Origin of the sequence: Micromonospora sp. WMMD1076 (assembly GCF_029581475.1) — a bacterium.
Classification (GTDB): Bacteria; Actinomycetota; Actinomycetes; order Mycobacteriales; family Micromonosporaceae; genus Micromonospora; species Micromonospora aurantiaca.
In genome coordinates this window covers 5,394,847-5,624,362 of record NZ_CP120862.1, presented here as the reverse complement: position 1 = coordinate 5,624,362, position 229,516 = coordinate 5,394,847, and the positions used below count along the sequence as shown (strand labels likewise).

Here is a 229,516-nt window from a genome sequence, read left to right as displayed (position 1 = left end):
GCGGCGGCACCCCGACCGCGTTCGACCGGGTGCTGGCGACCCGGCTCGGCCTGCACGCGATCGACGCCGCGCACGAGGGCGACTGGGGCAAGATGGTCGCGATGCAGAGCACTGACATCGTCCGCGTCCCGCTCGCCGAGGCCACGCGCGAGCTGAAGACCGTGCCGCTGGAGCGGTACGCCGAGGCCGAGGTCTTCTTCGGTAGCTGAGGTGTGTAGGGAGGGGCCCCCGCTTAACGCCTCGTGCATAGCAGGGGCCCCGCTTGACAGTCGGTCGCTGGGGCCGGACGAGGAGGCGTGGGTGGGCGGGCACACGGTCGCGGTGATCGGCGCGGGCAAGATCGGTGAGCTTATGCTCTCCGGCCTGCTGCGCTCCGGCTGGCCGGTGGAGCGGCTGCTCGCCACCGCGCGCCGATCGGCGCGCGCCCAGGAGCTGACCGACCGCTACGGCGTACGGGTGGTGGACAACCTCACCGCCGTGACCGAGGCCGAGGTGCTGGCGGTGTCGGTCAAGCCGCAGGACGCCGCCGCGCTGCTGGACGAGATCGGCCCGAAGGTGCCGGCCGATAAGCTTGTCATCTCGCTCTGCGCCGGCCTGCCGACCGCCTTCTTCAACCGCCGGCTGCCCGAGGGCACACCCGTGGTCCGGGTGATGACGAACACACCGGCGCTGGTCGACCAGGCGATGAGCGCGATCTCGGCGGGCGCGTACGCCACCGGCGAGCACCTGGCCCTGGCGGAGGAGATGTTCTCCCCGCTCGGCGCCACCGTCCGGGTGCCCGAGTCGCAGCAGGATGCGGTCACCGCGCTCTCCGGCTCCGGTCCGGCCTACTTCTACCTCCTGGTCGAGGCGATGATCGACGCGGGTATCCTGCTCGGCCTGCCGCGCCAGGTGGCGCACGAGCTGATCGTGCAGACCGCGATCGGTTCGGCGGTGATGCTGCGTGACTCCGGGGAGCACCCGGTGAAGCTGCGCGAGGCGGTCACCTCGCCCGCGGGCACCACCATCTCGGCGATCCGCGAGCTGGAGAACCACGGCGTACGCGCGGCCATGCTGGCGGCGCTGGAGGCGGCCCGGGACCGGGCCCGGGAACTCGCCGCCCAGGCCGACTGACGTTCAGCCGGGCCCCGACGCCGGTCCCGGCCGACGGTGCCGGCGCAGCAGCAGGATCAGCACGGCCAGGGCGAGCGTCCCCCACAGCGGCACCCAGCGGGGCCGGTGCTGGGCGAGTGTGCCGACCGCGCCGCCGACGCTGTAGCTGACCAGGGCGAGCAGCCCGAGCAGGGTGCCCCGCCGGACCCGGCCCCGGTCGGCGGTGGGGCCGAACAGCCAGCGGGCGGCCCGCTCACCGGTCTTCGTCGTGGTGTCCGACTGGTAGGTGATCGGCGTCGCGACGCCCGCGGTACGGGTCGCCACAGTGGTCAGGCTGCCCATGGCTACCGCGCCCGCGGCGGCGAGCAGCACCCGCGCGGCGGTGCCGTCCCGGCCGTACGCGAGCACCAGGTTGAGCACCGCCCACACGATCATGGCGGCCTCGGTGACCGCGATGTCGACGAGCGGCGCCGCCGTCGGCCGGGTTCGGCGGCGGAGCAGGCTCACCAGTCCGGCTGTGGTGGCGAACGCGACGATCGAGGCCGCCGAGACCGGCCACGTGCGGTGCCCGCCGACCGGCCCCATGCCGAGGAAGATGGCGTTGCCGGACTGGTTGGCGACGAACGCGCCGTACCGCAGGAACGCGAAGGCGTCCAGCGCGCCGGCGGTGACGACGGCGAGCACGAGCGCCGCGAGCGGGTGGCGGAACTCGCGGTAGGAGTCCGCGGAGCCGTACGGCGCCGACCGGTTCACCCTTCCCCCGTCCGTGTGCAGGAGCGACCCCGGCGGCGTCCGGGAGTTCGTTGTCGAGCCGCTGCGGCGAACCTACTATATGTCTCGTATATAGGTTTTCGGCCGTTTCAGTAGTGGAGGTGGCGGCGTGCCGCCACCCGGCCAGGAACGCCTGGACCAGGCGCAACAGGACGCCGACGTACCACCTGGGCGGCGTGACCAGCCTGACCACGCGTGGCGCGCCCCGGCGGCGTCGACCGGCGAACCGGCCGTGCCGCCCGGCCAGTGGGTACGGGTGGTTACCGCGCTGCTGGAACCGGACCCGGCGGCCAACAGCGCCGACCTGCGCGACGCGCTGCTGCGCGCGGACGCGATCTCGTCAGAGACGCCGCCGGGGCGACGACGACGCCGCAGGCCAGCCTGCTGCCGCTTGCTACTGGCAGGACCAGCCGCTTGCCGCCCGGCTGCGCGTCACAGTGCTGGTGGGCGCGGACGGGGTGGGGGCGGTGCTGGACGAGCTGTACCGGATGGGGGCCCGCCGGAGCGGCACGTTCGTGCAGGAGGCGGAACGCGGCCAGTCCTGACGAAGCCACATGTCCCGCCATCGACGGTCGGTGTCCGACCTGACGTCCGGGGGTTGGCCGCTCGCCTCATCAGCTCGGCCGAGCCTGCCTCTCCCCACTTCGGTCACGGTGAAGGTGGCGAGCGTTTCGGGACTGCACGGTTGCAACGTTGAGGTGATTGAATCAGCGCTATGCATGTTCCCTGGACCCGCCTCCCCGGCGAGGACGTGTCCCGGGATGAGTCATGAGTGCCGCTGCACAGGCGGCGAATTGGTGCGGTAGCGGATTTCGCTGGTTGGTGGCGTGATGAACGGGAAGAGTCCGTCAGTGGGCGAGTGCTTGTGGAGTTCGTGCCAGTTCCAGCATCTGGCTGGGCGCTGAAGTGACTGGTCCCGCTAAGAACACCAGCCATGCCCGATCACCAGGAGAGTCGGCGAATGGCGGGCGCGACGCTGCCAGACGCTTGCTGGTGCTCGGGGGAACCTGGTTTGTCGGGCGTGCCATCGTCGCCGCAGCGCTCCATGAGGGCTGGGATGTAACGGTCTTCAACCGCGGCGTTTCGCCCTCCGAACCGAGTGGTGTGCGACTGATCAGAGGTGACCGGACGCATCCTGACGACGTGGCTGCTCTGGTCGCCTCCGGACCCTGGGATGCCGTTGTAGACACGTCCGGTTACGTCCCGGCCAACGTGCTCGCTGTTGCGGGTGCCCTCGCCCCGGTCGCAAACCGCTACGTCTTCATGTCCACGGTCAGCGTCTATCAGGACTGGCCGGTGAAGCCGCTCAGTGAGGGCTCCGAGGTCCTGCAGTGCCCACCTGATGCCGGACCCGACTACGGCACCGACACTGAGGACGGACCAACGCGGTACGGCTACCAGAAGTCCGGTTGTGAAGCGGCGGTGACGGCCACATTTGGTGAGGAGAGGGCAATTCTTCTACGCCCGGGGGTGATGTTTGGTCCTCGCGAGTATGTCGGTCGGCTTCCCTGGTGGCTGCGCCGAGTAGCAGCCGGGGGAGAGGTTCTGGCACCCGGCTCGCCCGACCGGACGATTCAGCCGATCGATGTGCGCGACGTCGCGTCCTTTGCGCTACTCGCGACAGACAAGAACCTGGCCGGCGCATACAACGTATGTCGCCCGGCTGGAAGCGCCACCTTCGGCGATCTGCTGCACGCCTGCGCCGCCGCGACCGGAGAGACTCCGCTCTTCACCTGGGTTCCTGATGACGTGCTCGTGCGGCACGGAGTGCGGCAGTGGTCGGAGCTGCCGCTGTGGCGCACATTCGAGGGGGTGTGGCAGGTCGACTCGACCAAGGCGCAGAGCGCCGGGCTGCACTGGCGGCCGTTTCATGAAACGGCCGCCGACACCTGGCAGTGGCTCAAGTCCACCCGATCTGCCCTGGCCGACGAGCGGGCAGCCGAAATCGGACTGAGCCCGGAGAAGGAGGCTCATGTGCTGGCCGCCTGGCACAGGTCAATTGAGCAGCACGGGTGACTTGTCGGTCAGCCAACCCGAGACTGCCTCTGCGAGCTGCCGCGCCTCATGGTCGTGCGTCCAAGGCGATCCACCCAGCACATGCCGGACTCTCGTCATTCGGCCAGTCAGCGAGGTGTTCCTCTTCTCGGGAGGAAGGGTCAGGACATCACCCAGGGTGTGGATGGCGGCGTCCCGGTCACTCATGCCCAGGTAAGCAGCCGCCAGGTCGATCTTTATGCCGTTTATCTGCGAGTATGGCCGCCGGGCGGGTGGCAATTGGGTGTAAGCGTCGACCGCCTCCTGCGCGCACTTGGCTGCCTCTTCGCCATCGCCGAGGTCCAGCCATGCTGCGGCTGCGCATGCTGCGGCCCTCACTGGTCCGAAGGCAAACTCGCCTCCGAACGACGCGCTGAGGTCATCCGGGCGTTTGGCCGCAGGATCCCGGTCCCGGTGGGCAGCTCGCAGAGCCTGCTTGAGGGAAGGCGAGCTGCCAAGTAGTGCGTAGGACCGTGAAGCGATGTGACGGAGCCTCAGCCTCGGCTCGCCGTCGGGCGCGACCGACATCGCCTTGGCGACCGTCTGGTTCGACCTCTGCCACATTCGTCATCGGCTTACGCCGTTTCGTTTTCCCGCAGGTGCGGCAACATCTGGCCGACCAGCCCAGGGGTGATCGCGAGGGTGGTCGTCGACTCGGCGCTGTACTCGGCCCCTCGGCTGTCGACGACGACGGCTCCCGCCTCGCGAGCGATGGCCACCCCGGCTGTCATGTCCCAGGTGTGGTTGGAGAGGGTGATGGCGACGTCGATCTTTCCCTCCGCCAACCAGACGAGATCCACTGCCGCTGATCCACTCATTCGCACGCGCTGCACCGTCTCGGCGAGCCGCGCCATCAGTGCCAACCGAATCCGATTCTTGTCCGCGGCGTCCTTACCGACGGCGAAGTCACCGATCCCTACGACGGCCTCGCTCAGACTCGTGGTGTCGCTCACCTCGACCGGCTCACCGTTCGCGAATGCTCCACAACCCTCGGCGGCCCAGTATCGAGCACCGAGGAAGGGCAGGTCTACGACGCCAAGGACCGGACGTGCCCCGTGGAGTAGGCCGAGGGAGATACCGCACAGGGGGAGACCGCGAACGAAATTAATCGTTCCGTCGATCGGATCAAGCGTCCATTGCACATCGCCGGTGCCGCTGAGACCCTCCTCCTCCCCGAGGAAGGCGATGCCGGGTGTCGTATCGCGCAGGAGCGATCGAAGGTCTCGCTCAATCGCGTAGTCGACATCCGAGACAAGATCACGGTCGCCCTTGGCGGCAGAGGTGACCGGTGCCTGGTGGCGCATGAAGGTGGCCGCCCGGCCAACAGCATCGAGGGCGACCGGCAACAGCTCACGATACGAGGTCACAGTCGCCGGCCCCGCTCCCACTGAGTCACTCTGGCCGGCCAGCTTTGCGCAGCCCCCTTGGGCCCGATGGGTTGACGCTGCTTCTTCGTCTGCGACCACCGGCCCGCGTGCTGTTCAGGCTGGCCAACGCGCGGTAGCTGATGCCTTGAGAAGGGGAATGGAGTCGATCTTCTGGGTCGCTGAGGCTTTCCCAGTAGATGCCGGTGGGTCGCTGGCGTCGGCGGCACTCGATCACCTCGTTCGGAGTGACGATCAGGTCGACTCGGAAGTCGTGCGACGACTCGGGAAGCGGTCCTTCGACGACCTGTAGCGGATGCACCGTCGTTGCGAGGATGGTGGAGGGGCCGACCAAGCCGGTCTCGGTGAGCAGGGCGACCTCGATGTCCGAGTAGCCCGCGCCCTTTCCGATCCGTACCCCGTCACGGTTGACCGCGACGCTGCCGCACACCACCAGATCCACCGGCTGCATCTCGTTGATGTTGACCTTGGGGGCGTGGTGCGCGGCGCCGCTGCCAGTGGCGATATCGGCTGGTGCTGCGTCCAGGTTGGCAGGATCGAGCAGGTAGAAGGGCCGGATGTCGGCGAGCTTAGGCACTGCCATGTAGAGGAGCTTGCCCTCGGCAAGCGCTTGCAGCCTTACCGGAAGCTGAGCCTTATCCGGGTTGGACTTGATGACGCTGGCGCTGCGCCAAGCGTCGTGCGCGGTAAGCCGTTCTGCGGCTTGCTCGGCTCCGATGAAGTCGGGGATACGCCCGTGCGCACCCGGGGGTAGTGCCTGTCCAGCCTGCTCCAACCGTGACCAAACGGTCTCCCGCGCCTCGCGTTTCGCTTCATCGATGTCCATGTGGCCCCCTCATGACGACATCAGCGCGAGCGTCCGGTCCATGACCTCTTGGACGTCCGGCCGGTTCTGCCATGGTCGCAGTTCGCGCCCGACGGCGAACAGGACGTTGGCCCCGGCGGCGACACCCCTGCTGATCAGAAGGTAAAGCCATCAGCGATGACCGAACAGCTCGCAGACCGTCTTCGTGTCGATGAGCTGGCCGGCACCGATGAAACGCCGTGCCACCAAGATGCCCGCCTCGTGTGCGGCCGGCCCGCCGTGGCTGGCTGACGCATCCGTGACGAGCCATGGCGTCAGGTCGCGCTCGAACGCGTCCACCGTTGACTTCAGCACGCAACTCTCGGTGGCCACGCCGCAGAACACGAGGTCGGTCCAGCCCTCCCGGGCAGCGAGGTCCGCGCCCTCGCTCGTGAAATACGAGTAGGTGTGCTTGTCGAGAACGGCTTGTGCGCGAGCAGCATGTTGGCTCAGTTCGGGCACGATCTCCGTCTCCGGCGGGTGCTGTACCCCGGACCAGTGGATCAGCCTTTCGAAGGGGCTGCCCGGATAGTTGTAGTAGCGCGTGAAGACGACTGGTCTGCCCATGGCCTCCCACCGCTCGACCAGCTCTACGACCGTGGGGATGACGTGCCCGCTTCGGTCGTTGATGAAGCCATTCTGCATGTCGATGACGATCAAGGCCGCCCGCCTACTGCTCATGCCCGACTCTTCCAGCCATCGCCTCTGCCTCGCGAAGCGCCGTTTGCGCCTGCACCAGGCGTTCGGGTAAGCCGCTCGTGGTCACAGCTGCCTGACGCATCATGCAGTGCTGTGCGGTCTCCTGCCCTCGTGCGGTGGTGAGTCGGGAATGGGCAGCTCTCAGGAATCGCCAGCTGAACCCCGGCGGCATCACCGGGTCTCGGCCGTTCTCCACTGCTCGCTGGATCTGCCGACAGTAGGCCCATAGCATCTGGATGTCGATTTCAAGCGAGACCAGGGCGTCGGTGGCAAGGGCTCGCTCCGGCGAGATTGCGTGGTAGGCGAGTCCGGACCAGGTTGCGAAGCCGACGGATACCCCGGGGATTCCGAACGGCACGGCAGCGGGCTGGTCGAACCCCTTGGCCAACAACGCTCGCTCGACATGCTCAGGGACAGGTTCCGGCCGGGGTGCCGCGTGACGATTCACCAGCACTGACGGGAAACTCAACAAGCGAACGGCGTTGCTCAGTTCCTCGTGGCCGCATCCCATTTCACGAGGAAGGTACATCGACATCACGTACTCCGGCACCGCTGCTCGCCGGTCAGGCTGATCCGACAGCAGCCATTCGAGCTGGCGGGCCGCCCACGGTAGATCGTCCTTGTAGCTGGCATACCGCCACGCGGCGAGTTCCGCCAGCCTCCTTGAGGTGAGTTCCTGCTGGAGATGCAGCACGACCACGCCGCAGGCGAAGATGTGCGCTGTGCATTGGCCGTCTGGATGCGGCACATTCACTGCCGATACATGCAGCCACTCATGCGGGCGGGGCGTCGTCTGCCGCAAGGCGGGCAACTTCGTTGCCGCCGCCGCCCCGATGTGGGCCGGAATGAACTTGTGGGACTGGACGCAGTAGCCGGAATCGGCCGAAGCAACGGGGCCGGAAGACTCGTTGCCTATCCCCTGGCAGAATCTGGCCACCGCCTCATTGCTGGCTCGGAGCAGCGCGGTGTCGAGAGCGGCCTGCATCTCCGGTCGAGGGTGCACCGCCTCCCGCCCGGCCTCCCACTTCGAGACGGTGCGCTCGCTGACACCGAGGTGTTCCGCGAAGTCGCGGATGCTCATCCGCAGCGCGTGCCGCAGCATCCGGGTCTCCCGGCCGGTCCACTTCTGCACGGTCGTCATCGGCTCGCCTCCGAGTGCGTCGAGACCGGCCGCCAGCAGCTTAGCGGCTCTACTTCAGAGCTGGTACAGCGCAAGTGCAGAGCGTAGTCGTACCCCATGAGCCACAAACTGGCGAGGGTGGACGCATGGCCCGGGGCGGGTGCTGGGCTCCGGTAGGGCGTCACCCGGCGCGTCCGCCGTCCCCGCCCGCCCCGGTGCCGCTCCGACCCCCGACGGAAGGGCTTCTCATGGCGGCGGTGCTGGACGACTTCCCGGTGCTCACCCCGGTCAGTGACGAGGACGTGGCGCTTGCCGTGCGCGCGGTGGCCGTGCATGTGCCGGAGCGGTGGCCTGCGGGTCCACTGTGCCGCTGCGAGCGGGTGCCGCATCCGTGCCGGCTGGCCCGCTGGGGCCGCAGCACGCTACGGGCGGCCGGGCTCACCGAGGAGCGGGTGGACGAGCTGGTCGCCACCGGCGACCCGGGTGCCTGGCCGTGGGCGTGACCGGGCTCGGGACGTACCCGGCGGAGAGCTGGCCCGGGTCGGCGGCGGTGCGCGAGGCGGTGGCCCGGTGGCTGCGGCTGGTGGCGGCGGACGCGGAGCTGGCGCCGTACCTCGTCGGGGTTGATCGGGCCCGGCTCGCCGGACACCTGGCGCTCACTCTCACGGTGGCGCTCGGCGGACCGGCGGGCGACATCGCCCGGCCGGCGGCCGGGGCGTGGCGGGGCCTGGGCCTGACCGAGGCGCAGCACCGCCCCGTGGTCGACTACCTGGCCGGGGTGCTCTGGGCGCTCGACGTGCCGGTGGGCTCGGTGACAGCGGCCCAGCGGGCCTTCTCGGACGAGGCCGGCTCGTGACCGCCGCCCTGGCCGCGTCGTGGTCCGCCACCATGCGGTACGCACGCGAGGCAGCCGACCACTTCTGGTGCGCGGTCGAGGATCGCTGCCCCGGGACGCTGCCGGAGCGGGAGGCGGCGGTGTTCCTCGCCGCGTTCGGACGGCTGGTCAGCGGTGGCGACGACCCGGCCGGGCGGGCGGCGCTGTTGACTGTGCTCGGCCGCGCCTGCCGCCGCTACCGGCTGCTGCCGCACCTACTCACCGTCGAGGCCGCGCTCGTCGCCACGGTGTCCCGACACGCGCGGTGGACACCGGAGCTGGCGGGGGCCTGGGCCGGGGCCGCCCGGCGGGCCACGGCGGCGGTGAGCCGTGCGGCCGAACAGGCCGGCGACGGCCCGCCCTGGTGGCCGGCGCAGGTCGTCGACCACGACCGGGCGGCCGACGGCATCGCCGTGGTGACCGTGCGCCCCTGGCGCCGCCTGGCGTTCCGGCCCGGTCAGGCGCTGCCCGTCTGCACCGAGCGACGGCCCGGCCGGTGGCGTTGGTACTCGCCGGCCAACGCGCCACGCCCCGACGGCACACTCGAACTCCACGTCCGTGCCGTCGCCGCCGTCTCCCGCACGCTCGTGCACCGGGTACGCCCCGGCGATCGAATCTGGCTCGGCCCGCCCCGGTCGATCGGCCTGACGCTCGACCCGGCGTCGAACGCGGACCTGCTGCTCGTCGCCGGGGGCACCGGGCTGGCGCCGCTGCGCGCCCTGGTCGAGCAGGTCGCCGCCGCACCGGCCGATCGCCGGGTAACACTGGTCGTCGGCGCCCGCACCTTCGCCGACCTCTACGACCCGATCAGCCTGGACAAGCTCCAGAGCAGCTACGACTGGCTGACCGTCGTGCCCGCGTTCTCGCACGATCCGGTGGCGGAGGCGGGAGAGCAGGGTGACGCGCTCACCGTCGCGCTCGACCACTGGCGACCCGGTCAGGAGGTCTACCTGTGCGGGCCACCGTTGATGGTGGCCGGGTCGCGGCTGCGGTTGCTCGCCGGCGGGGTGCCGGCCGAGCGGATCCACCTGCCGGACGGGTTCGGCGTCTGATGGGCGTCTACCGCAGCCGCAACGCGCTGGCCGGCCCGCTCACCGCGGACCGGCTCAGCGCCGTCGAGCTGCCCCGCACGTCACTGGGCCGGCGCGGTTACCGGACCGACGACGTCGATGCGCTGCTGCACCGGCTCGTGTACGAGCTGGGGGAGCGGACCCGGCTGCTCGACGACACCCGGGGCGAGAACGACCGCATCAAGCGGGCCCTGCGCGCCTGGCAGGCCGAGGTGCGGGAGGCCGACGGCGCTCGGGCTCCCGAGGCCGTTCCAGACTCACCGTCTCGTCCCGGCCCTGACGGTCGACGTGCGGCTGGGCGGTGACCCGGACGGCACGAGTCGTGCCGCATACTGGCTCGGTGTTCACTCTCGCCCAGGCGCGACACCTGGTGGCCACGCTGCGGCCGCGTGTCGACGAGCTGATCCGGCTGCGGGCCGATCTGGCCGAGTTGCGGGTCGACCTGGCCGACCACGGCGTCAGCGCGCTCGGCGGGCTCGCCGAGGTGAAGGCGCTGGAGGCGCGGCTGCACCTGGTGGTGGACGAGTTCCACCAGCATGAGATCGCGGTCAAGGGGATCGCCCCGGTGCTGCTCGACTTCCCCGGTGAGCGCGACGGCCGGGCGGTGCTCTGGTGCTGGCTGGAGGGGGACACCGACATCCGGTGGTACCACCGGGTCGAGTGCGGTTTCGCCGGCCGGCGTCCGGTCTGACCCCGCGCCGTGGGTGACGCGCGCCGGACGGCGCGTCGCTGGCGGCCTGCGCGGTGGGCACTGTGGAGCGGCGGCTCGGCGGGCCGGCCGCTCTACCGCGCCCTGGGTTTCCGGGAGACCGCCGACCCGGCGGTGCGTTTGGCCCTCCCGGCGGAATCCTTCATCCCGCTGCGCGGAGCCGGCAACGATTTGTGCGCGTAAGTCGCTATGCGCGCCGGACCGCAATTCGGTGATCTTCCGTACCCTGTGATCTTATTGATATCTATCTCTCACTACCACTTCACGCCTCCAGGAGTGCGACGTGCGGAGATCCCGTCTTGCCACCCTCGCCCTGACTCTGGCCGCCTCGGTCGGGGTCACTCTGTCTCTGGCCGCCCCCGCCCAGGCGGCCCCGTCCGACCGCTACGTCGCGCTCGGCGACTCGTACGCCTCCGGCGTCGGCGCCGACAGCTACACCTCCGAGAGCGGCAACTGTCTACGAAGCACGAACGCCTATCCGGCGCTCTACAACACCAACATCAGGCCCGCGTCGTACCGTTCGGTCGCCTGCTCCGGCGCCACCACGACGGACGTCATCAACAGCCAGCTCTCCGCGCTCTCCTCGACCACCACGCTGGTCAGCGTGACTGTGGGCGGCAACGACGTCGGCTTCGCCAACATCATGAGCACCTGTGTGCTCCAGGGGGAGACCCAGTGCGTGGCGGCCGTGCAGTCCGCCATGAACGTGGCCCGTACCTCGATGCCGGGCCGGCTCGCCAACGTCTACAACGGCATCAAGAGCCGCTCGCCCTCGGCCCGCGTCGTGGTGGTCGGCTACCCGGTCTTCTACCAGCTCGGCACCACCTGTGTCGGGCTCAGCGCGACGTCCCGGGCGAAGATCAACGAGGGCATCAACCTGCTCGACGACATCACCCGTACGGCCGCCGTCTCGGCCGGCTTCACCTTCGCCGACGTCCGCTCCATCTTCGTCGGCCACCAGCTGTGCAGCTACGGGACGAAGTGGCTGCACGCGCTGAACGTGCTGAGCCTGAGCAAGTCGTACCACCCGACGGCCGCCGGGCAGTCCGGCGGCTACTACCCGGTGTTCCGGTCCGCCGCCGGCTGACCCGATCCACGGCAGCGGCACGCCTCCCGAGGGGGCGTGCCGCTGAGCCGTGCCCGGCGGCGGGTGCGCCCGGTCAGGCCGGCAGAACCTTCTCGATCGCCGCGCGCAGCTCGGGGTCCTCGGGCGTGACCTGCGGGCCGAACCGGGCGGCCACAGTGCCGTCCGGCGCGACGAGGAACTTCTCGAAGTTCCAGCGCACGTCGCCGGTGTGCCCCTCGGCGTCCGGCGTGGACACCAGTTCCGCGTAGAGCGGGTGCCGGTCCGGCCCGTTGACGTCGACCTTCTCCGTCAGCGGGAACGTCACGCCGTAGTTGACCTGGCAGAACTCCTCGATCTCGGCGGCGCTGCCCGGCTCCTGGCCGGCGAACTGGTTGCACGGCACCCCGAGCACCGTCAGCCCGCGTCCGGCGTAGGTGCCGGCGAGTTCCTGGAGGCCCGCGTACTGCGGTGTGAGGCCGCAGCGGGAGGCCACATTGACCACGAGCAGGGCACGGCCGCGGTAGCGGCCGAGGTCGGCCGGGCCGCCGGTGAGGGCGTCGATCTGGACGTCGAAAACGGTCATGGGACGAGGTTACGACCCCTCGCGACCACCGTCCCGCGTCACCCGTGAAATCGATGCATCTACATCTTGACGAAGTGGTGACGGCGTGAGTAGCGTCTCAGCAATCAATTTGGAAAGTTTCCTAACTATTGGAGGGACGCCGTATGAAGAGATCGCTCCGCCAGGCCCTGTGGGCCACCGGCGCCGTGGTCGCGCTCGCGGTCGCCGCGGTGCCCATGACCACCGCGTCGGCCGCCGGCAGCGTCACCGCCACGTTCGCCAAGGTGCAGGACTGGGGGACCGGCCACGAGGGGCGGGTGACAGTCACCAACGGCACCAGCTCCACGGTCAACGGCTGGCGCATCGAGTTCACGCTGCCCTCCGGCACCTCGATCAGCAGTTCCTGGGACGCCGACGTCACCCGCAGCGGTGACCGCTACGTGGCGGTCAACAAGAGCTGGGCCGCGACGCTCGCGCCTGGTGCCAGCTTCAGCTGGGGCTACAACGGCACCGGCGCGTACAAGGCGCCGGTGAGCTGCACGATCAACGGCGGCTCCTGCACCGGCGGCGGCACGCCGACGACCACCGCGCCGACCACGAAGCCGCCCACCACCGCGCCGCCCACCACGGCCCCGCCGACGACCGCCCCGCCGACCACGCAGCCGCCCACCACGCCGCCGCCCGGCGGCAAGAAGATCGTCGGCTACTTCGCCGAGTGGGGCGTCTACGGCCGCAACTACCACGTCAAGAACATCCACACGAGCGGCTCGGCCGCCAAGCTGACCCACATCCTGTACGCCTTCGGCAACACCACCGGCGGCCGGTGCAGCATCGGGGACAGCTACGCCGACTACGAGAAGGCGTACACCGCGGCGGACAGCGTCGACGGCGTCGCCGACACCTGGGACCAGCCGCTGCGCGGCAGCTTCAACCAGCTGCGCAAGCTGAAGAAGATGTACCCGAACCTGAAGGTGCTCTGGTCCTTCGGCGGCTGGACCTGGTCCGGCGGCTTCACCCAGGCCGCGCAGAACCCGGCCGCGTTCGCCGACTCCTGCTACTCGCTGGTCAAGGACCCGCGCTGGGCGGACGTCTTCGACGGCATCGACATCGACTGGGAGTACCCGAACGCCTGCGGCCTCCAGTGCGACAGCAGCGGCCCGAACGCGTTCAAGAACGTGATCTCGGCGTTGCGGGGCAAGTTCGGCTCCAGCTTCCTGGTCACCGCGGCGATCACCGCCGACGGCAGCAACGGCGGCAAGATCGACGCCACCGACTACGCCGGCGCCGTGAACAACCTCAACTGGCTGATGCCGATGACGTACGACTACTTCGGCGCCTTCAACGCCCAGGGGCCGACCGCGCCGCACTCGCCGCTCTACTCCTACGCGGGCATCCCGCAGCAGGGCTTCTGGTCGGACGCGGCGATCCAGAAGCTCAAGTCCAAGGGCATTCCGTCCAGCAAGCTGCTGCTCGGCGTCGGATTCTACGGACGCGGCTGGACCGGTGTGACCCAGGCCGCACCCGGCGGCAGCGCCACCGGCGCGGCCCCGGGCACCTACGAGGCCGGCATCGAGGACTACAAGGTGCTCAAGAACAGCTGCCCGGCCACCGGCACCGTCGGCGGCACGGCGTACGCCAAGTGCGGCAGCAACTGGTGGAGCTACGACACCCCGTCGACCATCGGCGGGAAGATGAGCTACGCCAACAGCCAGGGCCTCGGTGGCGCCTTCTTCTGGGAGCTCTCCGGTGACACCAGCAACGGTGAGCTGATCGGCGCCATCAAGGGCGGTCTCGGCTGAGCCGAGGGCCGACGCACCACCCACCCGGCGGGGAGGGGCCGCACCGGCCCCTCCCCGCCCGCGTGCCGTCCTGGCCGAGCGCGCCGATCCGGGTCAGGATGGGGAGTCACCCGGCCACGCGGGCCGGGTGTGGCACACTCGCCGCTCGACGAGTCCACGCGACGGGAGGACAGATGGGTCGCAGCCACCGGGACCGGTTCGCCGGGCTCGCCCTCCTCGCGCTCCTGCCCGCCGCCCTGGCCGCCTGCGGCTCGGGCGGTCAGGGCGGCGGCGAGACCCCGCCCACCGGGAAGGCTCCGGCCGAGGAGGCGGCGGCCAAGAGCCGGGAACGGGTGCAGGCGTACCTGGACGCGCTCACCGCCCGCGACGCCGCCGCCGGCCGCAGCCAGCTCTGCGCGCCCATGCACGCCGCCTTCGACTCCGCCGCCACCGGCCCGAACGGCGACTTCGCCGACCACTTCACGGTGCCCGAGGCGACGATCACCGAGGTCCGCTCCGGCCCGAACGGCCAGGAGGTCAGCGCGTCGATCACTGTTGCCGCCGGCGCGCGCAAGGCCGCCCGGTCGCTGCTGTTCACCGTCACCCGTAACGGTGCGGACTGGTGCATCTCCGGCGAGGCGCCCGGCGAGCGCGCGGTCGAGTCGACCGCCGACCCGGCGGCGCCGCCCTCGCCGGTGCCCTCCCAGTGACCGGAACCATCCCCCTCGGCGGCGAGTGATCGTGACGGTCGCCGTACGCTTCCCTTCATGCGCCATGAGTGGCATCAGCTGAGTCACCCCGCCGTGGGCAGCCCTGGTCTGCAGACCAGCCGCCCGACCGCCGACTCCGCCGAGGACGCGGCCCTCGGCCTCGACCGATGGCGGGAGCTGCCGCGCGCCCAGACCCCGCCCTGGGACGACCCGGCCCAGGTCACCGAGGTCTGCCAGGTGCTGGACACAGTGCCCTCGGTGGTCGCGCCCTACGAGGTCGACCAGTTGCGGCAGCGGCTCGCGCTGGTCTGTGAGGGCAAGGCGTTCCTGCTCCAGGGCGGTGACTGCGCGGAGACCTTCGCCGACAACACCGAGAGCCACCTGCTCGCCAACGCCCGCACGCTGCTCCAGATGGCCATCGTGCTCACCTACGGCGCGTCGCTGCCGGTGGTCAAGGTCGCCCGGGTCGCCGGCCAGTACACCAAGCCCCGGTCCCTGCCGACCGACGCCCGGGGGTTGCCCGCCTACCGCGGCGACATGATCAATTCCCTGGAGGCCACGCCGGAGGCGCGGGTCGCCGACCCGCAGCGCATGATCCGGGCGTACGCCAACTCGGCCGCCGCGATGAACATGCTCCGGGCTTACCTGGCCGGCGGGCTGGCCGACCTGCACGCCGTGCACGACTGGAACAAGGACTTCGTCCGGCGGTCCCCGGCCGGCGAGCGCTACGACGCGATCGCCCGCGAGATCGACCGGGCGCTGGCCTTCATCCGCGCCTGCGGCATGACCGACGACGAGGCGCTGCGTACCGTCACGCTGCACTGCTCGCACGAGGCGCTGGCGCTGGAGTACGACCGGGCGCTGACCCGGATCTCCAACGGCAAGGCGTACGGGCTGTCCGGGCACTTCCTCTGGATCGGTGAGCGGACCCGGCAGATCGACGGCGCGCACATCGACTTCATCTCCCGCATCGCCAACCCGATCGGCGTCAAGCTCGGCCCGACGACCACGCCGGACGAGGCGATCGAACTCTGCGAGAAGCTCAACCCGGACAACATCCCGGGCCGGCTCACGCTGATCAGCCGGATGGGCAACCACCGGGTCCGCGACGCGCTGCCGCCGATCGTCGCCAAGGTCACCGCCGCCGGGGCGAAGGTCGTGTGGCAGTGCGACCCGATGCACGGCAACACGCACGAGTCCTCGAACGGCTACAAGACCCGGCACTTCGACCGGATCGTCGACGAGGTGCTCGGCTACTTCGAGGTGCACCGGGGCCTGGACACCCACCCGGGTGGCCTGCACGTCGAGCTGACCGGCGAGGACGTCACCGAGTGCCTCGGCGGCGCCCAGGGCATCGAGGACCTCGACCTGCCCGACCGGTACGAGACCGCCTGCGACCCCCGGCTGAACACCCAGCAGTCGCTGGAGTTGGCGTTCCTGGTGGCGGAGATGCTCCGTGGCTGACGCGAGGAGTGAGCTTGCGAGCCCCGCAGCCGGCAGCCGAAAGGAGCACAGTGGCTGACGCGAGGAGTGAGCTTGCGAGCCCCGCAGTCGGCAGCCGAAAGGGGCACAGTGGCTGACGTCATCGATCTGCGGACGGACACCGTGACCCGGCCGACGCCGGGGATGCGGGAGGCGATGGCCGCCGCCGAGGTGGGCGACGACGTCTACGGCGAGGACCCGACCGTCACCGCGCTGGAGGCCGAGGTGGCCGCGCTGTTCGGCCACGAGGCGGCGCTGTTCGCCCCGAGCGGCTCGATGGCCAACCAGCTCGCGCTCCAGCTGCACGTGCCGCCGGGCGACGAGCTGCTCTGCGACGCCGACGCGCACGTGGTCACGTACGAGGTCGGCGCCGCCGCCGCGTACGGCGGGATCTCCTCGCGGACCTGGCCCGCGGTGGGCGCGGAGCTGGACCCCGACGTGGTCGCCGGGATGATCCGGCCGGACGGCTACTTCGCGGTGCCCACGCGTGCGATCGCCGTGGAGCAGACCCACAACCGGGGCGGCGGTGGGGTGATCCCGCTGCCGACGTTGCGCCGGATGCGTGAGGTCGCCGACGAGCACGGGGTGGCCCTGCACTGCGACGGCGCGCGGATCTGGCACGCGCACGTCGCCGACGGGGTGCCGCTGGCCGCGTACGGCGTGCTGTTCGACACGCTCTCGGTGTGCCTCTCCAAGGGGCTCGGCGCGCCGGTCGGCTCGCTGGTGGTGGGCAGTGCCGAGAAGATCGCCCGGGCGCGGTTCCTGCGCAAGCGGATGGGCGGCGGCATGCGGCAGGTCGGCATCCTCGCCGCCGCCGGCCGGTACGCGCTGGCGCACCACGTCGAGCGGCTCGCCGACGACCACGTGAAGGCGGCCCGGCTGGCGGAGACGGTCGCCCCGCACGGCGTGCTCGCGTCGGTGGTGCGGACCAACGTCGTGCCGCTGGACCTGACCAAGCACCCGCTGGACGCGCACGCGCTGGCGGCTGCCGCGCGGGCGGAGGGGTTGCTGATCTCGGTGCTCGGCCCGCGTACCGCCCGGCTGGTCACCCACCTGGACGCCACCGGCGCGCAGATCGACCGCGCCGCCACCATCCTGGACACCGCCCTGCGCGCCTGACCTCGCGCCTCCACCCCGCCACGCCGAGGTGATCGAGGAGTTCGTGTCCGATTCCCATCACCGGAGTGATGCGGGGGAGGAGGGGCGGGCGGACCCGTCAGGGGTGGAGGCGCTTCAGGGTGGCTATGTCGGCGGCGTGGCCGATGTGCTTCTCCGTGGGGGTCTCCACCAGCACGGGCACCCCGGCGGTCGCCGGGTGGCGCATCAGCTCGGCGAACGCCGGCTCGCCGATGGTGCCCTTGCCGATGTTCTCGTGCCGGTCCCGGGTGGAGCCGCACAGGTCCTTCGAGTCGTTCGCGTGCACCAGCCGCAGCCGGTCCGCGCCCACCGTGGCGACCAGCGTGTCGAGCGTGGCGGTCATGCCGCCCTCGGCGGCCAGGTCGTGACCGGCCGCCCAGGCGTGACAGGTGTCGAAGCAGACCCCGAGCATCGGGTGCCGGTCGACCGCCTCCAGGTAGGGGCCGAGGTGCTCGACCCGGGACGCCAGTGACCGGCCGCCCCCGGCGCTCGGCTCGACCAGCAGCATCGGCCCGCCGGTGGCGGCGATCTCGTCGAGCAGCGGGAGCAGCGCCTCGCGGACCTGCCGCAGGGCCGCCTCGGCGTGACCGGCGTCGACGGCGCTGCCGGCGTGGAACACCACGCCCTCGGCGCCGATCGCCCGGCCCCGCCGCAGCGCGTGCGCCAGCGTCTCCGCCGACCGGGTCACAGTCGCCGGGGTGGGGGAGCCGAGGTTGACCAGCAGCGACGCGTGGACGAACACGGGCAGCCCGCGCTCGCCGCACCCGTCGCGGAACAACGCGTCCTGCGCCGGGTCGCCGGCCGGCAGCGCCCAGCCGCGCGAGTTCGAGACGTAGACCTGCACCACCTCGGACTCGGCCGCGTCCGCGTACGGCAGGGCCGCCCGGGCCAGGCCGCCGGAGGTGGGGGTGTGCGACCCCACCCGGCGGCGGCCGTCGCATCCGCTCACAGGCACGTCACCGTGACCGTCGTGCCCGGCGGCACAGGCGTGTTCTCGGCCGGGTTCTGGAGCCGGGCGATGCCGTTCGGGTTGAGCTGGACGTTGACCGGGAAGCCCTGACTCTCCAGCGTCTGCTTGGCCTGCTGGCAGGGCATGTCGATCACCCGGGGGACGGCCACCTGCGGCGGACCCTTGCTGATCTCCAGCTTGACCTGGGCTCCCTTCTCCACGCCGGTGCCGTCGGCCGGGCTCTGGCCGAGGATCTCGTCCTTCGGCTTGTCGGAGTCCTTGACGTTCTCCACCGGCTTCAGCCCGAGCTGCGCGAGGATGGTGCGCGCCTCGGCGAGGCTCTTGCCGACCAGGTTGGGCACCGTCACCGGCGCGCGCCCCTTGCTGAGGATCACCGTCACCTTCGCCCCGGGCTTGACCACTGTGCCCACCTTCGGGTCGGTGGCCAGCACCACACCCGCCGGCAGCGTGTCGTCGTACCGGGAGGAGCCCTTGACCGGGACCAGGTTGGCGCCCTCCAGCTCGGCCTGGGCCAGCGCGTAGTCCTTGCCCACCACGTCCGGCACCGGCAGCCGCTCCGGACCGAGCGACAGGGTCAGCGTGATCGTGCCGCCCTTGACGATCCGCGCGGCCGAGCCCGGAGACTGCCCGAGCACTGTGTCCTTGGGGACGTTCTCGTCGTGGCGCGGAGTGGCGTACCGCAGCGTGAAGCCGCCGCGCTGGGCCTGCGCCTCCGCGTCGGCCTTGGTCAGGCTGACCATCTGCGGCGCCACCGTGTAGCGGCCCACGCCGAACCACCAGCCACCCACAGCGGCGACCAGGCCGAGCACCACGACCGCCGCGGCGACGGCCAGCCGTCCGCGCGGCGAGCCCATGATCCGGGTACGCAGGGCGGCGAACCCGGTCCCCGGGCCGTCCTCCTCGGCGGCGCGGCGCCGGTGCGGGCGCTGCGCGGCGCCGCCCTCGGGCAGCCGGGCCCACGCCGGGCGCTCGACCGGCTGGAGCGCGGCCACCAGCTGGGTCGGCTGGCTCAGGACCGCCGTGTCGTCGCTGAGCTGCCGCAGCACAGTGGTGTGCGCGTGCGGGTTGCCCAGCTCCTCGCGGGCCGCCTGCACCTCGCTCAGCAGCGCCGCGGCGTCGGCCGGGCGGCCGGCCGGATCCCGCCGGGTGGCCCGGGCGACGAGCGCGTCGAGAGCCGGCGGCAGTGTCGGCACCAGCGTCGACGGCGCCGGTACGTCCCGGTCGACGTGCTGCCACGCGACCTCCACCGGACGGTCGCCGTCGTAGGGCACCCGGCCGGTGAGCATCTCGAACAGCACGATGCCGGCCGAATAGACGTCGGTGCGCGGGTCCGCGTGGCCCTGGGTGACCAGCTCCGGCGCCACGTACGCCACTGTCGCCATGAGCTGGTTGCCGTTCTCGTCCTCGGCGCTGGCCTCGACGGCCCGGGCCAGCCCGAAGTCGGCCACCTTGACCACGCTGTCGACGAGGTTGCGGCTGCCGCCGGTGGGCACCTCGGCGACGAGCACGTTCTCCGGCTTGACGTCGCGGTGCACCAGGCCGGCCCGGTGCGCGGCGGCGAGCGCGGCGAGCATCTGCTCGGTGATCGCGAGCGCCTCGTCCGGGTTGAGCCGGCGGCGCTCGGCGAGCACGTCGCGCAGCGTACGGCCGCGGACGTACTCCATCACCAGGTACGGCAGGCCGGCGTGGATGCCCTGGTCGTAGACCGCCACCACGTTCGGGTGGGTGAGCCGGGCGATCGTCTTCGCCTCGTCGGTGAAGCGTTCGACGAAGCCGGCCATCCGGGCCTTGGCCTGCGGCGCCTGGGTCGGGTGAATGATCTTGACCGCCACGGTGCGCTCCAGGCGCTCGTCGGTGGCGGTGTACACGGTCGCCATGCCGCCACGGGCGACGCGCCCGCGAATGCGGTAGCGCCCCTCGATCAGCGAGCCCAGCAACGTGTCGGCGACCTGTGTGTCCATCGGCAGGCAGTCTATGTGTCGGAAGGATGAAGGTAGAACAGGATGCTACCGCCGGGTTGCGACAAGGGGGGACCGCCGCGCTCCCGGCGGCGGTGCGGGGTGCCGTGCACCGGGTCCGGCGGGCACGTGGCAGGGTGGTCGGGTGACCGATTCCGTACCCGCCGAGACCGGCCCCGAACTGGCCGGACCGGCCGACCCGGCCGGCTGGCTGACGCTGCCCGACGTGGCCGAGCGCCTGGACCTGTCGATCAGCAAGGTGCACCAGATGATCCGCGACCGTGAGCTGATCGCGGTGCGCCGCGACGGCGTCCGCCGGATCCCGGCCGACCTGGTGGCCAACCGCACCGTGCTCAAGCACCTGCCCGGAGTGCTCAACCTGCTCGCCGACGCCGGTTACGACGACGAGGAGGCGCTGCGCTGGCTCTACCGGGAGGACCCCACCCTTCCCGGCACCCCCGCCGTAGCCCTCGGCGGCGACCTGGCCCGAGAGGTGAAACGCCGAGCCCAGGCCGTCGCCTTCTAGCCCCACCGTTCTCGTCGATCATGAAGTTGGCGGCGGAGTCGATCTCCTGAAGTGCCGCCAACTTCATGATCGACCGCTTCGGGGGCGGGTGGGGGAAGGGGCGGTCAGGCGGGGCGGCGGGTGGCGGCTATGGCCAGGTCGACCAGGGCCTGGCGGGCCTCGGTGTCCAGGTCGACAGCGGTGAGCGCGGCCAGGGCGCTCTCGGTCAGCGCGCTGATGTGCCGCTCGGCCCGCTCCAGCGCGCCGCTCGTGGTGATCAGCTCACGCAGCCGGTCCACCCCGGCCGCGTCCAGGTCCGGTACGCCGAGCCCGGCCAGCAGCACCTCCCGGCCGGCCGGGTCGAGCGTCTCCAGTGCCGCCGCCACCAGGTACGTCCGCTTGCCCTCGCGCAGGTCGTCGCCGGCCGGCTTGCCGGTGCGCTCCGGGTCGCCGAACACCCCCAGCACGTCGTCGCGGAGCTGGAACGCCTCACCCAGCGGCAGCCCGTACGCCGAGTACGCGGCGTGCACCTCGGGCGGCGCGCCGGCCAGCGCGGCACCGAGCAGCAGCGGGCGCTCGACCGTGTACTTCGCCGACTTGTACCGGGCCACCTTGGCGGCCCGGTCCAGCGAGGTGTCCCCGGTGGCCTGGGTCAGCACGTCCAGGTACTGCCCGACGGTCACCTCGGTACGCATCTCGTCGAAGACCGGCCGGGCCCGGGCCACGGTGGCCGGCGGCAGGCCGGAGGAGTGCAGCAGCTCGTCGGACCAGACCAGGCACAGGTCGCCCAGCAGGATCGCCGCGGCGTCGCCGAAGGAGTCCGCGTCGCCGCCCCAGCCGGCCGTGCGGTGCCGGGCGGCGAACCGCCTGTGCATCGCCGGCTCGCCGCGCCGGGTGTCCGACCGGTCCATCAGATCGTCGTGGATCAGCGCGCTGGCCTGCACGAACTCCAGTGCGGCAAGGGTGGCGACGACCTGGTCGGAGTCGACCCCGCCGGCGCCCCGGTAACCCCAGTAACCGAACGCCGGGCGCAGCCGCTTGCCGCCGCCCAGCACGAACGCCTCGATCGCCTCGGCGACGGGCAGCAGGCCGTCGTCGACGGCGGTCAGCCAGCCGCGCTGGCCGGCGAGGAACTCGGTGAGCGCCTTGTCGATCCGCTGGCGCAGGCCGGCACGGTCGACGGGGGATACGGGAGCAGCGTGGGTCACGCCACGACGCTAGCGGTTCGCACCCGTTCCCGCCGTGCCCCGCCCCGGCGTGCCTCGTGGCTCACCGGCGCGGACCGTCGCGCAGGTGGCGCGGCACGCCGGACGGCAGGTAGGGGCGGGCCGCGGCGACCAGCCGGGCGTACCCCCGGGTGGCCGGACCGGGCGGCGCGTGCGCCAGGCCGCGACGCAACGCGGTGAGCTGGCCGACGGCCCGGGGGGATCCGGACCGGACCGCGTCGAGCAGCGCCTCGCCGGCCACCGCGCACGCCTCGGGCACCGCGCCCAGGCCCAGGTGGCCGCGGGCCAGCCAGCCGCCGTACACGGCCGACCGGCGCGGGCGGCCCCGCGCGCCCACCACCGGTGTCAGCAGCGGCACTGCGGCGGCGTGACGGCCCAGCGCGACGAGCGTGCGCCCGGTCATCGCCGCCAGTTCGGCCGCGTCGAGCCAGTAGAGCCAGGGCGGCTCCCGGCCGGGCTCCGGCGTGCCGGCCCGATCGGCACCGGCCAGCGCCTGCCCGGCCGCGCGGGGACGCCCGGCGAGCGCGGCGGCGAGTGCCACCCGGTGCAGCAGCAGCGCCCGCAGGCCGGGTGAGGCGGTGGCACGGCCGGCGGCGTACCCGATCCGGGCCAGGACCAGCGCGCCGGCCGGGTCGCCGGCGTCGGCCAGCAGGTGACTGGCCGACGCGAGCACGTGCCCGGCAAGCGGCGGCTGCCCGGCGGCCACCGCCGCCCGCAGCGCCAGCCGGTATGCGACCAGGCCCCCGCCGAGGTCACCCGCGTCGGCGGCCAGCCACCCGGCGAGCTGCGCCGACTCCGCGAGCGCGGGCAGCATCGCGCGACGGCCGGCGGGCCCGGCGCGCCGGTAGCCGCGGACCGCCTGCCGCAGCCGGCGGGCGCCGTGCCCGGCGAGGTCGCCGCCGCCGAGCAGGTCGTCCCAGCGCCGCAGCGTGGCGAGCGTCACCCCGTCCGCCGGGTGACCACGACCGGAACCGGCGGGCCCGTCGTCCGGCCCGCGCGGGACGTGGACGCCGAGCGGCCCGGACTCGTCCGCGACGGACATGCGCGGGACGTGCCGGCCGGATCGGTGCTCGTCGTCCCGTCCGGGACGGCCGGGCAGCGGCGGCGGCGCGGCGGCGAACGGACCGGCCGGCGTGCGGCCGCCCGGGTCGGCCGCCCAGCGGTACGCGAGCGTGAGCAGGGCCAGCCGGGCGCGGGATCCGGCCGGGCCGACGGCGGCGGGCACCACGCCCAGCCGTCGGCTGCGGGCGGCGGCCTCGGCCAGCAGCTCGCCCGGCACCCCCAGGACCGTCGCCAGCCAGGCGGACCAGAAGTCGCCCGGAAGCCGCAACTGACGCTCCCAGCGGGACACCTCGTTCCTGGTCAGCGTGGGCACGCCGGAGGCGGCGCACAGCTCGGCGGCCATCCGCTGCTGGCTCCAGCCACGGGCGGCCCGCAACTCGGCCAGCAGCGGCCCGAGCAGGCGCGGGCCCGGCGGCGGGGACGGGATCATCGGAACCTCCGGGGCGACGGCGCGGATGGCGACGCGGACGCCCGGCCCGGTGGTGGCGCCGGTGCGTCGCCGTCGTGGCGACCCCCGCGCGGGCCCCCGGGACGGCCGTCGGCCGCCCACCGCGCTGCCGCCTTTCTACCCCCGGGGTACGACGTCGCGCCGGGGCGGGTGTTCGCGGGCTGGGAAGATTCCCGGTGAGGCGTGCCGTCCCGGTTACAGTCGGTCCGTGGCGCTCGGTCTTCCCTCGGTCCTTCCCAATCCCCAGCCGGCCATCGGGGAGCTGATCCGTGACGGCCGTCCCACGTTCTCCTTCGAGTTCTTCCCGCCGAAGACCCCGGCCGGGGAGAAACTGCTCTGGCAGGCCATCCGCGAGCTGGAGTCGCTGCGTCCCTCGTTCGTGTCGATCACCTACGGCGCGGGCGGCTCGACCCGCGACACCACGGTGGCGGTGACCGAGCGGATCGCCACCGAGACGACGCTGCTGCCGATGGCGCACCTGACCGCGGTGAACCACTCGGTGGCCGAGCTGCGGCACGTGATCGGCCGGCTGGCCTCGGTCGGGGTGCGCAACGTGCTGGCCGTGCGGGGTGACCCGCCGGGCGACCCGGGCGGCGAGTGGATCGCCCACCCGGAGGGCGTCCGGTACGCCGAGGACCTGGTCCGGCTGGTCCGCGACAGCGGCGACTTCAGCGTCGGCGTGGCCGCGTTCCCGTACAAGCACCCGCGCTCGCCGGACGTGGACAGCGACACCGCGCACTTCGTCCGCAAGTGCCGGGCCGGCGCGGAGTTCGCGATCACCCAGATGTTCTTCGACGCCGACGACTACCTGCGCCTGCGCGACCGGGTGGCCGCCGCCGGCTGCGACACGCCGATCCTGGCCGGGGTGATGCCGGTGACCCAGATCGGCACCATCGAACGCTCGGTGCAGTTGTCCGGCGCGCCGTTCCCGCCGGCGCTGGCCGAGCGGTTCGAGCAGGTGGCCGACGACCCGGAGGCGGTACGCCGCCTCGGCGTCGAACAGGCGAGCGAGATGTGCGAGAAGCTGCTCGACGAGGGCGTGCCGGGGATCCACTTCATCACGCTCAACCGGTCCACGGCCACCCGGGAGGTGTGGCAGCGGCTGCGCGCCGCCGCACGGGTGTGACCACCCGCCACACGACACCCGCGCCGTGCTTCTACGGTTGATCCGTGGTGGGCACACAGCTGAACTGGGACCAGTACGCGACCGCGTGGGCGCGGCTGCACGGCGGCTTCGATCCGCGTACCGCCGCGCCGGTGGTGCGTGCCTGGCTGCGCTTCGCCTACCACGTGGGCTACGTGCTGGGCCGGCTGCGCGTCGGCCCGACCCCGGTGACCGTGTTCGGGGTGCTGCTCTGCTTCTGCGTACCCCTGTTCGTGGAGCGGCCCGGCAACGGGCCGTTCCTGGGCGCGTTGTTCGTGCTGCTGGCGGCCGTGGCCGACAGCGTCGACGGCGCGGTGGCGGTGGCCACCGGCCGGACGACGCGCCTGGGCTACGTGTACGACTCGGTCGCCGACCGGCTCGGCGAGGTGGCCTGGCTGGTCGCGTTCTGGCTGCTCGGCGCGCCGGGCGCGCTGGTGGCGGCGGCCGGTGGCCTGTCCTGGCTGCACGAGTACGTGCGGGCGCGCGCGGTGTCGGCCGGGATGCGCGAGATCGGCGCGGTGACTGTGGGGGAGCGGCCGACCCGGGTCTGCGTCGCGCTGGTCGGGCTGCTGGTCGCCGGGCTCACCGGGCTGGTCGACGCCGACCTGACCGCCGGCACCATCACCATGGCCACCACGGTCTGGGTGCTGCTCGCCGGGTTCGGCCTGGGTCAGTTGCTCTCCGCCGTCCGCCGCGCGCTGGTCGACGCCGGCTGACCGCCGGGCCCGCGCCCGCGCAGCCGGGGAGCGGGCGCGGCGGTCAGCCCGTGTTAAGAAGGGCCCCCTCCTCTACCGGAGGCGTTAAGAAGGGCCCCCTCCTTACACCTCACCAGGCCGGGCCGACCGCCTCGGCGACGATCTCCGCGGACAACGCGACCATGGGCAGCCCGCCGCCCGGGTGGCTGGAGCCGCCGACCAGCCAGAGCCCGGCCGCCGGACCCCGGTTGGCCGGGCGCAGCAGCCCGCCCGCGGTGCCGTAGATCGCCCCGCCCGGCGCGCCGGTCGCCGCGTCCAGGTCGGCCGGGGTACGGATCTCCCGGAACACCAGCCGGTCCCGCACGTCGGCACCGCGCTCGGCCAGCACGTCCAGGATCCGGTCCGCGTACGCCTCGGCCAGGCCGGGCCGCCGCCAGTCCACGGCGCTCGCTGCGGTGCCGTGCCGGGGCGCGTTGACCAGCACGAACCACGCCTCGTGGCCGTCCGGGCGGACCGCCGGGTCGTCGGCGGCGGTGACGAACACGGTCGGGTCGGGCGCCGGGCGGGCCCGCACCCCGCGACCCGGGTCACCGAACACGGCGTCGAACTCGGCGTCGTAGTCGCGGGGGAAGAAGACGGTGTGGTGGGCCGGCCCGGAGTCGCCGCGCACGCCCAGCAGCAGCACGAACCCGGCCAGGCTGCGGTCGGTGAGCGCGGCCAGGCGGCGCGGGTCGGGCAGCAGGTCCCGGTAGACGGTGAGTGCGTCCACGTTCGCCACCACCACGTCGGCCGGAACCGGCGCGGCCGTCCCCGCCACGCGTACCCCGTGCACCCGCCCGCCCGCAGCGTCGATCCGGGTGACAGTGGCGTCGGTGCGTACCGTCACGCCCAGGTCCAGGCAGCGCGACAGCAGCGCGTCGGCGAGCGTGCCCAGCCCGCCGCGCAGGTACCAGCCGCCGTACGCCAGCTCGGCGTAGGGGACGGCGACGAGCGCGGCCGGGGCGCGGCGCGGGTCGGCGCCGGTGTACGTGGCGTACCGGTCCAGCAGCATCCGTAGCCGCGGGTCGGACAGGTGACTGCGGCCCAGCCCGCGCAGACTGCGGCCGGGACCGATCGCGGCCAGGTCGCCCAGCCGCCAGGCCAGCGCCGCCAGGTCGCGGGGCGAGTCGACGGTACGGCGCAGGATGTCCCGGTGCGAGGCCGCCCACACCCGGCCGGCGCGCCGCCACAGCCCGCGCCAGTCGGCGGCGGACCGGTCGCCGAACGCGGCGCCGATCCGGGCGGCGAACTCGTCCGGGTCGGCGCAGGAGTCGAGCGCCTGCTCGCCGCCGGGGAAGACGTGCCGCACGATCGGGTCCAGCGGGACCAGGTCGAGGTACTCGTCGAGCTTCGCCCCGGTCGCCTCGAACAGGTCGTGGAAGACCTGCGGCAGGGTGAACAGGCTCGGCCCGGTGTCGAAGTGCCACACCCCCTCCGGGGTGTGGTGGGCGTACCGGCCGAGCTTCCCCCCGACCGTGCCGGCCCGTTCGAGGACGGTGACCTCGTGCCCGGTGACCGCGAGCCGGGCGGCGGTGGCGAGCCCGCCCACCCCGGCGCCGATGACCACGATGCGCGCCATGGGTGCCCCTCCTAGGTGACCGGGCGACCCCGCCAGGTGAGCCGGCGTCGCTTCCGCAGATGGTACGACCGGACGGTCAGCCAACCGAGGACCACGACCGACACGGGGTGGCCCAGCGCGTCGGGCCACGCCCGCCCGCCGGTGGCGCGGGCGCTGACCACCCGCCCGGCGACGCCGGCCAGGTAGGCCAGGAACGCCACAGCGGCCACCGCCGGCGCGCCGGCGATCAGCGCCCCGGCGGCCAGCAGCGGCGGCGCGACGTAGAGCGCGACCAGCAGCGCCAGCACGGCCGCCGCCGCGGTGGGATGCCCGAACGTCGCCCACAGCGACTTGGTGTAGCCGTCGCGCAGCTGCGGCCAGGTGTCGTACATCCGGCAGGACGCCAGCCGGGATCCGTCGGCCAGCGCGATCCGCCCGCCGGCCCGCTTCACCGCCCGGGCCAGCTCGATGTCCTCCAGCACCTTGTCGGCCACCGCCGCGTGCCCGCCGGCCCGCAGGTAGCCGGCCCGGTCCACGACCAGGAACTGCCCGCCCGCCGCGGCCAGCGACGGCCGCCGCGAGCGTTCCATCGCGCGCAGCGGCAGGAACGTCAGCCACAACCACTGCAACAGCGGCTGCACCAGCCGGTCGGCCGCCGTCCGCACCACGATCCGGGGGTACGGCGACAGCAGCGCCGCGTCAGCCGCGCGCAACTCGGTCACGGCCGCCGCCACCGCGTCCGGGGTGAGCACCACGTCCGCGTCGACGAAGGCCAGCACTGCCGGTTCCGGGCCGGTCCGGGTGGCGAGCTGCCAGCAGGCGTGCGGCTTGCCCAGCCAGCCCGGCGGCGGGGCGACGCCGGTGAGCAGCGTGACCCGGGGATCGTCGCCGGCCACCGCGCGGACCACGTCGGCGGTGCCGTCGGTCGAGCCGTCGTCGAGCACCACGATCCGCAGGTCCGGCACGCCGCGCTGGGCCAGCAGCGCGCGCAGGCACGGGGTGACCCGTCCGGCCTCGTCGCGCAGCGGCAGCAGCACCGCCACCGGCTCGGTCACCTCGGCCGGGCCGGCGGCCGGGCGGCGCAGCCAGGCGAACGCGTTGACGAGCGTGTGCCCGGTTAGCGCGGCGACCGCCACGGCCAGCGCGAGGGCGGCGATCATGCCGGGGCGTCGACGCGCGGCGCCGGCTCCGGCGTGCCGGCCCGGTCCTGACGGGCCCGCCACAGCGTCACCGCCAGCGGCACCGCCGCGACCGCCATCCCGGCCGCGCCCCACAGCGCCGACGCGGGCAGCCGCAGGAACACCGCGTGCGCCAGCACGCTGGAGGCGTACGTCCAGAGGTAGAGCGCGAACATCGGTGCGTCCCGGCCGTCGACCCGGTCCGCCGACGGCCCGGCGAGCGGGCGCAGCGCGACGGCGAGCAGCACCGCGAAGCCCAGCCAGCCCAGGTAGTTGCTGACCGGGATGCCGGGTAGCCCGGGCAGCGCCGGGGTGGCGTCGAGCCAGGTCCAGTAGCCCTCGGCCACCATCTGCGGGTCGAGGAACAGGTCCCAGGCGGCCAGCCCGACCGCCGAGAGCGCGATCCGCGCGACGCGGGAGCGGACGAGCCGGACCGCGGTGAGCCAGGCCGGCCAGGCCATCCAGGTCCAGGCGAGCGGGATGATCAGCGGCACCCCGGCCAGCTTCGGGCCCAGCTCGCCGGAGTAGTCGTAGCTGCCGAACGGAAACCCGGTGGCCACGCCGACCGCCTCCACCGCGAACCCGCCGCCGGTGACGACAGCGACCAGCGCGACGGCGGTACGGACGCCGCGGGTCAGCAACGCGTGGCCGACCGAGAGCAGCCAGCCGAGCACCACAGCGGCCACCGTGAGCCCGGCCCGGGTCGCGCCGCCGGTGAGCGGGTAGCAGATCTGGGCGAGCACCAGCACGGCCAGCAGCGCCCAGGGCAGCCGCGCGCTCACGGGGCGCCCGGCGGGGGCAGCGGCAGGTCCCGGCCGAGTACGCCGAACGGCCGCTCGTCGCCGGGGAAGTGGAAGTGGCGCAGGACGTCGACGAAGCCGAACCGGCGGTACAGCCGCCAGGCCCGGGACTTCTCCTCGTCGGCCTCCGGCGTGGACAGCAGCGTGGTGTCGCCCTCGGCCACGGCGAGCAGCGCGCGCAACTGGCGGGCGCCCAGGCCGTGCCCCTGCGCGGGCGGCCGGACGTGCAGCTCCACCACCTCGAACGGGTGGGCCAGCCAGCGCTGCCGGGCCTGCGCGTTCAACGCCCGGTGCACCTGGTCGTGCCACCACTGCCCGGTGGCGCCCCGGTAGCCGTACCCGAAACCGGCCAGGTGTCCCTCGCTGGTCAGGCTGGCGACGGCGCGGAAGCCGGGCCGGCGGACGTGGGTGGCGATGTAGCCGCGGCGGGCCTCCAGCAGGTCGGGCCGGTAGCCCATCGCCTCGCCGTAGACGGCCACCACGTCGTCCAGCCGCCGGACCAGGTCGTCCGGTGTCCACCGCACCAGCCTCATGCGTGCCCTCTCGCCGTCTCCGGGGCGCCCTCGGCGGCCCAGCCCAGCACCGTACGGTCGCCGACCACGTCGCCCACCGCGAACCGCGCGAACAGTTCCTCCGCGTACCAGCCCTCGGTGGGGGTGCGGGTGATCGCGGCGCGGTGCTCCGGGGAACGGTACGCGAACGCGACCAGGTCCGCCGGGTCGCGCCACACGCTCACAGTGCCCTGCCAGCCCAGCGGCGCCTCGCCGACGCCGAACCGGGCGAGCAGTCCGGGCGCGGCGTGCAGGGCGCCGGCGACCGGCGGGATCGCCCGCCAGAACGTGGCCGCGCGGCGGGCCCGCAGCCGGGCCCGGGTCAGCGCCAGCACCGGCCCGGTGACCCGTCCGCCGGACGGCGTGCCGAACGGCTCGCGGCCGGACCACCGGCCGCGGCTGGTCAGCGGGCGCAGGTCCACCCGTACCGTGGCGCTGGCGATCCGGGTCCAGGAGCGGGCGACCGGGGAGGCGTCGAAGCCGGCCGCGTCGGCGGGGGAGTCCCACACGACGAGCGCGGCCCACCGGGTCAGGTCGGCGTCGCCGGGGCCGAAGCCGGTGCCGGTCCCGGTGCCGAGCAGTTTGGCGAAGCGGACGCCCGGCAGCCGGCGCAGCCGTGCCGGGTGGGTGGCCATCCGGCCCAGCACACCGGGTACGGCCCGGCGCTGCACACGCCACACGTGCAGCGTGACGAGTCCGGGGTTCACGCCACCTCGGCCGGGGTGCCGGCGGTGATCCGCAGCAGTTCCGCGTACGTGGTGGGGAACACCGCCCGGGGTACGCCGCCTGCGGCCCACACCTCGTCGTACCCGGCCAGGGCGGTGTCCACGACTGTGCGCAGCGGAGCGGGGTGGCCGACCGGTGCGACGCCGCCGATCGCCTGCCCGGTGTGCCGCCTGACGAACTCCGGGCTGGCTCGGCGCAGGTGGGTCACGCCCAGCGTGGCGGCGAGCCCGGCGGTGTCCACCCGGTGCGCGCCGGAGGTGAGCACCAGCAGCGGCGCGTCGTCCGCGTCGAAGATCAGCGAGTTGGCGATGGCGCCGACGGAGACGCCGAGCGCCTCGGCCGCCGCAGCCGCGGTGTGCACCGCCTCGGGCAGTAGCCGGACGAGGCCGGCCTCGCCCGATCCGTTCCGCGCGCCCGCGTCGTCGAGCACGCGCTGCACCGCCTGCACGTTCGGGTGTGGCTGCATGCACCCATTCTTCCCCCACCCCGGTACGGCCCTGCCGGGGGCGTCGCCCTCCCGTGCGTCCCCGGCGCGTCACACGTTGCGTTTTCGTCGGTGGGGAGGTGTACTGTCGGGGTAGTTAGAACGAGTGTTCGATTTCGGCTCGAAGTCAGGTTCGGCTCGAAGTCGGTTCGGCGCGAACGGCAAGTGGCTCAGCTCCCCGGCTGGCCCGGCTGATCCGAGCCGGTCGCGCACTCGTCGAATGCTCCGGAAGCGGTGTTTCGCGGCACCGGCTTCCGGGAGGTGCGGCACCGCGGGCCGCACCGGGTCTCGGACAGTCGCGAGTCCGGGCCCGTCAGGCAGGTCGTCGCCCGCCGCCCACGACCCCCGGGCGGCGGGCGACGGACCCGCCGGCACGCCGGCCGGGTGTGGGTGTGGGGAAGCGTCCACATCCGGCCGGCCGCCACCTGAAAGGTGCGTCTTCCTCCGCACCGACCGCTCCGGGCGACCGGGCGACGTTCCCCGTCGCGCGACCGCCCGCCCCGGCCACACGCGGAGGAGAGACCCATGCCGACCAGTCCGGCCCAGGCGCCCACGGTGCCCGCGCACGTGCTGCCGCACCGCACCCCCGCCCAGTTGCTCGCGGTGGCCCGCGACGGGCTGGCCGAGGCCGCCCGCACCCGACCCGACGGCCTCCGGTACGCCGCCGCCCACCTGGCGGCGCTGCGCGCCGCCGCCGCCGTGCTCGCCGCCCGGGCCCGCCCCGCGCCCGCCCGCCGGCACCGGATCACCAGCGTCTGGGTGCTGCTCGCGACCGTTGCCCCCGAGCTGGACGAGTGGGCCGCCTACTTCGCGGCCGGCGCGAGCAAGCGGGCCGCCGCCGAGGCCGGCATCCCCCGCGTGGTCACCGCCCGCGAGGCCGACGACCTGCTGCGCGCCGCCGAGGAGTTCGTGACGGTGGTGGAGACCGCGCTCGGCCTGGCCCACCAGCCGGCGCTCGACGGCCTGCCCCGCCCGCTGCGGCTCGGCGCCTCCGACTCCCCGCCCCGGCCCGGAGCAGCCGCCGCCTGATTCGTGGCGCCCGGCCACCACCGGCGGGACCCGGGTGGCCGGGCGCCGCACCCCCGGCACACGCGTGCCGCGCACGACACGATCCACGGCACCATCCACGGGCGGGCCCCGTGGCGAAACACGACGGGGGGTTGGTCCGATGGCGGGCCGCATGGTGGTCGGTTCCGCCGCCCTGGCCGATCTGGTCCGTCCGGCGAGCGCGCCCGACCCGGCCGGTGGCCACCGGGTGCTGCCCGTCCGGGCCGAACTGACCGGGCTGCTGCCCAACCGCGGCCTGCGACGCGGCAGCACCGTCGCGGTCGGCGCCGGCCGGCCCCGGCGCAGCGGCGCCACCTCGCTGATCCTCGCGCTGCTCGCCGAGGCGTCCCGGGCCGGCTCGTGGTGCGCGGTGGTCGGCGTACCCACCTTCGGGGCGGGCGCCGCCGCCGAGGCGGGCATCGTCCTGGACCGGCTGGCCCTGGTGCCCGACCCCGGGCCGGAGTGGCCCACAGTGGTCGCCGCGCTCATCGACGGGGTCGACGTGGTGGTCACCGCTGTGCCGGCCACCGTCTCCGCCTCGGTCGCCACCCGGCTGGCCGCCCGCGCCCGGCAGCGCGGAAGCGTGCTCGTCCCGTACGGGCGGTGGGACGGCGCGGACGTCACGCTCCAGGTGGTCCGGGGTGTCTGGCAGGGGCTCGGCCCCGGTCGCGGGCGGCTGCGCCGCCGTGAGGTGACGGTCTCGGCCCGGGGCCGGGGCGCCGCCGCCCGCCCCAAGGAGATCAAGGTGTGGCTGCCCGGCGATGAGCTGACCCGGGTGATCCCCCGCTCGGCCGGGCTCGGCGCCCCGTCCGCCGCGCCGTCGCGCCGGCTGCGCGTGGTCGCCCCGCCCGCCCGTACGCTCGCCGCGGCCGGTCCGGCGTGAGCGGCGACCCGCAGCGGACGCTGCTGCTCTGGTGCCCAGACTGGCCGGTCCTCGCCGCCGAGATCGTCGACGGGGTGCCCGCCACCGACCCGGTCGTGGTGCTGCACGGCAACCGGGTGATTGCCTGCTCCGAGCGGGCCCGCGCCGAGGGCATCCGGCGCGGGCTGCGCCGCCGCGAGGCGCAGGGGCGCTGCCCGCACCTGACGGTGGTCGACCACGACCCCGGCCGGGACGTGCGCGCGTTCGAGCCGGTGGTGGCCGCCGTGGAGGAGGTGGTCGCCGGGGTCGAGGTGATCCGGCCCGGCGCCTGCGCCACGGCGGCCCGGGGGCCGAGCCGCTACCTCGGCGGCGAGGAGGCGGCGGCCGAGCGGATCGTGGAGCACGTCGCGCAGAGTTGCGCGGTGGAGAGCCAGGCCGGCATCGCCGACGGGGTGTTCGCGGCCGGGCTGGCCGCCCGCGAAGGGCGGATCGTGGCCCCCGGCGGCACCCGCGAGTTCCTGGCCGCCCGGCCGGTCGAGGCGCTCGGCCGGCCCGCGCTGGCCGACCTGCTGCGCCGGCTCGGCGTCCGTACCCTCGGCGACTTCGCGGCGCTGCCGGCCGGGGATGTGCTGGCCCGGTTCGGTTTCGACGGGGCGCTGGCGCACCGGCTCGCCGGTGGCCGGGACGACCGCCCGCCGGCGGTCCGGCAGCCGCCCGCCGACCTCACAGTCACAGCCGACTACGACGAGCCGGTCGACCGGGTCGACGCCGCCGCGTTCGCCGCCCGCATGCTCGCCGAGCGGCTGCACGAGCGGCTGGCCGGGTACGGCCTGGCCTGTACCCGCCTCGGCATCGAGGCGGTCACCGCGCACGGCCAGGAGCTGCACCGGGTCTGGCGGCACGACGGCCTGCTCACCGCCGCGGCCATCGCCGACCGGGTCCGCTGGCAGCTCGACGGCTGGCTCTCCGGCAGCAACGGCCGGGGCGGGACGCGTCCGGCCCGGCCCACCGCCGGGATCGTCCGGTTGCGGCTGGTGCCCGACGGGGTGCTCGCCCAGGCGGGTCTGCAACCCGGGCTGTGGGGGGAGACCGGTGAGGAGCGGGAACGGGCGCACCGGGCGCTGAGCCGGGTGCAGGGCATCCTCGGCCCCGAGGCGGTGGTCACCGCCGTGCTGGGCGGCGGGCGGTCCCCGGCCGACCAGGTGCGCCTGGTCCCGTGGGGCGACGAGCGGGTGCCCGCACGTCCCGGCCCGCCACCCCCGCCGGCCGCCGCAGCGTCCCCGGTCCCGGCGTCCCCGTCGCCGTCTCCGGCCGCGTCGCTGTCTTCGGCCGCGTCGCTGTCTTCGGCCGCGTCGCTGTCTTCGGCCGCGTCGCCGTCTCCGACTGCGTCCCCGTCTCCGACCGCGTCGCCGTCCCGGGCTCCGGTCCCGGCCGTGCCGCTGTCTTCGGCCGTGCCGCTGTCCTCGGCCGGGTCGCTCGTCCCGGTCGTCGGGGCCGCTCCGGGTGCCGCGGTCGCCTCGGCCGTCGTACCCGATGCGGATGTGCGGGCCGGGCGGCGGGCCGGGCGGGGCCGGGCGGCGCCCGAGCCGCCGTGGCCGGGCCGGATCCCGCCGCCCGCGCCGGCCGTGGTCCTGCCCGCCCCGCTGCCGGCCGACGTGCGCGACGCGGCCGGGGAACCGGTCGTGGTGAGCGCCCGGCTGGCGGTCAGCGCGGCGCCGGCCCGGCTCACAGTCGGCGACGGCCGCCCGGCCGAGATCACCGGCTGGGCCGGCCCGTGGCCGGTGGACGAGCGCTGGTGGGCGCCGGCCGAGGCGCGCCGCCGGGCCCGGTTCCAGGTGAGCCTGGCCGACGGCGCCGCCCTGCTGCTCGCGGTCGAGGGCGGGCAGTGGCTGGTGGAGGCGATCTATGACTGAGCGCCCGGTCCCGCTGCCTCTTCCAGGAAGATCTTGGTACGAAAGCGCCCCTCGGGGGGCCGTTTCGTACCAAGATCTCGGCTGGTTGGTCGCCGGGCGGGGGAGGCGCCGGTGAGCTTCCACAACCCGAAGATGCCCTGGTCGAAGCTGGAGCAGGTGCTCTCCGGGCGGGCCGAGGGCGAGCGGCACCTGCACGTGGTGGAGCCGCACGTGGTCGACCCGCTCGCGGTCGACGCCGACGGGGGTGACTCCCCGGCCTGGAGCCGCAAGCGGCAGGAGTACCGGCCGCCGGAGCTGGCCCGCCCGGACGGCGTGGTGCCCTACGCGGAGCTGCACGCGCACTCCAACTTCAGCTTCCTCGACGGCGCCAGCCACCCGGAGGAACTGGCCGAGGAGGCGGCCCGGCTCGGGCTCACCGCGCTCGCCGTCACCGACCACGACGGCTTCTACGGCGTGGTGCGCTTCGCCGAGGCGGCCCGCGCGCTGCGGCTGCCGACGATCTTCGGCGCGGAGCTGTCCCTCGGGCTGCCCGGCCCGCAGAACGGCGAACCCGACCCGCTCGGCCGGCACCTGCTGGTGCTCGCGCACGGCCACGAGGGGTACGCGCGCCTGGCCGCCACCATCTCCCGGGCCCAGCTGCGCGGTGGGGAGAAGGGCCGCCCGGTCTACGGCGAGCTGGAGGAGATCGCGGCGGAGCTGAAGGACCACGTGCTCGTGCTCACCGGCTGCCGCAAGGGGCACGTGCCCGCGGCGCTGCTCACCGAGGGCGTCGACGCGGCGGCCCGGGAACTGGACCGGCTCACCGCGCTGTTCGGCGCGGAGACGGTGGCGGTGGAGCTGACCGACCACGGTCATCCGGTCGACGCCGACCGCAACGACGCGCTCGCCGACCTGGCCGCCGCGGCCGGGCTGCCCACCGTGGCCACCAACAACGTGCACTACGCCACCCCGGGACGGCGTCGGCTGGCCACCACACTGGCAGCGGTCCGGGCCCGGCGCAGCCTCGACGAGATCGACGGATGGCTGCCCGCCGCGGCCACCGCCCACCTGCGCAGCGGGGCGGAGATGGCGGCGCGGTTCGCCGCGTACCCGGGTGCTGTGGCGCGGGCCGCCGAGTACGGCGCGGAACTCGCCTTCGACCTTCAGCTCGTGGCGCCGAAGCTGCCGGCGTACCCGGTGCCGCCCGGGCACACCGAGATGAGCTGGCTGCGCCGGCTGACCATGGACGGCGCCCGCGAGCGCTACGGCCCGCCCGAGGCGCACCCGGAGGCGTACGCGCAACTGGAGCACGAGCTGCGGATGATCTCCGATCTCGGTTTCCCCGGCTACTTCCTGGTGGTCTACGACATCGTCGCGTTCTGCCGCGCGCAGGGCATCTACTGCCAGGGCCGGGGCTCGGCGGCCAACTCGGCGGTCTGCTACGCGCTGCGCATCACCAACGTGGACGCGGTCCGGCACCGGCTGCTGTTCGAACGGTTCCTCGCCCCGGAGCGCGACGGCCCGCCGGACATCGACGTGGACATCGAGTCCGACCGCCGGGAGGAGGTGATCCAGCACGTCTACGCCCGTTATGGCCGGGAGCACACCGCCCAGGTCGCCAACGTCATCTCCTACCGGCCCCGGTCGGCGGTGCGGGACGTCGCCAAGGCGTTCGGCTTCTCGCCCGGCCAGCAGGACGCCTGGAGCAAGCAGATCGACAGGTGGGGCTCGGTCACCGCGGTCGACGTGGCGGACATCCCCGAGCAGGTGGTCGCGTACGCCAACGAGCTGGCCGGCGGCTCGGGGAGGTGGGCGGGCTTCCCCCGGCACCTGGGCATCCACTCCGGCGGCATGGTGATCTGCGACCGGCCGGTGATCGAGGTCTGCCCGGTGGAGTGGGGCCGGATGCCCGGCCGCAGCGTGCTCCAGTGGGACAAGGACGACTGCGCCGCCGCCGGCCTGGTCAAGTTCGACCTGCTCGGCCTCGGCATGCTGTCGGCGCTGCACTACGGCTACGACCTGATCGGCTCCCGCCTCGACCTGGGCGACATGACGCTGGACGACCCCGAGGTCTACGACATGCTCTGCCGGGCCGACTCGGTGGGCGTGTTCCAGGTGGAGAGCCGCGCCCAGATGGCCACGCTGCCCCGGCTCAGGCCGCGCGAGTTCTACGACCTGGTGGTGGAGGTGGCGCTGATCCGGCCCGGCCCGATCCAGGGCGGGTCGGTGCACCCGTACATCAGGCGCAAGAACGGCCAGGAGCCGGTCACGTACGCGCACCCGCTGATGCGCAACGCGCTGGAGAAGACACTCGGCGTACCGCTGTTCCAGGAGCAGCTCATGCAACTCGCCATCGACCTGGCCGGGTTCGACGCGGCCGGCGCCGACCAGCTACGCCGGGCCATGGGGGCGAAGCGGTCGGTGGAGCGGATGACGCAGATCGCCGACCGGCTCTACGCCGGGATGGCCGAGCGGGGCATCACCGGCGAGCTGGCCGACGACGTCTACCGCAAGCTCACCGCGTTCGCCAGCTACGGCTTCCCGGAGAGCCACGCGATGAGCTTCGCCTACCTGGTGTACGCCAGCTCGTGGCTCAAGCGCTACCACCCGGGCCCGTTCCTGGCCGCGCTGCTCAACGCCCAGCCGATGGGCTTCTACTCGCCGCAGACGCTCGCCGACGACGCCCGCCGGCACGGCGTCGAGGTACGCCGGCCGGACATCAACGCCAGCGGCGCCAAGGCGGTGCTGGAGTCCACCCCGGAGACCCGGTGGGGCAGTGTGCCGGGCGAGCCGCCGCACGCCTGGGGGCTGGGCGGCCCGGCGGTGCGGCTCGGGCTGGGCAGCGTCCGTACCCTCGGCGAGGACGTGGCCGAGCGGATCGAGGCGGAACGCGCCGCGCACGGGCCGTACCGGGACATGCCGGACCTGGCCCGCCGCGTCGGTCTCACCGCCGCGCAGCTGGAGGCACTGGCCACCGCCGACGCGTTCGCCTGTTTCGGGCTGACCCGGCGGCAGGCCCTCTGGGCCGCCGGCGCGGCGGCCCAGGACCGGCCCGGCCGGCTGCCCGGCACGGTGACCGGCGCGGACCCGCCCACCCTGCCCGGCATGGCCGCGGTGGACCGCCTGGTCGCCGACGTCTGGGCCACCGGCCTGTCCCCGGAGAGCCACCCGGCCCGGTTCATCCGGGACCGGCTCGACGAACTGGGCGCGGTGCCGATCGCCCGCCTCGGCCAGGTGCCGCCCGGGCAGCGGATCCGGGTCGGCGGGATCGTCACCCACCGGCAGCGCCCGGCGACCGCGGGTGGCGTCACGTTCCTCAACCTGGAGGACGAGACCGGGATGCTCAATGTCACTTGCTCCCCGGGGTTGTGGCAGAGATACCGTCGAATCGCCCGCACCAGCGGAGCACTTGTGGTGCGGGGCCGGCTGCAGCGGCACGAGGGCGTCACGAACCTCACCGCGGACCGGCTGGACGCGATCGAGCCCCCCGTCACACCGGCATCCAGGGATTTCCGTTGATGGAGTGATCCACATTACGGTTTCCCCGAGCCGGAGGCGGGAGACTCCCGACGCGGGTGGTGCAGAGTGGCCCACCCGGGGTATGGGGGATGAACCGATGACCTTTCACCGCACGTACGCCGGTGGCGTGGCAAACGCCCGACGGACCCGCCTCGGCGCCGGCTGGGCGCCCACCCACGAGGCCGAGCCGCGGGAGTACCAGGTGACCGACGGCCCGGTGGCCAACAACCAGCGCTCCCGCGCCGAGGACGACCCCGCCGGCGGCGGCGAGTCCTGAACCCGGGCCGGGGGTGACTAGGCTCGGCGCGTGGAGCAGATCCGAACCCTCACCCCCCGCACCGCAGTCATCTGGTCGGTGCTCCGGGCCGAGCTGGACCGGCGGGCCGGCGAGCGACTCTCCGTGCTCGATGTCGGCGGCGGGACCGGCGGCTTCGCCGTCCCGCTCGCCGAGGCCGGTCACCGGGTCACGGTCGTCGACGCCAGCCCCGACGCGCTCGCCGCGCTGACCCGCCGGGCCGCCGAGGCCGGGGTCGCCGATCGGGTACGCGCGACGCAGGGCGACGCCGACGCGCTCACCGGACTGGTCGAACCTGCCACCGTTGACCTGGTGCTCTGCCACTCCGTCCTCGAAGTGGTCGACGACCCGGAACCGGTGATGTCCGCGCTGGTCACCGCGCTGCGCCCGGGAGGCGCGGCGAGCGTGCTGGTCGCCGGCCGGGCCGCCGCCGTGCTCGGCCGGGCGATGAACGGGCAACTGGACGCCGCCGCCGCGCTCGCCGCCGACCCGCACGGCACCACCGGCGGCCGGGACACGCTGCGCCGCCGCTACGACGCCGCCGACGCGAGCGCGCTGCTCACCGCCGCCGGCCTCGTCGTGGAGGAGATCCACGGGGTACGGGTGCTCGCCGACCTGCTCCCGGCGGCGGTGGCCGACGGACAGCAGGCCGCCCTGGTGGAGTTGGAGCGCGCGCTGGCAGCCCGGTCCCCGTACCGCGATCTCGCCGCCCAGCTGCACCTGTTCGCCCGCCGCCCGGCATGACCGATCCGACGCCCGGCCCGGCCCCCCGTCCGCTGGACCGGGTGGCGCCGCGCTACGACGGCGGCGGCCTGATCGACGTGCTGCCCAGCGCGCTGGCGCTGCTCGGCGTACCGGGTGCGGCCGACCGGCTCGGCCTGGCCCCGCGCCTGGCCGGGGTACGCCGGATCGCGGTGCTGCTCGTCGACGGCCTCGGCTGGTACCAGATCCCCACCGCCGCCCCGTACGCCCCGACGCTCGCCGGCCTGGCCGCCACCGTCGGCCGGCCGCTGACCACCGGCTTCCCGTCCACCACCCCGACCAGCCTGGTCAGCCTCGGCACCGGCACCCCGTCGGGCGCGCACGGCGTGCTCGGCTTCACGGTCCGGGTGCCCGGCACCGACCGGGTGCTCAACCACGTCGACTGGACCGGCGACCCCGATCCGGTGAGCTGGCAGCCGGTGCCCACCTGGTACCAGCGGGCGCGCGCCGCCGGGATCGCGGTGACGGTGGTCAGCCGCCCCGAGTTCGCCGGCAGCGGCCTGACGCTCGCCGCCAACCGGGGCGGCGACTACCGGGGCGCGGCCGGCGCCGACGCGCTCGCCGCCCGGATGCTGGCGGCGCTGGCCGCCGGGGACGGGCCCGCACTGGTCTCCGGCTACCACCCCGACCTGGACCGGCACGGGCACCTCAGCGGCGTCGACTCCGCGCCCTGGCGGACCGCCGCCGCCGATGTGGACACGCTGCTGGCCCGCCTCGTCGACGGGCTGCCGCCGGACGCCGCGCTGCTGGTCACCGCCGACCACGGCCAGCTCGACGTGCCCGCCGGCCACCGGATCGACCTGGACACCGACCCCCGGCTGCGGACCGGGGTACGGGTGGTCGCCGGCGAGCCCCGCGTCCGCTACCTGCACGTCGAGCCGGGCGCCGAGGCCGACGTGGTGGCCGCCTGGACCGAGGTGCTGAGCCCGGCCGCGCAGGTGCTGACCCGGGCCGAGGCGGTGGCGACCGGCTGGTTCGGGCCGGTGCCCGAGGCACACCTGACCCGGATCGGCGACGTGGTGGTGGTCTGCCGGGACACGTACGCGGTGGTCGCCACCCGCTCCGAGCCGCCGATGGCGTCGCGGCTGGTGGCGTACCACGGCGCTGACACCGCCGCCGAGATGACGGTCCCGCTGCTGGTGGTCCGGGGCTGACCCCGGTTCGTCCCGTGCCTCTGCGCTGCGGGTCTGGGACGGTTTCGCCTCGTCCGGGGCCCGGCGGGCGGTGGCTGTCGGCCTGGCCCTCGTCCGGGTCGGCGGCGGCGGGCTGGGCTGGGTCTGGTTCGTCAGGGGCCGGCGGGCGGTGGCCGTGGGCTGGGCGGTGGAGTTGTCGGACCGGCGGGCTAGCCTGCTGGCATGGGCCGCAGCCAGTCGTTGCCCCGAGGCGGTGACCCGCGCTTCGGGCCGGACGCCGACGACACCGGCTGCACCATCCTGCACGTCGACATGGACGCGTTCTACGCCTCGGTGGAGGTGCGCCGCCGTCCCGAGCTGCGCGGCCGGCCGGTGGTGGTGGGTGGCGTCGGGCCGCGCGGCGTGGTCAGCTCCGCCAGCTACGAGGCCCGGCGGTACGGCGTCCGCAGCGCGATGCCCACCGCCCGCGCCCGGGCGCTGTGCCCCGGCGCGGTCTACCTCCCGCCCGACTTCGCCGCCTACACCGAGGCGTCCCGGGCCGTCATGCGGATCTTCCGGGACGTCACGCCGCTGGTCGAGCCGCTCTCACTGGACGAGGCGTTCCTCGACGTGGCGGGCGCCCGCCGGCTGTTCGGCCGGCCCGCCGGCATCGCCGCGCTGATCCGCCGCCGGGTCGCCGAGGAACAGCAGCTGACCTGTTCGGTGGGCGTGGGGCCGAGCAAGTTCGTGGCCAAGCTCGGCTCGACCCGGGCCAAACCCGACGGCCTGCTCGTGGTCCCGGCCGCCCGGGTGCTGGATTTCCTGCACCCGCTGCCGGTGTCCGCCCTGTGGGGCGTGGGGGAGCGTTCCGCGGACGCGCTGCGCCGCCTCGGCCTGCGTACCGTTCGTGACCTCGCCGAAGCGCCGGCCGGCCTGCTGCGCCGGGCCGTGGGCGAGGCGTCCGCCGCCCACCTGCACGAGCTGGCCTGGGGGCGTGATCCGCGCGGGGTCACACCCGAGCAGGTGGAGAAGTCGATCGGCGCGGAGGTCACGTTCGACACCGACGTGAGCGACCCGGACGAGATCCGGCGATCCCTGCTCGCGCTCGCCGACAAGGCCGGTGCCCGGCTGCGGGCGGCCGGACAGGTGGGCCGTACCGTGTCGCTCAAGGTCCGCTTCGCCGACTTCCGGACGATCAGCCGCTCCCGCACGCTCGCCGTGCCCACCGACACCGCCCGGGAGATGTTCGACACGGCCTGGGCGTTGTGGGGCGCGCTGGCCCCCGGCGAGCCGGTTCGGCTGGTCGGTGTCCGGATGGAAGGTCTCGCCCCCGCAGGGGAGACCCCGCAGCAGCTCACCCTGGGGGCGCCCGAGCGCGGCTGGCGCGAGGCGGAGGCGGCGGCCGATGCGGCGGCTGCCCGATTCGGGCGGTCCGTCATAGGTCCGGCCAGTCTTCTCGGCCGTCGTGAGACACGACAAGTCGAAAAACCGACCCGGCCGTAGGTCGTCCCGCTTTCCGACGCGCGGGGGCCCTCGTAGACTTGCGGGTAAGCAGCCGGTTGGCTGCCACGGTCTGTCGGCCCGCCCGGGCCGACCAACGTGACCGGGGAGGAGTGCCGTGCCGCTCTCGGAGCACGAGCAGCGGCTGTTCGAGCAGATCGAGCGGTCGCTTGCCGAGGACCCCAAGTTCGCCTCGGCCGTGCGCGCCAGCGACCCGCGTTTCCATGCGCGGCGTCGCGTGCTCGTCGCTGCCGGCGTGGTCGTCGCTGGTCTGGCCCTGTTGATCTACGGTGCCGTGATCAAGATTCCCGCGGTGGCCGTGGCGGGTTTCGTCGTCATGCTGGGCTCGTTGGGCTACGCGGTGCAGTCGCACCGCCGATCCCAGTCGCCCGACCTGCACGTGGTCGGCGGCACGACGAGCCGGCGTCGTCCCCGTGGCCGCAGTGGTGGTGGCGGTCGCCGGGGCTCCTTCCTCGACCGGATGGAGGACCGCTGGCGGCAGCGCCCGGAGGGCCACCGCTGACCGCGTCCCGCCCCTGATCCGGGGCGGGAAGCCGGTGGCGCCTCCGTAACAGGCCGGCAAGCGCCGCCGGGGAGACCTGCTGCCGGTCGCCGTGGCAACGCGGGCGACGGCGCGCGCTCAGTCGTGCCCGCGATCGAGTTCACCGTCACGCCGTTCGGCGCGCCCCCGCCGTCCGCCTCCTCTGCACACCGCCGCACCTCCACCTCCGTCAGCACGTGGCGCCCGGTTCGCCCCGGAGGTGAGCATGCACACCGGTCCCGGCTCCGCGGCAGAGCAGCTCACCCGAGCCGCAGCACCACAGCGAGCCCTCCCCCTCCTCCTTGCTCATCAGCAGAAGCCACACCACCCCTCCCGCGCGATCTTGCACTTTCGGCCCGAGAGCTGCCCCGAATACTCCGAATGCCCCGTTCACCCGGGCACAAACTGCAAGATCGCCAAGTCGTGGCGGTCCGCCCAGCCTGACCGATCAGCCATGCTCGCGTGGTTTCCCGGATTCGTGGCCCTATCCCGGGTCGTCATGGATCTTGGACGGAAAGTGCCCTTACCGGGGCCATTTCGTACCAAGATCTCGGGCGCATCCGCCCAAGAAGCGGTGATCAAGGAGTTTGTGTGGTCAGCGGGGCTGGATTCGGACACAAAGTCCTTGATCAATGTCGCGAGGTACGGGAGGGCGGGGGAGAGAGGACCAGCGGGCGGGGGTGGGAGAGGGTCGGCGGGCGGGGGTCAGCGGGCGGGGCGGTGGGCCAGGAGGCGGCGGGGGCTCCAGCGCGACATGTGCTGCCGGACCTGGCCGCTCGTGGTGACCACCCTCGCCGACCGCTCGGCCAGGGCGGTGCGCCAACGCTGCAGCACCGACGGGGGCAGCAGCGCGGCCAGCAGCCGGGTACGACGGTCGGCGCCCGCCGCCAGCGCGCCCCGGACCGTACGCAGCGCCGGCTGCAACTCCGCGTCGGTCAGCGGGTCACGGGCGTAGCGGGCTCGTTCCTCGGCGCGGCCGAGCAGGCGTACCCCCGTTGTGGCGTCCCCCCTCTCGGCGAGCGCCTCCCGGGCCAGCCGCTCGGCGGTGGCCCGTGGGGTCTCCGTGCGGTCCACCCGGACGTGGAAGTCGACGAGCGTGTCGAGCAGCTCGTCCCAGGCGGCGTGCGCGTCGGCGCGGGCCGCCTCGGCGTCCACACCGACGACGACCTGCCGTGCCTCGCCGCGCTGACCGGGCACCGGCAGCGCGGTGGCTGCCGGCGTGACCACCCGGACGCGCCGGCGGCGGCGCAGGGCGGAACGGCGCAGGGCAGGTACGGCGAGCAGCACCAGCAGCGCCAGCGCACCGGCCAGCCACCACGGCCAGACCGGGCTCTCCTCGGCCGGGCCGCCCTGGTTCAGCGTCAGGCCCTGGTCGGTGTCCTTGTCGAGCCGGTCCGCCTCGTTCGGCCCGGCCGACGGGTCGGCCGCGTCCGGAGCGCTGGTGCTGCCGGTCGAGGGGGTGACCTCCTCGGGGGCGTCGATGTCCGGCGCCCAGGCCGAGCGGACCGAGCCCGTCACGGCCGCCGCCGGGGTGGCGTCGAACGGCACCCAGCCGATCCCGCTGAAGTTGACCTCGGTCCAGGCGTGCAGGTTGCGGTTGGTCAGCACGTACGTGCCGCTGTCGGCCTTGCTGCCGTTGGTGAACCCGACGGCGACCCGGGCCGGGATGCCGGCGGCCCGGACCAGCCAGGCCATCGCCGCGGCGTACTGCTGGCAGTAGCCGACCTTGGTGGCGAGGAAGTCGGTGATGTCCTCCCCGCTGCTGCCGTTGCGGGTGGACAGCGCGTAGGTGAAGCCGTTCTCCACGGAGAAGTAGTCGTAGATCGCGCGGACCTTGTCGTAGTCGTTCGACTTGCCCTTGACCAGCTGCGCGACGAGTTCCTCGACGGCCGGGACGGACGGCCGCTCGGTCTGCTGCCGCATCACCGGGCTGTCCGAGGGCAGCGACGGGGCAGCGCGCAGCGCCGCCGGGCTGAAGGTGGACCGTACGTAGTCGAACGAGTAGCGCTTGCCGCGGGCGTTGTCCCGGTTGGAGAAGACGACCTGCTGGTTCGGGTCGTACAGCCAGTTGCCGTTGAGGTCGTCGGTCTTGACCGGCTCGGCGTAGACCGGCATCAACGGCATGTTCAGGTTCTTCGTCACCTCGACTGTGGCGCGGTAGCGCTGCTGGTCGACGCCGCGCGGGGCGCGCTCCCCGGGGTCGGGCAGCGGACGGGTGATCGGCCGCCCGGTCGGCACGCGTGCCTGGAAGCCACTGGGCCGCAGGTCGTCGACGACGCCCAGGCGCAGGTAGAACGGGGCCGTCTCGTCGGTGCTGACCTTGACCAGATCGACTTCCTCGCTCTGGTTGAGCTGGCCGCTGAGCGCCGCGAACAGGTCGACCCGGCCGGAGCTGCCGCCCTGGCCCGGCCGCCCGCTGCCGTCGCCGGGCCCGGCGCCGACGTTGTTCAGCAGCCCGCCGGTCATCCCGGGCACGGCCAGCGGCAGCGCCACCGCCACGATCACCCCGACCACGGCGAGCCGCCGTCCGGCCGCGGCCAGCGGGGACGCCTCCCAGACGTCGACGTCGCGCCCCTCGCCGGTGAACCGGCGGCCGAACCGGCGTACCCGGTCGACGTTGTCGGTGACCAGCAGCCAGAGGTAACCGGCCGCGCCCACCACGAACGGGGTGGCCGGGACGCTGTCCACGTACACCGCGACCGGCACCGAGTAGATGGCGAGCATCGGCAGGCCGGCCAGCGCCGGCCGGCGCAACCCGACCGCGAGCACGTCCACCACCACAGCGACCGCGCCGATGCCGAGCACCGCGAGGAACAGCAGCGAGTCGACGTCCGGCACCTTCACGCCGTACGAGCGCATGTCCTGCAACGACGTCTGGAGCAGGTCGCCGAAGTGGCCGAACGTGGCCGGGGTCGGCACGAACGCGAGCAGTTCGGTGCCGCCGGGGAAGACCCACGTCAGGCCCAGGGTCAGCCCGGCCAGCATGGCCAGCACCTGTCCCCACAACGGCATCCGGCCCAGCCGGCTCAACGCGGCCGAGCCGGCCACCACGGCGACCACGACGGCGGCCTGGATCAGCCAGGTCCAGCGTTCGAAGATCGCCGACAGTGGAGCCGCCGCCAGCAGCGTCGCCGCCGCGGCGACGAACCCGATGTTGCGGTGCGGGGTCACAGGACCATCCTTCCGGTCATCGCCGTCCGCCGGCCACCGTCTCGGCCATGGCCGCCCGCAGCGCGAAGCCCTGGGAGCCCCGCCCCGCCTGCGGCCACAGCATCGGCAGCCGGGTGCCGTGCTCCACCCCGATGACCCGCCAGCCGCTCTGCAGCAGCGCGAGCGCGGCGGCGCCGTGCGCCCGCTCCGCCTCGGTCCGGGCGTTCGGCGGGAGGTTGAGCCAGGTGCTGCTGTCGAGCAGGAACGCCACGCAGGTGGCGCCGTTGCCACGCAGCCCGGCCAGCAGCTCCGCCTCGGCGGTGCCGAGCGTGCCGAGCAGCGCGATGATCAGACCGCCGTCGGCGCGCTGCCGGACCTGCTGCACCAGCGTGGTGATCTCGCCGCGCCGGTCCAGGTGCACGTCGGCGAGGTGGTCGAGCAGCAGCCCCTCGCCGCCGGCCTCGGCGGCACCGACGTCGGCGCCGTTGCCGGTGACCAGCCGCAGCTTGTAGCCGGCCTCCCGCAGGTGCACGGCGATGCTGGCGGCGGCCGAGACCGCCCACTCGAAGCTGGCCGTCGGGCCCTCGCCGCGATGCCCGGCGGCGCGGGTGTCGAGCACGACTGTGGCCCGGCTCTCCCACGGCTGTTCCTCGCGGCGCACCATCAGCTCACCGGTGCGTGCGGTGGACTTCCAGTGCACCCGGCGCAGGTCGTCGCCCATCCGGTACTCCCGGGTGGCGGCGTCGTCCTCGCCGTGCACCGCCACCGAGCGGGCCCGGCTGTCGCCGCTGCCGGCGTACTCACCGGGCAGCCGGACCGACGGCAGCGGGGTGACCTGCGGGATCACCGTGAGGTGGTCGGTGCTGGGGAACGACCGGGTCAGCTCGCACAGGCCGAACGGGTCGGTCAGCCGGATCACCAGCGGGCCCACCTCGTAGCGGCCGCGCACGTCCGCGCGGACCGTGTACGCCACGGAGCTGGCCTGGTGCGCGCCGAGCCGTTCCAGCACCACCCGGGGCCGGCTGCCCAGCGCGTACGGCAGGCGGTCCTCCAGCAGCAGCGTGCCGGTGGGCAGCCGGGACAGGTTCTGCAACCGCAGCACCACCCGGGAGCTGGCGCCGACCGGCACCCGGTGCGGTTCCAGCGACCGGTTGCAGGCCAGCTTGTACCGGCTGCGCCCGACGTACGCGGCGGCCAGCAGCGGCAGCACGGCGAGCAGGACGGCCACCCGGAGCAGGTCCTTCTCGCCGAGGATGCCGGCGGAGATCGCCGCGGCCACCGCGGCCGCCAGGAAGGAGCGGCCGCGGGTGGTCAGCCCACGCAGGCCGTCACGCACGTCACGGCCTCCGCGGCTCGTACGGCCCGCGGCCGTTGTTGCCGCCGCCGGGGCGGGTGTCGTACGGCGAGCGCTGCCGGTCGTGCGGCAGTGGCAGGCGGTGCACCAGCTCGGAGACGATCGCGTCGGTGGTGCGCCGGGCCAGTTGCGCGTCGGCGGTCGGGATGATCCGGTGCGCCAGCACCGGCACCGCGAGGACCTGGAGGTCGTCCGGCAGGACGTAGTCGCGGCCCTCCAGGGCGGCCACCGCGCGGGCGGTGCGCAGCAACTGGAGCGTGGCCCGGGGGGACGCGCCCAGGCGCAGGTCGGGGGCCTCCCGGGTGGCGGTGACCAGGTCGATCGCGTACTGCTTGACGGCGTCGGCGACGTGCACCTGCCGGACGTGGCCGATCAGCCGGCGGACGGTGGCCGCGTCGGAGACCGGTCGCAGCCCCGGCAGCGGGTCGGTGGCGCCGTGCCCGTCGAGCATGGCCAGCTCGGCGCGCGGGTCCGGGTAGCCCATGGCGATGCGGGCGGTGAACCGGTCCCGCTGCGCCTCGGGCAGCGGGTAGGTGCCCTCCATCTCGATCGGGTTCTGCGTCGCGATCACCATGAACGGCGTCTGCAACTGGTAGGTGACCCCGTCAACCGTGACCTGCCGCTCCTCCATGCACTCCAGCAGCGCCGACTGGGTCTTCGGCGAGGCCCGGTTGATCTCGTCGCCGACCACCAGGTTGGCGAAGACGGCGCCGGGGCGGAACTCGAAGTCGTGCGTCTCCTGGTTGTAGACGCTGACGCCGGTGACGTCGCTGGGAAGCAGGTCGGGGGTGAACTGGATCCGCCGGACCGAGCAGTCGATGGACCGGGCCATCGCCTTGGCGAGCTTGGTCTTGCCGACGCCGGGCACGTCCTCGATGAGCAGGTGACCCTCGGCCAGCAGCACCGCCAGGGCGAGCCGGACGGTGGCGGTCTTGCCCTCGATGACCTGCTCGATGTTGGCCACGATGGCCTCGCTGGCGGCGCGGAACTCGTCGTGCGGCAGCAGACCGCCCACCTCGTCCCAGGTCTGTTGTGTCACGGGCCTCCTCCTCGTCGCCTGGACGGCAGCTCTTTATAGAGCACCTGGACCCGCCGTTGGGTTCGCGACGCCGAGCCTCGTCTGCCGCAGAAATCTCATTGGCCTCTCAGGCTAACCATGTTTGTCGTTACTGCCGACTCCCGCAGGTGGTCGGTCGGTTACGCCCGGAATATTCGCCGGACCGGGGGACCGGCCGCCGCGGGCGGAACGGGCGCGCCGCCGCCGAGGGGTGCAAGGTACACTGCCTGCATGGCCGGGTTCTTCCTGCTTCTTACCGAGCCGTGTTGATGCGCTGAACGCGCGACAGCACGGCCGCCCCTCCTGCGCGAGGGGCTTTTTTGTGCCCGCAGCAGACCGCCCACAATCTTTCGAATCGATCCGCGCCGAGGAGACGCCATGAGTGAGGCAGCCGCACCGGCGACCGACATCCCCCCGTTCCGGTACACCGCCGCCCTGGCCGACGAGATCGAGCACCGCTGGCAGCACACCTGGGAGCTGGAGGGCACCTTCCACGCGCCGAACCCGGTCGGTCCGCTGGCCGACCCGGGCCACCCGCGCGCGGGCGCCGAGAAGCTGTACGTGCTGGACATGTTCCCGTACCCGTCCGGCGCCGGCCTGCACGTCGGCCACCCGCTGGGCTACATCGGCACCGACTGCTACGCCCGCTACCAGCGGATGGCCGGGCGCAACGTGCTGCACGCGATGGGCTTCGACGCGTTCGGCCTGCCCGCCGAGCAGTACGCGGTGCAGACCGGCACCCACCCCCGGACCACCACCGAGGCCAACATCGAGCGGTACCGGGAGCAGCTGCGCCGGCTGGGGCTGGGCCACGACGAGCGGCGGTCGGTGGCGACGATCGACACCGAGTTCTACCGCTGGACGCAGTGGATCTTCCTGCAGGTCTTCAACTCCTGGTACGACGCGGACGCGAAGAAGGCCCGGCCGATCGCCGAGCTGATCGCCGAGTTCGAGGGCGGCACCCGGGCGACTCCGGACGGGCGCCCGTGGGCCGAGCTGTCGGTGGGGGAGCGGCGGCGGATCGTCGACGACCACCGCCTGGCGTACGTCTCGGAGGCGCCGGTGAACTGGTGCCCGGGGCTGGGCACCGTGCTGGCCAACGAGGAGGTCACCGCCGACGGCCGTTCCGAGCGCGGCAACTTCCCGGTCTTCAAGCGCAACCTGAAGCAGTGGATGATGCGGATCACCGCGTACGGGGACCGGCTGCTGGAGGACCTGGACACACTGGACTGGCCGGAGCCGATCAAGCTGCAGCAGCGCAACTGGATCGGCCGGTCGACCGGCGCGCACATCGACTTCCCGACCGCCGCCGCCCCGGTGCGGGTGTTCACGACCCGGCCGGATACCGTCTTCGGCGCCACCTACATGGTGCTGGCGCCCGAGCACGAGCTGGTCGACGTGCTGACGCCGGCCGTCTGGCCGGAGGGGACGAAGGACGCCTGGACCGGTGGGCACGCCGGCCCGCGCGAGGCCGTCGAGGCGTACCGGAAGGCCGCCGCGGCCAAGACGGACGTGGAGCGGCAGGCGGACAGCAAGGAGAAGACCGGCGTCTTCGTCGGCGCCTACGCCACCAACCCGGTGACCGGCGGGCAGATCCCGATCTTCATCGCCGACTACGTGCTGGCCGGGTACGGCACCGGCGCGATCATGGCGGTGCCCGCCCAGGACGAGCGGGACTGGGACTTCGCCGAGGTCTTCGAGCTGCCGATCGTGCGGACCGTGCAGCCGCCGGAGGGCTTCGACGGCAGGGCGTACACCGGTGACGGCCCGGCGATCAACAGCGCCGCGCCGGAGCGCGGCATCGACCTGGACGGCCTGGGCGTCACCGAGGCCAAGGCGCGGATCATCGAGTGGCTGGAGGCGGGCGGGCACGGCGCCGGCGCGGTCACCTGGCGGCTGCGCGACTGGCTGTTCTCCCGGCAGCGCTACTGGGGCGAGCCGTTCCCGATCGTGTACGACTCCACCGGCGCGCCGATCGCGCTGCCCGAGTCGATGCTGCCGGTCGAGCTGCCCGAGGTGGAGGACTTCTCGCCGAAGACGTTCGACCCGGAGGACGCCGGCAGCAACCCGGAGACCCCGCTGTCGCGGCGGCGCGACTGGGTGGAGGTCGAGCTGGACCTGGGTGACGGGCCGAAGCGCTACACCCGCGAGACCAACGTGATGCCGCAGTGGGCCGGCTCCTGCTGGTACGAGCTGCGCTACCTGGACCCGACCGACTCGCAGCGCTTCGCCGACCCGGCGAACGAGGCGTACTGGATGGGGCCGCGCCGGGAGGGTGACTGTGGTGGCACCGACCTGTACGTCGGCGGCGCCGAGCACGCCGTGCTGCACCTGCTGTACGCGCGCTTCTGGCACAAGGTGCTGTACGACCTGGGCCACGTCTCGTCGTTCGAGCCGTTCCGCCGCCTGTTCAACCAGGGCATGATCCAGGCGTACGCGTTCGTCGACCCGCGCGGCGCCTACGTGCCCGCCGAGGAGGTCGTCGAGGTCGACGGCCGCTGGTTCCACGGCGAGACCGAGGTGCGGCGCGAGTACGGCAAGATGGGCAAGTCGCTGAAGAACGTGGTCACCCCGGACGACATGTGCGCGGCGTACGGCGCCGACACGTTCCGGGTGTACGAGATGTCGATGGGCCCGCTGGAGGTGTCCCGCCCGTGGGAGACCCGGGCGGTGGTGGGCTCGTACCGGTTCCTGCAGCGGGTCTGGCGCACCGTCGTCGACGAGCAGACCGGTGAGCTGCGGGTCACCGACGAGCCGGCCGACGAGGCGACCCGGCGGCTGCTGCACAAGGCGATCGACGGGGTCCGCGCCGACATGGACGGGATCCGGTTCAACACCGCCATCGCCAAGCTGATCGAGCTGACCAACGGCCTGACCCGGCTGGCGCGTACGCCGCGCGAGGTGGCCGAGCCGCTGGTGCTGATGGTCGCCCCGTTCGCCCCGCACCTGGCCGAGGAACTGTGGCGCAAGCTGGGCCACGACACCTCGCTGGCGTACGCGGACTTCCCGGTCGCCGACGCGGGGCTGCTGGTGGCCGACTCGGTGACGTACCCGGTGCAGGTCAACGGCAAGGTCCGGGGGCGGGTCGAGGTGCCGGCCGACGCGACCGAGGAGACCGTCCGCGCGGCGGCGCTGGAGGCGGTCGCCGGCACGCTGGCCGGCAAGGAGCCGCGCAAGGTGATCGTGGTGAAGGGCCGGATGGTCTCGGTCGTCGCCTGAGACCGGCAGGTGGGCGTGTCCACTTCGGGGACACGCCCACCGACGGTCAGGGCGCGCGACGCCGTCGTTCGGCCCGCCACCAGCGGTGGACGATCAGCACGCTGGCGATCAGGCCGAGGCTGGCCGGCGCGGCCGCGTACCAGTTGACCGAACCGGGCGTGGTCACTGCCGCGCCGAGCGCCGCGTAGCCGATGGCGGTGGGGGCGGAGGCGATCACGCTGCCGGCCAGGAACGGCACGACCCGGGCCGCTGTGGTGCCGTAGCCGTAGCTGACCAGCCCGAACCCGGCGATCGGCAGCAGCCGTACGGTGACCACGCCGAAGACGCTCTGCCGGGCGAACCAGCCGTCGAGGCGGGCCAGGCGGCCGCGTACCCGCTCGGCGACGAACTCGCGGCCCAGCACCCGGCCGACAGTGAAGCCGACGGCCGCCGCGAGCAGCGCCGCGCCGAGCGCGTACGCGGCGCCCTGCACCGGGCCGAAGATCGCGCCCGCGGCCAGCGTGACGAACGTCCGCGGCACCAGCGCCACCAGCAGCAGCGCGCCGCCGACCACAGCCGCGGGCGGCCCGTAGCCGCCCAGCGAGTCGGCGAGCCGGGGCAGGTCGGCCGGGTCCGGCCGGGGCGCCAGCAGCAGCGTCACGCCGAACCCGGCGAGCAGCAGCAGGAGCAGCCCGAACCGGCGCGCCGAGGGCTGCCGCAGCAACCCGGCGAGCCGGCGGGCCACCGGTCGCCGCCCCGGCCGGGCGGCGTCGGTCACGGCCTCGGTGCGGCGGCCACCGCGGTGCGGCGCTCGGAGCGGAGGCGGTCGGCCCAGGTGTCGTCGAGCGGGGGGAGCTGGTGGATGCCGGTCGCCCAGCGAAGCAGCAGGTCGGCCAGGTCGGGGTTGCGCGCCAGCGCCGGGCCGTGCGAGTAGGTGCCGAGCAGCTTGCCCCGCCACGCGCCCTCGGTGGCCCCGTCGTTGCCGACCCCGGTGGTGACCCGGGCCAGCGGGGACACGCCCGGCCCGAGGTGGGTGCGGCCGCCGTGGTTCTCGAACCCGGACAGGTGCGGGATGCCGAGCCGCGGGTCGACCTCGCCGGCCAGCTCGCCCACCGCCCGGTTGGGACCGCGGTCGGAGGAGAGGTCGAGCAGCTCCAGCCCGGCGCACCGGGTGCCCTTGGCGAAGAACGAGGTGCCGAGAAGCTGGTAGCCGGCGCAGACGCCGAACACCACCGAACCCTGGGCCACCGCCCGGTGCAGGCCGCCGTCGGCGATCAGACGCTGGGCGCCGAGCGCCTGCGGGCCGTCCTCGCCGCCGCCGATCAGGTAGATGTCGGCGGTGGCGGGCAGCCGCTGGTCGGAGCGCACTTCCAGCACCTCGACCGGCATGCCGCGCAGCTGGGCCCGGCGGGCCAGGATCAGCGCGTTGCCCCGGTCGCCGTATGTGGACAGCAGGTCGGGATAGATCCAGACGATGCGCAGGCTCTCAGTTGACACGGTCCAGCTCCGCTCGGATGTCCTGGAAGGCGGTGTAGTTGGCGATGACCTCCAGCCGGCCCGGCGGCACGGCGCGGACGGCCTCGTCGAAGCTGCGGACGTGCTGGAACGGCACGCCGTTTACCTCCAGTCGCACCGCCAGGTCGTACGCCCGGTCGCCCGTGATCAGCACCTGCCGGCCGGTCAGCGGGGAGAAGTCCACGTCGAACAGCCACGAGGTGTCCAGCCCGTCGGGGTCGCGGGCGTTGATGGACAGCAGTGTCGGCGCGACGTCGGCCATGTCGAACGCCTCCAGCCAGCTCGCCGGGTTCTTCGCCAGCAGCAGCCGGATGTTGCGCCCGTCGCGGTCCACCTGGGCGTAGCGGCCGGCCACCGAGGTGACGGTGCCGAGCCGGGACACCGCGTCCACCGGGCGTACGCCGAACTCGGCGGCGACGGCCAGCGCGGTGGCCGCGTTGCCGAGGTTGACCTTGCCGGGGAGCTGGAGCTGGATCTTGTGCCAGGCGCCGGTGGGGTCGAGCACGCCGTCGTCCTCGACCGTCCAGTGCGGCTCGGGGCGGCGCAGCGGGCAGCCGGTGCACCACCACTGCTCGCCGGAGCGCTGGATGGTGGAGCCGCACTCGGGGCAGACCCAGGAGTCGTCGTGCCAGCGCTGCCCGGCGCTGAACCAGGTGACGTGCGGCGGCACGTGGCCCTGGGCCGGGTCGGCCGGCGGGCAGGCGGCCCACACCACCATCGGGTCGTCGGCGTTGGCGACCACCCGTACCCGCGGGTGCCGGACCAGGGCGGCGCGCCAGAGCTGCGCCATCATGGCGACCTCCTTGGCGCGGTCGAGCTGGTCGCGGGAGAGGTTGAGCAGCGCCACCACGTGCGGCTCGGTCGCCTCCAGCACCTGGGCCAGGTAGTGCTCGTCCACCTCCAGCACCGCGTACGGCGTGCTCCCGGCCTTGGCCAGCGCCGAGGTGTGGCCGGTGGGCATGTTCGCGCCGAAGGAGTTGGTGGCGACCCGGCCCAGCACGCCGACCGCGGCTGTGGTGAGCCGGGTGGTGGTGGTCTTGCCGTTGGTGCCGGACACCAGGGCGATGGCGCGCCCGGCCGAGAGATGGGCGAGCAGTTCCGGGTCGATCTTGAGGCCGATCCAGCCGCCGATCACCGAGCCGTCGCCACGGCCCGCGGCCCGCGACAGCGCCGCGGCGGTGCGCGACACGGAGCTGGCCACCTTTGCCCGCAAGGGCATCTTCGCGTCCGTCACCCGAGCGAGATTACCGGACCGCCACCTCCACCAGATCGCCGCCGACGGCGAACCGTTCGGCCGGGGACGGCCCGGCGGACGGACGGAGCGCGCGGGGCCGGACGGCGGCGGTCGATGTCGGGTAGCGGACGGTGCGGGGCGCGCCCCACCCCCTCCACTCCGCTCCACCCGCGTTGACGTGCGGTTTTGCGCGCGGAAACGCCACGCCGCGCGGGCGATTCTGGTTGCAGGTGGAGGGAAGTGGAGTAGAGTGGGGCGCGATGGTGAGGCCGGGAGGGCCACACCGGCCCGGGGGGTCAGCGGCGCCGCGAACGCCGCTCAGGGCGAGGGGGTTGGGCCGATGTTCCTCGGCACCCACACTCCGCGCCTGGACGACAAAGGCCGGTTGATCCTGCCGGCGAAGTTCCGGGATGAACTGGCGGGGGGTGTCGTGATCACCAAAGGGCAGGAGCGCTGCCTCTACGTCTTCCCGATGCCCGAGTTCCAGCGGATCGCGGACCAGTTGCGCGCGCAGCCGATGACGAGCAAGGCGGCCCGGGCCTACAGCCGGGTCTTCTTCGCCAGCGCGCACGACGAGGTGCCGGACAGGCAGGGGCGGGTCACCATACCCGGCCACCTGCGGTCGTACGCGGCACTGGACCGGGATCTGGTCGTGATCGGAGCGAGCACCCGGGTGGAGATCTGGGACAGGGCGGCCTGGGAGGCCTACCTCGCGGAGAGCGAAGACGACTTCGCCGACATCGAGGAGGGGGTGCTGCCCGGCGGTCTGTAGGGCGTGACGGCGCCCGACGTACTGCGAGATCTCCAGCCGCTTTCGAGTTCCTGGCACCCCTTCCCCGGTGCCAGGCGCACGATCCGACACGGAGGGCCGCGGCCTCCGGCGGGCGGGAGCGGATGGGGATCTGGCGGTATGGCGAGGCGTCGTGGCGACGACGGACACGTGACGGAACGGTTGGCGAACGGGGTGGGGGTCGAGATGGGGGAGCTACGCGGCACGCACGTGCCGGTGCTGCTCGAGCGGTGTCTCGAGCTGCTGGCCCCCGCACTGGGCCGGCCCGGTCGCACCGTCCACGTCGACGCCACGCTCGGCCTGGCCGGGCACGCCGAGGCGGTGCTCTCGGCGCATCCGGACACGGTGCTGATCGGCCTGGACCGGGACACCGAGGCGCTCGCCCACGCGCGGGTCCGCCTGGCGCGGTTCGCCGACCGGATCCACCTGGAGCACGCCGTCTACGACGAGCTGCCCGAGGTGCTCGACCGGCTCGGCTACCCGGCGATCGACGGGGTGCTGTTCGACCTCGGGGTCTCGTCCCTGCAACTGGACGCGCCCGACCGCGGGTTCGCGTACGCGCAGGACGCGCCGCTGGACATGCGGATGGACCAGACCCGGGGGGTGACCGCCGAGGAGGTGGTCAACACCTACTCCCACCCGGACCTGGCCCGCCTGCTGCGGGTGTACGGCGAGGAGAAGTTCGCCGGGAAGATCGCCTCGGCGATCATCCGGGAACGGGAGCGCGCCCGGATCACCTCCTCGGCCCGGCTGGCCGAGCTGGTCCGGGACGCCATTCCGGCACCGGCGCGACGAACCGGTGGACACCCGGCAAAGAGAACGTTTCAGGCTTTGCGGATCGAGGTAAACAGAGAACTGGCAGCGCTGGAGACGGCGCTGCCGGCTGCTCTGGACAAGCTCACAGTGGGCGGCCGCATGGTGGTCCTGTCCTACCACTCGCTGGAGGACCGGCTCACCAAGCAGGCGCTCGCCGACCGGGTTCGCAGTAAGGGCCCGGTCGACCTCCCGGTCGAACTGCCCGGGTCGGGCCCGACGTTCCGGCTGTTGAGCCGGGGCGCCGAGCTGCCCGGGGAGGCGGAGGTGGCCGCGAACCCGCGTGCCGCCTCGGTGCGGCTGCGGGCCGCGGAACGGCTCGATCCGGAGGAGGCCCGGCAGGGGCGTACCGACCGCGAACGGTACCGCCGCCGGGTGAAGGCGATGCACCAACCGGGGACGGGGTCACCGGGGTCCGGCGAGGACCCGCGGTCGGCCCCGGGGGACGCGAACGGGACGGACGAGGAGGGGGAGGGGACATGAACGTCGAGAAGCGCGACGGCCGGGGAGCCGTCGGGCAGCGCGCACCGCGGTCGGGGGGCCGGACCGCGGCGCAGCGCACCACGCGGGACACGACCGCGACCGACCGCCGGGAGCAGGCTCGCGCCCGGGGGGCGCGCGAGTTTCCGACGCAGGGCAGCGCCGCCCTGCGGCCGGCCGAGCGTACCCGGGTCACCGGCACGCCCGCGCCGCGCCTGCGGGTCGCCCCGCCGGCGCCGATCCGGGTGCCCCGGGCTCCGTTCGTGGCACTGATCCTGGTGCTGGTGGTCGGCGGGGTGCTGGGCATCCTGGCGGTCAACACCAAGATCAACGAGAACGCCTTCAAGCTGGAGAGGCTCCAGCAGCGGCAGGCCAAGCTGGACGTGGACGAGCAGGAACTGCGCAAGGAGATCGCCAAGCAGGAGGCGCCCGGCAACCTGACCGCCAACGCCCGGCGGCTCGGCCTGGTCGAGTCCGAGGACCCGGCCTACATCCGGCTGCCGGACGGCCAGACCATCGGGGTGCCGCACCCCGCGCAGGGCGCCCCGTCGGTCACCAGCCGGCAGGGCAACGGAGGCTGAGCGATGCCGCCGAGATCGGATGATCCGCGCCGGGACGCCACGGGCTCCCGGCGCGGATCGTCGCGAGGGTCGGAGCCGCGCGAGCCGGGCCTCGGCGGGATCTCCGACGCCCGCGCGTACACCCCGCGCGGGCGGACCGTGCGCGAGGGCGGCGGCGCCGAGCAACGGCGTACCCCCCGAAGCAACCGGTCCGGCGACCCGTTCCGGCCCGCGTTGCAGGTGCTCGACGGCGGCCGGGCGGGGCGGGCGGGCACGCGCGAGCCCGCCACCGACGGCGCCCGGTCCGGCCGCCGGTCCACAGCCGCGGGCGGCCGGGCCGGCGTGGTGCGGACCGTGTCGTCCCGGCCGGTGCGAGAGCCGTTCGACGACGACGAGGACGCGCCGCCGCCGCGCCGCCGGTCCCCGCCGCGCCGCCCGGCCGCGCAGCCCCGCCGGCCGGTACGCAAGCCGCGCCGGCCGCCGCGACTCGGTGACCCGCGCCGGCGGCTGCGGCTCGGCACGGTGCTGGCGCTGGCGCTGTTCGCCAGCATCGGCGTGCGGCTGGTCTATCTCCAGACCGTGGACACCCCGGCGTACGCCGACCGCGGCCTGCCCGACCGGCTCGCCGTGGTCGAGTTGCCGGCCCCGCGCGGGGCGATTCTCGACCGCAACGGTGAGCCGCTGGCGCACAGCGTGGAGGCCCGGTACGTGTTCGCCGACCCGACCCGGGTCAAGGACCGCGCCGCCACCGCCCGGGAGTTGTCGCCGCTGCTCGGTGTGCCCGCCTCCGATCTGGAGGAGAAGATGCGCCCGCGCACCCTGCCCGGCACCGACAAGCCCTCCCAGTTCGTCTACCTGGCCCGCGGCGTCGAGATCAGCACCGCGAAGAAGATCATGGCGCTGGAGCTTGCGGGCATCAACACGCACCGGGACGAGCGGCGCGAGGTGCCCGGCGGCGACCTGGCCGCCAACCTGCTCGGCTTCGTCAGCCCGGACATGAACGGCCTGGAGGGGCTGGAGGCGAAGTACGACGACGTGCTACGCGGACAGGCCGGCAAGCGGACCTACGAGGTGGGCCTCGGTGACCTCGCCGCACCCATTCCGGGCGGCTACAGCCGCACCACTCAGCCGCAGCCGGGCAGCTCGCTGAAGCTCACAGTCGACCGGGACCTCCAGTTCATGACGCAGCGGATCCTGGCGAGGCAGACGGCCAAGGTGAAGGGCAGCGTCGGCGCCGCGATGATCATCGAGATCCCCAGCGGCGAGGTGCTGGCCCAGGCCAGCCAGCCGACGTACGACGCGGCGAACCCCGCCAAGGTCGATTCCCCGGCCGACCGGGACGACGCGGCCACCACGTTCGTGGTCGACCCCGGCTCGATCCACAAGGCGATCACGTACGGCGCGGCTCTCCAGGAGGGCGTGATCACGCCGGACACCGCGTTCCCGGTCGCCGACACGATCGTCCGGGGCGGCGTCACCTTCCGCGACACCCACCCGGTCGGCGGCCGGACCATGAGCATCCCCGGCATGCTCGCCTTCTCGTCGAACGTCGGCACCATCGAGATCGCCGAGAAGCTGGGCAAGGACCGGCTGTTCGACTACCAGAAGCGGTTCGGGCTGGGCGCGGCGACCGGCGAGGGCATGCCCGGCGAGGCCTCCGGCCGGCTGCTCCCGCCGGACCAGTGGAGCGGCTCGGCGTACGGATCGGTGCCGATCGGGCACAGCGTGGACGCCACGCCGCTGCAGATGGCCGCCGCGTACGCCACCATCGCCAACAACGGCACGTACGTGCAGCCGCACCTGGTCAAGGAGACCATCGGCGCGGACGGCAAGCGCAGCCCCGCCGCCGCGCCCACCACCCGCTCGGTGCTCAGCCCGGCCAACGCGGCGGCGCTGCGCCAGATGATGGAGGCGGTCACCACGGTCGACGGCCCGGACGGCCAGGCGACCGGGCTGGCCGCCGCCGTGCCCGGATACCGGGTGGCCGGCAAGACCGGCACCGGCCTGCGCTACGACGGCGGCAAGCAGCAGCCCGGCGAGGTCGGCTCGTTCATCGGCATGGCCCCGGCGGAGAACCCCCGGTACGTGGTCGCGGTGTTCGTGTGGAGCCCCGGCGGCGGGGGCGGCGCGGTCGCCGCGCCCGCGTTCCGGGAGATGATGGGCTTCACTCTCCGCCACTACCGGGTGCCGCCGTCGCTGACCAACAAGTCGCCGAAGTTCGAGGTCTTTCCGCGCTGAGCGGGGGCGGCGGGACATCATCGGTGAGTGGCGACGAACCACCGGGGCGGCTGTGCGGTCGGACCCGGACGACCGGGTAGGGTCTGACGCCGTGCCCGGCAATCCACGTCCCACAACCGTGCGTCCCGTACGGCTCGGCGACCTCGCCGCCCGCGTGGCGGCGACTCTGCCGGAGGAGGCCGACGAACCGGCCGTCACCGGCGTGACCCACGCCAGCCAGGAGGTACGCCCCGGCGACCTGTACGCCGCTCTGCCCGGCGCCCGGCGCCACGGCGCGGAGTTCGCGGCGGCGGCGGCGGAGGCGGGCGCGGTGGCCCTGCTGACCGACCCGGCCGGCGTGGCGCTGGCCGCCGGGACCGGCCTTCCGGTGCTCGTCGTCGACGACCCGCGCGACGCGCTCGGCGAGGTGGCCGCGACCGTCTACGGCGACCCGACCGCCGGCCTGACCGTGATCGGGGTGACCGGCACCGCCGGCAAGACCTCCACCAGCTACCTGGTCGAGTCCGGGCTGCGCGCCGCCGGGCACGTCACCGGGCTGATCGGCACCGTGGAGACCCGCCTCGGCGACCTGGTGGTCGACAGCGTCCGGACCACCCCGGAGGCCACCGACCTGCACGCCATGCTCGCGGTGGCCCGCGAGCACGGGGTGGACACCGTGGTCATGGAGGTGTCCAGCCACGCGCTCGCCATGGGCCGGGTCGGCGGCGTCCGGTTCGACGTCGGCGGCTACACCAACTTCGGCTCCGACCACCTGGACTTCCACGCCGACGAGGCGGACTACTTCGCGGCCAAGGCCAAGCTGTTCGACGGCCGCTGCCGGGTCGAGGTGCTCAACCACGACGACCCGGCGCTGCGCCCGCTGTACAAGCCGGGCACGGTCACCTACTCGGCGGCCGGTGACCCGGACGCCGCCTGGTGGGCCGAGGGGATCGACGGCGAGGGCTACGCCCAGCGGTTCACACTGCACGGCCCGGACGGGTCGACGCTGCCCACCGGCGTGGCGCTGCCCGGCCGGCACAACGTGGCGAACGCGTTGCTGGCGGTCGCCCTGCTGGTCGCCGCCGGGGTGGACCCGGAGACCGCGGCGCGCGGCGTGGCCGCCTGCGGCGGCGTGCCCGGCCGGCTGGAACTGGTCAGCGGCGACGCCCCGGTACGCGGGGTGGTCGACTACGCGCACAAGGCCAACGCGATCGAGGCGGTGCTGACCACGCTGCGCGGCCTGACCGGCGGCCGGGTGATCTGCGTGCTGGGCGCCGGCGGCGACCGGGACCGGGGCAAGCGGCCGGTGATGGGCGGCGTGGCCGCGTGCGGCGCCGACGTGGTGCTCGTGACCGACGACAACCCGCGGACCGAGGACCCGGCCGCGATCCGGGCCGAGGTGCTGTCCGGCGCGTACGCCGCCGCGACCCCGGCCCGCGTCATCGAGGTGCCCGGGCGGCGGGCGGCGATCGAGGAGGCGGTCCGGGTGGCCGAACCGGGTGACGTGGTGGCGGTGCTGGGTAAGGGCCAGGAACGCGGCCAGGAGATCGGCGGCGAGGTGCTGCCGTTCGACGACCGGGTGGAGCTGGCGGCGGCGCTGCGCGCCCGCTTCGGTGACCTGGTGGGTCAGCGGTGATCCCGCTGACGCTGGCCGAGGTGGCCGCCGCCGTCGACGGCCGGCTCGCCGGGGCCGACCCGGACGCCCGGGTCACCGGCACCGTGGAGTTCGACTCCCGCAAGGTGAACCAGGGCGGGCTGTTCGTCGCCCTCCCCGGCGAGCGGGTGGACGGCCACGACTACGCGGCCGGCGCGGTCTCCGCCGGCGCTGTCGCGGTGCTCGGCACCCGGGAGGTGCCGGGTGTGCCGATGGTGCTCGTCGGTGACGCGCTCGACGCGATGGGCCGGCTGGCCCGCGCGGTGGTGGACCGGCTGCCCGGGCTGACAGTGATCGGGCTGACCGGCTCGTCCGGCAAGACCACCACCAAGGACCTGATCGCACAGCTCGCGGTCCGGCTCGGCCCGACGGTGGCGCCGCCCGGCTCGTTCAACAACGAGCTGGGTCATCCGTACACGGCGTTGCAGGCCACACCGGAGACCCGCTACCTGGTGATGGAGAAGGGCGCCCGCGGGGTCGGGCACGTCCGCTACCTGTGCGACGTGGTGCCGCCGCGGATCTCCGTGGTGCTCAACGTCGGCGTGGCGCACCTGGGCGAGTTCGGCTCGGTGGAGACCATCGCGCTGGCCAAGGGCGAGCTGGTCGAGGCGCTGCCCGCCGACGGGCTGGCGGTGCTCAACGCCGACGACCCGCGGGTCGACGCGATGGCGTCGCGTACCCGGGCCCGGGTGGTGCGCTACGGCGAGTCGGAGCGCGCCGACGTGCGCGCCGTGGACGTGACTGTCGACGGCCGGGGACGACCCTCGTACACCCTGGTCACTCCGGAGGGCAGCGCGCCGGTGCGGCTCGGGCTGACCGGCCGGCACCAGGTCTCCAACTCGCTCGCCGCCGCGGCGGTCGGCCGGGAGCTGGGCCTGCCGCTGCCCGACCTGGCGGCGGCGCTGAACGAGCTGGGCCTGGTCTCGACCCGCCGGATGGACGTCTTCGAGCGTCCCGACCGGGTGACCGTGATCGACGACTCGTACAACGCCAACCCGGCCTCCACCGGCGTGGCGCTGCGGGCGTTGGCGAGCATGCGCGGCGAGGGGCGTACCGTCGCGGTGCTCGGCTACATGGCCGAGCTGGGTGACTTCGAACGGGAGGGGCATCAGCAGGTCGGCCGGCTCGCGGCCGACCTGGGAGTGGACCGGCTGCTCGTGGTGGGCGAGCCGGCGGCGCCGATCCACGAGGGCGCGACAGCGGTAGGCAATTGGGGAGGAGAGTCGGTGCTGCTCACCGATCAGGCGGCGGCCGTCGAGGTGCTGCGGAGCGAGCTGCGTCCGGGAGACGTGGTGCTGGTGAAGGGCTCCCGGTACCGGACCTGGGAGGTGGCGGACGCGCTGCGCGCGGACGCCCGGGAGGGTGCGACGGAGGGCGGCGCCGCATGAGGGCGGTCATCGTCGCCATCGGCGTCGCGTTCCTGATCTCACTGTTCGGCACCCCGATCGCGATCAAGGTGTTCACCCGGCTCAAGGCCGGGCAGCCGATCCGGGCCGAGGGCCCGGCCATGCACCAGGGCAAGAAGGGCACGCCGACGATGGGCGGCGTGGTCTTCATCCTGGCCACAGTCATCGCGTACGTGGCCGGTCACCTGGCCCTGACCACGCTGCCGGACGCGCAGATCGCCCAGGTCGAGCCGACGATCACGGCGCTGGTGCTGCTGGGGCTGATGGTGTTCTCCGGCGCGGTCGGCTTCATCGACGACTTCCTCAAGGTACGCAAGCGGCACAGCGGCGGCCTGAACAAGCGGGGCAAGCTGGCCGGGCAGATCCTGGTCGGAGCGGTGTTCGGCGTGGTCGCGCTCTACTTCCCGTCGAGCATGACCGACGCGGGCGGCAACGCGACGAACACCGAGACGGTGGGCAGCACCACGCTGAGCTTCATCCGGGACATCCCGGCGCTGGAGATCGGCAAGATCGGCGCGGTGATCGTCATCATCATGGTGGTCATGGCGGCCACCAACGGCGTCAACCTCACCGACGGCCTGGACGGCCTGGCCACCGGCGCCTCGGTGATGGTGCTGGCGGCGTACGCGCTGATCGCGTTCTGGCAGTACCGGCACTGGTGCGCCGACCCGAACTACACCGAGTCGTACTGCTATACCGTGCGCGACCCGCTGGAGATCGCGCTGATCGCCGGCGCGGCTGCCGGTGCCTGCGTGGGCTTCCTGTGGTGGAACACGTCCCCGGCGCGGATCTTCATGGGTGACACCGGCGCGCTCGGGCTGGGCGGCCTGATCGCCGGCATGGCGATGTCCACCCGGACCATCCTGCTGCTGCCGATCCTGGGCGGCCTGTTCGTGATCGTCACGATGTCCGTGGTCATCCAGATCATCTCCTTCCGTACCACCGGCAAGCGCGTGTTCCGGATGTCGCCGTTGCAGCACCACTTCGAGCTGGCCGGCTGGAGCGAGGTCAACATCGTGGTCCGGTTCTGGATCATCGCCGGTATCGGTGTGGCCATCGCGCTGGGCCTGTTCTACAGCGAGTTCCTCGCCGCGGTGAGCTGACGCCTTGGGTGTAAGGAAGGGCCCCTTATTAACAGACGTCTGTTAATAAGGGGCCCTTCCTTCAGATCCGACACGCCGACCGGGCGGTTGCGCCACGGGCGGGCGGGCCGAGCGGCCATGATGGGCCTGTGGGGGAGGGACGAGACATCCAGGTGACCAGCGACCCGCCGGCCCGCCGTGCCCCGGCGGCCACGCCACCGGCCGACCCGCCCGCGGCGCGCTGGGATCCGGCCGGTGGCCTGGCCGCGCTGCGCGGACTGCTGGCCCGGCCGCTGGCCTCGTACTACCTGCTGCTGTCCAGCGCCGGCCTCCTGCTGCTGATCGGCCTCACCATGGTCTTCTCCGCCACGAGCGTGAAGGACTTCGCCGAGGGCGGCGACGCGTCCGCGTCGCTGACCAAGCAGGCCGTGTTCGCGGTGATCGGCATCGGCGCGTTCTGGGCCTGCCAGCGGCTGCCCGCGCGCACGTTCCGGGCGGTGAGCCGCCCGGCGCTCGGCGTGGCGGTGGCGCTGCTGCTCACGCTCAACCTGTTCGTCGCGCTGAACTCGCTGTTCGGGGTGACGTCGATCGGGCCGCTGCGGGCCGAACTCCTCTCGCTCTCCCTGGGCCCGATCTCGCTGCAACCGGTCGAGGTGGCGAAGTTCGCGCTGGTGCTGTGGGCGGCGCACGTGCTGGCCCGCAAGGGCGCCGCGCTGGGCTGGTGGAAGGAACTGGCGACACCGCTGTTCCCGGTGGTGGGCCTGCTGTTCGTGCTGGTCGGCTTCAACGACCTGGGCAGCATGGTCTGCCTGCTGGCGCTCGTGGTCGGGCTGCTCTGGGCGGCCGGCGTACGGGGCCGGGTCTTCGCCGCGCTCTCCGCGATCGGCCTGGCCGGCATCGGCCTGCTGGTGGCCGCCGCCTCGCTCGGCGCCGGCTCCGGCTCCCGGGACGCGGACAACTACCGGCTCGGCCGTCTCACCATGTGGCTCGACCCGCCGGATCCGAAGACCTGCTTCGAGCAGGAGCTGGACTACTGCTACCAGCTCGTGCAGGCCCGCTACGCGATCGGCAACGGCGGCTGGTTCGGCGTCGGCCTGGGCCAGAGCTCGCTGAAGTGGAACTACCTGCCCGAGGCGCACAACGACTTCATCTTCGCCATCGTCGCCGAGGAACTCGGCGTGGTCGGCTGCACAGTGGTCCTGACGCTGTTCGCCGTGCTCGCGTACACCGGGATGCGGATCGCCCGCCGGGTCGAGGACCCGTTCCGCCGGCTCGCCGCCGCCGGCGTGACCGCCTGGCTGGTCGGCCAGGCCGTCATCAACATCGGTGGCGTCACCGGGCTGCTGCCGCTGACCGGCGTACCGCTGCCGTTCATCTCCGACGGCGGCAGCGCCCTCGTGGTGACGCTCGCCGCGATCGGCATGCTCGCCTCGTTCGCCCGCGCCGAGCCGGACGCGGCGCGAGCGCTGCATGCCCGTCCGCCCGCCCGATGGGTCCGACTAGTGTGGGCCCCGTTGCCGCCGCTTCCCGGCCGGCGCCGCAGACCGGCGCCGCCTCCGGCCGACCGAGGGTCCGTGCCCCGGTCCCGGCAGCGGCGGCAGGACGACCAGGCCGCGCCCCGCGGCGCCCGGTCCGACCGGGCGCGCACCGGCGCGGCGAGCGAGAGGAGACGCTGATGGGTCCGCTGCGTTCGGTGGTGCTCTGCGGAGGGGGTACGGGCGGGCACATCTACCCGCTGCTCGCCTTCGCCGACTGCCTGCGCCGACACGACCCGAGCGTCCGGATCACCTGTCTGGGCACACCCAAGGGGCTGGAGAACGAGCTGATCCCGCCGGCCGGATACGACCTGCGGCAGATCCCGGCCTACCAGCTTCCCCGGTCGGTCAACATGAGCCTGGTGCGTACCCCGGACCGGATGTGGAAGGCGGCGCGCGCCGCGGGCAAGGTGATCGACGAGGTCCAGGCCGACGCCGTGGTCGGCTTCGGCGGGTACGTCTCGGTGCCCGGTTACCTGGCCGCGTGGCGGCGGGAGCTGCCGATCGTCATCCACGAGGTGAACGTGCCGCCGGGCGTGGCGAACCGGCTCGGGATGAAGTTCACCAAGAACGTCGCTGTGGGCTTCCCGCACCAGCCGGCCCAGGCCGAGGCGCTGCGCGACGCCCGCGTGGTCGGCGTGCCGCTGCGCCGGGGCATCGCCGGGCTGGACCGGGCCGCGCTGCGTGACGCCGCCCGCGCCCACTTCGGACTCCGTCCCGACCTGCCGGTGCTGTTCGTCGCCGGCGGCTCGCAGGGCGCCCGCTCGATCAACCTGGCCGTCTCCGGCGCGGCGAAGGAGCTGGCCCGCAACGGCGTGCAGGTGCTGCACGTCATCGGCGCCCGCAACGAGCCGGTGTCCGTGCCGACCGACCTGCCGGTGCCGTACGTCACGCTGCCGTACCTGTCCGAGATGGAGCTGGGTTACGCCGCCGCCGACCTGATGCTGGCCCGGGGCGGCGCGATGACCTGCGCCGAGGTGGCCGCGATCGGCCTGCCCACCGTCTACGTGCCCTACCCGCACAGCAACCAGGAGCAGAAGCGCAACGCGCTGCCGGTGGTGGAGGCGGGCGGCGGCCTGCTGGTCGACGACGCCGAGATGACCCCGGCGTGGCTGGAGCGGACGGTGATCCCGCTGATCCGGGATCCGCAGCGGCTGTACGCGATGGGCGCCGCCGCCGCCGGGTACGGCCGCCGCGACGGCGACGTGGCGCTGCTGAACTTCGTCTACGAGGCGGTGGCTCGGTGAGCGCGAGGAGTGAGCTTGCGAGCCCCGCAGTCGCGAACGACGGTGGCTCAGCGATGTGTGGCACCGCGACGGGAAGGTACGTCTGATGAACACCGCGCAGTTCACGCCCGCCGGCACCATGACGGCGGAGGACCTGGGCCGGATCCACCTGATCGGGGTGGGCGGGGTCGGGATGGCCGGGCTGGCCCGGCTGTTCCTCACCCGGGGCCTGCCGGTCTCCGGCAGCGAGCTGCGGGAGTGGCCGTCGCTGGCCGGCCTGCGGGCGCTCGGCGGCACCATCCACTCCAGCCACGAGGCGTCGAACCTCGACGGGGTGGACACGGTCGTCTACTCCTCGGCCATCCCGCAGGACCACCTGGAGATGGTCGAGGCGCGCCGCCGGGGCCTGCGGGTGCTGCACCGCTCCGAGGCGCTCGCCGCCGCGATGACCGGCCGCCGCACGGTGGCGGTGGCCGGCACCCACGGCAAGACCTCCACCACCTCGATGGTCACCATGGTGCTCCAGCAGGCCGGCACCGACCCGTCGTTCGTGATCGGCGGCGAGATCTCCGAGGTGGGCTCCGGCGCGCACCACGGCACCGGCGAGCACTTCGTGGTCGAGGCGGACGAGAGCGACCGCTCCTTCCTCATCTACCGGCCGTTCGTGTCGATCATCACGAACATCGAGGCGGACCACCTCAACACCTACGGCGACCTGGCCACCCTGGAGGCGGCGTTCGCCGAGTTCGCCCGGCTCACCGACCCGGCCGGCTTCGTGATCACCTGCGCCGACGACGCGGGCGGGCGCCGGCTGGCCGAGACGCTGCGCGCCGAGGGCCGCCGGGTCTGGACGTACGGCGAGTCCGCCGACGCGGACCTGCGGATGAGCGAGGTCGTGTCGTCCGCGCACGGTGTGCGCTACCAGGCCGAGGTCGAGGGCCGGCCGCTGGGTGAGATCCGGCTGCCCGTACCGGGCCGGCACATGGCGCTCAACAGCGCCGCCGCGGTGCTCGCCGCGTACCTGCTGGAACTGCCGGTGGCCGCGGCGGAGGCCGCGCTCGGCGCGTTCCCCGGCGTGCGGCGCCGCTTCGAGCGCAAGGGCGCGGCGGACGGCGTGCTGGTCTACGACGAGTACGCCTACCACCCGACCTCGATGACGCTGGCGTTGCAGACGCTGCGCGAGGTGGCCGGGGACGGCCGGCTGATCGTGGTGTTCCAGCCGTACCGGCTCTACCGCACCCGCGACAACCAGGCGGAGATCGCCGCCGCGCTCGGCATCGCGGACGAGGTGGTGCTGCTGGAGGTCTTCGGCCCCGGCGAGACGCGCCGCCCCGGCGAGGGCTCGGCCGCGCTGATCCAGGAGGTGCCGCTGCCGGCCGAGCGCAAGGTGTTCGTCGAGGCGTGGGACGACGTGCCGGGCGAGGTGGCCCGGCGGGCGCGGACCGGCGACGTGGTGGTGACCATGGGCGCGCCGCCGATCTCGCTGATGGGTGACCAGTTGCTCGACGCTCTGCTCGCCCGCTCCGCCGGGGGCACGGGGCTCGGCGCCGGCGTCGACCCGGACGGCGCGGCGACCCCCGCCGGATGAGTCCCGGTCCGGCCCGCGGCCGTACCCCCGGACCGGACGGCGGGGCGGGGCGGCGCAGCCCGTCCCGGCGCTGGCAGCTCGTGCGGGCGAACGCGGACGCGGTGCCGCCGTCGACCCGCCGGTTCATGGCCCGGGCCCGGCAGCGGCGGATGCGCGCCGCGCTGCCCTGGGCGGTCGCCGCCGCGGTGCTCGCCGTCGCGGGCCTGGTCGCGTGGACGGTGCTGGGCACCGGCCTGTTCGGCGTCCGCGAGGTGCGGGTGGTCGGCGCGCAACTGGTCACCCCGGTGCAGATCCGCGACGCCGCGGCGGTGCCGGACAACGAGCCACTGGCCCGGGTGGACCTGGACGCGACCGCGCGCAAGGTCGGCACGCTGCCGCCGGTGGCCAGCGCCACTGTGGAGCGCCAGTGGCCGGACACGCTGGTGATCCGGGTGCGGGAGCGCACCGCGGTGGCGGCGGTGCCGCAGGGCGACGGCTTCGTGGTCGTCGACGGCTCGGGCGTGGTCTTCCAGCGCCTGGACCGGGCGCCGGACGGGTTGCCGCAGGTCCGGGTCGCGCGGCCCGGCCCCGACGACCCGGGTACGCGGGCCGGGTTGGCGGTGCTCGCCGCGCTGGGGGAGAAGCTTCGCGCGGAGCTGGTCGCGGTGGACGTGGCCGGCCTGGCCCGGATCACGCTGCTGCTGCGCGGCGAGCGTCAGGTCTTCTGGGGCGACGCCTCCCGCGGCACCGACAAGTCGACAGTGGCCACCTCGTTGCTGAACCGCAAGGCGGACCGGATCGACGTCAGCGCGCCGGACGTGGTCACGTTCGAGTGACCCGTGGCTCAGCGAGCCCGCGCTGTGTCCCCTGTCGCTCGGTCGGCGACACGCCGGAACAGGTCCTTGGCTCCTGGCGCGGCGGCGCATACGTTGCCTCGAAGAGATCAGTGGTTGACATAACTCTAAGCCTCTAGTAGAGGGTGAGGGTTCAGCCGTCGGAGGCCGCTGATCCGGCCAAGCCGTGTGGGGTCGGCCCATGCCAATCTCGAAGGGAAAGGACCGGAGATGACACCTCCGCACAACTACCTGGCGGTCATCAAGGTCGTCGGCATCGGGGGCGGCGGCGTCAACGCCGTCAACCGGATGATCGAGGTTGGGCTCAAGGGCGTCGAGTTCATCGCGATCAACACCGACGCGCAGGCGTTGCTGATGAGCGACGCCGACGTCAAGCTCGACGTGGGCCGGGAGCTGACCCGGGGACTGGGCGCGGGCGCCAACCCGGACGTGGGCAAGAACGCCGCCGAGGACCACCGCGACGAGATCGAGGAGGTCCTCAAGGGCGCCGACATGGTGTTCGTCACCTGCGGCGAGGGCGGCGGCACCGGCACCGGCGGCGCGCCGGTCGTGGCGAACATCGCCCGCAAGCTCGGCGCGCTCACCATCGGTGTGGTCACCCGGCCGTTCTCGTTCGAGGGCAAGCGCCGGCAGGTCCAGGCCGAGGCGGGCATCGAGGAGCTGCGCAACCAGTGCGACACGCTCATCGTGATCCCGAACGACCGGCTGCTCGCGCTCGGCGACCGCAACATCTCCATGATGGACGCGTTCCGCACCGCGGACCAGGTGCTCCTCTCCGGTGTCCAGGGCATCACCGACCTGATCACGACGCCGGGTCTGATCAACCTGGACTTCGCCGACGTGAAGAGCGTGATGAGCGGCGCCGGAAGCGCGCTCATGGGCATCGGCAGCGCGCGGGGCGAGAACCGCGCCGTCGAGGCGGCCGAGGCGGCGATCTCCAGCCCGCTGCTGGAGCAGAGCATGGACGGCGCGCGCGGCGTGCTGCTCTCCATCGCAGGCGGATCGGACCTCGGCCTGTTCGAGATCAACGATGCGGCGCAACTGGTCACCGACGCGGCCCACCCGGACGCGAACATCATCTTCGGTGCGGTCATCGACGACGCGCTCGGCGACGAGGTGCGGGTCACCGTGATCGCGGCGGGCTTCGACGGGGGCGCGCCGGCGTACAAGGCGGTGGAAGCGCCGCGCAAGAGCAACCAGAACCCGCCGGCCCAGCCGAACGCGCCGGTGAGCCCGCCGGCCACCATGCCGGCGCCGCAGCAGCCGTCGCGCCGGGTGCTCTTCGACGACGTCGACGTGCCCGATTTCCTGAAGAACGGGTCCTGAGCCGCGCCGATGACGGAGTCACAGACGGCGGTGCGGCCCGAGCGGCGTGCCGAACTCGCGGCCGGGCTGGCCCAGGTCCGGGCCCGCATCGCCGACGCCTGCGCTGCGGCCGGGCGGCAGCGCGACGAGGTCACACTGGTCGCGGTGACCAAGACGTACCCGGCGGCGGACGTGGTCGCGCTGGCCGGGCTCGGCGTGACCGACGTCGGGGAGAACCGCGACCAGGAGGCGGCGCCGAAGGCGGAGGCGGTCGCCTCCGCCGGGGCCGCGCCGCGCTGGCACTTCATCGGCCAGTTGCAGCGCAACAAGGCCCGCTCGGTGGTCCGGTACGCCGACGTGGTCCAGTCGGTGGACACCGTCCGGCTGGCCGCCGCGCTGGACGCCGCCGCCGGCGCGGTCCGGGACCGGCCGCTGGACGTGCTGGTGCAGGTGAGCATCGACGGCGACCCGGCCCGGGGCGGGGCACTGCCCGGCGCGGCCGATCCGCAGCGGGGGCTCGACCCGGTGGCCGCCGCGGTGGCCGGCGCCGACGGTCTGCGCCTGGCGGGCCTGATGGCGGTGGCGCCGCTGGGCTGGGAGCCGGACCGGGCGTTCGCCCGGCTGGCCGAGGTGGCGACGGCGCTGCGGGCCGACCATCCGGACGCGACTGTGCTGTCGGCGGGCATGAGCGGAGACCTGGAGAGCGCTGTCGGGCACGGCGCGACACATGTCCGTGTCGGCAGCGCGTTGCTCGGAATGCGCCCTGCGCTGCGGTAGCCTCACCACGACGGAAGCAAATTACATCAGTGTTGTTCAGGACGGCGTTCCCGGAGCCGGGGGCCGTGACGGGCGGACCGCGAACCGCGCGTCAGGGGATTGCCGATCCGGTCCGGTGGGCATGATCGTCCACTCGTGATCAAGCGACACGGCACGGGGGCGCGTGCCGCACGGCGGACGGAAGGGCGCGGGGATGGGTGCACTGCGCAAGGCGGGGGTCTGGCTCGGTCTCGTCGAGGAGGACGACGAGCGGGCGTACGAGGACGGTGGCTACGACAAGGGTGGCTACCGGGACTCGTCGCGCTACCGGTCGAGCCGGTACGCCGAGGAGTTCGCCGACGAGGACGACGACGAGGCCGAGGAGCCGCCGACGACGCGCAGCCGGCTCGGCGACCGGGGCCGGCTCTCCGAGCGCGCCTCCAGCCGCGCGGTCGACGCGGACCGGGCCGAGGCCGAGCGCCCGGAGCGGGCCGAGCGGTCCAGCGTCCGGTCGATCACCCGGTCCTCCGGCGGTGACGCCTCGGGCGCGCTGACCTACCACACCCGGGACAACCTCGCGCTCGCGCCGCAGGCCCAGCCGCGGGAGCGGGAGCGCGTGGTGCCGGAGGACGAGCAGCGCTACCAGATCACCACGCTGCACCCGACCACCTACCGCGAGGCGCGGACCATCGGCGAGCACTTCCGCGACGGCGTACCGGTGATCATCAATCTCACCGAGATGGACGAGGCGGACGCCCGCCGGCTCGTCGACTTCGCCGCCGGGCTCGCGTTCGGCCTGCGCGGTACGATCGAGCGCGTGACCAACCGGGTGTTCCTGCTCTCACCGGCCAACGTCCAGGTCACCGCGGAGGACAAGGCCAAGATCGCTGAGGGCGGCTTCTTCAGCCTGAGCTGAGCCGCACGACCGAGGGACGTCGCCTGCCGTGTTGTCGATCCTGTTCCAGGTGCTCTACCTGCTGCTGTACATCTTCCTAATTGTCCTTTTGGCGCGATTTGTTCTCGGGGCGGTACTGGCCTATGGTCGCCGCTGGCAACCGGGGCGGGGAGCGTCGGCGGGACTGGAAGTCGTGTGGAGCGTCACTGATCCGCCCCTGCGAGCGTTGAGGCGTGTGATCCCACCACTGCGAATTGGTACCGTGAGCATCGACCTGGCCTCCCTTGTGCTCCTGGTTATCCTGTTCGTGCTGATGGAGTTCGTGTTTAGGCGCCTGATCTTCGCGTTTGCCTGACCAGAGCGCTTTCGCGGCCGCAACTGACCCGAGGAGTTTCGATGCCGCTGACCCCGGCCGACGTCCACAACGTCGCCTTCAAAAAGCCGCCGATCGGCAAGCGGGGGTATGACGAGGAGGAGGTCGACGCCTTCCTGGACGAGGTCGAGCGCGAGCTGGCCCGTCTGATCGAGGAGAACAACGAGCTGCGCGCCCAGGTGGAGCGCGGCGGTCGGGGTGGCGCTCCCGCCGGCCCCGGCGGTGACGCCCGCCTCGCGGCGGAGCTCAACGACGTCAAGGCCCAGCTCGACCGGGTGCAGCGCGACAAGGCGGCCGCCGAACAAGCGGCCCGCGCGATGCAGGCCGAGCTGGAGCAGGTGCGCACGCAGGGCGGCCCGGCCGGCGTGACCGGTGACGGCGAGCAGCAGGCGCTGCGGGTGCTCATGATGGCCCAGCGCACCGCCGACGACCACGTCTCCGACGCCCGTCGCGAGGCCGACCAGCTGCTCTCCGAGGCCCGTTCGAAGGCCGAGGAGGTCACCCGGGAGGCGCGCGCCAAGGCCGACGCCCTGGAGCGGGACGCCCGCCAGCGGCACCAGGAGGCCATGGGCGGCCTGGACGCCAAGCGCACCGCGCTGCAGAAGCACATCGAGGAGCTCAAGCAGTTCGAGCGCGAGTACCGCACCCGCCTCAAGGCGTACCTGGAGAGCCAACTGCGTGACCTCGACGGTCGCGGCCAGGGTCTCGAGGTGGAGATGAACCGCGCCGAGGGCACCCGTGCCGCAGGCAGCAACGGTCTCGCCGCGGCCGGTCTCGCCGGCTCCTACGGCGGTGGCCGCGCGGGCTCGCTCGAGTCCGGCCGCTGATCCCGCGTCGGTGGCCGTCCCCGTGACGGCCACCGACCGCCCAGACCGACACGACGCGGCCGGGGGTGAGCCGTGGTAGCCGCCAGCATCCTGCTCATCCTCGTCGCGGTCGTGCTGCTGATCGCCGGCCTCGCCGGCGGATCCAGCCTCCTGCTCATCGTCTCGATCGCGGCCAGCCTGCTGTCCGCCGTCGCCTTCGTCGCGTTCGCCCGCCAGGCCGCCGCGGCGCGGGCCACGGCCGGCCGGGGTACCGGGCCGCGACCGCGGACCGCGCACACCGTTCCGTCCCCGGACGAGCCGGTGAGCCCGGTCCCGCACCACACGTCCACGTTCGGCGCCGGCGGATCCGGGTGGCGGCAACCGCCCGGGTCGCCGGTGACCGAGCCGGACGACGCCCCGCCGCCGGCCGCGTACTCGCCGCCGGCCGAGCCGTTCGCCGCCGGGCCGTTCGAGGCCGCCGCCGGGCCGTACGAGGCCGGGCCGTACACGACGGCGTACGAGGCCGATCCCGTCGCCGGGCCGTACACGTCCGCGTTCGACGCCGAGCCCGCCGGGCCGTACGCGGCGCCGGTGGACGCGGACCCGGTCGTCGCCGACGCGGCGCCCTACTCTCCGCCCGGCCCGCGCGTGCCGGAGACCGCCCGGCCCACCTCGCCCGCGCCGGGCGAGGCGTTCGACGGCGACCCGTCCGCCGAGTACCTCTCCACCGGGGACGTCGCCCGGCTGGTCCGGCTGCCGGGCGAGGTCCTGGTGGTCGACGGCCGTCCCCGCTTCCACCTGCCCGGCTGCCCGCACCTCGTGGGCCGGGAGGACGAACCGCTGCCGGTCGCCGAGGCGGTCGCGCTGGGCTTCACCCCGTGCGCGCGCTGCGAGGCCGCCACCACCCTGCTCGCCGAGGCCCGGCCGCGCTGACCATGACGATCGCGGACGACACACTCACCGTCGCGGTGCGGGTGAAGCCCGGGGCGGCCCGCGCCCGGGTGGGCGGGCGGTTCGACGGGCCGTACGGTCCCGCGCTCGTCGTCGCCGTGCACGCGCCCGCTGTGGACGGCCGCGCCACCGAGGCGGCCCGGCGCGCGCTCGCCGACGCGCTCGGCGTCCGCCCGGCGACCGTGTCGCTGCGGTCCGGGGCGGCCAGCCGGGACAAGCTGTTCCTGGTCGAGCGCCCGCACGACGGGCTGCCCGAGGTGCTGCGCCGGCTGCGCGACGGCAGCACGGCGTGAGGTCCGGTCGGGCCGGCCGGCGATGACCCCGGGGCTCGACGTCGCGCTGCTCGTGGGCGCCGCCGTGCTGCTGGTCGCGGTGGGCGCGGTGCGGTTCTCCACCCGGCTCGGCGTACCGAGTCTGCTGGTCTACCTGGCGCTCGGCGTGCTGCTCGGCGAGGCGGGCCTGGGCATCCGGTTCGACGACGTCGAGCTGACCCGGGTGCTCGGCTTCTGCGCGCTCATCGTGATCATCACGGAGGGCGGCCTGACCGCCCGGTGGACCACGTTGCGGCCGGTGCTCGGCCTGGCCGCGGCGCTGTCCACGGTCGGCGTCGTGGTCAGCATCGTGGTCGTCGGCGTGGTGGTGCACCTGCTGCTCGGCCTGGACTGGCGGCTGTCGCTGCTCTACGGCGCGGTGCTCTCCTCCACCGACGCGGCGGCCGTGTTCGCCACGCTGCGCCGGCTGCGTCTGCCGCCCCGGCTGGTGGCCGCGCTGGAGGCCGAGTCCGGGGTGAACGACGCCCCGGTCGTGCTGCTGGTGCTGCTGCTGTCCCGCGCCGGGGCCGAGGCCGCCCACCCCTGGTGGTACGAGGTGCTGCTGCTCGGCTACGAGCTGAGCGCCGGCGCGGCGGTCGGGGTCGGCGCGGGCCTGGCCGGCCGGTACGCGCTGCGCCGGGCCGCGCTGCCGTCGGCCGGCCTGTACCCGATCGCGGTGGTCGGCTTCACGGTGCTGGCGTACGCGGCCGGCTCGGTGCTGCACGCCTCGGGCTTCCTCGCCGTGTACGTCGCGGGCGTGCTGCTCGGCAACTCCCGGCTGCCGCACCGCCAGGCGATCCTCGGGTTCGCCGACGGGCTGGCCTGGCTGGCGCAGATCGGCCTGTTCGTGCTGCTCGGCCTGCTGGTCTCGCCGAGCCGGCTGGACGCGGCGGTGCTGCCGGCCGTGATCACCGGGCTGGCGCTGCTGCTGCTGGCCCGGCCGCTGTCGGTGGCGGTGTCCGCGCTGCCGTTCCGGGTGAACCTGCGCGAGCAGCTGTTCCTGTCCTGGGCCGGGCTGCGCGGCGCGGTGCCGGTCGTGCTGGCGACCATCCCGCTGTCGCTGCACGTGCCGGGGGCTGATCGCCTGTTCGACGCCGTCTTCGTGCTGGTGGTGATCTTCACGTTGCTCCAGGCCGGGACGCTGGCGCCGGCGGCGCGCCGGCTGGGCGTGACCGCACCGGCCGAGGCGAGCGAGATCCTGCTGGAGACCGCGCCGCTGGAACGGATGCGCGCGGACCTGCTCCAGCTCGAGGTGCCGGCCGGGTCGCGGCTGGCCGGGGTGCACGTGGACGAGCTGCGGCTTCCGGTCGGCGCCGCGGTGACGCTCGTGCTGCGCGACGGCGTCGGTTTCGTGCCGGGCGCCGACACCCGGTTCAAGGTCGGGGACAGCCTGCTCATCGTGGCCACTGCCGGGGTACGGGACGAGACCGAGCGGCGGCTGCGGGCGGTGAACCGCCGGGGCCGCCTGGCGAGGTGGTTCGGGGAGTACGGCGAGGAGACGGCCCGCTGATCTGCTACCGTTCCTTTTGCCCCGATTGATGGCAGTCCGGGGCGGATACGTGGGACGACGGTGCGGCACGTTGTCGGACGCCTGTACGTTCCGTATTCTTGCCAACCTCCGGAGTGCACGGCGGGCCCGCTCGCCGTGCACCCTTCCGTACGCGGACGACGCCGACGACGGCGTCCCCGCCCACGCACCGCTGACCGCCGCTCCGCGCGGCTGAGGGAGCTGACGATGGCGAAGCCAGCCGACACCAGGACCGCCGGTCGCAAGCCGGTGGCGAAGGCCACCCGCAGCGCGGCGGAGACCGAGAAGATCCGGGGTGCCCTGGCGGCACGGCGGGACGAGCTGAACGCCGAGTACGATCAGACGCTGAGCGAGATCACCGAGCTGCAGCGCGACCGGCTGACCGACTCGGCCGGGGACGACCAGGCCGACACCGGGACCAAGACGTTCGAGCGGGAGCAGGAGATCTCTCTCGCCAACAGCATCAAGGAACGGATCACGCAGGTCGAGCGCGCGCTGGAGCGCCTCGACGAGGGTGGCTACGGCTGGTGCGAGCGGTGCGGCAACCCGATCCCGGTGGAGCGGCTCGCCGCGTTCCCGTCGGCCACCCTCTGCGTGACGTGCAAGCAGCTGGAGGAGCGGCGCTGACCACCGCTCCCCGGCGGCCGTACGGCAGACGGTGACCACGCCGTCGCAAGCGTCGATGGGGAGCAGATGACCGCAGCACCGCCCGCCGGGGCCGGCACCACCGAGTCGGGCGCCGGCACGCCCCGCCGCAAGGCCGTCGGCCTCCTGCTCGGCGTGTCCCTGTTCTCGCTGCTGGCGGATCTCGGCACGAAGCAGCTCGCGCTCGCCGAGCTGACCGGCCGGGAGCCGGTGTCGCTGCTCGGCGGTGCGGTCTACCTCAGCCTCACCCGCAACAGCGGCGCGGCCTGGAGCATCGGCTCCGACCACACCTGGGTCTTCCCGATCATCACGTTCGTGGTGATCGGGTGGATCACGTGGATGGCGCTGCGGCTGCGCTCGCTGCCGTGGGCGGTGTCGCTGGGCCTGGTGCTGGGCGGCGCGCTCGGCAATCTGATCGACCGGATCTTCCGTGCGCCCGGACACTTCGTCGGCCATGTGGTCGACATGATCAGCCTCTTCGACCCGTACGGCCAGGTCTGGCCGGTGTTCAACCTGGCCGACAGCTCACTGGTGTGCGGCGTGGTGCTCGCGGTCTTCCTGGAGCTGACCGGCCGGCAGCGCGACGGCTCCCGGCTGCGCGACGAGAAGCGCGACGACGCCGCCCCGGCCGAGCAGCGGGAGAGCGCGTGACCTCCGCGTTCGCCGCCGGCGGCGACACCCGTTCCCTGCCCGTACCGGACGGCCTGGACGGCATGCGCCTGGACCAGGCCGTGTCCCGCCTGCTCGGGCTCTCCCGTACCGCCGCTGCCGGCCTGATCGACGCGGGCGACGCGCTCGTCGACGGCGTGGCCCGGCCCAACTCGTACAAGGTCAAGGCGGGTTCGTGGCTGGAGGTCACGCTGCCCGCGCCGGCCGCGCCGCCCGCCGTGGTGCCGCAGGCCGTGCCCGGCCTGACAGTGGTGTACGCCGACGACGACATCGTGGTGGTCGACAAGCCGGTCGGGGTGGCGGCGCACCCGAGCCCGGGCTGGACCGGCCCCACGGTGATCGGCGGGCTGGCCGGCATCGGCCACCGGATCTCCACCAGCGGCGCCGCCGAGCGGCAGGGCGTGGTGCACCGGCTCGACGTGGGCACCACCGGGATCATGGCGGTGGCCAAGAGCGAGCGCGCGTACACCGCGCTGAAGCGGGCCTTCAAGTACCGCGAGGTGGAGAAGCGCTACCACGCCGTGGTGCAGGGCCACCCGGACCCGCTGCGCGGCACCATCGACGCGCCGATCGACAGGCACCCGCACCACGACTACCGCTGGGCCGTGGTCTCCGGCGGCAAGCCGAGCATCACCCACTACGACACGCTCGAGGCGTTCCCCGCCGCCAGCCTGCTCGACGTGCGGCTGGAGACCGGGCGTACGCACCAGATCCGGGTGCACTTCTCCAGCATGCGGCACCCCTGTGTGGGCGACCTGACCTACGGCGCGGACCCGACGCTGTCGGCCCGGCTGGGGCTGTCCCGGCAGTGGCTGCACGCCCGCTCGCTGAGCTTCGCGCACCCGGGCACCGGCGACGAGGTGACCTTCGTCAGCGAGTACCCGGACGACCTGGCCCGGGCGCTGGAGATCCTGCGCGACTGACGTGAGCGACGACGCCGCGCCGCCTCGCCGGTCCCGGTCCGCCGCGCTGACCTGGGTCGCGCTGGCCTGCGCGCTGGTGGTGCTCGTGGTGGCGGTGGCGCAGCGGCGGGACCGCCCGGTGAGCGACCGCACCGTGGGCGAGGTGACCCGGGTCGGTGTGACCGACGGCGTGAGCATCCCGGCGTACCTGCGCGCCGCCGGGGACGAACTGGCCCGCCTCGACGCGCCCGACGGCTACGCGCTCGTCTCGTTCGACGGCTACCTGACCCCGGCGCGGGCGGCCGCCGCGCTGGACGGCACGCGGGTCTCGGCGGTGGTGGCACGGGTGCCGCTGCCCGGCCGGCAGACCGAGATCGTCCGGATCGCGGCGCTGACCCTGCCCCGGGACGTGGTGGCCGGGATGGCCGGCGTCGCGACGCGCAAGGACCGGGAGGTCGCGGACTACCGGTCCCGCGCCGCCGCCACCGCCGATCCGGAACTGCGCCGGGTGTACGACAGCGGCGCCGAGGTCGCCGCCCGCGAGGCGGAGGCGTACCGGACGGGCTGCGCCTGCGTCTACGCCGCGGTCGTCAGTGCCCGGCCGGACGCCCTGCGCGCGCTCGCCGGTCGTCCGGGCGTACTGGTGGTGGACCCGGCGCCGGAGGTGACACGTCCGGATCGGACCGTGTTCACCCCGCCGCTTCCCGAGCAGCGCGACGTGGTCCGGCCGCCGGCCGACACCGGGTCGGCGGAGGCAGGCGGAATGGGCGATTCGTCGGAAGCCGCACGGACGGTGAGCGGACCTTCACCCACCGCCCCCGGGTCCGTCGCCGGCTCCCGGGCACCCAATCCCGCTCCCACCTCCTGAGACATCGGGGCACACGGCGACCGGGCCGATCCCACGGTGCGGCGGGCCACCGGGCGATGTGCGGCGCGGGGAGTGGTCCGAATAGGGTTTCGTTCGTAGCCTGTCAGGCGGAGATCGATGGGCTGGGGGAGGGCGAATCCTTGGACGGCAGCGAGACCGGCTGGGGTCGGCAGGGCGAGCCGGCACCGCGGTGGCGGGCGCTGCTCGACCGGGCCCGGCTCGGCGGTCGCGGCGCGGAGCACGCCGACGCCGACCGGCACGTCGAGGAGCAACCGGCGCCGCCGCCCGACCCGCTGCCCCGCCGTGGCGCGGGCACCGGGTGGACCGGCCGCGCCACCGCCGTCGGCCGCGCCCCCGACGGGTCGTACGGCGCCGAGCCCGCTTACCGGGCCGAGGCCACGTTCCGGGTCGACCCGGCCTTCCGCGCCGACCCCCGGCACGACGGCGAGCCGGCCTACCAGGCCGAACCGGCGTACCGCAGCGACCCCGAGCCGTCCTGGCGCGCCGGGCAGCCCTACCCGCCCGACCCGGCCCGGCGCGCCGACCCGTCGGTCGCGCCCGACCCGCGCCCCGAGCAGCCGTTCACCGCCGAGCCGCGCCCGGAGCCGTCCTGGCGTCCCGGCCCGGCCCGTCCGGAGCCGCGCGGCCGGGCCGAGACGCCGGCCGAGTCCCGGTACTCCCTTCTCGACGGCGGCTACCGGCCCGCGCCGCCGCCGCCCGAGTCCCGCTACGCGCTGCTCCACCGGGGCCGCTACCGGCCGGACACGCCGCCCGCCCCGGAGCCGGTGGTGCCCGCGCCCCGCCGCCCGCTGGAGGGCCGATCCGGCCGGGTCGACGCGGCCCAGGTGCAGTGGCGCGCCCCGGAGCCGGACCCGGAACTGGAACGGGCCACCGGCGTGCTGCGCCGCGAGCTGGGCACCCCGCGGGTGCTCGCCTTCGCCAACCCCAAGGGCGGGGTGCACAAGACCACAGCCACAGTGCTCGCCGCCGCGACTGTGGGCAGCGTCCGCGGGCGCGGCGTGCTCGCCTGGGACGACAACGAGCTGCGCGGCACGCTCGGTCTGCGGGCCGGCAGCGCCCGGCACGCCCGCACCATCCGCCACCTGATCCACGACCTGGCGCAGATCGAGATCCTTGAGGGCAACACGCTGCTGTCGCACCTCGACGACTACCTGCGGCATGCCTCCGACGGCTCGTACGACGTGCTGGCCGGCGAGGAGAGCCCGCGCTTCGCCCAGCGGCTCGACCAGTTCACCGTCAAGCGGGTGCTGGAGCTGCTGCGCCGCACCCACGAGGTGGTCTGCGTGGACACCGGCAACAACGTGGAGAGCCCGAACTGGCGCACCGTCATGCAGGCCGCCGACCAGCTCGTGGTGACCACCGTGCCGCGCGAGGACGCGGCGTTCAGCGCGGACTGGATGCTCGACCTGCTGCACGAGGTGGGCATGGGCGAGCTGGCCGACAACGCGGTCACGCTGATCTCCTGCCCGACGCCGGGGCGTACCTCGTTGCAGGACGACCTGGAACGGCACTTCGCCACCCGGACCCGGGCGGTCGCCGTGGTGCCCTACGACCCGGCGCTGGAGACCGGCTCCTCGATCGAGTACCACCAGCTCCAGGCCGAGACCCGCGACGCCTGGCTCAAGGCGGCAGCGGTGATGCTGGAACCGTTCGCGCGCTGAGCGCCGACCACCGCCCCGCGCCGTGCCCGGGCCTGAGAGGATCAACGGGTGAGTCCGGACACCCCTGAGCCCGAGCGGGCGCGCGAGCGCACCGACGGCACCGACGCGCGTACCGGCGACGCGTGGCCCGAGCGCGAGCAGCCGCCCGGCTGGCCCGGTGGCCTGCCGGTACCCGCCGGCACGCCGGTCACCGCGCCCGGCGCCGACCCGCTGGCGGGGCACCCCGGCGTGGTGGCGGAGCTACCAGGCGCCGGGACCACCCGGTCCGGCCGCCCGCTGCTCACCGCGCTCGGCGTGGTCGCGCTGCTCACCGCGCTCGGCGTGCCGCTGGGGCTGCTGTGGGCGTGGGCGGCGCCCGCCACCCCGGTACGACAGACCCCCGCGGGCGCTGTCTACGCGACCACGCAGCCGGAGCAGCCGATCGCCGCGGACGGCTGGTTCAGCCTCCTGACGCTCGGCTTCGGCGTGCTCGCCGCGATCGCCCTGTGGGTGCTGCTGCGCCGCCGGCGCGGCCCGGCCGGGCTGCTCGCGGTGACGCTCGGCGGTCTCGGCGCGGCAGTGGCGGCCTGGCAGGTCGGCCGCCGGATCGGGCTGTCGACGTTCCAGCGGCTGGTGGAGACCGCGCCGCCGGGCACCGCCTTCACCAAGCCCGTCGACCTGCGCGCCGGCGGCGTCGACTGGTACGGTCCGCTGCCGGTGCCGCACGGGAACCTGCTGCTCGCCGCGTTCGGCGCGGCGGTCACGTACACGCTGCTGGCCGGCTGGTCGCGGTGGCCGTCGCTGCGGCCGGAGCCGGAGCCCGACGCGGCCTGGCCGCCCCCGCCCGGGTTCAGTTCGGCGCCGGGGGACCAGCCAGCTCGCTGAGCGGCACCGGCACCGCCCGCACCTGCCGCAGCAACGCCGTCTCCCGGTTGAGCAGGCGCAGCTCGGCGCGCAGCCGGCCGGCGGTGTCGTCGACGGCGAGCAGCCGCTGCCGGTCGGCGACGGTCAGCGCGGCGGTCGCGGCCACCAGGTGCGACAGGACCGTCGGATCCTCCGGCAGCTGCTCGGTGATCTCCTGCTGGTCCGGCCGGATCAGGCCCAGATAGTGCCGGAACACCGAGATCACCCGGGCCGCCAGCAGGTCGGCGACCTCGTCCGGGCCGTCCGGCTCCGGCAGCCACTCCACCTCGGCGGTCAGGTAGGGCTCGGCGGAGTCGTCGACGTCGGCGACCCGGAACCGCCGCCGCCCCACTGTGACGATGTCGAAGCCTCCGTCGGCCAGCTCGGTGACCTGCCGCAGCTCGGCGGTGCAGCCGACCTCGTGCAGCGTGACCTCACCGCCGGCCGGCCCGGAACGCCCCGGCGGCCCGGCCGGCGCGACCTCCCAGCCGGCCTGGATCGCCACCACGCCGAACTCGCGCGGCGCGCCCTCGGGCAGCCCCACGAGGTGACGCACCAGCGCCTTGTAACGCTCCTCGAAGATGTGCAGCGGAAGGACCAGCCCGGGGAAGAGGACGGTCCCGAGCGGGAACACCGGCAGCCGTGCGCTCACGTGATCGAGCGTATCGCCAACGCGCCCGCCCGCGCGTGTCCCGGCTCACCGTCCCGGCGTGCGGGCGGCCCCGGCCGGTGACACCGGCGGCGGCCTAGACTCGCAGGCGTGCTGAATCGGATCGACCTGCGTGGCGGGGCCCGTGACCCGCGCCGCCTGCTGCCCCGTGCCCAGCTCGACGTCTCCGTGGCGGTCGAGCGGATCCGCCCGCTCGTGGAGGCGGTCCGGGACCATGGGTACCAGGCGATCCGGGAGGCGAGCGAACGGTTCGACGGCGTCTCCCCGGAGCGGCTGCGGGTGCCGGTCGAGACGATCCGCGCCGCCGAGGGCGAGCTGGACCCGCAGGTACGCGCCGCGCTGCTGGAGTCGATCACCCGGGCCCGCAAGGTACACGCCGACCAGCGCCGTACCGACCACACCACGACGGTGGTGCCCGGCGGCACGGTGACCGAGCGGTGGGTGCCGGTCGACCGGGTCGGTCTCTACGTGCCCGGCGGCCTGGCCATGTACCCGTCGACGGTGGTGATGAACGTGGTCCCGGCCCAGGCGGCCGGGGTGCGCTCCCTGGTGGTGGTGAGCCCGCCGCAGAAGGACGAGGACGGGCTGCCGGACCGCCGGGTCCTCGCGGCCTGCGCGCTGCTCGGCGTGGACGAGGTGTACGCGGTCGGCGGCGCCCAGGCGGTCGCCATGCTCGCGTACGGCGCGGGCGTCGACCCGGCCGGGGACGAGCGCTGCGAGCCGGTCGACATGATCACCGGTCCGGGCAACATCTGGGTCACCGCCGCGAAGCGGCTGCTGCGCGGCGTGGTCGGCATCGACGCCGAGGCCGGCCCGACCGAGATCGCGATCCTGGCCGACGACACCGCCGACCCGGCGCACGTCGCAGCCGATCTGATCAGCCAGGCCGAGCACGACCCGCTCGCCGCGAGCGTGCTTGTCACCCCGTCCACGGCGCTGGCCGACGCGGTCGACTCGGAGCTGGCCCGGCAGGCGCCGGCGGCCAAGCACGCCGAGCGGATCGGCACCGCGCTGCGCGGCGAGCAGAGCGGCGTGGTCCTGGTCGACGACCTGGAGGCGGGGCTGCGGGTGGTCGACGCGTACGCGGCCGAGCATCTGGAGATCCAGACCGAGGACGCCCGCGACTGGGCGCTGCGGGTGCGCAACGCCGGGGCGGTGTTCGTGGGCGCCTGGTCGCCGGTGTCGCTCGGCGACTACTGCGCGGGCTCCAACCACGTGCTGCCCACCGGCGGCTGCGCCCGGCACTCCTCCGGCCTGTCCGTGCAGTCCTTCCTGCGCGGCGTGCACCTGGTCGAATACACGCGGGACGCGCTGCGCGACGTGGCGCCGCACGTGGTCACGCTGGCGACGGTGGAGGACCTGCCGGCGCACGGCCAGGCGGTCAGCGTCCGGTTCCCCGGGGGCGGCGCGTCGTGACCACGCTCGACGACCTGCCGATCCGCGACGACCTGCGCGGGCGGACGCCGTACGGGGCGCCGCAACTCGACGTGCCGGTGCGGCTGAACACCAACGAGAACTCCTACCCGGTGCCCGAGCCGGTGGTGGAGGCGATCGGCAAGGCGGTCGCCGCCGAGCTGCGCGACCTCAACCGCTACCCGGACCGGGACGCGGTGGCGCTGCGCGCCGACCTGGCCGCCTACCTGGGGCACGGGCTCACCGCCGACCACGTGTGGGCGGCGAACGGCTCCAACGAGATCCAGCAGCAGCTGCTCCAGGCGTTCGGCGGTCCCGGGCGCACCGCGCTCGGCTTCGCCCCGGCGTACTCGATGCACCCGCTGCTGGCGCTCGGCACCGGCACCCGGTGGGTGCCCGCCCGGCGCGGCGAGGACTTCGGGCTCACCGCCGGCGAGGCGGCGGCCCAGGTCCGCGAGCACCGGCCGGACGTGGTGTTCCTCTGCTCGCCGAACAATCCGACAGGCACCGCGCTCGACCCGGCGGTGGTCGCCGCCGTGCTGGACGAGGCGCCCGGCATGGTGGTCGTGGACGAGGCGTACGCCGAGTTCGCCCGGCCCGGCACGGTGAGCGCGCTGGCGGTGCTGCCAGGCCACCCGCGGCTGGTGGTGACCCGCACCATGAGCAAGGCGTTCGGGTTCGCCGGCGGCCGGCTCGGCTACCTGGCCGCCGACCCGGCGGTGGTGGACGCGGTGCAGCTGGTCCGGCTGCCTTACCACCTCTCCGCGCTCACCCAGGCCGCGGCCCGGGCGGCGCTGGTGCACCGGGACGCCCTGCTCGGCACCGTGGCCGCGATCATGGAGCAGCGGGACCGGATCGTCGCCGAGCTGCGCGCCCGGGGCCACCGGGTGGCCGACAGCGACGCCAACTTCGTGCTGTTCGCCGTCGAGGGGGACCAGGCGCTGGCCTGGCGTACCCTGCTCGATGCCGGTGTGCTGGTGCGCGACGTCGGCCTGCCCGGCTGGCTGCGCGTCACCGCCGGAACCCCGACCGAGACCGACGCCTTCCTCACCGCGATGGAGACAGTTTCATGAGCCGGATCGCCCGGATCGAGCGGGTCACCAACGAGACGAAGGTGCTCGTCGAGATCGACCTCGACGGCACCGGCAAGGCCGACATCGAGACCGGCGTCGGCTTCTACGACCACATGCTCAACCAGATCGCCCGGCACGGCGGCTTCGACCTGACCGTGCACACAGTCGGCGACCTGGAGATCGACGCGCATCACACGATGGAGGACACGGCGCTCGCGCTGGGCGCCGCGTTCGACCGGGCGCTGGGTGACAAGGCCGGCATCCGGCGGTACGGCTCGGCGACGGTCCCGATGGACGAGGTGCTGGTCCGGGCCGCGGTGGACCTGTCCGGCCGTCCGTACGTGGTGCACGACGAGCCGGCGCTGGCCCCGTACATCGGGCCGGTCTACCCGACGAGCATGACCCGGCACATCTGGGAGTCGTTCGGCCAGTCGGCCCGGATCACGCTGCACGTGGACGTGCTGCGCGCGGCCCGTCCCGGCGGCCACCCGGACGCGCACCACGTGGTCGAGGCGCAGTTCAAGGCCGTCTCCCGCGCGCTGCGCGAGGCCACCGCGATCGATCCGCGTAACGCCGGTGTGGTGCCGTCGACGAAGGGTGCCCTCTAATGAAGGTGCTGCCCACTCTTCTGCTGATCCTGGCCGGCCTGCTGGTCGGCGGGACGTGGTCGCTGCTCAAGCAGGGCGCCCCCCGCGCCGCTGTGGTGATCACCGGCCTGCTGGCCCTGCTGGCGACCGTCGCCGGGGTGCTCTGGCTGCTGCCGGGGGAGAGCTGATGGCACGGGTGGTGGTGCTCGACTACGGCTCGGGCAACCTGCGCTCGGCCGAGCGCGCGGTGGCGCGGGCCGGCGCCGACGTGACAGTCACCGACGACCTGGCCGCCGCCGCGTCGGCCGACGGCCTGGTGGTGCCGGGCGTGGGCGCGTTCGCCGCGTGCATGGCCGGGATCGAGGCGCTGGGCGCCGGGCCGGTCATCGCCGACCGGGTCGCCGCCGGACGGCCGGTGCTGGGCATCTGCGTCGGCATGCAGATCCTCTTCGGGCACGGCGAGGAGCACGGCGTGGTCACCAAGGGGCTCGGGCTGCTGCCCGGCGGGGTGACCCGGCTGCCCGCGCGGCGGCTGCCGCACATGGGCTGGAACACCGTGCGCCCGCCGGCCGGCTCGACGCTGTTCGCCGGGCTGCCCGAGGGCACCCGGTTCTACTTCGTCCACTCCTACGGGGTGACCGACCCGGCGGCGCCGGCCGAGGCGGGCGCCACGGTGACCACCGCGCACCACGGCGCGGACTTCGTCGCGGCGGTGGAGCGGGGGCCGCTCTCGGCCACGCAGTTCCACCCGGAGAAGTCCGCCGACGCCGGTGCCGCGCTGCTGCGCAACTGGCTCGGCACGCTGTGACCGGCCCGCGGGCGTCCGCGTGAGCAAGGAGCGGGCCCGCCGCCGCGCGGAGCGCGAGGCCGAGCAGGAGCGGGCGCGCGCCGTCCGCGCCCGCCGGGTGGCGCGCCGGGAACGGCGTCGTTCCCTGGTACGCCGGCTGACGCCGTCGCCGCGTCGCGGCCGTACCGGCCGGCTGCGCCGGCACACCCGCCGTGAGCGGGCGACGATCCTGGTGCTCACCGCGGTGGCGGTGGTGGCCATCTGGAGTCTGGTGGACGACCTCGCGCTGCGGCTGGTGCTGGTCGTGTTGTTGTTGCTGGTCCTGCCCGCGATCGTGGTGATCGCGCTGGACCGTCGTTGAGGATCCGAGGAGAGAAGCGTTGAGCCTCACCCTGTTGCCCGCCGTGGACGTCGCCGACGGCCAGGCCGTCCGGCTCGTGCAGGGCGCCGCCGGTAGCGAGACCGCGTACGGCGACCCGCTGGACGCGGCTCTGGCCTGGCAGTCCGACGGCGCGGAGTGGATCCACCTGGTCGACCTGGACGCCGCGTTCGGGCGGGGCTCCAACGCCGCGCTGCTCGCCGAGGTGGTCGGCAAGCTGGACGTGCGGGTGGAGCTGTCCGGCGGCATCCGTGACGACGAGTCGCTGCGGGCGGCGCTCGGCACGGGGGCGGCCCGGGTCAACATCGGCACCGCCGCGCTGGAGGACCCGCAGTGGTGCGACCGGATCTGCGGCGAGTACGGCGACCGGGTGGCGATCGGGCTGGACGTGCGCGGCCGTACCCTGTCGGCGCGCGGCTGGACCCGCGACGGCGGTGACCTCTACGAGGTGCTGGCCCGGCTCGACGCCGCGGGCGCGGCGCGGTACGTGGTCACCGACATCACCAAGGACGGCACCATGCGCGGGCCCAACCTGGACCTGCTGCGCGAGGTGTGCGCCCGCACCGGCGCCCCGGTGATCGCCTCCGGCGGTGTGTCCACGCTGGACGACCTGCGGGCGCTGGCCACGCTGGAGCCGGTGGGCGTGGAGGGCGTGATCGCCGGCAAGGCGCTCTACGCGGGCGCGTTCACCGTCGCCGAGGCGCTGGCGACGCTGCGGGCCGGCGCGTGACGGCCGAGCCGTCCGCCGACGCCGGGGTGGTGACCCGGCTCGGCTCGGGCGGCCCGTGGGAGGCGCTGTACGGCTACTCGCGGGTGGTCCGGGCCGGTTCACTGGCGATCACGGCCGGCTGTACGTCCACTGTCGATGGCCGGGTCGCGCACGCCGGTGACGCAGCGGCGCAGACCGCGCAGGCGATCCGGATCGGCCTGGACGCGCTGGCCGAGGTCGGTGCCGGGCCGGGGGACGTGGTGCGGACCCGGATGTACGTGACGGACCGGATCTACGCCGACGAGGTGGGCCGGGCGCACAACGCGGTGTTCGGCCCGGTGCGGCCGGTGGCGACGATGGTGGTGGTGGCCGGGCTGATCGACCCGGATCTCCTGGTCGAGGTCGAGCTGGAGGCGTACCTCCCGGAGCGCTGACCGCCGCCGGGGTGACCGGCGCCGCACCGCTCCGCGCCTCGATGAGTTGTGCACAACTTAATTGCGCGCTAGCGTTCTGGACGTGACCGATGATCTGGTACTGAGCCGGCAGGTGTGCTTCGCGCTCTACGCGGCGTCGCGCGGCCTGACCGACGTCTACCGGCCCATCCTCGACGAGCACGGGCTGACCTACCCGCAGTACCTGGTGCTGCTGGTGCTCTGGGAGCACGACGACGACGCCCCCACGGTCTCCGAGCTCGGCGCTGCGCTCCGGCTCGACTCCGGCACACTCTCCCCGCTGCTCAAGCGGCTGGAGGCGGCCGGTCTGGTGGTGCGTACCCGATCGGCGGCGGACGAGCGCCGGGTCGAGGTGGGCCTCACCGACCGGGGCCGGGCGCTGCGGGAGCGGATGGGTGACGTGCCGCGCCGGGTGGCCACCGCCACCGGACTCTCCGAGGCCGAGCTGGTCTTCCTCCACGGCATCCTCACCCGGGTCACCGAGACGATCCACCGACAGAAGGAGCAGTGACATGCAGGTGCTCTACACCGCCTCCGCCCGCGCCACCGGCGACGGCCGCGACGGTCACGTCCGGACCTCCGACGGCACGGTCGAGCTGGACCTCGCCGTACCGAAGGAGATGGGTGGCGCCGGCGGCGCGGCCAACCCGGAGCAGCTCTTCGCGGCCGGCTACGCGGCCTGCTTCCACTCCGCGCTGCGCGTGGTGGCCCGCCAGGCCAAGGCGGACGTCGCCGGCTCGGTCGTCGAGGCCGAGGTGGGCATCGGCCCGAACGGCAGCGGCGGTTACGGCCTCGCCGTGACGCTCGTGGTGGACCTGCCCGCTGTCGAGCGCGCGGCCGCCGAGCAGCTCGTCGACGCGGCCCACCAGGTGTGCCCCTACTCCAACGCGACCCGTGGCAACGTCGAGGTGACGCGCACGGTCCGCGGGGCCCTGTGAGCACGAGGAGTGCAGCGCAGCGGAGCCCCGCAGTGCGAGCCGGGGAGGTTCTGTGAGCACGAGGAGTGCAGCGCAGCGGAGCCCCGCAGTGCGAACCGAGGAGGTTCTGTGAGCATGAGGAGTGCAGCGCAGCGGAGCCCCGCAGTGCGAACCCGGGAGGTCTAGTGAGCGAGGCGAGCGTCAACAGGGAGATCCACCTGGCGTCCCGGCCGGACGGCTGGCCGACGCCGGAGAACTTCCGGCTGGTCACCACCGAGGTGCCGACGCCGGGCCCGGGACAGGTCGTGGTCCGCAACCGGTTCATGTCCGTCGACCCGTACATGCGCGGGCGGATGAACGACGTCGAGTCGTACGTGCCGCCGTTCGCGCTCGACGCCCCGCTGGACGGCGGCGCGATCGGTGAGGTGGTGGCCGGCGAGGCCAGTGGCGTCAAGCCCGGCGACACGGTGCTGCACGGGCTCGGCTGGCGCGAGTACGCGCTGGTGGACGCCAAGGGTGTGCGCAAGGTCGATCCCGGCCTCGCGCCGGTCACCGCGTACCTGGGCGTGCTCGGCATGACCGGGCTGACGGCGTACGCCGGGCTGCTCGACGTGGCGGCGATGAAGCCGGGGGAGACCGTGTTCGTCTCCGGCGCGGCCGGCGCGGTGGGCAGCATGGTCGGGCAGATCGCGAAGCTGCGCGGCGCCGGCCGGGTGATCGGCAGCGCCGGGTCCGCGGCGAAGGTGGAACGACTCACCGCGCTCGGCTTCGACGCCGCCTTCGACTACCACGACGGCCCGGTGCACAAGCAGCTCAAGGCCGCCGCCCCGGACGGCGTCGACGTGTACTTCGACAACGTCGGCGGCGACCACCTGGAGGCCGCGATCGGGGCGATGAACCTGCACGGCCGGGCCGCCGTCTGCGGCATGATCGCGCAGTACAACGCCACCGAGCCGCCCGCCGCGCCGCGCAACCTGGCGCTGGTGATCGGCAAGCGGCTGACGCTGCGCGGCTTCCTCGTCGGTGACCACGGCCACCTGCGGGAGCAGTTCGTGCAGGAGGTGGCGGGCTGGCTGCGGGAGGGCCGGCTGTCGTACGACGAGACGATCGTCGACGGCATCGAACAGGCCCCCGAAGCGTTCCTCGGCCTGCTGCGCGGCGAGAACCTCGGCAAGATGCTGGTCCGTCTCTGACCGGCGCGAACGCACTCCACAGCGGGCGGTGGTGACCGGCCTCACCGGCGGGTCACCACCGCCCGCGCGTTCGTTAGGCTCGGGGGATGACGGTGGCGGTACGGGTCATCCCGTGTCTGGACGTGGACGCCGGGCGCGTGGTCAAGGGGGTCAACTTCCTCGACCTGCGCGACGCCGGCGACCCGGTGGAGCTGGCGGCGGCGTACGACCGGGCCGGTGCGGACGAGCTGACCTTCCTCGACGTCACCGCGTCGTCCGGCGACCGGGGCACCATGCTCGACGTGGTGCGGCGCACAGCCGAGTCGGTCTTCATCCCGCTGACCGTGGGCGGCGGTGTCCGCCGGGTCGCCGACGTCGACACGCTGCTGCGCGCCGGTGCGGACAAGGTCGGCGTGAACACCGCGGCCATCGCCCGGCCGGAGCTGATCGCCGAGATCGCCGACCGGTTCGGCCGGCAGGTCCTGGTGCTCTCGCTGGACGTGCGCCGCGCACCGGACGGCACGACGCCGAGCGGTTTCGAGGTGACCACGCACGGCGGCCGGCGGGGCACCGGGCTGGACGCGGTCGAGTGGGCGGCGCGCGGCGCCGGGCTGGGCGCGGGCGAGATCCTGCTCAACTCGATGGACGCCGACGGCACCAAGGCCGGGTTCGACCTGCCGCTGATCCAGGCGGTCCGCGAGGTGGTCGACGTGCCGGTGATCGCCAGCGGCGGCGCGGGCGAGGTGGCCCACTTCCCGCCGGCCGTCGGCGCCGGGGCGGACGCGGTGCTCGCGGCGAGCGTCTTCCACTTCGGGGAACTCACCGTCGGCGAGGTCAAGGACGCGCTGCGCGGCGCGGGCCACCCGGTGCGCTGAGGCGGCCGTCACTGCCGGCCGGAGTGCCCCTCGGGCGAGCGGCGCGGCATCGGGATCGACCGGACCACGTACTCCTGCACGGCGGCGGCGTGGTCGTCCTCGTCGAGGTGCCACTCGGACTCGGCGGGCGGGTGCCGCCGGGTCAGCACGCCCTGCACCGTGTCCACTGTGGTGCCGAGACCGGCGCTGGGCCGGGTGCGCCAGAGCCGCTCACCGTCCGGGGTGACCCGGAACCAGCCGTCGGCGACGCTGACCAGGCCCGCGCCGACGAGCCGCCGGACCGCACCCTCCACCTCGTGCCGTTCCGGGATGGCCTGGTTGAGATGGTCGGCTGTGGAGAGGACGTCGGCCAGCCGTACGCCTTCGGGGCGGCGTGTCGCGGCGGCCCGCCGGTGCCGGCCGGCGCCACTGGCGATGACCAACGCGACGAAGATCCAGGCGTCGCTCCAACGCCATCCGTTCTCCCCCATGCAGGAATGATGCCCGGCCGCGACGGCGGAGGAAACACCTGGTTTCCGGGTTGTGCGTCGTCGCAGCTCAGCGCGTTGCGGTTCGTACCGGGCCGTGGCGGCCGGCCCGGCTGCGGTCACGTAGCGTACGCACCGGCCGCCGGCCGTGCGGGCAGCGCGAAGACCGGGATGAAGAACTGGGCCAGCGGGCCGATGGTGAGCGCGTACGCCACCGTGCCGAGACCGACGGTGCCGCCGAGCAGCCAGCCGAGCGCCAGCACGGTGATCTCGATGACGGTGCGGACCAGCCGGACCGAGAAGCGGGGGTGGCGGGCGACGAAGCCGGTCATCAGCCCGTCGCGCGGGCCGGGGCCGAGCCCGGCGCCGAGGTAGAGGCCGGTGGCGGCGCCGTTGGCGACGATCCCGGCGACGAGCAGCGCGACGCGTGCCGGCATGCCCTCCCCGGGCGGCAGCACGGTCAGGGTGGCGTCGACGACCAGTCCGATCACCACGACGTTGCTGACCGTGCCGAGGCCGGGCCGCTGCCGCAGCGGGATCCAGAGCAGCAGCACGACGGCTCCGACGGCGATGGTGACGGTGCCGAAGGACAGCCCGGTCTGCCGGGCGAGCCCCTGGTGGAACACGTCCCACGGGTCCAGTCCCAGCTCCGACCGGATCATCAGCGCCATGCTCACGCCGTAGAGGACCAGCCCGGCGTAGAGCTGGGTGAGCCGCCGCACCGGCCGGTGCCGGAGATTGCCAAGCTGTGCCATGCGTGCCACCCTAGGGGCCAATCACGGCTCTCAAGGGTGCCAATTTCGGAGGTGTGGCCATGACCAGCCAGGTTCGCGGCGTCCAATTGGCGCGACTCCTCGGCCAGTGGCACGCCCTTCCGGGCCGCCGGCGCAGCCCCGACTACGCCGCGCTCGCCGGCGCCGTCCGCGGGTTGCTCGCCGACGGGCGGCTGCCTCTCGGGGTACGCCTGCCGGCCGAGCGGGAGCTGGCCGAGGCGCTGCGGATCAGCCGGACCACCGTCACCGCCGCGTACCGGGAACTGCGGGAGAGCGGCCACCTGGCCAGCCGCCGGGGCGCGGGGAGCTGGACCATGCTGCCCGGCGGGCACCGGGTGGCCAGCACCGGGCTGTGGACGCCGCTCGACGACCGCGACATGATCGACCTCGGCGTGGCCGCGCTGTCCGCGCCCCCGCAGCTCGTCCCCGCCGCCCGCGCCGCGGCCGAGGACCTGCCCCGCTACCTCGGCGGCGCCGGCTACCACCCGACCGGCATCATCGAGCTGCGCGAGGCGGTGGCCCGCGCCTACACCGAACGCGGTCTGCCCACCAGCCCCGAGCAGATCATGGTCACCAGCGGCACCCAGCACGCGCTGGACCTGGTGCTGCGGCTGGCCCTGTCGCCCGGGGGCGCCGTGCTCGTCGAGTCGCCCACCTACCCCAACGCGCTGGCCGCGCTGTCCGCCCGGCGGGCCCGGATCGCCACGCACGGCCTGTCCGACGAGGGCTGGGACGCCGAACTTCTGCTCGGCAGCCTCCGGCAGACCCGGCCGAAGCTCGCGTACGTGATCCCCGAGTTCCAGAACCCGACCGGCCACCTGATGGCCGCCGACCTGCGCGAGCGGCTGGTCGGCACGGCCCACGCGGCCGGCACCGACCTGGTGGTCGACGAGTCCTTCGTCGACCTGCCGCTGGACGACACCACGCTGCCGCCGCCGGTGGCCGTCTTCGACAGGCACTCCCGGGTGATCAGCATCGGCGGCATGAGCAAGCCCTACTGGGGCGGGCTGCGGATCGGCTGGGTCCGCGCCTCCGCGCCCCAGGTGCAGCGGCTGGCCGCGGCCCGGGTCGGGGTGGACATGGCCAGCCCGGTCCTCGACCAGCTCGTCGCCGTGCACCTGCTCGCCGAGGCACCGGCCATCGTGGCCGCCCGCCGGGCCCAGCTCGTCGCCCAGCGGGACGCCCTGGTCGCGGCGCTCGCCGACCGGCTGCCCGACTGGCGGGTACGCGTACCGAGCGGCGGCGTCACGCTCTGGGCCGAGCTGGACGGCCCGATCTCCAGCGCGCTGGCCCGCGCGGCCGAGGAGGTCGGCGTACGGCTGGCACCCGGACCCCGGTTCGGCCTGGACGGGACGCTGGAACGGTTCCTGCGGCTGCCCTTCACGCTGCCCGCCGACGAGCTGGTGGAGGCGGTCGGGCGTCTCGCGGCGGTCCGCTACGACCTGGACCGCACCAGCCGGCCGCAGTGGCGGGAGCCGAGCGTCATCGCCTGAGCGGGCGGGGCCCGTTCCGGTGGTGAACGGGCCGAACGGCGGCTGCGGGACGGGCGGTGCCCGCAGACTGCCCGGGTGGGGAACGGGAGGGGTGTCCGGCGGTCGTGGATCGTGCGGTCCGCCGCCCCGGGCTCCCGCACCACCCGGCTGGAGCTGTTCTACGACCTGGTCTTCGTCTTCGCGTTCCTGAACGTCACCACGCTCACCGCCTCGGAGCTCACGCCGGCCAACCTCTACCGCTTCCTGCTGGTGCTGGCGCTGCTCTGGTGGTCGTGGACCGGCTTTGCCCGGATGGGCAACTTCTTCCGCGCCGACCAGGGCGTGCTGCCGCTGATCGGCTTCGTCACGGTGGCGGCGACGTTCATGCTGGTGCTCAGCGAGCCCAGCGCGTTCAAGGATCTGCCCGGCGGGCTGCCCGGCCCGCTGGTCTTCGCCGGTTGCTACTTCGTGATCCGGATGGCCCAGCTCACGGTCTTCGGCTGGGTGGACCGCGCCGACCCGGTCCGGCGCCGCCGGCTGCTGCTGCGCGCCGCGTTCCCGGCCGCCGCCACGGTGCTGCTGGTCATCGCCGGAACCGTGCCGACGCGGCTGCCGCAGGAGCGGTTCGCGATCCCGCTGCAACTGGCGCTCTGGACGCTGGCGCTGCTCGTCGAGTACGTCGGCGGGGTGACGCTCGCCCGCCAGTGGTGGGTGGTGGTCTCGGCCGGGCACTGGGCCGAACGGCACGCGCTGATCGTGCTGGTCGCGCTCGGCGAGTCGATCATCGCGCTCGGGTTCGGCCCGAAGCGCGGGCTGCCGCTCACCGGGCCGGTGGCGGTGTCGGCGCTGCTCGGCATCGTGGTCGTCGCGGCGCTGTGGTGGGCGTACTTCGACACGCTCGCCTTCGCGCTCGAACAGGCGCTGCACCACGCCCGGGACGAGACCGCCCGGGTCCGGATGACGCGTGACGTGTACACGTTCATGCACCTGCCGATGGTCGCCGGGATCATCCTCTACGCGCTCGGCCTCAAGGACCTGCTGGCCGAGGCCGCCGACCCGGCCACGCCCACCTGGGGGCTGCCGCTGGGCGACTTCTGGGGCGCGATCCTGTTCGGCGGGGTGGGGTTGTACCTGCTCGGCCTCGCCGGGTGCTGGTGGCTCGCGCTGCGCGAGGTGCACCGGCCGCTGCTGCTCACGGTGGTGGCGCTGGCTGTGGTCGGCCCGTTCGTCTTCCGCATCCCCGAGCTCATCGCGCTCGGTGTGCTCGCGGTGATCGCCGGTGCCGGCGTCGCCTGGGAGACGCGCCGCGAGGACGGCGTCCGGCGCCGGGTACGCCGGCTCGCGCTGGACGAGCAGATCGCCGCCGAGGCCGAGCAGAGCCGGTGGCGGCGGGGGCACCTCTGAACGGCGTGCGGCCGTGCCCCGGGACGGTGGGGCACGGCCGGTGCGACCGCGTGGCGGCGCGGGCTACAGCTCGGCGAGCGTGCCCTCGTACATCTTGTCGATCTCGGAGGCGAAGTTCGTCTCCACGCTGCGGCGCCTGATCTTCAGCGACGGCGTGACCTCGCCGTCGGAGATGGTGAGGTCGCGGGGGAGGACCGTCACCTTCTTGATCGTCTCCCAGCGGTTGAGCTTGGCGTTCAGCTCGGCCACGTACCCCTCGACCATCTCCCGCGCCTGCGGCGAGGTGACGATCGTGGTGTAGTCGCTGCCCTCCAGCGGGGTGCCCGCGGCCCAGCCCGTGATCGCGTCCGGGTCCAGCGTGACGAGCATGGTGCAGTAGTTGCGCGCCTGCCCGATCACCACGGCCTGCGAGGTGTACGGGCACACCGCCTTGAACATGCCCTCGATGTGCGACGGCGCGACGTACTTGCCGCCGGACGTCTTGACCAGGTCCTTCTTCCGGTCGGTGATGCGCAGGTAGCCGTCGGCGTCGAGCGTGCCGATGTCACCGGTGCGGAAGAAGCCGTCCTCGGTGAACGCGGCGGCGGTCTCCTCGGGCAGGTTGTGGTAGCCGCGCATGACCGGCCTGCCGCGCAGCAGGACCTCGCCGTCGGTGTCGATCCGGCACTCCAGGTCGCCCATGGCCCGGCCCACGCTGCCGATCTTCAGCCCGTCGGGCGGGTTCACGAACGCGCCCGCGCTGGTCTCGGTCAGGCCGTAGCCCTCGGAGATGGGCAGGTTGGCGGCGGCGAAGAAGGTGGCGATCTCCTTGCTCAGCGGCGCCGCGCCGGAGACCAGCACCCGCATCCGGCCGCCGAGCCGGGCCTGGAGTTTGCTGAACACGAGCTTCTCGGCCAGCGTGTACTTCATTCGCAGCCCGGCCGGGACCGGCTTGCCGGCCTGCTCCAGCGCCACCTTCTCCTTGCCGACCCCGACGCCCCAGGCGAAGATCTTGGCCTTGGCGCCGCCAGCGCCCTGCGCGGTGGTGACCGCCTTGTTGTAGACCTTCTCGAAGACCCGGGGCGCGCCGCACATGAGCGTCGGCTGCACCACGCCGAGCAGGTCGACGAGCTTGTCCACCCGGCCGTCGACGTACGTGGGCAGGCCGACGTGGGTGGCGCCGCAGAGCAGCGTCTTGCCGAACGAGTGCGACAGCGGCAGCCACAGGTATTGCAGGTCGTCGACGCGCAGCAGGCCCAGCTCGGCCTGCGCCACGCCCTCCCAGCACCAGCCGCCGTGCAGCAGCTCCACGCCCTTCGGGCGGCCGGTGGTGCCCGAGGTGTAGATCAGCGTGGCCAGGTGGTCCGGGCCGATGCCGGCGACGAGCATGTCGATCAGGTCCGGCTCGGCGCTCAGCGCGGCGGCGCCGCGCTCCTCCAGCTCGGCCAGGGTGAGCTGCGGGACGGCCGCCGCCGGGTCGGGCGTGCCGTCGAAGAGCACCACGTGGGTCAGCGCGGGCAGGGCCGCCCCGGCGATCTTCGCCGCCTGGGCCTGGTTCTCCGCGAACAGCACCTTCGAGCCGGAGTCGGCGATGATGTAGACCGCGTCCTCGGGCTCGGTGGTGGGGTAGACGGTGGTGGTGGCACCACCGGCGCACATGATGCCGAAGTCGGCGAGCACCCAGTCCAGGCGCGTGTTGGCCAGGATCGCGACCGGGTCCTCCAGGCCGACACCGAGCCCGTGCAACCCGGCGGCGATCGCCTTGGCGCGCTGCCCGACCTGCTCCCACGTCAGCCAGACCGGGCCCGAGTCGTCGGGGGCGGGGTGGGCGAAGGCGTGCCGGTCGGGGGAGTCCGCCACACGCTTGAGGAACATGTCCGGTACGGAACGGTACGGTACATCGAGAGCCATCGCTGTAGCCGCCTTCAGGGGTGGAGGGACGTGACGGGGGTCACGCCGGTCTGCGGTTACCGAAGGGTATTGCGTGCACCCGGCCAGCGGCTAGCCCCGATCGGCCGAGTCGTCGGCGGTCCCGCCTGCTGGAACCGGTCAGGTGTACCGGCTGGCCGCGCGGGACCAGTCGTAGGTGGCCCGGATCCAGTCCCGGCGGGTGTCCAGGAACGCCCGCATCCCCTCGTCGGCCACGGCGCTCAGCGCCGCGTCCCGCTCCGCGTACGTGGCGAGGGCCGTGTTGAACCGGTCCGCCGCCGCGTACAGCGCCGCCGACTCGTCCTGCCCGGTCTCGCCCGCGATCGTGGTGACCAGGTTGTGCGCCTCCGGGGTGGCGCCCCGCTCCTTGCCGTAGGAGAACAGGTCGTTGCACCAGCAGACCAGATCGGTGGCGAGGGCGTCCAGCGCGGTGAGCGCCGGCGCGACCCGCTGGTCGGCGCGGGGCGCGGACGGGCGGGCCAGGTCGGTCACCGTGAAACTGGGGCGTACCCCGCCGGTGTGGCGGCGCATCTGCGTGTACTCGGCCACCCCCGGCACCCGCCGGCGCTCCCGGTTGGCGGCCTCCCAGAGCAGCGCCAGCAGGTACTCCCGCAACTGGCTGACCAGGCGTAGCAGGTGGGCCGGCCGGCCCCGGTCGCGGACCCGTCGGCACAGGTCGTGCAGCGCCAGGGCGATCGGCCCGCCGTCGGCCGGTGCGGGCGCCTCCGGGTCGCCGTGCCGGTCGAGCGCCGCCAGCAGGGCGGCCAGCGTGGGCGCCAGCAGCGTGGGCGTCGCGCCGAGCCCGTCGTCGTCGCAGGCGTCGTCCACCACGAACAGCCAGTTGATCAGGTCGGTGAGCAGCCGTAGTCCGGACGGCGACGCCTCGGGGCAGGCGCGGGCGGCCAACTCCGCGGCGTGCGCCCCGGCCAGCCGCCGGCGCCCCGCCTGGTCCTCCACCAGGCCGAGGTCGCGTACCCAGGCCGCGCTCTCCGCGGCCACCTGGTCGACGGCGGGGTGACGCCGGGAGGGAAAGGGCGGCTCGTGCAGTGCCGAGAGGGCGAAGTCGCGCATCGTCGTCCCCTGTCCGCCGCCCGCGGGGTCGGGCCGGTGCGCAGGAGCGTACGGGAGAACGTGACGGTCATCGAAGTCCGGGTGTCCACTCTCCACTGTCGGTCAGCAATGGGATGCACACCCTCGGTCACAGGCCCAGTTCGGCGGTACGCAGACGCTCGGCGCGGTCGGCCGGACCGTCCACCTGGACCCGGGCCACCCGCTGCCGTCCGGTGAGGAACAGGACGAGCTCGCCCGGCGCGCCCACCGTCCGCAGCCGTTCGCCGCCACCGCCGGCCCGTAGCTCGCCGTAGCCCGGCGCCTGCACCAGCACCTCGGCCGGGAACCGCCGCAGCGCCATCCGGGCCAGCAGGGCGACCCGCTTCCACAGCACCGCCTGCTGCCCGGCCGGCAGGTCGCGCGGATGCCAGCCCGGACGGGCGCGCCGCACGTCCTCGTGGTGGATGAAGAACTCCATCCCGTTCGCCAGCTCGTCGGTGAGCGGGTTGCTCACCGGGCTCCACACCGGGGGGCGGCGTACCCGGGCGATCAGGTCGGCGTACGGCCCGGCGGCGATCCGCCGGCGCACCGACTCGCCGTAGCCGCGCAGCGGCGGCAGCAGGATCCCGCCCGCCGCGTCCGGCCGGCGCTCCCGCACCAGCAGGTGCGCCGCCAGGTCACGAGTGGTCCACCCCTCGTTCACAGTGGGTGCGTCCGGTCCCACTTCCAGCATCAGGTCGGCGAGCGCCTCGCGCTCCGCTCGGGCGTACCGCGGCATGGCCCGATCGTAGGCCGGTCCCGGCCGATCGGCGCGCCACGCCCGGCAGGACCACGACGCCGGACCGCCTCCGGTCGCCGTCGGCCCGGCTTCGGCGGGAACGTGACGGCGGACATATCCCGGCCGGGTCGGCGGGACGGGCGGCGAGCGGTAAGGATGGGGGAGAAAACTGCGGCTTACGGCGGGGGAGAGCGTGGCGAGCGGGACAAGTCGGGACGTGCTCGGCAGAGGGCTACGGGTGCTCGGCCGGGCCATCCGGGAACAGCCACGGATCTTCACGGTCGCGGTCAGCGGCAGCGTGCTGTTCGGCCTCCTGGTGATCGCCAGCGCGTACGTGGTCGGCGGGGTGGTCGGCGACGTCGTCGTGCCGGCCGTGGAGCGCGGCGAGGTGGCCGGCGGGGCGCTGGCGCTCGCCGCGACGGCGCTGTTCGGCATCAGCGTGCTGCGTGTCGTCGGCATCTTCGGCCGCCGGCTCGGCGCCGGCTACATGCAGTACCGGCTCCAGGCCGCCTACCGCCGCCGGGTCACCCGCCGCTACCTGGATCTGCCGCTGGCCTGGCACCACCGCAACTCCACCGGCACGCTGCTGTCGAACGCCAACTCCGACGTGGAGGCGGCCTGGTACCCGATCGCGCCGCTGCCGTTCGCGGTCGGCACGCTGGTGATGCTCGTCGGCGCGGTGGCCTCACTGTTCTTCACCGACTGGGCGCTGGCCCTGGTCGGCCTCGCCGTGTTCCCGGCGCTGTTCGCGCTCAACGTGGTCTACTCCCGCCGGATGGCGCCCAGGCAGGCCCGGGCGCAGCGGCTGCGGGCCGAGGTCAGCGGCATCGCGCACGAGAGCTTCGACGGCGCGCTCGTGGTCAAGACGATGGGCCGCGAGGCCCAGGAGACGGCCCGCTTCGCCTCCCGCGCCGGTGAGCTGCGCGACGCGCTGATCTCGGTCGGCCGGCTGCGCGGCGTGTTCGACCCGATGCTGGAGACGCTGCCCAGCCTCGGCACGCTCGCCGTGCTGGTGGTCGGCGCGCTGCGGCTGCGGCAGGGCGCGATCACCGTGACCGAGCTGGTCAGCGTCGCGTTCCTGTTCACCGTGCTGGCCTTCCCGGTACGCGCCATCGGCTGGGTGCTGGCCGAGCTGCCGCGCAGCGTCGCCGGGTGGGACCGGGTCCGCCGGGTGCTCGACGCGACCGGCGAGATGCCGTACGGCACGACGACGCTCGACCCGGCCACCCGCGTGCCGGCCACGCTCGCCTTCGACGACGTGCACTTCGCGTACGAGCCGGCCGAGGCGCACCTGCCCGGCGCGCAGGTGCTCGGCGAGGTGACGTTCACAGTCCCGGCCGGGAAGACGGTCGCCCTGGTCGGCCCCACCGGCGCGGGCAAGTCGACGATCGCGTCGCTCGCAGTGCGCCTGGTGGACCCGGGCGCCGGCCGGATCACGCTGGACGGCGTGGACGTGCGGGAACTGACCGCCGCCTCGCTCGCCGGCACGGTGGCGCTCGTGGCGCAGGTGCCGTTCGTCTTCGACGACACGGTCCGGGCCAACATCGCGCTCGACCGCGCCGGCATCGGCGACGACGAGGTGTGGGCGGCGCTGCGGCTGGCCGAGGCGGACGGCTTCGTGGCCGCGCTGCCGGACGGGCTGGACACCATGGTCGGCGAGCGGGGCACGTCGCTGTCCGGCGGGCAGCGCCAGCGGCTGACGCTGGCCCGGGCGCTCGCCGGGCGACCCCGGCTGCTGGTGCTCGACGACGCCACGAGCGCCGTCGACCCGCGGGTCGAGGCGGCCATCCTGGCCGGGCTGCGCGCGCCCGCCGACGGCGGCGCCCCGGCGTCGATCCTGGTGGTGGCGTACCGCCGGGCCACCATCGCGCTCGCCGACGAGGTGATCTACGTGGAGCAGGGCCGGGTGGTCGCCCGCGGCACCCACACCGAGCTGCTGGCCACCGTGCCCGGCTACGCCGACCTGGTCACCGCGTACGAGCAGGCCGAGCAGGAACGCGAGCAGAATCGGACGTACGACGAGGTCACGCCGTTGACCTCGGGCCTGGAGGTGGACCGGTGAGCGCGAGGAGTACAGCGGAGCGGAGCCCCGCAGTCGCGAACGAACGGCGGGCTCGGTGAGCGCGAGGAGTGCAGCGGAGCGGAGCCCCGCAGTCGCGAACGAACGGCGGGCTCGGTGAGCGCGACCACGGGCGAGACCACCGAGGCCACCGAGTCGACCTGGCGGACGCTGCGGCGCGGGCTGGCGCTCTCCCCGGAGCTGCGCACCGGCCTCGCCGGCACGCTGGCACTGGCGCTGGTCTACATGGTCGGCCGGGTGGCCGTGCCGGTGGCGGTGCAGCGCGGCATCGACCACGGCATCGTCGGCGGCCTCGACCTGAACGTCATCTCGCTGACCGTGGCGATCACCGCCGGCGTGCTGGTGGTCACCACCGCCTGCGGGTACCTGATGATGCGCCGGCTGTTCACGGTGAGCGAGACGGCGCTGGCCGGGGTGCGCACCCGGGCGTTCCGGCACGTGCACGACCTGTCCATGCTGCACCAGCAGTCCGAGCGGCGCGGGTCGCTCGTCTCCCGGGTCACCAGCGACGTCGACCAGATCACCCAGTTCCTCCAGTGGGGCGGCGTGATCCTGATCGTCAACCTGGGCCAGTTGCTGGTGACCACCGCCGTGATGCTCGCGTACTCCTGGCAGCTGACGCTCGTGGTGCTCGTCGCGTTCGCGCCCGCGGTGCTGGTGATCCGGCAGTTGCAGCGCCGCCTCGCCGGTGCGTACGGGCTGGTGCGGCAGCGCACCGGCACACTGCTCGGCGCGATCGGCGAGAGCGTGGTGGGCGCGCCGGTGATCCGGGCGTACGGCATCGCCGGGCGCACCGCGCGGCGGCTGGACACGGCCATCGACGGGCAGCGGGTGGCCCAGCAGCGGGCGATCCGGATCAGCATCATGGGCAGCTCGGTGGGGGAGCTGGCCGCCGGCCTGGCGCTGGCCGGCGTGGTGGTGGTCGGGGTCAGCCTGGGCGCCGGCCGCACGTTGACGGTCGGCCAGCTCACCGCGTTCCTGTTCCTGGTCACGCTGTTCATCCAGCCGGTGCAGATCGCCACCGAGGTGCTCAACGAGGCGCAGAACGCGATCGCCGGCTGGCGCCGGGTGCTGGACGTGCTGGACGTCTCCCCGGACGTCGCCGACCCGGGCGAGCAGGGGCGGGAGCTGCCACCCGGGCCGCTGGACGCCCGGTTCGCCGGTGTGACGTTCGCCTATCCGGGCGGGCCGCCGGTGCTGCACGACGTGACGCTGGACATCCCGGCCAAGAGCCGGGTGGCGGTGGTGGGCGAGACCGGAAGCGGCAAGACCACTTTCGCCAAGCTGCTCACCCGGCTGATGGACCCCACCGAGGGGCAGGTCCTGCTCTCCGGGGTCGACCTGGGGCAGGTGCGTTTCGACTCGCTGCGCTCCCGGGTGGTGATGGTGCCGCAGGACGGCTTCCTGTTCGACGCCACGGTCGGGGAGAACGTCCGCTTCGCCCGCCCCGACCTGACCGACGAGCGACTCACCGCCGCCTTCGCCGAGCTGGGCCTCTCCGACTGGCTGGACGGCCTGCCGTCCGGGCTGGACACACCGGTCGGTGAGCGCGGGGAGGCGCTGAGCGTCGGTGAGCGGCAGCTCGTGGCGCTGGCCCGGGCGTACGTCGCGGACCCGGACCTGCTGGTGCTGGACGAGGCGACGAGCGCTGTCGACCCGGCCACCGAGGTCCGCCTGCAACGGACGCTCGACGCGGTGACCCGGGGCCGGACCACGCTCGCCATCGCGCACCGGCTGTCCACCGCGCAGGCGGCGGACGAGGTGATCGTGGTGGACCGGGGCCGGATCGTGCAGCGCGGCCCGCACGAGGAACTGGTCCGCGACGCCGACTCGGTGTACGCCCTGCTGTACGCGTCCTGGCTCGAACAGACCCGCTGATCCTCGCGGGTCTGTTCGGGAGCGGCGGTCAGCGGGAGTAGAACTCCACCACCAGTTGCTCGTCGCAGACCACCGGCACCTCGTGCCGGGCCGGTTCGCGCACCAGCGTGGCGCGCAGCTCGGCCGGCTGCGCCGACAGGTACGGCCGGGGCTGCGCGTCGGCGTGCGCCCCGGCGGCGGCGAGCTGGAACGGCGGCAGCGTGCGGCTGCGCTCGCGTACGCCGACCACCTGGCCGGGACGCAGCCGGTACGACGGCCGGTCGACCTTGCGCCCGTCCACGGTGATGTGGCCGTGTGCGACGAGCTGGCGGGCCTGGTAGATGCTGCGCGCCAGCCCGGCCCGCAGCACCACCGCGTCGAGACGCCGCTCCAGCAGCGCGACGAGTGTCTCGCCGGTCTTGCCGGCGCCCCGGGCGGCCTCGTCGAACAGACGGCGCAGCTGGGCCTCGCTGACGTTGTACTGGTGACGCAGCCGCTGCTTCTCCAGCAGCCGCACCTGGTAGTTGGAGGTGGTGCGGCGGGACCGGCCGTGCACGCCCGGGGGGTAGGGGCGCCGCTCGAAGTAACGCACGCACTTGCGGGTCAGCGGGATACCGAGGGCGCGGGAGAGCCGTGCCTTGGGCCGGGGGTGGTTCACGTCGACGTCTCCGATCGTCTAGCCTGCTGATTAGGTAAGCCTAACCTATACTGAGGAGGTCGGGATCATGCGGCCCAGCCCGGCGGAGATCGTGCGAACCCTTGTCGCGGGCCGGTTGCCCGCCCTCGTCCACCTGGCCCGGCACCCCGGCCCGCACCAGGTCCGGCACGCCGTCGACCCCGACGGGCGGGTGCTGCTGCTCGTACCCGTCGTCAGTGACCTCGCCGCGGTGCTCGTGCCGCCGGCGGGCGACACCGACGTGGCCACCGTGCTCGACGTGCTCGACCTGCCGCCGGCGGCCGGGGCGCCCTCGCTCGGCCGGGCCTGGGTGTCCGGCTGGGCCGAGCGACTGGACGGTGACGAGGCGCGCGACGCGGCAGTCGACTTCGCCGCCACCGACCCGGCCGGCGACCTGCTCGACGTGGGCAGCCGGTTCCACCTGCACCGCTTCGAGGTGGCCGAGGCCCGCTGGGAACGCGCCGGGCGCGTGCGCCGGGTCGACCCCGAGGCGTACGCGGAGGCCGAGCCGGACCCGCTGCACCCGGTCGAGGCCGACCTCCTCGCGGACCTGGCCGACCACCACACCGAGCAGGTCGGCGACTACCTGCGGCGGCGGCTGGACCTGCCCGGCGACCAGACCCCGCGGGTGGTGCGGATCGACAGGTACGGCCTGCTGGTCGCGCACGGACGGCCCGGCGCGACCCGGCGGGCCCGGCTCTCCTTCCCCCGGCCGGTCGCCGACGTGGCGGAGCTGTCTCGCCTGCTGCACCCGATGCTCTGCCCCCGGGCGGCGGCCTGAGCAGCGCCGGCCCGGCTGCCCGAGCAGCGCCGGCCCCGGCCGTCGGAGCCGCCGGCCGGGCCGGCTCAGGCGATGTCGCCGGTGAGGTAACGCTGGACCGTCGGGCCGATGGCTGCCACCAGCGTCGCCGGTTCGGCGGTGGCGACCGCGTCGAGGCGCAGCACGTACCGCATCATGGCCAGCCCGGCGAGCTGGGTGGCGACCAGCCCGCCGCGCAGCGCGCGCTGCCCCGGGTCGACGTCGAGCTGGTCGAGCACCCGGCGCAGCACCTGCGTGACCAGGAACTCGCGCAGCAGGCGCGCGGTCCAGTCGTTGCTCACCGCCGACCGCAGCAGCGCCACCGCCGCCGTGCCGGTGGGGGAGTCCCAGACCTCCAGGAACACCCGGACCATCCGCTCGCCGAGCGCGTCCGGGCCGCCGGCGAGCACCGCCGGCAGCAGCCGCCCCGGGTCGGCCGGGAACGCCGTCGCGGCCCGGAACAGCTCCTCCTTGCCGCCGAAGTAGTGGTGCACGAGCGCCGGGTCCACGCCGGCCACGGCGGCGATGGCCCGGATCGACGCGGCGTCGAAGCCGCGTTCGGCGAACGCCTCCCGTGCCGCGGCGAGGATGGCCTCGCGGGTGTCCGGGCTGCCGGGCCGCCGCCCGGAGCGCCGCGCGTTCACCCGCTGCGCCGGCGCAGCGTCGCGGCGGCCAGCACCAGCGCCGCCACCGCCGCCCCGGCCACGATCGCGACGTCCCGCCACATCGTCCCGGTCGGTTCGGCGTGCGCGCCGACCTCCTGCAACGCCTCGACCGCGTACGACAGCGGCAGCGCGTCGCTGACCGCCTGGAGCCAGCCGGCCATCTGGCCGCGCGGCACGAACAGGCCACACAGCAGCAGTTGCGGCGCCACCACCACCGGCATGAACTGGACCGCCTGGAACTCGGTGCGGGCGAACGCCGAGCAGAACAGCCCGAGCGCCACCGCGAGCACCGCGTTCACCCCGGCGATCAGCACGACCAGCCACGCGCTGCCCGCGGTCTCCAGCCCGAACACCCGGTACGCGACGACCGAGGCCACTGTGGACTGGAGCACCCCGGCCAGGCCGAACGCGATGCCGTAGCCGAACAGCAGGTCGAGCTTGCCCAGCGGCGTGGTGAGCAGGCGCTCCAGCGTGCCCGTGGTGCGCTCGCGGAGCATGGCGATGCTGGTCACCAGGAACATGATGATGAACGGGAAGAAGCCCAGCATGATCAGGGCCACCCGGTCGAACGTGCTCGGCCCGCCGGGCGGGGCGGGCTGGTCGGCGTACATGTAGTACACGAGCGTGAGCAGCACCGACGGCACCACCACGAGCAGCGCCACGGTCCGCCGGTCGTGCCGGAGCTGGCGCAGGATGCGCCCGGTGGTGGCGGCCAGGATCCGTCCGTTCATCGCGCCTCTCCCTCGGCGTCGCGGATCAGGCGCAGGAACGCCTCCTCCAGGTCGTCGGTCCCGGTGGCGGCGCGGACCGCGGCCGGGGTGTCGTCGGCGACCAGCCGTCCCTCGCGGATCAGCAGCAGCCGGTCGCAGCGGGCGGCCTCGTCCATCACGTGGCTGGAGACCAGCAGCGTGGTGCCGTTCGCGGCCATGGCGTGGAACCGCGCCCACAGGTCGGCCCGCAGCACCGGGTCCTGGCCGACCGTGGGTTCGTCGAGGATCACCAGCTCGGGTTCGCCGACGAGCGCGCAGGCGAGCGAGGCGCGGCTGCGCTGGCCGCCGGAGAGCGTGCCGACGAGCTGGTCGGCTGCGGTCGCCAGGCCGACGTCGGCCACCGCGCGGTCGGCCTCGGCGCGGCCCCGGCCCTGGAGCACCGCGAAGTAGCGGGCGTTCTCCCGCACCGTCAGGTCGGCGTAGACGCTCGGGGCCTGGGTCAGGTAGCCCACCCGGCGGCGCAGGTCGGCCGAGCCGGCCGGGCGGCCGAGCACGTCGACGGTGCCGGAGCCGACCGTCTGCACGCCGACCACCGCGCGCATCAGCGTGGTCTTGCCGCTGCCGCTGGGCCCGAGCAGCCCGGTCACCGTGCCCCGGGGCACCTCGCAGCTGATGCCGTGCAGCACCCGCCGCCCGCCCCGGTCGACCACCAGCTCGCGGACCGACACCGCATCGTCCATGCTCGCCTCCATCAATTCATCACCCGTTGAACTCAACGGTAGGTGAATTTCGCCCGCCTGGCAACGAGGGGACTTGACTTCGAGTGCGCTCGAACTGGAAGCCTGGAGGGCGTGGACATCAGCACGCGGGAGATGAGCCTCACCGTGGGTGAGGCGGCGGAACGGGTCGGCCTGACCACCTACACGCTGCGCTGGTACGAGCAGGAGGGCCTGGTGGCCCGGGTCGGGCGGGACTCGTCGGGCCGCCGGCGCTACACCGAGTCCGACGTCAACTGGCTGTTCCTGCTCACCCGGTTGCGCCGTACCGGGATGCCGGTGCGCGACATGCGCCGCTACGCCGAACTGGCCCGGCACGGGGACGGCACGCTCGGCGCGCGGCGGGCGCTGTTCGAGGCGCACCGGGCCCGGGTGCTGGCCCGGATGGCCGAGCTGGAGGAGGACCTGAAGGTCCTCGAACACAAGATCGACGCGTACCGCCGGGCCGAGGAGGAATCAGGCTGAACGCCCCAGCGGCGGACAGCGGGTCCGGCAACGGTCATTGCGGTGAAGATCGGATTTCGGCACCATGGCGCCGTGGGTCCAGCGCAGTTGCCCGACACCGCGTTCCTCGACGACTGGGCCGCCCGCCTGCGGCAGGCCGCCGACCGGCCGGTCGTCGGGATCATGCTGCGCGGCAGCCATGCCCGGCGGGCCGCCACCGAGCACAGCGACGTGGACGTGGACGTGCTCGTGGTCGCCGACGACGGACGGCCCGCCGGCACGGGCGCCCGGCAGGCCGCGTCCCGCGGCGGCACGCCGTACGCGGCCCGGCGGGCCTACCTGACCGAGTTCGCCGGTCGCCTCGTGCACGTGTCGGTGGCCGCCCGCGACGTCCGCTCCTGGGTGCGCCGGCTGGGCCAGCCCGCCGACTGGGCGTTCGGCCTCCCGGTCACCGCGCCCGCCCGGCTGCTGTGGGCGGTACCGGAATGGCGCCGCCGGATCGACCTGCCGGTGCTCTGCCAGCCCGCCGACGAGCCGCGCCTGGAGGAACTGATCGCGACGCTGGGCAAGGTCGCCGCGGCCCGGGTGGCCGACGATCCGGTCGGGGTCCGGCTCGCCGCGGCCGACCTGGCCCGGCTCTGCCCCTCGGTGCTGCGGCCGGCCAACCCGAGCGTGCGCGTGGTGTCCCGCCGGGCCGCCCTGACCGCCGCGCTGGACCTGCCGGTCGCCCCGCCCGGCTACCGCCACGACATGCTGCTCTGCCTCGGGCTGCGCGCAGGTGACCCGGCCGAGGTCGGCGCCGCCGCCGGACGGCTGGTCACCGGCATCCTCCCGCTGATCCGCCCGTACGCGGACGAGATCGCCGCCACCCACGGGTCGGACCTGGCCGAGGCGCTGGTCGACGGCCGGGTGGACCGCTACCTCGGCCGGTTGGGCCGGGCGCTGGGGACGGTGACGCCCGCCTCCCGGGACACGTCGGCGGTCCCCGGGCCGCGTGCGGGAGAATGGTCAACCGTGCCCGCCCCTGACGCGCCGCTGACCGGCGCCCCCGCTCCCGGACCGGCCCGTCCGTCCCGGCTCGACCCGGCCGTCGCGGCCAAGCTCCGCCGCACCCCGGACGGCCTGGTCGCCGCCGTGGTCCGCGCCCACGACTCGGGCGAGGTGCTGATGGTCGCCTGGATGGACGACGAGGCGCTGCACCGCACGCTCACCACCGGCCGGGCCACCTACTGGTCGCGCAGCCGCGGCGAGTACTGGGTCAAGGGCGCCACCTCGGGCAACCACCAGTACGTTCGCTCGGTGGCGCTCGACTGTGACGGCGACGCGCTGCTGGTCAGCGTTGAGCAGGTCGGAGCGGCCTGCCACACCGGGCAGCGCACCTGCTTCTTCACCGAACTGCCGGTCAGCTCCCCGGAGGTGACCCCGTGACCGACGGCACGGTCAGCCCGGACCGGTCCACCTTCGCCGACCTGGCCGCGCGCTGGCGTGTGGTGCCGGTGACCCGGCGGCTGCTCGCCGACGCGGAGACGCCGGTCGGGGTCTACCGCAAGCTGGCCGGCGGTCCCGGCACGTTCCTGCTGGAGTCCGCCGAGCAGGGTGTCGGCTCGGCCGGTACGGCCTGGTCGCGCTACTCGTTCATCGGCGTCCGCAGCAGCGCCACCCTCACCGAGCGCGACGGCGCGGCGAGCTGGACCGGCACGCCACCGGCGGGCGTGGCCACCGGCGGCGACCCGGTCACCGTGCTGCGGGAGACCGTCGCCGCGCTCGCCGGGCCGGGCTGGGATCCGGCCGGTGACATGCCGCCGCTGACCGGCGGCCTGGTCGGCTACCTCGCCTACGACCTGGTCCGCCGCTTCGAGCGCCTGCCCGAGCTGACCGAGGACGAGCTGGACGTGCCCGAGCTGGGCATGATGCTCGCGACCGACCTGGTGGTCCTCGACCACTACGAGGGCTCCGCGATCCTGGTCGCCAACGCGGTGCTGCCGCCGATGGACGACCCCGGCCGGGCGGAGCGGGTCGAGGCCGCGTACCACCACGCCGTCGGCCGGCTCGACGCGATGACCAGCGCGTTGTCCCGACCGATTCCGCCCATGGTCTCGACTGTGGACCGGCCCGGCGTCGGTGAGGTGGTCAGCCGCACCCCCGAGGGCGGCTACCCGAAGGCGGTGGAGACGGCCAAGGAGGCGATCCGGGCCGGCGAGTGCTTCCAGATCGTGCTCAGCCAGCGCTTCGAGCGCCCCACCGACGCCGACCCGCTCGACGTCTACCGGGTGCTGCGCACCACGAACCCCAGCCCGTACATGTACCTGCTGCGCTTCGACGGCTTCGACATCGTCGGCTCGTCGCCGGAGGCGCACCTCAAGGTCAGCGCCGGGCCGGACGGGCGGCGGCGGGCGCTGCTGCACCCCATCGCCGGCACCCGGCCGCGCGGCGGATCCCCGGACGGCGACGCGAAGCTCGCCGCCGAGCTGCTCGCCGACCCCAAGGAACGCGCCGAGCACGTGATGCTCGTCGACCTCGGCCGCAACGACCTGGGCCGGGTGTGCCGGCCGGGCACCGTCGAGGTGCCCGAGTTCGCCACCATCGAGCGCTACAGCCACGTCATGCACATCGTCTCCACCGTCGTCGGCGAGCTGCGCGACGACCGCACCGCGTTCGACGCGCTGGCCGCGACGTTCCCGGCCGGGACGCTCAGCGGCGCGCCCAAGGTGCGCGCCATGGAGATCATCGAGGAGCTGGAGCCGGTGCGGCGCGGCGTCTACGGCGGCACCGTCGGCTACTTCGCCTTCGGCGGCGACCTGGACATGGCCATCGCGATCCGGACCGCGCTGATCCGCGACGGCCGCGCCTACGTGCAGGCCGGCGCCGGGATCGTGGCCGATTCCGACCCTGCCGCCGAGGACCGGGAGACGCGGAGCAAGGCCGCCGCCGTGCTCGCCGCCATCGCGGCCGCCGAGACGCTGCGGGCGGCCCGGTGAGCGCGCCGGGCACCACCGCGCCGGCGGCCCGCGGCCGGCGCGAACTCGCGTACGCGGTGCTGCTCTGCCTGGCCGGCGCGGGCCTGGCCTGCTGGGCGGTGACCCGGACCTGGGCGGTGGAGGTGACCGCCCGGGGGTTGCTGCCGTCCGGGCGGGCCGAGCGCACCGGCACGGACCTGCTGCCCTGGGTGCTGGCGCTGACCTACGTGGGACTCGCCGGCGGTGGCGCGGTGCTCGCCACCCGGGGCCGGCTGCGCCGGCTGCTGGGTGTGCTGCTGGCCGGTGCCGGCGTGGCCGTGACGGTCGGCGGCGGGATCGGCCTGACCGGGGCCGGGGTGAGCCGGCAGTGGCCGGCGCTGGTGCTGGCCGGCGGCCTGGCCCTGGCGGCCGGTGGCGCGTTCACCGCGCTGCGCGGCGACGGCTGGCCGGCGATGGGCGCCCGGTACGAGCGGCGGTCCGCCCCGGCGGACGAGCCCGGCCGGCCGGCGGTCGAGCGTGGCACCCGGGACGCGTGGGACGCGCTGGACCGGGGCGAGGACCCGACCGTCAGCTGACCGGCTGCGCCTCGCGGGCGTCGCGCCGCTGCCGGGCCGCGGCCCGCGCGGCGGCCAGCTCGGCCACCAGCCGCTCCAGCTCGCGGCGCTGGGCGGCGCGGGCCCGGTCGGCGCAGACCGCCTCCCAGGCGTTGCCGCGGGCGGTGCGCGTCCGGCCGTCGCCGGCCACCGCGCGTTCGAGCGTGTCCACCACGCCGACGGCGAGGGAGGCGACGGTACGGGAGATGGTGGTCAAGCCGATGGTCTGGGTCGGCCCGTTGGCGCTCATGGTCACCCCACACGAGATCGTTGGCGACGGTCGGCAGCCGCCGGCGTCGAGTGTGCCCGACGACGATGCTTCCGGGCGGACGTTTCGCCGCCGTGAAGCACAGGTCAACGCTGTCGTACCGGGAACGACCTGGGCAGGGCCGGAGGTCCTTGAGCTTGGTCACAGCGCTCGCCGGCACCCGTCCTGCGGGCCCGGAACGATCGTGGTGAGATAGGGGATGGGTGACGGTCGATGCCAGCGGTGGCGCTGCGTGACATGGCGTTCACCGGAAGTCGGCCATCATGCCACAGCCCATGTCGTGAGGTGCGCCATACCCCCCGGCACTCGTCGCCAGGTGGCGCCCCCTAGCATCGGCCCATGACGCCCGGAGAGGGGAGTCCGTTGGTGACTGCTGAGCATGCGCACGCGGAGGGGGACGACGCCGGAGCGGCGGCGTCCGCAGGGGTGCTCGACGAGATCCTGGCCGGCGTGCGCGAGGACGTGGCCCGGCGCCAGGAGCAGGTTCCGCTGGAGCGGATCCGTGAGCTGGCCGCCGCCGCGCCGCCACCGCTCGACGCGTACGCGGCCCTGCGCCGCCCCGGCGTGGCCGTGATCGCCGAGGTGAAGCGCTCGTCGCCGTCCAAGGGGCGGCTGGCCGAGATCGCCGACCCGGCCGACCTGGCCGGTGACTACGCGGCCGGTGGCGCGCGGGCGATCAGCGTGCTGACCGAGGGCCGCTGGTTCGGCGGGTCGCTCGACGACCTGGCCGCGGTGCGGGCGGCGGTGAACGTGCCGGTGCTGCGCAAGGACTTCGTGGTCTCCAGCTACCAGGTGCACGAGGCCCGCGCGCACGGCGCCGACCTGGTGCTGCTGATCGTGGCCGCGCTGGAGCAGAACGCGCTGGTCGGGCTGCTGGAGCGGATCGAGTCGCTGGGCATGACCGCGCTGGTCGAGGTGCACACCGAGGAGGAGGCGGACCGCGCCCTGGAGGCCGGCGCGCAGGTGATCGGCGTGAACGCCCGCGACCTGCGTACCCTGGAGGTCGACCGCTCGGTGTTCGAGCGGATCGCGCCCGGCCTGCCGAGCAGCGTCGTCAAGATCGCCGAGTCCGGGGTGCGCGGTCCGCACGACCTGATCCGGTACGCCTCCGCCGGCGCCGACGCCGTGCTGGTGGGCGAGGGACTGGTCACCCAGAAGAGCCCGCGCGAAGCGGTGGCCGAGCTGGTCAACGCCGGTAACCACCCGGCCACGCCCCGCCCGGTGCGCTGAGCCGCCGGGCACCCGACCCGAGAGGACGCCCGCGATGAGCGCCGCACCCGCAACCGGCCAGGTCCCCGACTCCGCCGGTCACTTCGGCCGGTTCGGCGGCCGGTTCGTCCCCGAGGCGCTCGTCGCCGCGCTCGACGAGCTGGACGCGGCGTACCGGAAGGCGATGGGCGACGAGGACTTCCTCGCCGAGTTCGACGCGCTGCTGCGCGACTACGCCGGCACGCCCTCGCTGCTCTACGAGGCCCGGCGGTTCTCCGCGCAGATCGGCGCGCGGGTCCTGCTCAAGCGCGAGGACCTCAACCACACCGGCGCCCACAAGGTCCGCAACGTGCTGGGCCAGGCGCTGCTCACCAAGCGGATGGGCAAGCGGCGGGTCATCGCGGAGACCGGGGCCGGCCAGCACGGCGTCGCCACCGCCACCGCCGCCGCGCTGTTCGACCTGGAATGCGTCGTCTACATGGGCCAGGTGGACACCGAGCGGCAGGCGCTCAACGTGGCCCGGATGCGGATGCTCGGCGCCACGGTCGTCCCGGTGACCACCGGCTCGCGCACGCTCAAGGACGCGATGAACGAGGCGATGCGGGACTGGGTCGCCAACGTCGACAGCACCCACTACCTGATCGGCACCGCCGCCGGGCCGCACCCGTTCCCCGAGATGGTCCGCGACTTCGTGCGCGGCATCGGCGAGGAGGCCCGCCGGCAGTGCCTGGACCTGACCGGCGCGCTGCCGGACGCGGTCGCGGCCTGCGTCGGCGGTGGCTCCAACGCGCTGGGCATCTTCCACGCGTTCGTGCCCGACGCCGGCGTCCGGCTCTACGGCTTCGAGGCCGGCGGCGAGGGCGTCGACACCGGGCGGCACGCCGCCAGCATCACCGGCGGCTCGTCCGGCGTGCTGCACGGCACCCGCACGTACGTCCTCCAGGACGCCGACGGGCAGACCACCGAGTCGCACTCGATCTCGGCCGGCCTGGACTACCCGGGCGTCGGCCCGGAGCACGCCTGGCTGCACGACACCGGCCGGGCCACCTACCTGCCGGTCGACGACGCCGACGCGATGGCCGCGTTCGAGCTGCTCTGCCGCACCGAGGGCGTGATCCCGGCGATCGAGAGCGCGCACGCGCTCGCCGGTGCCCGCGCGATCGCCCCCCGGCTCGCCGAGGAACTGGGCCGGGAGCCGGTGATCGTGGTCAACCTGTCCGGGCGGGGCGACAAGGACGTGCACACCGCCGGCGCGTACTTCGGCATCCTCGACAAGGAGTGACAGCGTGAGCCGCATCGGGGTCGCCTTCGACAAGGCGCGGGCGGACGGGCGGGCGGTGCTGGTCGGCTGCATGCCGGCGGGTTTCCCGACCGTCGAGGGCAGCATCGCCGCCATGAAGGCCATGGTCGAGGCGGGCGTGGACGTCATCGAGGTGGAGATCCCGTACTCCGACCCGGTGATGGACGGCCCGGTCATCCAGAAGGCGAGCGACATCGCGCTCGCCGGCGGCGTCCGCGTCGCCGACGCGCTGCGCGTGGTCGAGGCGGTCGCGGCGACCGGGGCGAGCGTGGTCACCATGACCTACTGGAACCCGATCGAGCAGTACGGCGTGGACGCGTTCGCCCGCGACATGGCCGCCGCCGGCGGCACCGGCCTGATCACGCCGGACCTGATCCCCGACGAGGCCGCCGAGTGGCTGGCCGCCTCCGACGCGCACGGCCTGGACCGCACGTTCCTGGTCTCGCCGTCGTCGACCGACGCGCGGCTGCGGATGACTGTCGAGCACTGCCGCGGCTTCGTCTACGCCACCGCGATCATGGGCGTCACCGGCGCCCGCGCGCAGACCTCCGAGGCGGCACCGGTCCTGGTCTCCCGGCTGCGCGAGGTCACCGACATCCCGGTCGGCGTCGGGCTGGGCGTGGGCACCGGAGCGCAGGCCGCCACGGTCGCCGGGTACGCCGACGCGGTGATCGTGGGCAGCGCGCTGGTCCGCTGCGTGCTGGACGCCCCGGACCAGGCCGCCGGCCTGACCGCGCTGCGCAAGCTCAGCGCCGAGTTGGCCGACGGAGTCCGCAACCCCGCCCGCTGACGACCAGCTCGCCGAGGCTGCGCTGTCCAGCCCCGGCCGCACCGGCGCCACCTGCTTGATCGACTCCATCTCGCCGACCTGGCGCGGTCGAACACACCGGGACACCGCCACTTCGCCGAGCTGGTGCAGGCAGCCCGGGGTGCCGCACACACAGTCCGCACCGGTACCGTGTGCACCCGTGACCCTCGCCCCGATGACCCCACTGGCGGCCATGCCCAGCCCCAGCACCGCCGTCTGGCAGCTCGGTCCGGTTCCGATCCGGGCGTACGCGCTCTGCATCATCCTCGGCATCGTGGTGGCCTGCGTGGTCACCGAGTACCGGCTGCGCCGCCGCGGTGTGGCACCGGGCGCGGTGCTCGACATCGCCGTCTGGGCCGTGCCCGCGGGCATCATCGGCGCGCGGATCTACCACGTGATCACCTCGCCGGAGAAATACTTCGGCGCCGGCGGCGAGCCGATCAAGGCGCTCTACATCTGGGAGGGCGGCCTCGGCATCTGGGGCGCGGTGGCCGGCGGCGCGGTCGGCGCGTGGCTCGCGGCCCGGCAGCTCGGCATCCCGTTCACAGTCATCGCCGACGCGCTGGCGCCGGGGCTGCCCCTGGCGCAGGCCGTCGGCCGCCTGGGCAACTGGTTCAACAACGAGCTGTACGGCGGGCGGACCACGCTGCCGTGGGGCCTGGAAGTGCACGTGATGGACCCGGACAACCCGGGTCACGCGCTGCGCGACGACGCCGGCAACCCGGTGCTCCAGCCCGGGCTCTACCACCCGGCGTTCCTCTACGAGGCGCTCTGGAACGTCGGCGTCGCCGCGCTGGTCCTGTTCCTCGACCGCCGCCTGCGGCTCGGCCGCGGCCGGGCGTTCGCGCTCTACGTGATGGGCTACACGGCGGGCCGGTTCTGGATCGAGCTGATGCGCACCGACGAGGCGAACCTGATCCTCGGCGTACGCCTCAACGTCTGGACCGCCGCGCTGGTCTTCCTCGGCGCGCTCGCCTACTTCGTCCGGGTCCGCGGTCCCCGCGAATACCTGGTGCCGGTGGGCGAGCCGGCCCCCGCGACCGGCCCGGCCGGCGACGTGTCCCAGGTCGACCTGTCCGCCCGGGCGGCCGCCGAACGGCCGGCCGCGCCCGAGGGCTACCGGGTGGTGACCGAGGAACAGTTCGACGCGTACCGGAAGACCGGCGAGCTGCCCCCGGTCGACGACGAACGGCCGGAGGCCGCCACCGGGGCCGACGCCGCCACCGGCGACGCGGACGAGGCCGGACGCGCGAGCACCGGCTCCGCCGCCACCGAGGGTGCGGACGCCACCGGCCGCGCGGACGCGGACGGCGACGACACGGATCCGGAGCGGGCGGACGCGGAGCACACGAACGCCGGCCGGGCCGACAGCGGCGGGCGCCCGGCGGACCGGGACAGCTGAGCGGGGGAGTCATGCGCAGCGCGGTGGTGGTCGGTGCCGGCCTCGGCGGAATGGCGGCGGCCGGTGTCCTGGCCCGGTCGGGCTGGCAGGTCACGCTGCTGGAACGCGCCGACCGGGTCCGCCCGGAGGCGACCGCCGTGGTGCTCTGGCCCAACGGGGTACGCGCGTTGCGCGCCCTCGGGCTGGGCGACGGGCTGGACGCGATCGCCACCCCGCTGCCCGACGGCGGCGTGCGCCGCCCGGACGGGCACTGGCTGGTGCAGGCCCGGTCCACGCCGGCCGAGCGGATGCCGGTGGTGGTGCACCGGGAGGACCTGCACGACGCGCTGATCGCCGGCCTGGGTGACCGGGTCGAGCTGCGTACCGGCGTGACAGTGCGGACCGTACGCGCGGCGTCGGGCGCGCGTCCGGCGGTGGGCGACGGCCGGCACACCTACGAGGCGGACCTGGTGGTGGCCGCCGACGGCACGGACAGCGAGATCCGCCGGCACCTCGCCCCGGAGACCGCCGTGGTCAGCTCCGGGTGCGCGGCCTGGCGGGCGGTCATCCCCTGGTACCGGGCCCCGCAGTTGCCTGACGACCAGCCGGTGCACGGCGAGACGCTCGGCGCCGGATACCGCTTCCTGGCCGCCTCGCTCGGCGAGCGGGGCACCGCGGGCGCGTCCCGCCGGGGCGGCGTGTACTGGGTCGCGACCGCCGCGGGGGCGCCCCGCCCCGAGCCGCCGGAGATCCAGCTCGCGCTGCTGAAGCGCTGGTTCGCGGGCTGGCCCGCGCCGATCGGCACGCTGCTGGAGGCGACCGACCCGGAGGACGTCGTCCAGCAGGAGATCCGCGAGCTGCGCCCGCTGCCCAGGGCGTACGGCTTCCCGTCCGGTCCGGGCGGCGTGGTGCTGCTGGGCGACGCCGCGCACGCCATGCCGCCGCACCTCGGGCAGGGCGCCTGCCTGGCGTTCGAGGACGCCGCGACGCTGGCCGGGCTGCTGCGGGAGTCGCGGCTGCCTGATGCGGTCACCGCGTACGACAGGTTGCGCCGCCCCCGTGCGGCCACGATGGTCCGGCAGACCCGGCGGATGTCGGCGGTCCTGCAGGCCCGGGGCCGGCTGGCGCTGCGCGCCCGGGACGCGGCGCTGGGCACGATCAGCCCGCGCCTGCGCAACACCGCCGCCGCGGCGGCCGCCGCCTGGCAGCCGCCGTCCTGACCGTCCGCGTGCGGCCTGTCCGCGCGTGGCCGTCCCTCGGGCGGCACGGCTCCCGGGCGGCCCGGCCCGCAGCCGGCGCGGTCCCCGGGCGACCGGACCGGCCCGGCAGCCGGGTCGGTAGTCAGATGACGGCGGCGGGCTCGGCGATGCAGGCGGTGCCGATCCGGCGGAATCCGACCCGCAGGTAGACGCGGGCGATGTCCTCGCTGCCGGCGCTCAGGAAGATCAGGTCGGTGCCGGCGGCGCGCAGTTCCCGCGCGAGCGTGGCGGTCACCGCCGCGCCCAGCCCGCGCTGCCGTGCGGACGGCAGCGTGGCCACCCCGGCGATCTCCGCCACGTCGTCGACCCGCATCGCCATCCCGCTGGCGAGCGCGCCCTCCTCGGGCACCTCGGCGAGCACCGAGACGCGCCGTCCGTCGGCGACCCGGGTCGCCTCCTCCTCCAGCGCCGCCACGTCCAGTTGGGCGAGGGCGGCGTCCCGCTCGGCCGGTCCGGCGTCGCCGCGGGCGGTGCCGCCGTTGGCGAAGCCGACCGCCGCGACCGCCCGGCGCAGCGCGATGTCCGCCGCGAAGCCGGGGTCGCCGGGGTCCAGCACCCGCACCGGTACGTCGCTGAACGTCCCCGGACCGGGCAGCCGCTCCGGCTCCAGCAGCATCAGCGGCGCCTCCAGCACGCTGAGCCCGGCCGAGCGGGCCACCGCCAGCAGGTCGGGCTGGTGCTCGTGCACCCACTCGAACGCCTCGGGCAGGCCCAGTTCGCGCTGCCGGGCGCGGACCGCCGTCACGTCGGCGAGCGTGGGCGCCCCGGTGGCGTCGAGCCGGGGCCGGGCGTAGAACGGCCATCCGCCGCCGTCGCGGACGAACAGCACCAGGGCGCCGTGATCCTCGGTCCGGGCCCCGTCGCGGGGCACCGCGTCGTAGAACCGCTCCAACCGGTCGAGTACGTCAGCGCGTGCGAGATCCACCGCGCGAGACTACACGTCCCAGCATCTGGAAGTGTGATCAATCTGAACTGGCCTTGCGCCGGAAGCCCTAACGTAGACTCAATAAACCGCAGAGGGCCGACGTCGTCCCCATCATGATCCATCCTGAGTGACGACAGGAGGCCCGGTGGCCTTTCCGTACCCTCATAGCCCGCAGCCGGCCCCACCCACGACCGGGCTCTACGACCCCGCGTACGAGCACGACGCCTGCGGTGTGGCCTTCGTGGCCGACCTGCACGGGCGGCGCTCGCACCAGGTCGTCGCGAACGGCCTCGGGGCGCTGTGCCGGCTGGACCACCGGGGCGCTCGGGGCGCGGAGCACAACACCGGGGACGGCGCCGGCATCATGATCCAGGTGCCGGACGCGTTCCTGCGCGACACAGTCGACTTCCCGCTGCCCCCGGCCGGCCAGTACGCCACCGGCCTGGTGTTCCTGCCCGACGACGACGCGGCCGAGGCCCGCGCCCGCCAGGTGGTCGACAAGTACGCGCTGGTCGAGGGCGCCGACGTGCTCGGCTGGCGCGAGGTGCCGACCGACCCGTCCGGCCTGGGCGAGACCGCGCTCGCGGCGATGCCCCGGGTCCGGCAGCTGTTCGTGGCCGCGCACCGGCTGACCGGCTCGCCGGACGGCCCGGCCGGCTCCCCGCTGACCGGGCTCGACCTGGACCGGGTGGCGTTCTGCCTGCGCAAGCAGGTCGAGCGGGAGACCGCCGAGCGGGGCGTGCCGGCGTACTTCCCGTCGCTGTCCGGCCGCACCATGGTGTGGAAGGGCATGCTCACCCCGGACCAGCTCCCGGCCTTCTACCCGGAGCTGACCGACGAGCGGGTGGTCAGCGCCATCGCGCTGGTGCACTCGCGCTTCTCCACGAACACGTTCCCGTCCTGGCCGCTGGCGCACCCGTACCGGTTCATCGCGCACAACGGCGAGATCAACACGATCCGCGGCAACCGCAACTGGATGCAGGCCCGCGAGGCCCTGCTCCGGAGCCCGAGCATCCCGGGCAACATCCGCCGGGTCTTCCCGGTCTGCACCCCCGCCGCGTCCGACTCGGCCAACTTCGACGAGGTGCTCGAACTGCTGCACCTGGCCGGGCGGAGCCTGCCGCACGCGGTGCTCATGATGATCCCCGAGGCGTGGGAGAACGACCCGGACATGCGCGCCGACAAGCGCGCGTTCTACCGCTTCCACGCCAGCCTGATGGAGCCGTGGGACGGCCCGGCGTCGGTCGCGTTCACCGACGGCGAGATCGTCGGCGCGGTGCTGGACCGCAACGGCCTGCGGCCGGGCCGCTGGTGGCACACCGCCGACGGCCTGGTGGTGCTGGGTAGCGAGGCGGGCGTGCTCGACCTGGACCCGGCCACGGTGGTCGCCAAGGGCCGTCTCCAGCCGGGCAAGATGTTCCTGGTCGACACCGTCAACGGCCGGATCGTCTCCGACGACGAGATCAAGACCGAGCTGGCGGCCGAGCAGCCGTACGGGGAGTGGCTGCACGCCGGCCTGATCGAGCTGGACGACCTGCCGCCGCGCGAGCACACCGTCTACACCCACGACTCGGTACGCCGCCGTCAGCAGACGTTCGGCTACACCGAGGAGGAGCTGAAGATCCTGCTCGGCCCGATGGCCCGCAGCGGCGCGGAGCCGATCGGCTCGATGGGCACCGACACGCCGATCGCCCCGCTGTCCACCCGGCCGCGGCTGCTCTACGACTACTTCCACCAGCTCTTCGCGCAGGTCACCAACCCGCCGCTGGACGCCATCCGGGAGGAACTGGTGACCAGCCTGGCGTCCACCATCGGGCCGGAGGGCAACCTGCTCGACCCGGGTCCGGCGAGCTGCCGGCAGATCGTGCTGCCGTACCCGGTGATCGACAACGACGAGCTGGCCAAGATCCTGTCCATCGACGAGGACGGCGACCTGCCCGGCTTCAAGGCGGTCCGGGTCTCCGGCCTGTACCGGATCCGCGACGGCGGCGCCGGCATCAAGGCGCGGCTGACCGAGATCTGCCGGCACGTCTCCGAGGCGATCGAGGACGGCGTCCGCATCCTGGTGCTCTCCGACCGCGACTCCAACGCCGACCTGGCGCCGATCCCGTCACTGCTGCTCACCGCCGCGGTGCACCAGCACCTGGTCCGCGAGCAGACCCGCACCCAGGTGGCGCTGGTCGTCGAGTCCGGCGACTGCCGCGAGGTGCACCACGCGGCCGTGCTGATCGGGTACGGCGCGGCGGCCGTCAACCCGTACCTGGCCTTCGAGTCGGTCGAGGACATGATCTCCACCGGCGTGCTGGCCGGCGTGGACCGGGTCAAGGCGGTTCGCAACTACGTCAAGGCGCTCGGCAAGGGCGTCCTGAAGATCATGTCCAAGATGGGCATCTCGACCGTGTCGTCGTACTGCGGCGCGCAGGTATTCGAGGCGGTCGGCCTGGACACCCGACTGGTCGACAGGTATTTCCGGGGCACGCCGAGCACGATCGGCGGCATCGGGCTGGCCGAGATCCACGCCGAGGTGGCGGCCCGGCACGCGCGGGCCTGGCCCGCGCCGGGCGCGCAGGCCACCGACCGGCTGGAGGTCGGCGGCGAGTACCAGTGGCGCCGCGAGGGCGAGCTGCACCTGTTCAACCCGGAGACGGTCTTCCTGCTCCAGCACGCCACCCGCAGCCGCCAGTACGACGTGTTCCGGCAGTACACCGCCAAGGTCGACGAGCTGGCCGCGCAGGCGGGCTCGCTGCGCGGGCTGTTCACGCTGCGCACCGGCGTACGCCCGGCGGTGCCGCTGGACGAGGTCGAGCCGGCCACCGAGATCGTCAAGCGGTTCGCCACCGGCGCCATGTCGTACGGGTCGATCTCGGCGGAGGCGCACGAGACGCTCGCCATCGCGATGAACCGGCTCGGCGGCAAGTCCAACACCGGCGAGGGCGGCGAGGACGTCGAGCGGCTGCACGACCCGGCGCGGCGCTCCGCGGTCAAGCAGATCGCCAGCGGCCGGTTCGGCGTGACCAGCGAATACCTCGTCAACGCCGACGACCTCCAGATCAAGATGGCGCAGGGCGCCAAGCCCGGCGAGGGCGGGCAGCTACCGGGCAACAAGGTCTGGCCGTGGATCGCCCGCACCCGGCACGCCACCCCGGGTGTCGGCCTGATCTCCCCGCCGCCGCACCACGACATCTACTCCATCGAGGACCTGGCCCAGCTCGTGCACGACCTGAAGTGCGTCAACCCGGCCGCCCGGGTGCACGTCAAGCTGGTCAGCGAGGTGGGCGTGGGCACAGTCGCGGCGGGTGTGGCCAAGCTCAAGGCCGACGTCATCCTGATCTCCGGGCACGACGGCGGCACCGGCGCGTCCCCGCTCAACTCGCTCAAGCACGCCGGCACCCCGTGGGAGCTGGGCCTGGCCGAGGCGCAGCAGACGCTGCTGCTCAACAAGCTGCGCGACCGGGTGACGGTGCAGGTCGACGGCCAGCTCAAGACCGGCCGGGACGTGCTGGTCGCGGCGCTGCTGGGCGCCGAGGAGTTCGGCTTCGCCACCGCGCCGCTGATCGTCGAGGGCTGCGTGATGATGCGCGTCTGTCACCTGGACACCTGTCCGGTCGGCATCGCCACCCAGAACCCGGTGCTGCGCGAGCGCTTCACCGGCCGCCCCGAGTTCGTGGAGAACTTCTTCCTGTTCCTCGCCGAGGAGGTCCGCGGCTACCTGGCCGAGCTGGGCCTCCGCAGCATCGACGAGGCGATCGGCCACACCGAGCTGCTCGACGTGGCCGGCGCGATCGACCACTGGAAGGGCCACGGGCTCGACCTGAGCCGCGTGCTGCACCTGCCGGAGCTGCCCGAGGGCGCGGCCCGCCGGGGCGTACGCGCCCAGGACCACGGCCTCGACGTGGCGCTGGACAACCGGCTCGTCGAGCTGGCCGGGCCGGCGCTGCGCGACGGTACCCCGGTCCGGGTCGAGGTCGGGGTCCGCAACGAGCACCGCAGCGTCGGCGCGATGCTCGGCGGCGAGGTGACCCGCCGCTTCGGCGGAGACGGCCTGCCCGACGACACGATCGAGTTCCGGCTGCGCGGCACCGCCGGCCAGTCGTTCGGCGCGTTCCTGCCGCGCGGTGTCACGCTGCGCCTGTACGGCGACGCCAACGACTACGTCGGCAAGGGACTGTCCGGCGGCCGGGTCGTGGTCCGGCCGGACGCCGACGCGCCGTTCGTCGGCGTGGACGCCGCGCCGGGCCGCCGCGCCGAGGACCAGATCATCGCCGGCAACACCATCCTGTACGGCGCCACCGGCGGCGAGGTGTTCCTGCGCGGCCGGGTGGGGGAGCGGTTCGCGGTCCGCAACTCCGGCGCGGTGGCCGTGGTCGAGGGCCTCGGCGACCACGGGTGCGAGTACATGACCGGCGGCACGGTGGTGGTGCTCGGGCCGACCGGGCGCAACTTCGCCGCCGGCATGTCCGGTGGCACCGCGTTCGTGCACCGGCTCGACCGGCGGCTGGTCAACGCCGAGCTGGTCGACCTGTCGCCGCTGCGCGACGAGGAGCGCGACCGGCTGCACGAGCTGGTCCAGCGGCACTTTGCCGAGACGGATTCGGCCGTCGCCGAGGACCTGCTCAAGCGCTGGCCGCAGGTGGTGGAGGAGTTCACCGCAGTGGTGCCCCGGGACTACCGCCGGGTCATGGAGATCATGCGGGCCGCCGAAGCCGCCGGCCGAGACGTCGACGACGCGGTGATGAGTGCCCTCTCTCCCGCTCCGGTACCGCCCGCGCCCCGGGCGGTCGCCCAGGAGGTGGCTCGTGCCTGACCCGAACGGTTTCCTGCGCTACGACCGGCGGCTGCCGGCCCGCCGTCCGGTGCCGGTGCGCATCTCCGACTGGCGGGAGGTCTACCCGCCGGCCGGTGAGGAGCTGATCCGCGAGCAGGCCACCCGGTGCATGGACTGCGGCATCCCGTTCTGCCACAGCGACACGGCCGGCTGTCCTCTCGCGAATCGTATTCCGGACTGGAACGACCTGGTCCGCACCGGCAACTGGGACGCCGCGGTGGAGTCGCTGCACACCACCAACAACTTCCCCGAGTTCACCGGCCGGCTCTGCCCGGCGCCGTGCGAGGCGGCCTGCGTGCTCGGCCTCGGCGGCCAGCAGCCGGTCACCATCAAGCAGGTCGAGGTGGAGATCGCCGACGCGGCGGTGGCCCGCGACGGCCTGCGGCCCCGGCCCGCCTCCACCCCGACCGGCCGGTCGGTGGCGGTGGTCGGCTCCGGCCCGGCCGGGCTGGCCGCCGCGCAGCAGCTCGCCCGCGCCGGTCACACGGTCACCGTGTACGAGCGCGACGACGCGATCGGCGGCCTGCTCCGCTACGGCATCCCCGACTTCAAGCTGGAGAAGCAGCACATCGACAAGCGGCTGGCCCAGCTCACCGCCGAGGGCGTGCGGTTCCGGACCGGTGTCGAGGTCGGCGTCGACGTGACCGCCGAGCAGTTGCGCGCCGAGCACGACGCGGTGCTGCTGGCCTGCGGCGCGTTGCAGGGCCGGGACACCCCGGGCACGCCCGGCCGGGAGCTGCGCGGCGTGCACCAGGCGATGGCGCACCTGGTCGCCGCGAACCGGGTGGTGGCCGCCGCCGGGGACGGGCGGCCCGCCCTCGCGACGTTGCCCGACGGTACGCCGATCGACGCCGCCGGCAAGCACGTGGTGATCATCGGTGGTGGCGACACCGCAGCGGACTGCCTCGGCGTGGCGCACCGGCAGGGCGCGGCCGGCGTACACCAGCTCGACCTCTACCCGCAGCCGCCCACTGAGCGCGACCCGGCCCGGGATCCGTGGCCGACCTGGCCGTGGCTGCTGCGCAACTATCCGGCGCACGAGGAGGGCGGCGAGCGGGTCTTCGCCGTCGCCGTGCAGGAGTTCGTCGACGACGGCACCGGCCGGGTCCGCGCGGTCCGGATCGCCGAGGTGACTGTGGAGAAGGTGGACGGTCGCCGCATCGTCACCCCACTACCCGGCTCCGAGCGGGAGATCCCGGCCGATTTGGTGCTGCTCGCCATCGGCTTCGAGGGCACCGAGCAGCAGCCCCTGCTGGCCCAGTTCGGGGTGACCCGCAACGGCCGGGGCGCGATCGACTCCGGCCCCGACTGGCAGGCCGCCGACGGTGTCTTCGTCGCCGGTGACATGCACCGGGGCGCGTCGCTGATCGTCTGGGCGATCGCCGAGGGGCGCGCCGCCGCGGCGGCGATCCACGCGTACCTGGGTGGGGTGGGCGAGCTGCCCGCACCGGTCGACCCGGCCCGCCAGCCGCTCGCCGCCAGGTGAAAGGAAGGGCACCCTCTTAACGCCTCAGGTAGAGGAGGGGGCCCCTCTTAACATCCGCCGCCCGGATCTTCGCCCACGAGGCCGGCTGCGCCGGTGCAGTTGTCGTCCGCGCGGTGGTCGCCACGTCGGGCCGGCCGGGCGTGAACAGCCAGGTGGTGAACACCGCGTCGAGATCCCGTCCGGAGATCCGCTCGGCGGGCGGGTGTCGTCATCGCCAACCTAATCGACGCATGTGAACGTATCGGTCTCGTCCGGCCGATCTCGGCTATTCAATTCTTGCGAATGTTTCGATAGCATTACCGACCAGTAACAGCACCGATCCCTCGGCCACGCGCGCGGTCAACGGGCTCCACCACCCTGCCCCGTGGAGGCTCTGTCATGTCCCGTCGCGTCCGTACCGCGCTCGCCGCCGTACTGGCGGCCGTTCTCGGCGCCGTGCTCCTGCCCGGCGCCGCCCGGGCGGCCACAGTCAACTACGTCGCCCTCGGCGACTCCTACTCCTCCGGGGTCGGCGCCGGCCCGTACGACCTGTCCACCTGCCTGCGCAGCCAGAAGGCGTACGCCCCGCTCTGGGCCGCGGCGCACTCGGTCACCAGCTTCAAGTTCCCGGCCTGCGGTGGCGCGGTCACGGCCGACGTGCTGAACAACCAGGTCGGCCAGCTCAGCGGCAGCACCACGCTGGTCACCATCACCATCGGCGGCAACGACGCCGGTTTCGCCGACGTGATGACCAGTTGCCGCTTCGGCAGCACGTCCAGCTGCGAGAGCGCGGTCGACGAGTCCAAGGCGTTCGCCACCGCGACGCTGCCCGGCCGGCTCGACGCCACCTACACCGCGATCCGCAACCGGGCCCCGAACGCCCGGCTGGTGGTGCTCGGCTACCCGCGGCTGTTCGAGACCGGCTCCTGTGGCCTGCTCGCCATGAGCAGCTACAAGCGCACCATCCTCAACCAGGCCGCCGACACGCTCAACGGCGTCATCGCCGGCCGGGTCACCGCGGCCGGAGGCACCTTCGTCGACGCGCGGCCGTACTTCGCCGGGCACGGCGTGTGCGCCGCCGAACCGTGGATCCGCGACGTCAGCGGCGTCATCGAGGCGTACCACCCGAACGCCAACGGCTACCGCTACGGCTACCTGGCCGCGCTGACCGCCGCCATCGGCTGATCCGCACGCGAGGGGGCCCCGCTCGACACCCGTCCGTCGAGCGGGGCCCCGCCCTGCCGGGTTGCGCCGAGCGTCGACAATGGTGCGACACCCCGTGTCACCCGGAGGTGACCATGCGTGAACCGGCGACCAGGCCGCGGCCGGTCCGGGAGCAGCTCCCGGCCGGCGGCCCGGAACTACTCACCCTGCTGGCCCGGCTGCTGCGGCGTCCCCGCCGCGGCGACCGCCGCCTCCCGCTGCTCTGGCTGGTCCGGCCCGCCGGGGACGGCGCGGTCGCGGCCCTGCTGCGGCGTTTCGCGGCGCGCAGGGCCGGGCGCCGGGTGCCGCACGTGGTGCTGGACCTGACCGGCCGGCCGGCCGGCGACGACGTCGCGGCCGTGCTGCGCGAGCTGCACCGGCAGTTGTCGGTGGAGGCGTTCGGTGCCCCCCGGCTGCGGTTCCGGCACTACCCGCTGGCCGACTGGCTGATGCACCAGACGCTCGCCGTGGACCTGGACGCCGCCGACAGCGGCCGGACCGCACTGGTACGCCGGCTGCGGGACTGGCGGGGACGGCGGACCGGTGAGGACCCGCAGGTCGGCGGCGACTCCGGCCTCGGCACCGCGCTGCACGTGCTGCTCTGGCTGCTGTGGCGGGCCGTGCCCAGCGTCGTGTTCCGGATCGCCGTCTCCGGCCGGGTGCCGCTCGTCGGACGGCAGTACCGCTGGTTCATGCGCCAGCAGTACCTGGCGCCTCGGCAGTCGGTGACATTCCTCGGCTTCGCCGAGCGGCTCACCGCCGGCTGGCGGGACGGCGAACACCCGGCCCAGGTGGAGAAGCTGCTGCTGCACGCGTTCCTGGAGGACCTGCGCCTGGCGTACCGGCGGCGGTTCTGGCGGCCCGGGGACTGGCGCCGCACCGCCTATCCGGTGCTGGTGCTCGACGGCGCGCGGCCGGACAACGTCGGGCACACGCTGGTCCGGCTCGTCGACGAGGTCCGCAACGAGACCGGCCGCAACGACCCGCTGCTCGTCGTCGCGGTCGCCGCCGACCCGCCGCCGGAACCGGCCGCTTCCCGGCCGCTGGCCGAGGCCGAGGAGGCGTACGAGGAGTGGGCCGAGGCGCTGCCGGAGAACCGCCGTCTGCGCCGCCCCGGCGCCTGGCTGATGCTGCTGGAGGCGGACGACCGGGACGTCGACGTCCCGGTGGGCGGCGTTCCGCCGGCTCTTGTCGCGCCCGACCCGCCCTGGTGGGCACGGCGGTTCCTGCCCGCCGCGGTGGCCCTGACGCTCGTCGCCGGGCTGGGCGTGTGGGCGCACGGGCGGTGGGCGCCCGACTGCCGCCCCTGGCCCACCGACCGGGTCGCCGTCCGGCTCGTCGGCGGCGAGTGCGTCGGCTACAGCGACACCGCCGGGCAGGTCTTCAACAGCGAACCCGGGCAGGACCGGCTGCGTGCCGTGCAGCGGCGCATCTTCGCCCAGAACCGGGCCGCCGAGGAGGTGTGGCGGCGCAGCGAGCACCGCCGCCCCTACCTGACGCTGGTCTACCTGGGCAGCCTCACCGGCAACCGGACCCGCACGGACGAGGAGTCCTACGTCTCCGAGCGGGAGGAACTGGAAGGCATGGCCACCGCCCAGTACGCCCTGCTCCAGGAGTCGGCGGCGGCGGACGACGCGGCGCTGCTGCACATCGTGGTGGCGAACGCCGGGCGGCAGATGCGGCACGCCGACGACGCGGTACGGATGCTGGAGGGGCTGGCCCGCGACGACCCCACAGTGCTCGGCGTGGTCGGGCTGGTGGACAGCCGCACCAGCACGGCGGCGGCGCTGCGCGAACTCAACCGGGTCGGCCTGCCGGTGCTCGCCCCCACGCTGTCGGCCGACCGGATGGACGCCAACTCCAGCCTCTACCTGGCCATGTCGGCGCCGAACCGGGACCAGGCCCGGATGGTCGAGGCGTACGCCCGGCAGGTGTTGCGGGTGGGGGAGGCGCACGTCTACTGGACCACCGGCGAGGGCAGCTCGCTCGCCGACGACCTGTACGTCGCCACCCTCGTCGACGGCCTGCGGGAACGCTTCGGCGACCGGATCACCCGGCTCGACGAGTGGCGCAGCGGGCGGCGGCTCACCCAGGAGTGCGGCTACCCGGGAATGCTCTTCTTCGCCGGCCGCTGGTCGGAGTTCGACGGGTTCATGCGCGCGCTCAAGGAGTGCGGCGCGAACCCGCCCCGGCACCTGGTCGCCGACGACTCGGTGAACCGCTACATGGCCAACCCGGGGCTGCGCGCCAGCGCGCCGGGCAACCTGCCGGTCACGTACGTGTCGAAGGCCGCGCTGGCCACCTGCGCGTCGCTGCGGGCCGCGCAGGCCGGGCGCGACGACGCCCGGGGCAGTTTCCTCACCTGGATCGGCGCGGACGGCCTGCTCGACCCGCCCCGATGCCGCGCCGGGACCGGCCCGCCGGTCGGCGAGCGGGTCAGCCTGGCCTACGACGCCACCATGATGACGGTACGCGCGCTGGAGAGCCTCGCCGCCCGGCTGCGCCACGCCGACACCGGCCGCCGCTGGGAGCCCCGCTCGGTCAACCCGGTCGGGGTGCACGCCGAGGTGCTGCGGCAGAACGCCGCCGGCGGCTACCCGGGGGTCAGCGGCCTCATCCGGTACGCCCCGGACTCCGGCGAACCGGTCGCGAAGCGGCTGGCGTTGCTCACCGTGGCGAAGGTGCCCGACGTGGACGCCGCCCCGGTCGAGGTGTTCCACTGCGGCGTAGCCGACGCCGCCCCCGATCCCGGCTGCCGCGCCGCACCACGCTAGGCGAGATCTTGGTACGCGCACGCCCCGCCAGGGGCGCCCGCGTACCAAGATCCACGGGAACGAAGGGCTCAGCGGATTCTGTCGGATACCTGATTCCGGCATTCGATTGTGCTGCGTGAAGCATCGATCGTTCCTATCCTGACGTGTTCATTCCCCGGCGACGCGCGTGGAGAGCTGTGGATCAGCGACAGGTACGACGGCTGGCAGAGCAGTCCGCCAACTTCGGCTTCCTCAAGGATCATCCACTCCTGGTCTGGTACGGCGCCGGAGCCGAACTGCTCGTCTACGTCGATGCGCAGGCGGCGATGTTCAAGATCCGCGCCTTCGGCGACGAGCTGGCGAAGGATCTGGTGCGCCGCACCGACGCCCGGCCGCAGTCGGAGAAGTTCTTCCACCGGGTGCAGGCGCTCCAGGCCAACGGCACTCTCGTCCCGGAGATCTACCGCGCGTTCGACCGGCTGCGTGACCAGGGCAACCGCGCCGTACACGATCACCTGGGTGAGGTGCGTGCCGCGCTGGAGCTGCTGCGGACCTGCTTCGAGCTGGGCGTCTGGTTCCATCGCGCGTTGACCGGCGACCGCTCGCCGATCGGTTTCGTCCCGCCCACGCCGCCTCCCCAGCAGGTGCCCCAGAGCGTCGCCGAGGCGCTTGCGGCCGAGCTTGAGCGCTACAAGAACGAGCTGGCGCAGACCAAGCTGCTGCTCGACGGCAAGCTGTCCCTGGTGCAGGCCCAGGCCGACGCGCAGGCGGCGGCGGAACAGGCGGTCCACGCGGCGAGCGCCCGCCAGGGCGAGGCCGCCGCCCTGGTGGCGAGCCTGGAGCCGGCGGCGCAGGAGGCGCAGCGGGCCGCCGAGCAGCGGAAGCCGGCACGGGTCTCCGCCGCCCGGCGGGAGGAGTTCATCGCCCGTGCCCGCCGCGCCTCCCACGAACCGCTCAACGAGGTGCAGACCCGGGCTGAGATCGACAGGCAGTTGCGAGCCGCCGGCTGGGTGGTGCAGGACGAGAACCAGATCAACCTGTTCGCGGCCACCGGCGTCGCCGTCCGCGAGGTGACGCTCGCCACCGGCCGCGCCGACTACCTGCTCTACGTGGACCAGCGACTTGTCGGGGTGATCGAGGCGAAGCGGGAGGGCACCGCCCCGCGCGGAGTCGAGGCGCAGCTCGACCGTTACCTGAGCGGGCTGACCCCGGCGCAGAAGCTCAGCGCCTGGCGGCGGGACGAACCGTTGCCGTTCGGGTACGTCGCCACCGGCACGGAGACCGCCTTCGTCAACCGGCTGGACCCGTTCCCGCGGACCCGGGAGGTCTTCGCCTTTCATCAGCCGGCGACCCTCGCCCGGTGGATGCGGGAGGCCGACGACGATCCGGCCGTGCCGACGCTGCGGGCCCGGCTGCGGCGGATGCCGGCGCTGGACCGGCTCGGTCTGCGACCCGCGCAGGTCGACGCCGTCGCAGGACTGGAACGGTCGCTGGCCGAGGACCGCCCGCGGTCGCTGATCCAGATGGCGACCGGTGCGGGCAAGACCTTCACCGCGGTGACCGCCAGCTACCGGCTGCTCAAGCACGCCCGCGCCGCCCGGATACTCTTCCTGGTCGACCGCAACAACCTCGGCAAGCAGACGCTGCGCGAGTACGCCGGTTACCAGGCCCCCGACGACGGGCGTAAGTTCACCGACCTCTACAACGTCGACCGGCTCTCCGGCACCGGCATGCTCTACTCGTCCGCCGTGGTCATCTCCACCATTCAGCGCCTCTACGGCGCCCTGCGCGGCGTCGAGCTGCCCGACGTCGACGTGGACGACCGGGACTACGACAGCTACGACCTGGACGAGCCGGCCGAGGTGGCCTACAACCCGCAGCTCCCGCCGGAGACGTTCGACCTGATCGTGGTGGACGAGTGCCACCGCTCGATCTACGGCAAGTGGCGGGCGGTCATCGAATACTTCGACGCGTTCGTGGTCGGGCTGACCGCTACGCCGGTCAAACAGACGCTCGGCTTCTTCCAGCAGAACCTGGTCTCCGAGTACACCTACGAGCAGGCCGTGGCCGACGGGGTCAACGTCGACTTCGACGTCTACCGGATCAAGACGGAGATCACCGAGAGCGGCGCGGACATCGAGGCCGGCACCGTCGTACCGTTGCGGGACCGGCGCACCCGCGCCGAGCGCTACCAGGAGCTGGAGGACGACTTCACGTACGGCGGCAGCCAGGTGGGCCGGTCGGTGATTTCGAAGGGTCAGCTCAAACTGGTGCTGGAGACGTTCCGAGACAAGCTCTTCGAGGAGATCTTCCCGGGACGGTCGACAGTGCCCAAGACGCTGATCTTCGCGCGGGACGACAACCACGCCGAGGAGATCGTGCAGATGGTCCGGCTCGTCTTCAACCGGGGCAACGACTTCGTCAAGAAGATCACGTACGCCTCGCGGCGCGAGGGCGACAACCCGGACACGCTGATCCAGGCGTTCCGCAACAGCCCCGAGCTGCGGATCGCGGTGACCGTGGACATGATCGCCACCGGCACCGACGTCCGGCCCCTGGAGTGCGTCTTCTTCCTGCGCCCGGTGCGCAGCTCCACCTACTTCGAGCAGATGAAAGGGCGCGGCGCCCGCACCATCGACGCCGCCGACTTCCAGGCCGTCACGCCCGACGCAGAGGTCAAGGACCGCTTCGTCATCGTCGACGCGGTCGGTGTCACCGAGGCCGACCTGGACGAGGCGGTCCCGCTGCAACGCCACGCGGAACGCCAGATCTCGCTGCGCGACCTGCTCCGCAAGGCCGGCACGCTGACCGCCGACGCCGACGAGGTGGCCACGCTCGCCTCGCGGCTGTCCCGGCTCAACCAGCAGCTCACCGATGACGAACGCGCCGAGCTGGCCGACCTCGCCGGTCAGCCGCTCAGGGACATCGTCCGCGGCCTCACGGACGCGGTGGCCCCGGAACAACTCAACCCGGCCAGCCAGGCCGGCCCGGCTGCGGTGCGGGACCTGCTGGCCGGCGCGCTGCGCCCGCTCGCCGCGAACCCGCCGCTGCGGGAACGCATCCTGGAGATCCGCCGGGCCCACGACATCACCATCGACGAGGTGAACGCCGATCGCCTCATCTCGGCGCAGGGAGTGCCGGCCGAGGAACGCGCCCAGGTCACCGTGAAGAGCTGGCACGACTACCTGGAGGAGCACCGCGACGAGATCACTGCGTTGCAGGTCTTCTACGAGGGCCGGGGCCGGGTGGGCTACGAGCAGCTCAAGGAACTGGCCGCGCGGATCGCCCGGCCGCCGCAGGCGTGGACGCCGGAGTCGCTGTGGAAGTCGTACGTGCTGCTCGGGCGCACCGCCGAGGCCCCCGGCAACCGGGGCATCACCGATCTTGTCAGCCTCGTGCGTTATGAGTTGGGGCTGGATCAGGAGCTGCGTCCGTACCGCAGCCTGGTCGAGGAGCGCTTCCGTGGGTGGCTGCTGCGACAGGAGCAGGCGGGCGCTACGTTCACTGCCGATCAGGCGTGGTGGCTGGAGAGGATCAAGGACGTGATAGCGGTCAGCGTGGAGATCGGCCCGGACGACCTGGAGGGCGCGCCGTTCAGCGAGCGGGGTGGGATCGACGGGTACGCGGGCGCGTTCGGTGAGCGCGCCGAACCACTGCTGACGGAGCTGAACCAGGAGCTGTCCGCATGACCAAACTGCCGGTCGGCTGGATTAAGACGACACTTGGAGAGATCGCCAATACCTCTCTCGGGAAGATGCTCGACAGAGGTAAGAGCTCAGATGAAAACCCGCGCCCCTACCTTCGTAACATCAACGTTCAGTGGGGGCGCATTGATCAGTCAGATGTGCTTTTTATGGACATTTCGCCGGATCAAGAAGAGCGTTTTCGGCTTCGTGATGGCGATCTTCTTGTTTGTGAAGGTGGTGAAGTTGGCCGTTGCGCGGTCTGGCGCGGCGGCAATGAATACATTGCCTTTCAGAAAGCTCTACACAGAGTTCGTCCGCTCGGCGCTATAGAGCCGCTATATCTGCGCTACCTGCTGGAGGATCTCAGCCGCCGCAAGGTCTTGGATTCGTGGGCGACGGGAAGCACGATTAAGCATCTCCCGCAGGAGCAACTTCGGCAGTTGCCAATTCTTTTGCCGCCGCTCGCCGAGCAGAATCGACTTGTCGCCGCCCTCGAAGATCACCTTTCGCGATGTGATGCGGCCAAGTCGTCGGTGTCGGCCGCTGGCCTTCGACTTCGTCGGCTCAAGAAGAGATTGCTGATCGATTCAGTTCCTCTGCGTCCGGTTGCTGGTTGGCGGCTGTGCACGGTTGCGGAAGCGGGCTCGGTTGACCTTGGCCGTCAGCGCCATCCCGACTGGCATAGCGGGCCGGACATGCGCCCCTACCTCCGGGTGGCAAACGTTTTCGAGGACCGTATTGATTTGACGGACGTCATGGAGATGAACTTTCCTCCGCCCGTGTTCGAGAAATTCCGCCTGCGCGAGGGGGATATTCTCTTGAACGAAGGGCAGAGCCCTGAATTGCTGGGTCGCCCGGCGATGTATAGGGGTGTGCCGACCGATGTCGCGTTCACCAACAGTCTCTTGCGTTTTCGGGCGGACGAAGGAGTCGATCCCGAGTGGGCGCTTCTTGTCTTCCGGCGACACATGCACGCTGGTAGATTCTCGCGGGAGGTTCGGATCACCACGAACATCGCCCACCTGTCCGCTGGCCGGTTCAAGGCGATTGAGTTTCCGGTGCCTCCATTGGCGGAGCAGAGAGCGATTGTGAGCCGGACGAAGGAGGTGTTGGCCGGGCTCGACCGCCTGTCGGATGCGATCCGACAGGTCGAGCGGCAGGCCGACAACTTGCGCGCGTCCCTCTTGGCGGAGGCGTTTGCCGGCCGGCTCGTGCCGCAGGACCCAGACGACGAGCCGGCGTCAGAGTTGCTTGCCCGGATTCAAGCCGAACGGGCAGCCGTTGCACCGAAGCAAAGAGCACGCGCCACGCGTACCCGAAAAGAGCTGGCGGCACCGCCGACCAGGGTGACCGGCGACAACTATCAGCAGGAGGCACTGCCGCTGTGAGCACTGTGGATTCGCGCCGGCTGGTGCAGAAGCTGTGGAACTACTGCGACGTGCTGCGCGACGACGGCGTCTCGACCATCGACTACGTGGAGCAGTTGACCTACCTGCTGTTCCTCAAGATGGCCGACGAGCGGGCACGTCGGCCGATGAGGCCCGAGAAGATCGTGCCGGACGAGCTGAGCTGGCAGACCCTGCTCGATGCCGAAGGCGACGCGCTGGAGGTGCAGTACCGGCACATCCTGACTGGACTGGGCAAGGAGGGCGGCACCCTCGGCACCATCTTCCGCAAGGCGCAGAACAAGATTCAGGATCCGGCGAAACTGAAGCGGCTGATCGTGGACCTGATTGACAAGGAGTCCTGGTCGGGCACCGGTGTCGATGTGAAGGGCGACGCCTATGAGGAGTTGCTGGCCAAGGGCGCCGAGGATGCCAAGTCCGGCGCGGGCCAATACTTCACGCCCCGCGCGCTGACCGCCGCGATGGTCGACTGCATGTTGCCCACGCCGGACGACACGATCACCGACCCGGCCTGCGGCACCGGCGGCTTCCTGCTCGCCGCCTACGAGCACATTCAGCAGCACCACGGCAACGCTCTCACGCCCGACCAGCGACGGCGACTCGCACACGGCGCGATCACCGGTACCGAACTGGTCGACGGCACCGCCCGGCTGGCCGCCATGAACATGCTGCTGCACGGCATCGGCACGCCGGACGGGCCGTCGCTCATCACGGTCGGGGACGCGCTCGGCAAGGAGCCGGCCAGGCGGGTGAGCCTGGTGCTGGCCAACCCGCCGTTCGGCCGTAGCTCCTCGATCCGGGTCGTCGGTGAGGACGGCCGGTCCAGCCGCGAGGAACGGGAGATCGAGCGGGGCGACTTCTGGGCCACGACCGCCAACAAGCAGCTCAACTTCGTCCAGCACATCGCCTCCCTGCTGGAGATCGACGGTCGCGCCGCCGTCGTGCTCCCCGACAACGTGCTCTTCGAAGGTGGCGCGGGGGAGACCATCCGCCGCCGACTGCTCAAGCAGTACGACCTGCACACCCTGCTGCGGCTGCCCACCGGCATCTTCTACGCGGGCGGTGTGAAGGCCAACGTGCTCTTCTTCGAGCGCAAGCGTGCCCGTGAGGAGCCGTGGACCCAGAAGCTGTGGGTGTACGACTTCCGTACCAACCAGCACTTCACGCTCAAGCAGAACGCGTTGCGGCGCGAGCACCTCCAGGACTTCGTGGACTGCTACCTGCCCGGCAAGGACCGTGCCGAGCGGGTCGAGACCGAGCGCTTCCGCGCGTTCTCGTACGACGAGTTGATCGCCCGGGACAAGGTCAACCTCGATATCACATGGCTCCGGGACGCGTCGCTGGACGACGCCGACGCCCTTCTGGCGCCGGCGTTGGTCGCCCAGGAGATTGTCGAGGATCTCCAAGCGGCCCTGGTCGAATTCGCCGCGATCGCGGACGCGTTGAATGCCAGGCGCTCCACCGCCGCTGACCCAGGCCGGTAGCCGGCCGAGGACGACACTCCCCTCCGTCACCCCAGTGGTTAGGACGATCGCAGATGAACCCGCTTCAGGTGCGGCATGTGCGCGAAGCGCTCGTGCGCCAGTTCGAGGAGCACATCGACCTCAGCGACGTGGATGCCAAAGCCCCCGAGAGGCACCGCGAACAGGCGTTTCTATCGCGGGCCTTGGCGGCGATGGCGGTTCAGCACCTCGCCGGCTCCGGAACGGCCGAGGCCGCGACGGCTGTCATCGACGGCTTCGATGACTGGGGCATCGACGCGGTCGCGGTCAGTGAGGACGTGCCACACGTGTGGCTGGTTCAGGCGAAATGGAGTGACACGGGGAACGCCTCCCTCGACCAGGCCAGCGCGCTCAAGTTCAAGCAGGGCTTCGACCTGCTGTTGAGGGAGGAGTACGCCCGCTTCAACAAGCGGTTCCAGGCGCTGGCGGACACGGTGGATCGCGCCTTCGGCGATGGCGACGTCAAGATCACACTTGTGGTGGCGTTGCTTGGTCGTCCGGCGCTCGCCGACGCCGTGGGTTTCGTCCTGAACCAGGCGTGTCAGGAAACCGAACCGATGACCGATGTGAAGATTCTCGGGCTGAAGGACTTTCACGACCTGGTGCGGGCCGGCGTTGGTGAGGCGAAAATCGACCTCACCGCGCGGCTGGACGGCTGTGCCTCGGTGCCGGAGCCATTCAAGGCGTACTACGGCACCATGTACGCCGGCGACGTCGCGGGCTGGTACGACGAGCACGGAGATCGTCTCTTCGCCAAGAACATCCGCACCTCGCTCGGCCTGACGACCGTTAACCGCGGCATCACCGAGACCCTGACTAAGCGCCCCGACCACTTCTGGTACTTCAACAACGGGATCACCGTGCTGTGCGACAGCGTGCGGCGTACGGCGAAATTCGCCAACGCGGCGGGTGGCCCGGGTGACTTCGTGCTGACTGGCGCGACGGTGGTCAACGGCGCCCAGACTGTGGCCGCCGTGCACGCCGGGGTCAGGCAAGCCCCTGACGTCGCCGGCGTGGGCCGGGTCTGGGTCCGGCTGATCTCACTGGAGGACTGTCCCGAAGGCTTCGCGACGGAGGTGACGCAGGCGACGAACACGCAGAACCAGGTCCAGGCCCGTGACTACGCCGCACTCGACGAGCGGCAGGCGAGGCTTCGTGACGATTTCGCTCTGTCGCTGCACAAGACCTACGTCTACAAGCGTGGCGATGTGGATCCCTCGCCGGACGCGGGCTGTTCAATCGTGGAGGCGGCCACGGCCCTGTCCTGCGCACATCGGAACCCTGAACTGGCAATGCGCGCCAAGCAGAACCAGGAACTCCTGTGGGAGTTCGGCGCTCACGGCAGTTACCACCAGCTGTTCGGCACGCAGCCGAGCGCCTACCGCGTCTGGCGGTCGGTGCTCGTCCTCAGGGCTGTGTTGGCTTACCTGAGCGAGGGCAACAAGCTGAGGGAGGGCAGAGCAGCGCAGGTAGCCGAGCACGGTGATTTGCTCACCGTGCACCTTGTCATGCAGATGATCGGCGCTGAGCCGTTGGATGAACAACATCAGGACTGGGATCGTGTGATCCGCGGGGTGCCGGCGCTCACGGACGCTGCACTTGACTGGCTCATCCACCACTTCGACGCGGAGTATCCGAACAGTTCCGTCATGGTGACGTTCAAGCACCCACAGAAATGCCGTCATCTGATCAACTTGGCATTGGATTCCATCCGTAGCGGTCGGGCTCGCCCGGACCTCCCTGCCGAGTACCGGCCCGCTCCCAAGGAGACCGAGCGTAGGGCGGCGGCAGTAGCCGTGATCGTGAACTCGGGACGGGTGCCTGATGGCTCGCCTGTTGAGTTCCGACCGGTCACCGGGCCGGAACGCAAAGCACTCTTGCCGTGGATCGCCGGGGACCCGAGGCGAGGGCAGGCCACATGGGTCAACGACCGGCGGCGCCCGCTGCTCTGGGCAGCGGATCACAAGCAGTACTCGCCGACGGGGCTGACCATGCAAATGTTAAAGGCGGCACCCGGAGAGCCCCCGAGAGCTGTGCAGGGCACGACACGGTGGTTCATCCCCGGCCTGGGGTCGCTCGCAGGAATTGCTGACGATATCCGTTCCACCGAAACCGATTAGCGCAGGATCGAGCCCGGGGAGGGGTGGCGTGTCCGTCCTCATGGAGGCAGAGGCGAGCGCAACGGTGCCCAGCCGACGAAGCGGGCGAACAGCGTCTGCGGGCTCGGTGCCTCGTACGGGTTGAGGCGATGCAGCTCCTGGGCCGCGTCGTACAGCTGTTCGCACAGGTAGACCGCCAGTGCGACGCGGTCATTCGCGTACTCGACGAGCAGCGCCAGCCGCGCTTCCGCGCATGGCCACGGGTGAGCGCAGCGCTTGCAGATCCAGAGTGGGCGCATCGGCAGATGCGGTCGGGTGCCGGTGTTCATGCCGGCACCCGTGGTCGGGTGGCGGTCCGAACACGGTGGCCGACGGCCGCGCCTTGCCCGGCACTGGCATCCACCCGGTGCAGCCCGGCGAGCCACACGAACAGCTCTCGCTTGGCGACCGCGTCGCCCTTGGCGTTCAGTTCGTACGCCTCGAGCCACGCCCAGCCGTCGTACGTGTGGAGATCCTCGATCTCCCGGATCACGCGAACGGTTATCGGGCGGCAGAACTGCACGCTTGCCGTGCGGCCGAGGCGCAGGAGGTCGCCCGCCTTGATCGGACGGGCGCTCGGTGACGTCCTCGATGTCCCGCATCGAAGCGAAGGCTCATCGGCGGCTGCGGCGTCGGTGCGCTCGCCCATCGGGTCTCCCGTCGGTACGACGTGCGGGTGACAGGTGCGCACGCGCGGCCGTCCGGGGGATGGGCGGCCGAGCGCTCTGCGCGGTGGGAACAGACCAGCTCCGGGTTTGCAGACCTGGGAGCCAGCCGTGCATGACCTTATATAACAGGTGTCGATCGCGCAAGGGTCAACCGGACATTGCTTGCTATATAAAGTTTCACGTGATCGAATGGCCGGGCAGACCTGGGAGTTGTCCATGCCCGCCAAAGCGAAGTGGGCGCAGATCGCCGATGGCATCCGCGCCGATATCCAGTCCGGTGCTCTTGTGCCGGGTGACAAGCTGCCGTCGACCTCCGAGCTGTGCCATCAGCACGGGGTCTCGGCCATTGTGGTGCGCCAGGCGATCAACGCGTTGAAGATCGAAGGCTTGCTCGAAGGGGTGGGCGGCGTCGGCGTGTTCGTCGCCGAGCGTTCGACGTCTGGCTGATCCGCAGGATGGGTGTGGATACCGAGATCGCTCAGCGCATTCGCCGGAACACCGGATCGAGCGCTGCCGCCAGAAGGTCCGTCTCGCCTGTGTTCAGGTGCCGGGCGCAGGCCGTGATGTTGTTCGCCGCGTCGAGTTCTGACCAGTCGAGCAGGTAGCCGGCCGCAGCACCGAGCTGCCGCAGGAAGGCCCGCAAGGTCCGTCCGTTGCCTTCCCGGAACGGGTGGCAGACGTTCAGTTCCCCGTAGTAGTGGGCCAGCGACTCGACGAACGCCTCGCGCCTGAGCCCGAGCAGGAAACCGTCTTCAGACAGTCCGGTGAGGACGCTGCTCACCTGATCGTCGATGAACCGCCAGTGGCAGAAGCGGGCCCCGGGCTTACTGATGTCGACCGTCCGGGTCTGGCCCGTCCACTCATACAGGTCGCCGAAGAGATGGCGATGAAACGCCTGCAGGTGACCGAGGCCGTAGTTTCCCGGGATGATGCTTCGGGCTGCCTGCACGTCCCGGATCGAGACGAGCCGGAACTCCACGTCGCGCAATGCGGCGGCATCCCGCAGGCCCAACTTGTTGGCCAGGCAGTCCGTACCCTGCCAGCAGTGCGGATCGGTCATCCGCGCAGGCGGGCGATCTCTTCGGCGATCAGGTCCTCAGCGCTCACCAGACCCGAGGCCACATCACGAAGTCGCTCCTGCCAGTCCTCGTCGAACTCCTCGCCCTCGATCGCGGCGTTCGCAGTGGCCAGGGCGACTGCTGTCTCCGTACTCGCCATCTGCCTCGCGTAGTAGGTCCGCATCAGGTCGGTGTCGAGACGTTCGGAGGAACTGGCGGACTCGGGCAGCGCCCCCCGGGCGGCTCGCCACGGCAGCTCGTTGTGCGTCATGGTCGACAACTCGGCCGCCGAGAATTTTCCGTACTCGCGGGTGACCCAGCGGACGCAGTCGAGCTGGGCGTCGGTGAGCTGGGAGGCGTCGCCGAGTGGCCAATCCGACACGTAGAGCTGCTGGCGGTGCTGCCGGTAGAGCAGGGGGACGACCGGACCCTCCCGCCAGGCCTCGATCGGCTCGGCGAACAGCGGTGCTCCGGCGCGGGCCAGGTGCCACCCCTGGCAGTAGTAGACGAGCTTCTCCAGCTTCATCGCCGTGACGCGACCGACCTCGGCGAGCACTGCCGCGGCGACGTCGTGTGCGTTGGCCATCGGGGGACACCTCCTTCATCGGCCTGCTCAGAGCCTACCGATGATCCGCCTGGCCAGGCGACCCGCGGAGCAGTGTCGAATGGGACGTCTGCCGCATACCGGCACTGCTCGGCCGGCGGCTGCCAAGCGGGAACCGCCGGCCGCTCGCCGCCTCAGCGGTGCCCGTTGCCAGGCCGCCCCCACGGTCCGGTGATCGCGAACACGTACCCCGGCGACTGGATGTTGGCGAACAGCGTCCTCCCGTCCGCGCTGAACGTCGGTCCGGTGAACTCGCTGTCGTTGAGTTCGTTGCGGGCCAGCGGGTACGCCTTGCCCTGCTCGGTGACGCCGACCAGGTGCGACACGCCCTCGCCGTCCTCGGCCAGGATCACCCCGCCGTACGGCGACACGGTGATGTTGTCCGGCCCGTCGTAGTTGCCGTCGTCGGCCTCCGGGTCGGCGTTCACCCCGAAGATGGTCTTGAGCGTCACGGTCTGCCGGCGCGGGTCGTAGAACCACACCTGGCCGTCGTGCTCGTTTGCGCTGCCGTCGTCGTGGCGGGCGTAGCTGGCCACGAAGTACGCGCCACCGTCGCCCCACCAGGCGCCCTCCAGCTTGCGGCTGCGGGTCACCTCGTCGTCGGTGAACTGCTTGCGTACGGACACGGTGCGGGCGTCGCGGTCGGGTACCTCGACCCACTGGACCCGGTAGCGGGTGCCGGGCGTGGTGGCCTCGGACAGGTCGGCCACGTGGTCGTCGCCGCGCAGGCAGCGCATCGCCGCGAGACTTCCGGCGGTGCCGCCGTCGGGCCGCTGGGCGAGCGCCCGCAGCGCGCCCTTGCCGGCCCGGAAGCCGGGCGGCGGCGTCCACCGGAAGTACAGGCCGTTGGGCCCGCCCGCGTCCTCGGTCAGGTAGATCGAGTGGGTGTACGGGTCGACGGCCACCGCCTCGTGGGAGTACCGCCCGAGGAACGTGAGCGGCACCGGGCCGGTGTTGGCGGACCTGTCGTGCGGGTCGACCTCGAAGACGTACCCGTGGTCCTTCAGATACCGCCCACCGGCCCGCTGTTCGGTCTCCTCGCAGGTCAGCCACGTGCCCCACGGGGTGATGCCACCGGCGCAGTTGTTGTGCGTGCCGGCCACGCCGACGTACTCGCGCAGCCGCCGTCCGTGCCGGTCCACCTCGATGGTGGTGGTGCCGCCGCGGGCGCCCGGGTCGTAGGTGAGGCCGGGCAGCGCCGGCACCGGGTACGGCTCGTCGCCGCCGATCTCGTGGTTGTTCACCAGCACCGAGCCGTGCGGGCCGCGGAAGCAGCCGGTGCCGTCCGCGTCGCTCGGGGTGGGCTGCCCGGACTCCAGCAGCGTCGCGCCCGCCTGCGCCACGACTGTGTACGAGAAACCGGGCGGCAGCGCCAGCAGGCCGGCCGGGTCCGGCACCAGGTCGCCGTAGCCGACGGCGGGGCGGCACGCGGGCCGGGCCGCTGCCGGTCCGGCGATCGCCTCCAGGCTGCCGGCCACCACGATGCCGAGTCCGCCGGCCACGCCGCCGCGCAGCAGGGACCGCCGGGGGAGAGGTGAGGTGGTCACGTCGTCGCCTTCCTGTGCGCACGATTGCCTGGGGGAAGGCAAGCCGGGCCGGGGGAACGGCGTGCGGCGTGCCCGTCCGTAGCCGGGTGAACAGTGGACGAATCCCCGGTGCGGAGTGGCCCGTGCCGGTGCGGCGCGCGTCCGTTAGGGTTCCCTTCGATCGCAAACGTCGGAGGGCGGACGGTGGGCAGACTCGCTGCGGCGTACCGGCAGGCGGTCGATCGGCATCGACAGGCGGTGCGGCACTGGGAGACGGCCCGGCGGCTGCTGGGTGCCGCCGGCCCGGCGCCGGTGGGCAGCCCCGAGCTGGTCGCGCGGCTGGCCCGCCTCGGTGGTGAGCTGGCCGCCGCGGTGCCCGGCACCGCCCGCGTCGCGACCCACCCCGTTCCGGTACGCCTCGGCGCGGCGACCACTGTCGACGGCGCGTTCCCGGTGCTCGTGCCGGTGGGTGCGGGCGCGCACCTGGCCGTCGACGCGGACGCCCGTGACCCGCGCGTAGGCGAGCTGCTGCGGGCGGTGGTGGTACGGCTGCTGACCGCCGCCCCGGCCGGCGCGATCCGGGTGGCCGGCATCGACCAGGCCGCCTTCGGCGCGGCGTTCCTGCCGCTGCGCCCACTCCAGGACGCCGGGGTGCTAGCCCCGGCGGCGACCACCGAGGCGGAGACCACGGCCCTGCTCGACGCGGCCGAGCGGCACGCGCGTACCGCCCAGCGGTCCGCGCCGGAGGACCGCGAGCTGCTGGTGGTGGTCGCCGCGTCCGCGCCGCCGCCCCGGGAACTGGCCCGGCTCGCCGCGCTCACCCACGCCGGCCCGGCCGCGGCCGTCTGCGTGCTGCTGGCCGGTCACCCACCGGCCGGGCCGACCGCCGCGCCGCCGCTGGGCGCGACCACCCAGCTTCGCGTCACCGAGCGGTACACCCTCGTCGGCGACCCGCCCGGGCGCCCGTTCAGCACCGACGGCAGCGGGCTGGCCGCGCCGGTGGTGCTCGACGGCGACCCGTCGCACGCCACCGTGACCGCGCTGGCCCGCCGGTACGCCGAGGCCGCCGGCCAGGACGGCGTCACGTTCACCGACCTGCTGCCCGCGCAGCGCTGGGCCGGGTCCGCCGCCTCCGGGCTGCGTACCGTGCTCGGCCGGGCCGGACGCCGCCCGCTGAGCGTGGCGTTCGACGACGCCACCCCGCACTGGCTGATCGGCGGGCGGACCGGCGCCGGCAAGACGGTGCTGCTGCTCGACGTGCTCTACGGGCTGGCCGCCCGCTACTCCCCGGCCGAGTTGCGGCTGATGCTGCTCGACTTCAAGGAGGGCGTCAGCTTCACCGAGTTCGTGCCCACCGACCGTGACCCGTCCTGGCTGCCGCACGCCGACGCGGTGGGCATCGAGTCCGACCGCGAGTACGGCGTGGCCGTGCTGCGTGAGCTGCGCGCCGAACTGGGCCGCCGCGCCGACCTGCTGAAGCGGCACGGCGTCAGCCGGCTGGCGGACCTGCCGCCCAACGCCCGGCCACCCCGGATCGTCACAGTCGTCGACGAGTTCCACGTGCTGTTCGCCGGCAACGACGCGCTGGCCCGGCAGGCGGTCGACCTGATCGAGGAACTGGCCCGCAAGGGCCGCTCGTACGGCCTGCACCTGGTGCTGGCGAGCCAGAGCACCACCGGCATCGAGGCGCTCTACGGCCGGGCCGAGGCGATCTTCGGGCAGTTCCCGCTGCGGATCGCGCTGCCCGGCGGCGACGCCGTGCTGGACCCCCGCAACGACGCCGCACGCGGGCTCACCGTCGGCGCCGCAGTGGTGAACACCGGCGCGGGCGCGCCCGGCTCGGACGTCGAGGTGCGGTTCCCCGACGCGCACGCCGCCTCGGCCGACCTCGCCGCGCTGCGCCACGAGCTGCACGCGGCCCGCCCGGCCGGAGCGCGCCCACCTGCCGTCTTCCGGGGACACGAGACGCCCCGGCTCACCGACGACCCCGCCTGGGCGGCGCTGACGCCGGGCGCCGACCCGCCGTACGCGCTCGTCGGCCGCGTGGTCGACGTCCCCGGCAGCCCGGCCGGGTTCGCGCTCGACGGCAGCCCGGGCCGGCACCTGGCGGTGGTCGGCACCGCCGCGGCCGGTACGGACGTGCTCCGGTCGGCGACCCTGTCCCTGGCCCGCCAGCACGCCCCCGGCACCGCCCGGTTCCTGTTCGCGCCGCTGGCGCCGGGCACCACCGACGCCGCCGACGACCTGGCCATGACGCTCGCCGCCGCCGGGCACCCGGTCCGGCGCCTCGACGCCGGCGCGCTGCGCGCCCGGCTCGCCGAGGCCGCCGCCGCTGACGCCCCGGCGGCCGGGCGCACCTACCTGGTGGTGTTCGGGATGGACGCCGCCGCCACGACACTCGCCGCCTCCGACCCGGGGACGTTTCGATCCGGGTACGACGACCTGCGCACCGTGCTGCGCCAGGGCCCCGGGCGGGGTGTGCACGTGCTCGGCTGGTGGCGGGGGCTGCGCCGGCTCGCCGACGACCTCGGCGGCAGCGGTCACCGCGACGACGTGACCGCGCTCGTCGCGCTCAACGTCCCCGCCGCCGACCTGGGCCTGCACCTCGGCGCGCACGACCTCGCGTACGTCCCGCGCGAGGGACGCGCCCTGCTCGTCGACCGGCACGAGCACCGCACCGCGCTGATCGTGCCGTTCGCGGGCGGAAGTGAGGTCACCCCGTGAGCGCGAGGAGTGAGCCGGGTTTGCGAGCCCCGCAGTCGCGAACGGAAGACGGCCTTGTGAGTGCGAGGAGTGAGCCGGGTTTGCGAGCCCCGCAGTCGCGAACGGAAGACGGCCCAGCATGAGTGGATTCGACGAGTACGCGGCGCTGCTGCGGGAGCTGTCCACCCGGCAGCGGGGTGGGGAGCGGGAGATCGCGGCCGAGGCGGAGCGCCGCCGAGGCCTGCAGTCCGCCGTCGACACGCTCGGGCAGCGGCTCGCCGCCCAGGAGCAGCACCTCGACCGGCTCGGGCAGGCGATCGGCGTGCCGATGACGTCGGTCCCGGCGGAGGCGCCGGCACCGGCGACGGTGGCCGGTGGGGGAGCACCAGGTCCCGCGCCCGGGCCGGGGGACGGGGTGACCGGCGGCGCAGCCGACGCGCCGGGGCGGCCGGATGTCGGGGCGTACCCCTCGGGGGGTGTTCCGGCGCCGCGGGCCGGCGACCCGGCGGCGGAGCTGGCGGCGGCGGGCCGGCTCGCCGAGGAGGCCGACGGGTACGGGCAGCAGGCCGACGCGCTGGCCCGCACGCCCGTCCTGCTGCCCACCTGGTCCGCGCCGGCGCGGGCGGTGGTGGTGTACGCGGGCTGCGCGCTCGCCGGTTCGCTGCTGATGCTGATCGCGATCGTGGGTTCGTCGCTGCCGGTGACCGGGCTGGACCTGGTGGCGGCGCTGAGCTGCGCGGGTGTGCCGTTGGTGTCCTTCGTGGCCGGTCAGGTGGTGCTCGCCCGCTGGGGCCGCCCGGTCGTGGAGGGCGACGCGCCACCGCCCGGACGGTACGTGCCACTCGGCTTCGTGATCTGCGCGCTGGTCTCCCCGTCCTTCTTCTGCCTCTACCTACTCCTGTTCCGCCTCCTGCGCTAACCCACCCCACCCCACCCCCGTTCCGTCGATCATGGAGTTGCGGCCTCTGGGCGTGGCTTTGGTGGCTTCTGGGCGGGCGGAAACTGCAAGATCGCGAAGGAGGGGGGCGGGGTGGGGAGGTAGGCTTTCGGGGCGGGTGAGCTGGGGGAGGGCTTGTGAGCGCTGCGGAGGTCATCGCCAGGCTGGCGGCGGCGGCACAGAAGCTGGACGAGGCGAAGGCCCGCACGGCTGCCGCCGCGCAGGACGCGGCCGAGGCGCGGGCGCTCGTCGCGGGCGCGCTCGAAGGCGCGACGGCGGGGCCGCTGATCGGGGTGATCGACGCCTATCGGCAGGCGCTCGCCCAGGCCGCGCAGGGTGGCGAGCCGGCCCGCCAGCACGTGCGGGAGACCATCGCGAAGGTCCAGGCGCTGGGCAACTGACCGGTCGTCACGGGTCGGTGAGGACCAGCCAGTCGCCGTCGCGCCGGGTGACGGTGACGTCCGACGGCCAGATGTGGGTGACCGCCGTGGACGCGCGGGCCTGGTCGACCAGGGGGCGGCGGGCCAGGACCGCGCCCTCGAAGCGGGCCCGGCCGTGGAACACGGCCCGGCCGAAGTTGGTGCCGCCCTCGAAGCGCGCGCCCTCGAACCAGGCATCCTCGCCGAACTCGGTCCAGCGGAACAGCGCCATGTCGGCGAAGCGGGCGCGGTGGAAGCCGGCGTACGCGGCGAACGCGGTGTGCTCCATGGACAGTCCGCTGAGGAACTCCGCTTCGCGGAAGGTGGCGCTGCCGGCGAAGGTGGCCCGGTCGAAGCCGCTCGGCTGACGCAGCGTGGCGCCCCGGAACGAGAACTCCCCGAAGCGTGTCCCCCGGCAGGACAGCGCGCCGCCGAGGTCGGCCCGGTCGAAGCTGGTCCGGCCGGTGATCCGTGCGTCGTCGAGCACGATCTCGGCGTCGCCGGTGAGGTCGTCGCACACCACGTCGGCGAACTCGGCGGTCAGCCGCAGCCGGCCGTGCACGACCGCGCCGGTGAGGCTGGTGGTGCCGGTGCAGACCGCGCCGGTGAGGTCGAGGTCGACCAGGGTGCAGCCGGCGGCGTCGAAGTCGTCCAGCCGGGCGCCGGTCAGGTCCAGCGTGATGCCGGGCCACCAGGTCGTCCGGTCCGCCCGCAGGTGCCGGGTGAGGATCCGCTGCGCGGTGCGGCGCACCTCGGTCTCGCGCGGGTCGTCGGGCGCCGGCATCCGGAGGTACGCGCAGAGCACCGCCACGATGGTCGGGCGCTGCCCCGGGTTGTCCTGACCGAGCCGTTCCAGCGCGTGCAGGCCGCCCAGGCGTACCCCGGGGTTGTCGCTGCCGACGAGTTCGACGGCCCGGACGTACAGCTCGGTGAGCCGGCGCTCGGCGGCGTCGTGCTCGGCGGCGGTGGCCTGGCGTTCCTGGTGCCGCGCGGCGGCCTCGGCGACGGTCTCGGTGTGCGCCTGCACCCGGTCGCGGTGCGTCTGGTCGCGGGCGGCGACCGCCTCCTGGTTCCGCTGGCCGCGTTCGCTGATCCACTGTCGACGGGCGGCGAGGAGCAGCGCGAGCCCGCCGCCGGTGCCGGCGACCACGGTGAGGCCGGTGCGGATGGCGTCAACGCGCAGCGTGGCGCGGGTGTCGGGCTGGACGGCCCGGTCGGCCTCGGCGAGCAGCCAGTCGAGCACCAGCCAGCCGAGCAGGCCGGCGAGCAGCAGCCCGAGCGGCACCAGCCACCAGGGCATCACCCGGAGCGGTTTCTCCGGCGGCGGCGGGTCGGACACGGTGCCCAGCATGCCATCCGTCGCGACGTACCGGGGGGCGCCGATCGCCGTTGGAAATGCCGGTTCGTGCGCGGGGGGAGACAACTGGTTACCGGCGCGTAACTTTTTATTGACGTATGTGAAATCGGACACGCATCATCGTTCCCACGATCGATCGGATCCCACCCGTCCCTCCCGGTCACCCCGGGTGCCCCCTCCCATCGGAGGTGCAGCCCATGCTGCTCCGAACGATCCTGGCCGCCACCACCATCGCCGCCACCGCCCTGCTCGTCCCGGCCACCGCCGCCCACGCCGCCGCGCCCGCCACCCGGCCGGACGCCGTCACCACCACCGACGCCGCCCCCGCCGGCACCGCCACCGCCGCCGAACGGGCCGCCGCCGCGGCCGCCGACCCGGTCGTCGTGGTCGGTGGCCTGATCGGAATCTCCATCGCGTACGAGCCGATCGCCGCCCGGCTGCGCGCCGACGGCTACCGGGTCTCCATCTACCAGTTGCCCAACCTCGGCTTCGGCGACATCCGCGAGTCCGCCCGGGCGCTGTCGTCCTACGTGGACCAGGTCCGCGCCGCCACCGGCGCGAGCCGGGTGGACCTGGTCACCCACTCCGAGGGCGGCCTGGTCAGCCGCTGGTACGTCAAGTTCCTCGGCGGCGCCGACAAGGTCGACCAGTACGTCAGCCTCGGCAGCCCGCAGTACGGCACGTACGTCGCCAACATCCTCGCGGTCGTCGGGCTGGGCAGCTGCGCCGGCATCGTCGCCTGCCAGCAGATGACCATCGGGTCGAGCTTCCTGGCCGAGCTGAACGGTGGCGACGACACCCCCGGCCCGGTCCGCTGGACCACGGTGCGCACCTGGCAGGACGAACTGGTCCGGCCGGTCGACAACGCCGTGCTCGCCGACGGCGCGACGAACGTGCTGGTGCAGGCGTGGTGCCCGCTGCGGGTCGTCGGTCACCTCGGCCTGGTCCTCGACGGCACCACCTACACGGCGGTGCGGCAGACGCTGGCCGGCGCCGCGATCCGGCCGAACTGCTTCGCGGTCTGAGCCGTCCCGGGCCCGCCGTCGGGGCGGGCCCGGGACGACCGCGCTCACCCGTCGGCGCGCCCCCGGATCAGGTCGGCGGCCCGCCAGGCCAGCGCCGTCACCGGGGCGCTGGTCCAGCCGGCCACCATCACCGGCAGCACCGAGGCGTCCACCACCCGCAGCCCGTCGACGCCGCGGACCCGCAGCTCGGGGTCGACCACGTGGTCGTCGTCCGCCCCCATCCCGCAGGTGCCGACCGCGTGGTAGCCGCAGTAGCCGCGCGCCACCGCCGCCTCGAGGATCTCCTCGTCGGTCCGCGTCGCCGCGCCGGGCACCGTCTCCGCCCGGAGCCGCTTCGCGATCGGGCCGGTGGCGAAGAACTCCCGCATCCGCCGGAACAGGTCCACCGCCACCCGCCGGTCGTGCTCGGTGGCTAGGTAGTTCGCCACGATCGTCGGTGGGACGCGCGGATCGGCGTCGGTGACGGCGAGGCTGCCCTCGCTGTCCGGCCGGGTCACCGTGCCGAGGCACATCACGCCCGGCTCCCGTTCCAGCTCCAGCGCCCGGCCGGGGCGGGGCGGCGCGGCCGAGAACGGCGCCATCAGCAGGTGCCCGTCCGGGCGGTCCAGGTCCGGCCGGGACTTCACGTGCGCGGCCACGTCGAGCACCGGCAGCGCCAACGGGCCGCCGCGGGTGAGCAGCCAGCGCAGCGTCGCCCGGGCCTGCCCGAGCGGGCTGCCGAGCCGGGCGTTGTGACCGCCCGGCCCGGCGAGCCGGTACTGCAGGGCGATCGACCGGTGCTCCCGCAGCCCGGCGCCCACCCGGGGGCGGTCGAGCAGCACCGGCACCCCGGCGGCGCGCAGCGTGTCGGCCGGACCGATGCCGGAGACCTGCAGCAACTGCGGGGTGGCCAGCGCGCCGGCGGCGAGGATCACCTCGCCGGCCGTCCGGTGCTCGACCTCCCGGCCCCGGTGCGCCACCCGGACACCGACCGCCCGGCCGTCCTCGACGAGCACCCGGAGCGCGAGCGCGTCGACCACGACGGTCAGGTTGGGCCGGCGGCGGGCCGGGTGCAGGAACGCGTCCGCGGCGCTGACCCGCCGGCCGCGGTGGATGGTCGCGGTCGGGTACCCGATCCGCTCGTCGTCGTCGGCGTCCAGGTCGTCCACCGGCCGCCATCCCAGCTCGGCCCCGGTGGACACCATCTCCTCGGCCAGCGGGTCGGTGCCGGTGGCGACGGAGAGCCGTACCGGCCCGCCGACACCCCGGTGCGGCGCGGGCCCCAGCGGATGGTCCTCCAGTTTGCGGAACGCTTCCCGCACCGCCGACCAGCCCCAGCCCAGCGGTGCCAGCGCGTCCCAGTCCCGGGCCGCGCCGCGGCTCCAGATCATGCCGTTGACCGAGGTCGAGCCGCCGATCATCCGGCCGCGTTGCCAGGTCTCCCGCCAGTCCGGCCCGATCGTCGCCGGGTAGTGCCAGGCGGTGCGCGGGTCGTCCATCAACCGGGAGAACGCCTTCGGCACCCGGACGAGCGGGCTGCGGTCCCAGCCCCCGGCCTCCAGCAGCAGCACCCGGGTGCCCGGGTCCTCGCTCAGCCGGTCGGCCAGCACGCAGCCCGCCGCCCCGGCGCCCACCACGACGTAGTCGAATTCCACCGCCCAGGACCCCCAGTCACGAGAATCCTTCCGACAGTAGTTTCTCGATCACGCCACGGATAGAGGGCCGGTCAGGCCGCCTCGGCCAGCGCCTCGTACTCGTGGTCGGTCGGCTCCACCTCGTCGGCCGTCCCGTTCTCCTCCGGGGGCCCACCGACGACGTGCCCGGGATCGGCAGCATCACCGGCGACCGGCGCGACAGCCACGCCAGGGCGAGCTGTGCCGGGGTCAGGCGCGGGACCGGGGCGGTCGTCCGGCGGCGAGTGCGTCCACCGCCGCGAGGTCCTCGGTCGTGGCGTCCACCAGCGCCAGGTCGCGGAGGAACCCCACCCACACCGGCTCGATCCCCGGTGCCTCGGCGAACCGCTCCCCGGTGACCCGCCCGCCCGCGTACGCCACCGTGCGGTCGGCGAGGTCCCGCACCTCGTCCGGGGTGTACCAGCCGACGTCGTGAGCGGCGCCGGGGTCGGCCCGGACGCCGCCGGTGACCGCCGCCCGGAACAGGAACCAGTCATGGCCGGTGCCGCGCGGGCCGGGCCGCCGCCGGCAGGCGTTGGGCCGCCAGCCGTCCGCCACCGGGTCCAGCGTCAGGACGGTCAGGCCGACCTCCTCCGCCACCTCGCGGCGGGCGGCGTCGGCCGGGGTGCCGTGGTCGTCCACGTGTCCGGCGACCGGGGCCATCCCCACCGGGGCAGTGGCCCGGCGCAGCAGCAGCAACCGGCCGGCCGGGTCGGTGATCAGCACGCCGACGCTGGTGTTGTCGCACCGACGCGGCGAGTCGGCGGCCGGCCGGTTTCCGTGGAGATTCGTCATGGCGTGCTGCGCCCCCGTGTGCTTCCCGACCATTCGCTCGGTCCGCACCACTTTTATCCCATTGACGAACGCAAGTCAACGCTTGTGTTTGAAGCGATCCCGTATACGCTGGCACCGGCTTTGCAGGAATTGCATGCGAGTGCGCCCCGGAGTGGTGGCGACTGCTCGTTGTATTCACACCCCTATATCGAAACCCTTATCTTGCACGCGGCGACCCCTGTATTTGCGCGCGGCAACCCCTAAGGAGTTGAAGCATGAGTGGTGACGATTCCGGCGAGGCCGGTCTCGACGGGCCCCGCCGTTTCCGCGACACCGCGAAGATGATGCGTCTGTCGCAGGGCAACTGGCGCGAGGCGGAGAGCGGGGGCCTGATCAACCTGCACCTCGAGTGCCGGCCCGACGGCACCCTGCACGACCCGGACACGGGCCGCTCGTTCCTCAACCTCAGCTCCTACTCGTACCTCGGCCTGAACACGCACCCGGCGGTGGTGCAGGGCGCGATCGACGCCCTGACCTCCCAGGGCTGCGTCGGTCTGGGCATCACGCCCACCCGGATGCGCCCGTCGGTGCTGCGGCAGGCCCAGGACCAGCTCTCCGAGATCTGGCGGGCGCAGTGCCTGCTGGCGCTCTCCTGCAGCGTGGCGACCGCCGGGCTGCTGCCGCTCGTGTCGTCGGGCCACCTCGTCGACGGCCGGCCCCGGGTCACGGTCTTCGACAAGCGCAGCCACTTCTGTATGGACTACGTGAAACCGATCTGCGCCGACGAGGCGCCCGTGCTGGTCGCGCCGCACAACGACATCGACTTCGTCGAGGACGCGTGCAAGAAGTACGGGCGAGTGGCCTACGTCGCCGACGGCGCCTATTCGATGGGCGGCCTCGCAGATCTGGACGGCCTACTGTATCTCCAGGACCGGTACGGCCTCTTTCTGTGGATGGACGATTCGCACGCCATTTCGGTCATGGGTGACCGGGGCGAGGGTTACATCCGCTCGAAGATGGGTGAACTCAACGACCTGACGCTCATTACCGGATCGCTGGAGAAGGGGTTCGGCTGTTCCGGCGGTGTGGTGATGCTCCCCGCGTCGGTCGATCCCGCCCTGGTCAACACGTTCGCCGGACCGATGTGCTGGTCGCAGACCCCGAGCGTGGCCAACATGGGCAGCGTGCTGGCCTCGGCCCGGCTGCACGCCGGCCCGGAGCTGCACCACCTGCAGAGCCGGTTGCGCGCCAACCTCGACTACTTCGACTCGCGGGTGCCTAGCGAGTCCGCCGGCAGCATCCTGCCGGTGCGGGCGCTTCCGGTGGGCGACCGGGACCTGGCCGTGGACCTGTCCCGGCGGCTGCTCGACGAGGGCTTCTACTGCGCGCCGGTCTACTTCCCGGTCACCTCCCGGGGGCGGGAGGGCCTGCGGGTGATGATCCGGGCCAACCTCGGTGACGAGAACCTGCGCCGCTTCGTCGACCTGCTCGTCGAGTGGGTGGTGCCCCACCTGCGGGGGGCGGACGCCGCCGCGGTCACCGGGAGCGCGAGATGACAGTCGTCGAGGGCGTACCCCGGACCCGGTCCCGCGGGATCTGCCGCTGCCTCCTCGTCACCCCGGCCATCCGGATGGAGCGGTTCCTCGGCAGCGCGGAGGACGCCGCCGACATCCACCTGCTCGACCTGGAGGACTCCGTGCCGCCGGAGGCCAAGCACGACGCGCGGCAGGCGGTGGCCGCGCTCGACCCGCTGGCGGTGCCGGCCGGCTACAGCCTGCGCGTCAACCCGATCCGGTCCCCGGAGGGCCTGCGCGACCTGCACATGGTGCTCGACGCCCGGACCGCCCCCGACATGATCGTACTGCCCAAGGTGGAGTCGCCCTACGACGTCGAACTCGTCGACGACGTCCTCGCCGGGGCCGGGATCGACACCGTGCTGTGGGCGATCCTGGAGACCGCCGCCGGGCTGGAGAGCGCGATGGCCGTCGCCCGGTCCCGCCCCCGCCTGGTGGCGCTGACCTTCGGCGCGGCCGACTTCTGCGCCGACACCGGCACCGCGATGGAGTGGGAGCCGTTGCTGATGGCCCGGTCCCGCGTCGCGCTGGCCGCCCGGTCGGCCGGCATCGAGGCGGTGGACGGCCCCACGTTCGACCTGGACGACGCCGCCGGGCTCGAGTCCGACGCCCGGCGCGCCGCCGCGCTCGGCTACACCGGCAAGGTGGCCGTGCACCCCGGCCAGGTCGACGTCATCAACGAGGTGTTCACCCCCAGCACCGCCGACGTGCACCGCGCGGACCGGATCGTGGGCGAGTTCCGGCGGACCGGTTCCAGCATCATCACCATGGACGGCCGGATGCTCGGTCCGCCCTTCCTGCGCCAGGCCGAGAGCACGCTGGCCCGGGCGGGGCGGTCGCGATGAGGCCGCCGCGCGCGTTCACCGAGGTCGCGCCGGGCCGCTACCGCGAATCCCGGGGCCTCTACTACGACGAGTTCGACGTCGGCGACGTGATCGAACACCGTCCCGGCCGGACCGTCACCGAGACGGACAACGTCTGGATGTCGCTGCTCAGCCTCAACGCCCACCCGCTGCACATCGACGCGGCCTACGCCGAGGAGACCGAGTTCGGCCGTCCGGTCGTGTCGAGCCTGGTGACGCTCGCCATCGTCGGCGGGATGAGCACGAACGGCACCAGCGCGCGGGCGGTGGCGAACCTCGGCTGGGACGAGATCCGGCTCAGCGCGCCGGTCTTCGTCGGCGACACGCTGACCGCCGAGTCCGAGGTGGTGGCCAAGCGCCTCTCCCGGTCCCGCCCCGGCGCCGGCGTGGTGACGTTCCGGACCCGGGGACTCAAGTCCGACGGCACCACGGTCATGGTCTTCACCCGCAGCGCGCTGATCCCCTGCGCCGACGGGAGCGGCGCCACGTGAGCGGCGGACCCGGCCTCGTCCCGCTGGTGGTCGACCGGCAGGCCGTCGCCGACGCGGCGGACCTGCCCGGCCTGGTCGAGGAACTGCGTCGGGGGTACGCCGAGGGGCATCGTGCCGCCGCCCGTACCCCGCACCGGACCACCGTGGCCGGCACGGACCCGCCGGCGATGTTCGGGGTCATGCCCTCGGTCAGCTCCCGGGACGGCCTCTTCGTGACGAAGCTGGCCGCCCTGGTACCGGACCGTCCGGCCGGGGAACCCGCGATACACGCGCTCTCCGTGGTGATGTCGACGCGGACCGGACGTCCGCTGGCGGTCCTGGACGGCGCGGCCGTGACCGACCTGCGGTGCGCCGCCGTGACCGCGCTGGTGACCGACCTGTGCACCCCGGACCGGCCGCTGCACGTGGGCCTGGTCGGCAGCGGGGCGCTGGCCCGGCAGCAGGTGCGCGGGATGTGCGCGGTGCGGCCGCTGGCCTCGGTCACGGTCACCAGCCGACGGCCCGGCAACGCCGAGGCGTTCGCCCGGTGGGTCGCCGGGCTGGTCGGCCCGGGGTGCCGAGTGGAGGTCGCCGACCGGCCGGCGGACGTGGTCGACGGGCGGGACGTGATCGGCACGGCGACCGGCTCGGCCGAGCCGCTGATCGTCCGGCTGCCGCCCGTGCCGGTGCACGTCAACTGCATGGGCGCGCACACGGCCGACCGCCGGGAGGTGGCGTCCGACCTGCTGCGGGAGCACCTGCTGCTGGTCGAGGACCGGGAGCTGGCCGTCGCCGAGGCGGGCCCGGCGCACCGGGACGCCACCGACCTCGGCGCGCTGCTCGCCGACCTGCCGGCCGACCTGGCGTCGCGGACCACGGTGTTCAGCTCGACCGGTGACCCGTGGGCCGACCTGGTGACCGCCGCGCACGTGCTCCGCCGGGTGCGTCCCCGCGTGGCGGTCGGCTGATGCGCGTGCTGGTGACCGGCGCCGCGGGGCGGCTGGGCGGGGCGTGCGTCGCGGCGCTGGCCCACGCCGGGCACGAGGTCCGCGCCGTCCAGCACCGCCGTCCGGTCGCGCCCGTCCCGGGCCGGCGGATCGAGGTACGGCGGGGTGCGCCGGCGGACCTCACCCGCGACGTCGACGCGGTCGTGCACTGTGCCTTCCGGTTCGCGCCGCACCCGTCCGCCGACTACCGGCGGGACAACCTGGACGCCGCGCTGCGGCTGATGGAACACGGGCGGGCCCATGACGTCCGCACGTTCGTGCACGTCTCCAGCGTGATGGTGTACGGCCTGGACGCCGGGGGCGCAGTCGCGCTGCCGGAGACGCGGTCGCCGGCCGCCGTCGCCGAGGTGCTGGACCCGTACCCGGCGATGAAGATCGAGCTGGAGCGCCGGCTGGGCGCGCTGGCGGAGCGGCTCGGCGTGAACCTGGTGGTGGTCCGCCCGGGGATCCTCTTCGACGACCGCACCCCACCGGTGGTCCGTACCGTGGGGCGGTTCGGCCTGCTGGTCGGCGCGGGCCGCAACCACCTGCCGTTCGTGCACGCCGCGGACGTCGCCGACCTGGTCCGGCGGGCGGTGGAGGACGGCCGTCCGGCGGTCTACCATGCGGCGCCCGCCCGACCCGTCGCGGCGCTGCCGTTCGCCCGGGCCTGGTGCCGGCGGCACGCCCCCGGCCTGCGGGTGCTGCCGGTGCCGCGGCCGGCCTACGCGGCGCTGGGCCTGCTCACCTGGGCCGCCGCCCGGGCCCGCGGCCGGCCCGCCCGGTGGCCCAACCTCCGCTACGGCATCCGCCGGTCCACCCGGGACCTGCGGTACGACGTCAGCCGGGCCCGCGCGCTCGGCTGGGACGACGCGCGCACCCGGACCGTCCAGGAAGGGATCGACCGATGACCGGCTCGTGGCCGCTGATGGAACCGACTCCGGTCACCGACCGGCTGGACGCGGCGTTCCGGCACGTCGACTTCGGCGGGTGCCACGTCTTCGTGCTGCTGGGGCATCCGCGCTCGGACATCGGCAAGGGGCAGTTGGTGGCCCGGCTGGCCGCGACCGTCCCCGGTCCGGCGACAGTGGTCAAGTTCGACGGCATCCTCAACACCAACGAACGCGGCAACCACCCGTCGCCGACCGACGACCTCGCCACCTACCGGCGGTTCCTGCCGGACACGGTGATGGGCTGGCCGAACCAGATCCTCGGCGGTGACGTGCTGCTGTCCTTCCTGCGCGAGTTCGGCGGCACAGACTGGGAGCACCTCAGCTTCGTGCCGCACCTGAGCCGGTTCTTCCTGCTCACCCTGCACCGGGCCTGGGTCGACGCGGGCCGCCCGGCGCACCTGTTCGTCGAGTTGGGCGGCACCGTCTTCGACCAGGAGCTGACCACGTACGTGCTGCCGGCGCTGTCGATGCTCACCACGCCGGCGAACGCCCGGCTGACCACCGCGTTGCTCTCCGAGCTGCCGGGCGGTTTCGTGGAGCCGAAGACCCGGGCCCTGCAGGAGTGCCTGACCGGCAGCCTCCGCTTCGGCCTGGTCTACGACGTGTTGTTCCTGCGGGTGCCGGAGCGGGATCCGGGGGACGACGACCTGAGCGCGTTGGAGGCGGCCGTCGCGGCGAAGCTCCGGCGGCACCTGGTGCACCGGCCGGCGCCGCCGCGGCTGGTGCTGGTGCCGACGTTCGAGGGGCCGGCCCTGGACGGCTACCTCGACTACCTGCACCGCCGGCGGCACCTCGTCGCCGACCTCGGCGAGCCCGCGGGGCGGCCGTGACCACGACCGGCGTGCGGGCGCGCCGGCCCGACGAGACGAGAGAGGGTGCGGTCCCATGTGCGGGATAGCTGCCGCCGTCCCCGCCGACCGGTCCGCCGTCGAGGCGGCCCTGGCCGGCATGAGCCACCGCGGCCCGGACGCGACGGCCGTGCTCGACGACCCCCGGTTCACCCTCGGGGTGGTCCGGCTCGCCATCACCGACCTGGCACACGGGGACCAGCCGCTGCGGTCGCCCGGCGGACGGGCCTGGGTGGTGTTCAACGGCGCGGTCTACAACCATCACCGGATCCTCGACGAGGTGGGGGTGCGCGCGCCGTCGGGCAACGACGGTCACGTCGTCGGCATCCTCTACGAGAAGTACGGGCTGCGGTTCGCCGACCACCTGGAGGGCATGTACGCGGTCTGCCTCTACGACCTGGAGCAGGACCTGCTCGTCGTGGCGGTGGACGGCATCGGCGTGAAGCCGCTGTACGCGGCACGCCGGGGCGGGGCGCTCTTCGTCAGCAGCACGCCGGAGACGATCCCCGCCGAGCTGCGACCGTTCGCCTGCCGGGTGGCTCCGGGAACGGTGTGGTCGTCCCGGGGGGACGTCGTCGCGATCAGCCCCCGCCCTCGCGAGGGGACCCTGCGGGACCTGGTGGTGACCGCCGTACGGGACCAGATCCCGGCGGAGGTGCGGTGGGGCTGCATGCTCAGCGGTGGCCTGGACAGCTCGCTGCTGACCGCGATCGCGACCAGGGAGGTGGGGCTGGTCAGCACGTTCACCGCCGGGCTGGAGGGCAGCGCCGACCTCGACGCGGCACGGGAGGTGGCGGCGTACCTGGGCACCGACCACCACGAGGTGATCTTTGACGAGGCGGAGATCCCCGACCTCCTCGACGCCGTGGTCACGCACACGGTCAGTCCGGACGTCTTCACCGTGCTCGGCGGGGTGGGCACCTGGCTCACCGCCCGGCTCGCCCACGACGCCGGGGTGCGGGTGCTGCTCTCCGGCGAGGGCGCGGACGAGCTGTTCGGCGGCTACGGCTTCTACGCCGACCTGCCGCCGGCCATGGTCGAGCCGTGGATGCGCTTCGAGCAGCGCGATCTGGGCGCGCGGGAGTGTCTGCGGCTGGACCGCTGCGCCATGGCGCACCACGTCGAGGCGCGGGTGCCGTACCTGGACTCGGCGGTGGTCGCCCACGCGCGCGCCCTGCCGCCGGCCCGCAAGATCGACTACTCGGTGCGTCCGGCCCGGCAGAAGGTCGCGCTGCGGGAGATCGCGGAGGAGTTCCTCCCGGCGCACCTGGCGCACCGGCCCAAGATGCCGTTCCCCGACGGTGCCGGCTACCTGCACGCCGTCGGTCGCTTCGCCGCCGGCCGGATCACCGGCGCGGACCTGGCCGAGCTGTTCGAGCAGCCGGAGGCCGCCGCCTTCCTCCAGGCCGCGCCGGAGATGCAGGGGTACGGCCTGCGCACCGCCGCCTACCTCTGGCAGCGGTGGAGCGCGCTCTTTCCCGACCTGAGCGCCGACTACCGGGGCCTGGTCCGCCGGGGGCTGCTGCGGCGCACCCTGCGCCACGGCACGTACACCCGCGAGGACTTCCTCGCGGCGGTCGGCGCGGGCCCGGGGGCGGTCGGGTCGTCCGGCCCGCCGATCGATTGAGCCCCTACAATCCCCCGGGTACGAACGGGACGGACCACCGGCCGTCGGTGACGAGAGAGGCTTGCCGTTTCATGCACGCTGCGCAGGACACCTCGCTGATGGATCCGCCGCGGGAGACGGGCCCGGACGACCCGGCCGACGGCGGGCCGGAGAACGCCTCCTTCGCGGCCGCCCGCAAGCGGTCGGAGGCGATCGAGCAGGAGCTGCGCGAGGACCCGTCCCGGTTCCGGGTGCTGACCGGCGACCGGCCGACCGGCCGGCTGCACGTCGGTCACCTCTTCGGCTCGCTGGAGAACCGGGTCCGGTTGCAGGACGCCGGGGTGGAGACCTTCGTCATCATCGCCGACTACCAGGTCATCACCGACCGGGACGCGGTCGGGCCGGTGGGCGAACGGGTGCTCTCGCTGGTCACCGACTACCTGGCCGTGGGGCTCGACCCGAGCCGCTGCACGATCTTCGCCCACTCCGCCGTGCCGGCGCTCAACCAGCTGATGCTGCCGTTCCTCGCCCTGGTCACCGACGCCGAGCTGCGCCGCAACCCGACCGTGAAGGCGGAGCTGGCGGCCACCAACGGCCGCCCGATGTCCGGGCTGATGCTGACCTACCCGGTGCACCAGGCCGCCGACATCCTGTTCTGCAAGGCCAACCTGGTGCCGGTCGGCAAGGACCAGTTGCCGCACGTCGAGCAGTCCCGGTCGATCGCCCGCCGGTTCGACGAGATCTACGGCCGCGCCGACCAGCGGCACGCCGTGTTCCCCCGGCCGGACGCCCTGCTCTCCGAGGCGGTGAACATCCTCGGCGTGGACGGGCAGAAGATGAGCAAGTCCCGGGGCAACGCCATCGAGCTGGCGATGAGCGCCGACGTCACGGCCAAGCTGATCCGCCGGGCCGTCACCGACAGCGAGCGGCGGATCACCTGGGAGCCGCAGCGCCGCCCGGAGGTGGCCAACCTGCTGCTGCTGGCCGCGCTCAGCAGCGGCCGGTCGCCGGAGGAACTGGCCGACGAGCTGGCCGGTGCCGGCGGCGCCGGGCTGAAGGCCGTGGTGACCGAGGCGGTCAACGAGCGGCTGGCCCCGATCCGCAGCCGGCGGGCGGAGCTGGCGGCCGACGAGGGTTACCTGCGTTCGGTGCTGGCCGAGGGCAACCGCCGGGCCAACGAGGTCGGTGACGCCACGCTGGCCGAGGTCCGCGCCGCCATGGGGATGGTCTACTGAGTCCTCGGGGAGGGACCGGGTGCACGTTCCGACCGGATCGATCGCGTTCGTCAGCATGGGCCACTACCCGTCCGGCTTCCGGGTGGGTGGCATCTCCAACGTGATGGCCGGGTGGGCGCAGGCGCTCACCCGGCGCTACGAGGTGCACGTGGTCGCCGTCTACGACACGGTGCCCGACGACCTGGACCGCGCCTTCGCCACGCACGCCCACCGGCTCGCCGGGGTCCGCAAGCACGTGGTGGGCAGCCCGGCGGAGGCCGCCGAGGTGGTGGCCGGCATCGACCTCGTCTCGCTGCACCAGGAGGCGCACTGGCTGCCCCACCTGCCGCGGGCGGGCCTGATGATGCACAACCCGCCCTGCTTCGCGCCCGGCCGGGTCTGGCCGCCGGCAGCCACGGCCGGCGCGCTGCGCGCCGCCATCGCCGGGGCGCCGTCCCGGCAGGCGTGCTCACGGTGGCTGGCCGGGCTGATCGAGGCCGAGGTCGACCGCCCGGTGGACGTCGTCACCCCGTTCGTGGCCGCCGAGTTCGTCGAGCAGCCGCGCGTCGGGAAGGGACGGCACCTGGTGTGGGCGGGGCGCCTGGTGGCGAACAAGGGGCTCGCCGACGCGGCGGCGGCCGCCGGCCGTCTCGGGGTGGAGCTGCTGGTCACCGACGTCACCCCCGGCGTGGTCGACCCGGACACCGCCGACTTCCGGGACCGGTTGCGCCGGCTGCCCGGGGTGCGGCTGGTCCCGCCGCCGTCGTCCCCCGCCGAGATGGCCGGCCTGTTCGCCGCCGCCTCCGCCGTGGTCCTGCCCTCGGTCGGCGAGCCCTTCGGCATGGTCTCCATCGAGGCGCAGGCCAGCGGCACGAGAACCGTGGTGTACGACGACGCGGGCCTGCCCGAGACGGTCGGGCCGGCCGCGGTCGCGGTGCCCGTGGGTGACCTCGACGCGCTGACCGGGGCGGTCCGCGACGCGCTGGACGCGCCGGACGTGCCGGACGCCGACCGGGCCCGGATCGCCGAGCGGTTCGGCCTCGACCGCTCGGTGCGTGCGCTGCTGCGCAGCCTCGGCGGCGACCCCGGCCCGGTCGGTGTCGCCGCGCCGGCCCGGTCCTCGGGCGGCGCCCGATGAGCGCCCCGGCCGGGACGCCGCTGCGGCTGGGGCTCTACGCGCTGCCGTTCGGGTACGGGCCGGCGAGCAAGGCCGTCGCCGTCGCCGAGGCGGTGCAGCGGCGGCTGGGTGACGCCGTGCGCTGGACGTTCGTGTCCAGCGGTCTGGGTCTGGAGCTGCTCCGACGCACCGGGTTGCCGGCCCGGGTGGTGGACACCGGCAGCGTCCACGACGCCGAGCGGGCCGGGGTGGACGTGCGGCCGAGCCTCGACGCGCTGATCGTGGTCATGCACCGGCCGCTGGCCGCCCGGCTGGCGCCGGAGCTGCCGGTGTTCTGCGTCGACAGCCTGGCCTACATGTGGCGGCCGGACTCGTTCGCCGGCTTCCCCGGCATCGGAGCGGTACGCCGCTACTGGGTGCAGGACCTGTTCGACTCGGTGGAGGTGATGGGCCGCACCGGCGTGCCCAACGTCCGGGCCGTCCCGCCGATCACCGACGTCGAGCCCCGGCCGGGCGGTCCCGACCCGGCGGCGGAGCCCGGCGCGCCGACCGTGGCCAGCCTCGGTGGCCTGCTCAACCCCTACCCGGGCAGCCAGCACGTCTACCTGGAACACGTGCTGCGCCTGGTCTCCGACGCGTCGGCGCGCCCGCCGGTGGTGCTCACCAGCGCGGGCGCGATCGACCGGTTCGCCGACCTCTTCGCCGGGTTCGACGCCCGCTCGCTCAGCCACGACGCGGCGCTCGCGCTGTTCCGGGGCGCGGCGGCGGTCTTCGCGCCCCCGGGCCTGACCACGATCCTGGAGCTGGCCCAGCTCGGCCGGCCGATGCTGCCGCTGCCCCCGGAGAACTACTCCCAGGTGCTCAACCTGCGCCGGTTGCTGCGCCACCACGGCGCGGACCTTGGTCCCGCCTGGCGGGTGCTGGACGCCGCGTACGCGCCGATCGGGTCGGACCTGCCCGAGGGCGACGGGGTCCGCGCGGTGCACGACCTCAACGAGCGGGTGCTGGCCGACCCGGCGTTCGGCGCGGCGCTCGCCGAGGCATGGCGGCATCCCGGCCAGCGCGACACCCCGCTCCCCGCGGCGCTGCGCGCCCCGGTCAGCGGCGCCACGGTCATCGCGGACGATCTGGCGGAGTGCCTCGGGCGCTGACGGCGCCCACCGGCACCGGCCCGGCCGGCGGCGGGGGAGGGTCGGCACGGTAGCGGCGGCGCACCCGGGCCAGCGCGACCGCGGCGACGGCGGCCATCGGCAGGAACACCAGCGGCCCGAGCGGGCTCACCAGCGGCGCGACCACGGTGCTGCCGAGCGCCACCGCGCCGGTGTTGGTGGCCATCGTGACGGCGGCCCCGGTCGCCTGGTCCGCGTCGCCCGCCTCACCCATCACCAGCGAGGTGAGCGCGGCGTGCGCCAGCGGCAGGGAGGCGCCGACCAGCGCCCCGCCGGCGATCCAGGCCGGGACGCCGAGCGTGCTCGCGGTGGCCCAGGTGACCAGGCCGGCGGCGAGCAGGCCGAGCCCGAGCTGGGCCAACCGGCGGTCCGGCAGCCGGCGGCGGGCGGCCACCGCGGCGGCCACGGCGGCGGTGAGCGCCACCACCGAGACAGTCACCGAGAAGACCACGGCGGGCTGGTCGGCGGCCCGGATCAGGCGGGCCACGTAGAGCCGGGAGGTGTCGCTGGCCAGCGCGTACCCGGCGGCGGCCAGCACCGCGGTGGAGCCGAACAGCCGCCAGGACGGCCGGCGGGCCGACGCCGGCCCGCCGGGCGGCGCGGGCGGCGGCGGCACGTCGCGGAGCGTCCGCGCGGCTGCCGCCATGATCACCGTGACGGCGAGGAAGGTGACGGCGTTCGCCACCGCCGCCACCGGCACCGGATGACCGACGGTGGCGATCAGGAAGGCCGCCACCGGTGGTCCGGCGGTGCGGCCGAGCTGGAACTGGATGCTGTCCAGCAGCAGTTGGCGGGTACGGCTCGCGGTGCCCGGCCAGGCGCTGACCAGGGCCAGCCACGACGGGCCGCCGAAGCCGACCGCGAACGGGGTGACCGAGCAGACGACCGCCACCAGCAGCGCCCGGCGGGTGGACAGGCCGCCACCGGTGTCCCAGGCGGCGGCGGCCACCGCCAGGCAGCTCACCGCCTCGACCGCGGACGACCAGACCAGGGTACGGACGTGCCCGAACCGGCGGGCCGCCCGCGCCCCGAGCAGCACGCCCGGGATCGTGCCCAGCAGGGCGGAGATCTGCCACACGGCGAGCACCGCCGCCGGCAGGCGGTTGTCGCCCAGCGCCCAGGCGATGTTCACCCACTGGGCCGAGGCCGCGGTGTTGGACAGCAGCGCGAAGCACCAGAAAACGGGGAAGGGCACCACCGGCCGAGCCTACCGGCCGGCGGACCCGGTATCGGTGGGCGTCGCTGCCCGGTAGGGGTCGTGCGGGGTTGGCAGAACCGGCCCCGGTGCCCGAAGCTGGCACCGGCGCCACCACCGGGTGCGCCGTGACGACGATGGGGAGCCGGTGCACATCGGACTCGGTTTCGACGAGGCGTACGTGCCGCACGCGCGGGTCCTCATCGAGAGCATCCTGCGGGAGAGCGCCCTGGCGGCGCCCCGGTTCTGGCTGATCACCGACCGCGAGCCGGGCCGGGCCGTACGTGACGCCGTCCGGCGGCAGGTCGGCGACCGCGGGGAGGCGCACTTCCTGCCGGTGGAGCAGGTCGCGCACCTGCCGCTGTCCACCCGGGACAGCGCCCGGCACATCTCCCAGGGCATGTACCTGCGCCTGTTCATGCCCTGGCTCGTGCCCGCCGAGCTGGACCGGCTGCTCTACCTCGACTGCGACATGCTCTGCACCGGGCCGTTGACCGGGCTCGCCGAGGTCGAGCTGGGCGACGCGGTGGTCGGCGCGGTCCGCGACGCGTACACCCGGCGGTTGGCCGACGGGGGCGCGCTGCCGGGGCTGCGCGAGGAGGCCACGCTCGACCCGCAGGCGCCCTACTTCAACTCGGGCATGCTGCTGATCGACCTGGCGCGCTGGCGGGAGGCGGACGTCACCCGCGACGCGCTGGCGTACGTCGAGCGGCACGCCGACGCGGCCCGTTACCCCGACCAGGACGCGCTGAACCACGTCCTGTTCGGGCGGTGGCGCCGGCTGCCGCACCGGTGGAACCACATGATGGGCTGGCGGCTGGAGCCGGTCTACGGCGGCGACCCGGCCCGGGCGTCCCTGGTGCACTGCGTCGGTCCGAAGAAGTTCTGGACCGACGAGTTCCCCGACTTCAGCGAGTTCGGCCGGCGCTACTGGAAGTACCGCGCGGAGGTGGGCGGCTGAGCCGTCCCTCGGCTCAGGCGAGGAACGGCAGTTGCTCCGCCGGCACCGGGTCCGCCGGCGGCCGGCCGTCGACGAACCGTTCCACCTCCTGGACCGCCTGGTCGCCGAGGCGGCGCAGCTCGGTGCCCTGCGCGCCGGCGACGTGCGGGGTGATCAGGACGTTCGGCAGCTCCCGCAGCGGATGGTCCAGCGGCAGCGGCTCGGGGTCGGTCACGTCCAGCACGGCCGAGAGCCGGCCGCTGCGCAGGTGGACGAGCAGCGCGTCCTGGTCCAGCAGCCCGGCCCGGGCGGTGTTGATCAGAGTGCCGCCGTCGGGCATCAGCGCCAGCTCGGCCGCACCGACCATCCCCGCGGTGTCCGGGGTGAGCGGGGCGTGCAGGCTGACGATCGACGCCTCCGCGAACAACCGGTTCAGGCTCACCGGCCGCACCCCGAGCCGCCGCGCGTCGTCCGCGTCGAGGTACGGGTCGTGGCAGAGCAGCCGGAAGCCGAGGCCGGACAGCCGGGCCGCCACCAGCCGGCCGACCCGGGACGCGCCGAGCAGACCCACCGTCCGGTCCGCGTTGCCCGTCTCCGGGTAGCCGGTCAGCAGGGCCCGGCGGTCCAGGGTGTGCCGGTAGCGCGCGGCGGCGGCGAGGACGTTCTTGCCGGCCAGCAGCACCATCGCCACCGTGTAGTCGGCCACCGGCACCGCGTTGGCCCGCGCCGAGCTGGTCACCCGGATGCCGCGCGCCCACACCGCCGGGTCCAGCAGGTCCTTCACCGAACCACCGGTGTGCACCACCGCGCGCAGGCGGGGCAGGCCGGCCAGCTCCGCCGCGCCGACCCGGGGACAGCCCCAACCGGTCACCAGCAGCTCGGTGCGGCGCAACGCCGCCGGCGACGCGTCCGCCCAGGAGGTCCATGTGCCGGGGGCGAGGGCGAGCAGCCGGTCCAGGCGGGCCCGGTCGGCGGGGGAGAAGAGCTGGTCGGGCAGGTCCGCGCGCATCAGCAGGGCGGCCGGGATCATCCGGGTCCTCCTCAGTAGGCGAAGCTGACGCTGCGCGGCCGGGGCGTGGCCTTGTAGCGCGGTTGCTGCCCCCGCTTCCACAGCAGGCTGGCCAGCTCGACCGGGTGCAGCGGGTCGCCGTCCGCCGCCGCCCGCCGGGCCAGCCGCTCGCACACCTCCACCGCGCCGGCCCGCAGCTCCACCTCGGGCGCCGAGCCGTGCTCCAGCGGCCGCCCGGCCCGCAGCGCGTCGGCCAGCTCCGCGGAGACCTCCAGCAGCCCGTCCTCGATCAGCACGTGCGGGATGAGGTTGTCCGCGAACGCGGTGAGCCGGCCGAGGTCGGCGAACCGCCGCGTCCCCCCGGGGTCGTGGCACAGCGACAGGCCGTACGTCGCGAGCTGGGCCCGCTTGTGGAACGGCACCGCCAGGTCGCCATGGTGGGAGACGTCCCGCCAGTGCGGCATCCCGGCCAGGACCGCCACCATCCGCGTCGGCGACCCGGCCGCCTCCTCCACCAGCGCCGGGTACTCCCCGCCGAACCGGTCCCGGGTGTACGCGCCCAGCTCGTTCCAGGCGGTGGCGAACATGGTCATCAGGGTGAACGCCGGGCCCCGCGTCGGCTGGCCGAACAGCTCCGCGCAGGCGTGCGCGTCCAGGCCGGCCAGGTACGCCGGATCCGGCACGCCCTGCCGGAGCACCCGGTCGAGCAGGTGCTGACCGATGGTCCGGGCGCCGGACAGGCCGGGCAGCTTCACCAGGTGCGGGTGCAGTCCGGAGCCGAAGTTGATCGCGTCACGGACGATCACGAACCCGATCCGGGTCCGTTCGTCCGGCAGCCGGGACAGCCCGGACTCCACCGGCGGCCGGCGGCGCAGCTCGTCCAGGTAGCCGGCGTCGACCGGGCGCGACGACGGCCGGACGTGCGCGGCCCGGGCCGCCACCGTGGCGGCGGCGACGCGCAGCGCGGCCGGGTGGTCCGGGTACGTCCGCGGCGCCGCGGCCACGCCCGTGGTCTGGTCGGTCATCCACTCTCCTCAGAGCTTCGCGGGACCAAGGGACTCCAGCGCGGCGAGGTGCAGCTCCGCCACCCGGGCCCAGTCGTGTGCGTCGCGCAGCCGCCCGCTCGCCGCGCACGCCCGGTCGAGGCGGGCGTCGTCCAGCGAGTCCAGGCAGCGGGTCAGGTCGGCCCGGGTGCGGCCGTACGGGATGGCGGATCCGCCGAGCATCTCGGTGAGGAACGGCCACGGCGACACCAGCGCCGGCAGTCCCCGCCCGACCGCGTCAGCGACAGTGCCGGTGGCCAGCATGTCGCCGTCGCAGAACGGCAGCACCAGCACGTCGATCGCGGCGAGCCGGCGGTTGTACTCGCCGCGGGGCACCAGCTCGTAGGGCACGACCCGGATCCGGGGGTCCGGCGGGCGGGGCAGCTCCGGGGTGCCGGAGAGCACGAGCAGTTCGATGTCGTCGCGGTCGCAGGCGGCCACCGCGTCGATCACGAGCGCGACGTCCTTCTCCGGCCGGGGCGCCCCGATCACGCCGAGGCGCAGCACCCCGGGGCGCAGGCCGAACTCCGCCTCGGTGCGGGTCCGGTCGTCGTCGCGGATGCCGGTCATCAGGTCGCCGAAGTGTCCGTGCGGGATCACCAGGTGGCGGGCGTGGTCGGGGTACGGCAACTCGGCGCACGCCCGGTCCCGCCCGCGCGCGCTGTGGTGGATCACGCCGTCGGCGGCGGCCGCCCAGGCCTGGTAGACGCCGCGCCACTCCGGCCGCCGGTCGTGCGGCGTGAGGTTGTGCTGGGTGAGCAGGAGCCGGGTGCCGCTGTCGCGCACCGCGTCGATCAGCGCGAGGTGCCCGGCCAGGTCCGGCGGGAGGAGCCGCTCCGGCCAGTGCAGGTGGAACACGTCCACCTCGGCGAGGATCTCCCGGTGCCGGTCGAGCTGCGCGCGGGTGAGCGCCACCTCGTGCACCCGGTCGCGCAGCGGGGCGTAGAGCAGGGCGTCGTAGTGGTGGCCGTACGCCGAGCTGGCCACCCGCAGCTTCGGCGTGACCGACCAGCGGAAGTCCAGCCGGGTGGCCGGTGCCAACTCCACCTGGTGCACGACCGGCAGCTCACCGAAGTAGCTGCGGTAGTCCTTCACGCCGCGCACCTCGACGGTGGTGACCACGTCCGCCGGGCCGACCGCGAACTCGACCCGCAACGGCCGGGCCGCCGCCTCCGTCACCTGCAGGGCGACCGCGTCCGGCGGCTCGTCGAACCGCAGCTCCTCGTGCACGTGCAGGGTCCGGCCGCGCACCTCGTAGCGGGCCCGGCGTGTCGCCCGCACCGGCGCGGGCTCGTCGGCGACCTGCCGCCGGCCGGTATCCGGCCAGCGGTGGTGCACCACCTCCAGGCGGCCCGGCCGGTGGACCACCTCGTCGGGCAGGCCGGCCGGCGCGACCGTACGCCCGTCGTACACCGCCACCGGCACCCCGGCGGCGAGGGCGCTGTCCACCGGCACCTCGAACAGGCCGGGCCACTGCGGCGCGGGCAGGTAGTCCGAGACGGTGGAGCCGACCAGCGGCAGGACGAACGCGGTGTGCGCCGAGCGGTACGACCACACGCCGGCGTGCCGGTCGCGGTCGAACCAGAAGACCGCGTCGCGCGTCCGGCGCGGGGTAGGGCCCGGCACCGGCACGGCGTCCAGCGCGTTCGCGGCGTCCAGCAGCTTGCCGAAGCAGTCGAGGGTCATCTGCAGCCGCCGGGCGGGACCCCGGTACGCGTACGTCGACCGGTGGCGGTGCGACTGGATCAGCCCCTGGTCGAACCAGGGCCGCAGCGCGGTGAGCGCGTCCCCGGCCCGGGCCGCCCACTCGTCCGGGCCGGTCGGGGACAGCTCGGGGCGGCGGGCGACCAGCCCGGCCAGCTCGATCGTGAGGCAGCGGGCCAGCGCCCCGGCGGAGCGGCCCCACCCGACGGCGGTCCCGCTGTCGGTGACCACCAGCTCCACCAGGGCGAGCGCCTGGCGGGCCCCCGCCTCCCAGGCCGGGCCGATCCGGGCGGCCAGCGGCTCCGCGACCAGATACAGGGCCGGGCCGTAGACGTCGAACCGGCCGGAGCCGTCGGTGGAGTCGTCCAGTTGCCGGCCCGGCGTCTCGTCGATCAGGGCGCGGGTGCGCGCGACCAGGTCGTCCAGCGCCGCGTCGTCGACGGGCAGCCCGAGTTCGGCCCGGGCGTGCTCGCAGCGGGCCAGCACGGCGGCGTAGTTGCGCGGCGTGCGGGCGTCCAGCCAGGCGTCGTGCGGCCCGGTGTCCACCGCGGCCCGCAGGTGCGCCTGCCGCTCGGGCGGCAGCCGGGACAGCAGCGCGTTGTCCGCCCACGACCCGAACCGGCGCAACGTCTCGGCCACCCGGTAGGAGGCGAACGTGTGGGTGCGTGGGCCGTCGACCGCGCCGAGCACCGTCGTCAGCGCCTCGTCGACAGGGGTGCCGGCGAGGTGGGTGACCCCGCCGGCGTGCAGCAGCCCGAGGACGTGGGCGAGGTCGGCGTGCACGTCCGCCTGCACCGGGAACCCCGCGAAGACGCGCGGTACGCGGAAGGCCGGCGCGTACCGGGTGACGAACTCGGTGAGCGTGCCGACCACGACGTCGCGGACGGCCTGGCCCAGCGACGACGGGGCCGGGGCGGTGTCGGCCTCCCCGGGCGGGCCGGCGAACCACGGTGAGGCGTTCGCGGCCGGTCCCCGGTCGATGTGCACGGGGAAAGATATCAATGCCCCGGAGGCGCTGGCAACGATGGGACGAACGCCCCGGCAGGTCGGTGACCGGGCGCCCGGCGGGCAGTTGCGGCGAGCGGCCCCGCGGCGGGGCGGGACCGTGCGAGGCTGGGCGGGACGCCGCTGGAGGAGGTGCGCATGGGCGCGACGCCCCGGCTCGACTTCGCGCTGGACACGTACGAGTGCATCGTGCTCTATCCCGGCCCCTCCGGGCGGGCGCTGCCGGAGGAGACCGTGCAGCGGCTCCAGTCCGAGCACCTGCGGCACATGCAGGCGTTGCAGCGGCGCGGCATCGTGCTGGTCGACGGCTCGGTCGACGGCCCGGCCCGCGAACCGGACCCGCCGATCGGGTTCGGGCTGGCCCGCACCGGTTCGGTGGACGACGTGCGCAGCGTGATGGAGGCGGACCCGGCGGTGCAGGCCGGGCTCTACCGGGTGGAGGTGCTCACCTTCCTCTGCCCCGCCGGGTCGCTGGAGTTCCCGCTGGTCAAGACCGAGAGCTGAGGCACTGTCGGGCGGCCGACCGCGTGCTTCCCGGCCTCCGCCGCGCGACCGCACCCACCGGATCGCCACCGTGCCCGCCGGCATGCTGCTGTTCCCGCTGGCGCGGGCGACGGCGGTGCTGCGCGGCTACCGGGTCCGCCTCGCCTACGGCCCGGCCCGGGACCGGCTGCGCACGGCCGAGTGCCGCCACGACCCGCACGGGACGTTCTCCGCCGTGCCGCCGCTCCGCCCGCCGGGCCGCCGGCCCGCCGGGCCCCGCGACGGGGCGGCCGGGCCGGATCGGCGGGAGCACCCCGTCGACCGGTGACGGGGGGCGGTACGATTTCCGCCGCGCGGTCGCCGATGCCCGCCACACACGACGTTCCGGTGCGGTACGCCTGCCGCCCGCCCGCGCGGGTTCTTCGCGCGTCGTTGGACAACTGTTCCGCAGTCCGCAAGGGGTCGGCCGGCAGGTCGATCCGGAGGAGAGACTAGCCTGATGGGCGTGACACGCCGCGCGAAGATCGTCTGCACTCTCGGCCCCGCAACCGCTTCCCCGGAGCGTATCCGCGGTCTCGTAGAAGCCGGCATGAACGTGGCGAGGCTCAACTTCAGCCACGGCAGTCACGCCGACCACGAGTCGGTCTACCGGCTGGTCCGCGAGGCGGCCGAGGCGGCCGGCCGCCCCGTCGCCGTGCTCGCCGACCTCCAGGGCCCCAAGATCCGTCTCGGCCGGTTCGCCGACGGCCCGCACGAGTGGCGCACCGGCGACTCAGTCGTGATCACCGGCGACGAGGTGGTGGGCACCAAGGAGCGGGTCTCCTGCACCTACCGCAAGCTGCCGCAGGAGGTGAAGCCGGGCGACCGGCTGCTGATCGACGACGGCCGGGTCGCGATCGAGGTCAGCGACGTCACCGGCAACGACATCCGGTGCCTGGTCACCGAGGGCGGCCCGGTCTCCAACAACAAGGGCGTCTCGCTGCCGAACGTCGCGGTGAGCGTCCCGGCCCTGTCCGACAAGGACGCCGAGGACCTGCGCTTCGCCCTCGGCCTCGGCGTCGACCTGGTCGCGCTCTCCTTCGTCCGCTCGCCGGAGGACATCAAGCTCGTCCACTCGATCATGGACGAGGAGGGCGTGCGCCGCCCGGTCCTGGCCAAGGTCGAGAAGCCGGAGGCGGTCGACCACCTGGAGGCGATCGTGCTCTCCTTCGACGGGGTGATGGTCGCCCGTGGCGATCTCGGCGTCGAACTGCCGCTGGACCAGGTGCCGCTGGTGCAGAAGCGTGCCGTGCAGCTGTGCCGGGAGAACGCCAAGCCGGTCATCGTGGCCACCCAGATGCTCGACTCGATGATCGAGAACTCCCGCCCGACCCGCGCCGAGGCCTCCGACGTGGCCAACGCGGTGCTCGACGGCGCGGACGCGGTGATGCTCTCCGGCGAGACCAGCGTCGGCAAGTACCCGGTGCTCACAGTCAGCACGATGGCGAAGATCATCACCACCACCGAGGCCGGCTCGATCGCCGTCCCCCGGTTGCAGCACGATCCGCGTACGCACGGCGGCGCGCTCACGGTCGCCGCCTCGTCGATCGCCCGGGCCATCGGCGCCAAGGCCATGGTCGCGTTCTCGCAGACCGGTGACACCGTCAAGCGGCTGGCCCGGCTGCACTGCGACCTGCCGCTGCTGGCGTTCACGCCGGTGCCGGAGGTGCGCAACCAGCTCGCGCTCTCCTGGGGCGTGGAGACGTTCCTGATGCCGTTCGTCGAGCACACCGACGACATGTTCCGCCAGGTCGACCAGGCGCTGCTCGGCCTCAACCGGGCCAACCCGGGTGACTACGTGGTGATCGTGGCGGGCAGCCCGCCCGGCACCCCCGGCTCCACCAACACGCTGCGCGTGCACCAGCTCGGTTCGCTGGTCGACGCCGCCTCCGCGCGAGCGCTCCAGTGAGCGCGTGGAGTGAGCGGGGTTTGCGAGCCCCGCGGTCGCGAACGAAGGTGACACAGTGAGCGCGGTGGCGACCGGGCAGGCGGCGGTCGACCAGTTGCTGGAGGTCCTCGACCTCGCCCGTACCGGGGAGATGACCTTCCGGGGGATGAGCCCGCAGGTGGGCCCGCAGCGGGTCTACGGCGGCCAGGTCGCCGGCCAGGCTCTGGTCGCAGCCGGCCGCACCGTCGACGCGGAGCGGGCCGTGCACTCCCTGCACGGCTACTTCGTGCGCCCCGGCGACCCGGCCGAGCCGATCGAGTACCAGGTGGAGAACGTCCGCGACGGCCGGTCCTTCTCGGTGCGCCGCTCGGTGGCGCTGCAGCACGACGAGCCGATCTTCTTCATGTCGGCGTCGTTCCAGCGCCAGGAGGAGGGGCTGGACCACCACGCCCCGCTCCCGCCGGACGTACCCGGCCCGGACGACGTGCCGACCATGACCGACCGGCTCTCCCGCTACCCGGAGCGCCTGGGCATCTGGGGGATGATCCCGCGCCCGATCGACGTGCGCTACGTCGGCGAGCCCGGCTGGGTCCGCCCCGGCGACCGCCCGGCCGAACCGCACCAGCGGGTGTGGATGCGCCTGGACGGCAAGCTGCCGGACGATCCGCTGCTGCACGCGTGCGCCCTCACGTACGCCTCCGACCTGACGCTGCTGGACTCGGTGCTGTCGGTGCACGGCGAGGTGTGGGGGCCGGGCGGTGTGGTCGGCGCGAGCCTCGACCACGCGCTGTGGTTCCACAGGTCGTTCCGCGCCGACGAATGGTTCCTGTACGACTGCTGGAGCCCGTCCGCGTCGGGCGCCCGCGGCCTGGCCACGGGCCGGATGTTCACCACCGGCGGCCGGCACATCGCCAGCGCCGTCCAGGAGGGGTTGCTGCGGCGCGTCGGCGGCTGAAAGCCCGATCGGTGATCGTCCGGGTGCGGGTCGGGGGGTCGGCTCCCACCGCGGCGGACTAACCTGGCCGTATGCGTCTCTCCGCCCGGGTCGACTATGCCCTCCGCGCGGCCGCTGAGCTGGCCTCGGTCGCGGACGGGGGGACCACCGGGCGGAGCCGGCCGGTGACCGCCGAGCAGATCGCCCGCGCGCAGGACATCCCGCCGAAGTTCCTGGAGAGCATCCTGCTGCAACTGCGCCGGGGCGGCATCGTGCACGCCCAGCGTGGCCCCGAGGGCGGCTACTGGCTGGCCCGGCCGGCCGGGGAGATCTCCCTGGCCGAGGTGATCCGCGTCATCGACGGTCCGCTCGCGCACGTGCGCGGGCAGCGCCCGGAACAGCTCGGCTACCAGGGTGCGGCCCGCGCGTTGCAGGACGTCTGGATCGCGCTGCGGGCCAGCGAGCGGGAGATCCTCGAGCTGGTCACCATCGCCGACGTGGCCGCCGGCGCGCTGCCCGGCCGGGTCAACGAGCTGGCCGCCGACCCGCGCGCCTGGAGCTGACCACACCGTCCGGCGTCTCCTACCGACCGGATGGGGGACTTGACCCGGGGCGCCTCCGTGCCGCATTGTCGACCAAGTTGATAGGAGATACCGAAAAGTCAGGGGGCGCTCGTGCGCAAGCTGCTGGTCCTCGCCCTCGTCGGGCTCGCCGCGCAACTCGTCGACGGCGCGCTCGGCATGGCGTACGGGCTGACCTCCTCGACGCTTCTCCTGTTCGCCGGTGTCGCGCCGGCCGCCGCGTCCGCCTCGGTGCACCTGGCCGAGATCGGCACCACGCTCGCCGCGGGCGTCTCGCACTGGCGTTTCGGTAACGTCGACTGGCGGGTGGTCGGCCGCATCGCGCTGCCCGGCGCGATCGGTGCGTTCGCCGGGGCGACGTTCCTCAGCTCCATCTCCACCGAGGCGGCGGCGCCGTGGATGGCCGCCATCCTGTTCACGCTCGGCGCGTACCTGCTGGTGCGGTTCTCCCGGCCGCTGCGCGCCAACCGCGCCGCCGGCCGGCTGCGCAGCCGCTTCCTCGCCCCGCTCGGCCTGGTCGCCGGCTTCGTCGACGCCACCGGCGGCGGTGGCTGGGGGCCGGTCGCCACCCCGGCGCTGCTCGTCTCCGGCCGGATGGAACCCCGCAAGGTCATCGGCTCGGTGGACACCTCCGAGTTCGTGGTGGCCGGCGCGGCCAGCATCGGCTTCCTCATCGGCCTGGGCTCCGAGGGTTTCCTGTTGCCCACGGTGGCCGCGCTCCTGGTCGGCGGCCTGATCGCCGCGCCGATCGCGGCCTGGCTGGTCCGCATCGTCCCCGCCCAGCTGCTCGGCGCCGTGATCGGCGGCGTGATCGTGCTGACGAACGCCCGTACGCTGCTGAGCGCCGGCGGCGTGGGCGGCTCGGCGCCGGTGGTGGTGTACGTGCTGCTCGGCGCCGCCTGGCTGGCCGCCGTCGGGCTGGCGGTGCGGGCGCTGCGCCGTACCCGCCAGGCCCGCGCCACCGTCGAGGCGGCCCTCGCCGCCAGCCCTGCTCCGGCGGGAGAGTCCGCCGCGTCGGCGGAGCCGGGGGAGTCCGCCAGGTCTGGTGAGTCCGCCGAGCCGGCGTCGGGGGGGTCCGCCGAGGCCGCGGAGTCGCGGAAGCTCGCCGCCGCCGTCGAGGGCTGAGCCTCGGGCCTTCCCGGGGGCGCGCCCCGCACCCGCGAGGAGTGTTCCTCGGCGTGTCGCCCGCCGACGACACAAGCCCTCCAACCGATATGCCTCTCGGTCGTGCTTATGACTGGGAGGCATATCGGTTGTCGGTCGTCCCTTCTCGCCGCCCGCCGCCCGCCGCGACTGTCCCGCGACGCCGACCGCGACTGTGCCGCGCTGGCCGCCACTGCACCGGGACGGATGGAGGGCGTGCGACGTGCTCGGTGGGCCCGGCGCTTGTGGGGGTGTCCGGCGGTGACCTAGGCTGACGGAGCGCGGAGCCGAATCATGGACGTCGATGTGTTGACGTCGCTCGTCGCGTCAGGGCACGTATCCGCCGGTCCGGGCAGGCCGGCGCCCGCCCCGTGCCTGACCTCCGCGAAAGGCATTCCCGTGCACCTCACCACCCCACGCCGCCGGATCGCGCTGCTCGCCGCGGCTTCGGCGGTCACCCTGTCGGCCGGCGCGCTCACCACGATGACCGCCGCGGCGGCGGCCGCCGCCTGCCGGGTCGACTACCGGATCACCAACCAGTGGAGCGGCGGCTTCGGCGCCGACGTGACAGTGACCAACCTCGGCGACCCGGTCAACGGCTGGACCCTCGGCTGGAGCTTCGCCGCCGGCCAGCAGGTCGTCCAGGCGTGGAACGCGACTGTCAGCCAGTCCGGCGCCCAGGTCAGCGCCCGCGACGCCGGCTACAACGCGGCCATCGGCACCGGTGGCACCGCGAACTTCGGCTTCAACGGCTCGTGGAACAACACGTCGAACCCGGTCCCGGCCGCCTTCACGCTCAATGGCACCGCCTGCACCGGCGCGCCGTCCACCACCCCGCCCCCGTCGACGCCACCGCCGAGCACGCCCCCGCCGTCCACGCCCCCGCCCACCACGCCACCGGCCGGCGCGAAGCAGATGGAGGACCTCGATCGAGGGCTGACCAGCGTCCGCTCCGGCAGCGGGAACCTGGTCTCCTGGCGGCTGCTCGGCACCGAGACGACGGGGGTCTCGTTCAACCTCTACCGGGGCGGCACCAAGGTCAACGGCAGTCCGATCACCGGCGCCACCACGTACCTGGACAGCGGCGCGGCCGCCGGATCGGCGTACACCGTGCGGGCCGTGGTGAACGGCGCCGAGCAGGCGGCGTCCGCCCCGGCGCTCCAGTTCGCCAACGGCTGGCTGGACGTGCCGATCCAGCCGCCGCCCGGTGGCACCACCCCGACCGGGGAGGGGTACAGCTACTCGGCGAACGACGCGAGCGTCGGTGACCTCGACGGCGACGGCCGCTACGAGTTCGTGCTCAAGTGGGATCCGTCGAACGCCAAGGACAACTCGCAGTCCGGCTACACCGGCAACGTCTACGTCGACGCGTACACGCTCGGCGGCACCCGGCTGTGGCGCATCGACCTGGGCCGCAACATCCGCGCCGGCGCCCACTACACCCAGTTCCAGGTGTACGACTACGACGGCGACGGGGACGCCGAGGTGGCCATGAAGACCGCCGACGGCACCCGCTCCGGCACCGGCCAGGTGATCGGGAACGGCTCGGCCGACCACCGCAACTCCAGCGGCTACGTGCTCGCCGGCCCGGAGTACCTGACCATGTTCGACGGCCGCACCGGCGCTGCTGTCTCCACAGTCGACTACGACCCGCCGCGCGGCACCGTCTCCTCCTGGGGCGACTCGTACGGCAACCGGGTCGACCGGTTCCTCGCCGGCACCGCGTACCTGGACGGGCAGCGCCCATCACTGATCATGGCGCGCGGCTACTACACCCGGGCCGTCGTCGCGGCCTGGGACTTCCGCGACGGCACGCTGCGCAAGCGCTGGACGTTCGACTCGAACGCCTCCGGCAACGGCGCCGCCGCCGGCCAGGGCAACCACCAGCTCTCCGTGGCCGACGTGGACAACGACGGCCGTCAGGAGATCGTGTACGGCGCCGCCACGATCGACGACAACGGCCGGCTGCTGTACTCCACCGGCAACGGCCACGGCGACGCCCTGCACGTCGGCGACCTCGACCCCTCCCGCGCGGGCCTTGAGGTGTTCAAGGTCGACGAGGACGGCAGCAAGCCCAGCTCCTGGATGGCCGACGCGCGGACCGGGCAGATCATCTGGCAGACCGCGCCGGGCGGCGACAACGGCCGCGGCGTCTCCGCCGACGTCTGGGCGGGCAGCCCGGGTGCCGAGTCCTGGTCGTCGGCTGTCGACGGGCTGCTCAACACCCGGGGCCAGAACGTCGGGCGCAAACCGTCGTCGGCGAACTTCCTGATCTGGTGGGACGGCGACCCGGTCCGGGAACTGCTCGACGCCACGAAGATCGACAAGTACGGCATCGGCGGCGAGACCCGGCTGCTCACCGCCAGCGGCGTCGCCTCGAACAACGGCACGAAGTCCACCCCGGCGCTCTCGGCGGACCTGCTCGGCGACTGGCGGGAGGAGGTCGTCTGGCGCACCTCCGACAGCACCGCGCTCCGGATCTACAGCACGCCTGTGACCACCGGCCTGCGGCTGCCGACGCTGATGCACGACCCGCAGTACCGGGTGGCGGTGGCCTGGCAGAACACCGCCTACAACCAGCCGCCGCACCCGGGCTTCCACCTGGGCGACGGCATGAGCACCCCGCCCGCGCCGAACATCTACCTGCGCTGAAACGGCAGGCACCGGGTCGCCGGCCGCGGAACCCGCTCCGCCGGCGACCCGGTGCACCACACCGCAGCATTCCCGACCCGTCCCGACCGGGAATGCCGTACCACCACCGGGGACAAAGTTATGCGTCCCGCGCGACGGTGCGGTGACGTCGCTATGAAGAGCATGTTTCAGCCCTCCCGGCGCAGCCCGCCCGCCACCTTCTCGGCGATCAGCTCGAACGAGCGGACCCGGTCCGCCACGTCGTACACCATCGTGGTGAGCATCAGCTCGTCCGCACCGGTGCGCTCCAGCAGCTCCCCGAGCTGCCGGGCCACCGTCTCCGGCGAACCGGTCGCCTGGCCGTCGCGGCGCTGGGCGACGAACTCCCGCTCGAACTCCGAGTACGGGTACGCCGCCGCCTCCTCCGGCGTGACGAGCGGCTCCGGCCGCCCCGACCGTAGCTTCAGGAACGACAGCCCGGCCGGCCCGGCCAGCCACTCGGCCCGCTCGTCGGTCTCCGCGCAGACCGCGTTGACGGCCACCATGGCGTACGGCCGGTCCAGCCACTGCGACGGCCGGAAGTTCTGCCGGTAGAGCTGCAACGCCGGAATCGTGTTCTGCGAGCTGAAGTGGTGCGCGAACGAGAACGGCAGCCCGAGCAGGCCGGCCAGCTGCGCGCTGAACCCGCTCGACCCGAGCAGCCACACCTGCGGCGACTGGCCGCGGCCCGGCGTCGCGGTGATCGGGCCGGGCTCGGCGCCGGAGAAGTAGTTCATCAGGTCGGCCAGCTCACGCGGGAAGTGCTCCGCGGACAGGCCCTCCATGGTGCGGCGCAACGCCAGCGCGGTCACCTGGTCGGTGCCCGGAGCCCGGCCGATGCCCAGGTCGATCCGGCCCGGGTGCAGCGCCTCCAGGGTGCCGAACTGCTCGGCCACCACCAGCGGCGCGTGGTTGGGCAGCATCACCCCGCCCGAGCCGAGCCGGATCGTGCCGGTGTTCGCGGCCAGGTGCGCGAGCAGCACCGCCGGCGCGGAACTCGCGATCGCGGGCATGTTGTGGTGCTCGGCCACCCAGAACCGGCGATAGCCCAGCTCCTCGGTGCGGCGGGCCAGCTCCGTGGTGTACTTCAGAGCCTCACCGGCACTGCCGGTCGCCGCCACCGGGGCAAGATCAAGAACAGACATGGGTACGTCGATCACAGCGTGGTGCAACAGGCGACGTGCCGGAATTGTTCCGCCGGGTGCGCTACCCCATACCCCGGGCCTGCTCGAAGATCAGGCTGGTCTGCGTGTGCTGCACCGCCGGATCGACTGCGAGATGATCGAGGACGAAGTCCCGCAGCGCGTCACCGGAGGCGGCCCGGACGTGCAGCACGTAGTCCTCCGCGCCCGCCACGTGGAACACCGACACCACCCCTGGTAGCCGCACCGACCGGGCCCGGAACGCGTCCACGGCGGCCCGCTCGTGCGCCGTCAGCCGCACGGAGACCAGCGCCTGCAACGGCAGGCCCACCGCCGCCGGGTCCACCTCGGCGTGGAACCCGCGGATCGCCCCGCACTCCCGCAGCGCCCGGGTACGCGTCAGGCACGTCGACGGCGCCACCCCGACCCGCTCGGCCAGCGCGTTGTTCGGCAGCCGGCCGTCCGCAGCCAGCTCGGTGAGGATCGCGCGGTCGGTGTCGTCCAGGCCGGCGAACGGCCGTACATCATTCGGTGCGGCAGGCATGCGACCATCCTTCACCGAATCACCACCGGGCGAAAGCGTGATTGCCAGAATCTTGTTCGCCGCTATTGCCCCTGGCCGTCGTCATGTTCGACGCTTCCGGCATGACTTCCGTGGACACCGCAGCCGTACACGCCGGGCGCGCCGACCTCGCCGGGCTCGGCGTCCACGTCCCGCCGATCGACCTGTCCACCACCAACCCGCTGCCCTCGGTGGCCGGCGGCGGTGACGACTACGAGACGCTCGCCACCGGCGGCACCCTCCCGGCCGGCGGCAGCGCCGTCTACCAGCGCCTCTGGAACCCCACGGTGGCCCGGTTCGAGACCGCGCTCGCCCAGCTCGAAGGCACCGCCGAGGCGGTCGCGTTCGCCAGCGGCATGGCCGCGCTCACCGCCGCCCTGCTCGCCGCCACCCGCGACGGCAAGCGTCACGTCGTCGCCGTCCGCCCCCTCTACGGCGGCACCGACCACGTCCTCGCCACCGGCCTGCTCGGCACCGCTGTCACCTGGGCCACCACCGCCGACGTGGCCGCCGCGATCCGCCCCGACACCGCCCTGGTCGTGGTCGAGACGCCGGCCAACCCCAGCCTCGACCTGGTCGACATCGCCGCGCTCGCCGACGCCGCCGGTGACGTCCCGCTGCTCGTCGACAACACAGTCGCCACCCCGGTGCTCCAGCAGCCCGCCCGCCACGGTGCCGCGCTCGTGCTGCACAGCGCCACCAAGAGCATCGGCGGCCACGGCGACGTCCTCGCCGGCGTCGTCGCCTGCGGACCCGAGTGGGCCGCCCGGCTGCGTCAGGTCCGCGCCGTCACCGGTGCCGTCCTGCACCCGCTCGGCGCGTACCTGCTGCACCGCGGCATCCAGACCCTCCCGCTGCGCGTCCGCGCCCAGCAGGCCGGCGCGGAGAAACTCGCCGCCTGGCTCGCCGGGCACCCCGCCGTCGAGCGCGTCCACCACCCGTCGCTGCACGACCCGGCCGGACTGGTCGGCCGCCAGATGTCCGGCACCGGCAGCCTGCTCGCCTTCGAGGTACGCGGCGGCGCGCCCGCCGCGGCCGAGGTCGCCGGCGCCTGCGAGCTGATCACGCACGCCGTGTCGCTCGGCGGCGTCGACACGCTGATCCAGCACCCGGCCTCGCTCACCCACCGGCCGGTCGAGGGCGACGCCAAGCCCTGCGGCGGGCTGCTGCGCGTCTCGGTCGGCCTGGAGGACCCGGAGGACCTGCGGGCGGACCTCGCGCGGGCGCTGGCGCGGATCTGACGGCGGCCGGTCGCCCGCGTCCGCGGCGTCGTCCGGTCACGACTTCGGGCCGACGTGCCGGTCGAGGGCGGCGACGGCTTCCCGGCGGGCCACCGACAGGGAATTGCGGCGATTCATCCGCCAGGCGATGCCGAGCCGGTCGAGGGCCTGCTGGCACAGGCCCATGATGTCGCCCGACTCGTTGGCGAACATGTAGCGCGGATAGACGTAGCGCTTGCCGCGCACGACCACCTGATTGGCGAAACGGCAGCCGTCGGAGTGGAAGAGGCCGCGCAGGAAGTCGCCCGCCTGGGCCTCGACGATGGGGCGTTGCCAGTCGGTCAGGACGATCGGGCGCTCGTGCTTCTTGCCGGGCCCGTGCTGCGGTAGTAGGCACGGCCAGTGCTGGCCGTAGCTCTGCACATTGACGCAGCCCGGTTTTGAGACCCGCTGCACCTTTTCGGCCAGCACCGCTCGCATGGCGTCGTCGCACGCTTCGATCAGGCCCGGCCAACAGTCGCTGCAGGCGATCCGGAGCACCGGCACCCGGGCCTTGGTGACGAGGTGCCCGTCGCCGAGGTAGAGGCCGAGGAGATAGGCGTAGGCCGCCGGGTCTGCCGGAGCGTGGATGTCGTCACGACACCGGAAGCATCGCAGTGCGGTGCCCTGCTGCTTCGGCACCGGCCGGTCCTTGCACCAGTGGCGGACCGTCGGATAGGAGAGCCCCACGGTCCGCGCCACCTCGGCGACGGTCGCGCCGTCGAGGTAGAGACGCCGCGCCCGGGCGCGCAGTTCGGGTGGATGCACAGCCCTATGGTCGAACGCCTGTATGACATTTCTGGTGCCCTCGGTGGGATTCGAACCCACACTGTATGGAGTTTGAATCCATTGCCTGCTGCCAGTTGGGCTACGAGGGCGTTCCGTGATTCGGCCTCGACAGCCTACCCGCTAGGCTGAAGGCGGCGACACCCGGCAGGGCGGGTGTCGGGCTCGAACCGGTGGGAGTGGCTCGTGGGCGAGATGCAGGCGGACGCCGAGCGCAAGCGCGTTCTGATCGCCGAGGACGAGGCGCTCATCCGGCTGGACCTGGCCGAGATGCTTGTCGAAGAGGGCTACGAGGTGGTCGGCGAGGCCGGTGACGGCGAGACCGCCGTCAAGCTCGCCGAGGAGCTCAAGCCGGATCTGGTCATCCTCGACATCAAGATGCCGATCATGGACGGGCTGGCCGCCGCCGAGCGGATCGCCGGCGCGCGCATCGCCCCGGTGATCATCCTGACCGCGTTCAGCCAGCGTGACCTGGTGGAGCGGGCGCGGGCGGCCGGCGCGATGGCGTACCTGGTCAAGCCGTTCCAGAAGAGCGACCTGGTGCCGGCGGTGGAGATCGCGCTGTCCCGCTACTCCGAGATCGCCGCGCTGGAGTCGGAGGTGGCCGGCCTCACCGACCGGCTGGAGATCCGCAAGACCGTCGAGCGCGCCAAGGGCGCGCTGATGACCACGTACGGCATGACCGAGCCGCAGGCGTTCAAGTGGATCCAGCGCACCGCGATGGACCACCGGATGACCATGAAGGAGGTCGCCGAGCGGATCCTCGCCGAGACCGCCGGCGGCGAGGTGGAGCAGCCCGCGTCCTGACCTGCCCGGGAGACGTCCGATCGATAGGATCGGATCCATGTCTTCCGCGCGCGTCCGGCCGGTCCTCGTCGCCGCTGCCGCCGCGCTGCTCCTGGTGGCCTGTCACGCGACGCCGCTACCGCTGCCCGAGCCCGCGCCGGTACGCCCGCAGTGGCAGCCCGTCGAGCTGGCCGTGCCCGCCGGCGCCGCCGGACGTCCGGTGCTGCGCGACGCCGCGCGGTGCGCCGGCCGGTGGTACGTGGTGGGCGGGCTGGCCGATCCGGCGGGGGAGACCCGCCCGGCGGCGTGGTCCTCATCGGACGGCGTGACCTGGTCGCCGATTCCGGTGCGCGCGCAGACGTTCTACGGCCGTCAGCACGTGCTCTACGCGGTGGCCTGCCGCGACGACGGGATGGCGGCGCTGGGTGCGAAGACCGGTGGCGTGCACGGCAATCCGCGTACCGGAACGTGGGTGTGGCGTCCGGGCGGGCCGTTGCGGGAGGTGCCGGCGGCGTTCGAGTTGTTCGGCGGCCCGCGCGCGGTGAGCGCGTCGCGGCTGGCGGCCGGGCCGGACGGCTGGCTGGTGGCGGGGGCGCGCGCGGACGGCGCGGCGGTGTGGTCGTCGCCCGACGCGGAGGGGTTCGTCCTGCGCGAGGGGGTCGCGGAGCTGGCCGGCGACGGCCGGGGCCGGACGGCGGCGTACGACGTGGCGTCGGTTGGGCCGGGCTGGCTGGTGGTGGGGTCGTTGCTGCCGCCAGGCGGGACGGCCCGGACGCCGCTCGCGTGGTTCTCGTCCGACGGCCGGGTGTGGCGGCGGGTGGTCCTGCCGGTGCCGGCGGGCGTCGCCGGGGCGGCCGAGCGGGTGGTGTCGCCCGACGGCGGCCCGGTGGCAGTCGGTCCGGTGGGTGACCGCTTCGCGGTGTGGCGCGGGTGCGACGAGTGTGGCTCGCCGTCCGCCGGTTCGGCGGGTGCGGCGCAGGGGTGGCGGCGGGTCGGCGGGTTCGGCTCGGCGGGCCCCGGGGTGTCGTCGGTGGACGCGCTCGCGGCGTCCGGTGGGCGGCTCGTCGCGGTGACCGGGGACGGGGCTCAGCGACGGCTCTGGATGTCGCGTGACGGCGGCGCGTCGTGGCTTCCGGTGATCACGCCGGTGCCGGTGCCGGACGGGGGCGACGCGGCGCTGGCGGTGGCGGTCGGCGACGACCGGCTGCTCGTGATCGCCGATGACGGGAGGACGTCCCGTGCCTGGTGGGGGGCGTTGCCAACCGTCGATCGGTAGCGGGTGGAGAGGGCATGGCTCGTTACCGAGGAATAGTCGGCGAATGCCTTTCCCGGCCTTCGGTTCTTACGCCGATGGGCTTGAATCCGCCACGGCGTGTAACGGTTCGGTCAACCCCGCTTTCCAGGTCTTACGCCACCGCTCACGGTGGGATAACGTCCCGCCCCAGACCGGCGACGACGGTCTTGGTTCGTCCACCCCGCAAGGGCCAATCAGCGGCGGGTGGTTCGGATCATGGACGGAGGAGGGTTCGGGCCTTGAGGCAGAAGCTCGCACGCGTGATCGGCGGGGTCGCCATGCTGGCGCTCGTCGCCGGTGGCACCGCTTGTTCCAGCGGCAGCGACGATGAGGGTTCCGGGGGCAGCGCCTGCGGGAGCAAGATCGCTTTCTTCGGCGCGCTGACCGGTAGCTCGGCCGCGCTGGGCATCAACGAGAAGAACGGCGTCAAGCTGGCCGTCGACAAGTACAACAAGGAGAACGCGGACTGCAAGGTCGAGCTCGCCGAGCTCGACTCGCAGGGCAGCCCGGACCAGGCGCCGGGTCTGGCCCAGAAGGCGATCGACGACACCAAGATCCTGGGTGTCGTGGGTCCGGCCTACTCGGGCGAGTCCGAGGCCGCCGGCCCGCTGTTCAGCGAGGCCGGTCTGGTCACCATCACCCCCTCCGCGACCCGTCCCAGCCTCGCCGAGCAGGGCTGGAAGACCTTCTTCCGGGCGGTCGGCAACGACCTGAGCCAGGGCCCCGCCGCCGGTAACTACATCAAGAACGTGATGAAGGCCGACCGGGTCTACGTCATCGACGACCAGTCCGCGTACGGCGCCGGCCTGGCCGACGAGGTCAAGAAGGTTCTCGGCGCCTCGGTCGTGGGCAGCGACAAGGTCCAGGGCGAGGGCAAGCAGGTCGAGTTCTCCGGTGTGGTCACCAAGGTCAAGGCCGCCAACGTCAAGGCGGTCTTCTACGGCGGCTACTACCAGGAGGCCGGCCTGATCCGCAAGCAGCTCACCGCTGCCGGGGTCACCGCTCCGCTGGTCGCCGGTGACGGCGTGAACGACGGCGCGTACATCACCTCCGCCGGTGCGGCCGCCGCCGAGGGCACCATCCTCACCTGCCCCTGCGCTCCGTCCACCGAGGCCCGCGGCACCTTCGCCGCCGACTTCAAGGCGCTCAACGGCACCGAGCCGGGCACCTACAGCGACACCGCCTACGACGCGGCGAACATCCTGCTGGCGGGCATCAAGGCCGGCAAGAGCACCCGTGCCGACCTGCTGGAGTTCGTGAAGGGCTACAGCGGCGAGGGCGTTGCCGCCAGCTACAAGTTCGTCGAGGGCGGCGAGCTGGACCCGGCGCAGGTCAAGGTCTGGGCGTTCAAGGTGCAGGGCGGCAAGGTCGTCCCGGACCAGGAGATCCCCAAGTCCTGATCGTTCGATCGCTGGACTGGCGATTGAGTAGTGATCGCGGGTGCGGCCGGGAGCTGGCTCCCGGCCGCACCCTCTTTTTCTCTTGAGCGACGGAGCGTCCCTCCCTTGGACTTCGACGGATTGTTCTCCAACTTCGGGGAACTCACCACGACCGGCTTGACGCAGGGCGCCATCTACGCCCTGGTCGCGCTCGGCTACACGCTTGTGTACGGCGTGCTCAGGCTCATCAACTTCGCCCACTCCGAGGTCTTCATCGCCGGCGCGTTCGCCGCGATCTGGACCTGGAACGGCTTCGGACTCGACCAGAACTCGCAGGTCAGCGGCATCGGCTCGATCATGTTCTACCTGCTGGTGGCGATGATCGTGGCTGCGATCGCCTCGGCGGGCACCGCCACTGTGATCGAACGGGTCGCGTACCGGCCGCTGCGGAAGCGCAACGCGCCGCCGCTGGCGTTCCTCATCACCGCCATCGGTGCCTCGATCGCCATCTCGGAGGCGTTCGGCGTCTACACCCGGCGGCGGCCGGAGGGTGCGCCGATCCTGGTCAGCTCGGAGCCGCTGTTCCACGTCGCCGGGGTGCCGATCGACGCGGTGCAGTTGCTCACGATCGGTTCCGCGCTGGTGATGATGTTCGCGCTGGACCAGTTCATCAACCGCAGCCGTACCGGCCGCGGCATCCGGGCGGTGGCTCAGGACGCCAACACGGCGGCGCTGATGGGCGTCAACAAGGACCGCATCATCCTGATGGTCTTCATCGCCGGTGGCACCATGGCCGGCGTCGCGGGCCTGCTCTACGACGTGCGGATCCAGACGCTCACCTACAGCGTCGGCTTCCTGCTGGGCCTCAAGGCGTTCACCGCGGCGGTGCTCGGCGGTATCGGCAACCTGCGCGGCGCGCTCGTCGGCGGGTTGCTGCTCGGCGTCGTGGAGAACTACGCCGCGGGCCTGTTCGGCAGTCAGTGGAAGGACTTCGCCGCGTTCGCGGTGCTGGTCGTCCTGCTGATGTTCCGGCCGACCGGTCTGCTCGGCGAATCACTGGGGAGGGCACGCGCATGACGACCACCATCGACCCGCCGGAGCGGCGGGAGACGGCGGCGGACAAGCTGCGGCAGGGCCGGCACGCGATCTCGGAGCGCTGGCACCACGCGCCGCGCTGGGTGCGCTGGGTGCTGCTGGTCGCGGTCATCGCGTTCTTCTACGCGCTGCCGAACAAGGAGTTCTACCAGTACCTCGGGCCGATCCCGACCCCGGGAGCGAACTTCACCCAGGTGATGTTCACGGTCTCGATCTACGTGCTGCTGGCGGTCGGGCTCAACATCGTGGTCGGCTTCGCCGGCCTGCTCGACCTCGGCTACTTCGGCTTCTTCGCCGTCGGCGCGTACACGGTAGCGGTGCTGACCTCGCCGAGCAGCGACATCAAGACGCTGTGGCCGTGGCTGCTGGTGGTGCCGATCGCGATCGCCCTGACCATGGTCTCCGGCGTCATGCTCGGCACGCCGACGCTGCGCCTGCGCGGCGACTACCTGGCGCTGGTGACGCTCGGCTTCGCCGAGATGATCCGGATCGCGGCGGTCAGCTCCGAGTTCCTCAAGGGACAGCGCGGCTTCAACCAGATCCCGCACCCGCCCGGCCAGTACGCCGACGGCCGGCCGTGGTTCGGCGTGCTCGACGCCCGCCCGTACTACTGGCTGGTGCTCACGCTGATCATCCTGGTGGTGATCGGGGTGCGGAACCTGACCCACAGCCGGGTCGGCCGGGCCTGGATCTCGATCCGCGAGGACGAGGACGCCGCCCAGTTGATGGGCGTGCCGACGTTCAAGTTCAAGCTGTGGGCGTTCGCCTCCGGCGCGGCCATCGCCGGCCTGGCCGGCGCGTTGTTCGCCGGTAAGCAGAACTTCGTCAACTCGCAGAACTTCGAGCTGCTCAACTCGATCATCATCCTGGCCGCTGTCATCTTCGGCGGCTCGGGCAACATCGTCGGCGCGATCGTCGGCGGCGGCCTGGTGGCGTACATGATCGAGCGGTTCCGCGGCATCGAGCTGTTCGGCGTGGAGCTGTACGAGTACCGGTTCCTCTTCTTCGGCCTGGTGCTCGTGGTGATGATGATCTTCCGGCCGCAGGGCCTGATCCCGAACCGGCGACGGGCGGCGGAGTTCAAGGACCGCCGCAAGGAGGTGATCGTCGGTGAGTGACACCGAGCAGACCCCGGTCGTTCCGGCCCAGGCGGCGGCCCCCGCCGTCGAGACGGTCGATAAGCGGGAGCCGTTGCTGGAGGTCGACCACGTCACGCTGCGCTTCGGCGGCGTGGTGGCCCTCAACGACGTGGACTTCACCCTCTACAAGGGTGAGATCCTCGGCCTGATCGGCCCGAACGGCGCCGGCAAGACCACCTGCTTCAACGCGATGACCGGCATCTACCAGCCCACCGAGGGGCAGATCCGGTTCCTGGGCCAGAAGATCAGTGGCAAGAAGCGCCACCAGATCACCCGGATGGGCATGGCCCGTACGTTCCAGAACATCCGTCTCTTCCCGGAGATGACCGCGCTGGAGAACGTCCAGGTCGGTGCGGACGCACACCACAAGACCAGCGTGATCTCCGCCCTGCTGCGCCTGCCGCGGCACTGGAAGGAGGAGCGCGAGGGCCGGGAGAAGGCCGAGCGCCTGCTGGAGTTCGTCGGCATCAGCAACCGGATGCACGAGTTCGCCCGCAACCTGTCCTACGGCGAGCAGCGCCGGCTGGAGATCGCCCGCGCGCTGGCCACCGACCCGAAGCTGCTCTGCCTGGACGAGCCGGCCGCCGGCTTCAACCCGGCGGAGAAGGAGGAACTGCTCCAGCTCATCCGGCAGATCCGGGACCAGGGCGTGACGGTGCTGCTGATCGAGCACGACATGCGCCTGGTGATGGGCGTGACCGACCGGATCGTGGTCCTGGAGTTCGGAAAGAAGATCGCCGAAGGGCTGCCCGCCGAGGTGCGGGACAACCCGAAGGTGGTCGCGGCGTACCTGGGGGTGCCGGACGATGCTGCTTGAGATCGAGGACGTGAGCCTGCTCTACGGGCGGATCCAGGCGCTGCACGGCATCAGCCTGACCGTGGACGAGGGGGAGATCGTCGCGCTGATCGGCGCGAACGGCGCCGGCAAGTCCACCACCATGCGGGCGATCTCCGGCATCCGGCCGGTCGCCTCCGGCCGGATCAAGTTCGCCGGTGAGGACATCACCAAGCTCCGGGCCGACCTTCGGGTCCGGCGCGGGCTGTGCCAGGCGCCCGAGGGCCGGGGCATCTTCCCCGGCATGTCGGTGCTGGAGAACCTGGACATGGGCGCGTACACCCGGCGGGACAAGGCCGGTATCGCCCAGGACCTGGCCCGGGTGCTGGACCTGTTCCCGCGGCTGGCCGAGCGGCGCAAGCAGCCCGGCGGCACGCTCTCCGGCGGCGAGCAGCAGATGCTCGCGGTCGGCCGGGCGCTGATGAGCCGGCCGAAGCTGCTGCTGCTCGACGAGCCGTCGATGGGTCTCGCGCCGATGCTGATCCAGCAGATCTTCACGATCATCACGGAGATCAACCAGCAGGGCACCACGATCCTGCTGGTGGAGCAGAACGCCCAGCAGGCGCTGGCGCGCGCCCACCGGGCGTACGTGCTGGAGACCGGCCGGATCGTCAAGAGCGGTTCCGGCGCGGACCTGCTGCACGACCCCTCGGTCAAAGAGGCCTACCTCGGCGTGGCCTGACCGACCCCTCGCAAAAGGAGTACAGCCATGTTCCACCCCAACCCCGGACGGCGGGCGGCGCTCGGCGTCGCCGGTGCGGCCGTCCTGCTGCTCTCCCTCGCCGCGTGCGGCGAGGAGGAGAACACCGACCAGCCCGGTGGCGGCCCCAGCGTCTCGTCGTCGGTCGACGCCGCGCTGGCCGCGAAGGTCCCGGACGCGATCAAGTCGGACGGCAAGATCGTGGTGGGCACCGACTCCACCTACGCCCCGGCGGAGTTCCTGGACAACGACGGTAAGACCGTGATCGGCTTCGACGTCGAGCTGTTCACCGCCGTGGCGGCCAAGCTGGGCCTCAAGGCGGAGTTCGTCTCGGCGCCGTTCGGCGACATCATCAACGGCGTCAACTCGGGCAAGTACGAGGCCGGCGTCTCGTCGTTCACCATCAACGACGACCGCAAGGGCCAGGCCAACATGGTCAGTTACTTCCAGGTCGGCACCCAGTGGGTGACCAAGAAGGGCAACCCGGCCGGGGTCGCGCTGGACAACGCCTGCGGCAAGAAGATCGCTGTGCAGAAGGACACGGTCCAGGTCGAGGACATCCAGAAGCGTTCCAAGGCGTGCACCGACGCCGGCAAGCCGGCTATCACGATCGACCAGTTCCCGGGTCAGGACGCCGCCACCGCCGCCGTCGTTTCCGGCAAGGACGACGCGATGCTCGCCGACTACCCGGTCGGCGTGTACGCGGTGACGCAGTCCAACGACGCCCTGGAGCTGCTGGACAAGCAGTACGAGGCGGCGCCGTACGGCTACGTGCTGGCCAAGGAGCAGACGCAGCTGGCCGAGGCGGTGCGGGACGCCACCAAGGCCGTGATCGCCGACGGCTCGTACAAGCAGGTGCTCGACAAGTGGAAGGTGGGAGACGGCGCGATCACGGACCCCGCGATCAACCCGTGACGACATGACCACCGAGGAAGCGACAACCGCGCGGGCACGGCCGGAACCGATCAAGGCCGTGCCCGTGCGGCACCCCGGACGATGGGTCGCGGTGGCGGTGCTCTCCGTCCTGGGCGCGATGTTCGTCCACCTGCTGGTGACCAACGAGGCCTTCAACTGGCCCTTCATGGTCGACAAGATGTTCCGGCCGCCGATCATCGAGGGCCTGCTGCGCGGCACCGTGCTGATGACGGTCAGCGCGATGCTGATCGGCGTCACGCTCGGCGTGGTGATCGCGGTGATGCGGCTGTCGGACAATCCGATCCTGCGCGGCGTGGCCTGGCTCTACACCTGGTTCTTCCGGGCCGTCCCCCGGCTGGTGCTGGTGGCCGTCTCCGGCAACATCGGCATCCTGTGGAGCCGGGTCGAGTTCGGGGTGCCGTTCGACACCCAGATCGGCCAGCTGTTCGGCATCGACAACCTGCAACTGCGGCTGTTCGGGTTCTCCTCCCGTGACATCCTCACCGGCTTCATGGCCGGTCTGCTCGGCCTCGCGCTCTCCGAGGCCGCGTACATGGCGGAGATCGTCCGGGCCGGCATCCAGTCGGTCGACCCCGGCCAGACCGAGGCCGCCCAGGCGCTCGGGCTCAGCCGCGCCCAGCTGCTGCGCCGGGTGGTGCTGCCGCAGGCGATGCGGGTGATCATTCCGCCGACCGGCAACGAGACCATCGCCATGCTCAAGGACACGTCGCTGTTGCTCTACGTGCCGGTGAGCGTGGAGCTGTTCTTCCAGCTCGACGCCGTCGGCAAACGGACGTTCCAGATCTTCCCGATGTACGTCGCGGCGTGCCTGTGGTACCTGTTCCTGACCAGCATCCTGCTCGTCGGCCAGTACTTCCTGGAACGCCACTTCGGCAAGGGGTACGGCGTCACCGGGCGGGCCCGGATGAAGCTGCGGGGGATGACGGCCGAGGCCGGCGGCGGCGCGGGGGTGGTGAAGTGACCGAGCTGATCGTGCCCGCGCAGGCCACCGCGCCTACTGCCGAGTCGGGCCTCATGGTGCGGGCCGAGCAGGTGCACAAGTCGTTCGGGCCGCTGGAGGTGCTCAAGGGCATCGACCTGGAGGTCCGCTCCGGCGAGGTGTGCTGCCTGCTCGGGCCCTCCGGCTCCGGCAAGTCGACGTTCCTGCGCTGCATCAACCACCTGGAGAAGATCGACGCCGGCCGGATCTGGGTCGACGGCGACCTGATCGGCTACCGCGAGCGCGGCGGCAAGCTGCACGAGATGCGGGACAGGGAGGTGGCCGCGCAGCGCCGCGCCATCGGCATGGTGTTCCAGCGGTTCAACCTGTTCCCGCACATGACGGTGCTCCAGAACGTCATGGAGGCGCCGGTGCTGCTGCGCCAGGCGAAGAAGGCGCAGGCCCGGGAGCACGCCGCGCAACTGCTGGACCGGGTGGGACTGGGCGACAAGCTCGGCGCGTACCCCGGTCAGCTCTCCGGCGGCCAGCAGCAGCGGGTGGCGATCGCCCGGGCGCTGGCCATGCGGCCGAAGCTGATGCTGTTCGACGAGCCGACCAGCGCGCTCGACCCGGAGCTGGTGGGCGAGGTGCTGGACACGATGAAGGACCTGGCCCGCGACGGCATGACGATGATCGTGGTGACCCACGAGATCGGCTTCGCCCGCGAGGTGGGCGACCACCTCGTGTTCATGGACGGCGGCGTCGTGGTCGAGCAGGGCGACCCGCGCGAGGTGATCTCGGCGCCCCGGCACGAGCGGACCAAGGCGTTCCTGGCCAAGGTTCTCTGACCTCGGCCTCCGGTGCGGCGCGCGCCGCACCGGAGGCCGGAGTTGTCGGGCGTACGGACTAGAGTCGCAGCCGTGACAGCTACGACGCCGCGCCTGCTCCTCGTCGACGGACACTCCCTGGCATACCGGGCTTTCTTCGCCCTGCCTGTGGAGAACTTCTCCACCACCACGGGGCAGCCGACCAACGCCGTCTACGGCTTCACCTCGATGCTGATCAACGTGCTGCGCGACGAGCAGCCGACGCACATCGTCGTGGCGTTCGACGTCTCCCGCCGCTCCTTCCGCACGGAGAAGTACTCCGATTACAAGGCCGGCCGCAGCGAGACCCCGACCGACTTCAAGGGTCAGGTCAGCCTGGTCAAGGAGGTCCTCGCCGCGCTGCGCGTCCCGGTGGTCGAGAAGGAGGGCTACGAGGCCGACGACGTCATCGCCACGCTCGCCTGCCAGGCCCGCGACCAGGGCATGGACGTGCTGATCACCACCGGCGACCGGGACGCGTTCCAGCTCGTCGGCGAGCGGGTGACTGTGCTCTACCCGCGCAAGGGCGTCTCCGACCTGGCCCGGATGGACCCGGCCGCGGTCGAGGCGAAGTACGGCGTCACCCCGGACCGCTACCGTGACCTGGCCGCGCTGGTCGGCGAGACCAGCGACAACCTGCCGGGCGTGCCCGGCGTCGGCCCGAAGACCGCGGCCAAGTGGATCAACCTGTACGGCGGCGTCGAGGGCGTGGTGGCCCGCGCCGACGAGATCAAGGGCAAGGCCGGCGACAGCCTGCGCGAGCGGCTCGCCGACGTGATCCGCAACTACGAGATCAACTGCCTGGTCTGCGACCTGGAGCTGCCGGTCCGCCCCGAGGACGCCCGCTGGCAGGGCTGGGACCGCGAAGCGGTGCACCAGGTCTTCGACACGCTCCAGTTCCGCATCCTGCGTGACCGGCTCTACCAATACCTGGAGGCGGTCGAGCCGGAGGCCGAGGCGGGCTTCGATCTCGCGGGCGAGGTGCTCACCGAACCGGGCGCGCTCGCGGGCTGGCTCGGCACGCACGCCCCGGCGGGCGCACCGGTCGGCCTGGCGGTCACGCTCGACACCGGCCCCAACCGCCGGCACACAGCCACCGTGACCGCGATGGCGCTGGCCACCGCCGCAGGCGCGGGCGCCTGGTTCGACCCGAGCCGGCTGGGCGCCGACGACGAGGCCGCGCTGGCCGGGTGGCTGGCCGACGCCGAGCGCCCGAAGGTGCTGCACGACAGCAAACCGGCGGTGCTGGCGTTCGCCGCGCACGGCTGGGAGCTGCACGGCATCGCCCGCGACACGCAGATCGCCGCCTACCTGGCCCGCCCCGACCAGCGCTCGTACGACCTGACCGACCTGGCGCTGCGCTACCTGCACCGGGAACTGCGCGTCGACGCGCCGGAGACCGGTCAGCTCACCCTCGACGGGCTCGGCGACGAGGGCGTGGCCGAGCAGAACCTCATGCTCCAGGCCCGCGCCACGCTCGACCTGGCCGACGCGATCGACGCCGAGCTGTCCCGCGACGGCGAGCAGTCGGCCCGGCTGATGGCCGGCGTGGAGCTGCCGCTGATGCGGGTGCTCGCCACCATGGAGCGCACCGGCATCGCCGCCGACACCGACTACCTCTCCGAGCTGGAGGCGCACTTCGCCGCCGAGGTGAAGGCCGCCGCCCAGGGCGCGTACGAGGTGGTCGGCCGCGAGTTCAACCTCGGGTCACCGAAGCAGTTGCAGGAGATCCTCTTCACCGAGCTGGGCCTGCCCAAGACCAAGCGGATCAAGACCGGCTACACCACCGACGCCGACGCGTTGCAGTGGCTGTTCGCGCAGACCGAGCACCCGCTGCTGCACCACCTGCTGCGCCACCGTGACGTCGCGAAGCTCAAGTCGACTGTCGACGGGCTGCTCAAGTCCGTCTCCGACGACGGCCGGATCCACACCACGTTCAACCAGACGGTGGCGGCGACCGGGCGGCTGTCCTCCACCGAGCCGAACCTGCAGAACATCCCGATCCGCACCGAGGAGGGGCGGCGGATCCGCCGCGCGTTCGTGGTCGGCGAGAACTACGAGTGCCTGCTCACCGCCGACTACAGCCAGATCGAGATGCGGATCATGGCGCATCTGTCCTCGGACGACGCGCTGATCGAGGCGTTCAACTCCGGGCACGACTTCCACGCCGCCACCGCGTCCTCGGTCTTCACAGTCGAGGTCGGCGACGTCACACCCGACCAGCGCCGCAAGATCAAGGCGATGAACTACGGCCTGGCGTACGGGCTCAGCGCGTTCGGCCTGTCCCAGCAGCTCGGCATCAGCGCCGAGGAGGCGCGCGGGCTGATGGAGAACTACTTCGCCGGGTTCGGCGGGGTCCGCGACTACCTCCAGGAGGTGGTGGCCCGCGCCCGCCAGGACGGCTACACCTCCACCATCCTGGGCCGCCGCCGCTACCTGCCCGACCTGGTCAGCGACAACCGGCAGCGCCGGGAGATGGCCGAGCGGATGGCGCTCAACGCCCCGATCCAGGGTTCGGCGGCCGACATCATCAAGGTCGCGATGCTGCACGTCGACAGCGCGCTGCGCGACGCCGGGCTGCGGTCCCGGATGCTGCTGCAGGTGCACGACGAGCTGGTCTTCGAGGTCGCCCCGGGCGAGCGCGAGACGCTGGAGGCGTTGGTGCGCAAGCAGATGGGCGAGGCGTACCCGCTGTCGGTGCCGCTGGAGGTTTCGGTGGGCGACGGCCGCGACTGGAACAGCGCCGACCACTGACCCACCCGCCCCGGCGTTGATCAAGGAGTTTGTGTCACGCCCGAGCCCGTTTCGGGACACGAACTCCTTGATCACCGAAGCGAACCGGGCGTGGGCGGAGGGCTGCGGGTGGGGTGGTGACGGCCTGGAGGGCGGCGGCCAGGCGGTCGCGGACGGCCACCTGGGCGGCGATCCGGGCGTCCAGCACGGCCAGCCGCTCCCGGCCGACCCGCAGCCCGGCCGGAGACGGTGGCGCCGATGCCACGTCCCCGTCCAGGCAGGGCAGGAAGGCCCGCACGTCGTCAAGCGTCAGCCCGGCGTCGAGCAGGTGACGGATGTTGCGGACCCGGGTGACGACCGCGTCGTCGTACTCGCGGTATCCGTTCGCCGCCCGGACCGAGGCGATGAGCCCGTGTTCCTCGTAGTGCCGCAGGGCACGCGGCGTGCAGCCCGTCGCCTTCGCCACCGCGCCGATCCGCACCGCCGCCACCGTCCTCTCACGCGACCACCGCCCCACCGTCCACCGGCAGCACCACACCGGTGACGAAGCCCGCCTCCGGCTCGCACAGCCGCCGGATCGCCCAGGCTACGTCCTCCGCGCGGCCGATCCGGCCCGCCGGCGTGTGCGTGAGCTGCCACTCCCGCACCGCCGCGCGTTGTTGCGGCGACAGCCCGCTGTGCTCGCCGATCGGTGTGTCGATCGCGCCGGGCGCCACGGCCACCACCCGGACGCCACGCGGCGCGAGTTCCACCGCCCAGCTGCGGGTCAGCGAGTCCAGCGCGGCCTTGCCCGCCGCGTACACCGAACTGCCCGGCCAGGCGCGCAGCCCGACCGACGTGGTGACGTTGACGATCACGCCGTGCGTCGCGACGAGCGCCTCGACGGCGGCGTGCGCCAGCCGGATCGGGGCCAGCAGGTTCGTCTCCACCTGCCGCCGGGCGGCGTCCTCGTCCAGTTCCGCGAGCGGCCCGCCGCCGGCCACGCCCGCATTGTTGACCAGGACGTCCAGGCGGCCGTACCGGTCGAGCGCGGCGCTGACGATCCGGTCCGGACCGTCGGGGGCGGTGACGTCGGCGGTCAGCGGGGTGATGTCCGGCCGGCCGGCGGCGGTCTCCGACAGCGGCGCGGCGCGCCGTCCGACGGCGACGACGGCGTACCCGGAGGTGGTGAAGGCGTGTGCGGTGGCCCGGCCGATGCCGGTGCCCGCACCGGTGACCACGGCGACGCGTGGCGTGCGGCTTTCCATGCCGGCATCGTCCGACCCTGCCGCCTGCGGCAGGGTCAAGTCAGAGGCCGAGCAGGACGGGCACCGCGTTGACCGCGCCGTGCACCACGAGCAGCGGCCACATCCGGCGGTACCGGGACCACAGGTAGCCGAGGAACAACCCCAGCACGCCCTGGTTCACGATCACGGAGGCCAGGTCGACGGCGGGGCGGCCGCTGCCCTGGATGGCCACGTGCCAGGCCGCCCAGACCAGCGACGCGAGCACGATCGCCGGCCACCGGCCCAGCAGCGACTCCCACCGGGTCTGCAACCACCGCCGGTAGAAGACCTCCTCCAGCAGCGCGTTCACCGCGAACGCCAGCAGCAGCGTGACGACCAGCTCGACCGGCGGGACGGTCCGCCCCCAGTCGCTCGCGGGCGCGGCCAGCGGCGTCGCGTAGCTGAGCACCAGCCACACCGCCACCGGCAGCGCCGGACCCCACCGGTGGGCGGCGTCCGCCGGGGCCGGCCCCGGTCGCCACCGTGGCGGCCGCCGGCGGACGGCCAGGAACACCCCGAGGGGTACGCCGAGCAGCAGCGCGAGCTTCAACACGGTGTACGCGGGTTCGCCGCCCAGCAGCGGCATGACGGCGGCGAACGCGATCCCGGCCAGCAGCAGCGGCACCGCCTCGCGGTACGGCGCTACCGGGTCCGGCCATCTCTGGTCGGGCGCGGGCGGGATCAGCCGGATCAGCGCGATCCCGGCCAGCGCCGGGATCCAGCGGCTCCACATCGGCACGGTGCCGTCGTGGTCGGCGCTGTACCTGATGCCGGTGTTCCCGGTCGCCACCAGGAGGAGCGCCGCGACGGCGACGAGCCCGAGGCCCGCCAGGAGGACCACCCGCCCGGCCCGGGGATGACGGCCGGCAACCGACGTGTCTGTCGTCATCGCCGGCACGGTACCAATGCGCGGCGAACGGGCCGGGCGGCTCAGCCCTTGAGCGGGTCGTGCCCCCAGTTCATCAGCGACCAGCGCCACCTGGTGTCCCGGACGTCCCCGGACGGCCGCTGCGCCAGGTGGCGGTGGACGTATCCGATCACCTTGCGCATGTGCTTGTAGTCGGCGGCGGTGAGGTCGGCGCGCTTGCGGCGCAGCAGGTCGACGATGCGCCGGCCGGAGTCGTGGCCGACCGACTCGCCGCCCTGGGTGCCCTTCTTGTGCCAGCCGACGTGCTTGGACTCCTCGGTCTCCAGCCAGCGGGTCAGCTCACCCGGCTTCATGTTCACCGCGTCGGTGAACTCCCGGTACGTCTGCTGCGGGTCCTCAGCGCGACTCATGGCGAAGCACCTCCGGGCGGTGGGCCACGTCACGGCCCGAGTCGTCGTTGGTGATCCGGTACTGCGGCTGCTCCGGCGAGGCGTTCACGGTGTGCCCGCGTACGTGGGTGCGCTCGGTCAGCTTCTCCTTGACGACGCCGTACGCCCGGCCGCTGTGGCTGGCCCAGGAGACGTGGTCGCCGGCGCGGAACTCCTTCTCGGCCATGCCGCGCGGTTACCCGCGGTCGATACCGAGTAACGGCGTCGTCAGGGCCGGATCTCGGCGATCGGCAGCTTGATCGCGAAGAGCTCGGACAGCTCGATCACCTCGCTGCTGTCGTCCACCAGCTCGTACTGCCGTTCGCCGCCCGGCTGGAGCGTGCGACCGAAGCCAGAGGCTGAGCAGGAGGGATATGTCCTGGTGGCCCAGGGTGGGGGAGGGTGTCACCTGGATGAGTCCGTCGACGAGTTCGACGCGGGGAGGCGTCGTCCGGCAGGGTGGGCAGATCCTCCAGCGTGTAGTCCGCACGCCGCTGCCGCATCGGGTCCGGACACCAGGGGCCAGGTGATGTCGGGACGGGCCCGGCGCTCATGCGGCGAGCGTGCCGCCGGGTGCCGGAGCCCGTGTCGCACCGGACGTGCGACGCGCTCAGTCCGCCGGCTTCTCCGCGACGAAGATCGCGGTGCCGGGGAACAGCCGCCCGCGCAACGGGCTCCACTGCCCCCAGATCCCCTCGTGCCCGGCCGGCCACTCCGGCTCCACCAGGTCCAGCAGGCGGAACCCGGCGCCGACCAGCTCCCGGATCCGGTCGCCCAGGGTGCGGTGCTGTTCGACGTAGGTGGCCACCCCGTGCTCGTCCTGCTCGACGTACGGGGAGCGGTCGAAGTACGAGTGCACGGCGGTCAGCCCGCCCTCGCCCGGGTCGTCCAGGAAGATCCAGCGCATCGGGTGGGTGACCGAGAAGACCCACCGGCCGCCGGGCCGCAGCACCCGGGCCACCTCGCGCATCGCCGCCGCCGAGTCGTCCACGAACGGGATCGCGCCGAACGCGGTGCAGACCGTGTCGAACGCGGCGTCGGGGAACGGCAGGGCGAGCGCGTCGGCCTGCACCAGCGGCACGCGTACCCCGGTGCGCCCGGCGGCCTCGGCGGCGTGCCGCAACATGCCGGCGGACAGGTCCAGCGCGACCGGCCGGGCGCCCCGGGCGGCGAGCCAGCGGGCGGCGGCGGCCGCCCCGGCGCCGAGTTCGAGGATCCGCCGCCCGGCGACGTCGCCGAGCAGCCGGGCGTCGGCCTCGCGCAGCCCCTCCGGGCACCAGACGAAGTCGGCGTCGCCGAGGAACGCGCCGTGCTCGGCCTGGTACGCGTCGGCGTCGGTGTCCCACCAGCCGCGGTTGGCGCGGCGGATCTCCCCGGCGTCGACCCGTCGGCGGGTCACCCTGTCGTCGTCCACGGGTTCACGCTAGGTCCGGCGGCGCGGACCCGGTGCGGTGGGGTGGCGGCTGGGGCGGATGTGACGGACGAGACAGCCGTGGCACCTTACCGCGCGAAATCTCCGCTTTCGCAGCGGATGAGTTCGCGCGGACCCGGGAGGGCTTGCACGCTGTGGTAATGCAGCGGGTAGGCTAGACGATGCGCTCGCGGATCGTGTGCCTCGGCAGGGAGCAGGTGCGCGGTCACCGGAGCCACTAATGATCTTCTCGCGTCGATCGTTCGGTGTGCCCGGCGACGGATCCGTTGGCGCGGAAGAGTCACCGCGACACCCATGCCCGCTGTGACAACCCATCCGACCGGAGCAACCGCCCACATGACGAGCAGCATCGAGGCCACCTCGAGCGCCAACAAGGTCACCCACGACGACCTCGGCTCTGAGGAAGCTTTCCTCGCCGCGATCGACGAGACCATCAAGTACTTCAACGACGGCGACATTGTCGAAGGCACCGTCGTCAAGGTCGATCGGGACGAGGTCCTGCTCGACATCGGCTACAAGACCGAGGGTGTCATCCCCTCTCGGGAGCTGTCGATCAAGCACGACGTGGACCCGGCCGAGGTCGTTTCGGTGGGTGACCACATCGAGGCCCTCGTCCTCCAGAAGGAGGACAAGGAGGGTCGGCTGATCCTCTCCAAGAAGCGGGCGCAGTACGAGCGGGCCTGGGGCACGATCGAGAAGATCAAGGACGAGGACGGCGTCGTCCGCGGCTCGGTCATCGAGGTCGTCAAGGGTGGTCTCATCCTCGACATCGGCCTGCGCGGCTTCCTGCCCGCGTCGCTCGTCGAGATGCGGCGTGTGCGTGACCTGCAGCCGTACGTCGGCCGCGAGCTCGAAGCCAAGATCATCGAGCTGGACAAGAACCGCAACAACGTGGTCCTGTCCCGCCGTGCCTGGCTGGAGCAGACGCAGTCCGAGGTGCGCACCGAGTTCCTCAACAAGCTCCAGAAGGGGCAGGTCCGCAAGGGCGTCGTCTCCTCGATCGTCAACTTCGGCGCGTTCGTCGACCTGGGCGGCGTGGACGGCCTCGTGCACGTCTCCGAGCTGTCCTGGAAGCACATCGACCACCCGTCCGAGGTCGTCGAGGTGGGCCAGGAGGTCGAGGTCGAGGTCCTGGACGTCGACCTGGACCGCGAGCGGGTCTCGCTGTCGCTGAAGGCGACGCAGGAGGACCCGTGGCGTCAGTTCGCCCGCACCCACGCGATCCAGCAGATCGTGCCGGGTAAGGTCACCAAGCTGGTGCCGTTCGGCGCGTTCGTCCGGGTGGACGACGGCATCGAGGGCCTGGTCCACATCTCCGAGCTGGCCGAGCGCCACGTGGAGATCCCGGAGCAGGTCGTGCAGGTCGGCTCCGAGGTGATGGTCAAGGTCATCGACATCGACCTGGAGCGCCGCCGGATCTCGCTGTCGCTCAAGCAGGCCAACGAGGGCTTCGTCGAGGGCGAGGAGCACTTCGACCCGACCCTCTACGGCATGGCCGCGACCTACGACGACCAGGGCAACTACATCTACCCGGAGGGCTTCGACCCGGAGACGGGCGAGTGGCTCGAGGGCTACGACAAGCAGCGCGAGACCTGGGAGCAGCAGTACGCCGAGGCGCGTCAGCGCTGGGAGGCCCACACCAAGCAGGTGCAGACCTCCCGCGCCGCCGACGCCGAGGCCGCCGCCAACCCGGCTCCGGCCGCCACCGGCACCACCACCTCGACCTCGGCCCCGAGCCGTCAGGCCGAGGAGCCGGCCGGCACGCTCGCGACCGACGAGGCGCTCGCCGCTCTGCGGGAGAAGCTCGCCGGCGGCAAGTGACCGGACGCTGACGCCTGTTCGTCCCACCGGGCGAACCGGCGACTGCCTCTGACGACGGGCCCCGTCCCCGCGTTCCGCACCAGCGGAGCGCCGGGGGCGGGGCCCGCGTCGTACGCCGGGCGGGTTTGGCATGCGGACGAGGGATCCGGTTGACTGTCCGGGTGCTGAAGGTGGGGCTGACCGGCGGAATCGGATCGGGCAAGAGCGCGGTGGCGAGCCGGCTCGCCACGCTGGGCGCGGTGATCGTCGACTCGGACCGCATTGCCCGCGAGATCGTCGCGCCCGGCACCGACGGGCTGGCCGAGGTGGTCGCCGCCTTCTCCGGGAAGATCCTGGACGCCGACGGCGCGCTGGACCGGGCCGCCCTCGGCGCGTTGGTCTTCGGCGACGAGGCCGCCCGCCGCACGCTCGAAGGGATCACCCATCCCCGGATACGTGCGCGCAGCGCCGAGCTGGCCGCCGCCGCCCCCGCCGACGCGATAGTGGTGAACGACGTACCGCTGCTGGCCGAGGTGGGACTCGCGTCGACGTACCACCTGGTGGTCGTGGTGCAGACGGCCGTGCCGACCCGGATGGCCCGGCTGACCCGCGACCGGGGGATGGCCCCGGCGGAGGCCGAGCGGCGCATCGCCGCGCAGGCCGACGACGCCACCCGCCGTACGGTCGCCGACGTGCTCCTGACCAACGACGGCACGCTCACCGAGTTGCACGCCGCCGTGGACGCCCTCTGGCGGGACCGCCTGTCGCCCTACGAGCGCAACGTCCGCGAGCGCCGCGCCGTCCCGCCCGACCCGGCGGCGCTCGCCGGACCGGACCCGACCTGGCCCGAGCAGTACGTCCGGCTGGCCGCCCGGATCCGCCACGCGGCCGGCGGTGACATCCGGGTCGACCACGTCGGCTCCACCGCCGTGCCGGGCCTCGCCGCCCCGGACGTGATCGACATCCAGGTGACGGTGTCCTCGCTGGCCGAGGCGGACGGGCCGCTCGCGCGGCGGCTGGCCGAGGCGGGTTTCCCGCGGCTGCCGGGCGAGTGGTGGGACGCCCCGCGGCAGCCGGAGCCGGTGCGCTGGGCCAAGCGGCTGCACGGCGGCGCGGACCCGGGGCGTCCGGTGCGACTGCACCTGCGGGAGACCGGTTCGCCCGGCTGGCGGTACGCGCTGCTGATGCGCGACCACCTGCGGGCCGACCCGGCGCGGCGGGCCGACTACCTCCAGGTGAAGCGGGATCTCGCGGCCGCCGCGCCGGAGCACGCCGCGTGGGGCACGGTGACCGATCCCTGGTTCGACGAGGAGCACCTGCGCGCCGAGGAGTGGGCCGCGCAGACCGGCTGGCGGCCCTGACCGGCTGTCCCGGCGGCGCCGGTTCAGCGGACCGCGGAGGCCGCGCCGGTTCAGCGCGACGTCGAGACCGACGATCCGCCGCTGCCCGCCGCACGGCCCGGCGTGAGGTCGAGCCGGATCCACACGCCCGGCCCGGTCCGCAGTTCCATCCGGTGCGGCAGACCGCCCCGGTCCAGCCACAGGCGTCTGCCGCCCGGCTCCTCGAACACGTCGACCGTCCGGTCGCCCAGCCGGTCCTCCCGGACCCGGACGGTGTCGCCGGCGGGCGCGCGCCGGGCCGCCCGCAGCGCCGCGTCGAGCAGCCGGTCCAGGTCGTCGCCGGGCGGGCGCGCGGGGGCCGCGAGCAACGCGGCCGGCACCGGCGTCGGGGGAGTGGCCGGTCCGTCGGGGGACCGCTGCACCTCGGCCACCCGTCCCGGCCGGACCCACCGGAGGGTACGCCTGCCGGTGCCCTCCTCGGTCACCGCGAGGTACGCCGACGGGCTCGTCCAGTCCACCGTGCCGGTGGCCCGCAGGTTCGCCGACGGGGCGAGCGGAGCGGCCACCGTCACCGCCGCGCCGCGCAGTGCCCGGAGCCGGGCGGGCAGCGCGGCCAGCCGGGCGGACTCGTCGTCGGTGAGCGCCCGGGGCTGCCCGGGCCGCCCGCCGAGGGCGTCCACCGGGTGCAGTGTGGGCCGGTCGGCGCGGGTCAGGTCGACTGTGACGGGTGTGCCGTCGGCCAGCCGGCCGGTGAGCCGGTGCAGCCGGGCGTCCGCGTCCACCCACAGCGTCGGCAGCGGGTCACCGGGCGGTGCGAGGGGTGCCTGGAGCACGTCCACCGGGATGCCGCCGGCCCGGTCGGCGCGTAGCCACCGACCGTCGGCGGCGGGCCTGTCGACCCGGTCGGCGCCGAGCCCGATCAGCAGGTCGCGTACCGCGCCGAGGCCGTGCCCGCCGGCCGGGGACCGCATCCGCCACCGGTCCGCCGGCGGCACCAGCGGGGGTCGGGCCGGGGTGGGGAGCGCGCCCGGGTCGGGCCGTACCAGCAGCGCGGACGCGGTGGCCTGCACCAGGCCCCGGTCACCGCCCGCGCCCGGGCCGCCGACGTCCAGGTAGACCAGGGGGCGGGCCCAGTCGACCCAGCCGACGAGTTCGGTACGGGCGCCGTCGGCGCCGACTGTGACCCGGACACCGGCGCGTACGTCGCGCAGGTTGGTGACCCGCAGCGCGGCCACCCGGTCCGCCTCGGCGGTGGTGAGCGGGCGGGTCGCCGGGGTGTCGTCGGTGCGGCCGGGCACCCAGGACGGCAGGGCGGCGACGAGCGTCGCGGCGGAGAGCGCGGCTGCTGCCACGAGCGCGGCGAGCGCGATCCGGCGCCGGTCCGGCCCGTCCGGCGGGTCGTCGGCGCCGTCGAGTTCCGGGTCGCCGCCCGGCCGGGTGGTGAGTGTGGGACGGCGGCCGGCGAGCGGGTCGGCCCGGCGGCGCCGGCCGGCCACTGTGGCGGGCCGGGTCGGTGTGCTGGTGCGGCCGCGGCGGTGGCCGCGACCCGGTTCCCGGGGTACTGCCTGGTCGCCGTCGCCACGTGCGGAGAGCCGGTGCGGGCGGCTCACGCCGCGCTGGCGGCCCGGCTCGTCGGCGGGCGGGGGCGTGCCGGTGTCGGGCTCGCGTCGCGGCCGGCGGTCGGGAGAGGTCCCCACGAGTGGAGAACGCGAGAGCGGGGTTTCGGTGACGAGCAGGGGCGCTCGCGGCGGCCGGTCAGCGCTGCGCGCGACCACCGTCGGCGCGCACGCCGGTCGTCCCGGGTGCTGCGGCCCTGGCGCCGGGGGCGACCGGCCCGCGAGGGGCGATCACCGGCCCGGTCGGCCGCCGCGAGCGGCCTACGGTACGAGGGTAGACCGGTGAGATGAGCCACACAATGGGAATATCGAAGCCGATCAGGGACGGTCGGTGGTCGTGGCCGGAAGTGTCGGACCGCGGGCGTACGGTTGGTGTCATGGCGCTCGACATTCCCCGGCTCGACGGCCGCTTCCAGGTCGTCAGTGAGTTCAAGCCGGCCGGTGACCAGCCGGCTGCCATCGACGAGCTTGAGCGTCGCGTGCGGCGCGGCGACCGCAACACGGTGCTGCTCGGCGCGACCGGCACGGGCAAGAGCGCCACCACGGCGTGGCTGGTCGAGCGGCTCCAGCGGCCGACCCTGGTGCTCGCTCCCAACAAGACCCTCGCCGCCCAGCTCGCGAAGGAGTTCGGCGAGCTGATGCCGCAGAACGCGGTGGAATACTTCGTCTCCTACTACGACTACTACCAGCCTGAGGCCTACATCCCGCAGACCGACACCTACATCGAGAAGGACTCCTCGATCAACGAGGAGGTCGAGCGGCTGCGGCACTCGGCCACGATGTCGCTGCTCACCCGGCGGGACGTCATCGTCGTCGCCACCGTCTCGGCGATCTACGGCCTGGGCACGCCGGAGGAATACCTCGACCGGGCCGTCCGGGTCAAGGTCGGGCAGGAACTGGACCGCGACCAGCTGCTGCGCCGGCTGGTCGACATCCAATACGCGCGCAACGACATGGCCTTCCAGCGCGGCACCTTCCGGGTCCGCGGCGACACGCTGGAGATCATCCCGGCGTACGAGGAGCTGGCGGTCCGGATCGAGCTGTTCGGTGACGAGATCGAGAAGCTCTACTACCTCAACCCGCTGACCGGTGACGTGGTCCGCGAGGTCGACAGCCTCATGATCTTCCCGGCCACGCACTACGCCGCCGGTCCGGAGCGGATGGAACGGGCGATCCGCGACATCGAGGCCGAGCTGGGCCAGCGGCTGGCCGAGCTGGAACGGCAGGGCAAGCTGCTGGAGGCCCAGCGGCTGCGCATGCGCACCACCTACGACATCGAGATGATGCGCCAGGTGGGCTTCTGCTCCGGCATCGAGAACTACTCCATGCACATCGACGGCCGGCTGCCGGGCAGCCCGCCGCACTGCCTGCTCGACTACTTCCCCGACGACTTCCTCACGGTGGTCGACGAGTCGCACGTGACCATCCCGCAGATCGGCGGCATGTACGAGGGCGACGCCTCCCGCAAGCGGATGCTCATCGACCACGGCTTCCGGCTCCCCAGCGCCGCCGACAACCGGCCGCTGCGCTTCGACGAGTTCCTGGAACGGGTCGGCCAGATGGTCTTCCTCTCCGCCACCCCCGGCCCGTGGGAGCTGGAGCAGGCGCAGGGCGAGTTCGTCGAGCAGGTGATCCGGCCCACCGGCCTGATCGACCCCGAGGTGGTGGTCAAGCCGACCAAGGGGCAGATCGACGACCTCATGCACGAGATCAAGCTGCGGACCGAGCGGGACGAGCGGGTGCTCGTCACCACGCTCACCAAGAAGATGGCCGAGGACCTCTCCGACTACCTGCTGGAGAACGGCATCCGGGTGCGCTACCTGCACTCCGAGGTCGACACGCTGCGCCGCGTCGAGCTGCTGCGCGAGCTGCGCAAGGGCGACTACGACGTGCTGGTCGGCATCAACCTGCTCCGGGAGGGTCTCGACCTGCCCGAGGTGTCGCTGGTGGCGATCCTCGACGCCGACAAGGAGGGCTTCCTGCGCAGCGGCCGGTCGCTGATCCAGACGATCGGCCGCGCGGCCCGTAACGTCTCCGGTCAGGTCCACATGTACGCCGACAAGATCACGCCGTCGATGGCGGACGCGATCGACGAGACCAACCGGCGCCGGGCCAAGCAGATCGCGCACAACGAGGCGAACGGCATCAAGCCGGAGCCGCTGCGCAAGAAGATCCACGACATCCTCGACGACATCTACCGCGAGGCGGAGGACACCGAGAACAGCAACGTCGGCGGGGCGGTGCGGCAGTTGTCCCGGGGCAAGGCGCCGGTCAAGGAGACCCGCAGCCGCCGGGGTGCGGCGGCCACCCCCTCGCGGGAGGGGATGGCCCGGGCCGACCTGGCCAACCTCATCCAGGAGCTCAACGACCAGATGCTCGCCGCCGCACGCGAGTTGCAGTTCGAGCTGGCCGCGCGGATCCGCGACGAGGTCGCCGACCTCAAGAAGGAGCTGCGCGGGATGGACGCCGCAGGGGTCAGGTGACCGGCGTGACGGCCGGGGCGGCGCGATGCTGACCGAGGCCGTCATCGGGCGGCCCGACCCGCGGCTGCGCCAGTGGGTGGACAACTACCTCGGCTACCGCGAGGACGCGCCCGTCCCGCTCGTACGCCGGGAGGTGGCGGGCGCGTTCGTGGTGCTGATCCTCGGCTGGGGCGACCCCCTCGACGTGACCGACCCGCGTGCCCCCGGTGCGGGTGCGTACGCCGCCAACGCCTTCCTGGCCGGCCCGTTCGACGGCTGGTGCGCCACCCGGACGGCCGGGACCGGCACCGGGGTGCAGGTGCTGCTGACCGCCCCGGCGGCGCGCCGCCTGCTCGGGCTGCCCCTGGCCGAGCTGACCAACCGGGCGGTGCCGCTCGACGCGGTGGCGGGCTGGCTGGCCCGGCTGCGCGACGAGCTGGCCGGCGAGCGGGGCTGGCCGGAGCGCTTCGCCCGGCTCGACGCCGCCCTGGCCGCACGGCTGGTGTCGACCGCGCCGCCGGACCCGCACCTGCTGGCGGCCTGGCGGCGTCTGGACGGCAGCGGGGGAGCGGTCGGCGTGGCCACGCTCGCCGGGGAACTGGGCTGGTCCCGCCGCCACCTGTCGGTCCGGTTCCGGCGGGAGTTCGGCCTGCCGCCGAAGACCGTCGCCCGCCTGCTGCGCTTCGAGCGGGCGTACGCGAGCCTGGGCCGGACGCTGCTCACCGCGGACGCCGCCGTGCCGGACGACACCGGGTGGGCGGAGCGGGCGGCCCGGTGGGGCTACTACGACCAGTCGCACCTGATCCGGGAGTTCCGCGAGTTCGCCGGCGCCACCCCGGCCGCGCTGACCGCGCCCGGATCGCATTCGTCCAATCCGGCCTGACCGCCCCGGCGGGAGACTGACGGCCATGCGAAGCATCTATCCGGTCCTGCGGTATCCCGACGTGCGAGCCGCCGCCGACTTCCTCTGTTCCGCGTTCGGCTTCACCGTGCGCGAGGCCCACGAACTCCCCGGCGGCACGATCGGCCACGCCGAGCTGGCGTACGGCGACGACCTGGTGATGCTCGGCCCGGGTCCGGCGCCGCGGTCCCGGCCCGCCGACGACGACTACCGCGTCTACGTGGCGCTCGACGACGTGGACGCGCACCACGAGCGGGCCCGGGCGGCCGGGGCGGAGATCGTCCGGGCGCCGTTCGACACCGACTACGGCTCCCGTGACTACGCCGCCCGCGACCTGGCCGGGCTGGTGTGGTCGTTCGGCACCTACCGCCCCTGAGTGCTCAGCCCGCACGGTTGCGCTGTGTGGGCGAGGTATTGCCGAGCGTGACGGCGATGCGTACGCTCCCTCCCGGGAGGCGTGCATGCCGTTGTCAGCAAGTCCTGTGGTCCGGAGGGCGAGGCTCGGCGTGGAGCTGCGCCGGCTGCGTCGTCGCGAGTCGCTCACGCTCGAACAGGTCTGTGCCCGGCTGGGCTGGGCGTCCACGTCGAAGCTGTCCCGCATCGAGCTGGGGCAGAGCCGGCCCGACCTGGCCGACGTGCTCGACCTGCTCGACGTCTACGAGGTGCCGTCGCCGCAGCGCGACGAGCTGATCGTCATCGCCCGCGACGCCGCCACCGGCCGGGGCTGGTCGAAGGCGCTCGGCGAGATGGGGGAGCGCCAGCGGGCGTACGCCGAGCTGGAGGCGGGCGCGGAACGCATCGTGGAGTACCAGTGCGTGCTCGTGCCCGGCCTGCTCCAGACTCCGGCGTACGCCCGCCTCCGCGTGTCGGCCGGTGCGGCACTCGGCGGGGAGGTGGACGTGGAGGCCGATGTGCGCGCCCGGGCGGCACGTCAGGAGCTGCTGATCCGGCCGGACCCGCCGCACTACACCGCACTGTTGGACGAGCGTGTCTGCGACCCGGACGGCCTGCCCGCCGACGTGTGGCGCGACCAGATGCGGCATCTGCTCGCGCTCGCCGAACGGCCCCGCGTCACCGTCCGGGTGCTGCGGTCCGCGGCGTCGAGCGGCGACGGGCCGCACCCGCTGGCGCCGTTCTCGTACTACGCCTACCCGGACCCGGAGGACCCGCGCACCGTGCTGGTCGAGACGCTCACCACCGACCTGCGGCTGGTCGCCGAGGCGGATGTGGCCCACTACGAGCGGGTTATCGAGCGGCTGCTGGCGGCGGCGCTGCCGGCGGACGCCTCCGCCGAACTGGTGGCCCGGCGGCTCGGCGCGGCGCCGGTGCCCCGGCCGCGCGATCCGCACGAGCTGGAGTGAGCCGCACGACCCGCCGCCGGTGAGGCGCGACCACCGGGCCCGGCGCCCCCGACGCCCGTCGGGACCGGTGGCCGCGCAGCGCGCAGGCTACGGCAGGGGTACGACAGTTCAGGCCGGAACGTCGATGAAGTGCTCGACCAGCGGCGGGCCGGCGAAGTGTGGGCCGATCAGCCCGCGCCACTGCGCGAACCGCTCGGTCCGGCGGAAGTTCACGTCGTGCGCCTCGACCGAGTCCCACTCGACGAGCAGCACGAACCGGGTGGGCGACTCCACGCCCCGGGTCATCCGCACGGAGCGGCAGCCTTCGGCACCGGCGAGGATCGGCCGCGCCTGCGCGTAGGCGGCGGCGAACTCGTCCTCGTGTCCGGGCGTGACATCGATCAGCGCGACCTCAAGAACCATGCGGGCAGCCTGCCATGCCGGCCCGCCGCCGGTACGTCCCGGGTGACGTCCCGGCGCGCCGCCAGCGAATGGCTAGCCTCCTAGGACGCACCGCGCGACGTGAGCCGCAGCACGTCGAGAGATCGACGGGTGGCCCGGAGATGCGCCACCCGGGTGCGATGGTGAACAATGGCGGCCGAGGAGGGGAGTATTCCCCCGCGACGGAGTCGTCAGCACGGAAGAGCGCCGGCACCCCCGGTGGCCCGACCCGGCTCCGCCGGTCGGAACCCGGCACCCGGGCTCCGGCGGAAGAGACCTCCGACAGTCACCCCTGTCAGCGTCGACGCACCCCGGCACCACACCCGGCGTACGGTGTGCCCGACGCAGCGTGTCTGCCGGAGGATGGATTTGAACGTGTCCGCATTGGTGTGGGCGGTAACGCTGATCGCGATGATCGCGGTCCTGCTCGCCGACCTGTTCATCATCGGCCGGCGGCCGCACGAGCCGAGCGTCCGCGAGTCCAGCCTGTGGGTGGGCTTCTACGTCGGCCTGGCGCTGCTCTTCGGCGTGGTGCTCTGGCTGACCGCGGGTGGCCGCGTCGCAGGCGAGTTCTACACCGGCTGGCTCACCGAGTACAGCCTCTCGGTGGACAACCTCTTCGTCTTCGTGATCATCATGGCCCGGTTCGGGGTGCCCCGGCAGTACCAGCAGAAGGTGCTGCTCGTCGGCATCATCCTGGCGCTGATCATGCGTGGTGGGTTCATCGCGGCCGGCGCGGCGCTGATCTCCCAGTTCTCCTGGGTGTTCTACATCTTCGGCGCGTTCCTCATCTACACCGCTGTGAACCTGGCCCGGCAGGGCGAGCCGGACGAGGACGAGTTCAGCGAGAACCTGCTGATCCGGTGGAGCCGCAAGGCGCTCCCGCTGTCCCGGGACTACGACGGGGCGCGGATGACCACCCACGAGCACGGGCGGCGCCTGTTCACCCCGATGCTGATCGTGATGATCGCGATCGGCACCACCGACCTGATCTTCGCGCTGGACTCGATCCCGGCGATCTTCGGCATCACCCAGGAGCCGTACCTGGTGTTCACCGCCAACGTGTTCGCGCTGATGGGACTGCGGCAGCTCTACTTCCTGCTCGGCGGCCTGCTGGACCGGCTCATCTACCTCAGCTACGGCCTGGCCGTGGTGCTCGGCTTCATCGGCGTGAAGCTGGTGCTGGAGGCGCTGGCCGATAACAATCTGCCGTTCATCAACGGCGGCGAGCACGTGGCGTGGGCCCCGCACATCCCGATCTGGCTCTCGCTCACGGTCATCCTCGGCACCCTGGCCGTCGCCACTGCTGCCAGCCTGGCGAAGTCGTCCCGGGACCGGCGCCGGGAACTGGCGCAGGCGCGCCGCTGACCCACCCGTACCGTAGGGTCGCTCCCATCCCCGGGGGCGCCCCGCGGCGTGTCAGGGGTCAGACGCGGTAGGCGCCGACGAGGGTGGCGGTCCGCTCGGCCGGCAGTTCCTCCTCGACCACCCGGCGGGTCAGGTAGCAGGCGTGCAGCATCCGGCGCCGGCCGCCGCGCGGCTCGGCCGACACGATCCCGACGTGGTGGATGCGCCGGCCGGGCCGGGCGAAGAAGTAGAGGTCGCCGGGGCGTTCGGCGTCCAGTGGCACCCGCGAGGTCGCCGCCGCCTGGTCGTCGGCGTCACGGGGGAGCGTGATCCCGTACCGCCGCCAGGCCAGGTGCACCAGCCCGGAGCAGTCGATGCCGTCGGTGGACATGCCGCCCCAGACGTAGACCAGGTCGCGCAGCCGCTCGGCGACCGCGAGCACCTTCTCGGCCTCGGGACGCTCGGCGGGCAGCGGCACCAGGTCGTCCTCAGCGGCCCAGAGCGGGTCGGCCCGCCCGGGTACGCGGACCGGGCGTCTGCCGTCCACCGGCGGGCCGGCCGGGGTGAGCCGGGTGCCGAGGACCACGCCGGTGAGCGCCGCGTCGCCGTCCGGCTCGGCGCGCAACGCGGTGTGGGCGACGTCGACGGTCAGCGGGGCGTCGGCGGCCGAGCCGGAACCGGCCGGACCAGGACCGGTCGGACCGAAACCGGTCGGACCAGGACTGGTCGAACCAGGACCGGCTGGGCCGGTGCCGACCGGTGCCGGTCCGGCCGAAGCGGGGCCGGAGAGGGCGGGGCCGGCCGGGTCGACGTCGGTCGGCTCAGGGGAGGACGGGTCGGCGTCGGCCGGATCGGCCAGGTGGGCGGCCCGCAGCCACCCCGGGTAGCCGTCGGCGCCGAGCTTCGCCGCGGGCTGGCCCAGAGCCACCACCCGCACCCAGCCGTCCGGCCGGGTCTCGGTGACGCGCACCGGCTCGCCGAGCAGCAGCTGGGTCAGGACGCAGTCGCCGACGAGCTGGTCGCGGTCCATGCCAGCGATCCAGGCGGCGACGTCGGGGGAGCCGGCGAGGGCGGGGCAGTCGATCGGGCGTACCGCCTCGGGCGCGGTCCAGAGGGTCGCCACCGGTACCCGTACGACGGCCCGGCGGCCGGGCTGAGGCGCCACGCGTACCCCTCTCTGCGGTGGTCGTCGGGGCGACCATATGAAAAATTCTGACGTTGCTCAAGCATGTGTCTGAATTTTAGCTTCACGCAGTCCGGTGACCCCCAGGCCCGGCGCGTCCGGCAGCAGCACGCTCGCGTCCTCGTACCGGATGCCGCCGTCGACCGGCGACCAGGCCAGCCACCAGGCGGCGTCGAGGTCCGACACGGCCGTGGTGCCGTAGGCGGCGACCAGGCTGGCCGCGGCGCCGACCCCCACCGGGCCCTCCATCATCGAGCCGACGATGGTGCCCATGCCGTGCGCGGCGGCCAGGTCGAGCAGCGTGCGGGCCGGTTGCAGGCCGCCGCACTTGGCCAGCTTCACGTTGACCATGTCGGCGGCCCGCCGCCGGATCACCTCGACCAGGTCGCGCACGTCGAAGACGGACTCGTCGGCCAGGATCGGCAGGTCCACCCGGTCGCTGACCCACGCCAGCCCGTCCAGGTCGCGACGGTGCACCGGCTGCTCGACCAGCTCCACGTCGAGCCCCGCGTCCTCGATCGCGCGGATCACCCGCACCGCCTCCCGGGGCGTCCAGCCCTGGTTGGCGTCCAGCCGGATCCGCACGTCCGGGCCGACCGCGGCGCGCACCGCGCGGACCCGGTCCAGGTCGCCGCGGGCGTCCGTGCCGACCTTGAGCTTGAGCACCGTGAACCCCTCGGCGCCGCGCCGCGCCGCCGTCGCGGCCAGGTCGACCGCGTCACCGGCGGCCAGCGTGACGTCGGTCGGCACGCGCAGCGCCGTGCCACCGAGCAGACGCACCAGGGGTACGCCGAGCCGCCGCGCGACCAGGTCGTGCAGCGCCACGTCGAGCGCCGCCTTCGCCGACTCGTTGCCCACCACGGCGCGGTGCACCAGGGCACAGGCGGCCTGGAGGTCGTCGGCGTCGCGGCCGATCAGCAGCGGCGCGAGCAGTTCGCGTACGCACGCCTCGGCGCCCGCCACCGACGCGCCGGTGACCTGCCAGACCTGCGGCGCCTCCCCGAAACCGGACCGGCCGTCGCCGTCGACCACCTCCACGACCAGGGTGTCCACCGTGGTGGTGCGGCGCAGCGCGGTGACGAACGGGGTGTGTAAGGGGGCCGAGAGCCGGTGGGTGCGTACCGCGGCGATCGTCATGTGGGGCACCCTATAGCCAACTGGCGGCGAGCAGGGGAGGGCCGATGGCCGGGCGGGACTGGGAGCTGGTGGGCGCGCCGAACGCGCGTGACCTGGGCGGTTTGCCGACGACCGACGGGCGGCGGGTACGGGCGGGGCGGCTCATCCGCACACCCGCGCTGGGGCGGCTCACCGACGAGGACCTGCCGGTGCTGGGCAAGCTCGGACCGGCGTGCGTGGTGGACCTGCGTGACGTCCACGAGCAGGCGGTGGCCCCGCCGGACCGGCTGGTCGGGGAGCCCCGCACCGTGCACCTGCCGGTCTACGACGTGGCGCACCCGGTGTTCACGTACGTCTCGGCGGTGTTGCAGGGCCACGACCTGGACGCGTACGCGGCGCTGGCCCGCGAGGGCATGCCGGGGGCGATGACCGCGATCTACCGCTGGTTCGTCACCGGAAAGTCGGCGCGGGCCGGGTTCGGCACGGCGGTGCGGCTGGCCGCCGAAGGCGCGAACCTGCCGCTGCTGTTCCACTGCTCGGCCGGCAAGGACCGCACCGGCTGGCTGTCGGTGGTGCTGCTGACCGCGCTGGGGGTGGAGGACGAGGCGATCCGTGCCGACTACCTGGTGCACAACGAGCTGACCGAGAGCCTGCGCGAGGTGCTGCTGTCCGCGATGATCCAGCGCCGGCCGGACCTGGACCCGGCGGTGGGCCGGCCGCTGCTGGAGGTGCGCCCGGAATACCTGGACGCCGCCTACGACGAGGTGCGCCGCGCGCACGGCTCGTTCGACGCGTACCTGCGGGACGGTCTGGGGGTGACCGACGCGGACCGCGCGGCGCTGCGCGAGCGGCTGCTGGAGTAGCCGGGTCAGCCGGCCAGGTCGTGCCGGGCGGCCCAGACCCGCTCGGAGACGTGCGCGATCAGCCGGCAGGCGTCGTCCTCGGCCCCCTCGCCGTCCGCGCCGCCGTCGGCCAGGTCGGTGGTGGTGCAGACGACGATCGTGTACGGCGGCGCGTCGTCCGGGAACACCACGCCCGCGCCGTGGCGCACGCCGCGTACCCAGCCGTTCTTGTGCGCGATCCGGGTGCCGTCGGGCAGTCCGGCGGCCAGGTCCTCGCGGTGTTCCTGCGCGACGAGCACGTCGAGCATGGCGGCGCAGCCGGCCGGTGAGGCGAGCGGGCCGGGCCGGGACGCGCCGAGCGCCAGCTCACCGAGCAGGGCGGCCAGGTCGGCGGCGGTGACCAGGTTGTCGATGCCGGAGTCGCGGGCGGCGAAGTCCTCGATGCCGCGGCCGGTGACGCTGTGCCGCGCACCGGCGAGCGCCCACGCCTGCGCCACGGCGGGCAGCCCCACCTGGCCGATGCAGATGTTCGTGGCGAGGTTGCTGGAGCGGATGATCATCCGTTCGGCGAGCCAGCGCAGCGGCGCCTCACCGCCGACGCGGTCCCACACCGCCTCGTCGTTGTCGTAGTCGCGGTCGTTGGCGAACCGGGGCACGCCCGGCAGCGCGGAGTCGAACGAGTTGCGCACCGGCACCGGCGCGTCCAGGTCGAGCCGGCCGGCCTCGGCGGCGCGGAACAGCGCCACCAGCACGGCGAGCTTCATCGTGCTCGCCGCGTAGTGGGTGGCATCGGCCCGCCGCGTCCACGTCGGCCGTGCGCCGGGGCGGCCCACGTACGCGGAGACGGTGCCGGGCACCCGGTCCAGGTGTGCGTCGAGGTCCTCCCAGGTCATGTGCGCACCGTAGCGGATCTTCGGGGCGTACGCGGGGCAGCGGCGGGCCCGGGGCGGGGCTAGCGTGCGGAGATGACGACCCCGTTGTACGACGATATCGCCGACTGGTACGAGGAGTACGCGGGCGAGACCTCGTCGGTCTACATGGACCGGGTCCGGTCGGTGCTGGCCGATCTGTTGGGTGACGGCCCGGACCGGTGCGTGGACCTGTGCTGCGGCACCGGGGCGCACGCGGGCGAGCTGCGGCGTCTGCCCCTGGCCGGTCTGCTGGACGCCGTGGCGGCCGCCGGCCTGCGGCTGACCCGGGTGGTCGAGTCCGGCTCCGGCCCGATCCCCGACGTCCTGGCCCTGGAGGCCACCAAACCCCACTGACCCCGCCCCGCCACCGCGCCGTCGGCCGCCCCTTCCCGAGTGCCGAGAGCCCACGTCCGCACAACGAGACCTGCGGAGATCAGCGGGAGCCCGGTCCGCCTAGGGCGGGCCGGGCTCCGGGTTGCGCTGCCGAGCGGGGTGGTGGGTCAGCCGGCGTGCTTGCGGCGGGCGGCCATCCGGCCGCGCTGGGTCTGGTCCAGCACCACCTTGCGGATGCGCACCGCGGCCGGGGTGACCTCGACGCACTCGTCCTCGCGGCAGAACTCCAGCGCCTGCTCCAGGGACAGCTTGCGCGGCGGGATCAGCTTCTCGGTCTCGTCGGCAGTCGACGAGCGCATGTTGGTGAGCTTCTTCTCCTTGGTGATGTTGACGTCCATGTCGTCGGAGCGGGAGTTCTCGCCGACGATCATGCCCTCGTACACCTCGGTGCCCGGCTCGACGAAGAGCTGACCGCGCTCCTGGAGGTTGGTCATGGCGAACGCGGTGACCGACCCGGCCCGGTCGGCGACCAGCGACCCGTTGTTGCGGGTGCGCAGCTCGCCGAACCACGGCTCGTACGACTCGAAGACGTGGTGCAGGATGCCGGTGCCGCGGGTCTCGGTGAGGAACTCGGTCCGGAAGCCGATCAGGCCGCGCGCCGGGACCAGCCACTCCATCCGGATCCAGCCGGTGCCGTGGTTGACCAACTGCTCCATCCGGCCCTTGCGGGTGGCCAGGAGCTGGGTGATGGCGCCCAGGTACTCCTCCGGGGCGTCGATGGTCAGCCGCTCGACCGGCTCGCAGGTCTTGCCGTCGATCTCCTTGGTGACGACCTGCGGCTTGCCGACGGTCAGCTCGTAGGACTCGCGGCGCATCTGCTCGACCAGGATCGCCAGGGCCAGCTCACCGCGGCCCTGCACCTCCCAGGCGTCCGGCCGCTCGGTGGGCAGCACCCGCAGCGAGACGTTGCCGATCAGCTCCTTGTCGAGCCGGTCCTTGACCATCCGGGCGGTGACCTTGGCGCCCTTGACCCGGCCGACCAGCGGCGAGGTGTTGGTGCCGATGGTCATCGAGATGGCCGGCTCGTCCACGGTGATCAGCGGCAGCGGCACCGGGTTCTCGGCGTCGGCGAGCGTCTCACCGATCATGATCTCCGGGATGCCGGCGACGGCGATGATGTCGCCCGGCCCGGCGGAGTCGGCCGGCTTGCGCTCCAGGCCCTCGGTCATCAGCAGCTCGGAGATGCGTACCCGCTGGGTGCTGCCGTCGGTGCGGCACCAGGCCACGGTCTGGCCCTTGCTGATGGTGCCCTGGCGGACCCGGCACAGCGCGAGCCGGCCCAGGAACGGCGAGGCGTCGAGGTTGGTGACGTGCGCCTGGAGCGGCGCGTCCTCGTCGTACGCGGGTGCCGGAATGGTGTCCAGCAGGGTGCGGAACAGCGGCTCCAGGCTGCTGCTGTCGTCCGGGACCGCGCCGTCGGCGGGCTGGGTCAGCGAGGCGATGCCGTCGCGGGCGCAGGCGTAGACGATCGGGAAGTCGATCTGCTCCTCGTCGGCGTCCAGATCGAGGAACAGCTCGTAGGTGTCGTCCACGACCTCCTTGATCCGGGCATCCGGACGGTCCACCTTGTTGATCACCAGGATGATCGGCAGCCGGGCGCGCAGCGCCTTGCGGAGCACGAACCGGGTCTGCGGGAGCGGACCCTCGCTGGCGTCGACGAGCAGCACGACACCGTCGACCATGGTCAGGCCGCGCTCGACCTCGCCGCCGAAGTCGGCGTGACCGGGGGTGTCGATGATGTTGATGGTGACGGCCTCCGAGCCGTCCGCCGGCAGGTACCGCACGCCGGTGTTCTTGGCGAGGATGGTGATGCCCTTCTCGCGCTCGAGGTCCATCGAGTCCATGACCCGCTCGGTGGTCTCACCACGGGCGCCGTAGGCGCCGGCCTGCCGCAACATGGCGTCGACCAGGGTCGTCTTGCCGTGGTCGACGTGGGCGATGATGGCGACGTTGCGGAGGTCGGTGCGTAGCTGCATACCCTCCATACTCCTGTCTGCGGTTGCCGGGGCACGCCTCGGGGTCACCCCGAGATCGCCCGGATCTGCGTCGAAAGTGCTGTGCCGACCGTTCCAGCGACTGGCATGCTGACACCCGTGCGGGGTGCCCGATGCCTGACCTGCTGAGCTGGCTGCAGGAGCTGCCGCCCCTGCTGATCTACCTGGCCGCCGCGGCGATCGTCGCGGCGGAGACCGCGGTGATCGTCGGGCTGCTGATGCCCGGCGAGGCGACCCTGCTTCTGGTCGGCTTCCTAGCGTACGCGGGGACGCTGCGCCTCGCGCCCGTGCTGGTGGCCATGACCGCCGCCGCCGTGATCGGAGACACACTCGCGTGGCGGGCGGGCCGCCGGTACGGCCCCCGTCTGCGCGCCTCGGGCGTGGGTGCCCGGATCGGCGCGCACCGGTGGCGGCGGGCCGACTCGCTGCTGGAGCGCCTCGGCGGCCGGGGTGTGCTCGCCGCCCGCTGGATCGCGTTCGCCCGCACGCTGGCGCCCCGGCTGGCCGGGTCGGCGGGGATGCCGTACCGGCGGTTCGCGCCGTGGAACCTCGCCGGGGTCGCGAGCTGGGTCGGCGCCTCGGTGCTGGCCGGCTACCTGGCCGGTGAGTCGTACGAGCGGGTGTCGAAGCTGCTCGGCCGGGCCACCGGCGCGGTGCTGGCCCTGCTGCTGTGCCTGCTCGCCGTGGTGCTCGCGGGCCGCTGGCTGGGCCGCAACCCGGACCCGGTACGCGCGCTGACGGCGCGGGCCGCCGCGTTGCCGCCGCTGCGCTGGCTGCGGGCCCGGTACGGGGTGCTGTTCTTCCTGGTCGCCATGCGGGTCGGCCCGGCGTGGACCCTGCTGATCAACCTGGCGCTGGGGCTGGCGCTGCTGTTCGTCGCCGGGCTGGCCGTGGCGGTCCTGCTGGAGGCGGTCGTCGCGCACAGCGGGCTGGGTGTCCTCGACGGGCTGGTCGCCGACTGGTTCGCCGCCCGGCGTACCCCCGGGGTGGTCGACACGGCGCTGCTCGCGGTGTCGGTGCTGCGCGGCTGGGTGCTGATCGCCGCGGTGGCGGTGGTGGCCGCCGTGGTGGCCCGGCGGGGGCGGGCGTGGCGGGCCGACCCGCTCGGGGTGCTGGGCACAGTCGGCGCCGCCGTGCCGCTGGTGTTGCTCGTCGTCGTCGCGGACCTGACCGGCCCGGGCGGCCCGGACCGCCCCGGTGATCTGTTCCCGACCCAGAACGCGGTGGTGACCGCGAGCTTCGGCACGCTCGCCTGGCTGCTGTCGCGCGGCGCCCGCTGGCCGGTGGGCGCAGCGGTGTGGACGGCCGCGTCGGCGGGGGTGGTCACTGTCACCGGCGCCCGGCTCTACCTGGGGTTCAGCACGGCGAGCGGTACCGTCACGGCGGTCCTGCTGGGCCTCGCGTGGACGACCGTCTTCGTGGTGGCGTGGGCGACCCGGGACCGGCTGGCCGACCCGGACGACCGGCCGGCCGACGGGGGCCGCGGCGAACGGCCGGCCGACGCGGTCCCGGCCGAGTCGCCGCCCCGGCCCCGGCGCCGCCGGTCCGCGTCGCGGGTACCCCCCGGGCCCGTCGATCCTTGCTAGGGTGCGCCGACGGGGGACTACGGGGAGGTCCGATGCGGCGAGGACTCGGCCGGTGGGCCGTGACAGTGGTGGCGCTGCTCGCGGCGGCCACGCTGACGGCGTGCGGCGAGGAGGAACGGCCGGTCCGGGAGGTCGCTGTGGAACTGCCCACGGCGGCGCCGGCGGACCAGCCGCGGGAGGCACCCGCCGACGCGCCGAGCGAGGAGCCACCGGCGGTCGCGGCGTTGGGCGGACGCCCCAGCCCGAGCGCGTCGGCGAAACCGAAGCCGCGGGCGAAGCCGTCGCGCACGACCACGGCGCCGCTGGCCCGGCCGAAGCCGCCGACCGAGACCCAGGTGCCACCGGCGCCGCCGAAGCCGGCGGACGAGGGCTGCAAGCCGAGCTACCGGGGCACCAAGGCCGGCCAGAGCCAGGTGAAGGCGGCGCTCGCCGACGCCGCGGCGCGCACCTACTGGCCGACCTCGGCGCCGGACATCCGCATCCCGTCGGCACTGATGAAGGCCACCGCCTGGCAGGAGAGCGGGTGGCAGTCCAACATCGTCGCCTGTGACGGCGGGGTCGGGCTGATGCAGGTCATGCCGGCCACTGCGGAGTGGATGAACCAGCGGTTCGGCCAGTCGTACGACATCGACGCCTACCGGGACAACGCCTACCTGGGCGGCACCTACCTGGCCTGGCTGACCAAGTACATCGGCGACATGTACTTCGAGTCCGACTACCGGCTCGACGCCTCGCTGTGCACGAGTGAGTTGAACTCCTGCCTGCTCAACGCCGTGATCGCTGCCTACAACTATGGGCACGGCGCGGTCGCTCGGGAGGACCAGCCGCTGACCGTCCCGAACCCGCAGTACGTGCGCAACGTGCGGGCGCTGATGACCGAGTGCGAGTGCCTGAGCTTCTGAGCGACCGGACGAACGGGCGGGGGCCGGCGCGTACGCCGGCCCCCGCCGGTGTCGTCAGTCCCGCGCGGTGACCGGCTCGGCCGTCGTCGCGGCAGGCGCGTCGGCGTCGCGGGTGATCCGCCCGGGCCACCAGAACCGGTCGCCGAGCAGGAACGCCAGCGCCGGCACCAGGACGGTACGGACCAGCAGCGTGTCCAGCAGCACGCCGATGCAGACGATGATGCCGATCTGGGTGAGCGTGATCAGCGGCAGCACGCCGAGCACCGCGAACACCGCCGCCAGCAGCACGCCCGCGCTGGTGATCACACCGCCGGTGACCCGCAGCGCCGACAGCATGCCGTCGCGGGTGCCGGCGCGGCGCGCGTCCTCCCGGGCCCGGGTGACCAGGAAGATGTTGTAGTCGACGCCGAGCGCCACCAGGAACACGAACGCGAGCAGCAGCACCCCGCTGTCCAGCGCCGGGAAGTCCAGCACGTGGTCGAAGAGCAGCCAGGCCGCGCCCAGGCTGGCGAAGAACGAGCCGATGACTGTGAGCACCAGCAGCAGCGGCGCCAGGAGCCCGCGCAGCAGCAGCACCAGCACCGCGCCGACCAGCAGCAGGATGAGCGGCAGGATCAGCTGGAGATCCTCGGTGTTGGCCTCGTTCGAGTCGTAGGTGGCCGCGACCGAGCCACCGACCAGGGCGCCGTCGGGGGCGTCCGCGCCCTCCACGGCGGGCGGTGCCGAGTCCGGTACGGCGGACACGGCGTCGCGCAGCGCCACCACGGCCCGGTCGGACGCGGCGCTGCCCGGCTCGGCGGTGAGCACCACGTCGATCTGGGCGACCCGGTCCCCGGCGGCGCCGGGCCGCGCCGAGGCGACCCCGTCGACGCCGCTCGCCGCGGCGAGGACCGCCTGGGCGGCCTGCGGGGTGGTGAGCACCGCGACCGGCTGGGTGCTGCCGGCCGGGAACGCCCGGGCGAGCGTCTCGGCTCCGGCGACCGCCTCGGGCTTCTCGCTGAACTGCTCGGTCTCGGACAGCCCGGTACGGATGCCCAGGCCGCCGAGGGCGAGGCCGGCGAGCAGCAGGACGGCGAGCGCGGCGACCGGCAGCGGCCGGCGGACCACCAGCTCGCCGAGGCGGCCCCAGATCCGGCCCTCGCGGGCGGCGCTGCCGACGCGGGGGACGAACGGCCAGAACAGGCCCCGGCCGAACAGCAGCAGCGCGGCGGGGAGCACGAACAGGGCGCAGAGCATGGCGAGGATCACACCGGTGGTGCAGGCCAGGGCGAGCGCCCGGTTGGTCTCCTGCTCGGACAGCAGCAGCGTGAGCACGCCGAGGACGACTGTGCTGCCGCTGGCCAGGATCGGCTCGGCGGTGCGGCGCAGCGCCGAACGCATGGCGGCGAACCGGTCCTCCTCACGGCGCAGCTCCTCGCGGTAGCGGGCGATGAGCAGCAGCGCGTAGTTGGTGGCGGCGCCGAACACCAGCACGCTGGCGATGCCCGTCACCTGCCCGCTGGGCAGGTAGATGCCGAACGCCGGGACGAGGGACTCCACCACGCGCAGCGTGATCTGCTCGGTGGCGCCCACCACCAGCAGCGGCACCAGCCACAGGAACGGGCTGCGGTAGGTGACGAGCAGCAGCACCGCCACCACGGCGGCGGTGACCAGCAGCAGCGTGGTGTCCGCGCCCTGGAACACCTTGCCCAGGTCGGCGGTGAACGCGGGCCCGCCGGTGACCTCGACGGTCAGCTCGCCGGGCAGGTCACCGACCGCCTCGCGGAGCTTCTCCACCTCGTCGACCACCGCCGACGGCCCGCCCTCGGTGGACAGCGGCACCGCGACCAGCGCCACGGTGCCGTCCGGGGAGACCTGGGCGGGAGGCACCCGCCCGCCGGCGGCGAGCGAGCTCAACTCGCCGCCGAGGCCGTCGAGCGTGCTGCGGTCCGCGCGGCCGAGCGGGGCCCGGTCGGCGCGGCTGACCACCACCAGGGCGGTCTGCGCGTCCTTGGAGGGCAACTGCTCCTGGAGCCGCTCGACCTGCGTCGACTGCCACCCCACGGACAGGCCGGTGTCGGAGACGGGCGCCGGATTGTCCGGCTTCGGTAGCCCGAAGGCGACCACGCCGACGACGAGTGCGGCGGCCAGCGTGAGCCAGGCGGCCAGCCGGCCCCGGACGACGCGGGTGAACAGAGACATCCGATGCCCTCACATATTGGTCGCGGGAGATTCTCTCTTAACGAGTATCTTGATGAGCGAGATTATCCGCGGTGGTTCTATGCTGCAACCGGAACTGTTCGACAGGGGGGTGGCGGCAAGCGGTGGCGGCGCACAGGATGTACCGGCGACGTGACGACCCACGCGGGCACATGGTGGCCGACATCACCAACGACCTGCGTCGTTACTCGGTCGACGCGCAGCACATCGGGCACGCGTTCGCCGGGCTGCACGGGCTCAACGCCACCGACCTGTACGCCCTGATCGCGGTCATGGAGGCCGAGCTGGTGGGCGACCCGATCACTCCCGGCCGGCTCGGCGAGGCGCTCAACCTCTCCTCCGGCTCGGTGACCGCGCTGGTCGACCGGCTGGAACGCGGCGGCCACATCCGGCGCGACCGGGACACCGCCGACCGTCGCAAGATCCTCCTGCACTACGCCGACCGCGGCGCGACACTGGCGCAGAGCTTCTTCGGGCCACTGGGCCGCCGTACCGACGAGGTGATGGACCGCTTCAGCGACGACGAGCTCGCAGTGGTGCGCCGGTTCATGGCCGAGATGGTGCACTCCATGCGTACCCACCGGGACGAGATCCGAGCCGCTCCCCGTCGCGGCGACGCCTCCGGCCCGGCCGACTGATCATGCGGCTGGTCACCCGGGCCGCCACCGTGGCACTGCGACTGCCCGCCGCCCGCACCGGGCGGGTCGCCGTCACCCGGGACGTCCCGGTCCGGGTACGCGACGGGGTGACGTTGCGCACGGACCACTACGCGCCCGATCTGCCCGCCGCGCCGTGCGTGCTGATCCGCACCCCGTACGGGCGGGGCGGGCCGGTCCGGCTGCTGGGCCGCCTGATCGCCGAGCGGGGTTTCCACGTGGTGATCCAGTCGTGCCGCGGCACGTTCGGCTCCGGCGGCGAGTTCGCGCCGCTCGTGCACGAGCGCGACGACGGCCTGGACACGCTGGACTGGCTGCGCCGCCAGCCCTGGTGGACCGGCGCGTTCGGCATGTTCGGCGCCAGCTACCAGGGCTTCGTGCAGTGGGCGCTCGCCGCCGAGGCGGGCGACGAGCTGCGCGCGATGGTCGCCGTGGTGACCGCGTCGGGCACCCGCGACTCCACGTACGCGGGGGAGTCGTTCGCCCTGGACACGGTGCTCACCTGGGCCGAGCTGCTCCAGGCGCAGACGGTGCCCTGGCTGGCCCGGCAGTGGGAGCTCAAGCGCGGCCAGCCCCGGCTCGCCCGCGCCCTGGCGCACCTGCCGCTGGCCGAGGCCGACCGGGTCGCCACCGGCGTGACGGTGCCGTTCTTCCAGGAGTGGCTGCGCCACCACACGCCCGACGCCGACTACTGGCGTACCCGGGTCTTCGGCGGCCGGATCGGCGAGGTCCGCGCCCCGGTGGCGATGGTCAGCGGCTGGCAGGACATCTTCCTGCCGGCCCAGCTCGACGACTACGCGCGCCTGCGGGCCGCCGGGGCGCGAACCCGGCTGGTCCTCGGGCCGTGGACGCACGGCAGCCCGGGGTTGCTCCTGGCCTCGCTGCGGGAGGGCCTGGACTGGCTCGACACCCACCTGGCCGGGCGGCCCGGGCCGGTGCGCGCGCCGGTGCGGGTGCACGTCGGCGGCGAAGGCGGCGGCTGGTGTGACCTGCCGGACTGGCCGCCACCGGCAACGTCCGCCCGGTGGCACCTGCGCTCCGCCGGCGGGCTGGCCCCGGAACCGCAGGAGCACGGCGAACCGGACCGGATCTGGTACGACCCGGCCGACCCCACCCCGTCGCTCGGTGGCCCGCTGCTGGTGGCCCAGCGGGCCGGCGCGGTGGACAACCGGCCGGTCGAGGCCCGCCCGGACGTGCTCACCTACACCAGCGAGCCGTTGCGCGACCCGGTCGAGGTGGCCGGGCCGGTACGCGCCGAGATCCACCTGCGCAGCGAACTGTCGTACCTGGACGTGTTCGTGCGTCTGTGCGACGTGGACCGGCGCGGACGCTCCTGGAACGTCTGCGACGGCCTGGTCCGCGTCGAGGCCGGGCGGTTCCCGCGTGATCCGTCCGGAGTGGTCACCGTGCCGGTGACGCTCTGGCCGACGGCGTACCGGTTCGCGTCCGGGCACCGGCTGCGGGTGCAGGTCTCCGGTGGCGCCCACCCCCGCTACGCGCGCAACCCCGGCACCGGTGAGCCGCTCGGCACCGCTGTGACCCTCCGTGCTGGCTGGCGGGAGATCCTCCACGATCGTGAGCATCCCTCGGCGTTGGTGCTGCCGCTCGTGCCGGCAACGTCCACAGCGGGCTGATAGTTCAAAAAACCGCCCCTGAACTGGGCACTTCTGCCTAACCGTGGTTAAGCTCGGAGCAAGTGCCCGGTGCCGTGCAGTTATCCGGCGGGGCGCGTCCGCGGATCGCATGTCATCACGCGGTGTGATTGTCGTGCCCTCGCCGGTCATCGATCGGAAGGGGAGATGCCATGACGTCGGCCCCGGCGAACCTGCTGGCCGTCCGGAACCTGTTACTCACCTACCTCAACGTCGACAAGAACGCCGTACGCGCCGACGACCTGGAGCCGGCGGAGGTCGGCATCGTCGGCGACGTGAACCACCGCGGCGGCTACCACTGCGGCTCCGACCGGGTCGTCACGAACGACTACTCGGTGGTGGAGTCCAGCCGGGACCGGTCCGGGCTCACGTTGTACGCATCAGCGCTGGACGTCGGCACGTTCTCGGTCCGCTCCGGCGGCGGCACGCACAACCTGCGGACCTTCTCCGCCTGGATGGTGGCACAGTGCGCCGCGAACGCGGCCGACACCCGGGACATCCGGGAGATCATCTACTCCCCGGACGGGCGGACGGTGCGCCGCTGGGACCGGCTGGGCCGGCGGACCGGCGGCGACAGCAGCCACCTGTTCCACACCCACTTCAGCTTCTTCCGCGACTCCACAAAGGCGGGGCGGGACCAGACCCCGCTGTTCCGCCGCTACCTCACCGCGATCGGGATGATCGCCGTCGTGAAACCGGAGGACGACATGGAACAGACCGACAAGCTCGTCGGGAACACCGGCTCGAAGAGCCGTACGGTCGGCGACGTCCTGGCCGACCTGCAGAACCTGCGCAACTGGCTCATCTCGCCGGCGAACACCACCGGGCTGGTCAACCCGCCCATGGCGAACTCGCCGTTGCAGCAGATGCTGGCGATGCTGCGCGCCTGGCCGGCACTCGTGGCGCAGGTGAACGAGTTGTCCGGCAAGGACTTCACCGACGAGCAGCAGATCGTCTCCGGAGTGCTGGCCGGGCTGCCGCCGGAGAAGATCGCCGAAGCCATCCCGCCGCAGATCGCCCGGGACGTGGCCGACGAGTTGTCCCGCCGGCTGACCGCCTGACCGCCTGGCGCCGCGACAGTCGTGTCGCGGCGCCTCGGTCCGGCCCATTACGCAAGAGTTGTTGCGCAACAGCTCTTGCGAATGCCATACTCGCCGGATGGAACAGTTAACCGTCCGGCAGGTCACCGACTCGCGGGTGCTCGCCGCGCTCGCCCACCAGACGCGCCGCCGGCTCATGGACGTGCTCAAGGTCTACGGCCCGTGCACGGTCGGCATGCTCGCCGAGCACACCGGCCAGGCGCCGGCGAACGTGAGCCACCACCTCAAGGTGCTCGCCGCCGCGGACCTGCTGGTCGAGGCGCCCGAGCTGGCCCGCGACCGCCGGGAACGCTGGTGGCGGCTACGCGACCGGGGGGTGCGCTGGTCCAACAGCGACTTCGACGACGACCCGGCGGCCCGGGTGGTCGCCGACGCGGCCAGCTCACTCAACCTGGAGCGGCACGCCGAGCTGGTCCGCGCCTGGCAGGCGGCGCCCGACGCGGCGCACACGGCGTGGGGCGACGGGCCGTTCAGCACCGACAAGTGGCTCCACCTGACCCCGGACGAGCTGGCCGAACTCAGTCGCGAGGTGATCGAGCTGCTGGCCCGGTGGGCCGACCGGACGGTGCCCGACGACGGGCAGCGCCGCGAGCCGGTCTTCGTGTTCGCCCACGGCGTCCCGGGCCGGCCGTGACCGCCCCCGCGCGGACGTCCGGCCCGGTCGACGCGCCGCCCGGCGGGCTGTTCCGGCACCGCGACTTCCGGCTGCTCTGGACCGCCCACACGGTCAGCGCCATGGGCAACAACATGACCGTCGTGGCGCTACCGCTGGTCGCGGTCGCGGTGCTCGACGCGACCACGTTCCAGGTGGCGGTGCTCACCGCGGCGGCGTGGCTGCCGTGGCTGCTCGCCGGCCTGCCGGTCGGGGCCTGGGTCGACCGCGTCCGCCGCCGGCCCGTGATGATCGCCGCCGACCTGGCCGCCGCCGCGCTGTTCGCGAGCGTGCCGGTGGCCGCCCTGCTCGGCCTGCTCACCGTCGGTCACCTGCTGGTCGTGGCGCTCGGCGCCGGACTGGCCCGGGTCTTCTTCGAGACCGCCGACCAGGTCTACCTGCCCACGCTGCTGAGTCCCGGGCAGGTGCCCGAGGCCAACGCCCGGCTGCACGCCACCCAGACCGCGAGCTACCTGGTCGGGCCCGGGCTGGCCGGCCTGGTCGCCCAGCTCGTCGGTGCGGTGGCCGCGGTGGCGCTGGACGCGCTGAGCTTCCTGCTCTCCGCGCTGTGCCTGCGCCGCATCCGCGCGGCCGAACCCCGGCCGCACCGTCCAGCCGGGACGGCGTCGCTGCGCCGCGAGGTCGCCGACGGGCTGCGATTCGTCGTCCGCGACCCGTACCTGCGGGTGCTGACGATCTTCGGGGCGGCCAGCAACATCGGGCTCGCCGGTTACCAGGCCGTGCTCGTGGTGTTCCTGGTCCGCTCGGCCGAGCTGCCCGCCGGGCTGGTCGGCCTCCTGATCGGACTCGCCAGCCTCGGCGGCGTGATCGGCGCCGCGCTGGCCGCGCGCCTGTCCCGGCGGCTCGGCAGCGCCCGTACGCTGCTGGTCGCCGGCGCCCTCACCGGCCCGCCCGCGCTGCTGATCCCGCTCGCCGGCCCCGGCGCGCGCACCGGCTGGCTGGTGCTCGGCGGGAGCCTGGTGAGCCTCGGCGTCGCCGTCGGCAACGTGGTCAAGGGCAGCTTCCGGCAGACGTACACGCCGCACCGGCTGCTCGGCCGCGTCACGGTGAGCATGCAGCTGCTCAACTACGGGACGATTCCGCTGGCCGCCCTGATCGCCGGGGCGCTGGGCGCGGCGTGGGGGCCGGGCGGCGCGATCCGGGCGATGACCGTCTGGCTGGCGCTGACCCCGCTGATCCTGCTGGCCGGGCCACTACGGAAACGGCGCGACCTGCCGGCCGCGCCGTCCTGAGGATGCACTGCGGCGGCGGTCGGAGCCCGACCGCCGCCACCGGCACGCGTTACATCGGACGAACGTTGTCCGCCTGCGGGCCCTTCTGCCCCTGGGTCACCTCGAACTCGACCTTCTGGCCCTCGTTCAGCTCGCGGTAGCCACTGCTCTGGATGGCCGAGTAGTGGACGAACACGTCCGGGCCTCCGCCGTCCTGCTCGATGAAGCCGAAGCCCTTTTCCGAGTTGAACCACTTGACCGTGCCGGTTGCCATGCGTCTCTCCCTGTTCAATGCGAGCGAGCACCGGCTCCCCGGCCGGTGATCGCCCTGTACCACCCTGACAGTAACCGCCCGGACCGGAATCCGCTGCCGGAAGCGCGCGGCGCGCCCGTGAATACGTGCGCGACCGGAAAAAGACCCCGCCGTCGGGCCGGGCACGGCATGCTTGCCCCGATGAGCAGGCAGACGGCTCTGGCCGACCTGGAGCAGGAGATCGCGGCGCCCGGCGGGGGCCCGGACCGCCTGCGCCTGGTCGGTACGCCGTTCGTGCCGGAGGTGCGCCTGTACCTGGCCGAGGACGCCATCCTGTGGTGGGCCCGGATGGAGGCCGCCGCCGGGCGGTCGCTGCCGCCGCCGTACTGGGCGTCGGTCTGGGCCGGTGGCCAGGCGCTCGCCCGGCACCTGCTGGACCACCCCGAGCTGGCCGCCGGGCGGCGGGTGCTCGACCTGGGCGCCGGATCGGGGCTCGTCGCCATCGCCGCCGCGCTCGCCGGGGCCGACCAGGTCATCGCCAACGACATCGACCCGTACGCGGTGGCGGCGGTCACAGTCAACGCCCGGGCCAACCGGGTCCGGGTGACGGCCGACGGCGCCGACCTGCTCGACGGGGTGCCCGGCGCCGACCTGCTGGTGGCCGGGGACGCGCTCTACGACGCGGGCCTGGCCGCCCGGGTCCTGCCCTACCTGCGACGGTGCGCCGCACACGGCGTGCAGGTGCTGGTCGGTGACCCGGACCGGGGCCACCTGCCGCCGGACGGGCTGGAACTGGTGGCGAGCTATCCGGTGCCGACCACCGAACCCTCGGTCGACTCCCCGGTACGCCGGGTGCAGGTGCTCCGGCCCCGATGAGCCGGCCGACCCTAGGGGTCTCCCCGGCCGGGTGTCGGGGACCACTGGGGGATCATGCCCGATGTGCGGGCGTGCCGCCGCCGCATAGCGTGCAGCTCATGAACGAACTCGTGGCCGCCGCCGGTGAGCTGCCCACCACCCTGTTGATGGGGCTGCTCGGCGTGGTCATGCTCGCCGACGCCGTACCCCTGATCGGGGTGCTGGTGCCCGGCGACGCCGCGGTCCTGGCCGCGGTCGGCGCGGGTCGTCCGGCCGGTGGGGCGCTCACCGTCGCGGCGGTGGTCGCGGGCTGCCTGGCCGGCTGGTCGCTGAGCTTCTTCGCCGGCCGGCGCTGGGGCGGGCGGCTGCGGGACAGCCGGGTGGGCGGCTGGATCGGCGAGTCCCGCTGGGCCGCCGCCGAGGCGCTGCTGCACCGCGGCGGCGGACGGATCGTGCTGGTGGCGCCGTTCCTGCCGGTGTTCAACGCGCTGCTGCCGCTGGCCGCGGGCGGGCTGCGGATGTCGTACCGGCGGTTCGTGGTCTGCGCGGCGGCCGGGGCGACCGCGTGGGCCGGGCTCTACGTGGCGCTGGGGCTCGCCGCGCGGGCGCTGACCGGCCTGCTGCCCGGGGCGCTCAACCCCACGGTGCTGACCATGGCGGTCGGGCTGCTGCTGGCCGGCCCGGTGCTGCTCGCCACCCGGCGCCGGCTGCGGGCGGTCACCGCCTGAGCACGCCCGGCCCGGCCGCCACGGGGGAGGCCGGGCCGGGCGTGCTCACCAGCCGCGAGCGCGCCACTGCGGCACCGCGGGCCGCTCGGCGCCGATGGTGCTGTCCTTGCCGTGGCCCGGGTAGAACCAGGTGTCGTCCGGCAGCCGGTCGAACAGCCTGGCCTCGACGTCGTCGATGAGCCGGCCGAAGCGCTCCGGATCCTGGTCGGTGTTTCCCACGCCACCCGGGAAGAGGGAGTCCCCGGTGAAGAGGTGCGGGGTGCCGGCCGGGTCGCGGTAGAGCAGCGCGATCGAGCCCGGCGTGTGCCCGCGCAGGTGGATGACCTCCAGCCCGCAGTCACCGACCGGCACCGTGTCGCCGTCGTCGAGCCGCTCGGCCTCGATGGGCAGGCCCTCGGCGTCGTCGGCGTGCACCAGCGCGCGCGCCCCGGTCTTGGCCACCACCTCCTCCAGCGCGACCCAGTGGTCCATGTGCTGGTGGGTGGTCACCACGGCGGCCAGCCCGCCGTCGCCGACCAGCTCCAGCAGGCGCGGCGCCTCGTTCGCGGCGTCGATCAGCACCTGCTCGCCGGTGGCGTTGCAGCGCAGCAGATAGGCGTTGTTGTCCATCGGGCCCACCGACAGCTTGGTGACGGTGAGCCGGTCGAGCTCGCGCACGGCCGGCGGACCGCCGGGCGTGACGTCTCCGGTGTAGGTCATGACGATGTTCAGATCCATTCCGGTGGGTTCGGCAGGGGGCCGTCGGGTTCGACGGTGAGCAGCTCGCCCGCGCCCCGGCCGGTCAGCCAGGCGGCGAGTTCCGGCGCGGGGCCGGTGACAGTGGGCGCCCCCTCCGGGTCACCCACGACGAGTTCGGACGCCGCGCCGTCGAAACGCAGCACCACGGCCGGCGCGGCGGGGTTGGCGGCCATCCCGGTCACCACCTCGTGCAGCAGCCGCTGGGCGAACGCCTCCGGCCAGTCCGCGGGTCGGTAACCGGCCGCCAGGTCGACGTGGTGCACCTCGACCTCGCGCAGCCGCCCCCAGACCAGCATCGCCGCCGGCCACGGGCCGCGCCGGGTGTGCACCGTGGCGCCCCAGGCGTCCACGGGCATCGCCGCGACAGCCGCGTCGAAGCGCTGGCCGCTGCGGCGTACGTCGTCCAGCAGGCCGGCCGGGCCGCGGTCGGCGCCGGCGTCGATGTCGTCGGCGCGGGCCTGCGCCGAGGCGTACATCGGGATCTCCTCGCCGGTACGTGCCGAGGTGAGCAGGTTGACGAACCCGTCGGCGTTGCGGGCCAGGTGGGTGAGCACGTGCGCGCGGGTCCAGCCCGGCAGCAGCGAGGGCGCCGCGACGTCCGCGGCGGTCAGACCGGACACGGTACGCAGCAGCCGGTCGTTCGCCTCGGCCAGCGCGCCGGTCAGCAGCAGGGGGTCGGCGGTCATCGCGTTCTCACCCGTCCGACCCTAGCGGGCCGGACCGGGCCGTGCCCGGGGGGAAATCGCTTTCGGCGCGTCGGCGTGCCACCTACCGTCGGGGCCGACGACATCGGGCCGGCGCCGGACGCGCCGGGCTCCACGTGGTCGAGTACGCGGCACCGGGAGCCGGAGGGGAGGTGGTGTGCATGCCGGTCGCAGCGCGTGTGTTCCGCCGTACCTCCCCTCGACACCGATGAGGACACCATGACTCTCGATCTGACCGCCCTCGGCTGGGACGCCGGCTGGGCGGCCCATCTCGACCGGCGCGCCGGCCACCGTCCCGGGCGGGTCGCCCGGGTGGACCGGGGCGTCTGCACCGTGCTGTGCCCGCAGGGGCCGGTGCGGGCCAGCCTCGGCGGCGGCGTGCTGTCCGCCGCCGCCCGCGACCTGACCGCGCTGCCCTGCGCGGGTGACTGGGTGCTGCTGTCCACCTGGCCGGACGGCCCGGTCACGGTGGAGGCGGTGCTGCCGCGGCGTACCGCGCTGGTGCGGCGCACCGCCGGCAAGGACGCCAGCGGCCAGGTGCTGGCCGCCAACCTCGACACCGCCGCGGTGGTCGAGCCGGTGCACCCGGAACCGGACGCCGCGCGGATCGAACGGCTGCTCTCCCTGGCGCACGAGTCCGGGGCGGAGCCGCTCGTCGTGCTCACCAAGGCCGACCTGGCCGCCGACCCGGCGGCGGTGGCCCGGCAGCTGGCCGACCTCGCGCCGGGGGTGCCGGTGCTGCCGGTCAGCGCGGAGCGGGGCACCGGCCTGGCGCCGCTGCGCCGGCACGTCGCCCCGGGGCGCACGCTCGGCCTGCTCGGCCCCTCCGGGGCCGGCAAGTCGAGCCTGGTCAACGCGCTGGCCGGGGCGGACGTGATGCGCACCCAGGCGATCCGCCGGGTCGACGGCAAGGGCCGGCACACCACCACCTGGCGGTCGCTGGTGCCGCTGCCGGGTGGGGGAGCGGTGCTGGACACCCCGGGCGTACGGGCGGTCGGCCTGCTCGACGGCGCGGCCGGGCTGGACCGGGCGTTCGCCGACATCACCGAGCTGGCCGCCGGCTGCCGGTACGCCGACTGCGCCCACGACGCCGAGCCGGGCTGCGCGGTGCGGGCCGCGCTGGACGACGGCGAACTGCCGGTGCGCCGCTGGGAGAGCTGGCGCCGGTTGCAGCGGGAGATCGAGCACGAGAGCGGTCGCCGCGCGGCCCGGCTGGCGGCCGAACGGCGGGGCGGCCGGCGGGCCGGGCGGCGACGCACCGGACGTCCGGCGACCCCGCCCGCTCCCGGGGCATTCTGAGCCGGCCCGGGCCGGTCGGGTGGACCTGCGTGGTTCGCGCCCGACCGGCCTGAGCTGGGGGAATGTTCGCGCGACGGAAGTTGTCATACGCCGGGGCTAGAGTTGCCGAGGCGTGTTTTCTGCGCCCCGACAACCTGTGAAAACCACCCAGACCCGGCGTCTGGTGCACAGATCCGCCTCATATTCTTCTTCCGGGAGCACACGCACCGTGGCCGACCGACTGATCATCCGTGGCGCGCGCGAGCACAACCTGCGTGACGTCAGTCTCGACCTGCCCCGGGACGCCCTGATCGTCTTCACCGGGCTCTCCGGTTCGGGCAAGTCGAGCCTGGCGTTCGACACCATCTTCGCCGAGGGGCAGCGCCGCTACGTCGAGTCGCTGTCGTCGTACGCCCGGCAGTTCCTCGGGCAGATGGACAAGCCCGACGTCGACTTCATCGAGGGCCTCAGTCCCGCCGTCTCCATCGACCAGAAGTCCACCTCGCGCAACCCGCGCTCCACAGTCGGCACGATCACCGAGGTCTACGACTACCTCCGCCTGCTGTTCGCGCGCATCGGCGAGCCGCACTGCCCGATCTGCGGCGAGCGGATCTCCAAGCAGAGCCCGCAGCAGATCGTCGACCGGGTCCTGGCCATGGCCGAGGGCACCCGGTTCATGGTGCTCGCGCCCGTGGTGCGCGGCCGCAAGGGCGAGTACGTCGACCTGTTCGCCGAACTCCAGGCCAAGGGCTACGCCCGCGCCCGGGTCGACGGCGTGGTGCACCCGCTGACCGAGCCGCCGAAGCTCAAGAAGCAGGAGAAGCACACCATCGAGGTGGTGATCGACCGGCTCAGCGTCAAGCCGGGAGCCAAGCAGCGGCTGACCGACTCGGTCGAGGCCGCGCTCGGCCTGTCCGGCGGCCTGGTGCTGCTCGACTTCGTCGACCTGCCGGAGGACGACCCGGCCCGGGAACGCCGCTACTCCGAGCACCTGGCCTGCCCGAACGACCACCCGCTCGCCATCGAGGACCTGGAACCCCGGGTCTTCTCCTTCAACGCCCCGTACGGGGCCTGCCCGGAGTGCACCGGCCTCGGCACCAAGAAGGAGGTGGACCCGGAGCTGGTCATCCCCGACCCGGAGCGCACGCTGCGCGAGGGCGCGATCCAGCCCTGGGCCACCGGGCACAACCTCGAATACTTCCTGCGGCTGCTGGAGGCGCTCGGCGAGGCCGAGCACTTCGACATCGACACGCCGTGGCGGGCGCTGCCGTCGCGGGCGCAGAAGACGATCCTGCACGGCTCCGACGACCAGGTGCACGTGCGCTACCGCAACAAGTACGGCCGCGAGCGCTCCTACTACACCGGCTTCGAGGGCGTGGTGCAGTGGATCGAGCGGCGGCACACCGACACCGAGTCGGAGTGGTCCCGGGACAAGTACGAGGGCTACATGCGGGACGTGCCCTGCGCGGCCTGCGGCGGCACCCGGCTCAAGCCGGAGGTGCTCGCTGTCACCCTGGCCGGCAAGAGCATCGCCGAGGTCTGCAACCTCTCCGTCGGCGAGGCGGCCGACCTGCTCGCCGGCATCGAGCTGACCGACCGGCAGAAGATGATCGCCGAGCGGGTCCTCAAGGAGATCAACGCCCGGCTGAAGTTCCTGCTCGACGTCGGCCTGGACTACCTCTCGCTGGACCGCCCGGCCGGCACGCTCTCCGGCGGTGAGGCCCAGCGCATCCGGCTGGCCACCCAGATCGGCTCCGGCCTGGTCGGCGTGCTCTACGTGCTCGACGAGCCGTCGATCGGCCTGCACCAGCGGGACAACCACCGGCTCATCGAGACGCTGCTGCGGCTGCGCGGCCTGGGCAACACGCTGATCGTGGTCGAGCACGACGAGGACACCATCCGGGTGGCGGACTGGATCGTCGACATCGGCCCGGGCGCGGGCGAGCACGGCGGCGAGATCGTGCACAGCGGGTCGGTGCCGGCGCTGCTCGACAACACCGAGTCGGTCACCGGGGCGTACCTGGCCGGGCGGAAGTCCATCCCGACGCCGGCCGCCCGCCGGCCGCAGACCCCCGGGCGCGAGCTGGTGGTGCACGGCGCGCGCGAGCACAACCTGCGCAACCTCACCGTGAGCTTCCCGCTCGGCCAGCTCATCGCGGTCACCGGCGTGAGCGGCTCGGGCAAGTCGACGCTGGTCAACGACATCCTCTACACCGTGCTGGCCAACCAGATCAACGGCGCCCGGCTGGTGCCCGGCCGGCACACGCGGATCACCGGCCTGGAGAACGTGGACAAGGTCGTCGGCGTGGACCAGTCGCCGATCGGGCGGACGCCGCGCTCCAACCCCGCCACGTACACCGGTGTCTGGGACCACATCCGCAAGCTGTTCGCCGAGACCACCGAGGCCAAGGTCCGCGGGTACGGCCCGGGCCGGTTCTCGTTCAACGTCAAGGGCGGGCGCTGCGAGGCGTGCTCCGGCGACGGCACCATCAAGATCGAGATGAACTTCCTGCCGGACGTGTACGTCCCCTGCGAGGTGTGCAAGGGCGCGCGCTACAACCGCGAGACGCTCGAGGTGCACTACAAGGGCAGGACGGTCGCCGAGGTGCTGGACATGCCGATCGAGGAGGCGGCCGAGTTCTTCTCCGCCATCCCGGCCATCCACAGGCACCTCAGGACGCTCGTCGACGTCGGCCTCGGCTACGTCCGCCTCGGCCAGCCCGCGCCGACGCTGTCCGGCGGCGAGGCACAGCGCGTCAAGCTCGCCTCCGAACTCCAGAAGCGCTCCACCGGCCGCACCGTCTACGTGCTCGACGAGCCCACCACCGGCCTGCACTTCGAGGACATCCGCAAGCTGCTGATGGTGCTGGAGGGCCTGGTCGACAAGGGCAACACGGTCATCACCATCGAGCACAACCTCGACGTGATCAAGACGGCCGACTGGCTCATCGACATGGGCCCCGAGGGAGGCCACCGGGGCGGCACCGTGCTCGCCACCGGCACGCCGGAGGAGGTCGCCGAGGTGCCGGAGAGCCACACCGGGCAGTTCCTGCGGCCGATCCTCAAGCTCGACGGCGAGGCCAAGGGCGCCAAGGCGGCCACCACCCGGGCGGCCAAGGCCAACGGCAGCGCCAAGTCGCGGACCCGCAAGGTCCCCGCCGGGGCGCGCTGACCCATCCGGTACGCGTTCTCGCAGGCCGGGCCGTCGGTGCCCGGTTTGTGACGCGCCAGTATGAACCGTGCCCCACGCTGGTGCGTGTTTCCGCTGTAAGCCGAGAGAAAGGCCGGACATGAGTGATGATCAGGCGCTGACCCGACCGGTCACCCAGAGCCGCCGTACCCTGCTCACCGGAGCCGGAGCGATCGGCGCGGCCGTGGTGCTCGCGGGCTGCGGCAGCGACGACGACGCGTCCCCCGGGCTCGCCCCGACCAGCGGCGGCCCGCCCGGCGCCACCGCGACCGGCGACGCCGGCGGCGGCGACCGGGACGGCGGCAGCGCGCTGGCGCGCACCTCGGACATCCCGGTGGGCGGCGGCGCCGTCTTCGCCAGCCAGGGCGTGGTGATCACCCAGCCCGAGGCCGGCCGGTTCAAGGCGTTCGACCCGATCTGCACGCACCAGCGCTGCCCGGTGTCGAACGTCGACGGCGGCACGATCAACTGCACCTGCCAC

At 73.5% G+C, this 229,516-nt stretch carries 206 protein-coding genes, 1 tRNA gene and 3 pseudogenes (2 of these 210 running past the window's edge); 142 read left to right on the top strand and 68 right to left on the bottom strand.

From position 1 onward, the window contains the following. A protein-coding gene (locus O7622_RS25275) for a 6-phosphofructokinase (protein WP_282314221.1) crosses the window boundary here: on the top strand, positions 1–209 show its 3' end. It extends 820 nt beyond the left edge of the window; only the last 209 of its 1,029 coding nucleotides appear in the window; the start codon falls outside the window, past its left edge; its stop codon occupies positions 207–209. Between the two features lie 91 nt (positions 210–300). Further along, on the top strand, positions 301–1,113 hold the full coding sequence (gene proC, locus O7622_RS25270) for a pyrroline-5-carboxylate reductase (protein WP_282310655.1): 813 nt from the start codon (positions 301–303) through the stop codon (positions 1,111–1,113). A gap of 3 nt (positions 1,114–1,116) precedes the next feature. On the opposite strand, the gene O7622_RS25265 is transcribed toward proC, so the two are convergent. Then, positions 1,117–1,845, bottom strand: coding sequence for a YoaK family protein (locus tag O7622_RS25265; RefSeq protein WP_282310654.1), 729 nt, complete (start codon positions 1,843–1,845; stop codon positions 1,117–1,119). Positions 1,846–2,850: 1,005 nt separating this feature from the next. On the opposite strand from O7622_RS25265, the gene O7622_RS25260 reads away from it, so the two are divergent. After that, positions 2,851–3,879, top strand: coding sequence for an NAD-dependent epimerase/dehydratase family protein (locus O7622_RS25260; protein WP_282310653.1), 1,029 nt, complete (start codon positions 2,851–2,853; stop codon positions 3,877–3,879). On the opposite strand, the gene O7622_RS25255 is transcribed toward O7622_RS25260, so the two are convergent. The 5 genes from O7622_RS25255 to O7622_RS25235 all read right to left on the bottom strand — a co-directional run bounded on the left by O7622_RS25255 (position 3,859) and on the right by O7622_RS25235 (position 7,966). Then, on the bottom strand, positions 3,859–4,236 hold the full coding sequence (locus O7622_RS25255; protein ID WP_282310652.1) for a hypothetical protein: 378 nt from the start codon (positions 4,234–4,236) through the stop codon (positions 3,859–3,861). The two genes, O7622_RS25260 and O7622_RS25255, sit on opposite strands and share 21 nt — an antisense overlap. Before the next feature lie 236 nt (positions 4,237–4,472). After that, on the bottom strand, positions 4,473–5,243 hold the full coding sequence (locus O7622_RS25250; RefSeq protein WP_282310651.1) for an inositol monophosphatase family protein: 771 nt from the start codon (positions 5,241–5,243) through the stop codon (positions 4,473–4,475). Between the two features lie 46 nt (positions 5,244–5,289). After that, complete coding sequence (locus O7622_RS25245) at positions 5,290–6,108, bottom strand: 5-formyltetrahydrofolate cyclo-ligase (RefSeq protein WP_282310650.1); 819 nt, start codon at positions 6,106–6,108, stop codon at positions 5,290–5,292. A 150-nt stretch (positions 6,109–6,258) separates the two neighbouring features. Continuing rightward, positions 6,259–6,786, bottom strand: coding sequence for an isochorismatase family cysteine hydrolase (locus tag O7622_RS25240; protein WP_282310649.1), 528 nt, complete (start codon positions 6,784–6,786; stop codon positions 6,259–6,261). Between the two features lie 10 nt (positions 6,787–6,796). After that, entirely contained in the window at positions 6,797–7,966 is a 1,170-nt protein-coding gene (locus O7622_RS25235; RefSeq protein ID WP_282310648.1) for a helix-turn-helix transcriptional regulator, read from the bottom strand. A gap of 227 nt (positions 7,967–8,193) precedes the next feature. Here O7622_RS25235 and O7622_RS25230 point away from each other — a divergent pair, with 227 nt between their 5' ends. The 6 genes from O7622_RS25230 to O7622_RS25205 all read left to right on the top strand — a co-directional run bounded on the left by O7622_RS25230 (position 8,194) and on the right by O7622_RS25205 (position 11,685). Next, a complete protein-coding gene (locus O7622_RS25230) occupies positions 8,194–8,448 on the top strand; it encodes a hypothetical protein (protein ID WP_282310646.1) in 255 nt (84 codons plus the stop codon). Continuing rightward, positions 8,439–8,801, top strand: coding sequence for a hypothetical protein (locus O7622_RS25225; protein ID WP_282310645.1), 363 nt, complete (start codon positions 8,439–8,441; stop codon positions 8,799–8,801). The genes O7622_RS25230 and O7622_RS25225 overlap by 10 nt, the downstream gene beginning before the upstream one ends. Next, positions 8,798–9,871 (top strand): FAD-binding oxidoreductase, encoded by a 1,074-nt coding sequence (locus O7622_RS25220; protein WP_282310644.1) that lies wholly within the window; start codon positions 8,798–8,800, stop codon positions 9,869–9,871. The genes O7622_RS25225 and O7622_RS25220 overlap by 4 nt, the downstream gene beginning before the upstream one ends. Then, positions 9,871–10,194: a DivIVA domain-containing protein gene (locus O7622_RS25215; RefSeq protein ID WP_282310643.1), complete on the top strand. Its 324-nt coding sequence runs from the start codon at positions 9,871–9,873 to the stop codon at positions 10,192–10,194. The genes O7622_RS25220 and O7622_RS25215 overlap by 1 nt, the downstream gene beginning before the upstream one ends. A gap of 35 nt (positions 10,195–10,229) precedes the next feature. Beyond that, positions 10,230–10,580, top strand: a complete 351-nt coding sequence (locus tag O7622_RS25210; RefSeq protein ID WP_260034125.1) for a DUF2203 domain-containing protein — start codon at positions 10,230–10,232, stop codon at positions 10,578–10,580. A 301-nt stretch (positions 10,581–10,881) separates the two neighbouring features. Then, positions 10,882–11,685 (top strand): SGNH/GDSL hydrolase family protein, encoded by an 804-nt coding sequence (locus O7622_RS25205; protein ID WP_282310642.1) that lies wholly within the window; start codon positions 10,882–10,884, stop codon positions 11,683–11,685. A gap of 73 nt (positions 11,686–11,758) precedes the next feature. On the opposite strand, the gene O7622_RS25200 is transcribed toward O7622_RS25205, so the two are convergent. Beyond that, positions 11,759–12,247: a glutathione peroxidase gene (locus O7622_RS25200; protein ID WP_282310641.1), complete on the bottom strand. Its 489-nt coding sequence runs from the start codon at positions 12,245–12,247 to the stop codon at positions 11,759–11,761. 143 nt (positions 12,248–12,390) lie between these two features. Here O7622_RS25200 and O7622_RS25195 point away from each other — a divergent pair, with 143 nt between their 5' ends. From O7622_RS25195 to O7622_RS25180, 4 genes are all read left to right on the top strand, one after another. Continuing rightward, a complete protein-coding gene (locus O7622_RS25195; protein ID WP_282310640.1) occupies positions 12,391–14,025 on the top strand; it encodes a glycosyl hydrolase family 18 protein in 1,635 nt (544 codons plus the stop codon). Between the two features lie 173 nt (positions 14,026–14,198). Further along, positions 14,199–14,714, top strand: coding sequence for a hypothetical protein (locus O7622_RS25190; protein WP_282310639.1), 516 nt, complete (start codon positions 14,199–14,201; stop codon positions 14,712–14,714). A gap of 57 nt (positions 14,715–14,771) precedes the next feature. Beyond that, positions 14,772–16,178 carry a 3-deoxy-7-phosphoheptulonate synthase class II gene (locus O7622_RS25185; protein ID WP_282310638.1) on the top strand — a complete coding sequence of 469 codons (1,407 nt, stop codon included), beginning with the start codon at positions 14,772–14,774 and terminating at the stop codon, positions 16,176–16,178. Between the two features lie 162 nt (positions 16,179–16,340). Continuing rightward, the gene (locus O7622_RS25180) at positions 16,341–17,315 is read left to right on the top strand and encodes a GntG family PLP-dependent aldolase (protein ID WP_282314220.1); all 975 of its coding nucleotides are present in this window, start codon (positions 16,341–16,343) and stop codon (positions 17,313–17,315) included. A 97-nt stretch (positions 17,316–17,412) separates the two neighbouring features. On the opposite strand, the gene O7622_RS25175 is transcribed toward O7622_RS25180, so the two are convergent. Both O7622_RS25175 and pknB read right to left on the bottom strand, forming a co-directional pair. Further along, positions 17,413–18,282 carry a deoxyribonuclease IV gene (locus O7622_RS25175; protein WP_282310637.1) on the bottom strand — a complete coding sequence of 290 codons (870 nt, stop codon included), beginning with the start codon at positions 18,280–18,282 and terminating at the stop codon, positions 17,413–17,415. Continuing rightward, positions 18,279–20,264 carry a Stk1 family PASTA domain-containing Ser/Thr kinase gene (pknB, locus tag O7622_RS25170; RefSeq protein ID WP_282310636.1) on the bottom strand — a complete coding sequence of 662 codons (1,986 nt, stop codon included), beginning with the start codon at positions 20,262–20,264 and terminating at the stop codon, positions 18,279–18,281. The genes O7622_RS25175 and pknB overlap by 4 nt, the downstream gene beginning before the upstream one ends. A 142-nt stretch (positions 20,265–20,406) precedes the next feature. Between pknB and O7622_RS25165 the strand changes: the two genes are divergently transcribed. Then, positions 20,407–20,787 (top strand): Rv2175c family DNA-binding protein, encoded by a 381-nt coding sequence (locus O7622_RS25165; RefSeq protein WP_013287637.1) that lies wholly within the window; start codon positions 20,407–20,409, stop codon positions 20,785–20,787. A gap of 104 nt (positions 20,788–20,891) precedes the next feature. On the opposite strand, the gene O7622_RS25160 is transcribed toward O7622_RS25165, so the two are convergent. Both O7622_RS25160 and O7622_RS25155 read right to left on the bottom strand, forming a co-directional pair. Beyond that, positions 20,892–21,974: a polyprenyl synthetase family protein gene (locus tag O7622_RS25160; RefSeq protein WP_282310635.1), complete on the bottom strand. Its 1,083-nt coding sequence runs from the start codon at positions 21,972–21,974 to the stop codon at positions 20,892–20,894. A 61-nt stretch (positions 21,975–22,035) separates the two neighbouring features. After that, a complete protein-coding gene (locus O7622_RS25155; protein WP_282310634.1) occupies positions 22,036–23,484 on the bottom strand; it encodes a helix-turn-helix transcriptional regulator in 1,449 nt (482 codons plus the stop codon). A 226-nt stretch (positions 23,485–23,710) separates the two neighbouring features. Between O7622_RS25155 and metF the strand changes: the two genes are divergently transcribed. Both metF and O7622_RS25145 read left to right on the top strand, forming a co-directional pair. Continuing rightward, on the top strand, positions 23,711–24,628 hold the full coding sequence (gene metF, locus O7622_RS25150; protein WP_282310633.1) for a methylenetetrahydrofolate reductase [NAD(P)H]: 918 nt from the start codon (positions 23,711–23,713) through the stop codon (positions 24,626–24,628). A gap of 44 nt (positions 24,629–24,672) precedes the next feature. After that, entirely contained in the window at positions 24,673–25,362 is a 690-nt protein-coding gene (locus O7622_RS25145; protein ID WP_282310632.1) for a CDP-alcohol phosphatidyltransferase family protein, read from the top strand. 109 nt (positions 25,363–25,471) lie between these two features. Here the strand turns inward: O7622_RS25145 and crtI are convergent, their stop codons facing one another. The 6 genes from crtI to O7622_RS25115 are packed head-to-tail and all read right to left on the bottom strand — an operon-like array spanning position 25,472 to position 30,659. Continuing rightward, a complete protein-coding gene (gene crtI, locus O7622_RS25140) occupies positions 25,472–26,959 on the bottom strand; it encodes a phytoene desaturase family protein (RefSeq protein WP_282310631.1) in 1,488 nt (495 codons plus the stop codon). A gap of 11 nt (positions 26,960–26,970) precedes the next feature. Continuing rightward, complete coding sequence (locus O7622_RS25135) at positions 26,971–28,098, bottom strand: glycosyltransferase family A protein (RefSeq protein ID WP_282310630.1); 1,128 nt, start codon at positions 28,096–28,098, stop codon at positions 26,971–26,973. Further along, positions 28,095–28,898: a carotenoid biosynthesis protein gene (locus O7622_RS25130; protein WP_282310629.1), complete on the bottom strand. Its 804-nt coding sequence runs from the start codon at positions 28,896–28,898 to the stop codon at positions 28,095–28,097. The genes O7622_RS25135 and O7622_RS25130 overlap by 4 nt, the downstream gene beginning before the upstream one ends. Then, entirely contained in the window at positions 28,895–29,449 is a 555-nt protein-coding gene (locus O7622_RS25125) for a GNAT family N-acetyltransferase (protein WP_282310628.1), read from the bottom strand. Before O7622_RS25125 ends, O7622_RS25130 begins: the two co-directional genes overlap by 4 nt. Next, a complete protein-coding gene (locus O7622_RS25120; RefSeq protein WP_282310627.1) occupies positions 29,446–30,174 on the bottom strand; it encodes a monooxygenase in 729 nt (242 codons plus the stop codon). Before O7622_RS25120 ends, O7622_RS25125 begins: the two co-directional genes overlap by 4 nt. Further along, positions 30,171–30,659 (bottom strand): YbaK/EbsC family protein, encoded by a 489-nt coding sequence (locus tag O7622_RS25115; protein WP_282310626.1) that lies wholly within the window; start codon positions 30,657–30,659, stop codon positions 30,171–30,173. Before O7622_RS25115 ends, O7622_RS25120 begins: the two co-directional genes overlap by 4 nt. 543 nt (positions 30,660–31,202) lie before the next feature. Here O7622_RS25115 and O7622_RS25110 point away from each other — a divergent pair. The 9 genes from O7622_RS25110 (at position 31,203) to O7622_RS25070 (ending at position 42,189) form a co-directional block, all read left to right on the top strand. Beyond that, complete coding sequence (locus O7622_RS25110; protein WP_282310625.1) at positions 31,203–31,706, top strand: SAV_6107 family HEPN domain-containing protein; 504 nt, start codon at positions 31,203–31,205, stop codon at positions 31,704–31,706. A 139-nt stretch (positions 31,707–31,845) separates the two neighbouring features. After that, positions 31,846–32,607: a hypothetical protein gene (locus O7622_RS25105; RefSeq protein WP_282310624.1), complete on the top strand. Its 762-nt coding sequence runs from the start codon at positions 31,846–31,848 to the stop codon at positions 32,605–32,607. Continuing rightward, positions 32,604–34,499: a DNA polymerase Y family protein gene (locus O7622_RS25100; protein ID WP_282310623.1), complete on the top strand. Its 1,896-nt coding sequence runs from the start codon at positions 32,604–32,606 to the stop codon at positions 34,497–34,499. The genes O7622_RS25105 and O7622_RS25100 overlap by 4 nt, the downstream gene beginning before the upstream one ends. A gap of 111 nt (positions 34,500–34,610) precedes the next feature. Beyond that, positions 34,611–37,997: an error-prone DNA polymerase gene (locus O7622_RS25095; RefSeq protein WP_282310622.1), complete on the top strand. Its 3,387-nt coding sequence runs from the start codon at positions 34,611–34,613 to the stop codon at positions 37,995–37,997. A 97-nt stretch (positions 37,998–38,094) separates the two neighbouring features. Then, positions 38,095–38,274, top strand: coding sequence for a hypothetical protein (locus O7622_RS25090; protein ID WP_282310621.1), 180 nt, complete (start codon positions 38,095–38,097; stop codon positions 38,272–38,274). Between the two features lie 30 nt (positions 38,275–38,304). Then, positions 38,305–39,036, top strand: coding sequence for a methyltransferase domain-containing protein (locus O7622_RS25085; RefSeq protein ID WP_282310620.1), 732 nt, complete (start codon positions 38,305–38,307; stop codon positions 39,034–39,036). Continuing rightward, positions 39,033–40,208: a nucleotide pyrophosphatase/phosphodiesterase family protein gene (locus O7622_RS25080; protein ID WP_282310619.1), complete on the top strand. Its 1,176-nt coding sequence runs from the start codon at positions 39,033–39,035 to the stop codon at positions 40,206–40,208. Before O7622_RS25085 ends, O7622_RS25080 begins: the two co-directional genes overlap by 4 nt. 201 nt (positions 40,209–40,409) lie before the next feature. Further along, on the top strand, positions 40,410–41,669 hold the full coding sequence (locus O7622_RS25075) for a DNA polymerase IV (RefSeq protein WP_282310618.1): 1,260 nt from the start codon (positions 40,410–40,412) through the stop codon (positions 41,667–41,669). 115 nt (positions 41,670–41,784) lie between these two features. Further along, complete coding sequence (locus O7622_RS25070) at positions 41,785–42,189, top strand: DUF3040 domain-containing protein (protein ID WP_282310617.1); 405 nt, start codon at positions 41,785–41,787, stop codon at positions 42,187–42,189. Between the two features lie 723 nt (positions 42,190–42,912). Here O7622_RS25070 and O7622_RS25065 read toward each other — a convergent pair. The 3 genes from O7622_RS25065 to O7622_RS25055 are packed head-to-tail and all read right to left on the bottom strand — an operon-like array spanning position 42,913 to position 47,750. Next, positions 42,913–45,378, bottom strand: a complete 2,466-nt coding sequence (locus O7622_RS25065; protein WP_282310616.1) for a DUF3488 and transglutaminase-like domain-containing protein — start codon at positions 45,376–45,378, stop codon at positions 42,913–42,915. Between the two features lie 16 nt (positions 45,379–45,394). Further along, on the bottom strand, positions 45,395–46,693 hold the full coding sequence (locus O7622_RS25060; protein ID WP_282310615.1) for a DUF58 domain-containing protein: 1,299 nt from the start codon (positions 46,691–46,693) through the stop codon (positions 45,395–45,397). Position 46,694: 1 nt separating this feature from the next. Then, entirely contained in the window at positions 46,695–47,750 is a 1,056-nt protein-coding gene (locus O7622_RS25055; protein WP_013287615.1) for a MoxR family ATPase, read from the bottom strand. Between the two features lie 396 nt (positions 47,751–48,146). Between O7622_RS25055 and leuS the strand changes: the two genes are divergently transcribed. Beyond that, a complete protein-coding gene (gene leuS / locus O7622_RS25050; RefSeq protein WP_282310614.1) occupies positions 48,147–50,987 on the top strand; it encodes a leucine--tRNA ligase in 2,841 nt (946 codons plus the stop codon). Positions 50,988–51,033: 46 nt separating this feature from the next. Here the strand turns inward: leuS and O7622_RS25045 are convergent, their stop codons facing one another. The 3 genes from O7622_RS25045 to O7622_RS25035 are packed head-to-tail and all read right to left on the bottom strand — an operon-like array spanning position 51,034 to position 53,700. Then, positions 51,034–51,744: a VTT domain-containing protein gene (locus O7622_RS25045; RefSeq protein ID WP_282310613.1), complete on the bottom strand. Its 711-nt coding sequence runs from the start codon at positions 51,742–51,744 to the stop codon at positions 51,034–51,036. Beyond that, on the bottom strand, positions 51,741–52,463 hold the full coding sequence (locus O7622_RS25040) for a glutamine amidotransferase (protein ID WP_282310612.1): 723 nt from the start codon (positions 52,461–52,463) through the stop codon (positions 51,741–51,743). Before O7622_RS25040 ends, O7622_RS25045 begins: the two co-directional genes overlap by 4 nt. Beyond that, on the bottom strand, positions 52,453–53,700 hold the full coding sequence (locus O7622_RS25035) for a MurT ligase domain-containing protein (RefSeq protein ID WP_282310611.1): 1,248 nt from the start codon (positions 53,698–53,700) through the stop codon (positions 52,453–52,455). The genes O7622_RS25040 and O7622_RS25035 overlap by 11 nt, the downstream gene beginning before the upstream one ends. 355 nt (positions 53,701–54,055) lie before the next feature. Between O7622_RS25035 and mraZ the strand changes: the two genes are divergently transcribed. From mraZ to O7622_RS24910, 25 genes are all read left to right on the top strand, one after another. After that, a complete protein-coding gene (gene mraZ / locus O7622_RS25030; protein WP_282310610.1) occupies positions 54,056–54,487 on the top strand; it encodes a division/cell wall cluster transcriptional repressor MraZ in 432 nt (143 codons plus the stop codon). A 204-nt stretch (positions 54,488–54,691) separates the two neighbouring features. Beyond that, positions 54,692–55,801 carry a 16S rRNA (cytosine(1402)-N(4))-methyltransferase RsmH gene (gene rsmH, locus O7622_RS25025; RefSeq protein WP_282314219.1) on the top strand — a complete coding sequence of 370 codons (1,110 nt, stop codon included), beginning with the start codon at positions 54,692–54,694 and terminating at the stop codon, positions 55,799–55,801. Next, positions 55,798–56,379, top strand: coding sequence for a hypothetical protein (locus O7622_RS25020; RefSeq protein ID WP_282310609.1), 582 nt, complete (start codon positions 55,798–55,800; stop codon positions 56,377–56,379). Before rsmH ends, O7622_RS25020 begins: the two co-directional genes overlap by 4 nt. A 3-nt stretch (positions 56,380–56,382) precedes the next feature. After that, the gene (locus O7622_RS25015; RefSeq protein WP_282310608.1) at positions 56,383–58,596 is read left to right on the top strand and encodes a penicillin-binding protein 2; all 2,214 of its coding nucleotides are present in this window, start codon (positions 56,383–56,385) and stop codon (positions 58,594–58,596) included. Positions 58,597–58,648: 52 nt separating this feature from the next. Then, the gene (locus O7622_RS25010) at positions 58,649–60,211 is read left to right on the top strand and encodes a UDP-N-acetylmuramoyl-L-alanyl-D-glutamate--2,6-diaminopimelate ligase (RefSeq protein ID WP_282310607.1); all 1,563 of its coding nucleotides are present in this window, start codon (positions 58,649–58,651) and stop codon (positions 60,209–60,211) included. Next, the gene (murF, locus tag O7622_RS25005; RefSeq protein ID WP_282310606.1) at positions 60,208–61,617 is read left to right on the top strand and encodes a UDP-N-acetylmuramoyl-tripeptide--D-alanyl-D-alanine ligase; all 1,410 of its coding nucleotides are present in this window, start codon (positions 60,208–60,210) and stop codon (positions 61,615–61,617) included. The genes O7622_RS25010 and murF overlap by 4 nt, the downstream gene beginning before the upstream one ends. Further along, positions 61,614–62,738, top strand: a complete 1,125-nt coding sequence (gene mraY / locus O7622_RS25000; RefSeq protein WP_282310605.1) for a phospho-N-acetylmuramoyl-pentapeptide-transferase — start codon at positions 61,614–61,616, stop codon at positions 62,736–62,738. Before murF ends, mraY begins: the two co-directional genes overlap by 4 nt. Positions 62,739–62,977: 239 nt before the next feature. Continuing rightward, the gene (locus O7622_RS24995) at positions 62,978–64,393 is read left to right on the top strand and encodes a putative peptidoglycan glycosyltransferase FtsW (RefSeq protein WP_282314218.1); all 1,416 of its coding nucleotides are present in this window, start codon (positions 62,978–62,980) and stop codon (positions 64,391–64,393) included. Continuing rightward, complete coding sequence (gene murG, locus O7622_RS24990; protein WP_282310604.1) at positions 64,393–65,499, top strand: undecaprenyldiphospho-muramoylpentapeptide beta-N-acetylglucosaminyltransferase; 1,107 nt, start codon at positions 64,393–64,395, stop codon at positions 65,497–65,499. The genes O7622_RS24995 and murG overlap by 1 nt, the downstream gene beginning before the upstream one ends. 85 nt (positions 65,500–65,584) lie before the next feature. Next, positions 65,585–67,066 (top strand): UDP-N-acetylmuramate--L-alanine ligase, encoded by a 1,482-nt coding sequence (murC, locus tag O7622_RS24985; RefSeq protein WP_282310603.1) that lies wholly within the window; start codon positions 65,585–65,587, stop codon positions 67,064–67,066. After that, positions 67,063–67,881, top strand: coding sequence for an FtsQ-type POTRA domain-containing protein (locus O7622_RS24980; protein ID WP_282310602.1), 819 nt, complete (start codon positions 67,063–67,065; stop codon positions 67,879–67,881). The genes murC and O7622_RS24980 overlap by 4 nt, the downstream gene beginning before the upstream one ends. A gap of 228 nt (positions 67,882–68,109) precedes the next feature. Further along, positions 68,110–69,225 (top strand): cell division protein FtsZ, encoded by a 1,116-nt coding sequence (gene ftsZ, locus O7622_RS24975; RefSeq protein WP_282310601.1) that lies wholly within the window; start codon positions 68,110–68,112, stop codon positions 69,223–69,225. Positions 69,226–69,234: 9 nt separating this feature from the next. Further along, positions 69,235–69,981: a YggS family pyridoxal phosphate-dependent enzyme gene (locus O7622_RS24970; RefSeq protein WP_282310600.1), complete on the top strand. Its 747-nt coding sequence runs from the start codon at positions 69,235–69,237 to the stop codon at positions 69,979–69,981. 193 nt (positions 69,982–70,174) lie between these two features. Next, on the top strand, positions 70,175–70,876 hold the full coding sequence (sepF, locus tag O7622_RS24965) for a cell division protein SepF (RefSeq protein WP_282310599.1): 702 nt from the start codon (positions 70,175–70,177) through the stop codon (positions 70,874–70,876). Between the two features lie 28 nt (positions 70,877–70,904). Beyond that, the gene (locus O7622_RS24960) at positions 70,905–71,210 is read left to right on the top strand and encodes a YggT family protein (RefSeq protein ID WP_013287596.1); all 306 of its coding nucleotides are present in this window, start codon (positions 70,905–70,907) and stop codon (positions 71,208–71,210) included. Between the two features lie 41 nt (positions 71,211–71,251). Then, complete coding sequence (locus tag O7622_RS24955) at positions 71,252–72,055, top strand: DivIVA domain-containing protein (protein ID WP_013287595.1); 804 nt, start codon at positions 71,252–71,254, stop codon at positions 72,053–72,055. Positions 72,056–72,355: 300 nt separating this feature from the next. Further along, positions 72,356–72,967, top strand: coding sequence for a hypothetical protein (locus O7622_RS24950; RefSeq protein WP_348774087.1), 612 nt, complete (start codon positions 72,356–72,358; stop codon positions 72,965–72,967). A gap of 2 nt (positions 72,968–72,969) precedes the next feature. After that, positions 72,970–73,278, top strand: a complete 309-nt coding sequence (locus O7622_RS24945) for a DUF167 domain-containing protein (protein ID WP_120568830.1) — start codon at positions 72,970–72,972, stop codon at positions 73,276–73,278. A gap of 22 nt (positions 73,279–73,300) precedes the next feature. Further along, positions 73,301–74,806, top strand: coding sequence for a potassium/proton antiporter (locus tag O7622_RS24940; RefSeq protein ID WP_282310597.1), 1,506 nt, complete (start codon positions 73,301–73,303; stop codon positions 74,804–74,806). 225 nt (positions 74,807–75,031) lie between these two features. Next, positions 75,032–75,451: a TraR/DksA C4-type zinc finger protein gene (locus O7622_RS24935; RefSeq protein WP_282310596.1), complete on the top strand. Its 420-nt coding sequence runs from the start codon at positions 75,032–75,034 to the stop codon at positions 75,449–75,451. Between the two features lie 66 nt (positions 75,452–75,517). Continuing rightward, positions 75,518–76,120 carry a signal peptidase II gene (lspA, locus tag O7622_RS24930; RefSeq protein WP_282310595.1) on the top strand — a complete coding sequence of 201 codons (603 nt, stop codon included), beginning with the start codon at positions 75,518–75,520 and terminating at the stop codon, positions 76,118–76,120. Next, positions 76,117–77,061, top strand: a complete 945-nt coding sequence (locus O7622_RS24925; protein WP_013287589.1) for an RluA family pseudouridine synthase — start codon at positions 76,117–76,119, stop codon at positions 77,059–77,061. The genes lspA and O7622_RS24925 overlap by 4 nt, the downstream gene beginning before the upstream one ends. Before the next feature lies 1 nt (position 77,062). Beyond that, the gene (locus tag O7622_RS24920) at positions 77,063–77,908 is read left to right on the top strand and encodes a hypothetical protein (protein WP_282310594.1); all 846 of its coding nucleotides are present in this window, start codon (positions 77,063–77,065) and stop codon (positions 77,906–77,908) included. A 140-nt stretch (positions 77,909–78,048) separates the two neighbouring features. Then, a complete protein-coding gene (locus tag O7622_RS24915; protein ID WP_282310593.1) occupies positions 78,049–79,590 on the top strand; it encodes an ATPase in 1,542 nt (513 codons plus the stop codon). 48 nt (positions 79,591–79,638) lie between these two features. Beyond that, positions 79,639–80,454 (top strand): DUF2567 domain-containing protein, encoded by an 816-nt coding sequence (locus O7622_RS24910; RefSeq protein ID WP_282310592.1) that lies wholly within the window; start codon positions 79,639–79,641, stop codon positions 80,452–80,454. On the opposite strand, the gene O7622_RS24905 is transcribed toward O7622_RS24910, so the two are convergent. Then, the gene (locus O7622_RS24905; RefSeq protein WP_282310591.1) at positions 80,420–81,124 is read right to left on the bottom strand and encodes an LON peptidase substrate-binding domain-containing protein; all 705 of its coding nucleotides are present in this window, start codon (positions 81,122–81,124) and stop codon (positions 80,420–80,422) included. The two genes, O7622_RS24910 and O7622_RS24905, sit on opposite strands and share 35 nt — an antisense overlap. 108 nt (positions 81,125–81,232) lie before the next feature. On the opposite strand from O7622_RS24905, the gene hisD reads away from it, so the two are divergent. The 12 genes from hisD to hisF all read left to right on the top strand — a co-directional run bounded on the left by hisD (position 81,233) and on the right by hisF (position 89,506). Continuing rightward, the gene (gene hisD / locus O7622_RS24900) at positions 81,233–82,558 is read left to right on the top strand and encodes a histidinol dehydrogenase (RefSeq protein WP_282310590.1); all 1,326 of its coding nucleotides are present in this window, start codon (positions 81,233–81,235) and stop codon (positions 82,556–82,558) included. Then, positions 82,555–83,628, top strand: coding sequence for a histidinol-phosphate transaminase (locus O7622_RS24895; RefSeq protein WP_282310589.1), 1,074 nt, complete (start codon positions 82,555–82,557; stop codon positions 83,626–83,628). Before hisD ends, O7622_RS24895 begins: the two co-directional genes overlap by 4 nt. Further along, complete coding sequence (hisB, locus tag O7622_RS24890) at positions 83,625–84,236, top strand: imidazoleglycerol-phosphate dehydratase HisB (RefSeq protein WP_013287582.1); 612 nt, start codon at positions 83,625–83,627, stop codon at positions 84,234–84,236. Before O7622_RS24895 ends, hisB begins: the two co-directional genes overlap by 4 nt. Further along, complete coding sequence (locus tag O7622_RS24885) at positions 84,236–84,403, top strand: hypothetical protein (RefSeq protein WP_200905264.1); 168 nt, start codon at positions 84,236–84,238, stop codon at positions 84,401–84,403. Before hisB ends, O7622_RS24885 begins: the two co-directional genes overlap by 1 nt. Then, positions 84,403–85,023, top strand: a complete 621-nt coding sequence (gene hisH / locus O7622_RS24880; protein ID WP_282310588.1) for an imidazole glycerol phosphate synthase subunit HisH — start codon at positions 84,403–84,405, stop codon at positions 85,021–85,023. The genes O7622_RS24885 and hisH overlap by 1 nt, the downstream gene beginning before the upstream one ends. 19 nt (positions 85,024–85,042) lie before the next feature. Continuing rightward, positions 85,043–85,363, top strand: coding sequence for a hypothetical protein (locus tag O7622_RS24875; protein ID WP_216928255.1), 321 nt, complete (start codon positions 85,043–85,045; stop codon positions 85,361–85,363). Positions 85,364–85,382: 19 nt separating this feature from the next. Next, entirely contained in the window at positions 85,383–86,111 is a 729-nt protein-coding gene (gene priA / locus O7622_RS24870) for a bifunctional 1-(5-phosphoribosyl)-5-((5-phosphoribosylamino)methylideneamino)imidazole-4-carboxamide isomerase/phosphoribosylanthranilate isomerase PriA (protein ID WP_282310587.1), read from the top strand. Continuing rightward, positions 86,108–86,524 (top strand): RidA family protein, encoded by a 417-nt coding sequence (locus O7622_RS24865; RefSeq protein WP_282310586.1) that lies wholly within the window; start codon positions 86,108–86,110, stop codon positions 86,522–86,524. Before priA ends, O7622_RS24865 begins: the two co-directional genes overlap by 4 nt. Before the next feature lie 82 nt (positions 86,525–86,606). After that, a complete protein-coding gene (locus tag O7622_RS24860) occupies positions 86,607–87,053 on the top strand; it encodes a MarR family transcriptional regulator (RefSeq protein ID WP_282310585.1) in 447 nt (148 codons plus the stop codon). Position 87,054: 1 nt separating this feature from the next. Continuing rightward, the gene (locus O7622_RS24855) at positions 87,055–87,480 is read left to right on the top strand and encodes an organic hydroperoxide resistance protein (RefSeq protein WP_282310584.1); all 426 of its coding nucleotides are present in this window, start codon (positions 87,055–87,057) and stop codon (positions 87,478–87,480) included. Between the two features lie 164 nt (positions 87,481–87,644). Then, positions 87,645–88,652, top strand: coding sequence for an NADP-dependent oxidoreductase (locus O7622_RS24850; RefSeq protein ID WP_282310583.1), 1,008 nt, complete (start codon positions 87,645–87,647; stop codon positions 88,650–88,652). An 86-nt stretch (positions 88,653–88,738) separates the two neighbouring features. After that, positions 88,739–89,506 (top strand): imidazole glycerol phosphate synthase subunit HisF, encoded by a 768-nt coding sequence (hisF, locus tag O7622_RS24845; protein ID WP_282310582.1) that lies wholly within the window; start codon positions 88,739–88,741, stop codon positions 89,504–89,506. Between the two features lie 8 nt (positions 89,507–89,514). On the opposite strand, the gene O7622_RS24840 is transcribed toward hisF, so the two are convergent. Beyond that, entirely contained in the window at positions 89,515–89,976 is a 462-nt protein-coding gene (locus O7622_RS24840; RefSeq protein WP_013287572.1) for a hypothetical protein, read from the bottom strand. Positions 89,977–90,092: 116 nt separating this feature from the next. After that, positions 90,093–90,728, bottom strand: a complete 636-nt coding sequence (locus O7622_RS24835) for a hypothetical protein (protein WP_282310581.1) — start codon at positions 90,726–90,728, stop codon at positions 90,093–90,095. A gap of 59 nt (positions 90,729–90,787) precedes the next feature. Between O7622_RS24835 and O7622_RS24830 the strand changes: the two genes are divergently transcribed. Both O7622_RS24830 and O7622_RS24825 read left to right on the top strand, forming a co-directional pair. Then, entirely contained in the window at positions 90,788–92,239 is a 1,452-nt protein-coding gene (locus tag O7622_RS24830; protein WP_282310580.1) for a PLP-dependent aminotransferase family protein, read from the top strand. Positions 92,240–92,350: 111 nt separating this feature from the next. After that, the gene (locus O7622_RS24825; RefSeq protein WP_282314217.1) at positions 92,351–93,622 is read left to right on the top strand and encodes a low temperature requirement protein A; all 1,272 of its coding nucleotides are present in this window, start codon (positions 92,351–92,353) and stop codon (positions 93,620–93,622) included. Between the two features lie 63 nt (positions 93,623–93,685). Here the strand turns inward: O7622_RS24825 and O7622_RS24820 are convergent, their stop codons facing one another. The 3 genes from O7622_RS24820 to O7622_RS24810 all read right to left on the bottom strand — a co-directional run bounded on the left by O7622_RS24820 (position 93,686) and on the right by O7622_RS24810 (position 97,358). Further along, a complete protein-coding gene (locus O7622_RS24820; RefSeq protein ID WP_282310579.1) occupies positions 93,686–95,512 on the bottom strand; it encodes a long-chain fatty acid--CoA ligase in 1,827 nt (608 codons plus the stop codon). 138 nt (positions 95,513–95,650) lie between these two features. Then, a complete protein-coding gene (locus O7622_RS24815; RefSeq protein ID WP_282310578.1) occupies positions 95,651–96,601 on the bottom strand; it encodes a terpene synthase in 951 nt (316 codons plus the stop codon). 127 nt (positions 96,602–96,728) lie between these two features. Next, entirely contained in the window at positions 96,729–97,358 is a 630-nt protein-coding gene (locus O7622_RS24810) for a TIGR03085 family metal-binding protein (protein WP_282310577.1), read from the bottom strand. A gap of 193 nt (positions 97,359–97,551) precedes the next feature. On the opposite strand from O7622_RS24810, the gene O7622_RS24805 reads away from it, so the two are divergent. Both O7622_RS24805 and O7622_RS24800 read left to right on the top strand, forming a co-directional pair. Next, the gene (locus O7622_RS24805; protein WP_282310576.1) at positions 97,552–99,420 is read left to right on the top strand and encodes an ABC transporter ATP-binding protein; all 1,869 of its coding nucleotides are present in this window, start codon (positions 97,552–97,554) and stop codon (positions 99,418–99,420) included. A gap of 114 nt (positions 99,421–99,534) precedes the next feature. Further along, positions 99,535–101,316 carry an ABC transporter ATP-binding protein gene (locus O7622_RS24800; protein ID WP_282310575.1) on the top strand — a complete coding sequence of 594 codons (1,782 nt, stop codon included), beginning with the start codon at positions 99,535–99,537 and terminating at the stop codon, positions 101,314–101,316. Positions 101,317–101,344: 28 nt separating this feature from the next. Here the strand turns inward: O7622_RS24800 and rpsD are convergent, their stop codons facing one another. Continuing rightward, positions 101,345–101,953, bottom strand: a complete 609-nt coding sequence (gene rpsD / locus O7622_RS24795) for a 30S ribosomal protein S4 (protein ID WP_282310574.1) — start codon at positions 101,951–101,953, stop codon at positions 101,345–101,347. Positions 101,954–102,020: 67 nt separating this feature from the next. Between rpsD and O7622_RS24790 the strand changes: the two genes are divergently transcribed. Further along, complete coding sequence (locus tag O7622_RS24790; protein ID WP_282310573.1) at positions 102,021–102,752, top strand: DUF2470 domain-containing protein; 732 nt, start codon at positions 102,021–102,023, stop codon at positions 102,750–102,752. Positions 102,753–102,817: 65 nt separating this feature from the next. Here O7622_RS24790 and O7622_RS24785 read toward each other — a convergent pair whose 3' ends face one another. From O7622_RS24785 to O7622_RS24775, 3 genes are read right to left on the bottom strand one after another with little or no spacing between them, the layout of a single operon-like run. After that, positions 102,818–103,414 carry a TetR family transcriptional regulator gene (locus O7622_RS24785; protein ID WP_282310572.1) on the bottom strand — a complete coding sequence of 199 codons (597 nt, stop codon included), beginning with the start codon at positions 103,412–103,414 and terminating at the stop codon, positions 102,818–102,820. Beyond that, on the bottom strand, positions 103,411–104,166 hold the full coding sequence (locus O7622_RS24780; protein ID WP_282310571.1) for an ABC transporter permease: 756 nt from the start codon (positions 104,164–104,166) through the stop codon (positions 103,411–103,413). Before O7622_RS24780 ends, O7622_RS24785 begins: the two co-directional genes overlap by 4 nt. Beyond that, the gene (locus O7622_RS24775) at positions 104,163–104,885 is read right to left on the bottom strand and encodes an ABC transporter ATP-binding protein (protein WP_282310570.1); all 723 of its coding nucleotides are present in this window, start codon (positions 104,883–104,885) and stop codon (positions 104,163–104,165) included. The genes O7622_RS24780 and O7622_RS24775 overlap by 4 nt, the downstream gene beginning before the upstream one ends. A gap of 111 nt (positions 104,886–104,996) precedes the next feature. On the opposite strand from O7622_RS24775, the gene O7622_RS24770 reads away from it, so the two are divergent. From O7622_RS24770 to O7622_RS24750, 5 genes and pseudogenes are all read left to right on the top strand, one after another. Continuing rightward, positions 104,997–105,386 carry a MerR family transcriptional regulator gene (locus O7622_RS24770; protein WP_282310569.1) on the top strand — a complete coding sequence of 130 codons (390 nt, stop codon included), beginning with the start codon at positions 104,997–104,999 and terminating at the stop codon, positions 105,384–105,386. Between the two features lie 162 nt (positions 105,387–105,548). Next, positions 105,549–106,199, top strand: a pseudogene (locus O7622_RS24765) (phosphoribosyl-AMP cyclohydrolase); the annotation flags it as partial. Between the two features lie 180 nt (positions 106,200–106,379). Beyond that, positions 106,380–106,793, top strand: a complete 414-nt coding sequence (hisI, locus tag O7622_RS24760) for a phosphoribosyl-AMP cyclohydrolase (protein ID WP_282314216.1) — start codon at positions 106,380–106,382, stop codon at positions 106,791–106,793. Next, a complete protein-coding gene (locus O7622_RS24755; RefSeq protein ID WP_282310568.1) occupies positions 106,790–108,343 on the top strand; it encodes an anthranilate synthase component I in 1,554 nt (517 codons plus the stop codon). Before hisI ends, O7622_RS24755 begins: the two co-directional genes overlap by 4 nt. Continuing rightward, the gene (locus O7622_RS24750) at positions 108,340–108,897 is read left to right on the top strand and encodes a Trp biosynthesis-associated membrane protein (RefSeq protein ID WP_282310567.1); all 558 of its coding nucleotides are present in this window, start codon (positions 108,340–108,342) and stop codon (positions 108,895–108,897) included. The genes O7622_RS24755 and O7622_RS24750 overlap by 4 nt, the downstream gene beginning before the upstream one ends. Here the strand turns inward: O7622_RS24750 and O7622_RS24745 are convergent. Next, positions 108,890–109,165, bottom strand: a complete 276-nt coding sequence (locus O7622_RS24745; protein ID WP_013287554.1) for a hypothetical protein — start codon at positions 109,163–109,165, stop codon at positions 108,890–108,892. The two genes, O7622_RS24750 and O7622_RS24745, sit on opposite strands and share 8 nt — an antisense overlap. Positions 109,166–109,609: 444 nt before the next feature. Between O7622_RS24745 and trpC the strand changes: the two genes are divergently transcribed. The 5 genes from trpC to O7622_RS24720 all read left to right on the top strand — a co-directional run bounded on the left by trpC (position 109,610) and on the right by O7622_RS24720 (position 115,101). After that, on the top strand, positions 109,610–110,413 hold the full coding sequence (trpC, locus tag O7622_RS24740; RefSeq protein ID WP_194801305.1) for an indole-3-glycerol phosphate synthase TrpC: 804 nt from the start codon (positions 109,610–109,612) through the stop codon (positions 110,411–110,413). Positions 110,414–110,447: 34 nt separating this feature from the next. Then, positions 110,448–111,674 (top strand): tryptophan synthase subunit beta, encoded by a 1,227-nt coding sequence (gene trpB / locus O7622_RS24735; RefSeq protein ID WP_282310566.1) that lies wholly within the window; start codon positions 110,448–110,450, stop codon positions 111,672–111,674. A gap of 4 nt (positions 111,675–111,678) precedes the next feature. Continuing rightward, positions 111,679–112,482, top strand: a complete 804-nt coding sequence (trpA, locus tag O7622_RS24730) for a tryptophan synthase subunit alpha (protein WP_018785208.1) — start codon at positions 111,679–111,681, stop codon at positions 112,480–112,482. Between the two features lie 178 nt (positions 112,483–112,660). Then, entirely contained in the window at positions 112,661–113,902 is a 1,242-nt protein-coding gene (gene lgt / locus O7622_RS24725) for a prolipoprotein diacylglyceryl transferase (RefSeq protein ID WP_282310565.1), read from the top strand. A gap of 11 nt (positions 113,903–113,913) precedes the next feature. Further along, positions 113,914–115,101: an NAD(P)/FAD-dependent oxidoreductase gene (locus tag O7622_RS24720; protein ID WP_282310564.1), complete on the top strand. Its 1,188-nt coding sequence runs from the start codon at positions 113,914–113,916 to the stop codon at positions 115,099–115,101. A gap of 121 nt (positions 115,102–115,222) precedes the next feature. Here O7622_RS24720 and O7622_RS24715 read toward each other — a convergent pair whose 3' ends face one another. Then, complete coding sequence (locus O7622_RS24715) at positions 115,223–116,065, bottom strand: GNAT family N-acetyltransferase (protein WP_282310563.1); 843 nt, start codon at positions 116,063–116,065, stop codon at positions 115,223–115,225. A gap of 145 nt (positions 116,066–116,210) precedes the next feature. Here O7622_RS24715 and gltB point away from each other — a divergent pair, with 145 nt between their 5' ends. The 8 genes from gltB to O7622_RS24675 all read left to right on the top strand — a co-directional run bounded on the left by gltB (position 116,211) and on the right by O7622_RS24675 (position 135,025). Beyond that, the gene (gene gltB, locus O7622_RS24710; protein ID WP_282310562.1) at positions 116,211–120,869 is read left to right on the top strand and encodes a glutamate synthase large subunit; all 4,659 of its coding nucleotides are present in this window, start codon (positions 116,211–116,213) and stop codon (positions 120,867–120,869) included. After that, on the top strand, positions 120,862–122,376 hold the full coding sequence (locus O7622_RS24705; protein ID WP_282310561.1) for a glutamate synthase subunit beta: 1,515 nt from the start codon (positions 120,862–120,864) through the stop codon (positions 122,374–122,376). The genes gltB and O7622_RS24705 overlap by 8 nt, the downstream gene beginning before the upstream one ends. A 378-nt stretch (positions 122,377–122,754) precedes the next feature. Then, entirely contained in the window at positions 122,755–123,540 is a 786-nt protein-coding gene (locus O7622_RS24700; RefSeq protein WP_282310560.1) for an SGNH/GDSL hydrolase family protein, read from the top strand. A 113-nt stretch (positions 123,541–123,653) separates the two neighbouring features. Next, on the top strand, positions 123,654–126,332 hold the full coding sequence (locus O7622_RS24695; RefSeq protein WP_282310559.1) for a hypothetical protein: 2,679 nt from the start codon (positions 123,654–123,656) through the stop codon (positions 126,330–126,332). Positions 126,333–126,508: 176 nt separating this feature from the next. Further along, the gene (locus O7622_RS24690; protein WP_282310558.1) at positions 126,509–130,000 is read left to right on the top strand and encodes a DEAD/DEAH box helicase family protein; all 3,492 of its coding nucleotides are present in this window, start codon (positions 126,509–126,511) and stop codon (positions 129,998–130,000) included. After that, complete coding sequence (locus O7622_RS24685; RefSeq protein ID WP_282310557.1) at positions 129,997–131,385, top strand: restriction endonuclease subunit S; 1,389 nt, start codon at positions 129,997–129,999, stop codon at positions 131,383–131,385. Before O7622_RS24690 ends, O7622_RS24685 begins: the two co-directional genes overlap by 4 nt. Beyond that, positions 131,382–132,887 carry a class I SAM-dependent DNA methyltransferase gene (locus tag O7622_RS24680; protein ID WP_282310556.1) on the top strand — a complete coding sequence of 502 codons (1,506 nt, stop codon included), beginning with the start codon at positions 131,382–131,384 and terminating at the stop codon, positions 132,885–132,887. Before O7622_RS24685 ends, O7622_RS24680 begins: the two co-directional genes overlap by 4 nt. 53 nt (positions 132,888–132,940) lie before the next feature. Next, positions 132,941–135,025 carry an AIPR family protein gene (locus O7622_RS24675; protein WP_282310555.1) on the top strand — a complete coding sequence of 695 codons (2,085 nt, stop codon included), beginning with the start codon at positions 132,941–132,943 and terminating at the stop codon, positions 135,023–135,025. Positions 135,026–135,063: 38 nt separating this feature from the next. On the opposite strand, the gene O7622_RS24670 is transcribed toward O7622_RS24675, so the two are convergent. After that, positions 135,064–135,333, bottom strand: coding sequence for a hypothetical protein (locus O7622_RS24670; RefSeq protein WP_282310554.1), 270 nt, complete (start codon positions 135,331–135,333; stop codon positions 135,064–135,066). Further along, positions 135,330–135,692 (bottom strand): hypothetical protein, encoded by a 363-nt coding sequence (locus O7622_RS24665; protein WP_282310553.1) that lies wholly within the window; start codon positions 135,690–135,692, stop codon positions 135,330–135,332. Before O7622_RS24665 ends, O7622_RS24670 begins: the two co-directional genes overlap by 4 nt. Before the next feature lie 208 nt (positions 135,693–135,900). On the opposite strand from O7622_RS24665, the gene O7622_RS24660 reads away from it, so the two are divergent. Continuing rightward, positions 135,901–136,158 carry a winged helix-turn-helix domain-containing protein gene (locus O7622_RS24660; RefSeq protein ID WP_282310552.1) on the top strand — a complete coding sequence of 86 codons (258 nt, stop codon included), beginning with the start codon at positions 135,901–135,903 and terminating at the stop codon, positions 136,156–136,158. 31 nt (positions 136,159–136,189) lie between these two features. Here O7622_RS24660 and O7622_RS24655 read toward each other — a convergent pair whose 3' ends face one another. From O7622_RS24655 to O7622_RS24645, 3 genes are all read right to left on the bottom strand, one after another. Beyond that, positions 136,190–136,771: a Fic family protein gene (locus O7622_RS24655; RefSeq protein ID WP_282310551.1), complete on the bottom strand. Its 582-nt coding sequence runs from the start codon at positions 136,769–136,771 to the stop codon at positions 136,190–136,192. After that, a complete protein-coding gene (locus tag O7622_RS24650) occupies positions 136,768–137,355 on the bottom strand; it encodes a type II toxin-antitoxin system antitoxin SocA domain-containing protein (protein WP_282310550.1) in 588 nt (195 codons plus the stop codon). Before O7622_RS24650 ends, O7622_RS24655 begins: the two co-directional genes overlap by 4 nt. A 152-nt stretch (positions 137,356–137,507) precedes the next feature. Beyond that, the gene (locus tag O7622_RS24645) at positions 137,508–138,920 is read right to left on the bottom strand and encodes an alkaline phosphatase PhoX (RefSeq protein ID WP_282310549.1); all 1,413 of its coding nucleotides are present in this window, start codon (positions 138,918–138,920) and stop codon (positions 137,508–137,510) included. A gap of 183 nt (positions 138,921–139,103) precedes the next feature. On the opposite strand from O7622_RS24645, the gene O7622_RS24640 reads away from it, so the two are divergent. From O7622_RS24640 to O7622_RS24630, 3 genes are all read left to right on the top strand, one after another. Then, positions 139,104–141,623: an FtsK/SpoIIIE domain-containing protein gene (locus tag O7622_RS24640; RefSeq protein ID WP_282310548.1), complete on the top strand. Its 2,520-nt coding sequence runs from the start codon at positions 139,104–139,106 to the stop codon at positions 141,621–141,623. Positions 141,624–141,741: 118 nt separating this feature from the next. Beyond that, positions 141,742–142,521, top strand: a complete 780-nt coding sequence (locus O7622_RS24635) for a hypothetical protein (RefSeq protein ID WP_282310547.1) — start codon at positions 141,742–141,744, stop codon at positions 142,519–142,521. A gap of 155 nt (positions 142,522–142,676) precedes the next feature. Next, positions 142,677–142,940 (top strand): DUF6244 family protein, encoded by a 264-nt coding sequence (locus O7622_RS24630; protein ID WP_282310546.1) that lies wholly within the window; start codon positions 142,677–142,679, stop codon positions 142,938–142,940. A 7-nt stretch (positions 142,941–142,947) separates the two neighbouring features. Here the strand turns inward: O7622_RS24630 and O7622_RS24625 are convergent, their stop codons facing one another. Next, positions 142,948–144,309 carry a pentapeptide repeat-containing protein gene (locus tag O7622_RS24625; protein WP_282310545.1) on the bottom strand — a complete coding sequence of 454 codons (1,362 nt, stop codon included), beginning with the start codon at positions 144,307–144,309 and terminating at the stop codon, positions 142,948–142,950. 203 nt (positions 144,310–144,512) lie between these two features. Here O7622_RS24625 and O7622_RS24620 point away from each other — a divergent pair, with 203 nt between their 5' ends. Beyond that, positions 144,513–145,340 (top strand): alpha/beta fold hydrolase, encoded by an 828-nt coding sequence (locus tag O7622_RS24620; protein ID WP_282310544.1) that lies wholly within the window; start codon positions 144,513–144,515, stop codon positions 145,338–145,340. A 44-nt stretch (positions 145,341–145,384) separates the two neighbouring features. On the opposite strand, the gene O7622_RS24615 is transcribed toward O7622_RS24620, so the two are convergent. The 3 genes and pseudogenes from O7622_RS24615 to O7622_RS24605 all read right to left on the bottom strand — a co-directional run bounded on the left by O7622_RS24615 (position 145,385) and on the right by O7622_RS24605 (position 147,787). Then, on the bottom strand, positions 145,385–146,974 hold the full coding sequence (locus O7622_RS24615; protein WP_282310543.1) for a GMC family oxidoreductase N-terminal domain-containing protein: 1,590 nt from the start codon (positions 146,972–146,974) through the stop codon (positions 145,385–145,387). A gap of 71 nt (positions 146,975–147,045) precedes the next feature. Next, positions 147,046–147,203, bottom strand: a pseudogene (locus tag O7622_RS24610) (oxidoreductase); the annotation flags it as partial. Beyond that, a complete protein-coding gene (locus O7622_RS24605; RefSeq protein ID WP_282310542.1) occupies positions 147,203–147,787 on the bottom strand; it encodes an NUDIX hydrolase in 585 nt (194 codons plus the stop codon). The pseudogene O7622_RS24610 and the gene O7622_RS24605, both read right to left, overlap by 1 nt. Positions 147,788–148,041: 254 nt before the next feature. On the opposite strand from O7622_RS24605, the gene O7622_RS24600 reads away from it, so the two are divergent. From O7622_RS24600 to O7622_RS24555, 10 genes are all read left to right on the top strand, one after another. Then, positions 148,042–149,322 (top strand): aminotransferase class I/II-fold pyridoxal phosphate-dependent enzyme, encoded by a 1,281-nt coding sequence (locus O7622_RS24600; RefSeq protein WP_282310541.1) that lies wholly within the window; start codon positions 148,042–148,044, stop codon positions 149,320–149,322. Further along, complete coding sequence (locus O7622_RS24595; RefSeq protein WP_282310540.1) at positions 149,319–150,185, top strand: CoA ester lyase; 867 nt, start codon at positions 149,319–149,321, stop codon at positions 150,183–150,185. The genes O7622_RS24600 and O7622_RS24595 overlap by 4 nt, the downstream gene beginning before the upstream one ends. Next, entirely contained in the window at positions 150,182–150,694 is a 513-nt protein-coding gene (locus O7622_RS24590; protein ID WP_282310539.1) for a MaoC family dehydratase, read from the top strand. The genes O7622_RS24595 and O7622_RS24590 overlap by 4 nt, the downstream gene beginning before the upstream one ends. Then, positions 150,691–151,641, top strand: coding sequence for a hypothetical protein (locus O7622_RS24585; RefSeq protein ID WP_282310538.1), 951 nt, complete (start codon positions 150,691–150,693; stop codon positions 151,639–151,641). Before O7622_RS24590 ends, O7622_RS24585 begins: the two co-directional genes overlap by 4 nt. Beyond that, positions 151,641–152,570, top strand: a complete 930-nt coding sequence (locus O7622_RS24580; RefSeq protein ID WP_282310537.1) for an NAD-dependent epimerase/dehydratase family protein — start codon at positions 151,641–151,643, stop codon at positions 152,568–152,570. Before O7622_RS24585 ends, O7622_RS24580 begins: the two co-directional genes overlap by 1 nt. Continuing rightward, entirely contained in the window at positions 152,567–153,442 is an 876-nt protein-coding gene (locus O7622_RS24575) for a hypothetical protein (RefSeq protein ID WP_282310536.1), read from the top strand. Before O7622_RS24580 ends, O7622_RS24575 begins: the two co-directional genes overlap by 4 nt. A 55-nt stretch (positions 153,443–153,497) precedes the next feature. Continuing rightward, positions 153,498–155,087 (top strand): asparagine synthase-related protein, encoded by a 1,590-nt coding sequence (locus tag O7622_RS24570; protein WP_282310535.1) that lies wholly within the window; start codon positions 153,498–153,500, stop codon positions 155,085–155,087. 98 nt (positions 155,088–155,185) lie between these two features. After that, the gene (gene trpS / locus O7622_RS24565) at positions 155,186–156,301 is read left to right on the top strand and encodes a tryptophan--tRNA ligase (RefSeq protein ID WP_348774086.1); all 1,116 of its coding nucleotides are present in this window, start codon (positions 155,186–155,188) and stop codon (positions 156,299–156,301) included. Between the two features lie 19 nt (positions 156,302–156,320). Beyond that, positions 156,321–157,418, top strand: a complete 1,098-nt coding sequence (locus O7622_RS24560) for a glycosyltransferase family 4 protein (RefSeq protein ID WP_282310533.1) — start codon at positions 156,321–156,323, stop codon at positions 157,416–157,418. After that, positions 157,415–158,548: a hypothetical protein gene (locus O7622_RS24555; protein ID WP_282310532.1), complete on the top strand. Its 1,134-nt coding sequence runs from the start codon at positions 157,415–157,417 to the stop codon at positions 158,546–158,548. Before O7622_RS24560 ends, O7622_RS24555 begins: the two co-directional genes overlap by 4 nt. Here O7622_RS24555 and O7622_RS24550 read toward each other — a convergent pair. Next, entirely contained in the window at positions 158,511–159,761 is a 1,251-nt protein-coding gene (locus tag O7622_RS24550; protein WP_282310531.1) for an MFS transporter, read from the bottom strand. The two genes, O7622_RS24555 and O7622_RS24550, sit on opposite strands and share 38 nt — an antisense overlap. A gap of 148 nt (positions 159,762–159,909) precedes the next feature. Here O7622_RS24550 and O7622_RS24545 point away from each other — a divergent pair, with 148 nt between their 5' ends. Continuing rightward, positions 159,910–160,722 carry a glycosyltransferase family 8 protein gene (locus O7622_RS24545; protein ID WP_282310530.1) on the top strand — a complete coding sequence of 271 codons (813 nt, stop codon included), beginning with the start codon at positions 159,910–159,912 and terminating at the stop codon, positions 160,720–160,722. Between the two features lie 13 nt (positions 160,723–160,735). Here O7622_RS24545 and O7622_RS24540 read toward each other — a convergent pair whose 3' ends face one another. From O7622_RS24540 to O7622_RS24530, 3 genes are read right to left on the bottom strand one after another with little or no spacing between them, the layout of a single operon-like run. Next, positions 160,736–161,731, bottom strand: coding sequence for a hydroxyacid dehydrogenase (locus tag O7622_RS24540; RefSeq protein ID WP_282310529.1), 996 nt, complete (start codon positions 161,729–161,731; stop codon positions 160,736–160,738). 11 nt (positions 161,732–161,742) lie between these two features. Next, the gene (locus O7622_RS24535; protein WP_282310528.1) at positions 161,743–162,735 is read right to left on the bottom strand and encodes a queuosine salvage family protein; all 993 of its coding nucleotides are present in this window, start codon (positions 162,733–162,735) and stop codon (positions 161,743–161,745) included. A 9-nt stretch (positions 162,736–162,744) separates the two neighbouring features. Beyond that, a complete protein-coding gene (locus O7622_RS24530) occupies positions 162,745–165,444 on the bottom strand; it encodes a glycosyltransferase (RefSeq protein WP_282310527.1) in 2,700 nt (899 codons plus the stop codon). Between the two features lie 156 nt (positions 165,445–165,600). Between O7622_RS24530 and O7622_RS24525 the strand changes: the two genes are divergently transcribed. From O7622_RS24525 to O7622_RS24495, 7 genes are all read left to right on the top strand, one after another. Then, positions 165,601–165,966, top strand: a complete 366-nt coding sequence (locus tag O7622_RS24525; RefSeq protein WP_091060178.1) for a YciI family protein — start codon at positions 165,601–165,603, stop codon at positions 165,964–165,966. A gap of 70 nt (positions 165,967–166,036) precedes the next feature. Then, positions 166,037–166,273 (top strand): hypothetical protein, encoded by a 237-nt coding sequence (locus O7622_RS24520; protein WP_282310526.1) that lies wholly within the window; start codon positions 166,037–166,039, stop codon positions 166,271–166,273. 171 nt (positions 166,274–166,444) lie between these two features. Further along, on the top strand, positions 166,445–167,893 hold the full coding sequence (gene pyk / locus O7622_RS24515; protein ID WP_282310525.1) for a pyruvate kinase: 1,449 nt from the start codon (positions 166,445–166,447) through the stop codon (positions 167,891–167,893). A 64-nt stretch (positions 167,894–167,957) separates the two neighbouring features. Further along, a complete protein-coding gene (locus O7622_RS24510; RefSeq protein WP_282314215.1) occupies positions 167,958–168,827 on the top strand; it encodes an acyl-CoA thioesterase II in 870 nt (289 codons plus the stop codon). Between the two features lie 71 nt (positions 168,828–168,898). Next, complete coding sequence (locus O7622_RS24505; protein ID WP_128137741.1) at positions 168,899–169,369, top strand: Rrf2 family transcriptional regulator; 471 nt, start codon at positions 168,899–168,901, stop codon at positions 169,367–169,369. Positions 169,370–169,480: 111 nt separating this feature from the next. Continuing rightward, a complete protein-coding gene (locus O7622_RS24500; RefSeq protein WP_282310524.1) occupies positions 169,481–170,512 on the top strand; it encodes a sulfite exporter TauE/SafE family protein in 1,032 nt (343 codons plus the stop codon). 417 nt (positions 170,513–170,929) lie between these two features. Further along, positions 170,930–173,182, top strand: coding sequence for a cellulose binding domain-containing protein (locus O7622_RS24495; protein ID WP_282310523.1), 2,253 nt, complete (start codon positions 170,930–170,932; stop codon positions 173,180–173,182). Between the two features lie 167 nt (positions 173,183–173,349). Here O7622_RS24495 and O7622_RS24490 read toward each other — a convergent pair whose 3' ends face one another. Both O7622_RS24490 and O7622_RS24485 read right to left on the bottom strand, forming a co-directional pair. Next, complete coding sequence (locus O7622_RS24490) at positions 173,350–174,345, bottom strand: LLM class flavin-dependent oxidoreductase (RefSeq protein WP_282310522.1); 996 nt, start codon at positions 174,343–174,345, stop codon at positions 173,350–173,352. A 61-nt stretch (positions 174,346–174,406) separates the two neighbouring features. Then, on the bottom strand, positions 174,407–174,886 hold the full coding sequence (locus O7622_RS24485) for an Lrp/AsnC family transcriptional regulator (RefSeq protein WP_047894721.1): 480 nt from the start codon (positions 174,884–174,886) through the stop codon (positions 174,407–174,409). Positions 174,887–174,969: 83 nt separating this feature from the next. Between O7622_RS24485 and O7622_RS24480 the strand changes: the two genes are divergently transcribed. Beyond that, positions 174,970–176,145, top strand: coding sequence for a PLP-dependent aspartate aminotransferase family protein (locus tag O7622_RS24480; protein ID WP_282310521.1), 1,176 nt, complete (start codon positions 174,970–174,972; stop codon positions 176,143–176,145). 36 nt (positions 176,146–176,181) lie between these two features. On the opposite strand, the gene O7622_RS24475 is transcribed toward O7622_RS24480, so the two are convergent. Both O7622_RS24475 and O7622_RS24470 read right to left on the bottom strand, forming a co-directional pair. Beyond that, positions 176,182–176,931 (bottom strand): helix-turn-helix domain-containing protein, encoded by a 750-nt coding sequence (locus O7622_RS24475; RefSeq protein WP_282310520.1) that lies wholly within the window; start codon positions 176,929–176,931, stop codon positions 176,182–176,184. A gap of 32 nt (positions 176,932–176,963) precedes the next feature. After that, positions 176,964–177,041, bottom strand: a tRNA-Leu gene (locus O7622_RS24470). 94 nt (positions 177,042–177,135) lie between these two features. Here O7622_RS24470 and O7622_RS24465 point away from each other — a divergent pair. The 11 genes from O7622_RS24465 to polA all read left to right on the top strand — a co-directional run bounded on the left by O7622_RS24465 (position 177,136) and on the right by polA (position 189,652). Then, positions 177,136–177,756 (top strand): response regulator, encoded by a 621-nt coding sequence (locus O7622_RS24465; RefSeq protein ID WP_013287522.1) that lies wholly within the window; start codon positions 177,136–177,138, stop codon positions 177,754–177,756. A gap of 37 nt (positions 177,757–177,793) precedes the next feature. After that, positions 177,794–179,011 carry a hypothetical protein gene (locus O7622_RS24460; protein ID WP_282310518.1) on the top strand — a complete coding sequence of 406 codons (1,218 nt, stop codon included), beginning with the start codon at positions 177,794–177,796 and terminating at the stop codon, positions 179,009–179,011. A 257-nt stretch (positions 179,012–179,268) separates the two neighbouring features. Next, positions 179,269–180,429, top strand: a complete 1,161-nt coding sequence (locus O7622_RS24455) for a branched-chain amino acid ABC transporter substrate-binding protein (RefSeq protein WP_013475841.1) — start codon at positions 179,269–179,271, stop codon at positions 180,427–180,429. A 105-nt stretch (positions 180,430–180,534) separates the two neighbouring features. Beyond that, complete coding sequence (locus O7622_RS24450; RefSeq protein ID WP_013475842.1) at positions 180,535–181,485, top strand: branched-chain amino acid ABC transporter permease; 951 nt, start codon at positions 180,535–180,537, stop codon at positions 181,483–181,485. Beyond that, entirely contained in the window at positions 181,482–182,621 is a 1,140-nt protein-coding gene (locus O7622_RS24445) for a branched-chain amino acid ABC transporter permease (RefSeq protein ID WP_013475843.1), read from the top strand. Before O7622_RS24450 ends, O7622_RS24445 begins: the two co-directional genes overlap by 4 nt. Positions 182,622–182,694: 73 nt before the next feature. After that, positions 182,695–183,459, top strand: a complete 765-nt coding sequence (locus O7622_RS24440; protein ID WP_176722847.1) for an ABC transporter ATP-binding protein — start codon at positions 182,695–182,697, stop codon at positions 183,457–183,459. Beyond that, positions 183,449–184,159 (top strand): ABC transporter ATP-binding protein, encoded by a 711-nt coding sequence (locus O7622_RS24435; RefSeq protein ID WP_013475845.1) that lies wholly within the window; start codon positions 183,449–183,451, stop codon positions 184,157–184,159. Before O7622_RS24440 ends, O7622_RS24435 begins: the two co-directional genes overlap by 11 nt. 27 nt (positions 184,160–184,186) lie before the next feature. Continuing rightward, positions 184,187–185,092, top strand: coding sequence for an ABC transporter substrate-binding protein (locus tag O7622_RS24430; RefSeq protein ID WP_047893878.1), 906 nt, complete (start codon positions 184,187–184,189; stop codon positions 185,090–185,092). A 4-nt stretch (positions 185,093–185,096) separates the two neighbouring features. Continuing rightward, a complete protein-coding gene (locus tag O7622_RS24425; RefSeq protein WP_282310517.1) occupies positions 185,097–186,074 on the top strand; it encodes an amino acid ABC transporter permease in 978 nt (325 codons plus the stop codon). A 53-nt stretch (positions 186,075–186,127) separates the two neighbouring features. After that, positions 186,128–186,880, top strand: a complete 753-nt coding sequence (locus tag O7622_RS24420) for an amino acid ABC transporter ATP-binding protein (RefSeq protein ID WP_187691389.1) — start codon at positions 186,128–186,130, stop codon at positions 186,878–186,880. 72 nt (positions 186,881–186,952) lie between these two features. Next, entirely contained in the window at positions 186,953–189,652 is a 2,700-nt protein-coding gene (gene polA / locus O7622_RS24415) for a DNA polymerase I (RefSeq protein ID WP_282310516.1), read from the top strand. A gap of 34 nt (positions 189,653–189,686) precedes the next feature. Here polA and O7622_RS24410 read toward each other — a convergent pair whose 3' ends face one another. The 6 genes and pseudogenes from O7622_RS24410 to O7622_RS24385 all read right to left on the bottom strand — a co-directional run bounded on the left by O7622_RS24410 (position 189,687) and on the right by O7622_RS24385 (position 193,606). Continuing rightward, on the bottom strand, positions 189,687–190,112 hold the full coding sequence (locus O7622_RS24410; protein ID WP_282310515.1) for a MerR family transcriptional regulator: 426 nt from the start codon (positions 190,110–190,112) through the stop codon (positions 189,687–189,689). A 16-nt stretch (positions 190,113–190,128) separates the two neighbouring features. Then, positions 190,129–190,878, bottom strand: a complete 750-nt coding sequence (locus O7622_RS24405) for an SDR family oxidoreductase (protein ID WP_282310514.1) — start codon at positions 190,876–190,878, stop codon at positions 190,129–190,131. Between the two features lie 40 nt (positions 190,879–190,918). Then, positions 190,919–191,785: a CPBP family intramembrane glutamic endopeptidase gene (locus O7622_RS24400; RefSeq protein WP_282310513.1), complete on the bottom strand. Its 867-nt coding sequence runs from the start codon at positions 191,783–191,785 to the stop codon at positions 190,919–190,921. 44 nt (positions 191,786–191,829) lie between these two features. After that, a pseudogene (locus tag O7622_RS24395) lies at positions 191,830–192,174 on the bottom strand (DUF3140 domain-containing protein); the annotation flags it as partial. Beyond that, positions 192,161–192,379, bottom strand: coding sequence for a DUF2945 domain-containing protein (locus O7622_RS24390; RefSeq protein WP_030503817.1), 219 nt, complete (start codon positions 192,377–192,379; stop codon positions 192,161–192,163). The gene O7622_RS24390 and the pseudogene O7622_RS24395, both read right to left, overlap by 14 nt. A 423-nt stretch (positions 192,380–192,802) precedes the next feature. After that, positions 192,803–193,606 (bottom strand): class I SAM-dependent methyltransferase, encoded by an 804-nt coding sequence (locus tag O7622_RS24385; protein WP_282310512.1) that lies wholly within the window; start codon positions 193,604–193,606, stop codon positions 192,803–192,805. Between the two features lie 312 nt (positions 193,607–193,918). On the opposite strand from O7622_RS24385, the gene rpsA reads away from it, so the two are divergent. Then, complete coding sequence (gene rpsA / locus O7622_RS24380) at positions 193,919–195,445, top strand: 30S ribosomal protein S1 (protein ID WP_282310511.1); 1,527 nt, start codon at positions 193,919–193,921, stop codon at positions 195,443–195,445. Between the two features lie 161 nt (positions 195,446–195,606). Next, positions 195,607–196,785, top strand: coding sequence for a dephospho-CoA kinase (coaE, locus tag O7622_RS24375; protein WP_282314214.1), 1,179 nt, complete (start codon positions 195,607–195,609; stop codon positions 196,783–196,785). 50 nt (positions 196,786–196,835) lie between these two features. Here the strand turns inward: coaE and O7622_RS24370 are convergent, their stop codons facing one another. Further along, the gene (locus O7622_RS24370) at positions 196,836–198,461 is read right to left on the bottom strand and encodes a hypothetical protein (protein ID WP_282310510.1); all 1,626 of its coding nucleotides are present in this window, start codon (positions 198,459–198,461) and stop codon (positions 196,836–196,838) included. Positions 198,462–198,757: 296 nt separating this feature from the next. Between O7622_RS24370 and uvrB the strand changes: the two genes are divergently transcribed. The 4 genes from uvrB to O7622_RS24350 all read left to right on the top strand — a co-directional run bounded on the left by uvrB (position 198,758) and on the right by O7622_RS24350 (position 203,104). After that, positions 198,758–200,863 carry an excinuclease ABC subunit UvrB gene (gene uvrB, locus O7622_RS24365; protein ID WP_282310509.1) on the top strand — a complete coding sequence of 702 codons (2,106 nt, stop codon included), beginning with the start codon at positions 198,758–198,760 and terminating at the stop codon, positions 200,861–200,863. A 25-nt stretch (positions 200,864–200,888) separates the two neighbouring features. Then, complete coding sequence (locus tag O7622_RS24360; RefSeq protein ID WP_282310508.1) at positions 200,889–201,725, top strand: helix-turn-helix domain-containing protein; 837 nt, start codon at positions 200,889–200,891, stop codon at positions 201,723–201,725. Positions 201,726–201,750: 25 nt separating this feature from the next. Next, the gene (locus tag O7622_RS24355) at positions 201,751–202,119 is read left to right on the top strand and encodes a VOC family protein (RefSeq protein ID WP_282310507.1); all 369 of its coding nucleotides are present in this window, start codon (positions 201,751–201,753) and stop codon (positions 202,117–202,119) included. A gap of 85 nt (positions 202,120–202,204) precedes the next feature. Further along, the gene (locus O7622_RS24350; RefSeq protein WP_282310506.1) at positions 202,205–203,104 is read left to right on the top strand and encodes a DUF5753 domain-containing protein; all 900 of its coding nucleotides are present in this window, start codon (positions 202,205–202,207) and stop codon (positions 203,102–203,104) included. Between the two features lie 108 nt (positions 203,105–203,212). Here the strand turns inward: O7622_RS24350 and O7622_RS24345 are convergent, their stop codons facing one another. Continuing rightward, complete coding sequence (locus tag O7622_RS24345) at positions 203,213–203,506, bottom strand: antibiotic biosynthesis monooxygenase (protein WP_282310505.1); 294 nt, start codon at positions 203,504–203,506, stop codon at positions 203,213–203,215. 387 nt (positions 203,507–203,893) lie between these two features. Here O7622_RS24345 and O7622_RS24340 point away from each other — a divergent pair, with 387 nt between their 5' ends. Further along, positions 203,894–204,892, top strand: a complete 999-nt coding sequence (locus tag O7622_RS24340; RefSeq protein WP_282314213.1) for a TerC family protein — start codon at positions 203,894–203,896, stop codon at positions 204,890–204,892. A gap of 58 nt (positions 204,893–204,950) precedes the next feature. On the opposite strand, the gene O7622_RS24335 is transcribed toward O7622_RS24340, so the two are convergent. Together O7622_RS24335 and O7622_RS24330 are read right to left on the bottom strand one after the other, a co-directional pair. After that, the gene (locus O7622_RS24335; RefSeq protein WP_282310504.1) at positions 204,951–206,036 is read right to left on the bottom strand and encodes an NlpC/P60 family protein; all 1,086 of its coding nucleotides are present in this window, start codon (positions 206,034–206,036) and stop codon (positions 204,951–204,953) included. Between the two features lie 57 nt (positions 206,037–206,093). Next, positions 206,094–207,191, bottom strand: coding sequence for a dipeptide epimerase (locus tag O7622_RS24330; protein ID WP_282310503.1), 1,098 nt, complete (start codon positions 207,189–207,191; stop codon positions 206,094–206,096). A gap of 44 nt (positions 207,192–207,235) precedes the next feature. Here O7622_RS24330 and O7622_RS24325 point away from each other — a divergent pair, with 44 nt between their 5' ends. Continuing rightward, the gene (locus O7622_RS24325; protein WP_282310502.1) at positions 207,236–208,033 is read left to right on the top strand and encodes a tyrosine-protein phosphatase; all 798 of its coding nucleotides are present in this window, start codon (positions 207,236–207,238) and stop codon (positions 208,031–208,033) included. A 5-nt stretch (positions 208,034–208,038) separates the two neighbouring features. Here O7622_RS24325 and O7622_RS24320 read toward each other — a convergent pair whose 3' ends face one another. Further along, on the bottom strand, positions 208,039–208,905 hold the full coding sequence (locus O7622_RS24320) for a serine hydrolase (protein WP_282310501.1): 867 nt from the start codon (positions 208,903–208,905) through the stop codon (positions 208,039–208,041). Between the two features lie 72 nt (positions 208,906–208,977). Between O7622_RS24320 and O7622_RS24315 the strand changes: the two genes are divergently transcribed. After that, a complete protein-coding gene (locus O7622_RS24315) occupies positions 208,978–209,277 on the top strand; it encodes a hypothetical protein (protein WP_282310500.1) in 300 nt (99 codons plus the stop codon). Positions 209,278–209,423: 146 nt separating this feature from the next. Here O7622_RS24315 and typA read toward each other — a convergent pair whose 3' ends face one another. Further along, positions 209,424–211,292, bottom strand: a complete 1,869-nt coding sequence (gene typA, locus O7622_RS24310; RefSeq protein WP_282310499.1) for a translational GTPase TypA — start codon at positions 211,290–211,292, stop codon at positions 209,424–209,426. Between the two features lie 131 nt (positions 211,293–211,423). On the opposite strand from typA, the gene O7622_RS24305 reads away from it, so the two are divergent. Together O7622_RS24305 and O7622_RS24300 are read left to right on the top strand one after the other, a co-directional pair. After that, a complete protein-coding gene (locus O7622_RS24305) occupies positions 211,424–212,896 on the top strand; it encodes a DedA family protein (RefSeq protein WP_282310498.1) in 1,473 nt (490 codons plus the stop codon). A 32-nt stretch (positions 212,897–212,928) separates the two neighbouring features. Then, a complete protein-coding gene (locus O7622_RS24300; RefSeq protein ID WP_282310497.1) occupies positions 212,929–213,798 on the top strand; it encodes a transglycosylase SLT domain-containing protein in 870 nt (289 codons plus the stop codon). Between the two features lie 54 nt (positions 213,799–213,852). Here the strand turns inward: O7622_RS24300 and O7622_RS24295 are convergent, their stop codons facing one another. Beyond that, on the bottom strand, positions 213,853–215,979 hold the full coding sequence (locus O7622_RS24295) for an efflux RND transporter permease subunit (protein ID WP_282310496.1): 2,127 nt from the start codon (positions 215,977–215,979) through the stop codon (positions 213,853–213,855). A gap of 137 nt (positions 215,980–216,116) precedes the next feature. On the opposite strand from O7622_RS24295, the gene O7622_RS24290 reads away from it, so the two are divergent. From O7622_RS24290 to O7622_RS24270, 5 genes are all read left to right on the top strand, one after another. Further along, positions 216,117–216,635 (top strand): MarR family transcriptional regulator, encoded by a 519-nt coding sequence (locus O7622_RS24290; protein ID WP_282310495.1) that lies wholly within the window; start codon positions 216,117–216,119, stop codon positions 216,633–216,635. After that, positions 216,632–218,287, top strand: coding sequence for a CocE/NonD family hydrolase (locus O7622_RS24285; RefSeq protein ID WP_282314212.1), 1,656 nt, complete (start codon positions 216,632–216,634; stop codon positions 218,285–218,287). The genes O7622_RS24290 and O7622_RS24285 overlap by 4 nt, the downstream gene beginning before the upstream one ends. A gap of 170 nt (positions 218,288–218,457) precedes the next feature. Continuing rightward, a complete protein-coding gene (locus tag O7622_RS24280) occupies positions 218,458–219,366 on the top strand; it encodes a hypothetical protein (RefSeq protein WP_282310494.1) in 909 nt (302 codons plus the stop codon). Positions 219,367–219,463: 97 nt separating this feature from the next. Continuing rightward, positions 219,464–220,039, top strand: coding sequence for a metalloregulator ArsR/SmtB family transcription factor (locus O7622_RS24275; RefSeq protein ID WP_282310493.1), 576 nt, complete (start codon positions 219,464–219,466; stop codon positions 220,037–220,039). After that, entirely contained in the window at positions 220,036–221,310 is a 1,275-nt protein-coding gene (locus O7622_RS24270; protein ID WP_282310492.1) for an MFS transporter, read from the top strand. The genes O7622_RS24275 and O7622_RS24270 overlap by 4 nt, the downstream gene beginning before the upstream one ends. A 49-nt stretch (positions 221,311–221,359) precedes the next feature. Here O7622_RS24270 and O7622_RS24265 read toward each other — a convergent pair whose 3' ends face one another. After that, on the bottom strand, positions 221,360–221,563 hold the full coding sequence (locus O7622_RS24265) for a cold-shock protein (protein WP_013287480.1): 204 nt from the start codon (positions 221,561–221,563) through the stop codon (positions 221,360–221,362). 180 nt (positions 221,564–221,743) lie between these two features. Here O7622_RS24265 and O7622_RS24260 point away from each other — a divergent pair, with 180 nt between their 5' ends. Next, complete coding sequence (locus O7622_RS24260) at positions 221,744–222,418, top strand: 50S ribosomal protein L11 methyltransferase (protein WP_282310491.1); 675 nt, start codon at positions 221,744–221,746, stop codon at positions 222,416–222,418. Positions 222,419–222,516: 98 nt separating this feature from the next. After that, positions 222,517–223,125 (top strand): VTT domain-containing protein, encoded by a 609-nt coding sequence (locus O7622_RS24255; protein ID WP_282310490.1) that lies wholly within the window; start codon positions 222,517–222,519, stop codon positions 223,123–223,125. A 45-nt stretch (positions 223,126–223,170) separates the two neighbouring features. Here O7622_RS24255 and O7622_RS24250 read toward each other — a convergent pair whose 3' ends face one another. Together O7622_RS24250 and O7622_RS24245 are read right to left on the bottom strand one after the other, a co-directional pair. Further along, on the bottom strand, positions 223,171–223,824 hold the full coding sequence (locus O7622_RS24250) for an MBL fold metallo-hydrolase (protein ID WP_282310489.1): 654 nt from the start codon (positions 223,822–223,824) through the stop codon (positions 223,171–223,173). Positions 223,825–223,832: 8 nt separating this feature from the next. After that, positions 223,833–224,549, bottom strand: coding sequence for a maleylpyruvate isomerase family mycothiol-dependent enzyme (locus tag O7622_RS24245; protein ID WP_282310488.1), 717 nt, complete (start codon positions 224,547–224,549; stop codon positions 223,833–223,835). A 237-nt stretch (positions 224,550–224,786) separates the two neighbouring features. Between O7622_RS24245 and rsgA the strand changes: the two genes are divergently transcribed. The 3 genes from rsgA to O7622_RS24230 form a co-directional block, all read left to right on the top strand. Continuing rightward, positions 224,787–225,866, top strand: coding sequence for a ribosome small subunit-dependent GTPase A (rsgA, locus tag O7622_RS24240; protein WP_282310487.1), 1,080 nt, complete (start codon positions 224,787–224,789; stop codon positions 225,864–225,866). A 208-nt stretch (positions 225,867–226,074) separates the two neighbouring features. Then, positions 226,075–229,017 (top strand): excinuclease ABC subunit UvrA, encoded by a 2,943-nt coding sequence (gene uvrA, locus O7622_RS24235; protein WP_282310486.1) that lies wholly within the window; start codon positions 226,075–226,077, stop codon positions 229,015–229,017. A gap of 118 nt (positions 229,018–229,135) precedes the next feature. Further along, on the top strand, positions 229,136–229,516 hold the 5' portion of the coding sequence (locus O7622_RS24230; RefSeq protein WP_282310485.1) for a Rieske (2Fe-2S) protein. The gene runs 108 nt beyond the window's last position; the window shows 381 of its 489 coding nt (coding positions 1–381); the start codon lies at positions 229,136–229,138; its stop codon lies beyond the right edge, outside the window.

Coding starts and splice junctions, on each gene's coding strand:
- O7622_RS24980 (WP_282310602.1), top strand. CDS start 67,063: ATGAGTCCCGGTCCGGCCCGCGGCCGTACCCCCGGACCGGACGGCGGG.
- O7622_RS24595 (WP_282310540.1), top strand. CDS start 149,319: ATGACAGTCGTCGAGGGCGTACCCCGGACCCGGTCCCGCGGGATCTGC.
- O7622_RS24490 (WP_282310522.1), bottom strand. CDS start 174,345: ATGTCTGTTCTTGATCTTGCCCCGGTGGCGGCGACCGGCAGTGCCGGT.
- O7622_RS24665 (WP_282310553.1), bottom strand. CDS start 135,692: ATGGGCGAGCGCACCGACGCCGCAGCCGCCGATGAGCCTTCGCTTCGA.
- O7622_RS25230 (WP_282310646.1), top strand. CDS start 8,194: ATGGCGGCGGTGCTGGACGACTTCCCGGTGCTCACCCCGGTCAGTGAC.
- rsmH (WP_282314219.1), top strand. CDS start 54,692: ATGGGGGAGCTACGCGGCACGCACGTGCCGGTGCTGCTCGAGCGGTGT.
- O7622_RS24945 (WP_120568830.1), top strand. CDS start 72,970: ATGACGATCGCGGACGACACACTCACCGTCGCGGTGCGGGTGAAGCCC.
- O7622_RS24810 (WP_282310577.1), bottom strand. CDS start 97,358: ATGCCGCGGTACGCCCGAGCGGAGCGCGAGGCGCTCGCCGACCTGATG.
- O7622_RS24580 (WP_282310537.1), top strand. CDS start 151,641: ATGCGCGTGCTGGTGACCGGCGCCGCGGGGCGGCTGGGCGGGGCGTGC.
- rsgA (WP_282310487.1), top strand. CDS start 224,787: ATGACTCTCGATCTGACCGCCCTCGGCTGGGACGCCGGCTGGGCGGCC.
- O7622_RS24650 (WP_282310550.1), bottom strand. CDS start 137,355: ATGGCCAACGCACACGACGTCGCCGCGGCAGTGCTCGCCGAGGTCGGT.
- O7622_RS24345 (WP_282310505.1), bottom strand. CDS start 203,506: ATGGTTCTTGAGGTCGCGCTGATCGATGTCACGCCCGGACACGAGGAC.
- lspA (WP_282310595.1), top strand. CDS start 75,518: ATGACCGCAGCACCGCCCGCCGGGGCCGGCACCACCGAGTCGGGCGCC.
- hisH (WP_282310588.1), top strand. CDS start 84,403: ATGGCACGGGTGGTGGTGCTCGACTACGGCTCGGGCAACCTGCGCTCG.
- O7622_RS25195 (WP_282310640.1), top strand. CDS start 12,391: ATGAAGAGATCGCTCCGCCAGGCCCTGTGGGCCACCGGCGCCGTGGTC.
- O7622_RS24445 (WP_013475843.1), top strand. CDS start 181,482: ATGACGACCACCATCGACCCGCCGGAGCGGCGGGAGACGGCGGCGGAC.
- O7622_RS25075 (WP_282310618.1), top strand. CDS start 40,410: ATGGGCCGCAGCCAGTCGTTGCCCCGAGGCGGTGACCCGCGCTTCGGG.
- O7622_RS24350 (WP_282310506.1), top strand. CDS start 202,205: ATGCCGTTGTCAGCAAGTCCTGTGGTCCGGAGGGCGAGGCTCGGCGTG.
- O7622_RS24830 (WP_282310580.1), top strand. CDS start 90,788: ATGACCAGCCAGGTTCGCGGCGTCCAATTGGCGCGACTCCTCGGCCAG.
- O7622_RS25215 (WP_282310643.1), top strand. CDS start 9,871: ATGGGCGTCTACCGCAGCCGCAACGCGCTGGCCGGCCCGCTCACCGCG.
- O7622_RS24535 (WP_282310528.1), bottom strand. CDS start 162,735: ATGACCGACCAGACCACGGGCGTGGCCGCGGCGCCGCGGACGTACCCG.
- O7622_RS24250 (WP_282310489.1), bottom strand. CDS start 223,824: ATGACCTACACCGGAGACGTCACGCCCGGCGGTCCGCCGGCCGTGCGC.
- crtI (WP_282310631.1), bottom strand. CDS start 26,959: ATGGCGCGCATCGTGGTCATCGGCGCCGGGGTGGGCGGGCTCGCCACC.
- O7622_RS24655 (WP_282310551.1), bottom strand. CDS start 136,771: ATGACCGATCCGCACTGCTGGCAGGGTACGGACTGCCTGGCCAACAAG.
- O7622_RS25110 (WP_282310625.1), top strand. CDS start 31,203: ATGCCGACCAGTCCGGCCCAGGCGCCCACGGTGCCCGCGCACGTGCTG.
- O7622_RS24815 (WP_282310578.1), bottom strand. CDS start 96,601: ATGCGCGACTTCGCCCTCTCGGCACTGCACGAGCCGCCCTTTCCCTCC.
- O7622_RS24255 (WP_282310490.1), top strand. CDS start 222,517: ATGAACGAACTCGTGGCCGCCGCCGGTGAGCTGCCCACCACCCTGTTG.
- O7622_RS25190 (WP_282310639.1), top strand. CDS start 14,199: ATGGGTCGCAGCCACCGGGACCGGTTCGCCGGGCTCGCCCTCCTCGCG.
- O7622_RS24320 (WP_282310501.1), bottom strand. CDS start 208,905: ATGACCTGGGAGGACCTCGACGCACACCTGGACCGGGTGCCCGGCACC.
- O7622_RS24775 (WP_282310570.1), bottom strand. CDS start 104,885: ATGGACGATGCGGTGTCGGTCCGCGAGCTGGTGGTCGACCGGGGCGGG.
- O7622_RS24670 (WP_282310554.1), bottom strand. CDS start 135,333: ATGAACACCGGCACCCGACCGCATCTGCCGATGCGCCCACTCTGGATC.
- O7622_RS25090 (WP_282310621.1), top strand. CDS start 38,095: ATGACCTTTCACCGCACGTACGCCGGTGGCGTGGCAAACGCCCGACGG.
- O7622_RS24685 (WP_282310557.1), top strand. CDS start 129,997: ATGACCAAACTGCCGGTCGGCTGGATTAAGACGACACTTGGAGAGATC.
- O7622_RS24885 (WP_200905264.1), top strand. CDS start 84,236: ATGAAGGTGCTGCCCACTCTTCTGCTGATCCTGGCCGGCCTGCTGGTC.
- O7622_RS25080 (WP_282310619.1), top strand. CDS start 39,033: ATGACCGATCCGACGCCCGGCCCGGCCCCCCGTCCGCTGGACCGGGTG.
- O7622_RS24935 (WP_282310596.1), top strand. CDS start 75,032: ATGGCGAAGCCAGCCGACACCAGGACCGCCGGTCGCAAGCCGGTGGCG.
- O7622_RS24700 (WP_282310560.1), top strand. CDS start 122,755: ATGTCCCGTCGCGTCCGTACCGCGCTCGCCGCCGTACTGGCGGCCGTT.
- mraZ (WP_282310610.1), top strand. CDS start 54,056: ATGTTCCTCGGCACCCACACTCCGCGCCTGGACGACAAAGGCCGGTTG.
- O7622_RS24555 (WP_282310532.1), top strand. CDS start 157,415: ATGAGCGCCCCGGCCGGGACGCCGCTGCGGCTGGGGCTCTACGCGCTG.
- trpS (WP_348774086.1), top strand. CDS start 155,186: ATGGATCCGCCGCGGGAGACGGGCCCGGACGACCCGGCCGACGGCGGG.
- O7622_RS24590 (WP_282310539.1), top strand. CDS start 150,182: ATGAGGCCGCCGCGCGCGTTCACCGAGGTCGCGCCGGGCCGCTACCGC.
- sepF (WP_282310599.1), top strand. CDS start 70,175: ATGGGTGCACTGCGCAAGGCGGGGGTCTGGCTCGGTCTCGTCGAGGAG.
- O7622_RS24480 (WP_282310521.1), top strand. CDS start 174,970: ATGTTCGACGCTTCCGGCATGACTTCCGTGGACACCGCAGCCGTACAC.
- O7622_RS24855 (WP_282310584.1), top strand. CDS start 87,055: ATGCAGGTGCTCTACACCGCCTCCGCCCGCGCCACCGGCGACGGCCGC.
- O7622_RS24430 (WP_047893878.1), top strand. CDS start 184,187: ATGTTCCACCCCAACCCCGGACGGCGGGCGGCGCTCGGCGTCGCCGGT.
- uvrB (WP_282310509.1), top strand. CDS start 198,758: ATGGCGCTCGACATTCCCCGGCTCGACGGCCGCTTCCAGGTCGTCAGT.
- O7622_RS24780 (WP_282310571.1), bottom strand. CDS start 104,166: ATGAACGGACGGATCCTGGCCGCCACCACCGGGCGCATCCTGCGCCAG.
- O7622_RS24300 (WP_282310497.1), top strand. CDS start 212,929: ATGCGGCGAGGACTCGGCCGGTGGGCCGTGACAGTGGTGGCGCTGCTC.
- O7622_RS24315 (WP_282310500.1), top strand. CDS start 208,978: ATGACGACCCCGTTGTACGACGATATCGCCGACTGGTACGAGGAGTAC.
- O7622_RS24405 (WP_282310514.1), bottom strand. CDS start 190,878: ATGGAAAGCCGCACGCCACGCGTCGCCGTGGTCACCGGTGCGGGCACC.
- O7622_RS24525 (WP_091060178.1), top strand. CDS start 165,601: ATGGGCGCGACGCCCCGGCTCGACTTCGCGCTGGACACGTACGAGTGC.
- O7622_RS24425 (WP_282310517.1), top strand. CDS start 185,097: ATGACCACCGAGGAAGCGACAACCGCGCGGGCACGGCCGGAACCGATC.
- O7622_RS24940 (WP_282310597.1), top strand. CDS start 73,301: ATGACCCCGGGGCTCGACGTCGCGCTGCTCGTGGGCGCCGCCGTGCTG.
- O7622_RS24955 (WP_013287595.1), top strand. CDS start 71,252: ATGCCGCTGACCCCGGCCGACGTCCACAACGTCGCCTTCAAAAAGCCG.
- O7622_RS24295 (WP_282310496.1), bottom strand. CDS start 215,979: ATGTCTCTGTTCACCCGCGTCGTCCGGGGCCGGCTGGCCGCCTGGCTC.
- O7622_RS24305 (WP_282310498.1), top strand. CDS start 211,424: ATGCCTGACCTGCTGAGCTGGCTGCAGGAGCTGCCGCCCCTGCTGATC.
- O7622_RS24570 (WP_282310535.1), top strand. CDS start 153,498: ATGTGCGGGATAGCTGCCGCCGTCCCCGCCGACCGGTCCGCCGTCGAG.
- O7622_RS25105 (WP_282310624.1), top strand. CDS start 31,846: ATGGCGGGCCGCATGGTGGTCGGTTCCGCCGCCCTGGCCGATCTGGTC.
- pknB (WP_282310636.1), bottom strand. CDS start 20,264: ATGGACACACAGGTCGCCGACACGTTGCTGGGCTCGCTGATCGAGGGG.
- O7622_RS24745 (WP_013287554.1), bottom strand. CDS start 109,165: ATGAGCGCCAACGGGCCGACCCAGACCATCGGCTTGACCACCATCTCC.
- O7622_RS25015 (WP_282310608.1), top strand. CDS start 56,383: ATGCCGCCGAGATCGGATGATCCGCGCCGGGACGCCACGGGCTCCCGG.
- O7622_RS24625 (WP_282310545.1), bottom strand. CDS start 144,309: ATGCTGGGCACCGTGTCCGACCCGCCGCCGCCGGAGAAACCGCTCCGG.
- O7622_RS24720 (WP_282310564.1), top strand. CDS start 113,914: ATGCGCAGCGCGGTGGTGGTCGGTGCCGGCCTCGGCGGAATGGCGGCG.
- O7622_RS24840 (WP_013287572.1), bottom strand. CDS start 89,976: ATGGGGGAGAACGGATGGCGTTGGAGCGACGCCTGGATCTTCGTCGCG.
- O7622_RS24325 (WP_282310502.1), top strand. CDS start 207,236: ATGGCCGGGCGGGACTGGGAGCTGGTGGGCGCGCCGAACGCGCGTGAC.
- O7622_RS24275 (WP_282310493.1), top strand. CDS start 219,464: ATGGAACAGTTAACCGTCCGGCAGGTCACCGACTCGCGGGTGCTCGCC.
- O7622_RS24420 (WP_187691389.1), top strand. CDS start 186,128: ATGGTGCGGGCCGAGCAGGTGCACAAGTCGTTCGGGCCGCTGGAGGTG.
- O7622_RS24290 (WP_282310495.1), top strand. CDS start 216,117: ATGTACCGGCGACGTGACGACCCACGCGGGCACATGGTGGCCGACATC.
- trpB (WP_282310566.1), top strand. CDS start 110,448: ATGAGCGCCGCACCCGCAACCGGCCAGGTCCCCGACTCCGCCGGTCAC.
- O7622_RS25200 (WP_282310641.1), bottom strand. CDS start 12,247: ATGACCGTTTTCGACGTCCAGATCGACGCCCTCACCGGCGGCCCGGCC.
- O7622_RS24390 (WP_030503817.1), bottom strand. CDS start 192,379: ATGGCCGAGAAGGAGTTCCGCGCCGGCGACCACGTCTCCTGGGCCAGC.
- O7622_RS24575 (WP_282310536.1), top strand. CDS start 152,567: ATGACCGGCTCGTGGCCGCTGATGGAACCGACTCCGGTCACCGACCGG.
- rpsA (WP_282310511.1), top strand. CDS start 193,919: ATGCCCGCTGTGACAACCCATCCGACCGGAGCAACCGCCCACATGACG.
- O7622_RS24675 (WP_282310555.1), top strand. CDS start 132,941: ATGAACCCGCTTCAGGTGCGGCATGTGCGCGAAGCGCTCGTGCGCCAG.
- O7622_RS24820 (WP_282310579.1), bottom strand. CDS start 95,512: ATGGCTCTCGATGTACCGTACCGTTCCGTACCGGACATGTTCCTCAAG.
- O7622_RS24540 (WP_282310529.1), bottom strand. CDS start 161,731: ATGATCCCGGCCGCCCTGCTGATGCGCGCGGACCTGCCCGACCAGCTC.
- O7622_RS24360 (WP_282310508.1), top strand. CDS start 200,889: ATGCTGACCGAGGCCGTCATCGGGCGGCCCGACCCGCGGCTGCGCCAG.
- O7622_RS25115 (WP_282310626.1), bottom strand. CDS start 30,659: ATGCAGCCACACCCGAACGTGCAGGCGGTGCAGCGCGTGCTCGACGAC.
- O7622_RS24620 (WP_282310544.1), top strand. CDS start 144,513: ATGCTGCTCCGAACGATCCTGGCCGCCACCACCATCGCCGCCACCGCC.
- O7622_RS24460 (WP_282310518.1), top strand. CDS start 177,794: ATGTCTTCCGCGCGCGTCCGGCCGGTCCTCGTCGCCGCTGCCGCCGCG.
- leuS (WP_282310614.1), top strand. CDS start 48,147: ATGAGTGAGGCAGCCGCACCGGCGACCGACATCCCCCCGTTCCGGTAC.
- typA (WP_282310499.1), bottom strand. CDS start 211,292: ATGCAGCTACGCACCGACCTCCGCAACGTCGCCATCATCGCCCACGTC.
- O7622_RS24835 (WP_282310581.1), bottom strand. CDS start 90,728: ATGGCACAGCTTGGCAATCTCCGGCACCGGCCGGTGCGGCGGCTCACC.
- O7622_RS24635 (WP_282310547.1), top strand. CDS start 141,742: ATGAGTGGATTCGACGAGTACGCGGCGCTGCTGCGGGAGCTGTCCACC.
- O7622_RS25020 (WP_282310609.1), top strand. CDS start 55,798: ATGAACGTCGAGAAGCGCGACGGCCGGGGAGCCGTCGGGCAGCGCGCA.
- O7622_RS24265 (WP_013287480.1), bottom strand. CDS start 221,563: ATGGCAACCGGCACGGTCAAGTGGTTCAACTCGGAAAAGGGCTTCGGC.
- O7622_RS24660 (WP_282310552.1), top strand. CDS start 135,901: ATGGCCGGGCAGACCTGGGAGTTGTCCATGCCCGCCAAAGCGAAGTGG.
- O7622_RS25235 (WP_282310648.1), bottom strand. CDS start 7,966: ATGACGACCGTGCAGAAGTGGACCGGCCGGGAGACCCGGATGCTGCGG.
- O7622_RS24485 (WP_047894721.1), bottom strand. CDS start 174,886: ATGCCTGCCGCACCGAATGATGTACGGCCGTTCGCCGGCCTGGACGAC.
- ftsZ (WP_282310601.1), top strand. CDS start 68,110: ATGACACCTCCGCACAACTACCTGGCGGTCATCAAGGTCGTCGGCATC.
- O7622_RS24695 (WP_282310559.1), top strand. CDS start 123,654: ATGCGTGAACCGGCGACCAGGCCGCGGCCGGTCCGGGAGCAGCTCCCG.
- O7622_RS24790 (WP_282310573.1), top strand. CDS start 102,021: ATGCGGCCCAGCCCGGCGGAGATCGTGCGAACCCTTGTCGCGGGCCGG.
- murG (WP_282310604.1), top strand. CDS start 64,393: ATGGGTCCGCTGCGTTCGGTGGTGCTCTGCGGAGGGGGTACGGGCGGG.
- O7622_RS25135 (WP_282310630.1), bottom strand. CDS start 28,098: ATGATCGCCGCCCTCGCGCTGGCCGTGGCGGTCGCCGCGCTAACCGGG.
- hisB (WP_013287582.1), top strand. CDS start 83,625: ATGAGCCGGATCGCCCGGATCGAGCGGGTCACCAACGAGACGAAGGTG.
- O7622_RS24330 (WP_282310503.1), bottom strand. CDS start 207,191: ATGACGATCGCCGCGGTACGCACCCACCGGCTCTCGGCCCCCTTACAC.
- hisF (WP_282310582.1), top strand. CDS start 88,739: ATGACGGTGGCGGTACGGGTCATCCCGTGTCTGGACGTGGACGCCGGG.
- O7622_RS24435 (WP_013475845.1), top strand. CDS start 183,449: ATGCTGCTTGAGATCGAGGACGTGAGCCTGCTCTACGGGCGGATCCAG.
- pyk (WP_282310525.1), top strand. CDS start 166,445: ATGGGCGTGACACGCCGCGCGAAGATCGTCTGCACTCTCGGCCCCGCA.
- O7622_RS24355 (WP_282310507.1), top strand. CDS start 201,751: ATGCGAAGCATCTATCCGGTCCTGCGGTATCCCGACGTGCGAGCCGCC.
- O7622_RS25155 (WP_282310634.1), bottom strand. CDS start 23,484: ATGATCCCGTCCCCGCCGCCGGGCCCGCGCCTGCTCGGGCCGCTGCTG.
- murC (WP_282310603.1), top strand. CDS start 65,585: ATGAACACCGCGCAGTTCACGCCCGCCGGCACCATGACGGCGGAGGAC.
- O7622_RS24245 (WP_282310488.1), bottom strand. CDS start 224,549: ATGACCGCCGACCCCCTGCTGCTGACCGGCGCGCTGGCCGAGGCGAAC.
- O7622_RS24970 (WP_282310600.1), top strand. CDS start 69,235: ATGACGGAGTCACAGACGGCGGTGCGGCCCGAGCGGCGTGCCGAACTC.
- O7622_RS24280 (WP_282310494.1), top strand. CDS start 218,458: ATGACGTCGGCCCCGGCGAACCTGCTGGCCGTCCGGAACCTGTTACTC.
- O7622_RS24400 (WP_282310513.1), bottom strand. CDS start 191,785: ATGACGACAGACACGTCGGTTGCCGGCCGTCATCCCCGGGCCGGGCGG.
- O7622_RS25185 (WP_282310638.1), top strand. CDS start 14,772: ATGCGCCATGAGTGGCATCAGCTGAGTCACCCCGCCGTGGGCAGCCCT.
- O7622_RS24605 (WP_282310542.1), bottom strand. CDS start 147,787: ATGACGAATCTCCACGGAAACCGGCCGGCCGCCGACTCGCCGCGTCGG.
- O7622_RS25125 (WP_282310628.1), bottom strand. CDS start 29,449: ATGAGGCTGGTGCGGTGGACACCGGACGACCTGGTCCGGCGGCTGGAC.
- O7622_RS24600 (WP_282310541.1), top strand. CDS start 148,042: ATGAGTGGTGACGATTCCGGCGAGGCCGGTCTCGACGGGCCCCGCCGT.
- O7622_RS25245 (WP_282310650.1), bottom strand. CDS start 6,108: ATGGACATCGATGAAGCGAAACGCGAGGCGCGGGAGACCGTTTGGTCA.
- O7622_RS25180 (WP_282314220.1), top strand. CDS start 16,341: ATGCGGGAGGCGATGGCCGCCGCCGAGGTGGGCGACGACGTCTACGGC.
- O7622_RS24505 (WP_128137741.1), top strand. CDS start 168,899: ATGCGTCTCTCCGCCCGGGTCGACTATGCCCTCCGCGCGGCCGCTGAG.
- O7622_RS25035 (WP_282310611.1), bottom strand. CDS start 53,700: ATGCCCTTGCGGGCAAAGGTGGCCAGCTCCGTGTCGCGCACCGCCGCG.
- O7622_RS24260 (WP_282310491.1), top strand. CDS start 221,744: ATGAGCAGGCAGACGGCTCTGGCCGACCTGGAGCAGGAGATCGCGGCG.
- mraY (WP_282310605.1), top strand. CDS start 61,614: ATGAGGGCGGTCATCGTCGCCATCGGCGTCGCGTTCCTGATCTCACTG.